The sequence below is a fragment of the Streptomyces sp. NPDC031049 genome (assembly GCF_055571015.1).
In genome coordinates this window covers 1-221162 of the sequence record NZ_JBVIGC010000008.1, presented here as the reverse complement: position 1 = coordinate 221162, position 221162 = coordinate 1, and the positions used below count along the sequence as shown (strand labels likewise).

The 221162-nt window shown below is 72.9% G+C and carries 214 protein-coding genes, 1 tRNA gene, 1 rRNA gene, 1 pseudogene and 1 riboswitch (1 of these 218 running past the window's edge); of the genes and pseudogenes, 105 read left to right on the top strand and 112 right to left on the bottom strand.

The window, feature by feature from the left end:
• On the top strand, positions 1–594 hold the final stretch of the coding sequence (locus ACZ45Q_RS16390; RefSeq protein WP_468260954.1) for a zf-HC2 domain-containing protein. Its footprint begins 972 nt before the window's first position; 594 of the gene's 1566 nt are visible here — the last part of the coding sequence; its start codon lies off the left edge, out of view; the stop codon is at positions 592–594.
• Between the two features lie 157 nt (positions 595–751).
• Here the strand turns inward: ACZ45Q_RS16390 and purU are convergent, their stop codons facing one another.
• Complete coding sequence (gene purU / locus ACZ45Q_RS16385; RefSeq protein ID WP_468260951.1) at positions 752–1633, bottom strand: formyltetrahydrofolate deformylase; 882 nt, start codon at positions 1631–1633, stop codon at positions 752–754.
• A 92-nt stretch (positions 1634–1725) separates the two neighbouring features.
• Entirely contained in the window at positions 1726–2226 is a 501-nt protein-coding gene (locus tag ACZ45Q_RS16380; protein WP_468260948.1) for an SCO4402 family protein, read from the bottom strand.
• A 117-nt stretch (positions 2227–2343) separates the two neighbouring features.
• Here ACZ45Q_RS16380 and ACZ45Q_RS16375 point away from each other — a divergent pair, with 117 nt between their 5' ends.
• On the top strand, positions 2344–3651 hold the full coding sequence (locus tag ACZ45Q_RS16375) for an ABC transporter substrate-binding protein (RefSeq protein WP_468260946.1): 1308 nt from the start codon (positions 2344–2346) through the stop codon (positions 3649–3651).
• 60 nt (positions 3652–3711) lie between these two features.
• Here the strand turns inward: ACZ45Q_RS16375 and ACZ45Q_RS16370 are convergent, their stop codons facing one another.
• Entirely contained in the window at positions 3712–5496 is a 1785-nt protein-coding gene (locus tag ACZ45Q_RS16370) for a hypothetical protein (protein WP_468260943.1), read from the bottom strand.
• Positions 5497–5698: 202 nt separating this feature from the next.
• Positions 5699–7084, bottom strand: a complete 1386-nt coding sequence (locus ACZ45Q_RS16365) for a transcriptional regulator (RefSeq protein ID WP_468260941.1) — start codon at positions 7082–7084, stop codon at positions 5699–5701.
• A 332-nt stretch (positions 7085–7416) separates the two neighbouring features.
• On the opposite strand from ACZ45Q_RS16365, the gene ACZ45Q_RS16360 reads away from it, so the two are divergent.
• The 3 genes from ACZ45Q_RS16360 to ACZ45Q_RS16350 are packed head-to-tail and all read left to right on the top strand — an operon-like array spanning position 7417 to position 10530.
• Positions 7417–8070, top strand: coding sequence for a bifunctional DNA primase/polymerase (locus ACZ45Q_RS16360; RefSeq protein ID WP_468260938.1), 654 nt, complete (start codon positions 7417–7419; stop codon positions 8068–8070).
• 40 nt (positions 8071–8110) lie between these two features.
• Positions 8111–8905: an ABC transporter ATP-binding protein gene (locus tag ACZ45Q_RS16355; protein ID WP_468260935.1), complete on the top strand. Its 795-nt coding sequence runs from the start codon at positions 8111–8113 to the stop codon at positions 8903–8905.
• Positions 8902–10530 (top strand): transporter, encoded by a 1629-nt coding sequence (locus ACZ45Q_RS16350; RefSeq protein WP_468260932.1) that lies wholly within the window; start codon positions 8902–8904, stop codon positions 10528–10530. The genes ACZ45Q_RS16355 and ACZ45Q_RS16350 overlap by 4 nt, the downstream gene beginning before the upstream one ends.
• Positions 10531–10600: 70 nt before the next feature.
• Here the strand turns inward: ACZ45Q_RS16350 and ACZ45Q_RS16345 are convergent, their stop codons facing one another.
• Complete coding sequence (locus tag ACZ45Q_RS16345; RefSeq protein WP_468260929.1) at positions 10601–11497, bottom strand: alpha/beta fold hydrolase; 897 nt, start codon at positions 11495–11497, stop codon at positions 10601–10603.
• 739 nt (positions 11498–12236) lie between these two features.
• The gene (locus tag ACZ45Q_RS16340) at positions 12237–12929 is read right to left on the bottom strand and encodes a metal-dependent transcriptional regulator (protein ID WP_468260925.1); all 693 of its coding nucleotides are present in this window, start codon (positions 12927–12929) and stop codon (positions 12237–12239) included.
• A 413-nt stretch (positions 12930–13342) separates the two neighbouring features.
• Here ACZ45Q_RS16340 and ACZ45Q_RS16335 point away from each other — a divergent pair, with 413 nt between their 5' ends.
• On the top strand, positions 13343–14098 hold the full coding sequence (locus ACZ45Q_RS16335; RefSeq protein ID WP_468260922.1) for an SIS domain-containing protein: 756 nt from the start codon (positions 13343–13345) through the stop codon (positions 14096–14098).
• A gap of 14 nt (positions 14099–14112) precedes the next feature.
• On the opposite strand, the gene ACZ45Q_RS16330 is transcribed toward ACZ45Q_RS16335, so the two are convergent.
• Positions 14113–15606 (bottom strand): PAS domain-containing protein, encoded by a 1494-nt coding sequence (locus ACZ45Q_RS16330; protein ID WP_468260919.1) that lies wholly within the window; start codon positions 15604–15606, stop codon positions 14113–14115.
• Positions 15607–15690: 84 nt separating this feature from the next.
• The gene (locus tag ACZ45Q_RS16325) at positions 15691–16575 is read right to left on the bottom strand and encodes a GNAT family N-acetyltransferase (RefSeq protein ID WP_468260916.1); all 885 of its coding nucleotides are present in this window, start codon (positions 16573–16575) and stop codon (positions 15691–15693) included.
• 556 nt (positions 16576–17131) lie between these two features.
• Between ACZ45Q_RS16325 and ACZ45Q_RS16320 the strand changes: the two are divergent.
• A pseudogene (locus tag ACZ45Q_RS16320) lies at positions 17132–17329 on the top strand (RRXRR domain-containing protein); the annotation flags it as partial.
• Between the two features lie 103 nt (positions 17330–17432).
• Entirely contained in the window at positions 17433–18377 is a 945-nt protein-coding gene (iscB, locus tag ACZ45Q_RS16315) for an RNA-guided endonuclease IscB (protein WP_468261166.1), read from the top strand.
• A gap of 237 nt (positions 18378–18614) precedes the next feature.
• On the opposite strand, the gene ACZ45Q_RS16310 is transcribed toward iscB, so the two are convergent.
• The gene (locus tag ACZ45Q_RS16310; RefSeq protein WP_468260914.1) at positions 18615–19715 is read right to left on the bottom strand and encodes a citrate synthase 2; all 1101 of its coding nucleotides are present in this window, start codon (positions 19713–19715) and stop codon (positions 18615–18617) included.
• Between the two features lie 266 nt (positions 19716–19981).
• Here ACZ45Q_RS16310 and pdxH point away from each other — a divergent pair, with 266 nt between their 5' ends.
• Positions 19982–20704, top strand: coding sequence for a pyridoxamine 5'-phosphate oxidase (gene pdxH, locus ACZ45Q_RS16305; RefSeq protein WP_468260911.1), 723 nt, complete (start codon positions 19982–19984; stop codon positions 20702–20704).
• A 28-nt stretch (positions 20705–20732) separates the two neighbouring features.
• On the opposite strand, the gene ACZ45Q_RS16300 is transcribed toward pdxH, so the two are convergent.
• The 8 genes from ACZ45Q_RS16300 to ACZ45Q_RS16265 all read right to left on the bottom strand — a co-directional run bounded on the left by ACZ45Q_RS16300 (position 20733) and on the right by ACZ45Q_RS16265 (position 30998).
• Complete coding sequence (locus tag ACZ45Q_RS16300; protein WP_468260908.1) at positions 20733–21338, bottom strand: TetR/AcrR family transcriptional regulator; 606 nt, start codon at positions 21336–21338, stop codon at positions 20733–20735.
• 8 nt (positions 21339–21346) lie between these two features.
• Positions 21347–22084: an enoyl-CoA hydratase family protein gene (locus tag ACZ45Q_RS16295; RefSeq protein WP_468260905.1), complete on the bottom strand. Its 738-nt coding sequence runs from the start codon at positions 22082–22084 to the stop codon at positions 21347–21349.
• The gene (locus ACZ45Q_RS16290) at positions 22081–23649 is read right to left on the bottom strand and encodes a 4-coumarate--CoA ligase family protein (RefSeq protein ID WP_468260902.1); all 1569 of its coding nucleotides are present in this window, start codon (positions 23647–23649) and stop codon (positions 22081–22083) included. The genes ACZ45Q_RS16295 and ACZ45Q_RS16290 overlap by 4 nt, the downstream gene beginning before the upstream one ends.
• 29 nt (positions 23650–23678) lie before the next feature.
• Positions 23679–24815, bottom strand: coding sequence for an acyl-CoA dehydrogenase family protein (locus ACZ45Q_RS16285; RefSeq protein WP_468260900.1), 1137 nt, complete (start codon positions 24813–24815; stop codon positions 23679–23681).
• A gap of 87 nt (positions 24816–24902) precedes the next feature.
• Positions 24903–26750, bottom strand: coding sequence for an acetyl/propionyl/methylcrotonyl-CoA carboxylase subunit alpha (locus tag ACZ45Q_RS16280; protein ID WP_468260897.1), 1848 nt, complete (start codon positions 26748–26750; stop codon positions 24903–24905).
• Between the two features lie 8 nt (positions 26751–26758).
• The gene (locus tag ACZ45Q_RS16275; protein WP_468260894.1) at positions 26759–28357 is read right to left on the bottom strand and encodes an acyl-CoA carboxylase subunit beta; all 1599 of its coding nucleotides are present in this window, start codon (positions 28355–28357) and stop codon (positions 26759–26761) included.
• On the bottom strand, positions 28354–30207 hold the full coding sequence (locus tag ACZ45Q_RS16270) for an acyclic terpene utilization AtuA family protein (protein ID WP_468260892.1): 1854 nt from the start codon (positions 30205–30207) through the stop codon (positions 28354–28356). The genes ACZ45Q_RS16275 and ACZ45Q_RS16270 overlap by 4 nt, the downstream gene beginning before the upstream one ends.
• Entirely contained in the window at positions 30204–30998 is a 795-nt protein-coding gene (locus tag ACZ45Q_RS16265) for a TIGR03084 family metal-binding protein (RefSeq protein WP_468260890.1), read from the bottom strand. Before ACZ45Q_RS16265 ends, ACZ45Q_RS16270 begins: the two co-directional genes overlap by 4 nt.
• Positions 30999–31048: 50 nt before the next feature.
• On the opposite strand from ACZ45Q_RS16265, the gene ACZ45Q_RS16260 reads away from it, so the two are divergent.
• Positions 31049–31480, top strand: coding sequence for a serine hydrolase (locus ACZ45Q_RS16260; protein ID WP_468260888.1), 432 nt, complete (start codon positions 31049–31051; stop codon positions 31478–31480).
• Positions 31481–31533: 53 nt separating this feature from the next.
• Here ACZ45Q_RS16260 and ACZ45Q_RS16255 read toward each other — a convergent pair whose 3' ends face one another.
• The 3 genes from ACZ45Q_RS16255 to ACZ45Q_RS16245 all read right to left on the bottom strand — a co-directional run bounded on the left by ACZ45Q_RS16255 (position 31534) and on the right by ACZ45Q_RS16245 (position 34834).
• Positions 31534–32106 (bottom strand): TetR/AcrR family transcriptional regulator, encoded by a 573-nt coding sequence (locus ACZ45Q_RS16255; protein WP_468260885.1) that lies wholly within the window; start codon positions 32104–32106, stop codon positions 31534–31536.
• Positions 32107–32117: 11 nt separating this feature from the next.
• Positions 32118–33662: an MFS transporter gene (locus ACZ45Q_RS16250; protein WP_468260883.1), complete on the bottom strand. Its 1545-nt coding sequence runs from the start codon at positions 33660–33662 to the stop codon at positions 32118–32120.
• A 203-nt stretch (positions 33663–33865) separates the two neighbouring features.
• Complete coding sequence (locus ACZ45Q_RS16245; protein ID WP_468260880.1) at positions 33866–34834, bottom strand: EamA family transporter; 969 nt, start codon at positions 34832–34834, stop codon at positions 33866–33868.
• A gap of 292 nt (positions 34835–35126) precedes the next feature.
• Here ACZ45Q_RS16245 and ACZ45Q_RS16240 point away from each other — a divergent pair, with 292 nt between their 5' ends.
• Complete coding sequence (locus ACZ45Q_RS16240; RefSeq protein ID WP_468260878.1) at positions 35127–35579, top strand: NUDIX hydrolase; 453 nt, start codon at positions 35127–35129, stop codon at positions 35577–35579.
• 44 nt (positions 35580–35623) lie between these two features.
• On the opposite strand, the gene ACZ45Q_RS16235 is transcribed toward ACZ45Q_RS16240, so the two are convergent.
• Positions 35624–37006 (bottom strand): cellulase family glycosylhydrolase, encoded by a 1383-nt coding sequence (locus tag ACZ45Q_RS16235; protein ID WP_468261163.1) that lies wholly within the window; start codon positions 37004–37006, stop codon positions 35624–35626.
• A gap of 84 nt (positions 37007–37090) precedes the next feature.
• Entirely contained in the window at positions 37091–37342 is a 252-nt protein-coding gene (locus ACZ45Q_RS16230; RefSeq protein WP_416526387.1) for a GntR family transcriptional regulator, read from the bottom strand.
• A gap of 242 nt (positions 37343–37584) precedes the next feature.
• On the opposite strand from ACZ45Q_RS16230, the gene ACZ45Q_RS16225 reads away from it, so the two are divergent.
• Both ACZ45Q_RS16225 and ACZ45Q_RS16220 read left to right on the top strand, forming a co-directional pair.
• Positions 37585–37749, top strand: a complete 165-nt coding sequence (locus tag ACZ45Q_RS16225; RefSeq protein WP_468260874.1) for a hypothetical protein — start codon at positions 37585–37587, stop codon at positions 37747–37749.
• Between the two features lie 305 nt (positions 37750–38054).
• On the top strand, positions 38055–38708 hold the full coding sequence (locus ACZ45Q_RS16220) for a maleylpyruvate isomerase N-terminal domain-containing protein (protein ID WP_468261160.1): 654 nt from the start codon (positions 38055–38057) through the stop codon (positions 38706–38708).
• Between the two features lie 20 nt (positions 38709–38728).
• Here ACZ45Q_RS16220 and ACZ45Q_RS16215 read toward each other — a convergent pair whose 3' ends face one another.
• Complete coding sequence (locus ACZ45Q_RS16215; RefSeq protein WP_468260871.1) at positions 38729–39184, bottom strand: hypothetical protein; 456 nt, start codon at positions 39182–39184, stop codon at positions 38729–38731.
• Between the two features lie 73 nt (positions 39185–39257).
• Between ACZ45Q_RS16215 and ACZ45Q_RS16210 the strand changes: the two genes are divergently transcribed.
• On the top strand, positions 39258–39644 hold the full coding sequence (locus ACZ45Q_RS16210; protein WP_468260868.1) for a cupin domain-containing protein: 387 nt from the start codon (positions 39258–39260) through the stop codon (positions 39642–39644).
• 89 nt (positions 39645–39733) lie between these two features.
• On the opposite strand, the gene ACZ45Q_RS16205 is transcribed toward ACZ45Q_RS16210, so the two are convergent.
• Positions 39734–42613 (bottom strand): FAD-binding and (Fe-S)-binding domain-containing protein, encoded by a 2880-nt coding sequence (locus tag ACZ45Q_RS16205; protein WP_468260865.1) that lies wholly within the window; start codon positions 42611–42613, stop codon positions 39734–39736.
• A gap of 122 nt (positions 42614–42735) precedes the next feature.
• Here ACZ45Q_RS16205 and serC point away from each other — a divergent pair, with 122 nt between their 5' ends.
• Positions 42736–43854 (top strand): phosphoserine transaminase, encoded by a 1119-nt coding sequence (gene serC / locus ACZ45Q_RS16200; protein ID WP_468260862.1) that lies wholly within the window; start codon positions 42736–42738, stop codon positions 43852–43854.
• A 121-nt stretch (positions 43855–43975) separates the two neighbouring features.
• Here serC and ACZ45Q_RS16195 read toward each other — a convergent pair whose 3' ends face one another.
• Together ACZ45Q_RS16195 and ACZ45Q_RS16190 are read right to left on the bottom strand one after the other, a co-directional pair.
• On the bottom strand, positions 43976–44797 hold the full coding sequence (locus ACZ45Q_RS16195) for an ABC transporter permease (RefSeq protein WP_468260860.1): 822 nt from the start codon (positions 44795–44797) through the stop codon (positions 43976–43978).
• Complete coding sequence (locus ACZ45Q_RS16190) at positions 44794–45756, bottom strand: ATP-binding cassette domain-containing protein (protein WP_468260857.1); 963 nt, start codon at positions 45754–45756, stop codon at positions 44794–44796. Before ACZ45Q_RS16190 ends, ACZ45Q_RS16195 begins: the two co-directional genes overlap by 4 nt.
• A gap of 87 nt (positions 45757–45843) precedes the next feature.
• Here ACZ45Q_RS16190 and ACZ45Q_RS16185 point away from each other — a divergent pair, with 87 nt between their 5' ends.
• Positions 45844–46749, top strand: coding sequence for a TetR/AcrR family transcriptional regulator (locus ACZ45Q_RS16185; protein WP_468260855.1), 906 nt, complete (start codon positions 45844–45846; stop codon positions 46747–46749).
• Here the strand turns inward: ACZ45Q_RS16185 and ACZ45Q_RS16180 are convergent.
• A complete protein-coding gene (locus tag ACZ45Q_RS16180; protein WP_468260852.1) occupies positions 46723–47700 on the bottom strand; it encodes a WD40 repeat domain-containing protein in 978 nt (325 codons plus the stop codon). The genes ACZ45Q_RS16185 and ACZ45Q_RS16180 overlap by 27 nt on opposite strands.
• 88 nt (positions 47701–47788) lie before the next feature.
• Between ACZ45Q_RS16180 and ACZ45Q_RS16175 the strand changes: the two genes are divergently transcribed.
• From ACZ45Q_RS16175 to ACZ45Q_RS16165, 3 genes are all read left to right on the top strand, one after another.
• Entirely contained in the window at positions 47789–48469 is a 681-nt protein-coding gene (locus tag ACZ45Q_RS16175) for an SGNH/GDSL hydrolase family protein (protein ID WP_468260850.1), read from the top strand.
• Positions 48470–48590: 121 nt separating this feature from the next.
• Positions 48591–49178, top strand: a complete 588-nt coding sequence (locus ACZ45Q_RS16170; protein WP_468260847.1) for a Uma2 family endonuclease — start codon at positions 48591–48593, stop codon at positions 49176–49178.
• A gap of 45 nt (positions 49179–49223) precedes the next feature.
• Entirely contained in the window at positions 49224–50219 is a 996-nt protein-coding gene (locus tag ACZ45Q_RS16165; RefSeq protein ID WP_468260844.1) for an aldo/keto reductase, read from the top strand.
• Positions 50220–50356: 137 nt separating this feature from the next.
• Here ACZ45Q_RS16165 and thpR read toward each other — a convergent pair whose 3' ends face one another.
• From thpR to ACZ45Q_RS16150, 3 genes are read right to left on the bottom strand one after another with little or no spacing between them, the layout of a single operon-like run.
• Positions 50357–50929, bottom strand: a complete 573-nt coding sequence (gene thpR / locus ACZ45Q_RS16160) for an RNA 2',3'-cyclic phosphodiesterase (RefSeq protein WP_468260841.1) — start codon at positions 50927–50929, stop codon at positions 50357–50359.
• A gap of 40 nt (positions 50930–50969) precedes the next feature.
• Positions 50970–52322 carry an MFS transporter gene (locus ACZ45Q_RS16155; RefSeq protein WP_468260838.1) on the bottom strand — a complete coding sequence of 451 codons (1353 nt, stop codon included), beginning with the start codon at positions 52320–52322 and terminating at the stop codon, positions 50970–50972.
• A 27-nt stretch (positions 52323–52349) separates the two neighbouring features.
• Positions 52350–52787, bottom strand: coding sequence for a MarR family winged helix-turn-helix transcriptional regulator (locus ACZ45Q_RS16150; protein ID WP_468260835.1), 438 nt, complete (start codon positions 52785–52787; stop codon positions 52350–52352).
• 103 nt (positions 52788–52890) lie between these two features.
• Here ACZ45Q_RS16150 and ACZ45Q_RS16145 point away from each other — a divergent pair, with 103 nt between their 5' ends.
• The gene (locus tag ACZ45Q_RS16145) at positions 52891–53124 is read left to right on the top strand and encodes a ribbon-helix-helix protein, CopG family (protein WP_468260833.1); all 234 of its coding nucleotides are present in this window, start codon (positions 52891–52893) and stop codon (positions 53122–53124) included.
• Positions 53125–53152: 28 nt separating this feature from the next.
• On the opposite strand, the gene ACZ45Q_RS16140 is transcribed toward ACZ45Q_RS16145, so the two are convergent.
• Positions 53153–54604, bottom strand: a complete 1452-nt coding sequence (locus ACZ45Q_RS16140; protein WP_468260830.1) for an NCS2 family permease — start codon at positions 54602–54604, stop codon at positions 53153–53155.
• A gap of 167 nt (positions 54605–54771) precedes the next feature.
• Here ACZ45Q_RS16140 and ACZ45Q_RS16135 point away from each other — a divergent pair, with 167 nt between their 5' ends.
• From ACZ45Q_RS16135 to ACZ45Q_RS16125, 3 genes are all read left to right on the top strand, one after another.
• Positions 54772–55053, top strand: coding sequence for a DUF2530 domain-containing protein (locus ACZ45Q_RS16135; protein WP_468260827.1), 282 nt, complete (start codon positions 54772–54774; stop codon positions 55051–55053).
• Between the two features lie 121 nt (positions 55054–55174).
• Positions 55175–57568, top strand: coding sequence for an HAD-IC family P-type ATPase (locus tag ACZ45Q_RS16130; protein ID WP_468260824.1), 2394 nt, complete (start codon positions 55175–55177; stop codon positions 57566–57568).
• Positions 57569–57664: 96 nt separating this feature from the next.
• Positions 57665–59278, top strand: a complete 1614-nt coding sequence (locus tag ACZ45Q_RS16125) for a serine/threonine-protein kinase (RefSeq protein ID WP_468260821.1) — start codon at positions 57665–57667, stop codon at positions 59276–59278.
• Positions 59279–59293: 15 nt separating this feature from the next.
• On the opposite strand, the gene ACZ45Q_RS16120 is transcribed toward ACZ45Q_RS16125, so the two are convergent.
• Together ACZ45Q_RS16120 and ACZ45Q_RS16115 are read right to left on the bottom strand one after the other, a co-directional pair.
• Positions 59294–62446 carry a sacsin N-terminal ATP-binding-like domain-containing protein gene (locus ACZ45Q_RS16120; protein WP_468260818.1) on the bottom strand — a complete coding sequence of 1051 codons (3153 nt, stop codon included), beginning with the start codon at positions 62444–62446 and terminating at the stop codon, positions 59294–59296.
• A 202-nt stretch (positions 62447–62648) separates the two neighbouring features.
• Positions 62649–63575, bottom strand: a complete 927-nt coding sequence (locus ACZ45Q_RS16115; protein ID WP_468260815.1) for a DUF3027 domain-containing protein — start codon at positions 63573–63575, stop codon at positions 62649–62651.
• 320 nt (positions 63576–63895) lie between these two features.
• Between ACZ45Q_RS16115 and ACZ45Q_RS16110 the strand changes: the two genes are divergently transcribed.
• From ACZ45Q_RS16110 to ACZ45Q_RS16095, 4 genes are all read left to right on the top strand, one after another.
• Positions 63896–65287 (top strand): MFS transporter, encoded by a 1392-nt coding sequence (locus ACZ45Q_RS16110; RefSeq protein WP_468260812.1) that lies wholly within the window; start codon positions 63896–63898, stop codon positions 65285–65287.
• An 80-nt stretch (positions 65288–65367) separates the two neighbouring features.
• On the top strand, positions 65368–65835 hold the full coding sequence (locus ACZ45Q_RS16105) for a DUF2771 domain-containing protein (RefSeq protein WP_468261157.1): 468 nt from the start codon (positions 65368–65370) through the stop codon (positions 65833–65835).
• Positions 65805–66566, top strand: coding sequence for a futalosine hydrolase (locus ACZ45Q_RS16100; protein WP_468260809.1), 762 nt, complete (start codon positions 65805–65807; stop codon positions 66564–66566). The genes ACZ45Q_RS16105 and ACZ45Q_RS16100 overlap by 31 nt, the downstream gene beginning before the upstream one ends.
• The gene (locus ACZ45Q_RS16095; protein WP_468260806.1) at positions 66556–67404 is read left to right on the top strand and encodes a 1,4-dihydroxy-6-naphthoate synthase; all 849 of its coding nucleotides are present in this window, start codon (positions 66556–66558) and stop codon (positions 67402–67404) included. Before ACZ45Q_RS16100 ends, ACZ45Q_RS16095 begins: the two co-directional genes overlap by 11 nt.
• A gap of 9 nt (positions 67405–67413) precedes the next feature.
• Here the strand turns inward: ACZ45Q_RS16095 and ACZ45Q_RS16090 are convergent, their stop codons facing one another.
• A complete protein-coding gene (locus ACZ45Q_RS16090) occupies positions 67414–67797 on the bottom strand; it encodes a cold-shock protein (protein ID WP_468260803.1) in 384 nt (127 codons plus the stop codon).
• A gap of 163 nt (positions 67798–67960) precedes the next feature.
• Between ACZ45Q_RS16090 and ACZ45Q_RS16085 the strand changes: the two genes are divergently transcribed.
• Positions 67961–68227, top strand: a complete 267-nt coding sequence (locus ACZ45Q_RS16085) for a hypothetical protein (protein WP_468260800.1) — start codon at positions 67961–67963, stop codon at positions 68225–68227.
• Here ACZ45Q_RS16085 and ACZ45Q_RS16080 read toward each other — a convergent pair.
• Both ACZ45Q_RS16080 and ACZ45Q_RS16075 read right to left on the bottom strand, forming a co-directional pair.
• On the bottom strand, positions 68188–68838 hold the full coding sequence (locus tag ACZ45Q_RS16080) for an HAD family hydrolase (RefSeq protein WP_468260796.1): 651 nt from the start codon (positions 68836–68838) through the stop codon (positions 68188–68190). The genes ACZ45Q_RS16085 and ACZ45Q_RS16080 overlap by 40 nt on opposite strands.
• Positions 68839–69039: 201 nt before the next feature.
• The gene (locus tag ACZ45Q_RS16075) at positions 69040–70095 is read right to left on the bottom strand and encodes a hypothetical protein (RefSeq protein ID WP_468260793.1); all 1056 of its coding nucleotides are present in this window, start codon (positions 70093–70095) and stop codon (positions 69040–69042) included.
• A gap of 121 nt (positions 70096–70216) precedes the next feature.
• Here ACZ45Q_RS16075 and ACZ45Q_RS16070 point away from each other — a divergent pair, with 121 nt between their 5' ends.
• The 3 genes from ACZ45Q_RS16070 to ACZ45Q_RS16060 all read left to right on the top strand — a co-directional run bounded on the left by ACZ45Q_RS16070 (position 70217) and on the right by ACZ45Q_RS16060 (position 75474).
• On the top strand, positions 70217–73150 hold the full coding sequence (locus ACZ45Q_RS16070; RefSeq protein WP_468260790.1) for a helicase-associated domain-containing protein: 2934 nt from the start codon (positions 70217–70219) through the stop codon (positions 73148–73150).
• A 403-nt stretch (positions 73151–73553) separates the two neighbouring features.
• Complete coding sequence (locus ACZ45Q_RS16065; RefSeq protein ID WP_468260787.1) at positions 73554–73763, top strand: hypothetical protein; 210 nt, start codon at positions 73554–73556, stop codon at positions 73761–73763.
• 70 nt (positions 73764–73833) lie between these two features.
• Positions 73834–75474: a DNA repair helicase XPB gene (locus ACZ45Q_RS16060; RefSeq protein ID WP_468260784.1), complete on the top strand. Its 1641-nt coding sequence runs from the start codon at positions 73834–73836 to the stop codon at positions 75472–75474.
• 115 nt (positions 75475–75589) lie between these two features.
• Here the strand turns inward: ACZ45Q_RS16060 and ACZ45Q_RS16055 are convergent, their stop codons facing one another.
• A complete protein-coding gene (locus ACZ45Q_RS16055) occupies positions 75590–75775 on the bottom strand; it encodes a hypothetical protein (RefSeq protein WP_468260781.1) in 186 nt (61 codons plus the stop codon).
• A gap of 348 nt (positions 75776–76123) precedes the next feature.
• Between ACZ45Q_RS16055 and ACZ45Q_RS16050 the strand changes: the two genes are divergently transcribed.
• Complete coding sequence (locus ACZ45Q_RS16050; RefSeq protein ID WP_468260778.1) at positions 76124–78184, top strand: HelD family protein; 2061 nt, start codon at positions 76124–76126, stop codon at positions 78182–78184.
• 45 nt (positions 78185–78229) lie between these two features.
• On the opposite strand, the gene ACZ45Q_RS16045 is transcribed toward ACZ45Q_RS16050, so the two are convergent.
• Together ACZ45Q_RS16045 and ACZ45Q_RS16040 are read right to left on the bottom strand one after the other, a co-directional pair.
• Complete coding sequence (locus ACZ45Q_RS16045) at positions 78230–78919, bottom strand: copper homeostasis protein CutC (RefSeq protein ID WP_468260775.1); 690 nt, start codon at positions 78917–78919, stop codon at positions 78230–78232.
• A gap of 90 nt (positions 78920–79009) precedes the next feature.
• On the bottom strand, positions 79010–79690 hold the full coding sequence (locus ACZ45Q_RS16040) for a maleylpyruvate isomerase family mycothiol-dependent enzyme (RefSeq protein WP_468260772.1): 681 nt from the start codon (positions 79688–79690) through the stop codon (positions 79010–79012).
• 40 nt (positions 79691–79730) lie between these two features.
• Here ACZ45Q_RS16040 and ACZ45Q_RS16035 point away from each other — a divergent pair, with 40 nt between their 5' ends.
• Both ACZ45Q_RS16035 and ACZ45Q_RS16030 read left to right on the top strand, forming a co-directional pair.
• Positions 79731–80420: an HD domain-containing protein gene (locus tag ACZ45Q_RS16035; protein ID WP_468260770.1), complete on the top strand. Its 690-nt coding sequence runs from the start codon at positions 79731–79733 to the stop codon at positions 80418–80420.
• A gap of 10 nt (positions 80421–80430) precedes the next feature.
• Positions 80431–81540, top strand: coding sequence for a GNAT family N-acetyltransferase (locus tag ACZ45Q_RS16030; RefSeq protein WP_468260767.1), 1110 nt, complete (start codon positions 80431–80433; stop codon positions 81538–81540).
• On the opposite strand, the gene ACZ45Q_RS16025 is transcribed toward ACZ45Q_RS16030, so the two are convergent.
• Together ACZ45Q_RS16025 and ACZ45Q_RS16020 are read right to left on the bottom strand one after the other, a co-directional pair.
• Complete coding sequence (locus ACZ45Q_RS16025) at positions 81500–81778, bottom strand: DUF4031 domain-containing protein (protein WP_468260764.1); 279 nt, start codon at positions 81776–81778, stop codon at positions 81500–81502. The two genes, ACZ45Q_RS16030 and ACZ45Q_RS16025, sit on opposite strands and share 41 nt — an antisense overlap.
• Complete coding sequence (locus ACZ45Q_RS16020) at positions 81775–82155, bottom strand: hypothetical protein (protein WP_468260761.1); 381 nt, start codon at positions 82153–82155, stop codon at positions 81775–81777. Before ACZ45Q_RS16020 ends, ACZ45Q_RS16025 begins: the two co-directional genes overlap by 4 nt.
• 65 nt (positions 82156–82220) lie before the next feature.
• Between ACZ45Q_RS16020 and ACZ45Q_RS16015 the strand changes: the two genes are divergently transcribed.
• The 4 genes from ACZ45Q_RS16015 (at position 82221) to ACZ45Q_RS16000 (ending at position 86294) form a co-directional block, all read left to right on the top strand.
• A complete protein-coding gene (locus ACZ45Q_RS16015; RefSeq protein ID WP_468260758.1) occupies positions 82221–83207 on the top strand; it encodes a MurR/RpiR family transcriptional regulator in 987 nt (328 codons plus the stop codon).
• 131 nt (positions 83208–83338) lie between these two features.
• Positions 83339–84274, top strand: a complete 936-nt coding sequence (murQ, locus tag ACZ45Q_RS16010; protein ID WP_468260755.1) for an N-acetylmuramic acid 6-phosphate etherase — start codon at positions 83339–83341, stop codon at positions 84272–84274.
• Between the two features lie 15 nt (positions 84275–84289).
• Positions 84290–85783, top strand: a complete 1494-nt coding sequence (locus tag ACZ45Q_RS16005) for a PTS transporter subunit EIIC (protein ID WP_468260752.1) — start codon at positions 84290–84292, stop codon at positions 85781–85783.
• Positions 85731–86294 carry a hypothetical protein gene (locus tag ACZ45Q_RS16000; protein ID WP_468260750.1) on the top strand — a complete coding sequence of 188 codons (564 nt, stop codon included), beginning with the start codon at positions 85731–85733 and terminating at the stop codon, positions 86292–86294. Before ACZ45Q_RS16005 ends, ACZ45Q_RS16000 begins: the two co-directional genes overlap by 53 nt.
• Before the next feature lie 17 nt (positions 86295–86311).
• On the opposite strand, the gene ACZ45Q_RS15995 is transcribed toward ACZ45Q_RS16000, so the two are convergent.
• On the bottom strand, positions 86312–87892 hold the full coding sequence (locus ACZ45Q_RS15995; RefSeq protein ID WP_468260747.1) for a carboxylesterase/lipase family protein: 1581 nt from the start codon (positions 87890–87892) through the stop codon (positions 86312–86314).
• A 33-nt stretch (positions 87893–87925) separates the two neighbouring features.
• Positions 87926–89056, bottom strand: coding sequence for an NADH:flavin oxidoreductase (locus ACZ45Q_RS15990; protein WP_468260744.1), 1131 nt, complete (start codon positions 89054–89056; stop codon positions 87926–87928).
• Between the two features lie 185 nt (positions 89057–89241).
• On the opposite strand from ACZ45Q_RS15990, the gene ACZ45Q_RS15985 reads away from it, so the two are divergent.
• Positions 89242–89697: a hypothetical protein gene (locus tag ACZ45Q_RS15985; protein ID WP_468260741.1), complete on the top strand. Its 456-nt coding sequence runs from the start codon at positions 89242–89244 to the stop codon at positions 89695–89697.
• 91 nt (positions 89698–89788) lie between these two features.
• Here the strand turns inward: ACZ45Q_RS15985 and groL are convergent, their stop codons facing one another.
• The 4 genes from groL to thrC all read right to left on the bottom strand — a co-directional run bounded on the left by groL (position 89789) and on the right by thrC (position 93940).
• On the bottom strand, positions 89789–91411 hold the full coding sequence (gene groL / locus ACZ45Q_RS15980; protein ID WP_190204781.1) for a chaperonin GroEL: 1623 nt from the start codon (positions 91409–91411) through the stop codon (positions 89789–89791).
• 314 nt (positions 91412–91725) lie between these two features.
• A complete protein-coding gene (locus tag ACZ45Q_RS15975; protein WP_004986573.1) occupies positions 91726–91929 on the bottom strand; it encodes a cold-shock protein in 204 nt (67 codons plus the stop codon).
• 440 nt (positions 91930–92369) lie between these two features.
• The gene (locus ACZ45Q_RS15970) at positions 92370–92645 is read right to left on the bottom strand and encodes a MoaD/ThiS family protein (protein WP_030164968.1); all 276 of its coding nucleotides are present in this window, start codon (positions 92643–92645) and stop codon (positions 92370–92372) included.
• Positions 92642–93940, bottom strand: coding sequence for a threonine synthase (thrC, locus tag ACZ45Q_RS15965; RefSeq protein ID WP_468260736.1), 1299 nt, complete (start codon positions 93938–93940; stop codon positions 92642–92644). The genes ACZ45Q_RS15970 and thrC overlap by 4 nt, the downstream gene beginning before the upstream one ends.
• 18 nt (positions 93941–93958) lie before the next feature.
• A riboswitch (SAM riboswitch) is annotated at positions 93959–94100 on the bottom strand.
• 172 nt (positions 94101–94272) lie between these two features.
• Between thrC and ACZ45Q_RS15960 the strand changes: the two genes are divergently transcribed.
• Complete coding sequence (locus tag ACZ45Q_RS15960; protein WP_468260733.1) at positions 94273–95217, top strand: glucosyl-3-phosphoglycerate synthase; 945 nt, start codon at positions 94273–94275, stop codon at positions 95215–95217.
• 28 nt (positions 95218–95245) lie between these two features.
• Here ACZ45Q_RS15960 and ACZ45Q_RS15955 read toward each other — a convergent pair whose 3' ends face one another.
• Positions 95246–95983 (bottom strand): hypothetical protein, encoded by a 738-nt coding sequence (locus tag ACZ45Q_RS15955; RefSeq protein ID WP_468260730.1) that lies wholly within the window; start codon positions 95981–95983, stop codon positions 95246–95248.
• 176 nt (positions 95984–96159) lie between these two features.
• Here ACZ45Q_RS15955 and ACZ45Q_RS15950 point away from each other — a divergent pair, with 176 nt between their 5' ends.
• Positions 96160–97563 carry an alpha,alpha-trehalose-phosphate synthase (UDP-forming) gene (locus tag ACZ45Q_RS15950; protein WP_468260727.1) on the top strand — a complete coding sequence of 468 codons (1404 nt, stop codon included), beginning with the start codon at positions 96160–96162 and terminating at the stop codon, positions 97561–97563.
• Positions 97564–97607: 44 nt separating this feature from the next.
• On the opposite strand, the gene otsB is transcribed toward ACZ45Q_RS15950, so the two are convergent.
• From otsB to ACZ45Q_RS15935, 3 genes are all read right to left on the bottom strand, one after another.
• Positions 97608–98477: a trehalose-phosphatase gene (gene otsB, locus ACZ45Q_RS15945; protein ID WP_468260724.1), complete on the bottom strand. Its 870-nt coding sequence runs from the start codon at positions 98475–98477 to the stop codon at positions 97608–97610.
• 134 nt (positions 98478–98611) lie between these two features.
• Complete coding sequence (locus tag ACZ45Q_RS15940; protein WP_468260720.1) at positions 98612–98848, bottom strand: DUF3263 domain-containing protein; 237 nt, start codon at positions 98846–98848, stop codon at positions 98612–98614.
• Positions 98849–98922: 74 nt separating this feature from the next.
• Positions 98923–100188 carry an ABC transporter substrate-binding protein gene (locus tag ACZ45Q_RS15935; RefSeq protein WP_468260717.1) on the bottom strand — a complete coding sequence of 422 codons (1266 nt, stop codon included), beginning with the start codon at positions 100186–100188 and terminating at the stop codon, positions 98923–98925.
• A 145-nt stretch (positions 100189–100333) separates the two neighbouring features.
• Here ACZ45Q_RS15935 and ACZ45Q_RS15930 point away from each other — a divergent pair, with 145 nt between their 5' ends.
• The 3 genes from ACZ45Q_RS15930 (at position 100334) to ACZ45Q_RS15920 (ending at position 103547) form a co-directional block, all read left to right on the top strand.
• Positions 100334–101326 (top strand): ROK family protein, encoded by a 993-nt coding sequence (locus ACZ45Q_RS15930; protein ID WP_468261154.1) that lies wholly within the window; start codon positions 100334–100336, stop codon positions 101324–101326.
• Positions 101326–102471, top strand: coding sequence for an N-acetylglucosamine-6-phosphate deacetylase (nagA, locus tag ACZ45Q_RS15925; RefSeq protein ID WP_468260715.1), 1146 nt, complete (start codon positions 101326–101328; stop codon positions 102469–102471). The genes ACZ45Q_RS15930 and nagA overlap by 1 nt, the downstream gene beginning before the upstream one ends.
• 146 nt (positions 102472–102617) lie before the next feature.
• Positions 102618–103547, top strand: coding sequence for a 1-phosphofructokinase family hexose kinase (locus tag ACZ45Q_RS15920; RefSeq protein ID WP_468260712.1), 930 nt, complete (start codon positions 102618–102620; stop codon positions 103545–103547).
• A 15-nt stretch (positions 103548–103562) separates the two neighbouring features.
• On the opposite strand, the gene ACZ45Q_RS15915 is transcribed toward ACZ45Q_RS15920, so the two are convergent.
• Entirely contained in the window at positions 103563–104510 is a 948-nt protein-coding gene (locus tag ACZ45Q_RS15915) for a carbohydrate-binding protein (RefSeq protein ID WP_468260709.1), read from the bottom strand.
• Between the two features lie 119 nt (positions 104511–104629).
• A complete protein-coding gene (gene cdgB, locus ACZ45Q_RS15910; protein ID WP_468260706.1) occupies positions 104630–106300 on the bottom strand; it encodes a diguanylate cyclase CdgB in 1671 nt (556 codons plus the stop codon).
• Between the two features lie 305 nt (positions 106301–106605).
• On the opposite strand from cdgB, the gene ACZ45Q_RS15905 reads away from it, so the two are divergent.
• Positions 106606–107208 (top strand): flavin reductase family protein, encoded by a 603-nt coding sequence (locus ACZ45Q_RS15905; RefSeq protein WP_468260703.1) that lies wholly within the window; start codon positions 106606–106608, stop codon positions 107206–107208.
• A 53-nt stretch (positions 107209–107261) separates the two neighbouring features.
• Here the strand turns inward: ACZ45Q_RS15905 and arfB are convergent, their stop codons facing one another.
• Positions 107262–107699, bottom strand: a complete 438-nt coding sequence (gene arfB, locus ACZ45Q_RS15900) for an alternative ribosome rescue aminoacyl-tRNA hydrolase ArfB (protein WP_468260700.1) — start codon at positions 107697–107699, stop codon at positions 107262–107264.
• Positions 107700–107859: 160 nt separating this feature from the next.
• Between arfB and ACZ45Q_RS15895 the strand changes: the two genes are divergently transcribed.
• Positions 107860–108435 carry a TerD family protein gene (locus ACZ45Q_RS15895; protein WP_468260697.1) on the top strand — a complete coding sequence of 192 codons (576 nt, stop codon included), beginning with the start codon at positions 107860–107862 and terminating at the stop codon, positions 108433–108435.
• Positions 108436–108532: 97 nt separating this feature from the next.
• Here the strand turns inward: ACZ45Q_RS15895 and ACZ45Q_RS15890 are convergent, their stop codons facing one another.
• Together ACZ45Q_RS15890 and ACZ45Q_RS15885 are read right to left on the bottom strand one after the other, a co-directional pair.
• Entirely contained in the window at positions 108533–109930 is a 1398-nt protein-coding gene (locus ACZ45Q_RS15890) for a M1 family metallopeptidase (RefSeq protein ID WP_468260694.1), read from the bottom strand.
• 84 nt (positions 109931–110014) lie between these two features.
• Positions 110015–110581 carry a GlcG/HbpS family heme-binding protein gene (locus ACZ45Q_RS15885; protein WP_468260691.1) on the bottom strand — a complete coding sequence of 189 codons (567 nt, stop codon included), beginning with the start codon at positions 110579–110581 and terminating at the stop codon, positions 110015–110017.
• A 326-nt stretch (positions 110582–110907) separates the two neighbouring features.
• Between ACZ45Q_RS15885 and ACZ45Q_RS15880 the strand changes: the two genes are divergently transcribed.
• From ACZ45Q_RS15880 to ACZ45Q_RS15870, 3 genes are all read left to right on the top strand, one after another.
• Positions 110908–112098: a sensor histidine kinase gene (locus ACZ45Q_RS15880; protein ID WP_468260688.1), complete on the top strand. Its 1191-nt coding sequence runs from the start codon at positions 110908–110910 to the stop codon at positions 112096–112098.
• On the top strand, positions 112095–112745 hold the full coding sequence (locus ACZ45Q_RS15875; RefSeq protein WP_468260686.1) for a response regulator: 651 nt from the start codon (positions 112095–112097) through the stop codon (positions 112743–112745). The genes ACZ45Q_RS15880 and ACZ45Q_RS15875 overlap by 4 nt, the downstream gene beginning before the upstream one ends.
• A 77-nt stretch (positions 112746–112822) precedes the next feature.
• Positions 112823–113323: a hypothetical protein gene (locus ACZ45Q_RS15870; RefSeq protein ID WP_468260683.1), complete on the top strand. Its 501-nt coding sequence runs from the start codon at positions 112823–112825 to the stop codon at positions 113321–113323.
• Positions 113324–113345: 22 nt separating this feature from the next.
• Here the strand turns inward: ACZ45Q_RS15870 and ACZ45Q_RS15865 are convergent, their stop codons facing one another.
• Positions 113346–114101, bottom strand: a complete 756-nt coding sequence (locus tag ACZ45Q_RS15865; protein WP_468260680.1) for a pentapeptide repeat-containing protein — start codon at positions 114099–114101, stop codon at positions 113346–113348.
• A gap of 180 nt (positions 114102–114281) precedes the next feature.
• On the opposite strand from ACZ45Q_RS15865, the gene ACZ45Q_RS15860 reads away from it, so the two are divergent.
• Complete coding sequence (locus ACZ45Q_RS15860) at positions 114282–115442, top strand: NAD(P)-binding protein (protein WP_468260677.1); 1161 nt, start codon at positions 114282–114284, stop codon at positions 115440–115442.
• A gap of 44 nt (positions 115443–115486) precedes the next feature.
• Positions 115487–116467 (top strand): zinc-binding dehydrogenase, encoded by a 981-nt coding sequence (locus tag ACZ45Q_RS15855; protein WP_468260673.1) that lies wholly within the window; start codon positions 115487–115489, stop codon positions 116465–116467.
• 340 nt (positions 116468–116807) lie between these two features.
• On the opposite strand, the gene ACZ45Q_RS15850 is transcribed toward ACZ45Q_RS15855, so the two are convergent.
• Complete coding sequence (locus ACZ45Q_RS15850) at positions 116808–118214, bottom strand: NAD(P)/FAD-dependent oxidoreductase (RefSeq protein ID WP_468260671.1); 1407 nt, start codon at positions 118212–118214, stop codon at positions 116808–116810.
• A gap of 158 nt (positions 118215–118372) precedes the next feature.
• Here ACZ45Q_RS15850 and ACZ45Q_RS15845 point away from each other — a divergent pair, with 158 nt between their 5' ends.
• Entirely contained in the window at positions 118373–119251 is an 879-nt protein-coding gene (locus tag ACZ45Q_RS15845; protein ID WP_468260669.1) for an aminoglycoside phosphotransferase family protein, read from the top strand.
• A gap of 58 nt (positions 119252–119309) precedes the next feature.
• On the opposite strand, the gene ACZ45Q_RS15840 is transcribed toward ACZ45Q_RS15845, so the two are convergent.
• Positions 119310–119383, bottom strand: a tRNA-Thr gene (locus ACZ45Q_RS15840).
• A gap of 267 nt (positions 119384–119650) precedes the next feature.
• On the opposite strand from ACZ45Q_RS15840, the gene ACZ45Q_RS15835 reads away from it, so the two are divergent.
• From ACZ45Q_RS15835 to ACZ45Q_RS15825, 3 genes are all read left to right on the top strand, one after another.
• Positions 119651–120787, top strand: coding sequence for an ABC transporter ATP-binding protein (locus tag ACZ45Q_RS15835; protein WP_468260667.1), 1137 nt, complete (start codon positions 119651–119653; stop codon positions 120785–120787).
• Positions 120788–121112: 325 nt separating this feature from the next.
• Positions 121113–121568: a hypothetical protein gene (locus ACZ45Q_RS15830; protein ID WP_468261151.1), complete on the top strand. Its 456-nt coding sequence runs from the start codon at positions 121113–121115 to the stop codon at positions 121566–121568.
• A gap of 66 nt (positions 121569–121634) precedes the next feature.
• Positions 121635–122369, top strand: a complete 735-nt coding sequence (locus tag ACZ45Q_RS15825; RefSeq protein ID WP_468260664.1) for a nucleotidyltransferase family protein — start codon at positions 121635–121637, stop codon at positions 122367–122369.
• Positions 122370–122529: 160 nt separating this feature from the next.
• Here ACZ45Q_RS15825 and ACZ45Q_RS15820 read toward each other — a convergent pair whose 3' ends face one another.
• From ACZ45Q_RS15820 to ACZ45Q_RS15795, 6 genes are all read right to left on the bottom strand, one after another.
• Entirely contained in the window at positions 122530–124302 is a 1773-nt protein-coding gene (locus tag ACZ45Q_RS15820; protein WP_468260661.1) for a DoxX family protein, read from the bottom strand.
• A gap of 169 nt (positions 124303–124471) precedes the next feature.
• Positions 124472–125413, bottom strand: a complete 942-nt coding sequence (rlmB, locus tag ACZ45Q_RS15815; RefSeq protein ID WP_468260659.1) for a 23S rRNA (guanosine(2251)-2'-O)-methyltransferase RlmB — start codon at positions 125411–125413, stop codon at positions 124472–124474.
• Between the two features lie 169 nt (positions 125414–125582).
• The gene (gene cysS / locus ACZ45Q_RS15810; RefSeq protein ID WP_468260656.1) at positions 125583–126983 is read right to left on the bottom strand and encodes a cysteine--tRNA ligase; all 1401 of its coding nucleotides are present in this window, start codon (positions 126981–126983) and stop codon (positions 125583–125585) included.
• 139 nt (positions 126984–127122) lie between these two features.
• Complete coding sequence (gene ispF, locus ACZ45Q_RS15805; protein ID WP_468260654.1) at positions 127123–127656, bottom strand: 2-C-methyl-D-erythritol 2,4-cyclodiphosphate synthase; 534 nt, start codon at positions 127654–127656, stop codon at positions 127123–127125.
• Complete coding sequence (ispD, locus tag ACZ45Q_RS15800) at positions 127646–128434, bottom strand: 2-C-methyl-D-erythritol 4-phosphate cytidylyltransferase (RefSeq protein ID WP_468260651.1); 789 nt, start codon at positions 128432–128434, stop codon at positions 127646–127648. The genes ispF and ispD overlap by 11 nt, the downstream gene beginning before the upstream one ends.
• Positions 128435–128703: 269 nt before the next feature.
• Complete coding sequence (locus ACZ45Q_RS15795) at positions 128704–129186, bottom strand: CarD family transcriptional regulator (protein ID WP_003953493.1); 483 nt, start codon at positions 129184–129186, stop codon at positions 128704–128706.
• 766 nt (positions 129187–129952) lie between these two features.
• Here ACZ45Q_RS15795 and ACZ45Q_RS15790 point away from each other — a divergent pair.
• Complete coding sequence (locus ACZ45Q_RS15790) at positions 129953–130672, top strand: copper chaperone PCu(A)C domain-containing protein (RefSeq protein ID WP_468260648.1); 720 nt, start codon at positions 129953–129955, stop codon at positions 130670–130672.
• Positions 130673–130819: 147 nt separating this feature from the next.
• On the opposite strand, the gene phoP is transcribed toward ACZ45Q_RS15790, so the two are convergent.
• Positions 130820–131491, bottom strand: a complete 672-nt coding sequence (phoP, locus tag ACZ45Q_RS15785) for a two-component system response regulator PhoP (RefSeq protein WP_466214042.1) — start codon at positions 131489–131491, stop codon at positions 130820–130822.
• 5 nt (positions 131492–131496) lie between these two features.
• Positions 131497–132771 (bottom strand): two-component system sensor histidine kinase PhoR, encoded by a 1275-nt coding sequence (phoR, locus tag ACZ45Q_RS15780; RefSeq protein ID WP_468260645.1) that lies wholly within the window; start codon positions 132769–132771, stop codon positions 131497–131499.
• Positions 132772–132962: 191 nt separating this feature from the next.
• On the opposite strand from phoR, the gene phoU reads away from it, so the two are divergent.
• From phoU to ACZ45Q_RS15750, 6 genes are all read left to right on the top strand, one after another.
• Positions 132963–133652, top strand: coding sequence for a phosphate signaling complex protein PhoU (phoU, locus tag ACZ45Q_RS15775; RefSeq protein WP_468261147.1), 690 nt, complete (start codon positions 132963–132965; stop codon positions 133650–133652).
• Positions 133653–133860: 208 nt separating this feature from the next.
• On the top strand, positions 133861–134016 hold the full coding sequence (locus ACZ45Q_RS15770; protein ID WP_468260642.1) for a hypothetical protein: 156 nt from the start codon (positions 133861–133863) through the stop codon (positions 134014–134016).
• A 163-nt stretch (positions 134017–134179) separates the two neighbouring features.
• Positions 134180–134428, top strand: coding sequence for an SCO4226 family nickel-binding protein (locus ACZ45Q_RS15765; protein ID WP_468260639.1), 249 nt, complete (start codon positions 134180–134182; stop codon positions 134426–134428).
• Positions 134429–134551: 123 nt separating this feature from the next.
• A complete protein-coding gene (locus ACZ45Q_RS15760) occupies positions 134552–134926 on the top strand; it encodes an SCO4225 family membrane protein (RefSeq protein WP_468260636.1) in 375 nt (124 codons plus the stop codon).
• A gap of 116 nt (positions 134927–135042) precedes the next feature.
• Positions 135043–135540, top strand: a complete 498-nt coding sequence (locus ACZ45Q_RS15755) for a DUF2975 domain-containing protein (RefSeq protein WP_468260634.1) — start codon at positions 135043–135045, stop codon at positions 135538–135540.
• The gene (locus tag ACZ45Q_RS15750; RefSeq protein ID WP_468260630.1) at positions 135540–135827 is read left to right on the top strand and encodes a helix-turn-helix domain-containing protein; all 288 of its coding nucleotides are present in this window, start codon (positions 135540–135542) and stop codon (positions 135825–135827) included. The genes ACZ45Q_RS15755 and ACZ45Q_RS15750 overlap by 1 nt, the downstream gene beginning before the upstream one ends.
• 40 nt (positions 135828–135867) lie before the next feature.
• Here ACZ45Q_RS15750 and ACZ45Q_RS15745 read toward each other — a convergent pair whose 3' ends face one another.
• The 3 genes from ACZ45Q_RS15745 to ACZ45Q_RS15735 form a co-directional block, all read right to left on the bottom strand.
• A complete protein-coding gene (locus ACZ45Q_RS15745) occupies positions 135868–136503 on the bottom strand; it encodes a TOPRIM nucleotidyl transferase/hydrolase domain-containing protein (protein WP_468260627.1) in 636 nt (211 codons plus the stop codon).
• Positions 136504–136599: 96 nt separating this feature from the next.
• Positions 136600–137814: a hypothetical protein gene (locus tag ACZ45Q_RS15740; protein WP_468260624.1), complete on the bottom strand. Its 1215-nt coding sequence runs from the start codon at positions 137812–137814 to the stop codon at positions 136600–136602.
• A gap of 261 nt (positions 137815–138075) precedes the next feature.
• Positions 138076–138837, bottom strand: coding sequence for a phosphoglyceromutase (locus ACZ45Q_RS15735; protein WP_468260621.1), 762 nt, complete (start codon positions 138835–138837; stop codon positions 138076–138078).
• 166 nt (positions 138838–139003) lie between these two features.
• On the opposite strand from ACZ45Q_RS15735, the gene ACZ45Q_RS15730 reads away from it, so the two are divergent.
• Positions 139004–140269, top strand: a complete 1266-nt coding sequence (locus ACZ45Q_RS15730; RefSeq protein ID WP_468261145.1) for an MDR family MFS transporter — start codon at positions 139004–139006, stop codon at positions 140267–140269.
• Between the two features lie 40 nt (positions 140270–140309).
• Here ACZ45Q_RS15730 and ACZ45Q_RS15725 read toward each other — a convergent pair whose 3' ends face one another.
• Complete coding sequence (locus ACZ45Q_RS15725; protein ID WP_468260618.1) at positions 140310–140738, bottom strand: DUF2000 family protein; 429 nt, start codon at positions 140736–140738, stop codon at positions 140310–140312.
• Positions 140739–140787: 49 nt separating this feature from the next.
• On the opposite strand from ACZ45Q_RS15725, the gene ACZ45Q_RS15720 reads away from it, so the two are divergent.
• Positions 140788–141627 carry a helix-turn-helix transcriptional regulator gene (locus ACZ45Q_RS15720; protein WP_468260615.1) on the top strand — a complete coding sequence of 280 codons (840 nt, stop codon included), beginning with the start codon at positions 140788–140790 and terminating at the stop codon, positions 141625–141627.
• A gap of 154 nt (positions 141628–141781) precedes the next feature.
• Positions 141782–142177: a hypothetical protein gene (locus tag ACZ45Q_RS15715; RefSeq protein WP_468260612.1), complete on the top strand. Its 396-nt coding sequence runs from the start codon at positions 141782–141784 to the stop codon at positions 142175–142177.
• A gap of 9 nt (positions 142178–142186) precedes the next feature.
• On the opposite strand, the gene ACZ45Q_RS15710 is transcribed toward ACZ45Q_RS15715, so the two are convergent.
• Together ACZ45Q_RS15710 and mshA are read right to left on the bottom strand one after the other, a co-directional pair.
• On the bottom strand, positions 142187–142687 hold the full coding sequence (locus ACZ45Q_RS15710; protein WP_468260609.1) for a type III secretion system chaperone family protein: 501 nt from the start codon (positions 142685–142687) through the stop codon (positions 142187–142189).
• Entirely contained in the window at positions 142680–144017 is a 1338-nt protein-coding gene (gene mshA / locus ACZ45Q_RS15705) for a D-inositol-3-phosphate glycosyltransferase (RefSeq protein ID WP_468260606.1), read from the bottom strand. Before mshA ends, ACZ45Q_RS15710 begins: the two co-directional genes overlap by 8 nt.
• Positions 144018–144504: 487 nt before the next feature.
• Here mshA and ACZ45Q_RS15700 point away from each other — a divergent pair, with 487 nt between their 5' ends.
• The 3 genes from ACZ45Q_RS15700 to ACZ45Q_RS15690 all read left to right on the top strand — a co-directional run bounded on the left by ACZ45Q_RS15700 (position 144505) and on the right by ACZ45Q_RS15690 (position 148562).
• Positions 144505–145290 carry a class I SAM-dependent methyltransferase gene (locus ACZ45Q_RS15700; RefSeq protein ID WP_468261143.1) on the top strand — a complete coding sequence of 262 codons (786 nt, stop codon included), beginning with the start codon at positions 144505–144507 and terminating at the stop codon, positions 145288–145290.
• Between the two features lie 224 nt (positions 145291–145514).
• Positions 145515–146594, top strand: a complete 1080-nt coding sequence (locus ACZ45Q_RS15695) for a C40 family peptidase (protein ID WP_468260603.1) — start codon at positions 145515–145517, stop codon at positions 146592–146594.
• Between the two features lie 546 nt (positions 146595–147140).
• Entirely contained in the window at positions 147141–148562 is a 1422-nt protein-coding gene (locus tag ACZ45Q_RS15690) for a PP2C family protein-serine/threonine phosphatase (RefSeq protein WP_468260600.1), read from the top strand.
• A 107-nt stretch (positions 148563–148669) separates the two neighbouring features.
• Here the strand turns inward: ACZ45Q_RS15690 and ACZ45Q_RS15685 are convergent, their stop codons facing one another.
• The 3 genes from ACZ45Q_RS15685 to ACZ45Q_RS15675 form a co-directional block, all read right to left on the bottom strand.
• A complete protein-coding gene (locus ACZ45Q_RS15685; RefSeq protein ID WP_468260597.1) occupies positions 148670–149005 on the bottom strand; it encodes a DUF2516 family protein in 336 nt (111 codons plus the stop codon).
• 107 nt (positions 149006–149112) lie between these two features.
• The gene (locus ACZ45Q_RS15680; RefSeq protein WP_468260594.1) at positions 149113–149739 is read right to left on the bottom strand and encodes a hypothetical protein; all 627 of its coding nucleotides are present in this window, start codon (positions 149737–149739) and stop codon (positions 149113–149115) included.
• 74 nt (positions 149740–149813) lie between these two features.
• Positions 149814–150335, bottom strand: a complete 522-nt coding sequence (locus ACZ45Q_RS15675) for a helix-turn-helix domain-containing protein (protein ID WP_468260591.1) — start codon at positions 150333–150335, stop codon at positions 149814–149816.
• A gap of 282 nt (positions 150336–150617) precedes the next feature.
• Between ACZ45Q_RS15675 and ACZ45Q_RS15670 the strand changes: the two genes are divergently transcribed.
• Together ACZ45Q_RS15670 and ACZ45Q_RS15665 are read left to right on the top strand one after the other, a co-directional pair.
• On the top strand, positions 150618–151373 hold the full coding sequence (locus ACZ45Q_RS15670) for a TnsA-like heteromeric transposase endonuclease subunit (protein ID WP_468260588.1): 756 nt from the start codon (positions 150618–150620) through the stop codon (positions 151371–151373).
• The gene (locus ACZ45Q_RS15665; protein ID WP_468260585.1) at positions 151339–152874 is read left to right on the top strand and encodes a hypothetical protein; all 1536 of its coding nucleotides are present in this window, start codon (positions 151339–151341) and stop codon (positions 152872–152874) included. The genes ACZ45Q_RS15670 and ACZ45Q_RS15665 overlap by 35 nt, the downstream gene beginning before the upstream one ends.
• Positions 152875–153484: 610 nt before the next feature.
• On the opposite strand, the gene ACZ45Q_RS15660 is transcribed toward ACZ45Q_RS15665, so the two are convergent.
• Positions 153485–154066, bottom strand: a complete 582-nt coding sequence (locus tag ACZ45Q_RS15660) for a DUF4240 domain-containing protein (protein WP_468260582.1) — start codon at positions 154064–154066, stop codon at positions 153485–153487.
• A 322-nt stretch (positions 154067–154388) separates the two neighbouring features.
• Between ACZ45Q_RS15660 and ACZ45Q_RS15655 the strand changes: the two genes are divergently transcribed.
• From ACZ45Q_RS15655 to ACZ45Q_RS15635, 5 genes are all read left to right on the top strand, one after another.
• Complete coding sequence (locus tag ACZ45Q_RS15655; protein ID WP_402555852.1) at positions 154389–154787, top strand: hypothetical protein; 399 nt, start codon at positions 154389–154391, stop codon at positions 154785–154787.
• Positions 154788–154820: 33 nt separating this feature from the next.
• Positions 154821–155276 (top strand): DUF6228 family protein, encoded by a 456-nt coding sequence (locus ACZ45Q_RS15650; protein ID WP_468260579.1) that lies wholly within the window; start codon positions 154821–154823, stop codon positions 155274–155276.
• Positions 155273–155716, top strand: a complete 444-nt coding sequence (locus tag ACZ45Q_RS15645) for a hypothetical protein (protein WP_468260576.1) — start codon at positions 155273–155275, stop codon at positions 155714–155716. The genes ACZ45Q_RS15650 and ACZ45Q_RS15645 overlap by 4 nt, the downstream gene beginning before the upstream one ends.
• 198 nt (positions 155717–155914) lie before the next feature.
• Entirely contained in the window at positions 155915–157447 is a 1533-nt protein-coding gene (locus tag ACZ45Q_RS15640; protein WP_468260574.1) for an AAA family ATPase, read from the top strand.
• Positions 157447–158331 (top strand): HNH endonuclease, encoded by an 885-nt coding sequence (locus tag ACZ45Q_RS15635; protein ID WP_468260572.1) that lies wholly within the window; start codon positions 157447–157449, stop codon positions 158329–158331. Before ACZ45Q_RS15640 ends, ACZ45Q_RS15635 begins: the two co-directional genes overlap by 1 nt.
• A 418-nt stretch (positions 158332–158749) precedes the next feature.
• On the opposite strand, the gene gap is transcribed toward ACZ45Q_RS15635, so the two are convergent.
• Both gap and ACZ45Q_RS15625 read right to left on the bottom strand, forming a co-directional pair.
• On the bottom strand, positions 158750–159748 hold the full coding sequence (gap, locus tag ACZ45Q_RS15630; protein ID WP_468260570.1) for a type I glyceraldehyde-3-phosphate dehydrogenase: 999 nt from the start codon (positions 159746–159748) through the stop codon (positions 158750–158752).
• Between the two features lie 290 nt (positions 159749–160038).
• The gene (locus ACZ45Q_RS15625) at positions 160039–160995 is read right to left on the bottom strand and encodes a GlxA family transcriptional regulator (protein ID WP_468260568.1); all 957 of its coding nucleotides are present in this window, start codon (positions 160993–160995) and stop codon (positions 160039–160041) included.
• Positions 160996–161204: 209 nt separating this feature from the next.
• Between ACZ45Q_RS15625 and ACZ45Q_RS15620 the strand changes: the two genes are divergently transcribed.
• On the top strand, positions 161205–162065 hold the full coding sequence (locus ACZ45Q_RS15620; RefSeq protein ID WP_468260565.1) for a GNAT family N-acetyltransferase: 861 nt from the start codon (positions 161205–161207) through the stop codon (positions 162063–162065).
• Positions 162066–162113: 48 nt separating this feature from the next.
• On the opposite strand, the gene ACZ45Q_RS15615 is transcribed toward ACZ45Q_RS15620, so the two are convergent.
• Positions 162114–162527: an FBP domain-containing protein gene (locus tag ACZ45Q_RS15615; RefSeq protein ID WP_468260563.1), complete on the bottom strand. Its 414-nt coding sequence runs from the start codon at positions 162525–162527 to the stop codon at positions 162114–162116.
• Positions 162528–162615: 88 nt separating this feature from the next.
• On the opposite strand from ACZ45Q_RS15615, the gene ACZ45Q_RS15610 reads away from it, so the two are divergent.
• Both ACZ45Q_RS15610 and ACZ45Q_RS15605 read left to right on the top strand, forming a co-directional pair.
• Positions 162616–163194 carry a TetR/AcrR family transcriptional regulator gene (locus ACZ45Q_RS15610; RefSeq protein ID WP_468260560.1) on the top strand — a complete coding sequence of 193 codons (579 nt, stop codon included), beginning with the start codon at positions 162616–162618 and terminating at the stop codon, positions 163192–163194.
• Positions 163195–163216: 22 nt separating this feature from the next.
• Positions 163217–164422, top strand: coding sequence for an SGNH/GDSL hydrolase family protein (locus ACZ45Q_RS15605; protein WP_468260558.1), 1206 nt, complete (start codon positions 163217–163219; stop codon positions 164420–164422).
• A gap of 95 nt (positions 164423–164517) precedes the next feature.
• On the opposite strand, the gene ACZ45Q_RS15600 is transcribed toward ACZ45Q_RS15605, so the two are convergent.
• The 3 genes from ACZ45Q_RS15600 to ACZ45Q_RS15590 all read right to left on the bottom strand — a co-directional run bounded on the left by ACZ45Q_RS15600 (position 164518) and on the right by ACZ45Q_RS15590 (position 167529).
• Positions 164518–165372, bottom strand: a complete 855-nt coding sequence (locus tag ACZ45Q_RS15600) for an HAD family hydrolase (RefSeq protein WP_468260555.1) — start codon at positions 165370–165372, stop codon at positions 164518–164520.
• On the bottom strand, positions 165362–166522 hold the full coding sequence (locus ACZ45Q_RS15595; protein ID WP_468260552.1) for a phosphotransferase family protein: 1161 nt from the start codon (positions 166520–166522) through the stop codon (positions 165362–165364). The genes ACZ45Q_RS15600 and ACZ45Q_RS15595 overlap by 11 nt, the downstream gene beginning before the upstream one ends.
• Before the next feature lie 95 nt (positions 166523–166617).
• Positions 166618–167529: a GntR family transcriptional regulator gene (locus ACZ45Q_RS15590; RefSeq protein WP_468260550.1), complete on the bottom strand. Its 912-nt coding sequence runs from the start codon at positions 167527–167529 to the stop codon at positions 166618–166620.
• Between the two features lie 177 nt (positions 167530–167706).
• Between ACZ45Q_RS15590 and ACZ45Q_RS15585 the strand changes: the two genes are divergently transcribed.
• A complete protein-coding gene (locus ACZ45Q_RS15585; RefSeq protein ID WP_468260548.1) occupies positions 167707–167892 on the top strand; it encodes a hypothetical protein in 186 nt (61 codons plus the stop codon).
• 24 nt (positions 167893–167916) lie between these two features.
• Here ACZ45Q_RS15585 and ACZ45Q_RS15580 read toward each other — a convergent pair whose 3' ends face one another.
• Both ACZ45Q_RS15580 and ACZ45Q_RS15575 read right to left on the bottom strand, forming a co-directional pair.
• Entirely contained in the window at positions 167917–168651 is a 735-nt protein-coding gene (locus ACZ45Q_RS15580) for an HAD family hydrolase (protein ID WP_468260545.1), read from the bottom strand.
• On the bottom strand, positions 168651–169529 hold the full coding sequence (locus ACZ45Q_RS15575) for a GntR family transcriptional regulator (protein WP_468260542.1): 879 nt from the start codon (positions 169527–169529) through the stop codon (positions 168651–168653). Before ACZ45Q_RS15575 ends, ACZ45Q_RS15580 begins: the two co-directional genes overlap by 1 nt.
• Before the next feature lie 139 nt (positions 169530–169668).
• On the opposite strand from ACZ45Q_RS15575, the gene ACZ45Q_RS15570 reads away from it, so the two are divergent.
• On the top strand, positions 169669–169857 hold the full coding sequence (locus ACZ45Q_RS15570; RefSeq protein ID WP_468260538.1) for a hypothetical protein: 189 nt from the start codon (positions 169669–169671) through the stop codon (positions 169855–169857).
• A 37-nt stretch (positions 169858–169894) separates the two neighbouring features.
• On the opposite strand, the gene ACZ45Q_RS15565 is transcribed toward ACZ45Q_RS15570, so the two are convergent.
• The 4 genes from ACZ45Q_RS15565 to ACZ45Q_RS15550 form a co-directional block, all read right to left on the bottom strand.
• Entirely contained in the window at positions 169895–170806 is a 912-nt protein-coding gene (locus ACZ45Q_RS15565) for a winged helix-turn-helix domain-containing protein (RefSeq protein ID WP_468260537.1), read from the bottom strand.
• 247 nt (positions 170807–171053) lie between these two features.
• The gene (locus ACZ45Q_RS15560) at positions 171054–172310 is read right to left on the bottom strand and encodes a GNAT family N-acetyltransferase (RefSeq protein WP_468260535.1); all 1257 of its coding nucleotides are present in this window, start codon (positions 172308–172310) and stop codon (positions 171054–171056) included.
• 85 nt (positions 172311–172395) lie between these two features.
• Complete coding sequence (locus tag ACZ45Q_RS15555) at positions 172396–173421, bottom strand: asparaginase (RefSeq protein WP_468260534.1); 1026 nt, start codon at positions 173419–173421, stop codon at positions 172396–172398.
• Positions 173422–173484: 63 nt separating this feature from the next.
• On the bottom strand, positions 173485–174099 hold the full coding sequence (locus ACZ45Q_RS15550) for an RsiG family protein (protein WP_468260531.1): 615 nt from the start codon (positions 174097–174099) through the stop codon (positions 173485–173487).
• 169 nt (positions 174100–174268) lie between these two features.
• Here ACZ45Q_RS15550 and dtd point away from each other — a divergent pair, with 169 nt between their 5' ends.
• The gene (gene dtd, locus ACZ45Q_RS15545) at positions 174269–174694 is read left to right on the top strand and encodes a D-aminoacyl-tRNA deacylase (RefSeq protein WP_468260528.1); all 426 of its coding nucleotides are present in this window, start codon (positions 174269–174271) and stop codon (positions 174692–174694) included.
• Positions 174695–174758: 64 nt separating this feature from the next.
• On the opposite strand, the gene ygfZ is transcribed toward dtd, so the two are convergent.
• The 3 genes from ygfZ to ACZ45Q_RS15530 are packed head-to-tail and all read right to left on the bottom strand — an operon-like array spanning position 174759 to position 176763.
• A complete protein-coding gene (gene ygfZ, locus ACZ45Q_RS15540; RefSeq protein ID WP_468260525.1) occupies positions 174759–175724 on the bottom strand; it encodes a CAF17-like 4Fe-4S cluster assembly/insertion protein YgfZ in 966 nt (321 codons plus the stop codon).
• Positions 175725–175733: 9 nt separating this feature from the next.
• Entirely contained in the window at positions 175734–176171 is a 438-nt protein-coding gene (locus ACZ45Q_RS15535; protein WP_468260523.1) for a Fur family transcriptional regulator, read from the bottom strand.
• Positions 176172–176187: 16 nt separating this feature from the next.
• On the bottom strand, positions 176188–176763 hold the full coding sequence (locus ACZ45Q_RS15530) for a heme-binding beta-barrel domain-containing protein (protein WP_468260520.1): 576 nt from the start codon (positions 176761–176763) through the stop codon (positions 176188–176190).
• A gap of 431 nt (positions 176764–177194) precedes the next feature.
• Here ACZ45Q_RS15530 and ACZ45Q_RS15525 point away from each other — a divergent pair, with 431 nt between their 5' ends.
• Positions 177195–177557, top strand: a complete 363-nt coding sequence (locus tag ACZ45Q_RS15525; RefSeq protein ID WP_468260517.1) for a DsrE family protein — start codon at positions 177195–177197, stop codon at positions 177555–177557.
• A 41-nt stretch (positions 177558–177598) separates the two neighbouring features.
• Here the strand turns inward: ACZ45Q_RS15525 and ACZ45Q_RS15520 are convergent, their stop codons facing one another.
• The 8 genes from ACZ45Q_RS15520 to ACZ45Q_RS15485 all read right to left on the bottom strand — a co-directional run bounded on the left by ACZ45Q_RS15520 (position 177599) and on the right by ACZ45Q_RS15485 (position 182865).
• On the bottom strand, positions 177599–177862 hold the full coding sequence (locus ACZ45Q_RS15520) for a DUF3099 domain-containing protein (protein ID WP_468260514.1): 264 nt from the start codon (positions 177860–177862) through the stop codon (positions 177599–177601).
• Positions 177863–177974: 112 nt separating this feature from the next.
• Positions 177975–178262: a DUF1416 domain-containing protein gene (locus ACZ45Q_RS15515; RefSeq protein WP_468260511.1), complete on the bottom strand. Its 288-nt coding sequence runs from the start codon at positions 178260–178262 to the stop codon at positions 177975–177977.
• A 38-nt stretch (positions 178263–178300) separates the two neighbouring features.
• Positions 178301–179146, bottom strand: coding sequence for a sulfurtransferase (locus ACZ45Q_RS15510; RefSeq protein WP_468260508.1), 846 nt, complete (start codon positions 179144–179146; stop codon positions 178301–178303).
• 132 nt (positions 179147–179278) lie between these two features.
• Complete coding sequence (locus ACZ45Q_RS15505) at positions 179279–179359, bottom strand: Ms5788A family Cys-rich leader peptide (RefSeq protein WP_350751515.1); 81 nt, start codon at positions 179357–179359, stop codon at positions 179279–179281.
• Between the two features lie 276 nt (positions 179360–179635).
• On the bottom strand, positions 179636–180373 hold the full coding sequence (locus ACZ45Q_RS15500; RefSeq protein WP_468260506.1) for an LmeA family phospholipid-binding protein: 738 nt from the start codon (positions 180371–180373) through the stop codon (positions 179636–179638).
• A 111-nt stretch (positions 180374–180484) separates the two neighbouring features.
• A complete protein-coding gene (locus ACZ45Q_RS15495; RefSeq protein WP_468260503.1) occupies positions 180485–181732 on the bottom strand; it encodes a hypothetical protein in 1248 nt (415 codons plus the stop codon).
• A gap of 5 nt (positions 181733–181737) precedes the next feature.
• Positions 181738–181992, bottom strand: coding sequence for a MoaD/ThiS family protein (locus tag ACZ45Q_RS15490; protein ID WP_468260500.1), 255 nt, complete (start codon positions 181990–181992; stop codon positions 181738–181740).
• Between the two features lie 36 nt (positions 181993–182028).
• Positions 182029–182865, bottom strand: coding sequence for an alpha/beta hydrolase (locus tag ACZ45Q_RS15485; protein WP_468260498.1), 837 nt, complete (start codon positions 182863–182865; stop codon positions 182029–182031).
• 254 nt (positions 182866–183119) lie between these two features.
• Between ACZ45Q_RS15485 and ACZ45Q_RS15480 the strand changes: the two genes are divergently transcribed.
• From ACZ45Q_RS15480 to ACZ45Q_RS15460, 5 genes are all read left to right on the top strand, one after another.
• A complete protein-coding gene (locus tag ACZ45Q_RS15480; protein WP_468260495.1) occupies positions 183120–183911 on the top strand; it encodes a response regulator transcription factor in 792 nt (263 codons plus the stop codon).
• A gap of 127 nt (positions 183912–184038) precedes the next feature.
• Positions 184039–185061 carry a LacI family DNA-binding transcriptional regulator gene (locus ACZ45Q_RS15475; protein ID WP_468260492.1) on the top strand — a complete coding sequence of 341 codons (1023 nt, stop codon included), beginning with the start codon at positions 184039–184041 and terminating at the stop codon, positions 185059–185061.
• A gap of 173 nt (positions 185062–185234) precedes the next feature.
• Positions 185235–186242 carry a S1C family serine protease gene (locus tag ACZ45Q_RS15470; RefSeq protein ID WP_468260489.1) on the top strand — a complete coding sequence of 336 codons (1008 nt, stop codon included), beginning with the start codon at positions 185235–185237 and terminating at the stop codon, positions 186240–186242.
• An 86-nt stretch (positions 186243–186328) separates the two neighbouring features.
• Positions 186329–187069, top strand: a complete 741-nt coding sequence (locus tag ACZ45Q_RS15465) for a response regulator transcription factor (RefSeq protein ID WP_468260486.1) — start codon at positions 186329–186331, stop codon at positions 187067–187069.
• Complete coding sequence (locus ACZ45Q_RS15460; RefSeq protein ID WP_468260483.1) at positions 187066–188529, top strand: sensor histidine kinase; 1464 nt, start codon at positions 187066–187068, stop codon at positions 188527–188529. Before ACZ45Q_RS15465 ends, ACZ45Q_RS15460 begins: the two co-directional genes overlap by 4 nt.
• Before the next feature lie 95 nt (positions 188530–188624).
• Here the strand turns inward: ACZ45Q_RS15460 and ACZ45Q_RS15455 are convergent, their stop codons facing one another.
• Positions 188625–190448, bottom strand: a complete 1824-nt coding sequence (locus tag ACZ45Q_RS15455) for a bifunctional metallophosphatase/5'-nucleotidase (RefSeq protein WP_468260480.1) — start codon at positions 190446–190448, stop codon at positions 188625–188627.
• 174 nt (positions 190449–190622) lie between these two features.
• Between ACZ45Q_RS15455 and mshD the strand changes: the two genes are divergently transcribed.
• The 8 genes from mshD to pstB all read left to right on the top strand — a co-directional run bounded on the left by mshD (position 190623) and on the right by pstB (position 201065).
• Entirely contained in the window at positions 190623–191552 is a 930-nt protein-coding gene (gene mshD / locus ACZ45Q_RS15450) for a mycothiol synthase (RefSeq protein WP_468260477.1), read from the top strand.
• Between the two features lie 745 nt (positions 191553–192297).
• Positions 192298–194682, top strand: a complete 2385-nt coding sequence (locus ACZ45Q_RS15445) for an RNA degradosome polyphosphate kinase (protein WP_468260474.1) — start codon at positions 192298–192300, stop codon at positions 194680–194682.
• On the top strand, positions 194663–196003 hold the full coding sequence (locus tag ACZ45Q_RS15440; RefSeq protein WP_468260471.1) for a CHAD domain-containing protein: 1341 nt from the start codon (positions 194663–194665) through the stop codon (positions 196001–196003). The genes ACZ45Q_RS15445 and ACZ45Q_RS15440 overlap by 20 nt, the downstream gene beginning before the upstream one ends.
• 134 nt (positions 196004–196137) lie before the next feature.
• On the top strand, positions 196138–196533 hold the full coding sequence (locus ACZ45Q_RS15435; RefSeq protein ID WP_468261140.1) for an NUDIX hydrolase: 396 nt from the start codon (positions 196138–196140) through the stop codon (positions 196531–196533).
• 369 nt (positions 196534–196902) lie between these two features.
• Positions 196903–198027, top strand: a complete 1125-nt coding sequence (pstS, locus tag ACZ45Q_RS15430; protein WP_468260468.1) for a phosphate ABC transporter substrate-binding protein PstS — start codon at positions 196903–196905, stop codon at positions 198025–198027.
• 142 nt (positions 198028–198169) lie between these two features.
• Entirely contained in the window at positions 198170–199174 is a 1005-nt protein-coding gene (gene pstC, locus ACZ45Q_RS15425; RefSeq protein ID WP_468260465.1) for a phosphate ABC transporter permease subunit PstC, read from the top strand.
• Positions 199171–200238, top strand: a complete 1068-nt coding sequence (gene pstA / locus ACZ45Q_RS15420) for a phosphate ABC transporter permease PstA (protein ID WP_468260462.1) — start codon at positions 199171–199173, stop codon at positions 200236–200238. Before pstC ends, pstA begins: the two co-directional genes overlap by 4 nt.
• 50 nt (positions 200239–200288) lie before the next feature.
• Complete coding sequence (gene pstB, locus ACZ45Q_RS15415; protein ID WP_468260460.1) at positions 200289–201065, top strand: phosphate ABC transporter ATP-binding protein PstB; 777 nt, start codon at positions 200289–200291, stop codon at positions 201063–201065.
• Positions 201066–201602: 537 nt separating this feature from the next.
• Here pstB and pitH read toward each other — a convergent pair.
• Both pitH and ACZ45Q_RS15405 read right to left on the bottom strand, forming a co-directional pair.
• Entirely contained in the window at positions 201603–202601 is a 999-nt protein-coding gene (gene pitH, locus ACZ45Q_RS15410; RefSeq protein WP_468260457.1) for a low-affinity phosphate transporter PitH, read from the bottom strand.
• Between the two features lie 9 nt (positions 202602–202610).
• Positions 202611–203231 (bottom strand): DUF47 domain-containing protein, encoded by a 621-nt coding sequence (locus ACZ45Q_RS15405; RefSeq protein ID WP_468260455.1) that lies wholly within the window; start codon positions 203229–203231, stop codon positions 202611–202613.
• Positions 203232–203485: 254 nt separating this feature from the next.
• Here ACZ45Q_RS15405 and ACZ45Q_RS15400 point away from each other — a divergent pair, with 254 nt between their 5' ends.
• Complete coding sequence (locus tag ACZ45Q_RS15400) at positions 203486–203830, top strand: metal-sensitive transcriptional regulator (protein ID WP_468260452.1); 345 nt, start codon at positions 203486–203488, stop codon at positions 203828–203830.
• 9 nt (positions 203831–203839) lie between these two features.
• Here ACZ45Q_RS15400 and ACZ45Q_RS15395 read toward each other — a convergent pair whose 3' ends face one another.
• On the bottom strand, positions 203840–204025 hold the full coding sequence (locus ACZ45Q_RS15395) for a hypothetical protein (RefSeq protein ID WP_468260449.1): 186 nt from the start codon (positions 204023–204025) through the stop codon (positions 203840–203842).
• A gap of 68 nt (positions 204026–204093) precedes the next feature.
• Positions 204094–204942 carry an SCO4651 family lipoprotein gene (locus tag ACZ45Q_RS15390; RefSeq protein ID WP_468260446.1) on the bottom strand — a complete coding sequence of 283 codons (849 nt, stop codon included), beginning with the start codon at positions 204940–204942 and terminating at the stop codon, positions 204094–204096.
• 89 nt (positions 204943–205031) lie between these two features.
• On the opposite strand from ACZ45Q_RS15390, the gene ACZ45Q_RS15385 reads away from it, so the two are divergent.
• Positions 205032–205211, top strand: a complete 180-nt coding sequence (locus tag ACZ45Q_RS15385) for a hypothetical protein (protein WP_468260443.1) — start codon at positions 205032–205034, stop codon at positions 205209–205211.
• 140 nt (positions 205212–205351) lie between these two features.
• On the opposite strand, the gene ACZ45Q_RS15380 is transcribed toward ACZ45Q_RS15385, so the two are convergent.
• The 5 genes from ACZ45Q_RS15380 to ACZ45Q_RS15360 all read right to left on the bottom strand — a co-directional run bounded on the left by ACZ45Q_RS15380 (position 205352) and on the right by ACZ45Q_RS15360 (position 210599).
• A complete protein-coding gene (locus ACZ45Q_RS15380) occupies positions 205352–206068 on the bottom strand; it encodes a phosphatase PAP2 family protein (RefSeq protein ID WP_468260441.1) in 717 nt (238 codons plus the stop codon).
• A gap of 218 nt (positions 206069–206286) precedes the next feature.
• On the bottom strand, positions 206287–207231 hold the full coding sequence (locus ACZ45Q_RS15375; protein ID WP_468260439.1) for an NlpC/P60 family protein: 945 nt from the start codon (positions 207229–207231) through the stop codon (positions 206287–206289).
• A gap of 576 nt (positions 207232–207807) precedes the next feature.
• Positions 207808–208269: a hypothetical protein gene (locus ACZ45Q_RS15370; protein WP_468260436.1), complete on the bottom strand. Its 462-nt coding sequence runs from the start codon at positions 208267–208269 to the stop codon at positions 207808–207810.
• A 77-nt stretch (positions 208270–208346) separates the two neighbouring features.
• Entirely contained in the window at positions 208347–210143 is a 1797-nt protein-coding gene (locus ACZ45Q_RS15365) for an alpha/beta hydrolase (protein ID WP_468260433.1), read from the bottom strand.
• A gap of 9 nt (positions 210144–210152) precedes the next feature.
• Positions 210153–210599 carry a hypothetical protein gene (locus ACZ45Q_RS15360; protein ID WP_468260430.1) on the bottom strand — a complete coding sequence of 149 codons (447 nt, stop codon included), beginning with the start codon at positions 210597–210599 and terminating at the stop codon, positions 210153–210155.
• A gap of 555 nt (positions 210600–211154) precedes the next feature.
• On the opposite strand from ACZ45Q_RS15360, the gene ACZ45Q_RS15355 reads away from it, so the two are divergent.
• The 6 genes from ACZ45Q_RS15355 to ACZ45Q_RS15330 all read left to right on the top strand — a co-directional run bounded on the left by ACZ45Q_RS15355 (position 211155) and on the right by ACZ45Q_RS15330 (position 218397).
• Entirely contained in the window at positions 211155–211463 is a 309-nt protein-coding gene (locus tag ACZ45Q_RS15355) for a hypothetical protein (protein WP_468260426.1), read from the top strand.
• A gap of 212 nt (positions 211464–211675) precedes the next feature.
• Positions 211676–212467: a DUF8175 domain-containg protein gene (locus tag ACZ45Q_RS15350; RefSeq protein ID WP_468260423.1), complete on the top strand. Its 792-nt coding sequence runs from the start codon at positions 211676–211678 to the stop codon at positions 212465–212467.
• A complete protein-coding gene (locus ACZ45Q_RS15345) occupies positions 212457–213806 on the top strand; it encodes a hypothetical protein (protein WP_468260420.1) in 1350 nt (449 codons plus the stop codon). Before ACZ45Q_RS15350 ends, ACZ45Q_RS15345 begins: the two co-directional genes overlap by 11 nt.
• Positions 213803–215362 carry an SCO6880 family protein gene (locus tag ACZ45Q_RS15340; protein WP_468260417.1) on the top strand — a complete coding sequence of 520 codons (1560 nt, stop codon included), beginning with the start codon at positions 213803–213805 and terminating at the stop codon, positions 215360–215362. The genes ACZ45Q_RS15345 and ACZ45Q_RS15340 overlap by 4 nt, the downstream gene beginning before the upstream one ends.
• A gap of 12 nt (positions 215363–215374) precedes the next feature.
• On the top strand, positions 215375–216787 hold the full coding sequence (locus ACZ45Q_RS15335) for an ATP-binding protein (RefSeq protein ID WP_468260415.1): 1413 nt from the start codon (positions 215375–215377) through the stop codon (positions 216785–216787).
• Between the two features lie 20 nt (positions 216788–216807).
• Positions 216808–218397, top strand: a complete 1590-nt coding sequence (locus tag ACZ45Q_RS15330; RefSeq protein WP_468260413.1) for a type VI secretion protein — start codon at positions 216808–216810, stop codon at positions 218395–218397.
• A gap of 19 nt (positions 218398–218416) precedes the next feature.
• On the opposite strand, the gene ACZ45Q_RS15325 is transcribed toward ACZ45Q_RS15330, so the two are convergent.
• Positions 218417–218992: a GNAT family N-acetyltransferase gene (locus tag ACZ45Q_RS15325; protein WP_468260410.1), complete on the bottom strand. Its 576-nt coding sequence runs from the start codon at positions 218990–218992 to the stop codon at positions 218417–218419.
• Positions 218993–219079: 87 nt separating this feature from the next.
• On the opposite strand from ACZ45Q_RS15325, the gene ACZ45Q_RS15320 reads away from it, so the two are divergent.
• Both ACZ45Q_RS15320 and ACZ45Q_RS15315 read left to right on the top strand, forming a co-directional pair.
• Positions 219080–220330 (top strand): sensor histidine kinase, encoded by a 1251-nt coding sequence (locus ACZ45Q_RS15320; protein ID WP_468260407.1) that lies wholly within the window; start codon positions 219080–219082, stop codon positions 220328–220330.
• On the top strand, positions 220327–221013 hold the full coding sequence (locus ACZ45Q_RS15315; protein ID WP_468260404.1) for a response regulator: 687 nt from the start codon (positions 220327–220329) through the stop codon (positions 221011–221013). Before ACZ45Q_RS15320 ends, ACZ45Q_RS15315 begins: the two co-directional genes overlap by 4 nt.
• Positions 221014–221077: 64 nt before the next feature.
• Here ACZ45Q_RS15315 and rrf read toward each other — a convergent pair.
• Positions 221078–221162, bottom strand: a 5S ribosomal RNA gene (gene rrf / locus ACZ45Q_RS15310); the annotation flags it as partial.

Genomic DNA, 221162 nt, shown 5'->3' with positions numbered 1-221162 from the left:
TCGCACTTCCCGCCCACCCGCACGGTGCGGGCGCCCTGGCGGGAGCAGGTCCACGCCGTCGTCCGCACGGCGGCCTTCACCGGCAGCTCCTCGGGCGGACTGCCGGTCTCCTACGGCGACTTCGAGCTGCCGCTGCGCGACGCGCTGCTGGACCGGGCGTTCGAGTGCTGGGTGCACGCCGAGGACATCGCGGACGCCGTGGACTACCCGTACGATCCGCCGTCGCCACGCCATCTGAACCGCATGATCGACCTCGCGGCCCGGATGCTGCCCGGCATGCTCGCCGCCCGCCGGCGGTCCGGGCTCGCCTCGGCCGCCGCGCACCGGCACCTGGTGGCGGCCGGAGAGCCGGGCCGCAGTCTGCGGCTGGAGATCGAGGGCTCCGGCGGCGGCGAGTGGTTCATCCCGCTGGACTCCCCCGCGGCGGTGGCCTCCGCCGAGCACGAGGTGGCGCACGTCGCGCTGGACGGGGTGGAGTTCTGCCGGCTGGCCGCCGGCCATGTGCCGCCGGCGGAGGCCGCGGCGGGGCAGGTCGGGGACCGGGACGCCATCAGGGACGTCCTGTTCGCGGCGGCGAGCCTGAGCAGAATGTAGGGGGTGGTGGCGGGTTCGGGCGCGGCTGCGGGTATGTCGTGGTTGCTCGCGCAGTTCTTGAGGTACGTGCAGTGGACGCCCCTGAAAGGGGCGCGGGGAACTGCGCGACCAGCTACGAACCACCCGCAGCCGCCCCCGAACCCGAACCCCCAGCCCCCTAGGCGAATACGACCGTCCGCCGGCCGTTCAGCAGAATCCGCCGCTCCGCGTGCCACTTCACGGCCCGCGCCAGCGCCTGGCACTCGACGTCCCGCCCGATCGCGACCAGCTGGTCCGGCGTGACGTCGTGGCCGACGCGCTCGACCTCCTGCTCGATGATCGGCCCCTCGTCCAGGTCGGCCGTCACGTAGTGCGCGGTCGCGCCGATCAGCTTCACGCCCCGCGCATGCGCCTGGTGGTACGGCTTGGCGCCCTTGAAGCTCGGCAGGAAGGAGTGGTGGATGTTGATGATCCGCCCGGCCAGCTGCTTGCACAGGTCGTCGGAGAGGACCTGCATGTAGCGGGCCAGCACCACCAGCTCGACGTTCTCCTCGCGGACGATCTCCAGCAGCCGCGCCTCCGCCTCCGGCTTGGTGTCCTTCGTCACGGGGATGTGGTGGAAGGGGATGTCATAGGACCCCACCAGCTCGGCGAAGTCGGTGTGATTGGACACCACCGCGGCGATCTCCACCGGCAGCGCACCGATCCGGGCGCGGAAGAGCAGGTCGTTCAGGCAGTGGCCGAACTTGCTGACCATCAGGACGATGCGCATCTTCTCGTCGGCCCGGTGGATCTGCCAGTCCATCTGGAAGGAGTCGCCGATCGCCGCGAAGCTGGCGCGCAGCTTGGCCACCGTCACCGGAGCCTCGGCCGAGAAGTGGACGCGCATGAAGAACAGACCCGTGTCGTGGTCGCCGAACTGCTGGCTGTCCTCGATGTTGCAGCCGGTCATGAACAGGTAGCTCGACACGGCGTGCACGATGCCCTGCTTGTCCGGGCAGGCGAGCGTGAGGACGTACTGGTCGGCGGGGACCACGGCGGAGGCGGACTGCTCGTTCATGCAGGACAGGGTCCCATATCCGAGGCCCCGCCCGGCGTCCGTCCCGCCACCCGGACCCGCCCGCACCGGCACCGGCCCCGCCCGGTCGGCTGCTACGCGGACCGCGTCAGGATGCTCAGCACCTCCAGCGAGCGCGGCGCCGTGTCCGGGTCCTCCCCGTCGCTGCTCGCCAGCCGCACGTGCGCGTCCCGGGCCGCCCGCACCGCCTCCGGCCACGCGGGGTGCTCGAGGTACGTGGCGACGGGGGCGTCCGGGCCCACCTGGTGCATGATCCGCAGCACCCGCAGCACGGCGGTGTCGACGAGCGCCGCCTCCTGGGAGTCACGGAAGATCGTGCCGACGTACTTCTCGGCGGACCAGTGGTCCAGCCAGGTGTCCTCGACCAGCCGGTACACCGCGTCGGTGACGTCGCCGTAGCCGTCCACGCCGGCCAGCCAGACGTCCCGCTGGAAGGCGGGGTCGGAGAGCATGTGCAGCGCCGAGCGCACGTTGCTGCGCCAGCGCCACCACGGCATGTCGTTCAGGGGCATGCCGCCCATGGTGGAGGAGCGACGGCCGCGACGGGAAGAGTTCTCCGAACCTTGCACGGTCATCGATCGTACGTTCCCCTCCAGCCGCGCCCCACCGGCCCCCGCAATTCACCTCCGTGTCACTCCTCGTTGACCGGAGGTCACTCCCAGGTTAGCGGTGTGGCGGAATCGTGCGGAACCATGACCGGCAGGCCTCGCACCCCCCGCACCCTCTTCTCCCGCCTCCTCCGACCCGCCGGCAAACGCGCCCTGACCGCGGGCGCCGTGGCGGCCTGCGCCTCGCTCGCCGCCGGCTGCGGGGTCGTCCCCGGCGTCACGGGGGGCGCCGGGGACGCCCCGATCACCGTGATGACCTGGGCTCCCCAGGACACCGGCGCCACCAACAAGCCCGGCATGCCCGCGTTCGCCCAGGCCTACGCCCGCTGGATCAACAAGCAGGGCGGCATCAACGGCCACGAGCTGACCGTGCTGACCTGCAACGAGCACAACGACAGCATCGCCGCCGCCAAGTGCGCCCGGCAGGCCGTCGAGGAGGGCGCGGTCGCCGTCGTCGGCTCCTACAGCCAGCACGCCGACTCCTTCTTCCCCGTCCTGGAGGGCGCCGGCATCCCGTACATAGGCGGGTACGGCATCACCAACGCCGAGTTCACCAGCCCGCTGTCCTACCCGGTCAACGGCGGCCAGCCCACGCTGCTGTCCGGCCTCGGCAGCGCGCTCGCCCAGAACTGCGGGCCCGTCACCCTCGTCCGCCCCGACACCATCGCCGGCGACCAGCTGGCCGGGATGCTCGACTCCGGTCTCCAGGCGGGCGGGCACGAGCGCGCCGCCGACCAGCGGGCGCCGGAGGACGCCACCGAGTACAGCGGCCAGTCCGAGCAGGCGCTGCGGCACGCCACGGCCGGCGCCGGGAAGGAGGGCTGTGTGGTCCCGGTGCTCGGCGACCGCACCGGCACCTTCATGGACTCCTTCCGCCGGGCCCGCGAGGACTACCCCGGGGTGCGCACCGGCACCGTGCTGGGCAGCGTCGACCAGTCGACGATCAACGCCACCGGCGGTTCCTCCAGCCCGTACGAGGGGTCGTACGTCACCGGCTGGTACCCGGTGTCGACCGATCCGCGCTGGGAGCCGATGAAGAAGGTCATCCAGCAGGAGGCCTTCGGCGACAACCGCATCGACCCGGCGGACGCCGGTGTGCAGACCACCTGGATCGCCTACACCGCGTTCAAGGAGATCGTCGAGGCCCTCGGCGACCGCGAGGTGAGCGCCGGGTCACTCACCCGGGCCCTGGACGACGGGCTCGAGGTCGGCACGGGCGGGCTCACCCCGACCCTCCAGTGGCACTTCGACAACAAGCTGTCGTCCGTCGGCTTCCCGCGCCTGGTCAACACCGACGTCACCGTCCAGGTCGTCCGGGACGGGCGGCTGGTGGCGGCCCGCAAGGACTCGCTCGACACCACGGAGACGCTGCGCCAGGCCGACGTGCACTGACGCGCACCGGCCCGGGGGCGGCCGGCCCCGGGGACCCACGAGGGCCCGCGGGGCCGCCCGTCACAGCTGGGTCGGCTGCCGCTCGGTCAGGCCGTACGTGCGGGCGATCTCGTTCCAGAGCCCGGCGGCCTTGCCCTTCTCGGTGGTGGCGACGCCGCTGGCCCGGTTGCCGGCCCGCGTCTGGTCGGTGGTGCGGGCCTTGCCCTTCTTGCAGCCCTTCTTGCCCGCCGTCTGGTCGGCCCAGGCCGCGTAGTGGTTGTCCGCCGACGCGGAGGCCTGCCAGGCCTTGGTGAGGTGGGCGGTCAGCGCCGTGTGGTTCGGCAGCTTGTCGACCTCGATCCCCTTCAGGCGCGTGACCAGTGCCGTGCGCTGCTTGGCCGCGGCGCGCAGGTCCTTGGCGGCCTGGGAGAGGTTGTCGCAGGACTTCACGTCGGCCACGGCGTTGATCACCATCGTCCGGCTGTCGCCGCTGTCCGCGAGCAGCTTGTCCAGCTCGGCCGCCTGCTGTTCGGCCGGGTCCACGCTCGGCGACGGGGAGGCGGATTCCTGCGGCGCGGGGGCCGTGGCGGACAGGGGTTCCTTGGCGTCGTCGGCCTGTTCCTGGCCGCCTCCGCCGCCGAGCAGCGCGCCCGCGCCGATCCCGACGACGGCGATGCCGACGCCGACGGCCGCGAGCAGCGGCACCCGCGAGCCGGTCCGCCCGCCGCGACCGCCCCGGCCGCCGCCGTCACCGTCCGGGCCGCCGTGCCGCCGGCCGCCACCGCCGCCGGGGCCCTGCGGGGCGTGGTCGGGCCGGCCGGCCGCGTGGGGCGGTCCCGGCTCGTCGAAGCGGGGCAGCTGCTGGGTGGCGGAGGCCGCTCCGTCACCGGCCGGCCCGCTGCGGAAGAGGTTGTCGAACTCGGCGGGCGGCTGCCGTGCGGCGTCCGCGCCGGGCGCGGCACCGTACGCCGCCCCCGCGGGCTGTCCGGGCACGGGCGCGATGTACTGGGTGGCCTCGGCGTCGGGCCCGGAGGCCGGCGGCATCGGTGCGGGCCCCTGGCCGGGCTGTGCGGGCCTGCGCAGCATCCGGGTGTCCTCCGAGGAGGCCCCGGCGGGGTTCTCCGGCGGCAGCGCGCCCGGCGCGACGGGCGGCAGGTACTGCGTCGCGCCCTCGTCCGCGGGCGCCGGCACCGGCGGTATGTAACGGGTCGCTTCCTCGTCGGCGGCAGCCGCCACGGGCGGTATGTACTGGGTGGCGCCCTCGTCCGCGGGGGGCGGCAGGGGCGCGGACGGCTGCCCGTGCGCTCCGTTCCCGCCGTACGTCCCGTGCGGGTCGCCGTGGGCCGCGTCGGGCCGGCCGTAGGGCGGCTGCTCCGCCCCGTACTGCGGCTGCGGGGTTCCGTACTGCGGCTGCTGGGTTCCGTACTGCGGCTGCTGGGTCCCGTACGACGCGGGCGGGGCGCCCTCAGGGGGCAGCGGGCCCGGACCGGACGCGGCGCCGCCGGCCGCGTGCCGCCCCTGTCCCGGCGCGGACCAGGCGTCCGGCCCGCCCGACGGCGGCTGGGCGGCCGGGGGCTGCTGCGGGGCCGGGTGGGCGTCCCAGGGCTGGTCGGCCGCGGCGCCCCACTCCTGGCCGGGGGCCGGGCCGGCGCCCGGCCGGCGGTCCGGTCCCCAGGGCTGGTCCCAGGCCTGGCCGCCGGCCGGTGCCGAGGCGGGCGCGGAGGAGGGCGCGGGCCCGCCGGCCGGGTGACCGGCGGGGCCGCCCGCCGGGCCCGGCAGCAGGGGCTCGCCGCCGTCGGAGGGCAGCACGATGCCTTCGCGCGCGGGGCGCCGCGAGGGCTCCTCGCCCTGTCCACTCTGCGTCACCGGGACTCCTACGAATGGGGGACCTTCGTCAACGTCGGCTAAACGCTACCGGGTCCCCTGAGCCCGCTGCCACGCCCCACAGGACGTGACCTCTTTCCCTGTGACGGCAGTAACAAAACCAGGCCGTGGCGCGCTGTTGATGTCGCCTGCGTCTCATCCGGCGTGTGTTCTCCCCGTGTTCACGCCGCCGACGGACGGGCGTTCACGCCGCCGCCTGGAGGTCGAGCCGCGCCCCGAACTCCCGTACCACCGCCTCCTCCCGGTACGGCTCCAGCCGCTGCTGGAAGTCCTCCAGATACTCGGCGCCCCGGTCCGAGCGCAGACTCCGCAGCAGTTCCACGGCCTTCAGACCGGTGCTGCACGCCTCCTCGATCTCCCGCTGCTGCACCTGCGCCGTGGCCAGCAGCACATAGCCGATGGCCCGCCTGCGCGCCCGGGTCTCGGGATGCCCGGCCAGGGACTGCTGGGCGCACCGCGCCGCCGCCTCCGCCTGGCCCAGGTCCCGGTGGCAGTGCGCCAACTCGTCGGCCAGGTAGGCCTGGTCGAAGTGCGCGATCCACGCCGGGTCGTCCCCGGAGGCGGCGTCGGCCGACTCCAGCGCGCCGATCGCGCGCCCCGCCGCCGACTGTGCCGCGCGGACGTCGCCCATCAGCGCGTGCCCGCGCGCCTCGGCCGCGTGGAACATCGCCTCCGCGCGCGGTGTCACCCGGCCGCGCGCCCCTTCCTGCGCCGCCCGCGCCAACTGCGCGATCTCCCGCGGGTTTCCGAGCTGCGCGGCGAGGTGGCTCATGGACGCCGCCAGCACATAGCCGCCGTAGCCCCGGTCGCCCGCCGCCTGGGCCAGACGCAGCGCCTGGATGTAGTACCGCTGGGCCAGCCCCGGCTGGCCGGTGTCCACGGCCATGTACCCGGCGAGTTCGGTCAGCCGGGCCACGGCGGCGAACAGGTCGCGCCCCACCGCCTCCCGGTAGGAGCCGGCGAGCAGCCCGGAGACGACGCTGTTGAGGTAGTGCACCACCACCGGCCGGACGTGCCCGCTGCCGTACTGGTGGTCCAGGTCGACCAGCGCCTGGGTCATGGCCCGCACGGCCGTGACGTCGGACTGGCCCACCCGGGGCCCGGCGGAGCGCGCCACCTGCGCGTCGGGCGTCGAGATCAGCCAGTCCCGGCTGGGCTCGACCAGCGCGGAGGCGGCGACGGAGGAGCCGGCCAGGAAGTCCCGGCGCCCCACGTCGCTGCGCCACAGCTCACACACCTGCTCGATGGCTCCCAGTACCGTCGGCGAGAACTGGAGGCCGACACCGGAGGCGAGGTTCTTGCCGTTGGCCATGCCGATCTCGTCGATCGTGACCGTGCGGCCCAGTTTCCGCCCCAGCGCCTCGGCGATGATCGCCGGCGCCCGTCCCCGGGGCTGCTGTCCGCGCAGCCAGCGGGCCACGGACGTCTTGTCGTAGCGCAGATCGAGACCGTGCTCGGCGCCGCACATGTTGACCCGGCGGGCCAGGCCCGCGTTCGAGCAGCCCGCTTCCTGGATGAGCGCCTGCAACCGTTCGTTCGGCTGCCGCGCGACGAGAGGCCTTGCGGCCATGGCGTACCCCCTGCTTCATGGCTCGGGTGCCTGCCCACGCACCGAGTTGACGTGTCTTCCGCGGGCGGCTCCCCGCGCTCCGGCGTCCGAACCGGGCGAAAGGAACCGGCCGTGAAGATCAATGCCCCGCCGAAGTGCCGGTGATGCGGGGTTTGCGAGGATTGCCGGGGTAACGGCTGATGCCGGCCCCAGACCTGGCTACCCATCTCCCACGCCGGTTCCTCCCGCGCGCCCCCACCTGTGCACCCATGCGCCCCGGGAACCGGCGTGGTGCTCCTCCCCCGCGCGTGCGCGGGCCGTAACCCGGGGTGGGCAGGGGAGTTGAGATCCACGTGGAAGAGACGATCCCCGGCACGGAAGCCGCACAGATCCCCCAGCAGCGCGGGACATCGCTGCTGGAGACCGCCGTTCGCTACGCCGAGGAGCGCCACTGGGACGTGTTTCCCGGCACCTGGCTGGAAGCCGTCGACGGGGTGCAGCGCTGCTCCTGCGGTGCCCCCGCGTGCGCCGCCCCGGGCGCGCACCCGGCGACGGCGGACTGGCCGGCCCAGGCCACCGGCAGCGCGACCGTGGCCCGCCGGATGTGGCAGCAGCGGCCGACGGCATCGATCCTGCTGCCCACGGGGCGGACGTTCGACGCGATCGACGTGCCGGAGACGGCCGGGTTCCTGGCGCTGGCGCGGATGCGGCGGATGGAGCTGACGCTCGGTCCGGTGACGCTGGCCCCGGACCGGCGGATGCGGTTCTTCGTCCTTCCCGGGGCCGCCGCGAAGGTGCCGGACCTGGTGCGCAAGCTCGGCTGGTCGCCCGTCTCCCTCGATCTGACCACGCTCGGCGAGGGCGAGTACGTCGCCGCGCCGCCGACGCGGTACGGGACGCGCGGGGCCGTGCAGTGGGCCTGCCCGCCCACGGCGACGAACCGGTGGCTGCCGGACGCGGAGGAGCTGATCTCGCCGCTGGCCTACGCGTGCGGGCGGGACCGGTAGTCCCGCACCCCCGCACCGGCACTACTCCCCCGTAGGGTTCATGGAGACGGAGGGAGACGTGGTGAGCACTGACGCGGTACGGGTTCGAGGGCTCTGGAAGCGGTTCGGGCAGCAGGTGGCCGTCGGAGGGATCGATCTCGATCTGCCGGCGGGCAAGTTCATCGGCCTCGTCGGGCCGAACGGCGCCGGGAAGACCACCACCCTGTCGATGGTGACCGGCCTGCTCCGGCCGGACCAGGGGACCGTCGAGGTCGTCGGGTACGACGTGTGGCGCGACCCGGCCGAGGTGAAGGCCCGGATCGGGGTGCTGCCGGAGGGGCTGCGGCTGTTCGAGCGGCTCTCGGGGCGCGAACTGCTCGCCTACACCGGCCGGCTGCGCGGACTGCCCGGCGCCGAGGTCGACAAGCGGGCCACCCAGCTCCTCGACCTCCTCGACCTGGCCGGCGCCCAGCACAAGCTGGTCGTCGACTACTCGACCGGCATGCGGAAGAAGATCGGGCTCGCGGCGGCGCTGCTGCACAACCCCGAAGTGCTGTTCCTGGACGAGCCGTTCGAGGGCGTCGACCCGGTGTCCGCGCAGACCATCCGGGGCGTCCTGGAGCGGTACACCGCCTCCGGCGCCACCGTGGTGTTCTCCTCCCACGTGATGGAACTGGTCGAGTCGCTGTGCGACTGGGTGGCCGTGCTGGCCGCCGGCCGTATCCGCGCCACCGGCACGCTCGCCGAGGTGCGCGGCGAGGCGGCCTCCTTGCAGCAGGCGTTCCTCGAACTCGTCGGCGCGGGCGGCCGGGACACCGCCGCCGGGCTCGACTGGCTGGGCGGGGCCGCCCGATGAGCACCGCCACGGCCACCTCCGTCACACCGGACGCACCCGCCGACTCCGTCACCTCCGTCTTCGTACGGCTGAAGCTGTCGCTGCTGCGCAACGGGCTGCGGCAGTCCGGCGGGCGGCGGGCCGCCTACATCGCGTCCGCGGTCGTCGTCCTGCTCTTCACCGCGCTCCAGCTCATCGGTCTGATCGCCCTGCGCGGGCACGCCCACGCCGACTCCCTGATCGTGCTGCTGGTGGCGGTGCTGGGGCTCGGCTGGGCGGTGATGCCGCTGTTCTTCCCCGGCGGGGACGAGACCCTGGACCCGACCCGGCTGGTGATGCTGCCGCTGCGCCCCCAGCCCTTGGTACGGGCCCTGCTCGTGGCCTCGCTGGTCGGGATCGGGCCGCTGTTCACGCTGTGCATGGCCGTCGGTTCGGTGATCGCCGTCGCCCGCGGCGGGGCCGCGTTCGCCGTCGGCGCCGTCGCCGTCGTCCTGGTGCTGCTGGTGTGCGTGGCGCTCGCGCGGGCCGTCGCCGCCGCCAACGTGCGGCTGCTGACCAGCCGCAAGGGACGGGACCTGGCCGTGCTGAGCGGGCTGGTCGTCGCGGTCGGGGCGCAGGTGGTCAACTTCGGCGCGCAGCGGCTGGGCACCTCCGGACTGGGCCAGCTCGACCCGGCGGCCGACGTGCTGCGCTGGGTGCCGCCCGCGTCGGCGATCGGCGCCGTGGACGCGGTGAGCGAGGGCAGGTACGGCGTCGCCGCCGCCCAGCTCGCGCTGACCGCGGCGGTGCTCGGCGCGCTGCTGTGGGTGTGGGCGCGGCATCTGACCCGGCTGATGACCGCGCCGGACGGCTCCACCCTCCAGACCGGCGGCCGGCCGGAGCGCGAGCGGACCTCCACGGGTCTGTCCCGGCTGCTCCCGGCGGGCCGCACCGGCACCGCCATGGAGCGGACCCTGCGCTATGTGTGGCGCGACCCGAAGACCAAGGCGGCCTGGGTGACCTCGCTGGCGATCGGCCTGATCGTGCCGGTGTTCAACGCCTGGCAGGGCACCGGCTCGGTCTACTTCGCCTGCTTCGCCGCCGGGATGCTCGGCATCCAGATGTACAACCAGTTCGGACAGGACACCTCCGCGTTCTGGATGGTCGCGATGACCATCTCCTCGACCCGGGACGCCTACGTGGAGCTGCGCGCCCGCGCGCTCGCCCTGCTGCTGATCACCCTGCCGTACGCCGCCTTCGTCACCGTCCTGACGACGGCCATGCTCGGCGACTGGCGGACGCTGCCCGAGGCCCTCGGACTGTCCTTCGCACTGCTCGGCGCGATGCTGGCGACCGGTGCCTGGACCTCCGCCCGCTTCCCGTACTCCATTCCGCAGGAGGGCTACAAGAACGTCGCCCCCGGGCAGGTGGGGCTCGCCTGGATCTCGATCTTCGGCGGGATGGTCGCCGCCGCCCTGCTGTGCGCCCCGGTCATCGCGCTCACGATCTGGCTGAACGTGAGCGCGGGCGGCGACGACTGGGCGTGGCTGCTGCTGCCCGCGGGCACGGCCTACGGGGCGGTCCTGACCCTGCTCGGTCTGCGGCTCGCCGCGCCGCAGACGGCCCGGCGGCTGCCGGAGATCCTGACGGCGGTCAGCAAGGGCTGAGCACGGGCGGCCGGCCGGTCAGCCGGGTCGGCCGGGTCCGATGGTCGGCCGGGTCGCGTGCGGACGGGGGTCAGCCGGCGGGCCGTGAGCCGAGGGTGTCGAGGAACGGCTCGACGGCCGCGCGCCAGGCGTCCGGCTGGTCGTAGTGGACCAGGTGGCCGGCGTCGGCGATCTCCGCGTACTGGCCGTGCGGCAGGACGCGGACCATCTCCTGCGACTCCGCGCGGCCCAGCTCGCCGTCCAGGCCCCGCATCACCAGGGTGGGGCAGCGCACCTGGGCCAGCTCCTCCCAGTGCGCGTCGTAGACCCACGCCTCGCGGGAGGCGAGCATCTGCTCGGGCGAGAAGACCGGCCGCCAGCCGTCCGGGGACTCGGCCATCACCTCGGCGTAGAACTCTCCCCGGGACGGGCTGGGCCGCTCCATCCACGGGTCGTCCTCGCCGAACCACTTGCGGACGTCGGCGAGCGTGGCGAAGGGGACGGGCCAGGCGCGGAACCACTCGGCCCACTCGCGCTGGGAGGCGGCGCCGAGGGCGGAGGCCCGCATGTCGCAGATCACCAGTCCGCGGACCAGGTCGGGGCGTTTGGCGGCGAGCTGCCAGGCGGTGAGGGCGCCCATCGCGTGCCCGATGAGCACGGCCGGGCCGAGGACCAGCTGTTCGAGCGCGGCCTCGGCATCCTCTACATAGGCGTCGCGGGTGTAGGCGGCGGGGTCCTGCGGCTTGTCGCTGCGGCCGTGACCGCGCTGGTCCAGTGCGACGGCGCGGTAGCGGGCGGAGAGCCAGCGGGCGGTGGCCGCCCAGTGCGAGGCACGGCCCATCAGTCCGTGCAGTAACAGCACGCCGGGGGCGCCGTCCCCGGTTCCGGCGGCCGGCTCCGCGGCCGGGTCGGTCTTGGGCGGGTCGCCGAACTCCCAGGCGGCGAGGCGTACGCCGCCCGCCCCGATCACGTCGATGCGTCGCGCCATGGTCCTGGCACCCCCCAAAGCTCCGCTCGGACCGACCGCCACCGCTCGGGCCGGCGGTCCTGAACCGTGTCCTGCCGTGCTGCCGCCGTTCCTGGTGCGGCTGCGGCCGTGCTGCCGTTTGTGCGGTGGTGTTTCTCCGTGTTGCTCAGTGTGGCTTCGTGCGGTCGTGCCGTCACGTCGGCCGCCGGCCTGCCCCCGTCCAGCCGTCGTCCGACCTGGCGAACACCCTTCGTCGATCCGACCGCCCACCCGCAGACTATCGAACCCCTATTCGAAAATGCTGCCTCGGCGGGCAACACCCCTCATTCGAGTGACAGCCCCCGGGGATTGACCGCGGCCACCGAGGGGAGATCTTCAACGGGAGGCGGACCGCTCGGGGAAACCGGTCCGAGGGGAATGACCCTGAGAGCTCGGGGCTCCGGGTCAGCACAGGGGAGGACAGGCCCCGGCGCCGCTCAGCGCCGGGGCCCTCTGTCGTCCTCACGGCACATCCACCCCCTCGTCGTGGCCCCCTCCCGGCCCGGCGGGGCCGGATGACATCGCTGTCGGACCACGGCGACGACATCGCTGCCGGGCCACGACCCGGGAGCCGTTCACGTCATATGCCCCGCGCGACAGCCTTCCACGCCGAGCGTCCGGGCGCTGCGATTCGGCTCACTGAACCACGGATTCGACGCGAACGAAACGACGCGGCAACGACGCCCGCGCGACGAGGCGTTCGCCCCTCCGGGGGCCGGGCTCAGCGCTTGGCGACGAACACGTGGGAGGCGACGTCGGAGACCAGCTCGGCCGCCTCGCCGCCGCTGCCCACCAGCACGCCGCCGGCCGACTCCGTCACGCTCACCACCGAGCCGGGCTGCACACCGGCCCGGCGCAGCGTGTACATCAGCTGCGCGTCCGTCTGGATCGGCTCGCCGATGCGGCGCACCACCACGGTCTTGCCCTCCGGGCCGGGGTCGAGGTCGGCGAGCGACACCATGCCCTCGTCCAGGAAGGGGTCGGCGCCGTCCTTCTCGCCCAGCTCCTCCAGGCCCGGGATCGGATTGCCGTACGGCGACTCGGTCGGGTGCCGCAGCAGCTCCAGCACACGGCGCTCGACGGCCTCGCTCATCACGTGCTCCCAGCGGCAGGCCTCGGCGTGCACCTGCTCCCACTCCAGGCCGATCACGTCCACGAGCAGGCACTCGGCGAGCCGGTGCTTGCGCATCACGCGCGTGGCCAGCCGGCGGCCCTCGTCGGTGAGCTCCAGATGCCGGTCGCTGGCGACGGACACCAGGCCGTCACGCTCCATCCGCGCCACCGTCTGGCTGACCGTCGGCCCGCTCTGGTCGAGCCGTTCGGCGATCCGGGCGCGCATGGGGACCACACCTTCCTCCTCCAGCTCGAGGATGGTGCGGAGATACATCTCCGTGGTGTCGATCAGTCCGGACATACGTGCCCCTCGATGAGATCTGCCGCGGGCTGGTCGGCCCCCGGCGTGTGCGCTGGCCCTGCACTCAATTCTGACGCATACCGCTGACAACCGTGCGGCGCCTTGAAAACGGGGGCCCTGCGGGGCGGGGCGGGGTGTGCGTCAGGGGGTGCCGAGGGAGGTCGTCGGGCGGGTGCGGGTGGTGTGTGGTTGCTCGCGCAGTTCCCCGCGCCCCTTTCAGGGGCGCTCACTGCGCGTACCTCAAGGGGCGCGGGGAACTGCGCGACCGGCCACCGACCACCCGCACCCGCCCTCGAAGCCGCACCCCCACCCCCGTAGGCACCCGCCCAGCCGTCGGCAGACACACCGTATTGACACGGCGTTGGTCCAGACCGCACCGTGATCCGCGACACCGCCACTCCGAAGGGGACCGCATGAGCGACCGCAGGCCGGCCGGCCAGTTCCTCGACGCGGCGATCGAGCTGCTGCACCGGGTCCGCGACGAGGAGGCCGGCAGCATCGAGGCGGCCGGCACCCTGCTCGCCGACACCGTCGAGAGCGGCGGCCGGCTCTTCGCCTTCGGCGCCGGTCACTCCTCCCTCGCCGCCCAGGACATCGTCTACCGCGCCGGCGGCCTGGCCCTGATGAACCTGCTCGCCGTCCCCGGCGCCGTCGGCGTCGACGTGATGCCCGCCACGCTCGGCTCCGCCCTGGAGCGCGTCGACGGGCTCGCGAGCGCCGTCCTGGACTCCTCCCCCGTCCGCGAGGGCGACGCCCTGGTGATCATCTCCCTCTCCGGCCGCAACGCCCTCCCCGTGGAGATGGCCATGAACGCCCGCGCCCTGGGCGTCAAGGTCATCGGCGTGACCTCGGTGGCGTACGCCACGCAGACGAAGTCGCGGCACGTCTCGGAGACGTTCCTGAAGGACCACTGCGACATCGTCCTCGACTCCAAGATCGCCGTCGGGGACGCGGAACTGAGCCTGGACACCGTCCCGGCGCCCTTCGCGCCCGCCTCGACGGTCGTCACCACGGCCCTCCTGCAAGCCGTGACGGCCACCACCGCCGCCACCCTCGCCGACCGCGGCATCGAGCCCCCGCTGCTGCGCTCGGGCAACGTCGACGGCGGCCACGAGTGGAACGGGCGCGTGCTGGAGCAGTACCGGGACCGGATCTTCTACCGCCACTGAACGCCGGGCGCCCGCTACCGCTCCCCCAGCGCCCCGGCCAGGTCCAGCGCCGCCGCGATCCGGGCCGCCACGTCCTCCGCGTACGCCGCGTCGGACCGCTCGAACGCGCTCCGCCCGGCGAACCGCAGAAACGTCACGACACCCAGCGTCCGCCCCCGGCTGCGCAGGACCGCGCACAGCGCGTGCACCGCGTCCCCGGGCCACTGCCGCGCCAGCGCCCACTCCCGCGCCCGGTCCGCCGCCATCGCCCCGGCGCTCGCCCGCACCGACCCGGCGCGCTCCGCGCACTGCACCGCCGGATGCCCCTCGCCGTACCGCACCGGCAGCCCGGCCGCGTCGGACGTCAGGCTCGGCCCCGGCGCCCCGGACGGCGTACCGGCCACCCGGACCAGCCGCACCGGCGCCGCACCCTCGGCCCCTGCGCCGTCGGCGACCGCGCCGCCCGCCACCCGGTCGATCAGCGCATGGTCGGCGAACCCGGCCAGCGCGAAGTCCAGGTGCACCGTGGCCGCCTCCGCCGGGTCCTCGCACTCGGCCGCCACACGCACCGCCCGGTGCAACTGATTGGTACGGAACCGCAGCAGCGACGCCTCCTGCTCCCCCTGCTTCAGCTCCGTGACGTCCTGGAACAGCCAGCCCACACCGAGCGGCACCGGCTCCTCCGCCAGCGGCGAGGCCAGCCGCAGGAAACCGCTGCGCCAGCAGCGCCGCCGGTCGCCCTCGGGGCTGCGCACCCCCACCCAGATCTCGGCGGGCGCGGGCGGGGCACCCTCGGCCAGCACATGCGTCAGCGCGCTCTCCAGCTCCTCCACCCCGTGGGACAGCAGCTCGCCCAGCGGCCGGCCCAGGACCGCCGTACGCCCCCGGCCCAGCGCCCGTGCCGCGTGCGCGTTGACGACCGCGGGCCGCAGATCGGCGTCGACCAGGACCACACCCCAGCTCGCGTCCTCGAACAGGGCCTCGCTCAACGCGATGGAGCGCTCCAGGTCGATCTGCGCGTGGACCTCGCTGAACGCGCAGTACAGGCCGGCGGGCTCACCGTCCGGGCCGCGCACCGCCGCCGACTGGGTGCGCACCAGCACCCGACCGCCGTCCTTGGTCAGCAGCGCGAACTCGTGCACCTGCCGCCCCGGCGACCGCATCGCCGACAGCAGCCGTCCCTCGACCTCCTCGGCGTCCGCGCTGCGCACGGCCCACCCGGCGAACCCCTGCCGGCCCACCGCCTCGGCCGCCGTCCAGCCCAGAATGCGCTCGGCCTCGCGGTTCCAGTGGGTGACCACGCCGTCCGCGTCGAACGCGCACAGGGCCGCGTCCATCCCGTCGAGGAGCGCGGCCAGCAGATCCGCGCCCTCGCGCTCGCTCTCGGGCTCCGGCCGGCCCGGATCGGGCCGTTCCGGCTCGTCCGGTCCCAGCTCGTCCGTGGTCCCCCTGCGCCGGGAAGCACTCACCTGGACCCCCTGCAGGCTGTGTCCGCCGTACGGCACGTCGGTATCCTCACTGGCCTTCATTCAACTCGAACGTGATGCAGCACACATCTGTTTCCCGCAAGATTGCGGAATCGTTGTACGCCGGAGACCCGGCATACGCCCCTGTCACCAGCCGGAAAACCGCCGCCCGTCCGGGTCCGCCCGGGCCGCGCACGCCTCCCCGGCCACCAGCCGATGACCGACCCACTCGTCGCCCGCCCCGTCGAGCACGTACCGCTCCCGTTCGGCGAACCCGCGCGCCGCGGCGAACCGCAGCCCGTCGGCGTCGGCCGCCGGCACCACCGTCTCGATCGCCCCGGCCCCCTGCGCCCGCGCGTGCCGCAGCCCCCGCTCGTACAGGGCCGTGCCGATCCCCCGCCCCCGGAAGGCGGGCAGCACGCGGGCGATCACGGTCGCCACCCGTTCCTCCCCCTCGGGCGGCCGGACGGTCGAACAGCCCACCAGGACGTCCCCGAGATAGGCGTTCTCCAGCCGGTACCGCCCACCGCGCTCACGCACCTCGTCCAGGGACATCGCGGCGAGCGGCACGATCGCGTCGTGGACGCGCCGCCAGTCGCGCAGCGCCTCGTCCCCTTCCGCCACCTCGACCCGCAGCCCCCCGGACACGGCGCCCCGGCGCGCGTACACCTCGATCTCGATCCGCATCCGCTCGTCGGCGAGCCCGCACACCATCATGGTCGCCGCCGGCCGCACCTGGCCGAACGTCCGCCGCAGCACGGGCCAGCACGGCTCGAAGTCCTCCCGCTCGGGCAGCAGATACCGCACCCGCACCACGTCCGCGAACGTGCACCCGGCCTCCGCCAGCGCCGCCCCGACGTTGCGCAGACACTGCTCGGCCTGCTCCACCACGTCGTCGGAGATCGTCATGCTCGCGTAGTCGTACCCGGTCGTCCCCGACACGTGCACCCAGTCCCCGTCGACGACGGCCCGCGCATACCCGATCCGCTCCTCGAACACCGAACCACTGACGATCGCCCGTCGCTGCGTCATGGCCGCACGGTAGGTGAAGGCCCCCGTGCCGTCGAACGAGTTCCCGCCCCCGGCCCCCTAGCAGGCAGTTCGGCCCCTGCTCGAGGAGATGCCGATGATTCGCGCGAAGGAGCGCTTCGCGGTCGGGCCGGCTCCAGGGCGAGCACCGGCCCCCTAGCGTCGGAGCCACCGAAGAAGGGAGGTCACTCGCTCCCGTTGCCGAGTGACCAGCCCCAGTCATCGCGATCCGGTGGATCAGGGAGGTGCCCCCCGATGACTACGTTTCCCGCAGGCGAGCAGACCCACCAGGCTGTGCTTCCTCAGCAGCCTGCTCTGGAATCCGTGGGAGCAGACACCCCCCGGGAGCAGGGACGAAACGGCTCACGGACATCTCGGCGACGCGCCGTGCACCGGCGGGGAACATGGGCGAGGGGAGACCGACGAGCCAGGCACCGCCGCTCGTCGGCGTCACGCCAAGGGCTCCGCTCGGGCGGAGCAGGCGGCAGAGAACGGGAGCGGTGACGCTCCTGCCCGTCGTCGGACGTACGAAGGAGGGATCGGCGCGACGAGAGTCTTCGTGCTCTCCCGGGACGGCAGCGCCCTCATGCCCTGTCACCCGGCCCGCGCACGTGAGTTGCTGCGGCGGGGGCGCGCCGTGGTAGCCCGCCGCGTGCCCTTCACCATCCGGCTGAGGGACCGGACACGTGCCGAGTCCGCGGTCGGCGGCGTGCGGCTGCGCATCGACCCCGGTTCCACGGCCACCGGGCTGGCGCTCACCGACGAGAAGGCGGAAGCCGGTGCCCCGGGCTCCGTGGTCACCGTCCGGCGGTTTGGTGGCCGTCGAACTGCACCACCGCGGCGACCGGATCCGTGTCCGGATGCAACAGCGTGCCGGATACCGGCGACGCAGACGATCGGCGAATTGCCGATACCGCGCACCACGCTCGCGGAACCGCACCCGGCCGGCCGGATGGCTGCCCCCTGCGCTGCGCCACCGGGTCGACACCGTCGTCTCGATGGCCGCCCGGCTCTGCCGGAGCGCCCCGGTCACCGAGATCCACGTGGAGCGCGCGGGCTTCCGGTCCCCGCCGGAGAAGGGGCCTCTGGCCGGGACGAACGTCCGGGCTCTGCTCCGGGCCACGTGGGACGCCGCCTGCGCGTACTGCGGGACCACGCAGGGGCCTTTGAACGTCGAGCATCTCGTGCCCCGGTGTCGCGGGGGATCGGACCGCCTGTCCAACCTGGTTCTTGCCTGTGAGGCGTGCAACCGAGCCAAGGGCAGCACACCGCTGCACGTCTTTTTGGCGCATCGCCCCGATCGGCTCAGGAGCATCCTCCAGCAGGTGACGAGTCCCCGGGACGACGCCGCTGCCATGAACGCGACGATCGAACCCCTCGGCACAGCCCTGGCGACCCTCGGCAGACCCGTGCACACCTGGTCGGGCGGGCTCACCAAGGGGAACCGCGACAGAACCGGCCTGACCAAGACGCATACGCTCGATGCCCTGTCGGTCGGTCCGCTCGATCACGAGGACGGGGATCGCGTCGCCGGGAGAAGCAGCACTTCGGATACGTCACCGGAGACCTCGTACGTGCCGTCGTGCCGTCGGGCAGATGGGCCGGCACATGGACCGGCCGGGTCTCGGTGCGTGCCAGAGGGCAGCACGGCGTCACGACGCCGGCGGGCCGGATCGACGTGTCGCACCGCCATCTCCGCCTGCTGCAACGGGGCGACGGATACGAGTACGGCATGCGGCCCGAGGCAGGGGCGAAAGTCTCCGGAAAACCAGTTGAACCGGGGGCCACCGGTTCCTAATGTGTGACCCACACTGAAAGGAGGTGATCCGGCGAATGTATCGAATCCGGACGCGTGAGGTGGCTGCGGGCTAGCGGTCCGTCACCACATCCAGTGCGGTGCCGGACCAGCACGTGAGCGACGCGTGCAGCCGGCCCAATCCCAAGCAGTCACCCGACCCGCGAGTCGCCGGTACGTCCGGCCGGCTCCTCCACGGAGGAACCAGACTCGCGGGTCGTCTGCGTCTGCGGCGAGGGGCCGCGGGTCAGCCCTTGATGTCGGCGTAGCCCTCGATCTCGCGCGGGTCGCGGGGGCCCGGGCCGACGTAGCGGGCGGAGGGGCGGACCAGGCGGCCGGTGCGCTTCTGTTCGAGGATGTGGGCCGACCAGCCGGCCGTGCGGGCGCAGGTGAACATGGACGTGAACATGTGCGCCGGGACCTCCGCGAAGTCCAGGACGATGGCCGCCCAGAACTCGACGTTGGTGGCCAGGACGCGGTCCGGGCGGCGGTTGTGGAGTTCCTCCAGGGCCGCCTTCTCCAGGGCCTCGGCGACCTCGAAGCGGGGGGCGCCCAGTTCGCGGGCGGTGCGGCGCAGGACGCGGGCGCGGGGGTCCTCGGCGCGGTAGACGCGGTGGCCGAAGCCCATCAGGCGTTCGCCCTGGTCCAGGGCCTTCTTGACGTACGCCTCGGCGTCGCCGGTGCGCTCGATCTCCTCGATCATGCCGAGGACGCGGGAGGGGGCGCCGCCGTGCAGCGGGCCGGACATGGCGCCGACGGCGCCGGACAGGGCGGCGGCCACGTCCGCGCCGGTGGAGGCGATGACGCGGGCGGTGAAGGTGGAGGCGTTCATACCGTGCTCGGCGGCCGAGGTCCAGTAGGCGTCGACGGCCTTGACGTGCTTGGGGTCGGGCTCGCCGCGCCAGCGGATCATGAAGCGTTCGACGACGGAGCCGGCCTTGTCGATCTCGCGCTGCGGGACCATGGGCAGGCCCTGGCCGCGGGCGGACTGGGCGACGTAGGACAGGGCCATGACGGCGGCGCGGGCGAGGTCCTCGCGGGCCTGCCCGGCGTCGATGTCGAGGAGGGGTTTCAGGCCCCAGACGGGGGCGAGCATCGCCAGGGCCGACTGGACGTCGACGCGGATGTCGCCGGAGTGGACGGGGATGGGGAAGGGCTCCGCGGGCGGCAGGCCGGGGTTGAAGGCGCCGTCGACGAGCAGGCCCCAGACGTTGCCGAAGGAGACGTGCCCGACCAGGTCCTCGATGTCGACGCCCCGGTAGCGCAGGGCACCGCCCTCCTTGTCCGGTTCGGCGATCTCCGTCTCGAACGCGACGACTCCTTCGAGTCCGGGTACGAAGTCGGACATCAGGCGGCTCCTCGTGGTCGTGATCGTGATGTGTGGCGGCACGCGCACGTGCGGGTGCGTCGTGGTCGCCTCCGCCCCGGATCCACGGTCCGTCGTGCCCGACTCGCGGTCCTGGCGGTCACCCCTGTGATGCCCCGTACCGCCGGCGGTCATCCGGACGGGACGGTCACAGCACGATATCCCCGAGTGCCACCCTTGGGGAGTGGCTACGGCACTCAGTGCCATGGCGTGACGAAGGACACCGTGCCGGCCGGATCGCGGGCGGTATGCGGCAGGATGACGGCGTGACCGACCGAGACGCCGCCTCCGCCGACTCCGCCGCCCGTTCCGCCTCCGGCGTTCCCTTCGATCTGGCCTCGATGCGCAAGCAGTACCGGGCCGAGGGGCTCGCCGAGGGCGAGCTGGCCGCGACGCCCGTCGAGCAGTTCGCGCGCTGGTTCCGGCAGGCCGCGGTGGACGGCGGGCTGTTCGAGCCCAACGCCATGGTGGTGTCGACGGCGGACGCGGCGGGGCGGCCCAGTTCGCGGACGGTGCTGCTGAAGCACTTCGACGCCGAGGGCTTCGTCTTCTACACCAACTACGGCTCCCGCAAGGCGCGCGAGCTGGCGGCGAATCCGTACGTGTCGCTGCTCTTCCCGTGGCATCCGATGGCCCGGCAGGTGATCGTCACGGGGGTGGCGCGGCGCACCGGGCGGGACGAGACGGCGGCGTACTTCCGGACCCGGCCGCACGGTTCCCAGCTGGGGGCGTGGGCGAGTGCCCAGTCGTCGGTGGTGGGCTCGCGGGCCGACCTGGACGCCGCGTACGCGGAGCTGGCGGCGCGCTATCCGGAGGGTGAGCAGGTGCCGGTGCCGCCGCACTGGGGCGGGTACCGGGTGGTGCCGGAGGCGGTGGAGTTCTGGCAGGGCCGGGAGAACCGGCTGCACGACCGGCTGCGGTACGTGGCGGAGCCGGACGGGGGCTGGCGGGTGGAGCGGCTCGGTCCCTGAGGGCCGGGCGGGGGCCGGGCGGTCCCGGTCAGTCCAGGACCGCGCCCAGCAGGTCGGCCCACTGGTCCACCACCCGTTCGCGGCGGCCCGTGTCGTCGGTGAGGAGGTTGGCGAGGCCCAGGCCGCGGGCCATGTCGAGCAGGCCCTGGACGGTTTCGCGGACGCCGGGGCGGGTCTCGTCGGCGCCGAGGAGGTCGACGGCGATGCGGTGGGTCTCGCGGCCGACGCGGGCCTCCAGCTCGGTGACCCGGCCGCGCAGCTGGTCCTCGTTGGAGGCGGCCACCCACAGGTGGAGGGCGGCGCGGAAGAGGGGGCCGGTGTAGAGGTCGACGAGGGCGGTGACGACGGCGCGGCGGTCGGCGGGCCCGGCGCCCTCGGGGAAGAGGGCGCGCAGGGCGGTGGAGCGTTCCTCGGCGACGTACTCGACGGCGGCGGTGAACAGGTCCTCGCGGGTCGGGAAGTGGTGCTGGGCGGCACCCCTCGAGACGCCGGCGCGCTCGGCTACGACGGAGACCGTGGAGCCCGCCCAGCCGTGTTCGGCGAGGCAGGCCACGGCGGCCTGGAGGAGCCGCTGCCGGGTGACCCGGCTGCGGTCCTGCTTGGGGACGCGCTCCGCGCGGTCGACCGCGCTCACGGCACCGTTCACACCACCCATTCCGGATCCCGTCGTTCGAGGAAGGCCGTCATCCCCTCGCGGGCCTGCGGTGAGGAGAACAGCCGGGCCGAGAGCGCGGTCAGGTCGGCCGCGTCCCGGTCGAAGTTTTCCAGCACCCTAGCCGTGAGCAGCCGTTTCGTCTCGGCCAGGGCCTGAGGTGAGGCGCGGCGCACACCGTCCAGGACGGGTTCCAGTACGGCGTCGACGTCGTCGCCGGCCGCCGTGAGCAGGCCGATCCGGGTGGCTTCGGCGGTGTCGAGGCGTTCGCCGGTGAGGTAGTAGCGGGCCAGCGCGCGGGGGTCGGTGCGGGGCAGGAGGGGGAGGGAGATGACGGCGGGTGCGACGCCGATGCGGACCTCGGTGAAGGCGAAGGTGGCCTGTCTGGAGGCCGCCGCGACGTCGCAGGCCGCGAGCAGGCCCAGGCCGCCGGCGCGGACGTGTCCGGTGACGCGGGCGAGGACGGGTTTGGGCAGCTCGACGATCTGCCGGAGCAGGCCGACCAGTGCGTCCGGGTCGGGCGGGTCGCGCAGGTCGGCGCCGGCGCTGAAGGTGTTGCCGGTGTGGGCGAGGAGGACGGCGCGGACGCCGGTGTCCGCCCCGGCCTCGGTGAGGGCGTCGGCCAGGTCGCCGACGAGGGCGGCGGACAGGGCGTTGCGGTTGTGCGGGGAGTCGAGGGTGAGGGTCTCGACTCCGCGGGTGCGTGTGCGGGTGACCAGGGGCGTCATGGGCGCTCCCGGAGCCGGCGGCGCAGGATCTTGCCGGAGGCGGCGCGGGGCACGCCGTCGATGAAGGTGACGCGGCGGACGCGTTTGTAGGGGGCGACGCGTTCGGCGACGTACATCATGACCTCGTTCTCGGTCAGGGCGGCGGCGTCCGTCCGGCGGACGACGTGGGCGTGCGGGATCTCGTTGCCGTCGTCGTCGTGGGCGCCGACGACGGCGGCGTCGGCGATGCCGGGGTGGGTGAGCAGGAGGGCCTCCAGTTCGGCGGGGGCGACCTGGAAGCCCTTGTACTTGATGAGTTCCTTGACCCGGTCGACGACGTAGAGCCACCCGTCGGTGTCGACGTGTCCGACGTCTCCGGTGTGCAGCCAGCCGTCGGCGTCGATCAGGGCGGCGGTGGCGTCGGGGCGGCCCAGGTAGCCCTTCATCACCTGGGGGCCGCGGATGAGGATCTCGCCGGACTCGCCGGGGACGAGGTCCTTGCCGGGGTCGTCCAGGGAGACGATCCGCATCTCGGTGCCGGCGATGAGCTTGCCTACGGTGCCGGGCGGGGCGTCGGCCATGGCGTCCAGGGGGACGACGTGGGTGCCCGGGGAGAGTTCGGTCATGCCGTAGGCCTGGCCGACGGGTGGCAGGCCCAGGCGCCGGGAGCAGGCGGCGGCGAGGGCGGCGTCCAGCGGGGCGGCGGCGCTGACGACGTACTTCAGGCTGGACAGGTCGTAGTCGGCGACGAGGGGGTGTTTGGCGAGGGCCAGGACGATGGGCGGGGCGACGTACAGGCCGGTGATGCGGTGGTTCTGGATGGCCGCGAGGAACTGTTCGAGGTCGAAGCGGGGCAGGACGACGACGGTGGCGCCCTGGCGCAGGGGGGCGTTCATCAGGGCGGTGAGCCCGTAGATGTGGAAGAACGGCAGGACGGCGAGGATGCGGTCGCCGGGGCCGGCCGGCATGGCCGGGTGAAGCTGGGCGAGGTTGGTGGCGATCTGCCGGTGGGTGAGCATCACGCCCTTGGGGACGCCGGTGGTGCCGGACGAGTAGGGCAGGGCGGCGACGTCCTCGGCCGGGTGGATCGGGGCCCGGGGTTCGGGTGCGGTCGAGGCGAGCATGTCGATCAGGGAGCGGTGGCCGGGTGCGCTGTCGCACACGAAGATCTCCTGGACGCCGCCGGCGAGTTCGGCGGCCCGCCGTGCGGTGTCCAGCAGGGGTGAGACGGTGACGATCCAGCGGGCCCGCGCGTCGGCGAGCTGTCCCGCGAACTCCTCGGCCGTGGCGAGCGGGTGGGCGGTGGTGACCGTGGCACCGGCGCGCGTGGCGGCGTAGAAGGCGAGGGGGAAGGAGACGGTGTTGGGGCTGTGCAGGGCGAGGACGTCGCCCTTGCGGACCCCGGCCTCGGCGAGGGCGGCGGCGATGCGCCGGTGGAACCGGTCCACCTGTTCGTAGGTGAGCGTGGTGCCGTCGGTGCCGTCGATCAGCGCCGGGGTGTCGCCGAACTCGGCGGCCCGGCCGAGGACGGCCTCGTGGATGGGGAGGTCGACGGGCGGGACGTCTGCGTACTCGCTGCGGAACATGGTTCCTCCTCGCACGACGCTGTGCCGGATCAGTACGACTTGGGCAGGCCGAGGGTCTGGTGGGAGACGTAGTTGAGAATCATCTCCCGGCTGACGGGGGCGATGCGAGCCACGCGCGCGGCCGTGATGAGGCGGGCCAGTCCGAACTCGCGGGTCAGGCCGTTGCCGCCGAGGGTGTGCACGGCCTGGTCGACGGCCCTGACGCAGGCCTCACCGGCCGCGTACTTGGCCATGTTGGCGGCCTCGCCGGCGCCCACGTCGTCGCCCGCGTCGTAGAGGCGGGCCGCCTTCTGCATCATCAGGCGGGCCAGTTCCAGGTCGATGTGGGCCTGGGCGAGGGGGTGGGCGATGGCCTGGTGGGCGCCGATGGGGGTCTTCCAGACGGTGCGCTCGCGGGCGTACTCGACGGCCTTGCCGACGGCGTACCGGCCCATGCCGATGGCGAAGGCGGCGGTCATGATGCGCTCGGGGTTGAGTCCGGCGAAGAGCTGGAGCAGCCCGGCGTCCTCGTCGCCCACGAGGGCGTCGGCGGGCAGCCGTACGTCGTCGAGGGTCAGCTCGAACTGCTTCTCCACGGCGTCGAGTTCCATGTCGATCGGGCGGCGCTCGAAGCCCGGGGCGTCCCGGGGGACGATGAACAGGCAGGGTTTGAGCCTGCCGGTGCGGGCGTCCTCGGTGCGGCCGACGACGAGGGTGGCGTCGGCGATGTCGACGCCGCTGACGAAGACCTTGCGGCCGGTGAGCAGCCAGTCGGCGCCGTCGCGGCGGGCGGTGGTGGTGATGCGGTGGCTGTTGGAGCCGGCGTCGGGTTCGGTGATGCCGAAGGCCATCAGGCGGGTGCCGTCGGCGAGGGCCGGGAGCCATGCGCGTTTCTGCTCCTCGGTGCCGAAGCGGGCGAGGACGGTGCCGCAGATCGCCGGGGAGACGATCATCATCAGCATCGGGTTCCCGGCGGCACCCATCTCCTCGAGGACCAGGGAGAGTTCGGCGATGCCGCCACCTCCGCCGCCGTATGCCTCCGGCAGGTTGACGCCTATGTAGCCGAGCTTGGCGGCCCTTTGCCAGAGGGCGGTGGTGTCGGTGGTGTCCTGGGGTGTGCTCCTGGCGAAGGCGGAGACGGCTTCGCGTAGGGCGTTGTGTTCTTCGGATTCGAAGGTGGTGGGCATGGGCATGGGGCTCCTTCCGGGTGCGAGTACGTCGTGGCTGGTCGCGCTCACGCGGCGGCGGCCGCACATCGATACGGCCCCGCGCCCCTACTCGGCGTTCCTCTCCACTACGGCCAGGAGGGCGCCGACCTCGACCTGCCTGCCGGGCTCGGCGAACAGCCCGGTGATCACTCCGGTGGCCGGGGCGGTGATCCTGTGTTCCATCTTCATGGCCTCCAGCCAGAGGAGGGGCTGGCCGGCCCGCACGGCGGAGCCCTCCGTCAGGCCCTCCGCGACGCGGACGACCGTGCCCGGCATGGGCGCGAGGAGGGAGCCGGGGGCGTGCTGGGCGGTGGGGTCGGGGAAGCGGGGCAGGGCGGTGAGGCGGGTGTCGTCGACGAAGACCTCCGGGCCGTACGCCGCCACCTCCAGGCGCCGTCGGACGCCGTCCACGTCGAGGACGACCAGGCCGGGTGCGGCCGTCACGACGCGTACGCCGTCGGCGGCGAGCCCGCCCCGGGTGTGCCGGTAGCGGACCTCGTGCTCCTCGCCCGCCATGGCGTACCGCTTGACCTGCGGCTGCGAGGGCAGGTTGCGCCAGCCGCCGAAGCGGGACCGGCCGCAGGCGTCGGCGAGGGCGGCGGCGAGCGGGGCCAGCGGGTCGGCGGCGGGCCCGGTGAGCGCGGCGAGGTGGCGGTCGTAGAAGCCGGTGTCCATGCGGCCGGACGTGAACTCCTCGTGGCGCAGGGAGCGGACGAGGAGGTCGCGGTTGGTGACCGGGCCGTGGATAGCGGCCCGCTCCAGTGCTCCGGCGAGGCGGCGGACGGCCTCGGCCCGGGTGGGCGCGTGGGCGACGGCCTTGGCGATCAGCGGGTCGTAGTGGACGCCGATGTCGTCGCCGTCGGTGTAGCCGGTGTCCAGGCGGACGCCGTCGGGGACGGCGAGGCGGTGCAGGCGGCCGGTCTGCGGCGCCCAGTCGCGGGCGGGGTCCTCGGCGTAGAGGCGGGCCTCGATCGCGTGGCCGTGGGCGCGGGGCGGCTCGCCGGCCAGGGCGTGGCCCTCGGCCACCCGGATCTGCTCGGCGACCAGGTCGAGCCCGAACACGGCCTCGGTGACGGGGTGTTCCACCTGGAGGCGGGTGTTCATCTCCAGGAAGTGCGCCCGCCCGTCGGCGACCAGGAACTCGACGGTGCCGGCGCCGACGTAGGAGACGGCCCGGGCGGCGCGTACGGCGAGTGCGTGCAGTTCCTCGGTGAGCTTCTCGGGCAGGTCCGGTGCCGGGGCCTCCTCGATCACCTTCTGGTGGCGGCGCTGGAGGGAGCAGTCGCGGGTGCCGAGCGGCCAGACGGTGCCGTGGGTGTCGGCGAGGATCTGCACCTCGACGTGCCGGCCGTGCTCGACGTAGGGCTCGACGAAGACCTCGCCGTCGCCGAAGGCGCTCGCGGCCTCGGCGCGGGCGGCGGTCAGCTCGGCGTCGAGGTCGGCGAGCCGGCGGACGACGCGCATGCCGCGTCCGCCGCCGCCGGCCGCGGCCTTGACCAGCACCGGCAGGTCGGCCTCGGTGACCTCGGAGAGGGGCGCGATGCCCATCAGTTCCTTGGCGCGGGTCTTGGACGCCATCGCCTCGATGGCCTCGGGCGGCGGCCCGATCCACACCAGTCCGGCGTCGAGGACGGCGCGGGCGAAGGCGGCGTTCTCGGACAGGAACCCGTAGCCGGGGTGGACGGCGTCGGCGCCGGCGGTGAGCGCGGCCTTCACGATCGCCTCGCCGCGCAGGTACGTCTCGGCGGGTGCCGCGCCGGGCAGCCGTACCGCGGTGTCGGCCACGCGCGTGTGCAGGGCGCCGTCGTCGGCGTCGGAGAAGACGGCGACGGTCCGGATGCCCGCGTTCCGGCAGGTGCGGAAGACGCGGCAGGCGATCTCGCCCCGGTTGGCGACAAGAACGGAAGTAATCACGGGGTCCCTCACATCCGGAAGACGCCGAAGCCGCCCCGCGCTCCCTGGTAGGGCGCGGTATGGATCGCGGACAGGCACAGGCCGAGGACGGTGCGGGTGTCGCGCGGGTCGATGACGCCGTCGTCGTACAGCCGCCCGGACAGGAACATCGGCAGCGACTCGGCCTCGATCTGCTGCTCCACCATGGCGCGCAGCGCCGCGTCGCCCTCCTCGTCGTAGGCCTGTCCCTTCGCGGCGGCGGACTGGCGGGCGACGATGGACAGCACGCCGGCGAGCTGCTGCGGGCCCATGACGGCGGACTTGGCGCTGGGCCAGGCGAACAGGAAGCGGGGGTCGTAGGCCCGGCCGCACATGCCGTAGTGCCCGGCGCCGTAGGAGGCGCCCATGAGGACGGACAGGTGGGGGACGCGGGAGTTGGAGACGGCGTTGATCATCATGGCGCCGTGTTTGATGATGCCGCCCTGCTCGTACTCCTTGCCGACCATGTAGCCGGTGGTGTTGTGCAGGAACAGCAGCGGGATGTCGCGCTGGTTGGCGAGCTGGATGAACTGGGCGGCCTTCTGCGACTCCTCGCTGAAGAGGACCCCCCGGGCGTTGGCGAGGATGCCGACGGGGTAGCCGTGCAGGGCGGCCCAGCCGGTCGTCAGGCTGGTGCCGTACAGCGGTTTGAACTCGTCGAAGTCGGAGGCGTCGACGATCCGGGCGATGACCTCGCGCGGGTCGAAGGGGGTCTTGAGGTCCTCGGGGACGATGCCGAGCAGTTCCTCCGGGTCGTGCTTCGGGGGCTCGGCGGGCGGCGGGTCGGGGTGCGCCTTGCGGTGGTTGAGGCGGGCGACGACGCGGCGGGCCTGGCGGAGCGCGTCCGGTTCGTCCACGGCGAAGTGGTCGGCGAGTCCGGAGGTGCGGGCGTGCATCTCGGCGCCGCCGAGGGATTCGTCGTCGCTCTCCTCGCCGGTGGCCATCTTCACCAGCGGCGGGCCGCCGAGGAACACCTTGGCCCGCTCCTTGACCATGATCACGTGGTCGGACATGCCGGGGATGTAGGCGCCCCCGGCGGTGGAGTTGCCGAAGACGACGGCGACGGTGGGGATGCCGGCGGCGGACAGCCGGGTGAGGTCGCGGAAGATGCCGCCGCCGGGGATGAAGATCTCCTTCTGGGAGGGCAGGTCGGCGCCGCCGGACTCGACCAGGCTGACGCAGGGCAGCCGGTTGGCGAGCGCGATGTCGTTGGCGCGCAGGGCCTTCTTCAGCGACCAGGGGTTGGAGGCGCCGCCGCGCACGGTCGGGTCGTTGGCGGTGATCAGGCACTCGACGCCCTCGATGACCCCGATGCCGGTGACGAGCGAGCCGCCGACGGTGTACTCGCTGCCCCAGGCGGCCAGCGGCGACAGTTCCAGGAACGGGGTGTCGGGGTCGAGGAGCAGCTCGACGCGCTCGCGGGCGAGCAGCTTGCCGCGTTTCCGGTGCCGGGCGACGTACTTCTCGCCGCCGCCCGCGAGGGCCTTGGCGTGCTCGGCGTCCAGGTCGGTGAGCTTGGCGAGCATGGCCTCGCGGTTGGCCCGGTAGCCGGGGTCGGTGGTGTCCAGGGCGGAGGACAGGACCGTCACAGCAGTACCTCCGGGATGTCCAGGTGGCGGGAGCGCAGCCATTCGCCTAGCGCCTTGGCCTGCGGGTCGAACCGGGCCTGTGCGGCGACGCCCTCGCCGAGGATGCGTTCGACGACGAAGTTGACGGCGCGCAGGCCGGGCAGCACGTGGCGGGTGACGGGCAGGTCGCGGGCCTCGGGGATCAGCTCCCGGAAGCGGTCGGCGGTCAGCTCGTGGGCGAGCCACCGCCAGGCGTCCTCGTCGCGGGCCCACACGCCGACGTTGGCGTCGCCGCCCTTGTCGCCGCTGCGGGCGCCGGCGACGCGGCCGAGCGGGGCGCGTCTGACGGGCCCCGGCGGCAGCGGATGCGGGAGGGGCGGCTCCGGTACGTCCGTGAGGGCGGCGGTGTCCCGTGGCGGGGGCACGGCGATCCGGCGCCCGTCGTGGAGTACGGCGACGTGGTCGACGGCGTCCTGGGGGACGTACGCGGCCTCGAAGACGCCGTAGGGGGCGCCCTTGCCGGGCGGGGCGAGCACGTGGAAGCCGGGGTAGCTGGCGAGGGCCAGCTCCACGGCGGCGCCGGACAGCGCCCGTCCGACGGCCTCCTGGTCGGGGTCGCGGACGACGAGCCGCAGCAGGGCGCTGGCGGTCTCCTCGGTCGCCGCGTCGGGGCGGTCGGTGCGCACCAGGTCCCAGCGCACGTCGGTGACCTTCTCCAGGGCGGGCGCGAGCTGCTCCCGCACGAGGGCGGCCTTGGCCTCGATGTCCAGGCCGGTGAGGACGAAGGTGACCTCGTTGCGGAAGCCGCCGAGGCGGTTGCGTCCGACCTTGAGGGTGGGCGGCGGGGGCTCGCCGCGCACCCCGTCGATCCCGACCCGGTCCGGGCCGTCCTGCCGGAGCCGTACGGTGTCCAGCCGGGCGGTGACATCGGGTCCCGCGTACCGGGCGCCGCCGGTCTCGTACAGCAGTTGGGCGGTGACGGTGCCGGTGTCGACGCGACCGCCGGTGCCGTCGTGCTTGGTGACGACCGAGGAGCCGTCGGCGTGCAGTTCGGCGAGCGGGAATCCGGGGTGCCGGGCGGCGCCGTCCTGGAGGAAGTCGCGGAAGAAGGCGTAGTTGCCGCCGGTGGCCTGGGTCCCGCACTCCAGCACGTGCCCGGCGACGACCGCGCCGGCGAGCCGGTCGTACTCCGTCGGGGCCCAGCCGAAGTGCGCGGCGGCGGGCCCGGTGACGAGGGCGGCGTCGGTGACCCGCCCGGTGACGACGACGTCGGCGCCGGCCCGCAGGCACTCGGCGATGCCGAAGCCGCCGAGGTAGGCGTGGGCGGCGAGGGTGCCGGGGTGGCCGGCGGTGAGGTCGTCGCCCTCGACGTGGGCGACGCGGACGGGGATGCCGAGCCGCTCGGCGAGCGCGCGGACGGCGTCGGCGAGCCCGGCCGGGTTGAGCCCGCCGGCGTTGCTGACGATCCGCACGCCTCGCTCGTGGGCGAGGCCGAGACACTCCTCCAGCTGCCGCAGGAAGGTGCGGGCGTATCCGGCGCCGGGGTCCTTGAGCCGGTCCCGGCCCAGGATGAGCATGGTCAGCTCGGCGAGGTAGTCCCCGGTGAGGACGTCCAGCGGGCCGCCGGTGAGCATCTCGCGCAGGGCGTCGAAGCGGTCGCCGTAGAAACCGGAGGCGTTGCCGACGCGGAGGGGGCGGGGCGGTTCCGGGGCGGGGGCGGTGCCCGGGGGGTGCGGGGCCGGGGCGGGGGCCGTACCCGCGCGGTCCGAGGGCGGGACGGGTGCCGTGCCCGTGCGGTCCGGGGACCGGCCCGCGCGGGGCGGCGTCGCCCCCGGCGCCCCTGCCGTGCTGCCGGTGTCTGCCCCGGTCACCGCGCGTCCCCCTGCGGCTTCCGGCCCGCTCCGGGTGGGCCGGCGAAGGCCTGGGCGATGTCGAGCCAGCGGTCGGCGTCGGCGCCCTCGGCGCGCAGGGCGAGGTCGGCGCGGTGGGCCCGCTGGGTGGCCAGCAGGCAGAAGTCCAGGGCGGGTCCGGTGACCCGCTGGGCCGCGTCCTCGGGGCCGTACGTCCACAGGTCGCCGCCGGGCCCGGTGAGTTCGACGCGGAACTCCTCGGCGGGCGGGGTGAGTCCGTGGGCGGCGAAGGCGTTGTTCCGGGCCCGTACGCCGATGCGGGCCACGTGCCGGAGCCGGTCGGTGGGCGGGCGGGTCGCGCCGAGGGCGTCGGCGACGTCCAGGCCGTGCGCCCAGGTCTCCATCAGGCGTCCGGTGGCCATGGAGGCGGCCGACATGGACGGCCCGTACCAGGGGAAGCGGGCGCCCGGCGGGGCGTCGCGCAGTGCCGCGTCCAGGGCTTGGCGCCCGGACCGCCAGTTCGCCAGCAGCTCGGCCGGCGGCAGGGCGGCGCCCTCCTCGGCGCCCTCGTCGACGAAGGTGCCGGGCGCGGCGAGGGCGCGCTCGACCAGCTCGCCGAACCGGTCGGCGTCGGTGACGGCCAGCAGGGCGGAGCGGTCCGTCCAGGCCAGGTGCGCGATCTGGTGGGCGACGGTCCAGCCGGGGGCCGGGGTGGCGAGCCGCCACCGCTCGGGACTCAGCCGGGCGACCAGCGCGTCGAGTTCCTCGCTCTCCTCACGCAGGTCGTCGATGACGGGCGTCGGGTCGGACACGGGGCGCTCCCCTCGGGCACGGCGGCGTGCGGCGCGGTGTGGTGAGGAGCATGGCAGCGGAGGGAAAAACAATCAAGCGTGCTTGCATGAAAATCGGTGAGCGCGGAGCACCCTCGGCGATTCCACGAGGTCGGAGCCGCGCGCGACGCTGGGCGGTGGGCAACATGATCTCCACCACCGCCGACCTGGAGCGCTTCGTGGTGGCCCTGTCCCAGGGCCGGGTGATCCCCGAGCGGCTGGTGGACCAGATGCTCACCGTCCCCCGCGTCGAGGGCGCGTCCTACGGCATGGCCTGGCAGCGCTACGTCCACGACGGCAGGGTGATCTGGGGCAAGACCGGGTCCCGGCCCGGCTACCACACGGTGGTGGCGGCGACCCGCGACCTGTCGCGGACGGTGGTGTACTCGGTGAACGCCAAGAGCGCCCGCGAGGACGGCTTCCCGCTGGTGGCGCGGTTCGCGCTGCCCGCTTTCGACCGCTAGCCGGCGCGGGGCGGGCATCGGGAGCGCCGGTCGGGACGCCGCCGGTCACGCCGTCAGGGCTGGGGGGTTCCGCAGAGTGCCCTGGCGAGGACCGCGCGGATGTGGCCGGGATCGGCCTCGCGGTCGTCGAGAAGGATCGACGCGCACAGACCGTCGGTGAGGGCGACGAAGGCCTCGATCGCGTCCGGGTCGCCGGTCTGCGTCCGGGCCAGTTCCGCGACGTTCTCCCGCCAGCGCCGCGCCACCGGCCGCAGGGCGGGCCGGCGGGCCGCCAGGGTCGACAGCTCGCGTTCGGCGAGCGCGCGCTCACGGCCCGGGCCGGCGGATTCCGCGATGAGGCGGGCGAGGCCGTCGAGGGGGTCGTCGTCGGAGTCGACGAGCTCACGGATGCGGTGGGTGTAGGCGTCGGTGACGCTGGTCAGCGCGGCCACCAGCAGGTCGTCCAGGGTGGCGAAGTAGTAGAGCGTCAGGCTGGTGGTGATCCCGGCTTCCTTGGCGACCGTCCGGTGGGTGACGCCGCTGGCACCGTCGCGGCGCACGATCGTGAGCGTCGCCTCGATGATCTGGGCCCGGCGGCGTCGGCCGCGCAGTTTCCGCCCGTCGACCGTGTCTTCTTCAGCCGCCATCGTCTCACCAGTCATCGCCGTGCTCCCGGCTCGAGGCTACCGGCTGCCTCGGTCGGCGCGTCGCCGAGGGGGCGGATGTGCCGCAGCGTCGCGAAACACACCAGGGAGGCCGCGGCCACCGCGACGCCCGCCGCCGCGGCGGCGGTGTTGAGTCCGCCGGTGAATGCGGCACGAGCGGCCTCCAGGCCCCCGCCGGTCAGCTGGTCAGCGAGGGACGACGCGCCGGAGAGGCTGTCGCCGTAGGTCCCGGCCGCGGACGGCGGCAGCTCCGACGGCGCCTCGGCCCGGCCGCGGTAGATCGCCGTGGTGAGACTGCCCAGGACCGCGACTCCGGCCGCGATGCCGAGTTCCTGGACCGTCTCCGACAGCGCGGCGGCCGAACCGGCCCTCTCCGGCGGTGCCGCGCCCACGACGATGTCGGTGCCCAGAGCGGCGATCACCCCGAGCCCGAGGTAGACACACGCGAACCCACCGACCACGCTCGCCCTGCTGTCGGTGCCCGCCAGCGCGAGCAGGGCGTACCCGGACACGGACAGCGCCAGGGTGGCCGACATGACGACGCCCGGTGACACACGTGCGGCCAGCAGGGGCGCACCGACGGCGCCGAGGAGCATGGCGAGGGCCGGCGGGCCCATCCACAGCCCGGCCGTCGTGGGTGAGAGGTCCTCGACGAGTTGGAGGTACTGGGTGACCAGGAACATCACCCCGCCGAAGCCGACCAGGCCGATCAGCAGAACGGTCAGCGCCACGGAGAAGGTCCGGTCCGTGAAGAGCCTCAGATCCAGCAGCGGCTGCTCCAGGCGCCGCTGACGCCGGACGAAGGCGACCGCCGAGACGCCGCCGAGGAGGGCGGCACCCCAGGCCCGGCCGTCGACGCCGTGCGCGGACGCGTGCTTGATCGCGTAGACGAGGGGCAGCATCGCCGCCAGGGACAGGCCGACGCTCAGCAGGTCGAGCCGGCCGGCGGGGGCCCGGAACTCGGGCAGCAGCGCCGGAGCCCCCGCCAGCACGAGGACGGCGACGGGTACGGCGACGAGGAAGGCCGCGCCCCACCACAGGCCCGTCACCAGCGCGCCGCCCACGACCGGCCCGGCAGCCATGCCGAGGGCGAACGCCGTCGCCCAGACTCCGATGGCCAGCGCCCGCTGCCGGGCGTCAGTGAACATGTTGCTGATCAGCGACAGCGTCGAGGGCATCATCGTCGCCCCCGCGATTCCCAGCAGCGCCCGCGCCACGATCAGCAATGGGGCGCTGGGGACGAACGCGGCGAACACCGAGGCCGCGCCGAACGCCGCCACGCCGATCATCAGCAGGCGTCGGCGGCCGATCCGATCGCCCAGCGTCCCCATGGTGATCAGGAATCCGGCGATGAGGAAGCCGTAGGCGTCCATGATCCACAGAGTCTCCGTCGCCGTCGGCCGCAGATCGGCGGCCAGGTTCGGGACCACGAGGTAGAGCGCCGTGACATCCAACCCCAGCAGCATGGTCGGCAACGCCAGCAGCGCGAGACCGCTCCATTCCCGCCACCCGGCACGTACGGAACGTCCCGCGTCCATCAGGCCTCCCCGACGAGATATTTGAACCTGCGTACTACTTGTACCATAGTTCAAATACTTGCTCGGGAAGAGCCCGGTGCCGTGACACACGGGCGATTGGGCGCAGACGTCGGTGCGGGGCCGGGCCATCGGCGGCCCGGCCCCGCACCGACGTCACCGGGGTCCGACTCTCACGCGGCCGGCGCTGTCCGGCCGCGGGTACCTCACTCCTGGGCGGCCGGCGCCGCCTCGCGGGCGCGCCGTCGCGTCTGCGTGCGCACCGCGCCCATGCTCGCCGCGACGACCAGCGCGATGGCGGCGGCCTGGGCCGCGCTCAGGGCCTGGTTCAGGACGAGGAAGCCGGCCGCGGCGGCGATGGCCGGTTCCAGGCTCATCAGGACGGCGAAGGTGGAGGCGGGCAGGCGGCGCAGGGCGAGGAGTTCGAGGGTGTACGGCAGCACGGAGGAGAGCACGGCCACGGCGGCGCCGAGCCCGAGCGTCACCGGGTCGACGAGCTTCGCCCCCGCCTCGGCGATGCCCAGCGGCAGGAACAGCAGCGCCCCGACCGCCATGGCCAGCGCCAGCCCGTCGGCCTGCGGGAACCGGCGGCCGGTGCGGGCGCTGAAGACGATGTACGCCGCCCACATCGCGCCCGCGCCCAGCGCGAAGGCGGCGCCGACCGGATCGAGGCCGTCGAACCCGCCGCCGCCCAGCAGGAAGACGCCGGCGAGGGCGAGCGCGGCCCAGACCAGGTTGATCAGACGCCGGGAGGCCAGGACGGACAGGGCGAGCGGGCCGAGCACCTCCAGGGTGACGGCGGGGCCGAGCGGGATGCGGTCGACGGCCTGGTAGAAGAGGCCGTTCATGCCGGCCATGGTGACGCCGAAGACGATCACCGTGCCCCAGTCGGCGCGGGAGTGGCCGCGCAGCCTGGGGCGGCAGATCAGCAGCAGGATGACGGCGGCCGCCACCAGTCGCAGCGTGACGATGCCGAGCGCGCCGGCGCGGGGCATCAGGCTCACCGCGAGGGCGGCGCCGAACTGCACGGACAGGCCGCCGGCGAGGACCAGTCCGACGGGGCCCAGCGAGCCCCAGCGGCCCGGTGCGGGGACGGGCCCGGTGGACGGCGCGGCCGTGGAGGTGGCGGCGGCGGCCGGGGTCGGGGTGCCGGGGGCGGCGCTGGGGGTGCTCACGTGGGGCTCCGGGCGGTCTGCGGGCGGCCTAATGGCCGGTTTCGTCCATGCTGCTGTACGTCCCGGTCCAGGGTAGTGGACCGGGACAGGTGTGTAACCCTGTCATGCGACTGTCGCGGTCCGGGGGTGGGCTGTCAACGCGTTTCCGCGGAGTGGACGGGGGCCCACGGACGGCGTGCCGCGCCCACGGGGTACGGTCCGCAGCGTCACGACCGCCGATCCTGTACTCACCCCGAACCCCTGGATCCCTGTACTCCCGTACTCTCCCCGACTCCCGTACCCCGGAGGCCCCGTGAGACGAGCCCTCACCCGCGTCTGGCGTCTGCTGCGTCCGGTGCAGAGCCGCGTCATGTGGCTGCTGAACGCGAAGTTCGTGGTCGGCGTGACGGGCGTCGTCCGCGACGACGAGGGGCGGGTGCTGCTGCTGCGGCACCGGATGTGGCCGCCGGGCCGCCAGTGGGGCCTGCCGAGCGGCTTCGCGCGCAAGGGCGAGGACTTCCGGCGCACGGTGGTGCGCGAGGTCAAGGAGGAGACCGGCCTGGACGTGGAGGCGGGCCGCCTGGTCATGCTGAACAGCGGCCTCCGCACCCGCCTGGAGGTGGCGTACGAGGCCCGCCTGCTCGGCGGCGACCTGCGCCTCGACCCGTTCGAGATCCTCGAGGCCCGCTGGTGCCACCCGGACGACCTGCCGCCGGACGTCCAGCCGGTCTGCCACCCCTTGGTCCGGGGCGAGACGGTGCCGTAACCGTAGCCGTCGGCGCGGGCGCCCCCGGCGCCGGTGCCGGCCGGTCAGCCGCGCCGCACGGTGACCGTCACCTCCGCGCCCGGCGCGGCCCGCACCCACGCCGTGCCCGCGGCCCTGCGCACCACGAGCGCCCCGCCGTCCGCCGCGACGCGCCAGGAACCGGCCGGCAGGGACAGCTCGGTCACCCGGGAGCCGTGCCGCGCCGCCCGGTAGGCCAGCCGGAACACGCCGCCCTCCGCGTCGTACGCGGCGGAGCGGACCCGGCCCGCCACCGCCTCCGCGTACGGCTCGGCGGTCAGCTCCTTGTTGGTGCGGAAGGCACCCGACCCGTCGACCGCGCAGTAGCCCCCGCCGTAGCACCACACGTAGCCCGCCCAGCCGGAGCCGTAACGCCCCAGGGAGGCCATCGCGTCCCCGTAGAAGCGCCGCATGTTCGGCAGGGCGTGGTTGAGCGGCCCCCACTCGCCGACCACGACCGGGACCCCGTACTCCCGCGGGTACCGGGTGACGGCCCGCTCGTACGCCTCGATCCAGCCCGCGCCGGGGTCGTAGTCGGCGCCCGCCTCCATGGCGGTGTTGTAGAAGTGCGGGGCGTAGACCACCTTCGGGTCGTCGATCCGCCCGAGCCCGGTCGGCACGCCCTCGCCGACGATCGGGGTCGGCTCCACGAAGACCCACGCGTCCCGGTCCACCGAGCGGACCGCGTCCGCCAGCCGGTTGTACATCGGCGTGAGCTGCTCCCGCTCGATCCGGCGCGCGGCCGCCGCCAGGTCCTCCCCCGGCCGCAGCTCTCCCATCGGCTCGTTGATCAGGTCGTAGCCGAGGACCGCCGGGTGGTGGGCGAAGCGGCCGGCGAGCACGCGCCACATCCGGGCCTGGGCGGCGCGCAGGTCGGGGTCCTCGTAGAGGTGGGTGAAGGCGCGCTGCACGGCCGGTTCGAAGTACTCGGAGAACCAGTCGTCCGGGTGCGGGGTGAAGGGCAGACCGTCGGTCCTGGTGGCCCACTCGGGGATGCCGCGATGCCCGAAGGCGGGCCCGAAGACGTCCTGGTGGGCATCGACCAGCACCTGGACGTCGTACCGCTCCGCCCAGTCCAGGATCCGGTCGATCCGCCGCAGATAGCGCTCGCTGTACCGGCCGGGCTCGGGCTCCAGGTCGTCCCAGAAGACCAGCAGCCGGGCGAAGTTGAAGCCCTGGGCCCGCATGTCCCGGAAGTGCCGCTCGGTGACGGCGGACAGCGCCTGCTCGCCCCGGTTGACCTTGTCCTCCACGTTCCAGCCCCGCAGGGTGAGCACGCGGCCGTGCCGGTCGGTGAGATCCGGTATGCCGTCACCGGCGGCACGCTCGGCGAGGGCGGGCACCACAGGTACGGCAGTGGCCGGTAAGGCGGCGGGGACGAGCAGCGCGGCGGCAACCGCCCCCGCCATGAGCGTCGTTCGCAGCAGCACGGGAACCTCCGGGGGCTTCGGTGTTCGCGGTGCCGCGCATGGAACCAGCGCGCGGTGAGGGCATCAAGAGGGCGGCGCCTCATCCGGCTTCCGCGCGACGAAGGAGCCGAGGCCGGGCTCCGTGTACGTCAGCCCCTCCTCGCGCAGCGCACGGAGAACCTTGTGCGCTGTCGCGTTGGCGATGCCGAACTCCGCGGTGAGCTGCACGACGGACGGGACACGCGTACGTGGCGGATAGGTGCCGTCAGCTATACGGCCACGCACCACGTCCGCGACCTGACGCCAGCGGGGGATGTCGGGAGCAAACTCGATCACCGCATCAGCATGAGCACGCCTAGCGCTATAGGCGATACCTGGAATACTTAGCATGCCTAGTATGCCTAGGCTACTCTGAGCGTGTCAGACCCCCGCGACGGGTGGAGCCGTCCGGGGGCGTGGCCACCAGCCGAACACAGACCGGAGCCGATGACATGACCGACCTTATCCGCTGCCTCATGACGTGGGTGGGCGTTTTAGTCCTCCCCCGTGGCACCCACCGCCGCACCGGCCCCCGCCCCATGCATCTCCCCCTGCCTCCCCCGCCACCCGCGACCGACACCGTCCCTCTCCCCGCCCACCGCAGCCCCTACGGCCTGCCCACCCTCCTCGACGGCGCCGAGACCGTGGCCGTACGCCCGTACGTCGCAGAGCACCGGCCGTACCAGATGCGGGAAGCGGCATGAGCGCACCGCGCGAGCCACGCCTGCTCCCCTGGTCCAGCCCCGAGGGCAAGCCCTGCTACCTGATCACCGACGACGCAGGCGGCCCCGTCTCCCGGCTCGCCGACGCCACCGAGGCCACGCAACTGACCATGGGCACCGAACTCCTCGCCCACGCCCGCAGGCTGCTCCCCGACACCCCGTGCGGCGAACTCCGTTACCTCGCCGAACGCCTCACCGAGGCCCTCGCGGACGCGCTGCGGGTGGCCGAGAGCCGGAAGGCGCGGATCTCGCTAGGGGGCCGCTCCCGGTCGGGGTACGGTCCTGCCATGCTCCCATCAGTCGAAGGTGAACTCCGGTCCCCCGTCACCGCGGACGATCTCGACCTCGCCGTGCAGCTCGCCGTGGCGGTCCTGCGCGAGGCGCCGTCGGCCGCCTGGGAGGGCAGGGCCGGTTCCCTGGAGTGGGACTGCTGGGAGACGGTCGAGCACCTCAGCGACGACCTCTTCGCCTACGCCGCGCAGATGGGCCCGAAAGCACCGCCTCTGGACGGCGAGGTGCCGTTCGTCTGGGAGAGCCGACGGTCCGGCGGCCCGGCGAACGCCATCCACGCGGACCGCGAGGCTGGCCCCGCCGGCCTGTTGCAGGTTCTCGAGGCGAGCGGCGCGCTGCTGGTCGCCATGGTGCGCACGGCGCCCCCGCAGACCCGGGCTCACCACGTCTTCGGCGTCTCGGACCCGGAGGGCTTCGCCGCCATGGGGATCGTGGAGACGTTGGTGCACACGTACGACCTGACGCAAGGGCTCGGCCTCGTCTGGAACCCGCCGGCCGATCTGTGCTCGCGGGTACTCGCCCGGCTGTTCCCGGACGCCCCGTCGTCCACGGACCCCTGGCCCACCCTCCTGTGGGCCACCGGACGCACCGCCCTACCCGGACACCCTCGCCTCACGGCATGGCGCTGGGACGGCACTCCCCGGGCGTAGCCGAGGCAGGCGGTGCGTGATCAGCCGGGGACCTGAACGTCCGCCGTCCATCGGACGACGTCGGAGGTCTCGACCCGGAAGCGCCCCTTGCCGCCTTCGGCCAAGTCGAGCTGGTTGACGCTGGTACGGACGCCGGTGCTGGGGCAGTCGACGGTGACTTCGACCTCGCTGTCGATCGCCACCCTGAGCATGCCCGTCCCGGTGTCGGCGACGCAGTTGGCGTTGACCCAGGAGACACCCGCCGGGAGCCGGACGCTGCCCAGGTCCCAGTCGCCGCGCCGGGGGCCTCCGGCCGCGAGCCGGCGGTGCCCCGGCCGCAGCTCCGGTGCCGTGAGGCCGGCCGGTGAGGCAGGGGGTGACACGCTGGGCGCGGGAGACGGTGTCTTCCGGGTCCCCTGGCTCGCGCTGGTGCATCCGAGGGAAGCGGCCAGCGTGACGATGGTGACGGCGAACGCGGTGGTCCGGAGGTGAGGCATGGCGAGAGTCGTTCCTGCGGTGGTGTCGGAGGCTCTGACAGCGAGTGCGGACCGGTTGTTAGCGTTCGGCCACGTGAACGACAGCGTCTACGTGGGCAATGCGGGCAAGGATGCAGCACTGGACCGAGGCTGGCTCCTCGGTCACTTCAAGGACGTCGGCGACCCACGCCACAGCGAGTCCGTAGAGATCAAATGGGGCGTCCATCCCTGTGCCGACAGGAGATCGCATTGGGTGAGGGGCGAGGAGCGCACAACTCTCCTGGTCCTCATCAGCGGCCGCTTCCGCGTCGAACTGCCCGGCGGCAGCGTTCTTCTGCAGGAGCAGGGGGATTACGTCGTGTGGGGGCGCGGAGTCGATCACTCGTGGTTCGCGGAGGAAGAGTCGGTGGTACTGACCGTTCGGTGGCCGTCCGTGCCAGGTTATGCAGCGGCAGAGGTTTCCCCGCGTCGCAGCGATTGATGTGGTGTGTCTGTCGACCATCACACCCGCCGCACGGATCACGCACAGTGATGGAAGCCATACTTCCGGCTCAGGTGTTGCTCAAGCTTTCATGAAGTCGTTCGGCTTTCATTCAGCCCCTGCGCCAAAACCTCCGCCACATGCCACCCCCTCACCCCCGCCACCTGCTCCAGCTGCGTCCGGCACGAGAAGCCGTCCGCCAGGACCACCGCCTCGGGCAGGGCCTCGCGGACCGCTGGGAGGAGCTGGTCCTCGGCGCAGGCGGCCGAGACCTCGTAGTGGCCCTTCTCGAAGCCGAAGTTGCCGGCCAGGCCGCAGCAGCCGCCGGTCAGGTCGCCGGTGAGGCCCGCGGCGGCGCGCAGGCGGCGGTCGGCTCCGTCGCCGAGGACCGCGTGCTGGTGGCAGTGGGTCTGGCCGGTGACCGGGCGGTCCAGGGCGGGCGGGGTCCAGTCGGGGGCGTGGCGTTCCAGGGTCTCGGCGAAGGTGAGGACCCGGGAGGCCAGGCGGGGCGCTCGCGGGTCGTCGTGGAGGAGTTCGGGCAGGTCGGTGCGGAGCGCTGCGGCGCAGCTCGGTTCCAGGACCACCACCGGGGCGTCGGTGTCGAGGACCGGTTCCATCAGGTCGAGGGTGCGGCGCATGACCGTACGGGCCTGGGCGAGCTGGCCGGTGGAGACGTAGGTGAGGCCGCAGCAGACGCGGGACCGGCCGCGGAGAAGGGAGAGGGGGTCGAGGGCGACCGACACGCCGTCGCCCACCCGCGCCTTGGTCAGGCGCACGGTCGGCGGGAGCGCCACCCGCAGCCCGGCCGCCCTCAGCACGCGTACGGCCGCCTGCCCGACGGACGGCGAGAGGTGCTCGGTGAAGGTGTCCGGCCAGAGGACGACCAGGGGGCCGGTACCCTCGGTGGCCGTTCCGCGCTGCCGGTCCCACCAGCGGGTGAACGGCACCGGCGCCAGCTTCGGGATGTCCCGTTCGGGCGCGATGCCGCCCAGTCGTTTCGCCGCCCAGGCCAGCGGCCGTACCCGGGTCAGCGCGTTGACCAGCCGTGCCGTGCGGGTGCGGGACACCGCCCGCAGCCAGCGCGGCAGCCGGCCCATCGAGTAGTGGGCGGCGGGACGGCGGCGCCCCGCGTAGTGGTGGTGCAGGAACTCCGCCTTGTACGTGGCCATGTCGACCTCGACCGGGCAGTCGGAGCGGCACCCCTTGCAGGACAGGCACAGATCCAGCGCGTCGCGGACCTCCGTCGACCGCCAGCCGTCCGTCACCAGCTCCCCGGCGAGCATCTCGTGCAGCAGCCGGGCGCGGCCCCGCGTGGAGTGCTCCTCCTCGCCGGTCGCCCGGAAGGACGGGCACATCACCGCCGGCCCCGACACCGACTCCGTACGGCACTTGGCGACGCCCACGCAGCGGCGGACCGCCGCCGAGAAGTCACCGGCGTCGGACGGGTAGCCGAAGGCGACGTCGACCGGGCCGCGCGGCAGGGGCGCGAAGCGGAGGTTGGCGTCCAGGGGTGCCGGGCGGACCAGCATGCCCGGGTTGAGCAGGTCGTCGGGGTCCCAGACGGCCTTCGCACGCTCGAACAGCGCGACCGTCTCCGCGCCGTACATCCGCGGCAGCAGCTCCGCGCGGGCCTGTCCGTCGCCGTGCTCGCCGGACAGCGAGCCGCCGTGCGCCACCACCAGGTCGGCCAGCTCCTCCGAGAAGCGGCGGAAGGCGGCGATCCCCGGCTCGGTCAGCAGGTCGAAGTCGATGCGGACGTGGATGCAGCCGTCGCCGAAGTGCCCGTACGGCGTCCCCCGGAGGTTGTGGGAGGACAGCAGGGTCCGGAAGTCCCGCAGGTACGCGCCGAGCCGGGCCGGCGGCACCGCGCAGTCCTCCCAGCCGGGCCACGCCTCCGAGCCGTCCGGCATCCGGGTCGCCGTGCCGGAGGCGTCCTCCCGGATGCGCCACAGCGTCCGCTGCCCGGCCGGGTCCGTCACCACCCGCGCGTCGAGGACGTCCGCCGCCCGTACGATCGCCTCCGCACGCGCGCGTGCCTCGTCCGGCGACTCCCCGCCCGTCTCCACGAACAGCCACGCCCCGCCGCGCGGCAGCCCGTCCGGCGAGGGCACCAGGTCGGCCGCCATGCCCTCCACCGTCAGCGGGCCGTGCGAGAGCAGTCCCGCCGCCGCCTCCGCCGCCGCGCTCTCGTCGGCGTAGCCCAGCACGGCGAGCGCACGCGCGTGTGGCGCCTCGACCAGCGCGACGACCGCCTCCGTCAGCACGCCCAGCGTGCCCTCCGAGCCGCAGAAGGAGCGTGCGACATCGGCGCCCCGCTCCGGCAGCAGCGCGTCCAGGGCGTAGCCGGAGATACGGCGGGGCAGCTCCGGGAAGCCGGTGCGCAGCCGTGCCAGCTCCCCGTCCACCAGCTCCCGCAGGCCCTCCGGTGCCCCGGCCCAGTCCCGCCCGAGGCGCAGCCGCCGCCCGCGCGCGGTGAGCACCTCCAGCTCGCGCACGCTGTCCGCCGTGGTGCCCCAGGCCACCGAGTGGGAGCCGCACGAGTTGTTGCCGATCATGCCGCCGAGGGTGCACCGGCTGTGCGTGGAGGGGTCGGGGCCGAAACGCAGACCGTGCGGGGCCGCGGCCTCCTGGAGCCGGTCCAGGACCAGCCCCGGCTGCACCACCGCCGTGCGCGTCCCGGGGTCCAGGGAGAGCAGCCGGTTCATGTGCCGGGTGAAGTCCAGGACGACGCCCGTGCCGGTCGCCTGCCCCGCGATCGAGGTGCCGGCGCCGCGCGCCACGACCCGCACGCCGTGCTCCCGGCACAGCGCCAGCACGGCCGCCACGTCGTCGGCGTCCCGCGGGGCGACCACCCCGAGCGGCACCCGCCGGTAGTTGGACGCGTCCATCGTCGTCAACGCCCGTGCGGTGACGCCGAATCCGACCTCGCCCCGGACGTTCCTGCGCAGTTCCGCCTCCAGATCCGCCATACCTCCAGGAAACCAGCCCGGGCGGCTCTCCCGGGCCGTCCCGTCCCGTCCGCCGGTGGAACTGCGTCTCATCCGGCGGACGGCGGTGCCGTCCGGTTTGCGGGAACGGCTAGGCTCGCCCCGTGGCTGAGATCCAGATTCCTGCTGACATCAAGCCCGCCGACGGCCGTTTCGGCGCGGGTCCCTCCAAGGTGCGGACGGAGGCGCTGGACGCGCTGGCCGCGACCGGTGCGTCCCTGATGGGCACCTCCCACCGCCAGGCCCCGGTCAAGAACCTGGTGGGCAAGGTGCGCGAGGGCATCTCCGAGCTGTTCCAACTGCCCGACGGCTACGAGGTCGTCCTCGGCAACGGCGGCTCGACCGCGTTCTGGGACATCGCGACCCACGGTCTGATCGAGAACAAGTCGCAGCACCTCTCCTTCGGCGAGTTCTCCTCCAAGTTCGCCAAGGCCGCGAGGCTCGCCCCCTGGCTGGCCGAGCCGACGGTCGTCTCCGCGGACCCCGGCACCCACCCCGAGCCGGTCGCCGAGGCGGGCGTGGACGTGTACGCCTTCACCCACAACGAGACCTCCACCGGCGTCGCCATGCCCATCAAGCGCGTGGCGGGTGCCGACGAGGGCGCGCTGGTGCTGGTCGACGCGACCTCCGGCGCCGGCGGCCTGCCGGTCGACGTGGCCGAGACCGACGTGTACTACTTCGCGCCGCAGAAGTCCTTCGCCTCCGACGGCGGCCTGTGGATCGGCGTGTTCTCCCCGGCCGCGCTGGAGCGCGCCGAGCGCGTGCACGCCTCCGGGCGGCACGTCCCGGAGTTCTTCTCGCTGCCGACGGCGATCGACAACTCCCGCAAGAACCAGACGTACAACACCCCGGCGCTCGCCACCCTCTTCCTGCTGAACCAGCAGCTGGAGTGGATCAACGGCCAGGGCGGCCTGGACTGGGCGGTCCGCCGCACGGCCACCTCCGCCCGCACCCTGTACGGCTGGGCCGAGGACATCAAGTACGCCAACCCGTTCGTCACCGACCCGGCCAAGCGGTCGGCGGTCATCGGCACGATCGACTTCACCGACGAGGTCGACGCCGCCGCCGTCGCCAAGGTGCTGCGTGCCAACGGCGTCGTCGACACCGAGCCCTACCGCAAGCTCGGCCGCAACCAGCTGCGCGTCGCGATGTTCCCGGCGATCGACCCGGCGGACGTCGAGGCGCTGACGAAGTGCGTGGACTACGTCATCGAGCGGCTCTGACCTCCACGCCCGTACGGCGATGACTCCGCGGTCGTACGGCGAGGGCCTCCACGGCCGTACGACGACGAGGGGCGCCCGGTGATCACCGGGCGCCCCTCTCCGCCTCCGTGCCCCGGCAGGGTCAGCGGCTGAGCCTCTGGAAGCGGCGCACCGCCAGCGGCAGGAAGATCGCCGTCAGGATCAGCGGCCACACGCCCGCCATCAGCATCGCGTGCTGCTCGACCCAGGAGTCGCCACCGCCGACCGGCGTGCCGAACAGCTCGCGGGTCGCCGCCGCCGTGGAGGAGATGGGGTTCCAGGCGGCCACCCAGCCCAGCCAGTCGGGCATGAGCTGCGGGGCGACGAAGATGCTGGAGATCATCGTCAGCGGGAACGCCACCGCGAACAGCCCGCCGGCCGCCTCCGGGTTGGGCACCAGCAGCCCGAGCCACACCCCGATCCAGATCAGCGCGAACCGCAGCCACAGCAGCAGCCCGAACGCGGCGACGAAGCCGAGGCCGCCGTCCGGCCTCCAGCCCATGGCCATCGCCGTCAGCATCATGATGCCCAACTCGGCGCAGGCGACGACGAGATCGGTGACCCCGCGTCCGGCGACCACCGCGGACGACGCCATCGGCATGGACCGGAACCGGTCGATGACGCCCTTGGTGGAGTCGTAGACGACGAGGGTCGCGGTGTTGATGAAGCCGAAGGCCATGGTCATCACGAACATGCCCGGCATCAGGAAGTCCTTGTAGTCCCCGCCGCCGGGCACCTTCATGGCGCTGCCGAAGACATAGCCGTACAGCAGCACGGACAGGATCGGGAAGCCGAGCTGCCAGGCGATGTTGACCGGCTGGCGCCGGTAGTGCAGCAGGCCGCGGCGGACGATGTTGCCGCAGTCGGCCAGCAGCCAGTACACCCGGCCCCGGCTGCCGGGTACGGTCAGGTCCAGGGCGCTCATGCCGCCGCCTCCTTGTCCGTGCGGTGTCCGGTCAGGCGCAGGAAGACGTCGTCGAGGCTCGGCCTGCGCAGTCCGATGTCCTCCACCCGCACGCCCTCGTCCTGGAGGGTGCGGGCCACCTCGGTCAGGGCGGTGACCCGGTCGGTGACCGGGGCGTGGACGCGCAGTTCGGTCTCGTCGGTCTCGGGTTCGCCGTCGGAGACGCGGGCGACCACCTTCACCGCCCGGGGGATGTCGGTGCGCTCGGCGAGCACGACCTCGACACGGTCGCCGCCGACGAGGTTCTTCAGCCCGTCCGGGGTGTCGTCGGCGATGGCCCGGCCCTGGTCGATGACGGTGATCCGGGAGGCCAGCTTGTCGGCCTCCTCCAGATACTGGGTGGTCAGCAGCACGGTCGTGCCGCTCGCCACCAGCGCCCGCACCGACTCCCAGACCTCGCCGCGGCTGCGGGGGTCGAGCCCCGTCGTCGGCTCGTCCAGGAACAGCACGGCCGGGGCGAGGATCATCGACGCGGCGAGGTCGAGGCGGCGCCGCATGCCGCCGCTGTACTTGCCGACGCCCTTGTCGGCGGCGTCGGTCAGGTCGAACTGCTCCAGCAGCTCGCCGGCCCGCAACCGGGCCCGGCGTCCGCCCAGGTGGAACAGCCGCCCGAACATCTCCAGGTTCTGCCGGCCGGTCAGCACCTCGTCCACCGCCGCGTACTGCCCGGTGAGCCCGATGCGGGCGCGTACCTCGCGCGGCTGCCGGGCGACGTCCAGGCCCGCCACCCGCGCCCGCCCGCCGTCCAGCTTCACCAGCGTGGACAGGATGCGCACGGCGGTCGTCTTGCCCGCGCCGTTCGGCCCGAGCAGGCCGTGCACGGTGCCCTCGCGGACGGTGAGGTCGAAGCCGTCGAGGGCGCGCTTGTCGCCGTAGCGCTTCTCCAGGCCCTCGGCCCGGACCGCGTAGCCGTCACTCATGGGTCCCCCTTCCAAGAACTGGGTACAGCGTACCCGATTGCGCGTACGCCGTACCCAGTTTTTTCGGAAGGATCTAAGCTGAGCCGTATGACAAGGGGCAAGGACGGCGGACGGACCGGCACCGGCGGCGGCAGGACCGGCACGGAGACCAGCGGCAGCGGCGACATCACCCGCACGCTGGAACTGCTGTGGGACGCCGGCCCCCGGCCCAGCCGGGGCCCCAAGCCGGGCCTGACCCTGGACCGGATCGTGGAAGCAGCCGTCCACGTCGCGGACACCGAGGGCCTGGAGGCGGTGTCCATGCGCCGCGTCGCCACCGATCTGGGCACCGGCGCGATGTCCCTGTACCGCTACGTCCCCGGCAAGGCCGAGCTGCTCGACCTCATGCTGGACCGGGTCCAGCGCCCCTCCGGCGAGCCGCACGCCGGCCTCGGCGACGGCACCTGGCGCTCGGCCCTGGAGACCCTGGCCCGCGAGACCCTCGCCCTCTACCGGCGCCACCCCTGGCTGCTCCAGGTCAACCAGTCCCGCCCGATCCTCGGCCCCGGCGCGCTCGACGGCATGGAGCGGGTGATGGCCCGCATCAAGCCGATGGGCCTGAGCGACCCCGAACTGGTCTCGGCGCTCCTCCTCGTCGACGGGTACGTCGTCGGCGCCGCGCGCACGCAGGTCTACCAGGAGGAGGCGGAGCGCAGGTCCGGCCTGACGACGGCGGAGTTCTTCGAGGCGCAGGGCCCGGTGCTGGAACGGGTCATGACGTCGGGGCGCTATCCGGTCCTGATGTCCCTGTCCGAGGACACCTGGAGCCCGGACTTCGACCACTTCGAGTTCGGGCTCCAGCGGATCCTGGACGGGCTGGAGGTGTTCGTGGACGCCCGGCGCGCACGGACCGAGCCGGACGGACCGCCGGGACCGGACGGACCGACGGGACCGGCGGGACCGGACGGGTCAGCGGCGGCGGACGGATCAGCGGCGCCTGAAGAGCCGTCGTAGCCCCAGGACGGCGAGCACCGCGACGGCGGCGGCCAGCGCGCCGGTCCTGAGGCTGCCGTCGGCCGCGCTCCCGTCGTCACCGCCACCGCCGTCCGAGGACGCCGAGCCCCCGCCCTCCGACGGCGAACCGCCGCCCCCGGGCACGTCCTCGGCCTGCACCGGGGAGCCGGTCCCCTCGGTCCCGAACAGCAGCTTCGTGCCGTCGGCGGTGTAGGTGACGGACTCCCCCTGCCCCTGGAGCGGCACGTCGAGCCGCCCCCCGCGCTCGATCCGCCCGCCGTTCCAGTCGTACCAGACGCCTCCGAAGTAGCCGCGCACGGCGAGCTGTTCGCCGTCGGGCGAGAGGGCGGCGTCGGTGGCCCACAGGTCGACGGCGGCGGTGGGCCGGAAGACGTTGTCGCCGGCGGCGGACAGCTCGGCGGGGCCCTCGTAGAGATGCCCGCCGTCCTCCTGCTTGTCGATGATGTACACCCGCCCGGTCCCGGGGTGCACCACCATCGACTCGGCGTCGCGCGGCCCGTCCGCGTACTTCACCACGTACTGCGTGGCCCTGACGGTCCGGTCCCGCAACTCCTCGGGCTCGGGCAGCTCGTAGATCCACACGTGCGGCCACCGGCCGCCGAAGTTGTCCCCGATGTCACCGACGAAGATCCGGTTGCCGGGCCCGATCGCGATCGCCTCGATGTCGCGCGGCGTCCCGACACCGCTGAGGGCGATCCTGGCGACGGTCTCCCCGGTCGCGCCGTCCACGGCGTACAGGTAGGGCCCGTCGTCCTGGTCGTTGTGCGTCCAGTAGACGCCCGGGTGGAGCCGCGAGGCGGCCAGCCCGCTGGACTCGGTGATCCTCGGGTCGCGGATGGTGAACCCCTCGTCCCCGTCGGCGGCGGAGGCGGGCACGGAGACGGCGCCCGTGAGGAGGGCCGCGGCGAGGAGGGCGAAGGGTCGGCGCATGCCCCAAGCCTGCCACCGCCAGGGGCGGTTCGCGTCGGGTGGCAGGGCTCACATCGCGGGCGCCGCACCGATCGTCCATGATGATCGGATGCTCAGGTTCATGCCCGTCGGCGACTCCATGACCATCGGGAGCGCGGGCGAACACACCTGGCGCTACCGGCTGTGGCAGCACCTGTGCACGGAGTACGGCGGCCCCTTCACGCTGGTCGGCCCGCGCGAGACGCTGTACGACAAGGCGGCGGACGCTCCGACGTCCCTCGCCTACGCCGACCCCGGCTTCCCGCGGGCCCACCTGGCCGGCTGGGGCGAGGGCTGGCTGCACATGGCGCCGCTGATCGGCGATGCGGTGCGGACGTGCCGCGCGGACGTGCTCCTGGTCTCCCTGGGCCTGATCGACCTGGGCTTCTACACCGACGCCGACCAGACGGCGGAGAACGTCCGGGCCTTCGTCGCCGCCGCCCGGGAGGCCGACCCGCGCATCCGCCTGGTCGTCCTGCCGGTGATCCCCAACATCCGGGCGCTGACCGACCCGCCCTTCGGCGAGCAGGTCACCCGCTTCAACGAACTCCTCGCCAAGACCGCCGCCGACCTGGACGAGCCCCGCTCCCCGATCCTGCTGGCCTCACCGCCGCCCGGGTACGACATCCACACCGACACCTACGACGGCACCCACCCCAACGCGGCCGGCGAGCACCGCATCGCGGGCGCCTTCGCGGCGGCGATGCACGAGGGCTGGGACCTGGGCGGCCCCTACGAGGCACGGGCGTAGCCTCACGAGGCACGGGCGTAGGCGTCGCCGCCCGCGGCCGCCTTCCGTGTCGTGTCACCGTGCGTATCGTTGTACCGCGCGGCTGCACTCGTCCTTCGAGCAGCCGGGGAGGAGCGCCACGATGACCGTCGTAGACACCGACAGGATCGAGATGGCCGACGACAACGCCCAGCGCCTCGACCAGTGGTTCGAGCTGATTGAGCGGATGGTCCCCGAGGGTTACAAGGTCGAGGTCGTCGAGGGGGCCGTCCACATGGTGCCGCAGCGGGACACACACTTCGAGATCACTCGCAGGATCATCCGGGCGCTGGAGGACGGCTTCGGGATGGACGTCCTGGTGAGGTCGGACGTGCGCATCGACTTCCCCGGGTTCCAGAACGGCTTCTGCCCCGACGTGATGAAGCTGCGCGACGGGGCGAAGCGCGATCCGGAGCGCGGCTGGTGCCACGAGGACGTCGAGTTCGTCGCCGAGGTCATCTCCCGTGGGACCGGAATGAACGACTACGGCCCGAAGAAGGCCGCGTACGCGGAGGCCGGAGTTCCCGTCTACCTCATCGCGGACCCGTACCAGGGCCGCTGCCACGTCTTCACCGACCCCAAGGACGGCGACTACCGCTCCGTCTCCCGGTTCGACTTCGGCGAGCGGATCGACCTGACCCACACGCTCCTCGGTCTCACCCTCGACACCGGCCCGTTCCCCCGCGACTGAGCGGTCCTTGCCTATAGTCCACTCCAAGCCGTTGGCTTGGGGACCATGGAGTACACGCAGCTCGGACGCACGGGACTCAAGGTCGGCCGGATCGTTCTCGGGACCATGAACTTCGGTCCGCAGACCGACGAGGCGGACAGTCACGCGATCATGGACGCGGCGCTGGACGCCGGGATCAACTTCTTCGACACCGCCAACGTCTACGGCTGGGGCGAGAACAAGGGCCGTACCGAGACCATCATCGGCAACTGGTTCGCCAAGGGCGGCGGCCGGCGGGACAAGGTCGTGCTGGCGACCAAGGTGTACGGGAACATGGGCCTGGACGGCGGCCCCGTCTGGCCCAACCACGACAAGCTGTCCGCGGTGAACATCCGGCGGGCCGTCGACGCCAGCCTCAAGCGGCTCCAGACCGATCACATCGACCTCTACCAGTTCCACCACATCGACCGCGCCACCCCCTTCGAGGAGATCTGGCAGGCGATCGACGTCCTGGTCCAGCAGGGCAAGGTGCTCTACGCCGGATCGTCGAACTTCCCCGGGTACAAGATCGCCCAGGCCAACGAGACCGCCGCCCGGCGCGGCGGCACCATCGGGCTGGTCAGCGAGCAGTGCCTGTACAACCTCGCCGAGCGGCGGGCCGAGATGGAGGTCATCCCGGCCGCGCAGGACTACGGCCTCGGGGTGATCCCCTGGTCGCCGCTGCACGGCGGGCTGCTCGGCGGGGTCCTCAGGAAGGAGGCGGAGGGGCGGCGGCGCGCCTCCGGGCGGTCCGCCGAGGCGCTCGCGAACCCGGCCGTGCGCGCGCAGGTCCAGGCGTACGAGGATCTGCTCGACAAGCACGGGATCGAGCCCGGCGAGGCCGCGCTGGCCTGGCTGCTCACCCGGCCGGGCGTGACCGGGCCGATCGTCGGGCCGCGCACCGCCGATCAGCTGGCGTCCGCACTGCGCGCCGTCGAGCTCGAGCTGCCGCAGGAGCTGCTGGACGGCCTGGACGAGATCTTCCCGGGTCCGGGGCCGTCCCCGGAGGCGTTCGCCTGGTGAGGTCCCGGCAGTCGTGACCGCGGGGCGGCGGCCACGGTCACCTTCCGAGGGCCGCCGCCACCGCCACCACCGCGAACATCAGCACAAGCACACCGGCCATGATCCGGTTCCGGGTTTTCGGGTCCACGCCGTCGAGCCTAACCGGCGCCGCCGAGCGGCCAGCGGGCGACCGTCTCGTAACGCGGCTGCTCCCCCGGCACGCCGGACCTCGGCAGGTTGCTGCGGACCAGGCACAGCTCGCCCACCGTCCAGGTGCGGCCGGTGAAGGCGTCCAGGGTGCGCACGTACTCCCGTACGTCGTAGGGGTCCCGGCCGCGGGCCACCGTGAGGTGGGGCCTGTAGCGGCGGTGCTCGGCCGTCTCCAGGCCCGCCTTGCGCGCCGCCGACCCGGCGCGGTCGGCCAGCAGGCGCAGCGCGGCGGTGTCACCGGCGGCCCCGGCCCACAGCGCCCGGCCGTGGCCGAACTGGCCGCCGCCGCGCAGCGCCAGCTCGAAGGGCTCGGTGCGCCGGGCCGCCCGCTCCAGACGGGCCGACAGCCCGGGCACGAGGGCGTCGTCGACCTCGCCGTAGAAGGCGAGCGTGAAGTGCCAGCCGGGGCGCCCGGTCCAGCGCAGCCGGTCCGCGCCGGGCAGCCGGTGCAGCCGGTCCACCGCGGCGGCGAGTTCCCGCAGCGCGTCCTCGGGGGGCAGTACGGCGGCGAAGAGTCTCATGGGGTCCCAGTCTGCCCGCCCGGCGCCCGGCGCCCGGCGTTCACGCCGCGCGTGCCAGCTCCTTGCCCTCCTCGCGGGGCACGAACCGGACCCTGGGGTGGCCGTGGTGCCAGCCCAGCGCCAGCCGGACGCCGCCCACCCGGGCCAGGACCAGGGCGATGACCACGGCGGCGGTGGCGGCGACGGCGCCGCCCACGGCGAAGCCGGCCCGGGCGCCGTAGGTGTCGGTGATCCAGCCGACGATCGGGGCGCCGACCGGGGAGCCGCCGAGGAAGACCATCATGTACAGCGCCATCACGCGGCCCCGCATGGCCGGGTCGGTGGACATCTGGATGCTGGTGTTGGCGGTGACGTTCACCGTCATGCTGAAGACGCCGATCGGGACCATCAGCAGGGCGAACAGCCACAGCTCGGGGGCGGTCGCGGCCACGATCTCCAGCAGGCCGAAGCCCAGCCCCGCCGCGAGCAGCACCCGCATACGGGCCGTGCCGCGGCGCGCGGCGAGCAGGGCGCCGGCGAGCGAGCCGACGGCCATGAGGGTGTTGAAGAGGCTGTACTCGCCGGCGCCCGCGGCGAAGACGTCGTCGGCGAACGCCGACAGGAAGACCGGGAAGTTGAAGCCGAAGGTGCCGATGAAGCCGACCAGGGCGATGGTGCCGAGCAGTTCGGGGCGCCCGGCGACATAGCGCAGGCCCTCGCGGAGCTGGCCCTTGGCGCGCGGGGCGCGCTCGACGGCGTGCAGTTCGCGGGCGCGCATCAGGAGCAGGCCGGTCAGCGGCGCGACGAAGGACAGGCCGTTGACGAGGAACGCCCAGCCGGTGCCCACCCCGGTGATCATCAGGCCGGCGACGGCCGGGCCGACCAGGCGGGCGGACTGGAAGTTGGCCGAGTTCAGGCTGACCGCGTTCTGCAACTGCTCCCGGCCGACCAGCTCGGAGACGAAGGACTGCCGGGCGGGGTTGTCCACGACCGTCGCCAGGCCCATCGCGAAGGCGGCGACGTACACGTGCCAGACCTGGACGTGGCCGGTGAGGGTGAGGACGGCGAGGAAGAGCGCGCTCACGGCCATCGCCGACTGGGTGACCAGCAGCGTGGGGCGCTTGCGCAGACGGTCGACGAGGACGCCGCCGTACAGGCCGAACAGGAGCATCGGCAGGAACTGGAGGGCGGTGGTGATGCCGACGGCGGCCGAGGAGCCGGTGAGGGTGAGCACCAGCCAGTCCTGGGCGATGCGCTGCATCCAGGTGCCGATGTTGGAGACGACCTGGCCGATGAAGAACAGGCGGTAGTTCCTGACCTTCAGGGAGGCGAACATCGAGGTCCGGCGCGGCCGGTCGGGGGTGTCGGGGGTGTGCGGTGCGGGGACGGAAGCTGCTCCGGGTCCCGTACTCAACAGGGTCGCCTCCTCGTCGGTGCTGTTCTACAGATGCGCGAGCTTCTCCAGCACGGGGGCGGCGGCGCGCAGTTTCGCCCACTCGTCCTCGTCCAGTTCCTCGACCAGGGAGGCCAGGAACGCGTTCCGCTTGCGGCGGCTCTCCTCGAGCATCACCACGGCCTGCTCGGTCGGCGTCACGACCTTCTGGCGCCGGTCCTCCGGGTGCGGCTCCAGCCGGACCAGGCCCTTGGCCTCCAGCAGCGCCACGATGCGGGTCATCGACGGCGGCTGGACGTGTTCCTTGCGGGCGAGTTCGCCCGGGGTGGCGCTGCCGCAGTTGGAGAGGGTGCCGAGCACCGACATCTCGGTGGGGCTGAGCGACTCGTCGACCCGCTGGTGCTTGAGCCGACGGGACAGCCGCATCACTGCGGATCGAAGGGCGTTCACGGCGGCAGCGTCGTCGCCATGGCTGAGGTCCGGCATCTCCTTAGCGTAACTCATTAGACTGCCGAAGGACCACTGGGATCAGGGCTCCGTTCCCGTGAGCCCGGCCACCGAACCCTCACATCACCCGTACGAGTGAGTCATGTCCGGAAACTGGAGCGTCACCCGGTCCGCCGAGGTGACCCTCGTGTCCATGGGGACCAGCGTGCTCAGCCTGCGGATAGACGGGGAGCTGCTCGAACGGCTCCGGCACCATGCGGCGAAAAGAGGAATGAGCGTCCAGGACTATGTCGTCCGGACGCTCATCCGTGATGACTTCGACGAGCGGTTCCAGGCCGCCGTCGAGGAGACGGAACGGTTCTACGGGGTCACCTGAGCCCCCCGGGCGACCGCCCGCCCGCCGCTCAGGTCAGGCCCAGGGCCGGCATCAGGTAGTAGAAGGCGAACACCGCCGACACCGCGTACATCGCCACCGGCACCTCGCGGCCCCGGCCGGCCGCCAGCCGCAGCAGCGAGAAGGTGATGAAGCCCATGCCGATGCCGTTGGTGATCGAGTAGGTGAACGGCATCATCAGCATCGTCACGAAGGCCGGGATGGCCAGCGTGTAGTCCGCCCAGTCGATCTCCTTGATCGCGTGGGACAGGATCAGGAAGCCGACCGCGACCAGCGCCGGGGTGGCCGCCTGCGACGGCACCATCGTGGCGACCGGCGTCAGGAACAGCGCCACGGCGAACAGACCGCCGGTGACGACGTTGGCCAGACCGGTGCGGGCGCCCTCGCCGACGCCGGCCGTGGACTCCACGAAGCAGGTGGTGGCCGACGCGGAGCTGGCACCGCCCGCCGCGACCGCGACGCCGTCCACGAACAGGACCTTGTTGATGCCGGGCATCTGCCCCTGGGCGTCGGTCAGCTTGGCCTCGTCGCTGACACCCATGATCGTGCCCATCGCGTCGAAGAAGCACGACAGCAGCACGGTGAAGACGAACAGCACACCGGTGAGCAGACCGACCTTCCCGAAGCCGCCGAACAGGCTGACCTGGCCGACCAGCGAGAAGTCCGGGCTGGCGACCGGGTTGCCGGGCCACTCGGGCGTGGTCAGGCCCCAGGAGGGCACGTCGGCGACGGCGTGGACGACCACGGCGACGACCGTCATCACCACGATCGAGATCAGGATGGCGCCGGGCGTCCGGCGCACCAGCAGCGCCAGCGTCAGCAGCACGCCGAGCACGAAGACCAGCACCGGCCAGCCGCCCAGGTGGCCGTCGGCGCCGAGCTGGAGCGGCACGGTGGTCTGGGCGGCGTCCGGGATGCGGGAGACGAAGCCGGAGTCGACCAGACCGATCAGCATGATGAACAGGCCGATGCCGATGGCGATGGCCTTGCGCAGGCTGTAGGGCACGGCGTTCATCACGCGCTCGCGCAGGCCCGTGGCGACCAGCAGCATCACCACGAAACCGGCCAGCACGACCATGCCCATGGCGTCCGGCCAGGACATCTGGGGCGCGAGCTGGAGCGCGACGACGGAGTTGACGCCGAGGCCGGCGGCGAGCGCGATCGGCACGTTGCCGATGACGCCCATCAGCAGGGTGGTGAACGCGGCCGTCAGGGCCGTCGCGGTGACCAGCTGCCCGTTGTCGAGCTGGTTGCCGTACATGTCCTTGGCGCTGCCGAGGATGATCGGGTTCAGCACGATGATGTAGGCCATCGCGAAGAACGTGGCGAAGCCGCCGCGGATCTCGCGGGCGACGGAGCTGCCCCGCTCGGAGATCTTGAAGTAGCGGTCGAGCGCGCCGTACGGCGGGCGGTCACCGGGGTGCTCGGGGGCGGGGACCTTGGCGGAGGCCGAGGTGGGCATGCGAGTCCTCATCACCAGCAGGCTCCCCCACGGCCCTTTGGTGTTTTCTACGAACAGAAGTGGTCAGAGACAAACGGATTCAGTATGAACGTATGAGCGAGGGAATGCCATCTCCGCGCGTAGAGCGGCCGTGTCCGCGGGGCCCGACCCGTTTGTAAGCTGTGGCCATGGCGAAGTGGACCCCAAGGCACGAGGCGCCGGAGCCCCTGGAGGGGCCCGTGGTCGCCACCATCACCGGCGGCACCCTCGTGTGGTTCGTCCTCTTCCTGGCACAGCTGCCCTTCTACGGCTGGTTCGAGGACCACGGGCACACCTGGTGGCTGTGGACCTGTCTGGCCGGCGGCGGGCTCGGCCTGATCGGCATCTGGTACGTCCGCAGGCGCGACGCCGCGATCAAGCGCTCCCGCGGGGAGTCGGAGCCCCAGGAGGCACAGCCCCGCGAGGCGTAGTACCACGGCACCACATCCGCCGTACCCCGGCAGCACGCCCGCCGGGCACCCCTCCTCCCCAGGTCGGATCTTCCACCCGTCCGGCGGGTGCGGCCCCCGGTCCGCACGTACCGTCGAGGACATGACGCACCTCGACGCGGGCGCCTCGCTCGACCCCGTCCACCCCGGACCGGCCCCCTCCCCCGTGACCGGGCTGACCTCCGCCCAGGTCGCCGAGCGGGTCGCGCGCGGCCAGGTCAACGACGTCCCGTTGCGCAGCAGCCGGTCGATGGCGGACATCGTCCGCGCCAACGTCTTCACCCGGTTCAACGCGATCATCGGCGTCCTCTGGGTGATCATGCTGATCGTCGCGCCGATCCAGGACAGCCTGTTCGGCTTCGTGATCCTCGCCAACACCGGCATCGGCATCGTCCAGGAGTGGCGGGCGAAGAAGACCCTGGACTCGCTCGCCCTGATCGGCGAGGTCCGCCCGACGGTGCGCCGGGACGGCACGGCCGCCCAGGTCGGCACCGCCGAGATCGTGCTGGACGACGTCATCGAGATCGGGCCCGGCGACAAGGTGGTGGTCGACGGGGTGTGCGTGGAGACGGACGGCCTGGAGATCGACGAGTCGCTGCTGACCGGCGAGGCCGATCCGGTGGTGAAGCGGCCGGGGGACCAGGTGATGTCCGGCAGCTTCGTCGTGGCCGGGGGCGGCGCGTTCCAGGCCACGAAGGTCGGGCGCGAGGCGTACGCGGCGCAGCTCGCCGAGGAGGCGTCCCGGTTCACGCTCGTCCACTCCGAGCTGCGCTCCGGCATCTCCACGATCCTGAAGTACGTCACGTGGATGATGGTCCCGACCGCGATCGGCCTGATCATCAGCCAGCTCGTCGTCAAGGAGAACGAGCTGAAGGGCTCCATCGCCCGCACCGTCGGCGGCATCGTGCCCATGGTCCCCGAGGGCCTGGTCCTGCTGACGTCCGTCGCCTTCGCGATCGGTGTGATCCGGCTCGGCCGCAAGCAGTGCCTGGTCCAGGAGCTGCCCGCCATCGAGGGCCTGGCCCGCGTCGACACGGTGTGCCTGGACAAGACCGGCACGCTGACCGAGGGCGGCATGGACGTCACCGAGCTGCGCCCGCTGAACGGCGTCGACGAGGGGTACGTACGGCGGGTGCTCGGCGCGCTCGGCGAGGCCGACCCGCGGCCCAACGCCTCCCTCCAGGCGGTCATCGAGGCCTGCCCGGCCCCCGACGGCTGGCGCTGCACCGAGTCCCTGCCCTTCTCCTCCGCCCGCAAGTACAGCGGCGCCGCCCTCGGCGAGGACGACGGCCGGACCGGCACCTGGCTGCTGGGGGCACCGGACGTGCTGCTCGCCGAGGACGACCCGGCCCTCGCCGAGACCGGGCGGCTCAACGAACAGGGCCTGCGGGTGCTGCTGCTCGCCCGGGTCACCCGCGAGCTGGACGACCCGCGGGTCGCCGAGGGCGCCGAGCCGGCCGCGCTGGTCGTCCTGGAGCAGCGGCTGCGGCCCGACGCCGCCGACACCCTGCGCTACTTCGCCGACCAGGACGTCCGCGCCAAGGTCATCTCCGGTGACAACGCCGTCTCGGTCGGCGCGGTGGCCGCCAAGCTCGGACTGGACGGCGGGACGGTGGACGCGCGGCGGCTGCCCGCGGAACCGGACGAGATGGCCGCCGCGCTGGACGGCGCCACGGTGTTCGGGCGGGTCACCCCGCAGCAGAAGCGGGAGATGGTGGGCGCGCTCCAGTCGCGCGGGCACACGGTGGCGATGACCGGCGACGGCGTCAACGACGTCCTGGCGCTGAAGGACGCCGACATCGGCGTGGCGATGGGCTCCGGCTCGGAGGCGACGCGCGCGGTGGCGCAGATCGTGCTGCTGAACAACAGTTTCGCGACGCTGCCGTCCGTGGTCGCCGAGGGCCGCCGGGTCATCGGCAACATCACGCGCGTGGCGACGCTGTTCCTGGTGAAGACCGTGTACTCGGTGCTGCTGGCGATCCTGGTCGTCTGCTCGCAGGTGGAGTACCCGTTCCTGCCCCGGCACCTGACCCTGCTGTCGACGCTGACGATCGGGGTCCCGGCCTTCTTCCTCGCCCTCGCGCCCAACAAGGAGCGGGCGAAACCGCACTTCGTGCGGCGCGTGATGCGGTACGCCGTCCCCGGCGGGGTGGTCGCCGCGACGGCGACCTTCGTGACGTACCTGGTGGCACGCGGCCACTACAGCGGGCCCGGGGCGCTGGACGCGGAGACCAGCGTGGCGACGCTGACGCTGTTCCTGATCTCCCTGTGGGTGCTGGCGATCATCGCCCGCCCCTACACGTGGTGGCGCGTCGGGCTGGTCGCGACGATGGGGGCGGCCTTCCTGGTGGTACTGGCGGTGCCGTGGCTCCAGGACTTCTTCGCGCTGAAGCTGGTCGGGGCGACGATGCCGTGGATCGGGGTCGGCATCGCGGCACTGGCGGCGGGCACGCTGGAGCTGCTCTGGCGGTGGGTCGACCGCCGGTTCCCCGCCTGACCGTCCACCGGGAACGGGGGCGGGTACGCCCGCCGGGCAACCGGCTTGCGACAATGCCGAGTTGTTCATGACCGGCACGGAGCGGGGGACGGGTCGATGGAGGCACTGGACGCGCGGGACCCACGCCGGGTGGGCCGGTACCGCGTTCTCGGGCGGCTCGGTGAAGGTGGGATGGGCCGCGTCTACTTCGCGCGGAACCCCGGCGGGCGCTCCGTGGCGCTGAAGTTCATCCACCCCGACATGGCGGCCGTTCCCGGCTTCCGGGACCGGTTCCGGCGCGAGGTGGAGGTCGTCCGGCGGATCGGCGGCGCCGGAACCGTGCCGGTGGTGGACGCGGGCGTCGACGAACGGCATCCCTGGTACGCGGCGGAGTACGTGCCGGGCCCCTCGTTGCAGGAGGCCGTCGACACCTTCGGCCCGCTGCCGCCCGAGGCGCTCTGGCGGTTCGCGGCCGACCTGGCCCGGACGCTGGAGCACGTGCACCGGCACGGCCTGGTCCACCGGGACCTCAAGCCCTCGAACGTGCTGCTCTCGGCGGCGGGGCCCCGGCTCATCGACTTCGGCGTCGTCCACGCGGCCCTGGACACCGCGCTCACGGCCAGCGGCGCCCGCATCGGCACGCCGGTCTACATGTCGCCCGAGCAGGCGTACGGGGAGCCCGTCACACCCGCCAGCGACGTCTACAGCTTCGGGCTGACCCTGGCCTTCGCGGCCGGCGGCGAGGTGCCGCACCGCGGCACGCTGTCCGGTCAGCTCCCCGCCGAACCGGCGCTGGCCATGCTGGTCCGGCACTGCCTGGACGCCGACCCCGCCCGCAGGCCGGACGCGGCCCAGCTGGTGGTGCAGGCCGCCGCGCGCGACACCACCACCGACGCCTGGCTTCCCGCGCCCGTGGTGTCCCTCATCGCGCGCCGCTCGGAGGAACTGCTGAACCTGGAGGCGGAGCGGGACGGCGACGCGGACCCCCGCCAGGGGCAGGCGCCGCCGCCCACCGAACCCGACCCGGCCGCCGCGTACGGCTCCGGCCCCGCGTTCCACGACGCGCCCACCCAAGGCCCGGGCGAGCGAAACCCCGGCCCCGCGGCACCCCCACCGCCCCGGACGGCACCCCCGCCCCCGGGGCCCACGCCTCCACCGCCGGGGAGCACCCCTCCCCCGGCCGGGACCGCACCCCCGCCGCCCCGGAGCACTCCCCCTCCGCCCGGGCGCCCCTGGACGCCGCCGGGCACCGGCCCGGAGCCGGAGCCGTCTCGGCGGCCCGCGGACTGGGTGCACGACGGCATCCTCGGACGCCCTCTCATCGGGCTGGCGTGGCTGGCGCCCGTCACCCTCGCCTCGCTGCTGATCGCCCTGGCCCTGCCCACCTTCTTCGGCTGGCTCCGGCTGCTGCTGGCGGTGGGTCTGGCGGGCCTGGCATGCCTGCTGGCGACGCCCGGCAGCCGCGCGGACACCGGGCGCTGGTTCCGCGCCGCCCAGGCCTACTGGACCGTCGTGGCGTTGCTGACCCTGCAGACCTGGTTCGCGGCAGGCGCGTACGACGGCGACCTTTTGGAGGTACGCGTCCGGCAGCGGCCGTCCCCGTTCCAGGAGCTGGCCGGCACGGCGCTGGGCTCCCTGGAGCTGTTCCTGATGCTGGGCTCGCTCGGCGCCTTCTACCTGCTGCCCGCCACCGTCGGGCGCTGGATGCGGGCGCGCCGCGAAGGCGTCTGAGGCGCTGCCGGCGGCTCAGTCGAACCAGCGGTCCCTGGCCAGTTCCTCCGTCCGGGACGGGTCCTCCAGCAGCGCCGCCACCTCGAAGCGGCGGGGCCACTGGCCCGCCGCCCAGGCCAGGCCGGCCGCGACGCCCTCCAGGGTCGCGGCGTGCAGGACACCGTCGTCGGTGTGCCGCCAGTCGATCTCCACGCCGTCGACCACCAGCTCCTCGTGCTCGACGTACGACGCCGGGGTCCGGGGGCCGAGCAGCACCCGCACCGGCTCGGGCACCGCGTGCTCCGTGCCCTCGGAGCCGACCTCGCCGGTGACCGACTCGCTCAGCCGCCGCACCTGGAACAGCTCCGCCAGTTCGGCGGCCCGCGTCGGGCGGACCGGCAGCAGCGGTACTCCGGCGGTGAAGGGCAGCAGGTCGGGCGAGTCCACGACCACCGCGTCGGCGGCGTCCACCACCTCGACGCGGCCGTCGACGACCGCGCGCAGCTCCTCCGGCAGCGTCACCTGCTCCGGGTCGAGGTCGGCCAGCGCGCCGTACAGGGCGTGCAGCTGGGCGGCGGTCACCGGCCGGGCGGGATCGGCGAGGCGGTCCAGCAGCTCGGCGGCGCCGCCCGGCTCGTCCAAAAGGGCGGCCACCGAGGTGCGCACCCCGAGGGCGCGCAGCACCTGCTCGTCGTCGAAGCCGGCGGCGTCGGCCTCGTCGTACAGGCCGCGCAGCAGCGGGTCGCCGCCGGCGGCGCGCAGCCCGGCGGGGCGGCGGCCGTCGAGCACCGGGTGCCCGCGCAGCCACCAGGCGGTGTACGGCCGGACGACCTCGTGGGTGCCGTCGGGCAGCAGGACGCGCACGGGCTGGACGAGGGCGTCGCGCAGCGGGGGCCGGGACAGCAGGGCGAGCGCCCGGGCCCACTTGTCGTCGTCCACCAGGTCCAGGTCGCGGACGGCGACGATCTCCGTGGCGACCGGCGGAACCGGCGTGTCCGGGAAGCGGTCGAGGACGTCCTCGCACCACACGTCGACGGCGTCCAGCAGGCCCGCGTCGTCCGGCTGCGCGAAGTCGCCCTCGCGGGGCTCCAGTTCGTCGGGGTCGAGGACGACGTCGGTGGCGCGGACCAGGGCGAAGTCGACCAGGACACCGCAGGCGGCGAGCGGCTCCGGCCCCCACCTGTCGGCCAGTTCGGCGTCGACGGCGGCGAGTTCGCCCTCGCGCATGACCTCGGCGAAGGGCCCGCCGGGGAAGACGAGTTCGCCGGCCGGGGACAGCTCGCCGTCCTCGTCGGTCAGCGCGAGCGCGCCGAGCCAGGGCTCCTCGCCGGGGTCGAGCCCGGCGTCGCGGACCAGCCCGAGGACCGTGTCGGCCAGTTCCTCGGCGTCGAGGGCGTCCTCCTCCCAGCTCGGCCCGCCGTCGTCCTCGAGCGAGGCGGCGACGGCGGCGCGGACCTGGGGGGTGGTGAGCACGGCGCGCGGGGTCGCCGGGAGCGCGCCGAGCTTCTCCAGCAGCGGGTGGGCGGCGTCCGGGTGGACGACCTTCAGCCCGAGCCGGGCGAGGATCTCCGGGTCGAGGGCGGTCGCGTCCGGGGTGGGCAGCAGGACCTGCCGGGGGCCGATGGTGGTACGGCCGCCGCCGGAGCCGAACGTCCGGGCCGCTCCCCCGGCCAGCGGCACCGGCAGCCCGGTCAGCCGGTCGGGGTCGACGCCGGCCAGGCTGTCGTACAGCCGCCACCACCACTGCGGTGCCTTCTCCAGCCCGGCCAGCCGGTCGACGGCGTCGGTCAGCGAGACCCGGGCGACGCCGAGGGTGCGCAGTTCCACCCGCCGCTCCAGGCCGGCCGGCAGCAGGGTGGGCAGCACCTCGGCGAGGACGGCCACGGTGTCGGCGCCGGCGCCCTCCAGCACCTCGGCGTCGCGCGGGCGGAGCGACGCCGGCAGGTCGGAGTCGTCGTCGCCGCGCGGTGCGGCGGCGGGCGGCAGGAAGGAGGTGCGCGGCAGCCGTTCGAGGACGGCCTGCCGCAGCGCGCCGTCCAGTTCCCCCTTGCCGAGCGGTCCCGGCACGAGGTCGATGATCCCGGCGGTCACCGGCTGCCAGTCGGCGAGCAGCCCGGCGTAGGCGTCGGCGGCGCGCTGGACCAGGAAGTCGGTGAGCGGCCCGGGGGCGGTGTGCCGGCGGGTGGAGTCCAGCGGGAAGGACGCGATGAGCAGGGCGGGGACACCGAGCGGCTCGTCGCTGGGGGTGGGGGCGTGCACGACGGGGCTGGTCCGCGGCCGCCGCGGGGCGCCGTCGGCGTCGACCGGCACGGCCCAGGTGACGGACCAGTGGGGGCGCAGCCGCTCCTCCACCGGCCGGTCGGCGAGCAGGTCGGGGGTGAGCGGTCCGTGCGCGGTGGAGGTGCGCCACCGGGTGGTGCCCTCCCGGGAATCCTCCACCACGGTCAGCCCGCCCTCGGTACGGCGGCGCAGGGTGCGCAGGCCGTCCGTCTCGACGACCACCTCCTCCAGGCCGGGCAGGGCGAGGAGCAGGGCGTCGTCGACGGCGTTCAGGAGCCGCTCGGCGAGGTCGGCGGCGGGTGTGTCGCGCAGCGGGAGGATGACGGCGGTGTCGTACGGGTCGGGGGCGGTGCCCTCGGCGGCGTACGGCAGGCGCAGCAGTGGTACGTGCCCGTCGCGGCGGCGGATCTCGTCGCCCAGGCCGGGGCTGTGCCGGGCGGTGTCGGCGGCCAGGTCGCGGGCCTCGGCCAGCGACCAGCGCACGCCGCCGTGCCGGCCGACGACGGCGGGCTCGTCGGTGACGGCCAGGACGGCGGCGAAGCCGACGCCGAACCGGCCGACCGACGCGGTGCCGGACTCCCGCTTGGCGGAGGCGCGCAGCGTGGACAGCGACTCGACGCCGGCCGCGTCCAGCGGTGCGCCGGTGTTGGCGGCGACCAGGACGCCGTCGCGCAGGGTGAGCCGGAGCCGGCCGGGCACGCCCGCGCGGGCGGCGGCGTCGGCGGCGTTCTGCGCCAGCTCGACGACCAGCCGGTCCCGGTAGCCGCCGAGGACGAGGTCCTCCTCGGCGTTGGCGTCCTCACGGAACCGGGCGGGGCTGGTGGCCCAGGCGTCGAGGACGCCTCGCCTGAGGCGGGCGGTGCCGAAGGGGTCGGCGCCCTCGGCTGCGGGCCGCACGAACTTGCTCACGTTCACACTCTCCTCATCGGCCCTGATCGGCGTGAGGTCGAAGGTACCGCGCGGTGCGGCGACGGCGCCGAGTGCCGGTTCACCGTGGCCCGCGTCCCCGGGGGCTGCGCCCCGGACCCCCATCGGCCTGGACGGCCTCGTCCTCAAACGCCGGACGGGCCGGCGAAGGACCCGGCATCGACCGCCACAGGCCCGTCGGAGACTACGAATGCCCCAGTTCCGCCGACGACTCGTCCTCCACCGCCGGGACCGACCCGGAGTCGGCCGCCGGGCGCAGCGGGAACGGGTCCACCCGCGTCTCGTCGATCACCGGCGGAGCCGGCTGCGGCGGCTTGGGCATGACCGCCGCCTCGGAGTGGCCGCCGCAGCCGTAGCCCAGGGAGACCACGCGGCCGTCCGCGGGGGAGAACTCGTTGGCGCACACCCCGAAGGCCTGGCCGAGCGAGCCGCCGACGGGAACGAGGAAGCCGCAGGAGACACAGGCCGCGGGGGCGGCCTGGGCCATCGCCGTCTTCGGTCCGTACGCCTCCTCCCAGCGGTCGGCGGCGGTGTGCAGCCCGTAGCGGGACAGGACGCGGGCGCGGCGCATGCCCAGTTCCTCGGCGACCGCCGTGATCGAGCCGCGGGAGGGGGCCGTGGGCAGCTCGGCGGGCGGGCCGGAGGTGACCTCGGCGTCCTCGGCCTCGACGAGGTCGGCCATCTCGTGGGAGACGGCGGAGTTCGGCGGCGGCTCGTCCTCGCCGGACCAGCCCGGCTCCAGGCGCAGGTCGTCGGCGTCGGTGGGCAGCAGGTCGCCGGGGCCCATGTCGCCGGGGCGCAGCCGCTCGCTCCACGGCACCCACTCCGGGGCGAGGACGGCGTCGGGGCCGGGCAGCAGGGCCGCCTCGTCCACCGTGACGACCTTGGCGCGGGAGGCGCGGGCCACGGTCACGGCCCAGCGCCAGCCGCGGTACCCGAGTTCCTTGCAGGCGAAGAAGTGCGTGACGACGCGGTCGCCCTCCGACACCATCCCCTCGTGCTCGCCGACGACACCGGGCGCGGCGGCCTCCTCGGCCGCGGCCCGGGCGAGGTCGACGGCCTCGGCGCACAGGCGGTCAGGGGTGCGGCTTCGCGTTGTCGCTGCGCTCACAGGTATCGCTTCTCTCCATACGCCGTCTCACGAGTGCGCCTGTCAGCGGAGGGCGGACGGAGCGGACCCGGGGACCGCGTCGACGTCCGCGCCCGATCGCGCTCGGGCGCACCTACGTCATCCATTCTGCGGGATGGCCGTACGGCGCGCGGCCGAGAACGTTCGCCACGGCGCGCTACGCACGCTACCTGCTCGACTGCGCTGGGCCTACACCGACGGGAGTTTCCCCGCGCGGCCCGGTGCCCGGCTCACCCGACCCGATCAGCTCCATCCGTGCCGCGGCGGCGCTACAACCCCGTCCGTCGGGGCACTATGACGGGGTGGCAGCCGCACGGACGGAATTCGACAAGGGCGGGGGCCGGAGCCAGGGCTCCGGGCGTTTCCGCGCGGTGGGCCGCGCGCTGCGGCTGCCGGTGACGGGCACCGCGCGCGGCATCCGCAGGGCGACGCACGCGCACGGGGCCGGCGAGTCGGGCCTGGGCAAGCTGATCGAACTGCACGGGGTGAACGGCGCCGGCGACGTCATGATCACGGTCGCGCTCGCCTCGACCGTGTTCTTCTCGGTGCCGACGGACGAGGCGAGGGGCCGGGTCGCGCTGTACCTGGCGATCACCATGGCCCCCTTCACGCTGCTCGCCCCGGTGATCGGCCCGCTGCTGGACCGCGTCCCGCACGGGCGGCGCGCGGCGATGGCGGGCGCGATGCTGGCGCGGGCGCTGCTCGCGCTGGTGCTGTCGGGAGCGGTGATCACCGGCGGCATCGAGCTGTACCCGGCCGCGCTCGGGGTGCTGGTGGCGTCCAAGGCGTACGGCGTGGTCAGGAGCGCCGTCGTGCCCAGGCTGCTGCCGCCCGGCTTCTCCCTGGTGAAGGCGAACTCGCGGGTGACGCTGTGCGGGCTGCTGGCGACCGGGGTCGCGGCGCCGGTCGGCGTGGGGCTCCAGCAGATCGGGCCGCGCTGGCCGCTGTACGGCGCCTTCGCGATCTTCGTCGCCGGAACGTTCCTGTCGTTCACCCTGCCCCCGAAGGTCGACTCGGCCCGCGGCGAGGAGGGGGCGCTGCTCGCCGCCGACGAGCACCATCTGCACGGACCGCACCTGAAGCCCGTCAGGCGCCCCGGGCTGCGCACGGTCGGCCGGGCGGTGACGCACGCGCTCGGCGCCAACGCCGCCATCCGAGGGCTCTCCGGCTTCCTGATCTTCTTCCTGGCGTTCCTGCTGCGCGAGCACCCGATGAGCGGGCAGAGCGCGGCGGTGTCCCTGGGCATCGTGGGCGTGGCGGCCGGTACGGGCAACGCGCTGGGCACGGCGGTCGGGGCCTGGCTCCGCTCCCGGGCGCCGGAGATCATCATCGTGACGGTGGTGGCCTGCGTGCTGGGCGCGGCGATCACCGCCGCCGTGCTGTTCAGCCCGGTCGTGGTGGCGGCCCTGGCCGCGGTCGCCGGGTTCGCGCAGGCGCTGGCCAAGCTGTCCCTGGACGCGCTGATCCAGCGGGACGTGCCGGAGCTGGTGCGCACCTCGGCGTTCGCCCGGTCCGAGACGCTGTTGCAGATGTCGTGGGTGCTCGGCGGGGCCATCGGCATCGCGCTGCCGCTCAACGGCACGCTGGGCCTGGCGGTGGGCGCGGCGATCGTCGGGGCCGGCTGGCTGTCCACGGTGCGCGGGCTGATCGGCTCGGCGCGGCACGGCGGCACGCCCCGGCCGCGGGTGGCGTGACGCACGGCACGCCGTACCCAGGTGGGTGGCGGCCCGGAGGTGCCAGATAGCCTTCGCCCATGACCACGTTGCAATCCGTAGTGCGACGCCGCCGCGCCGTCGCCGCCGCCGGCGCCGTATCCGCCGGACTGCTCGTCCTGTCGGCCTGTGACAAGCCGACTCCCATGGCGACCGTCACCGTCGGCAGCTCCTCCGTCAGCGCCGAGGCCACCTGCGGCGGCGAGGGCGAGGTGCTGAAGGAGGCCGAGATCAACGAGTGCCTCCGCGACAAGGACGCCAAGACCATCACCGTCGACCCGGACGAGACCCTGCGCCTCGGTGTCGACCCGGAGATCGCCGACCAGCGCTGGACCATCCTGATGAACGGTCAGCAGCTGGTCGAGGACAGCGGCAAGACCTACCGCACGGTCCCGGGCAGCGTGTTCTTCAACGCCCAGTACGGCGCCCAGGGCGACACCACGAGCGTGGCCGTCGCCGCCCGCGACGGCAAGGAGAACAGCCAGTCCATCACCGGACTGTGGGTCTTCGAGCTGAAGAAGGACAACTGACGGCGCCCCCGGCGTCCCGGACGCGTGTCCTCGTGGCCACCGCGGTCCCCGTCGAACGGGACGCGGTGGCCCAGGCGTTCCCGGGACCGCCCGGCACCATCTCCCGCCCCGGCGTGACCCTCCTCCAGGTGCCGGGCGGCCGCTACGACCTGCTGGCCGCCGGCGTCGGCCCCGCCCTGGCCGCCGCGTCCACCGCCTCGGCGCTGGCCTCCGCCGCCCTGGACGGCGCCCCCTACGGCCTGGTCGTCTCGGCGGGCATCGCCGGCGGTTTCCCGCCCGACGCGCCGGTCGGCTCGCTCGTCGTCGCGGACGAGATCACCGCGGCCGACCTGGGCGCGGAGACGGCCGACGGTTTCGTGCCGGTCACCGCCCTGGGCTTCGGCACGGTCACCCACCACCCGCCCGCCGCGCTCGTCCGCGCGGTCGCCGCCGCGACCGGCGCCCGCGCCGGCACCGTGCTGACCGGGTCCACGGTGACGGGCACCGCCGCGCGCGCCGACGAGCTGCGCGCCCGCCACCCGCGGGCGCTGGCCGAGGCCATGGAGGGCTTCGGCGTCGCCGAGGCCGCCGCCGCACACGGCGCGGACGTGCTGGAGCTGCGCGCGGTCTCCAACGCGGTCGGCCCGCGCGACCGCGACGCCTGGCGCATCCCCGACGCGCTCGCCGCCCTCACGGACGCCTTCGGGAAGCTCGCGCCCGTCCTGGAGAGTTGGACCCCACATGAGCACTGAGCCGTTGCAGATCGCCTACTCCCCCTGCCCCAACGACACCTTCGTCTTCGACGCCCTGGCCCACGGCCGCGTCCCCGGCGCCCCCGCCCTGGACGTGACGTTCGCGGACATCGACATCACCAACGGCATGGCCGAACGCGGCGAGTTCGACGTGCTGAAGGTGTCGTACGCGGTGCTGCCGTACGTCCTCGACCGGTACGCCCTGCTGCCCTGCGGCGGCGCGCTGGGCCGGGGCTGCGGCCCGCTGGTGCTCACCCGCGAGCCCGGCGTCGGCCTGCGGGGCCGCACGGTCGCGGTGCCGAGCGAGAGGTCGACGGCGTACCTGCTCTTCCGGCTGTGGGCGGCGGACACCGTGCCCGGGGGCGTAGGCGAGACCGTGGTGATGCCGTTCCACGAGATCATGCCGGCCGTGCGGGACGGGAGGGTCGACGCGGGGCTGGTGATCCACGAGGCACGGTTCACGTACCAGAACTACGGGCTGCACAAGCTCGCCGACATGGGCGAGCACTGGGAGCACACCACCGGGCTGCCGATCCCGCTGGGCGCGATCATCGCCAGGCGGTCGCTGGGCGCACCGGAGCTGACCCGGCTGGCGGAGTCGGTCCGGCTGTCGGTGCGCGCGGCCTGGGACGACCCCGAGGCCAGTCGCCCGTACGTGATGGAGCACGCCCAGGAGATGGACCCGGCCGTCGCCGACCAGCACATCGGGCTGTACGTCAACGAGTTCACCGCCGGCCTCGGTGAGGACGGCTACGCGGCGGTCCGCGGGCTGCTCACCCGCGCCGCGGCCGAGGGGCTGGTACCGCCCCTCGGCCCGGACGCGCTGCGGTTCCCCTGAGCCGGGCGGTCAGACGTCCAGCTGGTCGGCGACCGCCCGCAGCAGGCCGGCGATCTTCTTGCCGGCGGCCTTGTCGGGGTAGCGGCCCCGCTCCAGCATCGGCGTGATGTTCTCCAGCAGGGTCGTCAGGTCCTGGACGATGGAGGCCAGCTCGTCCGGCTTCTTGCGCTGGGCGGCGGCGACCGACGGGGCCGGGTCCAGCAGGGTGAGGGACAGGGCCTGGTCGCCGCGCTGCCCGGCGACCACGCCGAACTCCACGCGCTGTCCCGGCTTCAGTGTCTCGACTCCGGCGGGGAGGACCGAGGAATGGACGAAGACGTCACCGCCGTCGTCCCGGGAGAGAAAGCCGAAGCCCTTCTCGCTGTTGAACCACTTGACCTTGCCGGTAGGCACGTCTGTCCTCGTCCTCGTACTCGTCGGAAAACTGCTCGGAAACGGCTCTTGATAGCACTTGGGCGGGCCGTCCAGGACCCGCCGGTACCAAGGCTAATGGTCTTCCACCCGGTGACAAGACGTCCCCCGGTTGTTCCTTTGCGCTGGGAACTACCCTGGTCGGGTGCGTGACAAAACTCGAATGAATTCCGCCGCGCCCGGTGACCGGCTGATCCGTGCCGGTGCGATCGTCTTCTTCCTCGGCGCCGTGGCCACCATGGTCACGGTCGCCCCGCTGTTCCTGGGAACGACGCCCTTTCCCACCTACATGTTCGTCCTGAGCATGCTGATGGGGGTCGGATTCGCCATGGCGGGCGCCGGCGTGCTCCAGTCGGTCGCGGCGGGACGCCGTCAGGCGCGGGCGGCGGAGGCCGGCGGCTCCTCCCGGTAGGCCGCCAGCCACGCCGGGAACTCGGTCAGGTCCGCCAGGACGGTGTCCGCCCCGGCCGCGCGCAGTTCCCCGGCCGCGTACGGGCCGGTGGCGACGGCCACGGAGTACGCACCGGCGGTGCGGGCGCCGCGTATGTCGCCCAGGTGGTCCCCGACGTACACGTCCGCGCCGTGCTCGCGCAGGGCCACCGCCTTCTGCTCCGCCCACAGGTCGCCGATCACCGCGTCCGGTTCGATGCCCAGGTGCTCCAGGTGCAGCTTGGCGTTGGGCTCGTACTTGGCGGTGACCACGATCGCCCGCCCGCCGGCCTCCCGGACGGCCGCGATCGCCTCGGCGGCCCCGGGCAGCGCGGGCGTGGCGGCGATGGCGTGCGCCGGATACAGCGACCGGTACAGGTCGGCGGTGGCCGGCACCCGCTCCGCCGGGAACCAGTTCGCCAGCTCCTGCTCCAGCGGCGGCCCGAGCCGGGTGATCGCCAGGTCGGCGTCGACGTACGTCCCCGTCCGCTCGGACAGCGCCAGGTAGCAGGCGCGGATGCCGGGGCGGGAGTCGATCAGCGTCATGTCGAGGTCGAAGCCGACGGTCGGTGCGGGGCGGGTCGCGAGGGCCATGGCTGCCATTGTGCCGGTCCCGGCAGCCGTACCGGACGGCGCCCGTGGCCGACGGCGCCCGTGGCCGACGGCGCCCGTGGCCGACGGCGCCCGTGGCCGACGGCGCCCGTGGCCGACGGCACCCGTGGCCCGGGCGGCGGGCCCGTGCCCGGTAGGGAGGGCGGCCGGGCGGGCGGGGACAGCGGGCCCTCCGGCGAGGGGTCAGGTGGTGCGGCGGGAGCGCCAGAGGAGGTAGAGGGCCGAGGCGAGGGCCGCGCCCCGCAGGACCCACGGCCAGGTCTCGGCGACCGCGGCGCTCATCTGGCCGTCGGCGATCGGGTCGCCCCAGCGGCCGTCCGTGCGGCCCCACAGCCAGACGATCCCGCTCGCGGCGACCAGCCCCGGCAGTCCCAGCACCGCCCACTTGGCCTGGGCGGGCGTCAGCCGGCGGGACAGGAAGGTGATCAGCCAGCCCAGGGCCAGCGGCAACAGGTTGCCCAGCACCGCGCCGACGGCCAGCAGGGCGGCGGCGAGCAGCAGCAACGGGTTGTTCCAGCCGCCCTCGGGCCACAGCCGGGGCAGCCGGCGGCGGGCGGGGACGGCGGCCTCGACGGCCTCGCCGGGCCGACCGCTCTCGGCCACGCCGGCGGACTCGCCCGGCGTGGCCGGCGTCGCGGCCGGGCCGGCGGCCGCTCGCGCCCCGGCCTCGCCCGGCGGGGGCCTCAGCAGTTCCGGGATCTCCACGCCGCCGACGAACCCCGGCACGGCGTCACCGGCGTCGAAGGGGCTGTTCTCCACCCGCCACCAGTCGGGCTGCCGGACGCTGCCGCCGAGTTCGTGCGCGGCGGCCAGATGGGGCGGGGACACCGTGCCGGACGCGGCGGCCGGACCGGTCCCCGACGCGGCCGGGCGTGGCGGTTCGGACGGGCGCGGACGGGGGGCGACATGGCGCAGGACCTTGCGGCGCTCCTTCCACGCCGACCGCCCGTCGGGCTGCACCGGCACGGCGGCCGGCTCCTCCCCCGCCGTACCGGCGCCGGTGCCGGTACGGGTGTCGCCGGCCGCCTCGACGACCTCGTCCGGGCTGCCGAGCCGGTCCAGGATGCGGCGGACCGCGGCGGGCGAGTCGACGGCCGCCTTCGAGCGGCGTCTGTCGATCTCCTCGCGCAGCTCGGCCACCAGCCGCATGCGCGTGGCCGACGACAGCTGCCGCTGCTGCGCCACGTCGCCGACGCGGCTCAGATACTCGTAGACGACCTGATCGCTCTCGATCCCCACGAACCCCTCCGGGGCGGTGCGGTGTTGATGCCCCGTTGGACGACGGTACCCCCTGTTCCGCGGCGCAGCGCGCACCGCGACGCATGCCCCCGCGTCGTACCCACCCGCTACCGTGGGGCGGATGAGCACCGAGGAGAAGCCCGCGGCCCCCCGGTCCCTCGCGGAAGCGCTCCGCGCCTGGGACGACGCCTCCCTGGCCGCCCTCCTGCGCAGCCGTCCCGACCTGGTCACTCCCGTGCCCACGGACCTCACGCAGCTCGCCACCCGCGCGGGCACCCGCGCCTCGGTGGTGCGCGCCCTGGAGCGGCTGGACCGGTTCGCGCTCCAGACGGCGGAGGCGCTGGCCGTGGCCGCGGACCCGGCGTCGTACGACGAGGTGCTCGGGCTCATGGCCGGCGACGAGCGCGATGCGGCCGTCGTCGCCGCGCTGCCCCGCGCCCTGGGCACGCTGCGCGAACAGGCGCTGGTGTGGGGCGGCGACGACCGGCTGCGGCTGGTGCGCACGGCCCGCGAACTGCTCGCGCCCTCCCCGCAGCACCCGTCCCCGACCGGTCTCGGGCCCACCGTGCAGGAGGCCACCGCCGGGATGTCCCCCGGCCGCATCCAGGAGATCCTCGGCGCCGTCGGACTGCCCTCCACCCACGACCCGGTGTCCGCGGTGACCGCGCTCACCGGTCTGTTCACCGACCGGGCGCGGATGGCGGCTCTGCTCGCCGAGGTGCCCGACGACTCCCGCGAGGTGCTGGACCGCCTGGTCTGGGGCCCGCCCTACGGGCAGGTCACCGCCGATCCCGCGCCCCGGCTGCGCCGACTGCTCGACCGGGGGCTGCTGCTGCCGACCGCGCCCGGCACGGTCGTCCTGCCCCGCGAGGCCGCCCTGCATCTGCGGGCCGGCCGCGCGCACCGCACACCCGAGCCGGTGCCGCCGCCGGTGCCGGCCGCCGCCACGCACCGGCCGCGGCTGGTGGACGCCACCGCCGCCGGGCAGGCCCTGGCGGCGCTGAACACCGTCGAGGAACTGCTGAAGGACTGGGACGAGGGCGGCCCGGCGGTGCTGCGGGCGGGCGGGCTGAGCGTGCGCGATCTGAAGCGGACGGCGGTCGCCCTGGACGTGCCCGAGCCGGTCGCCGCGTTCTGGGTGGAGCTGGCCTACGCCGCCGGGCTGCTGGCCTCCGACGGGGAGGCCGACGAGCGGTACGCGGCCACCCCGGCGTACGACGAGTGGCGCGAGCTGCCCGCCGCCGAGCGCTGGGCGCGGCTGGCCGGGGCGTGGCTGACGGCGACGCGCACGCCGGGGCTGGTCGGCGGGCGGGACGCCAAGGACCGGACGCTGTCGGCGCTGGGCCCCGGGCTGGACCGTTCGGCGGCGCCGGAGGTACGGCACCGGGTGCTGTGGCTGCTGGCGGAGCTGGGGCCGGGTGCCGCGCCGGAGGCGGAGCCGGTGCTGGCCCGGCTGCACTGGGAGCGTCCGCAGCGCCGGGAGGACGACCTGCGCGCCCGGCTCGCCCGGTGGACGCTGTCGGAGGCGGAGCTGCTGGGCGTGACCGGACGCGGCGCCCTGTCGTCCCCGGGACGGGCCCTGATCGGGGCGCCGGAGCCGTCCCCGGCGGAGCCCTCGCCGTCCCGGGCGGACGCAGGACCGCCGTCGGGACCGGGACCGTCGGCGTCCGCGGCCGGACCGTCGGCGTCGTCCGGCCCGGCGGGATCGTCGGCGTCCGCGGCACGACCGTCGACGACGACTGGCCCGGCGGGGCCGTCGGCGTCCCCGGCACGACCGTCGGCGTCCGCGGCGCAGGCGGAAGCGTCGTCCGCCCCGGCGGAGACGGAGCCGTCGTCGTCCCGGGCCGGGGGCGGACCGGCGGCGGACACCGGAGTGGCGGCGGACTCCAGGGCGGCGGTGGACTCCGGGGCCGGGGCGGGACGGGAGCCGGAGTCGTCCGGGGGGCCGGGGGACAAGCTGCCCGTCCACCATCGCCGGCCGGTGCCGGCGCGCGCGGCTGCCGGGTCCGGCGCTGCGCCGCACGCCGCCGCGCACCCGGCGGCGGAGCCCACGGCCCCGCCCCACGCCGCCCGGCCGCACCCCCTCCCCCTGTCCCCCGCCGAGCAGGCCGTCGCCTGTGCCGCCGCCGCGCGGCTGCTCGCGCCGCTGCTGCCCGAGCCGCTGGACCACGTGCTGCTCCAGGCGGACCTCACGGCGGTGGCGCCGGGGCCGCTGGAGCGGCCGCTCGCGGACATGCTGGGCGTCCTGGCGGACGTGGAGTCCAAGGGCGGCGCGACCGTCTACCGGTTCACGCCCGGCTCGGTGCGGCGCGCCCTGGACGCCGGGCGGACCGCCGCCGACCTGCACGCCTTCCTCGCCGCGCACTCCCGCACCCCGGTGCCGCAGCCGCTGGCGTACCTGATCGACGACGTGGCACGCCGGCACGGACACCTGCGGGTGGGCGCGGCGTCGGCGTACGTGCGCTGCGACGACGACGCCATGCTCAACGAGATCCTGGCCGACAAACGGGCCGCGGGCCTCGGGCTGCGCCGGCTGGCCCCGACCGTGCTGGCCGCGCAGGCGGGCCCGGCGGCGCTGCTGGAGGGGCTGCGGGGCATGGGGTTCGCGCCCGCCGCGGAGTCCGCCGAGGGCGATGTCCTGATCACCCGCGCCGACGCCCACCGCACCCCGCCGCGCACACCGCCCGAGCCGGTGCCGGACGGCCCGCCGGTGCCGGACGACACGCTGCTGGCGGCCGCGATCCGCGCCGTCCGGGCCGGTGACCTGGCCTCCACGGCGCCGCGCAAGCCGTCCCCGGACGCCGGGTCCCCCGGCGAGCTGCCGCGCACCTCCGCCGCGGAGACCCTCGCCACCATGCAGGCCGCCGTGCTGACCGGCGAGGCGCTGTGGATCGGCTATGTGAACGCCGACGGCGCCGCGAGCCAGCGGGTCCTCGCCCCGATCCGGGTGGAGGGCGGCTTCGTGACGGCGTACGACCACACGGCCGACGAGGTGCGCACGTATCCGCTCCACCGCATCACCGGCGTCGCGGAACTGGCCGACGACGCCGGTTGACCCCCCGGCTTCACGCGGCCACGTCCTGGCCTCCGCTTTCTTGCTCACTTTCGGGTGTACACAGGCGTTCATGCACGCCACGCCGGGGATTTCCCACCCCGGAGCGAGCTTTTCTCATGTTCCTTCATCTTCCGCATCGGGCGGCGGGCGGCGGGGCAGCCACCGGGTGTCCCACCACCGAAGCGAAAGGAAGCTCCCGATGCGTTCACTCCGTCGTGCCGCCGCCGTCCTGACCTCCACCGTCGCTCTGCTCGGGGCGTTCGCCGCCGAGGCCGCGGCCATCGGCATCGATCTCACCGGAGGCGCGACCTTCTGATCCCCTGCCGCCCCCGGTCCGGGCCGGCCCAGTCCGCTGGGCCGGCCCGCTCCCCCGCCCCCGTCCACGAAAGGCAGGCAGAACGCCATGCACCCCGGTTCCGAAGGTCCCTCCCCCGCCCGTGCCGCCGTCGCCGTCTCCGTCGCCGCCCTGATCACCGGCGCCGCCCTGCTCGGCGCCCTCGCCCCGAGGGCGTCCGCCCTGCCGCTGCCGCTGCCGTCGGCCGGCGTCGAGCGCCTGGTCACCGAGGGTGTCTCGGTGGAGGGACCGCTCGTGAACAACCTCACTCTGCGCTAGCGGCGCCCGAGGATCAGGCAAACTGGACGTTTGGCCGAGCCGTCCGGCCGTACGCGAAGGGGTGCCGCCCGTGAATGGTCCGCTGATCGTCCAGTCCGACAAGACCCTGCTCCTGGAAGTCGACCACGAGCTGGCCGACGACTGCCGCCGGGCCATCGCGCCCTTCGCCGAGCTGGAGCGGGCGCCGGAGCACATCCACACCTACCGGGTCACGCCGCTGGGCCTGTGGAACGCGCGCGCGGCCGGCCACGACGCCGAGCAGGTCGTGGACGCGCTGGTCGAGTACAGCCGCTACCCCGTGCCGCACGCGCTGCTGGTCGACATCGCCGAGACGATGGACCGCTACGGCCGGCTCACCCTGAGCAAGCACCCGGCGCACGGCCTGGTCCTGACCACCACCGACCGGCCGGTGCTGGAGGAGGTGCTGAAGTCGAAGCGGATCACGCCGCTGGTCGGCGCCCGCATCGACCCCGACACCGTGGCCGTGCACCCCTCCGAGCGCGGGCAGATCAAGCAGACGCTGCTGAAGCTGGGCTGGCCGGCCGAGGACCTCGCCGGGTACGTCGACGGCGAGGCGCACCCGATCGAGCTGGCCGAGGACGGCTGGGCGCTGCGCCCGTACCAGAAGCAGGCGGTGGAGAACTTCTGGCACGGCGGCAGCGGTGTCGTCGTGCTGCCGTGCGGCGCGGGCAAGACGCTGGTCGGGGCGGGCGCCATGGCCCAGGCGAAGTCGACGACGCTGATCCTGGTGACCAACACCGTCTCCGCCCGGCAGTGGAAACACGAGCTGGTCAGGCGGACCTCGCTGACCGAGGACGAGATCGGCGAGTACAGCGGGACGAAGAAGGAGATCCGGCCGGTCACCATCGCCACGTACCAGGTGCTGACGACCCGGCGGAAGGGCGTCTACCCGCACCTGGAGCTGTTCGACTCCCGGGACTGGGGCCTGATCGTCTACGACGAGGTGCACCTGCTGCCGGCGCCGGTCTTCAAGTTCACGGCGGACCTCCAGGCGCGGCGGCGGCTCGGCCTGACGGCGACGCTCGTCCGCGAGGACGGCCGCGAGTCGGACGTCTTCTCCCTCATCGGGCCCAAGCGCTTCGACGCCCCCTGGAAGGAGATCGAGGCGCAGGGCTACATCGCGCCCGCCGACTGCGTGGAGGTGCGGGTCAGCCTCACCGACTCCGAGCGGCTGGCGTACGCCACGGCCGAGACGGAGGAGAAGTACCGCTTCTGCGCGACGACCGCGACCAAGCGGAAGGTGACGGAGGCGATCGTGCGCCGGTTCGCCGGGCAGCAGATCCTGGTCATCGGGCAGTACATCGACCAGCTCGACGAGCTGGGCGAACACCTGGGCGCGCCGGTGATCAAGGGCGAGACGTCCAACGCCCAGCGGGAGAAGCTCTTCGAGGCCTTCCGGCAGGGCGAGATCAGCGTGCTCGTCGTCTCCAAGGTCGCGAACTTCTCCATCGATCTGCCGGAGGCCACGGTGGCCGTCCAGGTCTCGGGCACCTTCGGGTCGCGGCAGGAGGAGGCGCAGCGGCTGGGGCGGGTGCTGCGGCCCAAGTCGGACGGGCACCAGGCCCACTTCTACTCGGTGGTCGCCCGGGACACGATCGACCAGGACTTCGCCGCTCACCGCCAGCGCTTCCTGGCGGAGCAGGGGTACGCCTACCGGATCGTGGACGCGGACGAGATCCTGGCCGGCTGAGGCGGCCCGGCGGGGCGGTCCCGGCGGGAGCCCTCTCGGGAGGGCGGCAGCCCCCCTCGGGGGGCGGTCGACCCCTCGGGAGAGAGGAGGCGGGCGGAGGGAGAGAGACCGCCGGTCAGCGGCGGCGGACGCCCGCCTCCTCCCCGTACTCACCGAGGATGACCACGTCGAAGGCGGCGCCTGCGAAGACCCGGACGGCGCGCAGGGCGTCACCGAGCCAGTGCCGGTGGCTGCCGGCCACGGGCGTGGCGCCGGACGGGCGGCCCGGCGCCGGGGCGGGGGAGATGGTTACTGCGCTCATGTCTCCATGGTGCGATTGCGGACATAAGCCTGGCGTCGGTCTTCGGACCGAACCTCGCGGCCCGTTCCGTACGCCTGCGGACCGACGCGTGCCCCCCGGCAGGGAGGGGGCGCCCCCTAGGGGTCGGGGCGCGCCCGCGCACGTGGACCGGGAACGCGCGGACCCCGGGGAGCCGGGGGGAGAAAACCGTTGGCGCCCCGCTGACGCGCTCCCCTACACTCTCCGCTCTTGCCCGCCTCCCCACGGAGAGCCGCCGCCCGGACGGAAACCGGCCGGCATCACGCACCTCGCGTACCCCCGCGCGCCTCGCGCACCCCGCCACGCAGCAGGTCTTCCGGAGGCACCGCCTTGTCCACGCCCGTCCACGACGACACGACCGCCGACCCCCTCGCCCGAGAGCGCTCCCACCTGGCCGCGTCCCGCTCCGCGCTGCGCGCCATGCGGGAGGACGTCGAGTCCCTCGACATCACCGACGTCACCGCGAACTGGGTCAACGCCGCCGTCCTCGAGCGGCAGATCGAGGACCGCATCAAGGCCCTGGCCGACCTCAGCGACACCCCGCTGTTCTTCGGCCGGCTGGACTACCTGCACGCTCCCGGTGCCGAGCAGGCGGAGGGCGCCGGGGGCGAGAGGTTCTACATCGGGCGGCGGCACGTGCACGACGCCGACGGCGACCCCATGGTCATCGACTGGCGGGCGCCGGTCTCGCAGCCCTTCTACCGGGCGTCCAAGAAGGACCCCATGGACATCGGGCTGCGCCGCCGCTTCGGCTACACCGGCGGCGAGCTGACGGCGTACGAGGACGAGCACCTGTCGGACCCCGCCGAGGCGGCGGCCACCAGCAAGCTGCTCCAGCAGGAGATCGAACGGCCCCGCGTCGGCCCGATGCGCGACATCGTGGCGACCATCCAGCCCGAGCAGGACGAGATCGTGCGGGCCGGTCTCGGCGGCACCGTGTGCGTGCAGGGCGGGCCCGGGACCGGGAAGACCGCCGTCGGCCTGCACCGGGTCGCCTACCTCCTCTACGCCCACCGCGAGCGCCTGGCACGCACCGGCACCCTGGTCATCGGCCCGAACAGATCCTTCCTGCACTACATCGAGCAGGTGCTGCCCGCCCTCGGTGAGCTGACGGTCCGCCAGGCCACGGTGGACGACCTGGTCGCGCACGTGGAGGTGCGCGGCACGGACGAGGCCGCGACGGCGGTGATCAAGGGCGACGCGCGGATGGCCGAGGTGCTGCGCCGGGCGCTGTACGCGCACGTCACCCCGCCCACGGAGCCGGTGGTCGTGGTGCGCGGCTCACGCCGCTGGCGGGTGCCGGCGTACGAACTGGAGGGGATCGTCCGCGAGTTGCTCGACCGCGACATCCGCTACAGCGCCGCACGCGAGGCCCTGCCGCAGCGCATCGCGCACGCCGTGCTGGTGCAGATGGAGCGGGCCGGGGAGGCCCCGGACGACCGGGTGCAGAACGCGGTGGCGCGCAACGCGGCGGTCAAGGCGGCCGTGAAGGCGGTCTGGCCGGCCGTCGACCCGGCGAAGCTGGTGCTGCGCCTGCTGTCGGACGCCGGGTTCCTCGCCGAGCACGCCGACGGCCTCCTGACCGAGGACGAGCAGAAGGCGGTCCTGTGGACGCGGCCGGCCCGGTCGGTGAAGTCCGCCAGGTGGTCGCCCGCGGACGCCGTCCTGATCGACGAGGCCACCGACCTGATCGAGCGCACGCACTCCCTCGGCCACGTCGTCCTGGACGAGGCCCAGGACCTCTCCCCGATGCAGTACCGCGCGGTCGGCCGCCGCTGCACCACCGGCAGCGCCACCGTCCTCGGCGACCTGGCGCAGGGCACCACCCCCTGGGCGACCCGGAGCTGGCAGGAGGCCCTCGGCCACCTCGGCAAGGACACGGCCGTGATCGAGGAGCTGACGGCCGGCTTCCGCGTGCCGACGGACGTCATCGCCTACGCCTCCCGGCTGCTGCCGCACATCGCGCCGGGCCTGACGCCGGTGGCGTCCATCCGGGAGAACCCGGGCTTCTTCGAGATCCGCAAGGCCGCCGCCGGCATCGCGGACGTCGTGGCGGCCTGCCGGGAACTGCTGCGCAACGAGGGCTCGGTCGGGCTGATCGCCGCCGACGCCCGCGTCCCGGACCTGGCGGCGGCCCTCACGGCGGAGGGCATCGCCCACCTCGCCCCCGGCGAGGAGACGACGCGGGACACCCGCCTCGCGCTGGTCCCGGCCTCGCTGGCGAAGGGCCTGGAATACGACTACGTGGTCCTCGACGAGCCCGGCGCGATCGTCGACGGCGAACCGGACGAACGCACCGGCCTGCGCCGCCTGTACGTATGCCTGACCCGAGCGGTCTCGGGCCTGCTCGTCACCCACGCCACCGACCTGCCGCCCCAACTGACGGCATAGCCGCCCACAGCCACAACGCCGGGCCCGCGAAAACACCCCCGCGCATCAACCCCCGAGCACCCGCCGCCACTCCGCGACGGCCTCCGCGGAAACCGGCCCGCCCCACCCGGCGGGCCGCGCCGCACCCCCGATGTGAAAGGCGTCGATCCCGGCCTCCAGCAGCGCCGGCACATGATCCAGCCGCAGCCCGCCCCCGACGAGCAGCTGCTGCTCGTACCCCGGCTCACCCCGCCGCCGCGCCTCGGCGAGCAGCGTCGGCATCCCCTCGTCGACGCCGCCGGCCGCCCCGGCCGTCAGATACGTGTCCAGCCCGGGCAGCTCCCCGAGCTGCTTGCGCAGCGCGTCCCGGTCGGCGGCCCGGTCGATCGCCCGGTGGAACGTCCACCGGCAGCCCTCCAGCACCCCGGCGACCCGCTCCACCGCCGGCAGGTCCACCCCGCCGTGCGGATCGAGGAAGCCCAGCACGAACTGCTCCGCCCCCGCCTGCCGCATCTGACCCGCGACCCGTGCGAGCCGCTCGACGTCCCCGGCCGCGAACCCGTCCGCCAGCCGCAGCATCACCCGGACGTCGATGTCGACGGCCGCGCGGATCGCGGCGACGGTCGCGGCCGACGGGGTGAGCCCGTCGGCCGCCATGTCGGTGACCAGTTCGAGGCGGTCCGCGCCTCCGGCCTGGGCGGCGACCGCGTCCTCGACGTCGAGGGCGATCACCTCCAGGACTGCACGCTTGCTCATGGGACCCCATTCGTCGACGGCTACGGGTGGTGGCGCTAGAGGTCTAGTCCAATCTAAGACTACGCCCTGTGTCCCCGCCGACGGCCCCGGTCAGCCGCCGAAGATGTTCAGCTCCGCCTGTTCCACTCCGGCCAGCTCGAACGTGGCCCCGTCCACCGGCCGCCCCGCGTAGAGCCGGATGAGCGTCGGGGCGTCGCCGATGAACCGGCCCGGCGGCCGGTCCCCGCTCGCCTCGCCCAGCTTCAGCGGCTGGTCCACGTCGTCGAGGTCGGCGTGCAGCGCCGGCTTCCCCCACGCGCGGGTGACCGTGGCCAGCAGCGCCAGCGCGTCCGGCAGACCGGGCCCGGCGTACGCCCCCGGCTCCCCGAGCGCCACGCGCACATCACCGGCGTGCACCCACTCGCCCAGCGCGATCCCGTCCAGGACGCCGCCCGCCCGGCCGATCCGCGGCCCGGCCTCGGTCATGCCCCGCTCCAGCTCGTCCACGATCTGCTGGTTGGTCCAGTCGGCGCGCTCGGCGATGTCCCGGTCGTTGGACTCGGGCGAGTAGACGCCCTCCTCGAAACGCTTCTCCACCACCCGGATCAGCGCGGAGGAGCAGTGCGCCACCACGTCCCGCACCGTCCAGCCCGGGCACGCCACCACCGGCAGCGCGAAGTCCTCGTCCTTCCGCGACCGCAGCAGCGGCACCAGTGCGTCCCGCTCGGTGGCCAGCAGCCGCCCCGGCAGCTCCGGGTCGCGTACGTCGTGCACGTCAGCAGGTGTCGTCATGACTCCACGCTAGGGGCGGACGGGGGCCGAGAATGGGCGCATGGCCGATCTCGACGCGCTGCGCACCCGTTTCGCCCGTGCCCTGGACGGAGCCCGCCGTTCCGCGACGGAGCCCTCAGCCCCGTCCCCGGCCCCCCGTCCCGACCCCGCGCCCTACGCCGACAACCTGCTCGCCCGCTGGCAGGAGCCGCAGCGCCGCTACCACACCCTCGCCCACCTCACCGCCGTCCTCGGCCACGTCGACCTGCTCCAGGAGCACGCCGCCGACCCGGACGCCGTACGCCTCGCCGCCTGGTTCCACGACGCCGTCTACCTGCCCGACCGCTCCGAGAACGAGGAGCGGTCCGCCCGGCTCGCCGAGCGGGCCCTGCCCGAGGCCGGCGTGCCGGAGGCGACGACCGCCGAGGTGGCCCGCCTGGTCCGGCTCACCGTCGCGCACGACCCCGCCGACGACGACCGCAACGGCCAGGTGCTGTGCGACGCCGACCTGGCGGTCCTGGCCGCGCCGCCGTCGGCGTACGCCGCCTACACCGCGGCCGTGCGCGAGGAGTACCACTTCGTGCCCAACGACGCCTTCCGCACCGGCCGCGCCGCGATCCTGCGCCGGCTGCTGGACCTGCCCCGGCTGTTCCACACCCCGCACGGGCGGCGGGAGTGGGAGCCGACGGCCCGCTACAACCTCGCCGCCGAGCTGGAAATGCTGTCGTCCCCCGAGGACCCGGCGCCGTAGCCTGCGCGGCATGCGGAACATGGGCGGGGAACGCGTGACGGAGGCCGTCGGCTGCGCCGTGGAGGCGCTGCGGGCGGCGACGGACCGGGACTGGGAGGAGGTGGCGGCGGGCGGCCTGGACTGGAGCGTGCGGGCGACGGCCACGCACGTCGCCGAGTGCCTCGTCGGGTACGCGGCACAGCTCACCGGACGGGCGGGCGACGCCTACGTCCCCTTCGAGATCGGCCTCGAGGAGGGCACCGGCAACGAGGGCACGCTGCGGGTGGTCGAGGCGATGGGCGGCCTGCTCGCCGCCACCGTCCGCACCACGCCCCGGGAGGTCCGCGCCTTCCACCCCTACCCCTTCCGCAGCGCGAACCGCGAGGGCTTCGCCGCCATGGGCATCGCCGAGGTGCTGCTGCACACCCACGACATGGCCGAGGGGCTGGGCGTGGACTTCACGCCGCCCGCCGAGGTCTGTACGTACGTGCTGACCCGGATCTTCCCGCACGTCCGGCCGGCCGCCGACCCCTGGCGCACGCTGCTGTGGGCCACCGGCCGCGGCGAGCTGCCCGGCCGGGCCCGGGTGACCGGGTGGCGCTGGTACAACAACCTGGTCCTGCCCGCCGAGCGGCTCACGCTCGAGGGCGTCACCCCGGCCGCCGCCCAGGATCTCGGCCTGTGCGGCGACGGCGGCTTCCGGTGGCTCCAGGGCGGGCCGGTCGAGGGCACCCGGGAGGGCGCCGGGCTGCTGGCGAAGGCCTACGAGGAGGGCGCGCACCGCCCCGAGTGGGGCATGTTCGTGCTGGTCCGCCGGGACGACGGGCTGGCGGTCGGCGCGATGGGCTTCCACGGCCCCCCGGACGAGGACGGCCGGGTGGAGGTCGGCTACGACCTCGTGGAGGCGGCGCGCGGCCACGGGTACGCGACGGAGGCGCTGCGCACCCTCACGGCGTGGGCGCTGGAGCGGGAGGAGGTGACGTGCGTGCACGCGCGGACGGAGCCCGCCAACACCGCTTCCCAGCGGGTCCTCGACCGCGCCGGCTTCACTCGGGTCTCCGAGGGCGACGAGTGGTTCGCCTACGAGAGGAGTGGTCCGCCTACGAACTGCGCGGCCGGCTCCCGCCCTTGCGGCGCCTGAGGCCCGCCCCGTGCAGCAGCCGCACCACCTCGCGGCTGCCGACCCGCACCGCCCCGGCGGCCACCGCGTCCGCGTACCGGTGGGCGGGGATGTCGTAGTGGTCGCGTTCGAAAGCGCGCCGGGGCACGCCCAGCCGGGCGGCGAACGCGTGCAGTTCGTCGTAGGAGACGTCGCTGACCAGGTGCGACCAGAGCCGTCCGTGGCCGGGCCAGGTCGGCGGGTCGATGTAGACGGTCACGAGTCCGGCGCCCCGAGGGCGCGGCCCAGCGAGCCGACCGCCGCCACCTTCACGCCCGCCTTGCCGCACACCCAGTGCGGGTCGGGGCCCAACTCCGGCTCGACGTCCAGCGCGTGCGGGTCGCCGGAGCCGCACACGGGGCACAGCGGCCAGCGGCCGTACCGCTCCAGCAGCGCGTCCTGCACGTCCTGCGCGACCAGCCCGGCCACGAACTCGGCGCCCTCGGGCCACTGCTCGACCCACCACCGCCGCTGCACGACGGACTCCTCGACGAGCGAGACGACGTCCGCCTCGGCCACGTCCCCCGCCACCAGGTCGGCAAGGACGAGGGCGCGCGCGGCGTGCAGGGCCTGCTCCAAGGGGCTGACGGGATCCATGCACCCATTGTGCGCACGCCGCCCGCACTCTTGACGGGCCCCCGATCCGAAAATATCTTTCACAGGTGACCGAGGAAGTGAAGGAAACTTTCGCACGGGCGTCCGCCGACGGCGACGGGCCCGCACCGGCGGGACGGGCGTCCGCCGCGGGCGGCGCCCCGGCCCCCGCGCCCGCGCCCGCCGCCCTCGCGGCCAAGGTGCGCACGCTGGCGCCGTCGATGACCCGCTCCATGCAGCGCGTCGCCGAGGCCGTCGCGAGCGACCCGGCGGGCTGCGCCGCCCTCACCGTCACCGGCCTCGCCGAACTGACCGGCACCAGCGAGGCGACCGTCGTGCGCACCGCCCGCCTGCTCGGCTACCCCGGTTACCGCGATCTGCGCCTGGCCCTCGCCGGCCTCGCCGCCCAGCAGCAGTCCGGCCGCGCCCCCGCCATCACCACCGACATCGCGGTGGACGACCCGATCGCCGACGTGGTGGCCAAGCTCGCCTACGAGGAGCAGCAGACCCTCGCCGACACGGCCGCCGGACTGGACACCGCGCAGCTCGGCGCCGCCGTCACCGCCCTGGCCGCCGCCCGCCGCACCGATGTGTACGGCATCGGCGCCTCCGGCCTGGTCGCCCAGGACCTCACCCAGAAACTGCTGCGCATAGGCCTGATAGCCCACGCGCCGGGCGACCCGCACCTCGCCGTCACCAACGCGGTGCAGCTGCGGTCCGGGGACGTCGCCATCGCCATCACCCACTCCGGTTCGACCGGGGACGTGATCGAGCCGCTGCGGGTGGCCTTCGAGCACGGCGCGACGACGATCGCCGTCACCGGCCGCCCCGACAGCGCGATCACGCAGTACGCCGACCACGTGTTGACCACGTCCACCTCGCGGGAGAGCGAGCTGCGGCCTGCGGCGATGTCGTCCCGGACCAGTCAGCTGCTGATCGTGGACTGCCTGTTCGTGGGGGTGGCGCAGCGGACGTACGACGTGGCGGCGCCGGCGCTCTCCGCGTCGTACGAGGCGCTCGCCCACCGGCACGGAGGGCCGCGCGGCAGACCGTAGGGCCGCAGCGCCACGACCGGCCGCGGGCCGTCCGTGGCGGTCGTGGCCGCGCGGCGGAGCCGCACAGCGACAGAAGCCCCCGGTCCCTCGGGGCCCAGACACACACGGAAGCCGAAGAGAGCCGCTCCGCCATGACTGCCACCCCCCGTCACCCCGACCTCCGCTCCCAGTTGGAGCACCTCACCACCGAGGCCTTCCGGCCCGAACTGGCCGACATCGACCGGCTGCCCACGCTGGACATCGCACGGCTGATGAACGGCGAGGACGCCGGGGTGCCCGCCGCGGTCGCCGAGCGGCTGCCGCAGATCGCCGCCGCCGTCGACGCCGTGGCCGCCCGGATGGCCCGCGGCGGACGGCTGGTCTACGCGGGCGCGGGCACCGCCGGCCGGCTCGGTGTGCTGGACGCCTCCGAGTGCCCGCCGACCTTCAACACCGCGCCCGGCCAGGTCGTCGGCCTGATCGCGGGCGGCTCCGAGGCCATGGTGACCTCCGTGGAGGGCGCCGAGGACTCCGCCGAGCTGGCCCGCGCCGACCTGGACGCGCTCGCGCTCACCGCCGAGGACGCGGTGGTCGGCGTCTCCGCCTCCGGCCGCACCCCGTACGCGATCGCGGCGGTGGAGCACGCCCGGGCCCGGGGCGCCCTGACCGTCGGCCTGGCGTGCAACGGCGGCAGCGCCCTGGCCGCCGCCGCCGACCACGGCATCGAGGTCGTCACCGGCCCCGAGCTGATCACCGGCTCCACCCGGCTGAAGGCGGGCACCGCGCAGAAGCTGGTCCTCAACATGCTGTCGACGATCACGATGATCCGGCTCGGCAAGACGTACGGGAACCTGATGGTCGACGTCCGCGCCTCCAACGACAAGCTGCGCGCCCGGTCGCGGCGGATCGTCGCGCTCGCCACCGGTGCCGACGACGCCGACGTCGAGCGCGCGCTCGCCGCCACCGACGGCGAGGTGAAGAACGCCATCCTGACCCTGCTGGCCGACGTGGACGGCCCGACGGCCGCCCGCCTTCTGGAGGACTCCGGCGGGCATCTGCGCGCCGCGCTGGCGGCGGCGGCCCGCTGACCGCACGCTCGGGGGGTGCCCCACGACCCCCGCTCCACGGCCGCCGCGCTCCTGCCCCTGGTGGGCGGCCCCGCGAACATCGTCTCCGTCGCCCACTGCATCACCCGCCTCCGCCTGGGCCTCGCCGACCGCTCCCGGGTGCACGACGCCGAGCTGCGGGCCCTGCCCGGGGTGCTGGGCGTCGTCGAGGACGGGGAGTCGTACCAGGTCGTGCTGGGGCCCGGGGTGGTGGGGCGGGTCACGGAGGAGTTCGAGCGCCTGCTGGCGGCACCGACGGCCGCGGAGCCGCGGGCGGCGGCGGAACGCGGCGCGGCACCGACGGCCGCGGAGCAACTGGCCCGTCGCGGGGAGCGGTTGCGGGCGGGACGCGGGCAGCGCAACAGCACCCCGCTGAAGACGGCCCTGCGCCGGGTGGCGGGCGTCTTCGTCCCGCTCATCCCCGCCCTGATCGGCTGCGGCATCCTGGCCGGCGTCGCCGGCCTGCTGCGCAACGCGGGCTGGCTGCCCGGCCTCACCCCGGCGCTCACCGCCCTCTCCTCCGCCTTCATGGCCCTGATCGCGGTCTTCGTCGGGCACAACACGGCCAAGGAGTTCGGCGGTACCCCGGTGCTCGGCGGCGCGGTCGCCGCCGTGGTGGTCTACCCCGGGGTCGCCCAGGTCACGGTGTTCGGCACGGCGCTCACCCCCGGCCAGGGCGGCGTCCTCGGCGCCCTCGCCGCGGCCTTCCTCGGCACGTACGTGGAGAAGTGGTGCCGCGCCCGGCTCCCCGGCACGCTGGACGTCCTCCTCACGCCCACCGTGACGGTCCTCGTCTGCGGCCTGATCACCCTGTACGTCCTGATGGCCACGGCCGGCGCGGTCTCCTCGGCCATCGGCGCGGCGGCGAACTGGCTGCTCACGACGACGGGCGCCCTGGCCGGCCTGCTGCTCGGCGGCCTCTTCCTCCCCCTGGTGATGCTGGGCCTGCACCAGGCCCTGATCCCGATCCACACCACCCTCATCGACCAGCAGGGCCACACCGTCCTGCTGCCCGTCCTCGCCATGGCCGGCGCCGGCCAGGTCGGCGCGGCGGCGGCCGTGTACGTCCGGCTGCGCCACGACACCTCCCTCCGCACGACGATCAGATCGGCGCTCCCCGCGGGCCTGCTGGGCGTGGGCGAGCCCCTCATCTACGGCGTCTCGCTCCCCCTCGGCCGCCCCTTCCTCACGGCCTGTGTGGGCGGCGCGGCGGGCGGCGGCTTCGTCGGTGCGTTCGCGATGCTCGGCACGGAGACCGGCGCGACGGCGATCGGCCCGTCGGGCTGGGCCCTGTTCCCGCTGCTGGCGGGCGGCGGCGGCTGGGCGGCGACGGCGGCGGTGTACGGGGGCGGACTGCTGACGGGGTACGCGGTCGGCTTCGCGGCCACGTACTTCTTCGGGCTCGGGGGTGTCAGTGGCGTATGCGATTCTGAGGACCATGAACCACGCCCAGCTGACCGCCCTGGGCCGCGCCCTGCGTCTCCTCGGTGAGCACGGCGAGGCCCTGACCGCCGACACCCCCGACGCCCGGCTGCACGAGGTCGGGGCGGACCTGAAGCGCGCCCTGGACCTGCTGGAGGACAGCGTCACGACGGCGCCCCCGTCGACCCGCTGCCCGGAGCACCCGACCGGCCCGGTGGACGAGAGCGCACCGGACCTGTGCCTGCTGTGCGAGACCCGCCGCCGGGCCGCCCGGCGCGCGGAGTTCACCGGCCCGGCGGCCCGCCCGCAGCCCACCGAGCGCGCCCAGTCCCGCTACGGGGTGCGCGGCGACCGCCCCCAGCCCCAGCAGCGCTGGCTGCCGGAGCTGTGGAACGGCCAGGAGTGGCAGCTGTGCGGCACCCCCCGCAGGGACCGTCGCGAGGCCGAGCTGTATCTCGCGGCCCAGCGGCGCGGCCCGCACCCGGCCCCCGCCTACCGCCTGGTCCACGAGTTCACCGACTACGAGGTCCTGCACGTCTGGGGCACCCCGCTGCGCACGGACCCCGAGCCGATGCCGTAGCCGCCTCGCCCGGGCGGTCAGCCCAGGAGCGGCAGGGCGTCGAACTCCGTGCCCTCCCACAGCCGGCGGGACGTCTCCTGCGGGTAGGGCGCGACCCTCGGGTCCGCGTCGAGGATCTGCACCGGCCGCTGCCGGGGGTCGTACGCCGGCCAGCCGGGATCGCCGGTCGCGGCGAACGTCGTCCAGGCGCGGCGGACGAGGTCGGACAGCGCCCTGACCTCCGGCGCGGGCTCCGCGCCCGCGAAGAACAGCGGACCGAGGTCGGCGCCGAAGGTGCCGAAGAGCAGCGGGATGTCCAGGGCGTGGCAGGCGCCCAGGGCGGGGTCGGCGGGGGCCGGGAGGGTCAGCACGTAGAGGTGGGCCCGGCCGCCGCCGGTCACCTGCGCCTCGGCCAGGCGCAGGGACGGGATGGCGAACAGCCAGTCCGTCTGCACGCGTTCGTGCAGCTCGCCCGGCGTCGCGTCCGGGAACGCCGCCCGGTACGCGGCCTCGCCGTCCGCGCCCTGCGCTCCCTGCGCTCCCTGCGCTCCCTGCGCTCCCTGCGCCGACGGCGCGTACAGGCGCAGGGTCCTCGCCGCCTGCTCCTCGGTGGCCTGCCCGAGGCGTCCGGCCATGGCGGTGAACAGGCGGAACTCGTCGCGGTTGTGCCCGACGACCAGCTCGACGTCCCGCCCCGCCCCGGCGGCCAGTGCCCGCCACGGGGTGGTCGGCAGGACGTCGCCGTCGACGACGGGCGCGAAGGGGGTGCGGGTGGGCGCGGCCTGACCCCAGCGGTCGGTGTACTGGGCCATCTTGGCGGCCAGGGCCTCGCCCGCCGCCGGGAGTTCGCGCGGGTCGGTCTCCGACAGGGCGGCGGCCGTCGGGGGCAGACCGGCCTCGGCGGCCAGGGCCGTGGCCATGTCGCGGGCGAGGTCGTCGGAGAAGAAGGGGCTGGGGGCGCTCTGGGCGATGGCCCGCCGGAACAGGCCGGCCGCCCTCGGCATGGCGAGCAGCGCCGCGACCGAACCGGCGCCCGCCGACTCGCCGAAGACGGTGACCTGGCCGGGGTCGCCGCCGAACGCCGCGATGTTGTCCCGCACCCACTCCAGGGCGGCCACCTGGTCGAGCAGGCCCCGGTTGGCGGGCGCGCCCTCGATGCGGGCGAACCCCTCGATGCCGAGGCGGTAGTTGAGGGTGACGACCACGACGTCGCCGGCCGTGGCGATCAGCCGGGAGTCGTAGCCGGGGCTGCCGGAGTGGCCGATCTTGTACGCGCCGCCGTGGATCCAGACCATCACCGGCCGGCGGGCGGCCGGATCGGGGTCGGGCGTCCACACGTTGACCGTCAGCCACTCGTCGCCCGCCGGGAGGGCCTGGGTGGCCGCGCGGCCCAGCGCGCCCGCCTCCTGCGGGGCCGGCGGGCCGAAGACGTACGCGTCGCGGGTGCCGTCCCAGGGGCGGGGCGGGCGCGGGGCCGCGAACCGGGCTGCGCCGACCGGTGCCTGCGCGAACGGTATGCCGCGGAAGACGGCCAGGCCGCCCTCCCGCCGTCCGCGCACCGCACCGGCGGCGGTACGCACCACGGGTCCGGCCGTTGCCACGGGTTCAGGGTTCGTCATGCACCGGACACTAGCCCGTCGCTGAGCGCTCGCTCAGCTCAGGGTCTTCAGGGCGGCGGGGTCGTAGGGCGCCAGCTCCTCGGTGCGCCCGGCGAGCACCTTCTCGGCCCACCGCGGGTCCTGGAGCAGTGCGCGGCCGACGGCGACGAGGTCGAACTCCTCGCGCTCCAGCCGGTCCAGGAGGTTGTCGAGGCTGCCCAGTTCGGCGCCCTGGCCCTGGAAGGCCTTGATGAAGTCGCCGTTCAGGCCGACCGAGCCGACGGTGATGGCGGGCTTGCCGGTGAGCTTCTTCGTCCAGCCGGCGAGGTTGAGCTCGGAGCCGTCGAACTCCGGGACCCAGTAGCGGCGGGTGGAGGCGTGGAACGCGTCGACCCCGGCCGCGGCGAGCGGGGCCAGGACGGCCTCCAGCTCCTGCGGCGTCTCGGCGAGGCGGGCGTCGTAGGCCTCCTGCTTCCACTGGGAGTACCGGAAGACGACCGGGAAGCCGGCCGACACCCGCTCCCGGACGGCGGTGACGAGGTCCGCCGCGAACCGGGTGCGGGAGACGGGGTCGCCGCCGTAGGCGTCCGTACGGCGGTTGGTGCCCGCCCACAGGAACTGGTCGACGAGGTAGCCGTGGGCGCCGTGGATCTCCACACCGTCGAAGCCGATGCGCTCGGCGTCCGCGGCGGCCTGCGCGAAGGCGGCGACGACGTCGTCGATGTCCCGCCGGGTCATCGCCCGGCCGGTGACGGTGTCCTCACCGATCCGCAGCCCGGAGGGCCCGACGGCGGGCGCCTCGGGGAACGGCGGCTCCCCCTGGCCGCGCACCATCCCGATGTGCCACAGCTGCGGCACGATCGTGCCGCCCGCCGCGTGCACCGCCTCGGCGACCTTCGCCCACCCGGCGAGCTGCTCCTCGCCGTGGAACCGCGGCACCCGGTCGCTCTGCCCGGCGGAGTCGTGCCCGACGTAGGTCCCCTCGGTGACGATCAGTCCGACGCCGGCGGCGGCACGGCGGGCGTAGTAGGAGACCACGTCCTCGCCGGGGATGCCGCCCGGGGAGAACATCCGGGTCATCGGCGCCATGGCGATGCGGTTGGGGACGGTGAGGCCGTTGATGACGGCCGGGCGGCCCAGGATCTGCGCCGCGCGCCGGGCGCCTTCGGCAACGGTGACGGTCACGGGTGGACTCCTCATGAGAACCGGTCGGTATGTGCACGCGCATGCACCATGTCTCCCCGGGCAACCGGCCCGTCCGCCCCGGCATTCCGGCCGACGGCACACCGGTGACCGAGGTCACACTCACCCCGGCCGGGCGTCCCGGGGGCCCCGGCCGGCGTCGGCGGGCGTGGCGGAGAATGGCGCTCATGACCGAACCGGTGTTCATCAAGAGCAAGTGGGGGACGGCGCGGTACGTCTACAACCCGAGGAACCCCGTCGGCATGGCCCTGATCTTCCTCTCGCTCGCCCTCACCGCCGGCATGCTCCTGTGGATGCACGACGAGGGCGAATGGAGCGAGGACGAACTGCGCAGCGCCGTCCACGAGGCGGCCGGCCGGCTGGAGGCCGGCCCGCGGATCGTGGACGAGTGGCGGGGCCTGGACATGCAGATCGACGACGCGATCGAAAAGACCGGCGAGGGCCCCTCCTACGGGGCGCTGGTGAGCCGCGAGGGCACCTCGGACGACTACACGGACGACTACACCGTCACCGGCGGGGGCACGGACGCCGCCTTCTGCCTGCACGTCACCGAGGTGCCGGTGGACGAGACCTGGTCGAACCTCACCGTGGACGTGAGCGACGGCGCGTGCGAGCGCTACTGACCGGCCCCGGACACGCCCGAGGGCGGCACCCCCGGCTGCTGCCGGGAGTGCCGCCCTCGGCACGGAAGGACGGTACCGATCCCCGAGAGGATCAGAAGTCCATGTCACCGCCCGGCATGCCGCCGCCGGCCGGGGCCGCGGCCTTCTCCGGCTTGTCGGCGATGACGGCCTCGGTGGTGAGGAACAGCGCGGCGATGGAGGCGGCGTTCTGCAGCGCGGAACGGGTCACCTTCGCCGGGTCGATGATGCCCTCGGCGATCATGTCGACGTACTCGCCGGTCGCGGCGTTCAGGCCGTGGCCGACCTGGAGGTTGCGGACCTTCTCCACGACGACGCCGCCCTCGAGACCACCGTTGACGGCGATCTGCTTCAGCGGGGCCTCCAGGGCGAGCTTCACGGCGTTGGCGCCGGTCGCCTCGTCACCCTCGAGCTCCAGCTTCTCGAAGACCTGGGAGGCCTGGAGCAGGGCCACGCCACCACCGGCGACGATGCCCTCCTCGACGGCCGCCTTCGCGTTGCGGACGGCGTCCTCGATGCGGTGCTTGCGCTCCTTGAGCTCGACCTCGGTGGCGGCACCGGCCTTGATGACGGCCACGCCGCCGGCCAGCTTCGCCAGGCGCTCCTGGAGCTTCTCGCGGTCGTAGTCCGAGTCGCTGTTCTCGATCTCGGCGCGGATCTGGTTGACGCGGCCGTTGACCTGGTCGGTCGAGCCGGCGCCGTCGACGATGGTGGTCTCGTCCTTGGTGATGACGACCTTGCGGGCGCGGCCCAGGAGGTCCAGGGTCGCGTTCTCCAGCTTGAGGCCGACCTCCTCGGAGATGACCTCGCCGCCCGTGAGGATGGCGATGTCGCCGAGCATGGCCTTGCGGCGGTCGCCGAAGCCCGGGGCCTTGACTGCGACGGACTTGAAGGTGCCGCGGATCTTGTTGACGACCAGGGTCGACAGGGCCTCGCCCTCGACGTCCTCGGCGATGATCAGCAGCGGCTTGCCCGACTGCATGACCTTCTCCAGGAGCGGGAGCAGGTCCTTGACGTTGGAGATCTTGGAGTTGGCGATCAGGATGTACGGGTCGTCGAGGACGGCCTCCATACGCTCCATGTCGGTGGCGAAGTACGCCGAGATGTAGCCCTTGTCGAAGCGCATACCCTCGGTGAGCTCCAGCTCCAGACCGAAGGTCTGGGACTCCTCGACGGTGATGACGCCTTCCTTGCCGACCTTGTCCATGGCCTCGGCGATCAGCTCGCCGATCTGGGTGTCGGCGGCGGAGATGGAGGCCGTGGAGGCGATCTGCTCCTTGGTCTCGACGTCCTTCGCCTGCTCCAGCAGGGCGGCGGAGACGGCCTCGACGGCCTTCTCGATGCCGCGCTTCAGGGCCATCGGGTTGGCGCCGGCCGCGACGTTGCGCAGGCCTTCCTTGACCAGGGCCTGGGCGAGGACGGTCGCCGTGGTCGTACCGTCACCGGCGACGTCGTCCGTCTTCTTGGCGACTTCCTTGACCAGCTCGGCGCCGATCTTCTCGTACGGGTCCTCGAGCTCGATCTCCTTGGCGATGGACACGCCGTCGTTGGTGATCGTGGGCGCGCCCCACTTCTTCTCGAGGACGACGTTGCGGCCCTTGGGGCCGAGCGTCACCTTCACGGCGTCCGCGAGCTGGTTCATGCCGCGCTCGAGGCCGCGCCGCGCCTCCTCGTCGAACGCGATGATCTTGGCCATGTGAAGTGGTCCCTCCAGGACTGGGGGTGATTCCTTCGGACCGCGCCCGCGCCCGCGACGGACGGCTCGCAGGCCTCGTGGTTCCTTGCCCCACCCGGCCCGCGGGCCTCACCGACCCGGTCCTTCGCTGTCACTCTCACCTTCAGAGTGCTAACGCCAATGATTAGCACTCGCCCGGTCCGAGTGCAAGGTGCGCCCGCGAAGCGGGACCGCTCCGGACGCACCGGGGCCCGCCCCGGACATGCCGCAGGGCCCGCACCCTGCCGGGTGCGGGCCCTGCGATGAAGACCGTTCGCTGTGGTCGACCGCGCGTATCAGGCGGTGACGCGAACCATGTCGGCCTGCGGGCCCTTCTGGCCCTGCGAGATCTCGAACTCGACCCGCTGGCCCTCTTCCAGGGTGCGGTAGCCGTCCATCTGGATCGCGCTGTAGTGGACGAAAACATCCGCACCACCGTCGACCGCGATGAAGCCGTACCCCTTCTCCGCGTTGAACCACTTGACGGTGCCCTGAGCCATGCCTAACTCCCCTATTACTGGCCCTTGCACAGATCCACACTTCGCGGATCCGGGTCAGACCTCACCCCCCAACGGTTGGGGGCGTGCGCCGGAACGCGTCGACCGCGGCTGAATGTATCTGTCCAACTGCCGTCTGCAACAGGTCAATCGGACGAGAATTCTGGACGGACCCGGTCCGGAATGTGGCGAGAATTCGCGCGATTCCAGGGCAAGTCGGGCCGGGCAAAGGGAGCAAAAGCCGCGAACGACACCCACAGTTTGGCTGCATCTTGTCGGGCGTACGGCAGGAATTCAGGGTTCCCGATCCGCGGATCAGGAGCGCGTTCCCCAACTGTACCGCGCTCAATCACGCGGAATTGCCCCCTCCGGATCTCTCACGGAGGGGGCAATAGGGGAAACCCTATGTCACCAACATTACCGTCGGTAACGGCTCTTTCGGGTCAGCCGCCGGCGACCGCCGGGATGATGGACACGCCGGCCCCGTCCGGGGTCGCGGTCTCGAGGCCCTGCTCGAAGCGGACGTCGTCGTCGTTGACGTAGACGTTGACGAACCGGCGCAGCTTGCCCTGGTCGTCCAGGACGCGCGCGGCGATGCCGGTGTGGTTCTTCTCCAGATCGGAGATGACCTCGGCGAGGGTGGCCCCCTCGGCGCTCACCTCTGCCTGGCCGCCGGTGTAGGTGCGCAGGATGGTCGGGATGCGAACGGTCACGCTCATGCGAGGCCAGCCTCTCGGAAGGAGTCCAGGTTCGGGCGGATGGTGGCGGTGAGGCCGGTGCCGGCCACCGCGTCCAGCGTCTTGAGTCCGTCGCCGGTGTTGAGGACGACGGTCGTCTTGGCCGGGTCGAGCACGCCGCTCTCGACGAGCTTCCTCGTCACGCCGACCGTCACCCCGCCGGCCGTCTCGGCGAAGATGCCCTCGGTGCGGGCCAGCAGCTTGATCGCGTCCACGACCTGCTCGTCCGTCACGTCCTCCACCGCACCGCCGGTGCGCCGGGCGATGTCCAGGACGTAGGGCCCGTCGGCCGGGTTGCCGATGGCCAGCGACTTGGCGATGGTGTCCGGCTTCTGCGGGCGCACGACGTCGTGCCCGGCCTTGAAGGCGGTGGACACCGGCGAGCAGCCCTCGGCCTGGGCACCGAAGATCTTGTACGGCCTGTCCTCGACCAGACCCAGCTTGATCAGCTCCTGAAGGCCCTTGTCGATCTTCGTGAGCTGGGAGCCGGAGGCGATGGGGACAACGATCTGGTCCGGCAGCCGCCACCCGAGCTGCTCGCAGATCTCGTACGCCAGGGTCTTGGAGCCCTCCGCGTAGTAGGGCCGCAGGTTGACGTTGACGAAGCCCCAGCCCTCGCCGGCGGGGTCGCCGATCAGCTCGGAGCAGAAGCGGTTCACGTCGTCGTAGTTGCCCTCGATGCCGACGAGCTCACCGCCGTAGACGGCGGCCATGACGACCTTGCCCTGCTCCAGGTCGTGCGGGATGAACACGCAGGAGCGGAAGCCGGCGCGGGCGGCGGCGGCGCCGACGGCGCCGGCCAGGTTGCCGGTGGAGGAGCAGGACAGGGTGGTGAAGCCGAAGACGCGGGCGGCCTCCAGGGCCTGCGCGACGACGCGGTCCTTGAAGGAGTGGGTGGGGTTGCCGGAGTCGTCCTTGACGTACAGCCCGCCGGTGACGCCCAGCTCGCGGGCGAGGTTGTCGGCCTTGACCAGCTTGGTCCAGCCCGGGTTCAGGTTGGGCCTGCCGGCCACGTCGGCCGGGACGGGGAGCAGCGGCGCGTAGCGCCAGATGTTCGCGGGGCCCGCTTCGATGCGCTTGCAGAGTTCTTCGGCGTCGTAGGCCGAGAAGTCGTAGGCGATCTCCAGCGGGCCGAAACACTCCTCGCAGGCGAAGAACGGGCCGAGCGGTACGCGGTGGCCGCATTCGCGGCAGGAGAGCGCCGTGGCCGGACCGAGGTCGACGGAACCCGTGGAGGTGGCGGAGTCGGTGCTGCTTGCGACAGTCTGCACAGCCATGTGAGGCGAGGCCCTTTCTCCTCATCTTCCTCACGACGCATCTCGCCGTGAGACGGATTTGGCACCTTCCCTAGCCGGGAGCCTCGCACCTTCACGAGAACCGACTGGAGGGTTGCCGGGGCTTCATCGGGCCGTATCCCTCTGCCCCTCTGGATGAGCTGTATGAAGTTGTGGGACGCGGCGACCCCGACATGCGACGGTCATCCGCGTTGTTCAAGACTGTAACCGAAGGCCACGACCGTTGAGACAGTCGTCCGAACCGCGAGATGGATCACAGAGATCGCTGAGATCGCTGGGACCGCAGGCGAGAGCACAGGGAGGAGCCGCGGACCGTGCTGGAGGAAGTCGAGCGCTGGCTGATCGCGCGCTCCTGGTCCGCGGCCGACCGGCCGCTGCACCAGATCATGGCGGCGAAGCGGGCCGGCGGCCAGTCGGTCAGCGTGGTGCTCCCCGCGCTCAACGAGGAGGAGACCGTCGGCGACATCGTCGCGGTGGTCCGGCACGACCTCGTGGAGCAGGTGCCGCTGGTCGACGAGATCGTGGTCGTGGACTCCGGTTCGACGGACCGCACGGCTCAGGTGGCCGCCGCGGCGGGCGCCCGGGTCGTGCACCGCGACACGATCCTGCCCCGCGTCCCGGCCGTGCCCGGCAAGGGCGAGGTGCTGTGGCGCTCGCTGCTGGTCACCGGCGGCGACATCGTCTGCTTCGTCGACGCCGACCTGCGCGACTTCTCCTCCGACTTCGTCTCCGGGATCGTCGGTCCGCTGCTCACCGATCCGGACGTGGCCCTGGTGAAGGCCATGTACGACCGCCCGCTCGGCGGCGCGCCCGGTGAGGGCGGCCGGGTCACCGAGCTGATGGCCCGCCCGCTGCTGAACATGCACTGGCCGCAGCTGGCGGGGTTCGTGCAGCCGCTCGGCGGCGAGTACGCGGCCCGCCGCTCGCTGCTGGAGCAGCTGCCGTTCCCCGTCGGCTACGGCGTGGAGCTGGGCATGCTGGTCGACGCCCTGCACCTGGTCGGCCTGGACGCCCTCGCCCAGGTGGACGTCGGCGTCCGCAAGCACCGCCACCAGGACGGCCAGGCGCTCGGCCGGATGGCCGCCGCGATCTACCGCACCGCCCAGCTCCGGCTGGCCCGGGGCCACCTGGTCCGCCCGTCCCTCACCCAGTTCGAACGCGCGGAGGACGGTTTCGAGCCGCGCACGTACTCCGTGGACACCGAGGAGCGCCCGCCGATGGCGGAGGTCCCGGAGTACGCGTCGCGGAGGGTGGCCTGAGCGCCGCGGCGGCCGGCGTGCGGCCGGGTCAGCCGGGGACGCCGTCCGACCAGCGCCAGCGCCCGGCGTCGTCCTGGCGGCAGGTCAGGTACTCGCCGCCGCGGCCGTGGGTGCTCAGGCCGCGGTGCCTGGCGGCGCAGAACTGGCCGTCGGCGTAGCAGTTGCCGGCCGGGCTGGTCAGTTCACAGGCGCCGGTGCCGCCCCCGGTCGAGCCGCCGGTGGAACCGCCCGTGGACCCGCCGGTCGAACCGCTCCCGGAGCCGGTCGTGCGGGCCGGCTCCGGTTCCGGGGTGTGGAGCGGGTCGCCGGAGCAGTCGTGGCCGTTGCGCGGGACGGTGAACGCCACGTCGTGGGAACCGCCCGGGTCGTCGCTCTGCGCGCAGACCTCCTCGCCGGCGGACCAGGACGAGGCCCGCTGTCCGCCGGTGCCCTGGAGCCGGACGGCGTAGTCCAGCCCGGCCCGCTCGGCGGCGGCGACGGCCTTGCCGATGGTGGACCCGGTGTGGTCGTCCAGGGTGACGGCGGTGGGTGTGGGGGGCGGGGTGGGCGTCGGGGTGGGGGACGGCGTCGGGGAGGCGCTCTCACCGGCGGTGGCCTCGGCGGCGGCCGTCGCGGGCCGCTCGTCCGTCGCCGTCGCGGGGCCGCCGCCGTCGCCGCAGCCGGCCAGGACCAGCGCCGAGGCGGCGATCAGCGCGGCGGTGCCGGTGATCCGGCGGACCCGCCCCGCCCGGGGGCCTCCGCGGTCGCGGCCGGTGCGTATAGGCATGACATCGGGCATGAACCCACCCCCCAGGAAGGTGAAACGTGCACCAGAAAGGCGCAACGTGCACCGCGCATCCTCATTCCGTTCACACCTCCCCCACAAGTCATCTGACCGAATTGGCGCCGGGTTCGGCCCGGGGGAACGTTTGAGCGTTTCGGGGCCGGGCTAGGTTGAGGCTTATGGCTTCGACGTTCGGTGCTGCTCAGGTACTGGTGGCCTCCAACCGGGGGCCGGTCTCGTACGAGGTGCGGGAGGACGGCTCGCTGCGGGCCAAACGCGGGGGCGGGGGCCTGGTCTCCGGCCTCTCGGCGATCGGCCCGGAGGCCGGGGCCCTGTGGGTGTGCTCGGCGCTCGGCGACGGCGACCGGGAGGCCGTGCGGCGCGGGGCCGGCGAGGACGGCGTACGGATGCTGGACATCCCGGCCGACGTGCACGCCGACGCGTACAACGGGATCGCCAACTCCGTGCTGTGGTTCGTGCACCACATGCTGTACCAGACGCCGCTGGAGCCGGTCTTCGACGCGGAGTTCCGCCGGCAGTGGGCCTCGTACGAGGCGTACAACCGCGCCTTCGCCGAGGCGCTGGCGGAGGAGGCCGCCGAGGGCGCGGCCGTGATGGTGCAGGACTACCACCTGACGCTGGTGCCGGGCATGCTCCGCGAACTCCGCCCGGACCTGCGCATCGGCCATTTCTCGCACACGCCGTGGGCGCCGGTGGAGTACTTCCGGATGCTGCCCGACGACATCGCCGAGCGGGTGCTGCGCGGCATGCTGGGCGCGGACCGGCTCGGGTTCCTGACGCGGCGCTGGGCGGAGGCGTTCACCGGGTGCTGCGAGGCGCTGGCCGGGGGGCTCGGCGACACGCGGATCGGTGTGCACGGCCTGGGCGCGGACGCGGACTTCCTGCGGCAGCGGTCGCACGAGCCGGACGTGGACGAGCGGATGGCCGCGCTCCGGGAGGAGATCGGCACCGGCCCGGACGGCAGCGCCCGCCGGACGATCGTCCGGGTGGACCGGACGGAGCTGTCCAAGAACATCGTGCGGGGCCTGCTGGCGTACCGGCAGCTGCTCGTGGACCACCCCGAGTGGCGCGAGCGGGTCGCGCACGTCGCCTTCGCCTACCCCTCGCGGCAGGACCTCGCGGTGTACCGGGACTACACGGCCGAGGTGCAGCGGGTGGCCGAGCAGATCAACGCGGAGTTCGGCACGGCGGGCTGGACCCCGGTGGTGCTGCACGTCAAGGACGACTTCGCCCGCTCCCTGGCGGCGTACCGGCTCGCGGACGTGGCCCTGGTGAACCCGGTGCGGGACGGCATGAACCTGGTCGCCAAGGAGGTGCCGGTCGTCTCCGACGAGGGGTGCGTCCTGGTCCTGTCGCGCGAGGCGGGGGCCCACGAGGAGCTGGGCGAGGACGCGGTCACCGTCAACCCGTACGACGTGGTGCAGACGGCGCGGGCCCTGCACGAGGCGCTGTCCGTCCCGGCGGCGGAGCGCGCGGAACGGACCAAGCGCCTGACGGCGGCGGCGACCGCCCTCCCCCCGGCCCGCTGGTTCCTGGACCAGCTGGAGGCCCTGCGCGCCTGACGCGCCCCGGAAGGGGCGCGGGGAACCGCCCTCGGGGCGCGCTCCTACGCGATCGCCTCCGCCAGCCCCCGCAACAGCCCCACCACCCCCGCCGGCCCGTCCACCACGACGTCCGCGCGGTCCCGCAGTTCCGTGACCTCGTCGCTGCCGCTGCACACCAGCACGCCGGGGATGCCGTCGGCGCGGAGTTCCTCGACGGCGGCGTAGGCCGGGAGGTCGCCTAGGTCGTCGCCCGCGTAGAGGACCGACCCGGCGCCGACGGCCCGGACGTGCTCCCGCAGGGCGACGCCCTTGTCCATGCCCGGCGGGCGGAGTTCCAGGACCATCCGGCCGGGCTCGACGATCAGGCCGTGCAGGCCGGCCAGGTCGGTGAGCGGGGCGCGCAGAGCCTCGAAGGCGGCCTGCGGATCGTCGGCGCGCCGGGTGTGGACGGCGACCGAGCGGCCCTTCTCCTCGACCCGGGTGCCCCGGCCCGTCGCCCCGGCCCGCTCCAGCAGTCCGGGCAGTTCGGCGCGGACGGCGGCGACACCGGGGTGGGGCTCGGGCGCGGTGACGGCACCCGTGGCCGCGTCCCAGCGCTCGGCGCCGTAGTGCCCGAGGACGACGAGGTGTTCCAGGCCGGCCACGCCCGCGAAGCCGCCGTGGCGGACGGCGACGTCGGCGGGACGGCCGGTGATCACCGCGACGGAGGCGATCTTCGGGGCGAGCGCGACCAGCACCGGGACGGCGTCCGGGTGGGCGCGGGCCTGTTCGGGGTCGGCGACGATCGGGGCGAGCGTGCCGTCGAAGTCGAGCGCGACGACCGCGCGGCCGGGGTGCGTGAGGACGGCGTCCATACCGTCCTGCCCGGCCTGCGTGGCCGGTTCCGGGAGGGGGGTGCTGAACGCGGCTGAGGAGTCCTGGTGGCTGCTCATGACGCGAACCTATCCCGCGCCGGCGACGGTCACGCCTCGCCCGGCCACCCGGCCGCCCTGCCGCCTCCCTGCCGAGCAGCTCCCTGACGGGCGGCAGCCCCTGACGTGCAGCCCAGCCGGTCAGCGCCCGCCGGTCAGCGTTCCGCCCGGCGCCGCTCCCGGACGCGTCTGAGGCGGTTGACCGTCACCGGGTCCGCCGCCGGCGCCCTCGGGTCGTCCAGGAGGGCGTTGAGCAGCTGGTAGTAGCGGACCGGGGCGAGGCCCAGCTCCTCGCGTATCGCACGTTCCTTCGCGCCGGGGCCGGGGAAGCCTCGGCGCTCCAGCGCGAGGATGTCCCGCTCCCGCTGTCCCAGCTCCTGCCGTTCGTCCATGTCCAAGAACGTAACGCCCGGCACTGACAACAGCCCCTGCCCCGGCCTCGCCCGGCTCGCCCGGCCCTGCTCCGCTACTCCGCGCTCTCCGTGCGGACCGCCGTCGACTGGAGCAGCCCGAGCACCGACTTCGGGTCGCCGTCGGGGCCGACCGCCTTGCCGATCCGCTTCTTGATGTCGGCGCTGACCGCCGCCCAGGAGGTCTTGCCGACCGGGTACAGCTCCGAGAGCACCAGCTCCTTCAGGAACGGCCCGAGGTCCTCGTCCTCCTTCGCCGTGCTCATCGTCTCCGAGGCGGAGGTGGTGACCGGCAGCAGGTCGTAGCGGCGGGAGAAGTCCAGGACGTTCTGCTCGTCGTAGACGAAGTCGAGGAAGTCCCCGATCTCCTCCTTGTGGCCGTTCTCCTTGAAGGCCGTCATCCAGTCGGCGACGCCCAGCGTGCGCCGGCTCGGGCCGTCGATGCCGGGCGTGGGCACCATGCCGAACTTCACGCCCTTGTCGGCGGCCATCTTCATCAGCGTGGGGTGCCCGTTGAGCATGCCGACGTCACCGGCGGCGAACGCGGCGAACGCGTCCGCGCGGTTGAGCTCGCCCGGCGCCACGGGACCGGTGAGGTCCTTGCCGACCAGCTCCTCCTTGAGCCAGGTGAAGGTGCCGACGTTGCGGACGGAGTCGATGCTGTAGGTGCCGACGGTGTCGGTGTAGCCGCCCCCGCCGCTGAGCAGCCACTGAAGGGTCTCGGCCGGTGCCTCCTCCGGGCCCAGCGGCAGCGCGTAGGGGTACTTCACGCCCTCCGCCTTGAGCGCCTCGGCGGCCTCGGCGAGGTCCTCCCAGCTCTCGGGCGGGGTGACGCCGGCCTTGTCGAAGAGGGTCTTGTTGTAGAACAGCACGCGCGTGGAGGCCGCGAACGGCATCCCGTACTGCACGCCGTTGACCTGCCCCGCGGTGGCGAGCTGGGAGACGAAGTCGGCCTGCGTCTGGATGGAGAGCAGGTCGTCGGCCCGGTAGAGCAGGTCGTCGGCCGCGTAGTCGGAGTAGGCGCCGATCTGGGCCATGTCGGGCGCCTCGCCCGCCCGGACCATCTCACGGACCTTGCGGTCGACGTCGTTCCACGAGTACACGGTGACGTCGACGCGCACGCCGGGGTGCTCGGCCTCGTAGGCCTCGACCAGTTCGTCCCAGTACTTCTGCGAGCTGTTGGCCTTGCTGTCGCCGTAGTCGGCGGCGACCAGCTTCAGGGTCACCTCGTCCGCGTCTCCGGTGATCCCGCAGCCACCGAGGACCGCCGTCATGCCCAGTGCGGACACCACCGCGATCGTTCCTGTCCTACGCCGCTGCACTGATCCCTGCCCCAACCATGCCGACCGATCGTCCGTTTACCGGATTAAGGTCTACACCACGCGAGTGGACTAGACCTCTCGCGGGTGTACGGGCCACACTGTCCCCGTGAGACACGTCATCGCCCTCGATGTGGGCGGCACCGGGATGAAGGCCGCCCTGGTCGGGGCGGACGGCGAGCTGCTGCACCAGGCCCGCCGGGCCACCGGCCGCGACCGCGGCCCCGAGGCGGTCGTCGCGGGCATCCTGGACTTCGCCGCCGACCTGCGCGCGCACGGCGCCGACCGGTTCGGCGAGCCCGCCGTCGCCGCCGGTGTCGCGGTGCCCGGCATCGTCGACGAGGAGCACGGCACCGCCGTCTACGCCGCCAACCTCGGCTGGCGCGACGTACCCCTGCGGGCGCTGCTGGCCGAGCGGCTCGGCGGGGTGCCGGTCGCCCTCGGCCACGACGTGCGCACCGGCGGCCTGGCCGAGGGCCGGATCGGGGCGGGCCGCGGCACCGACCGGTTCCTGTTCGTCCCGCTGGGCACCGGCATCGCGGGCGCCATCGGCATCGACGGCCGCGTGGAGGCGGGCGCCCACGGCTTCGCGGGCGAGATCGGCCACATCGTCGTACGGCCCGGTGGCGCGCCGTGCCCGTGCGGGCAGCGCGGCTGTCTGGAGCGGTTCGCGTCCGCGGCGGCGGTCAGCCAGGCCTGGGCCGAGGCCTGCGGGGACCCCGACGCGGACGCCGCCGACTGCGCCGAGGCCGTCGGGTCCGGGGACGCACGGGCCACGCGGGTGTGGCAGGAGGCGGTGGACGCGCTCGCCGACGGGCTGGTCACCGCGCTCACCCTGCTGGACCCGCGCACCCTGATCATCGGTGGCGGGCTGGCCGAGGCGGGGGAAACCTTGTTCACACCGCTGCGGGACGCCGTGGGACGGCGGGTCACGTTCCAGAAACTGCCGGACATCGTCCCCGCGGCCCTCGGCGACACCGCCGGCTGCCTCGGTGCCGGCCTGCTGGCCTGGGACCTGCTCCACGCGGGCCGCGGGCCCGCGCCCGCCACGCCCGCCGCACGCACCGCGACCACCACCGCCGCGACCACCGCGACCACCACCGCCGCGACGACTGCGACTTCCCCGGAGGTAACCGCCTGATGGCCCCCAGCAAGGTTCTCGCCGGAGCCCGGGTGGTCCTGCCCACCGGGACCGTGGACGACGGCCGTGTGATCGTCGACGGCACCCGGATCACGGACACGGCGCCCCCGGGCACGGAGACCGTCGATCTGACCGGCCACTGGGTGGTCCCCGGGTTCGTCGACCTCCACAACCACGGCGGCGGCGGCGCCTCCTTCACCGGCGGCACCGCCGAGGACGTCCTCAAGGGCGTCGAGACCCACCGCCGGCACGGCACCACCACGGTGGTCGCCTCCACCGTCACCGGCGACCTGGACCTCCTCGCCCGGCAGGCCGGGATGCTCGCCGAACTGGCCGAACAGGGCGACATCGCCGGTATCCACTTCGAGGGGCCGTTCATCTCCCCCTGCCGCAAGGGCGCGCACGACGAGGGGCTGCTGCGCGACCCGGACCCGGCCGAGGTCCGCAAGCTGATCGACGCCACGCACGGCCACGCGAAGATGATGACGCTGGCCACCGAGCTGCCGGGCGGCCTGGACTCCGTGCGGCTGCTCGCCGAGCACGGCGTGATCGCCGCGGTCGGGCACACCGACGCCACCTACGAGCAGACCGTCGAGGCCATCGACGCCGGCGCCACGGTCGCCACCCACCTGTTCAACGCGATGCCGCCGGTCGGCCACCGCGCCCCCGGCCCGATCACCGCGCTGCTGGAGGACGAGCGGGTCACCGTCGAGCTGATCAACGACGGCGTCCATCTGCACCCGGCCGCGCTCCAGCTGGCCTTCCACCACGCGGGCGCCTCGCGGGTCGCCTTCATCACCGACGCGATGGACGCGGCCGGCTTCGGCGACGGCCGCTACATGCTGGGCACGCTGGAGGTCGAGGTCGCGGGCGGTGTGGCCCGGCTGGTCGAGGGCGGCTCCATCGCCGGTTCGACGCTCACCCTCGACCGCGCCCTGAAGCGGGCGGTGACGGTGGACGGAATCCCGGTCGAGGACGCGGTGGCGGCGCTGTCCGCCAACCCGGCCCGGCTGCTCGGGCTCGCCGACCGGATCGGCTCCCTGGAGCCCGGCAAGGACGCCGACCTGGTGGTCCTGGACGCCGGTTTCGACGTGGTGGGCGTGATGCGCCGGGGCGCCTGGGTGGTCGATCCCCGACGGGGCTGATCCGTGCCCGCGAGCCGGCCGCACGGTGGCCGACACGGGGCTGGGCCGACAGCCGTCCGTTTGGCATGATCGTGTCCTTGGGGCCCGTGCCTGACACGTGCCCTCGGCAACAGGCACTCGCAGGCAATCGGGGGAGGTCGGCCCACGTGATCCTCACGGTCACGCTGAACACCGCTCTCGACATCACCTATCGCGTCCGAGGGCTGCGCCCGCACGCCTCCAACCGGGTCGCCGAGGCCGTCGAGCGCCCCGGCGGCAAGGGCCTGAACGTGGCCCGGGTACTGGCGGCCCTCGGCCACGAGGTGACGGTCACCGGATTCGCGGGCGGCGCCACGGGGCGGTCCGTGCAGGAGCTGCTCACGGACGTACGCGGCGTGGTGGACGCGCTGCTGCCGGTGGCGGGCACGACCCGGCGCACCATCGCCGTGGTCGACGAGCTGACCGGCGACACCACCCAGCTCAACGAGCCGGGCCCGGCCATCGCCCCCGCCGAGTGGAGCGCCTTCCAGGAGGCGTACGGGGATCTGCTCGCCGGCGCCGACGCGGTCGCCCTGTGCGGCAGCCTGCCGCCGGGCGTGCCGGTGGGCGCCTACGCCGGGCTGGTCCGCACGGCTCGGGCGGCCGGCGTTCCCGTACTGCTGGACACCAGCGGTGAGCCGCTGCGCCGGGCGGTCGCCGCCCGCCCTGATCTGATCAAGCCGAACGCCGAGGAGCTGGCCGAGCTGACCGGCGCCCACGAGCCGCTGCGGGCCACGCAGGACGCCCGGCGCCGGGGCGCCCGCTCGGTGGTCGCCTCGCTCGGCGCCGACGGCCTGCTCGCGCTGACCCCGGAGGGCCACTGGCGGGCCGCGCCACCCGACCGCGTCCACGGCAACCCGACGGGCGCCGGCGACTCGGCGGTCGCGGGCCTGCTGTCGGGCCTGGTGGAGCGCCTCCCCTGGCCGGAGCGCCTGACCCGCGCGGTCGCCCTGTCGGCGGCGACGGTACTGGCGCCGACGGCGGGCGAGTTCGACCGGGGGGCGTACGAGGACCTGCTCGGCCGGGTGTCGGTGACGACGGAGGCGACGGCGGCCTGATCCGGACGGCGGGCCCTAGCGCTTGACCTGGCCCTTCTTCAGCCAGAACTGGTCCAGCAGGACGTTGCACTTGTCGCCGTCCTGGCAGGACAGCGTGATCGTGTTGGTGCCCTTGTTGAGGGTGGGCCACACGTAGGTCTCGGTCCAGCCCTTGGCGAAGTCGCCGTCCTTGGCATGGGCGAAGTTGCCCAGGTTGATCTTGCTGCCGAAGGTCTTGCCGTTGACGGTCACCGTCATCGACTGGTCCTCGCCGGCCGCGCTGTAGCCGGTGAAGAGGGTGTAGACGCCGTCTTCGGGGATGCCGTCGACGGTCCAGGTGACCGACGAGCCGGGCTGGTTGAGCCCGGTGACGTACACCCCGCCGTCCGCCTTCGCCCCCTCGATGTCCGAGGCCACGGTCGCGCCGCCGGACAGGCGCAGCGCCTTCGCCTCTATCCGGGGCAGCTCCACCTGCTCCTCGGCGCTGTTGCTCGCCGACGGGCTCGGCTTGCTGCTCTGGGACTGGGTCGGGGCCGGGGCGGCCTGGTCGCCGTTCTTGTCGCCCTCGGAATCGCCGCCGGCCATCGCCACGCCGATGCCGACGACGACCGCGGCGACCACCGCGATCGCGCCGATCAGCAGGCCCTTGGTGTTGGGTCCGCGGCGACCGCCGCCCCCGCCGCCGTGCCCCGACTGGTGCTGGACGGTGGTGGCGGAGCCCCCGCCGCCGGGGAACGTCTCCGGCGCGGCGTAGTGCGGGTGGGGACGACCGTAGGCGCCCTGCTGCGGCGGGGCGGCCTGCGGGGCGGCCGGGGCCTGCTGGCCGTACTGCCGCGAGCCGACCGTCCGCACCCGGTTGACCGAGTTGGGGTAGCCGTAGCCACCGGACGGCGGCTGGGCCCCGTTGGCCTGACCGTCGGCGTACAGGTAGCCGAACGGGTCGTCGTCCTCGGGCGTGCTCGCGCCGTTGTTGCCGGGCGTCATCCCTAGGTCTCCTAACCAGGTGCGGTGCATGTGCGATACGAGTCGTGAGAGGGCGAGCCTACCTGCTTCCGGTGACCCGAACGGGTGACTCGGACCGCATCACACCGCTGACCTGGGGGTCATCCGGCGCGGCGATGTTGTTTGGGACGAGATCGTTTCTCGACGTACATCCGTTCGTCAGCGGATTTCAACACCTCGTCGGCCGTCATCCCGCAGTGGGCCCACCCGATGCCGAAGCTGGCGCCCACCCGGACGGCCCGGCCCTCGGCCCGGATGGGCTGGATGATCTCGTTGCGCAGCCGCACGGCGAGGTCCTGTGCGTCGGCCCGGCCGAGCCCGTCGGCGAGGATGACGAACTCGTCACCGCCGAGCCGGGCGACCGTGTCCCCGTCCCGTACGCCGCCGGACAGCCGCCGGGCGACCTCGATCAGGACCGCGTCGCCCGCGTTGTGCCCGAACCGGTCATTGATCGACTTGAAGCCGTCGAGGTCGCAGAAGAGCACCGCGAGCCCCTTGGTGCCGTCGTCCCGGCCGCTCTCGGGGGCGACGGTGTGCACGTGGTGGTCGTAGGCGTCGTACGGCGCGGCGCCTGCCGGACCGGGCGGGAAGTCGAAGCGGTGGCCGCCGGAGTCGTAGACGGCGCTGCCGTAGGCGGCGTCCATGGCGTCCAGCCCGGCGGGGTGCGCGGACTGGGGGCGCTGGCACAGGCGGGCGGCGAGCCGGGCGCGCAGCTCGGCGGAGTTCGGCAGGCCGGTGAGGGAGTCGTGGGAGGCGCGGTGGGCGAGCTGGAGCTCGCGGCGCTTGCGTTCCTCGATGTCCTCGACGTGGGTGAGGAGGAAGCGGGGGCCGTCGGCGGCGTCGGCGACGACGCTGTTGCGGAGGCTGACCCAGACGTAGCTGCCGTCGCGTCGCCCGAGGCGCAGCTCGGCCCGGCCGCCCTCGGCGGAGGTGCGCAGCAAGGTGCCTATGTCCTCGGGGTGGACGAGGTCGGAGAAGGAATAGCGGCGCATCGCGGAGGCGGGGCGGCCGAGCAGCCGGCACAGGGCGTCGTTGGTGCGCAGGATGCGGCCGTGCTGGTCGCCGCCCATTTCGGCGATGGCCATGCCGGAGGGGGCGTACTCGAAGGCCTGCCGGAAGCTCTCCTCGCTGGCCCGCAGGGCCTGCTGCTCGCGCTCCAGGCGGACCAGGGCGCGCTGCATGTTGGAGCGGAGCCGGGCGTTGCTGATGGCGATGGCGGCCTGGAAGGCGTACATCTGGAGCGCCTCGCGGCCCCAGGCGCCGGGCCGCCGGCCGTTGCGCGGGCGGTCGACGGACAGGACGCCGATCAGCTCGCCGCTGTTGCCGCCGCCCTGCGGGCCGGGCGCGTACATCGGGGCGAAGAGGCGGTCGGCCGGGTGCCACTCGTCGTCGAAGCGGGGCGCGGGGCCGTCGGTGTACCACTGCGGGACGTCGTCGTCGTCGAGGATCCAGCCCTCGGTGTGGGGTATGAAGACCAGGTCGCCCCACTGCTCGCCCATGTTCAGCCGCCGCTCCCAGGACTCGCGGGAGCCCACCCGGCCGGTGATCAGGGCCTCGGCGGCCTGGTTGCCGGAGAACGCGGCGACGACGAGGTCGCCGTCGGGGCGGACGAGATTGACGCACGCCAGCTCGTACCCGAGGGCGTGGACGGCGCCGTCGGCGACGGTCTGAAGGGTGTCGGCGAGGCTGCGGGCCGTGTTCATGTCGGCCATGACCTGGTGCAGTTGCCGCAGGGACGCAAGGCGGACGTACGGCTCCGACTCGGTCTCCATGCTCGCCCTCCCCCCGAGACCTCGTTGCGAATCAGGGATGTCTTCGGCGCCTTGTCTTCGGTGGTGTCTCTCGGCTTCCCCGCCACTGAATCACAGCGCGCTGCCCACTCGGTACACAGGGTCAACAATTCCTGGCGCTTGTGACTCAAGTCACATCAAAAGGTGAACACTTGAGTCGAGTCTCTGCGTTTTTCCGGTCCGTCCACCGAACGCAGCGTGGCGGGTCCGCTCGTTCCCCGGTCCTAGGTCCCGGCTGGGACCGGGGCCCGATGCGGGGCGGCGGGAGCGGCGATTAGCGTGGCGGGGTGCCGAACACTCCCACCACCGCCTCGACCGCCACTCCGCCCGCCTCCCCGTTCCCGTCCCCGGCGGCCGGGCATGCTGAGGGGGTGAGCAACGACGAGTTCCGTGCCGCCATGTCCCGGCTGGCCTCGGGCGTGGTCCTGGTGACCGCGCAGGAGCCGCCGCTCGACCCGGACGACCCCGGCGCACCGCGCGGCGAGGACGTCGGCATGACGGCGACGGCGTTCGTCTCGGTCTCGCTGGACCCGCCGTTGGTGCTGGTCAGCCTGCGGGACGGGGCGCGCATGGACGATCTGCTCGCCGAGCAGCCGCTGTGGGCGGTGTCCGTCCTCACCGAGAGCCAGCGGCACATCGCGGGGCGCTTCGCCATGAAGGGCCGGGTCAGCGACCGGCTCCTGTTCGAGGACATCCCCTACGTGCGCGGCGAGGCGTCCGGGGCGGCGCTGGTGGGCGGGGCGCTGGCGACGCTGGAGTGCCGCACCGAGCAGCGGGTGCGGGCCGGCGACCACACCCTGGTGATCGGCCGGGTGCTCACCGCCCGGCTCCCCAGCGCGGACGGCCGGCCCCTGCTGTACTTCCGCGGCCGCTACCGCCAGCTCGGCTGAGCCGGCCGCCGTCCCGGTTCCCGTCCTGTCGTCTCGGTTTCAGCTCTGTCGTCTCAGTTCCAGTTCTTGGGGGAGCGGCCCCGCTTGGTCTCCGAGCGCTGCTTCTTCTCCCGCAGCCGGCGTTCGTTGATGCCGCGCGGGACGCGGGTGGGCTTGCGGGGCTTGGGCGGGGGCGCGGTCGCCTCGGCCAGCAGCGCGGCCAGGCGTACGGCGGCGGCCTCGCGGTTGCGCCACTGGGAGCGGTGCTCGGAGGCGCGGACGCTGACGACGCCGTCGGCCAGCCGCCCGGCCAGCCGCCGCAGCGCGCGCTGCTTCCACACCTCGGGCAGGGCCTCGGTGCGGGCCAGGTCGAAGCGCAGCTCCACCTGCGAGTCGGTGGTGTTGACGTGCTGCCCGCCGGGCCCGGACGACCGGGAGAAACGCCACATCAGCTCGGCCTCCGGGAGGGAGACGGAGCCGCGGATGACGTAGGGGCCGGACATGCCGTCCATGTTCCCGCCCGTGACCGGTCCACGTCACTCGAATAACCCGGGTAAAGAAAGTAAAGAGACCTGGAACCTTGCGGGCGTCCCGCGTCGTTCCTAGGGGTAGCTGTAGCTTTCTTCCGGTACAGCTACTGCCGTACGCACACGAGGGAAGGGACTCCCAACAATGGCTGTAAGCCTGTCCAAGGGTGGCAACGTCTCGCTCACCAAGGAGGCTCCGGGCCTGACGGCCGTCACCGTGGGCCTCGGCTGGGACGTCCGCACCACCACGGGGACGGACTTCGACCTCGACGCGTCGGCGATCGCGGTCAACGGGCAGGGCAGGGTCTACTCGGACGCCCACTTCGTCTTCTTCAACAACAAGCAGACCCCGGACAACACCATCGTCCACACCGGTGACAACCGCACCGGCGAGGGCGCGGGCGACGACGAGGCGATCAACGTCAACCTCGCCGCCCTCCCGGCCGACATCGAGAAGGTCGTCTTCCCGGTCTCCATCTACGACGCGGAGAACCGCTCGCAGAACTTCGGCCAGGTCCGCAACGCCTACATCCGCATCATCAACCAGGCCGGCGGCACCGAGATCGCCCGCTACGACCTGTCCGAGGACGCGGCGACGGAGACGGCCATGGTCTTCGGCGAGCTGTACCGCAACGGCGCGGAGTGGAAGTTCCGCGCCGTCGGCCAGGGCTACGCCTCGGGCCTGGTCGGCATCGCCCAGGACTTCGGCGTCAACGTCTGAGGCTCCCGCCGACACGACGAGCAGGCCCCCGCGCGACTGCGCCGGGGGCCTGCTCCGTCTGTGCTGCCGGACCCGCGCCCGCCGCCGGCGGCGGGCCTCACGGGCGGTCCGGTTTGCCCTCGCCGTAGAGCCAGGCGTCCCAGATCCCGGTGAAGTCCTCGTCCGGCGCGCTGCGTTCGACGTAGGCCGTGAAGTCGTCGGTGTCCGCGTTGCCGTGCCGGTGGGCGGACGCCCAGCCCTTCAGCAGGTCCTGGAAGGCGTCGTCGCCGACCTTCTGGCGGATCTTGTGCAGGACCATCGCACCGCGCTGGTAGACCGGTGCGGCGGAGATGTGCGCCGCGTCGGGCGGCTCGGCCGGCGGGAACGCCCAGATCGCCGCGTTCGCGTCCGCCCCGGCGAAGTAGCGGCCGGCGTACAGCGCGTCGAAGATCTCCTCGGCGCTGTCGCCGCCGTGGTCCTCCTGCCACAGCCACTCGGCGTACGTCGCGAAGCCCTCGTTGAGCCACATGTCCCGCCAGGTCTTCGGGGAGACGGAGTCGCCGTACCACTGGTGGGCCAGCTCGTGCACGAGCAGCACGATGTCGGGCGCGCCGGGGAAGACCGGCCGGGTCTGGGTCTCCAGGGCGTACCCGATGTCGTGGGGGCGGTCGACGATGGCGCCCGTGGAGGAGAACGGGTACGGGCCGAAGCGGTCCTCCGCCCAGGCGATGACGTCGGGGATCCTCTTCAGCACCGGACGGCTCGCCCGCTCCTGCCGGGGGTCGACGGCGGTGAGGACCGGAAGGCCGTCCGGGGTCCTGGAGCGGCTCACCTCCCACGTGCCGATCGCCACCGTGGCCAGATAACTGGCCATCGGTTCGGCGGTGCGCCAGGTGTACGTCGTCCGCCCGCCGGACGTGCGCTCACCGGTCAGCTCACCGTTGGAGATGGCCGCCAGGCCCTTGGGCACGGTCACCGTCAGGTCGTACGACGCCTTGTCGGAGGGGTGGTGATTGCCGGGGAACCACGCCATCGACCCCGTCGGCTGTCCGAGCGCGAGCGCTCCGTCGGCGGTGCGCAGCCAGCCCTCCTGGGAGCCGTCGGGGTCGGTGATCGTCTCGGGGGAGCCGGCGTAGCGGACGGTGACACGGAATCTCGCGCCCTTGTCGAGGTCGGCGGGCGGACGGACGGTCAGCTCCTGGCCGGTGTGGTTGAACCGGGCCTGCCGGTCGTCGACGGTGACCCGGGAGACGTGCAGGCCCTTGAGGTCCAGGTTGAACGCGGACAGATCCTCGGTGGCGCGGGCGGTGACGGTCGCCGTCCCGGAGAGGCGCTGGTCGCCGGGGTCGTAGGCCAGGTCGAGGTCGTAGTGGGTGACGTCGTAGCCGTCGTTGCCCGCCTTCGGGAAGTACGGGTCGCGCACGCCGGAGCCGCCGGGGGCGCCGTCGACGCCGCCGCACGCCACGAGGGTGACGGCGGCGGCGGTCACCAGGGCGAGCGAACGGGGGATGCGCACACCGTGATCCTATGGGCGGTTTCACGTGAAACGCCTGTTGGCCGGGGGCACGGGGCCGCCCCCGGCCGCGGGCACCGGTCCCCGCTAGTCGGCCAGCGCCTGCGCGCCCGCGCGGGCGAACTTCTCGTCCAGGGCGCCGGAGGGGGCGCCGGCAACGCCGATGCCGGCGATCGGCGCGTTCTGCGCGGTGACGGGCACGCCGCCGCCGAGGAAGAGGGTGCCCGGGATGTCCTTGAGGTTGGGGGCCTGCTCCAGCCGCTCGGCCAGCTCGGAGGTGGGCGCGTTCCAGGAGACGGCGGTGAAGGCCTTGCGCTCGGCGGACTCGTAGGACTGCGGTCCCGCGCCGTCGCCGCGCATCGTGAGGATCGTGTTGCCGTTGCGGTCGACGACGGCCACGGTGATCCGCTGGTTCTCCTTCTTCGCCGCCTTGAGTACCGCCTGCGCCGCCTCGGTGGCGGCCTCGATGGTCAGGTGGGTGGAGGTGGTGGTGTCGCCGCGGTCGACGGAGGCCGTGCGGGCGGCGGCCGGAGCAGCCTCCGGGGCGGCGTTCGCGGCCACCGTGCCGAAGGTCCCGGCGGCGACGGCGGCCAGGACGGCGCCGCCGGTGGCGATCCGGGCGCGCCGGGAGAGGGTCCTGCGGTTCTTCTTCATGCTCGTCTGCTCCTTGGAGTCGGCCGGGCGGCCACTGCGGTCCGGCTGCCCGTCTGCACTCCACCCTCGCCCCGCGCACCGCGCCCGCCGGTCGGTGTTCCGGCTGCTCACCGGGCGCGCATCGGGCGACGGCGGGGTCATCCGATCGGCTGACCCGCGCCGGCCCGCCCGGCGGTGACAATGAGGGTGTTTGCCCGGTGACGGGGTTTGCCCAGTGATGGGGTTTGCCAGTGATGGGGCTTGGCCAGTTCGGCTCGGTGGCCGAGCCGGTGGCGCGGTTCCGTGAAGGACGCGCCGACCGGGACCCGCAAGAGGAGGTGCGCCCGATGCCGAAGCCGGACGACCCGGACGCCCGCTGGCTCGGTGCCGTGATGCACGTGGCGTTCTTCCTGCTGCTCGGCGGCGCCCTGGCCCGCTTCCTCATCCGGCACCCGGGCGATCCGGTCACCCCGTGGATCATCGCCCTGTCCGTCGTCCTGGCGCTGCTGCACCTGCTCGGGCCCGTGCTCGCCGGGGACGCGGCGCCCGCCTGGCGGCACCCGGCCTGGCTCGGCGCGGTCGTCGTGGCGTGGATGGTGCTCGTCGTCCTCGCACCCAGCTTCTCCTGGTGCGCGGTCCCGCTCTTCTACACCGGCCTGCGCACCCTGCCGACGCGCGCGGCACTCGCCCTGGTGGCCGTGCTGACGGTGTTCGTGGTCGCGGCTCAGTGGCGGCTCACCGAGGGCTTCGACCCCAATCTGCTGCTCGCGACGCCCGCCGTCGCCGCCGTCGCCGCCGCCGTGTTCCTGCGGGCCGAGCGGCAGACCGCCCGGCAGCGCGCCCTGATCGACGACCTGCTGCGCACCCGCCGCGAACTCGCCGCCTCCGAGCGCCGGGAAGGCACGCTCGCCGAACGCCAGCGGCTGTCCATGGAGATCCACGACACCCTCGCCCAGGGGCTGTCCAGCCAGCGGATGCTGCTCCAGGCCGCGGAGCGGGTGTGGTCGGCCGACCCGGACAAGGCGCGCGGCCATGTGCGGGCCGCCGCGTCCGTCGCCGAGCACAATCTCGCCGAGGCCCGGCGCTTCGTGCACGACCTCACCCCCGCCGACCTGGCCCGCGGCGGCGGCCTCGCGGCGGCGCTGCACACCCTGGCCGAGCGGGAGTCCGGCCCGCGGCTCACCGTACGGGTCCAGGTGGACGACGGCGGGCGCTCGCCCCTGCTGCCCGACCGGGTCCAGTCGGCGCTGCTGCGGATCGCGCAGGGAGCCCTGGCCAACGTCCGCGAGCACGCCGAGGCGGCCTCCGCCGCGGTCACCCTCACCGTCCTCGACGACCAGGTCCTGCTGGACGTCACCGACGACGGCCACGGCTTCGACCCCGCCGCCCTCCCCGCCTCCCCGGCGGGCGTGCGCGGGCACGGGCTGCCCGCCATGCGGGCCCGGCTGCGGCAGCTCGGCGGCACCCTGACCGTGGAGTCCGCGCCCGGCGAGGGCACCGTCCTGTCCGCCGCCGTCCCCCTGGAGAGCCCCCGATGACCGACGCGGCCACCCCCTCCTCCGTACGCATCCTGGTCTGCGACGACCACGTCGTCGTGCGCGCCGGGCTGCTCGCCCTGCTCGACAGCGCCCCCGGTATCGAGGTGGTGGGCGAGGCGGGCACCGGGGAGGAGGCGCTCGCCCTGGCCGCCAGGCTGACGCCGGACGTGGTGCTGATGGACCTCCAGCTCGGTGCGGGCATCGACGGCGTGGAGACCACCCGCCGCCTCACGGCGGCCGGCCCCGGCGGGCCGCCGTACGTCCTGGTCCTGACCACCTACGACACCGACGCCGACATCACCCGCGCCATCGAGGCGGGCGCCACCGGCTATCTGCTGAAGGCCGAGCGCCCCGACGAGCTGTTCGCCGCCATCCACGCCGCCGCCCAGGGCCGTACGGTGCTCTCGCCGCCGGTCGCCAGCCGGGTCATGTCCCAGATGCGCAGCCCGCGGCCCCATCTCACCGACCGCGAACGCGACATCCTCGCCCAGCTCGCGCGCGGCCTGGGCAACCGGGAGATCGCCCGCGCCCTGTTCATCAGCGAGGCCACGGTCAAGACCCATCTGCGGCGGATCTACGACAAGCTGGGCGTCGACACCCGGGCGGGCGCGGTCGCGGTGGCGAAGGAACAGCGCCTGCTGCCCTGACGCCACCCGGCGGGGGCCGGGCTGCCCCGACACCGGCCGTGGCCGGGGACCGTCCCCGGCATGACACCATCACCCCCGTGCTCGACATCGGCTACGCCCTCTCCGCCCGTTTCCCGGACCCTCCGCAGACCGACTACCGCGGCGCCGACGTGCGCGCCCTGCGGCACGACCTGTTCTGCGGGGACGTGTACCTCGCCGACACCGAGACCGACCGGGAACTGTCCACAGCCTGGGGATGGGTGCCGGTGCTCGACTTCGCCTGGGCGTTGTGCGACATCGCCGAGCGCCTCGACCGGGACCCGGCCGGCTCCCGCGCCTCCCGGCCCCAGCGGGCCGAACTGGACTTCACCGAGTCCACCGACCGGCTGCTGTTCGAGCGCCGCTTCGGCTGGGTCGACGTCGAGGCCGAGTGGCTGCCGGCGTCCGAGCCCCCCTTGTCCTTCTCCCACGCCGAACTGCGCCGGGAGGCCCGCGACTTCCTGCACGACCTGATCGCCGACCTCACCGACATGCACGAGGACCTGGCGGACAACCCGGCGATCTGGACCCTCCAGTCCCGCTTTCCCCGGGTGCCGTGAGCCGCGTCCGGTAGCGGAGGCGCTAGGAGCCCGTGTCCTCGGGCAGCACCCGCACGCCCAGCTCCGCCGCCCACACCGGCGCCAGGTCCAGCAGCTGCGCCGGGCTGATCACCGCGCCCGCCAGCCGCTCCGCGCCCCGGGCGATCTCCAGCGGGGCGGCGCCCCGCAGATCGGCGTCCACGAAGGTGACCGCGCTGAAGTCCGCCCCCTTCAGCGCGCAGTCCACGAACTCCACCCGCTCCAGCCGGGCCCCGCCGAAGTCCGGCTCGACCAGGACGCAGCCCTCGAAGACGACGTCCTTGAGGCGGGCCGAGCGCAGGTTCAAGAAGTCGATCTTGCCGCCGCGCACCCGCACCCGCTCCAGCACCGCACCGTGCAGCTGCGTCCCGCCGAGCCGGGCGTCGACCAGCTCCACATCGCGCAGGGTGGCCTCGGCCAGCCCGGTGCCCACCCCGCGGACCCCGGTCAGCACCGAGTCGAGCAGCCGGGCACGGGTCAGCACCGTCCCGTCCAGCACGCACCCCCGTAGCGCGCAGTCCAGGAAACGGGCACCCGCCCCGCCCTGCCCGGTGAGGTCGGCGTCCGCGAACTCGAGGCCGTCGTAGTCCCCGTCCGGCTCCAGCCCGCCGCCGTACGCCTCCAGCGGCGGAAGCCGCAGCTCCGGACGGCGGGCCGCCCGCACCGCCGCCCGCCCGCTGCCGCCCGCACGCCCGGCGCGGCCCGCACGCCCGGCGCCACCACCACCGCCCGCGCCCCCGCTGCCGCCCGCACCCCTCACGCCGCCACCGCCGCCGCCGTCCGCCGCTCTCTTTTCGCCACGCCCCCATGCTGCACCCCGCCACTGACAACCCGTCCGACCAGCACGGACGCTCCGCCCGCCGTCCCGATGTCACATCTCCAAGCCCCGCGGACGTCGTACCGGCACGAGCGCAGTAGGACGAACAAGGGAGATTCCCCGATGCACCGGATCACCGTCATCGGCGGCGGCTTCGCCGGACTCACCGCGGCCATCACCGCCGCCGAGGCCGGCGCCAAAGTCACCCTGCACGAGGCCCACCACACCCTCGGCGGACGGGCCCGGACCGCCGACGGCCCGTACCGCACGAACGAGGGCCCGCACGCCCTCTACAACGGCGGCCCGCACTGGTCCTGGCTCCGGCGGCGCGACCTCGTCGGGCCGCTCGCCCCCATCCCCCCGCTGGAGGCGGCCCGGCTGCGGCTGCGGCACCGCGGCGTCCTGCGCCGCACCCCGCCGTTCGCCATGCTCAAGCTGCTGCGGCCCGGCGTCCGCCGGGCACCCGTCGACGTCGACTTCCGCACCTGGGCGACCGGCGTCGCCGGTGAGGAGGGCGCCCGCGCCGCCGCCCACTACACGGCCGTGGCGCTGTTCCACCACGACCCCGGCTCCCTCTCGGCGGCCTTCGTCCAGGAGCGGCTGCGCCGCACCGCCAAGCTGCCGCCCGAGGCGCACTATCCGCGCGGCGGCTGGGGGTCCGTCATCGACCGCATGGCCGCCCACGCCTGGAACCTCGGTGTCCGGATGGAGACCCTGTCCCGCGTCGACGCCCTCCCCACCGACACGCCGGTCGTCGTCGCCACCTCCCTCGACGCCGCCCGCCGGCTGCTGGGCGACGCCTCCCTGGTCTGGCCCAGCGGGCGCACCGCCCTGATCGACCTGGCGGTGCGGACCCGGCGCGGTGACGCCTTCGCCGTCTCCGACCTGGACGCGCCGGGCTGGATCGAGCGGTTCACCGCACAGGACCGGTCGCTGGCGCCCGCCGGCGAGCAGCTGGTCCAGGGGCAGATCCCCCTCGCCCCCGACGAGCCGAAGGCGGCCGGCGTCGCCCGCGCCGAGCAGCTCCTCGACCTCGGCTTCCCGGGCTGGCGCGAACGCGTCACCTGGCGGCGCGAGGCCGTGGCGAGCGGCCGTACCGGCGCCGTCGACCCGCCCGGCACCACCTGGCGCGACCGGCCCGCCGTCGACCGCGGCGACGGCGTGTATCTGGCGGGCGACCAGGTCGCGGCCCCGGGCGTGCTGTCGGAGGTGTCGTTCACCAGCGCGCTGACCGCCGTGTCCCTGGCCCTCGGCCGACGGGAACTTGACCTCAAGCAAGCTTGAGGTCGTTGAGTGGCGGCAGACACCGAGAAGCACAGGGGGCTTCCATGCACGCCATCCGTCTGCACGCCTTCGGCCCGGCCGAGAACCTCGTCCACGAGCGGGTCGAGGACCCGGTGCCGGGCCCCGGCCAGGTCCGCGTCGCCGTCCGGGCGGCCGGGGTCCACCTCCTCGACACCGCCCTGCGCGAGGGCATGCGGGGCCCCGCCCCCGAACCGCCCGTCCTGCCCACCGTCCCCGGCCGCGAGGTGGCCGGCGTGGTGGACGCCCTCGGCGAGGGCACGGACGACGGCTGGCTCGGCAAGCGCGTCGTCGCCCACCTCGGCTTCGCGCCCGGAGGCTACGCCGAGCTGGCCGTCACCGACGCGGGCCGGCTGCACGAGATCCCCGGCGGCCTGGACTTCGCCGCGGCCGTCGCCATGATCGGCACGGGCCGTACGGCGATGGGGATCGTGCAGTTCGCCGACCTCGGCCCCGACGCGGTCGCCGTGATACCGGCGGCGGCCGGCGGCCTCGGCACGCTGCTCGTGCAGTACGCGAAGAACGCCGGCGCCACGGTGATCGGCCTCGCCGGCGGCCCGGAGAAGGTGGCCCGCGTCGAGGCCAACGGCGCCGACCTCGCCGTCGACTACAAGGCGGCCGACTGGCCCGGCAAGGTCCGCGCCCACCTGGGCGGACGTTCCGCCACCCTCGTCCTCGACGGCGTCGGCGGCACCGTCGCCCGCGAGGCGGTGGCCCTCCTCGGTCCCGGCGGCCGGCACCTGGTCTTCGGCTGGTCCGGCGAGGGCCTGCGCGACGGCGGGCCCTACCTCGTCGACGGCGTCTCCGAGCAGGTTCTCGGCCCGGTGATGCTGGAGAGGGCCGGCGGGCCCGACCCGATGCGCACCCTCGAACTGCGCGCGCTCACCGAGGCCGCCGAGGGCCGCCTCACCCCCGCCGTCCAGCGCTTCCCGCTCGCCGAGGCCGCCGCCGCGCACCGGGCCCTCGAGACCCGCGGCACGACCGGCAAGGTGGTCCTGGAACCCTGACCCGAGACCCTGCCCGCGCTGTGCTGGGCCCCGGGACGGGCCTGGGCACCGACACCCCGACGCAGCCGCAGCCCATTGGCCGCAGGCCGCAGGCCGCAGGCCGCAGGCCGCAGGCCGCAGGCCGCAGGCCGCAGGCCGCAGGCCGCAGGCCGCAGGCCGCAGGCCGCAGGCCGCACCGCACAACCCGCCACCCCAGCACAGCCGCACCCGAGACAGACCGCGAGCCGCACCCGACACAGAACCGCAAGCCGCAGGCACCCCCCGCACACCCCGACCCACCCCGAGCCGCCCCGCACCCGCCCGTGCCCACCCGCTCGCGCCACCGGGGCCGGCGCGCCCGTCAGCCCCGCCCCGCCACCCGGTCCGCCACCCGGGCCAGCCGCGACGACCCGGCGCTGTGCGTCACCGTCTCCCGGCGGTCCGCCGCCCGGTACGCGGCGTACATCCCCTGCACCCCCAGCCAGCGCAGCGGCTCCGGCTCCCAGCGCCGCACCCGGTGCCCCACCCACGGCAGCTCCGTCAGCTCCGTGCGCCCCGCCTGCCCCGAGGCCTGCTGCACCAGGTCGCACAGCGTCCGCGCCGCCAGATTCGCCGTCGCCACCCCGGAACCGACGTATCCGCCGGCCCAGCCCAGCCCCGTCGACCGGTCCAGGGTGACCGTCGCGCACCAGTCCCGCGGCACTCCCAGCACCCCCGACCAGGCGTGCTCGATCCGCACCCCCGCCAGCGACGGGAAGAAGCCCACCAGGATCTCCCGCAGCGCCTCCACCGTCGCCGCCTGCGTACCGCCGTCGTTGTCCGTCCGCGACCCGAAGCGGTACGGCACCCCGCGCCCGCCCAGCGCGATCCGGCCGTCCGCCGTGCGCTGCGCGTACATGTACGCGTGCGCCATGTCGCCCAGCGTCTGGCGCCCCTCCCAGCCGATGGCGGCCCACTGCTCCCCGGACAGCGGCTCGGTCGCGATCATCGAGGAGTTCATCGGCAGCCACGTCCGCCGCTGCCCCTTCAGCGCCGCCGTGAACCCCTCCGTGCAGCGCAGCACGTACGGCGCCCGCACCGTCCCGTACGGCGTCACCGCCCGCCCCTGCCGGATCTCCGTCACCGGCGTGGACTCGTGGATCGTCACCCCGAGCGCCTCGGCCGCCGCGGCCAGCCCCTTCACCAGCTTCACCGGATGCACCCGCGCCCCGTGCGGCGTCCACGACGAGCCCACCGCGCCCGCCACCCTGATCCGCTCGGCCGTCTCCCGGGCGCCGTACAGCTCCCGGTCCTCCTCCCCGAACGCCAGCTCCGTCTCGTGGAACGCCCGCAGCCGCGCCAACTGCGCGGGCGTACGCGCCACTTCCAGCACCCCGCCCTTGTGCACACCGGCGTCGAACCCCTCGGCCTCGACGACCCGGATCACCTCGTCCACGGTGGCGTTCATCGCCCGCTGCAACCGCACCGCCGCCTCACGGCCGTGCAGCTTGGCGTACCGGTCCCGCCCCGCGATCCCGTTGTACAGCCAGCCCCCGTTGCGCCCCGAGGCCCCGTACCCGCAGAACTTCTGCTCCAGCACCGTCACCCGCAGGAACGGCGCCGCCTTCTTCAGGTAGTACGCCGTCCACAGGCCGGTGTACCCGCCCCCGACGATCACCACGTCCGCCGACGCGTCCCCGCCGAGCGGCTCCCGCACCGCCGGAAGACCGTCGTCCACGTACCAGAACGAAATGCCACCGTTCACGACACCGCTGGTCGAGCTGCTCATGACCGGGACGTTAACCCGCGCCGGCACCGCCTGTCTGCTACGGAATCCGTGGACTTCCGCCCCCGCCCGGCACCGGACATCCGCCTGCGCCGACCCCCGCCGCCCGGCGCCGGATATCCGCATGCGCCGACCCCGCCGCCCCCGTACCGTCACACCACGTGATCGACATCCCGGACGCCCTCGCCGCCGCCCAGGCGAAGTACAACGGAGACGCCGGCCGCGCCTTCATCGCCGCCCTGCCCGCCCTCGCGGCCGAGCACCTCGACCGCTGGGACCTCCGCCTCGACGGGCCCGCCATGCACGGCTGGGCGGCGCTCGTCCTGCCCGTGGTCCGCCGCTGCGACGGCACCCCCGCCGCTCTCAAACTCCAGATCCTGGACGAGGAGACCGAGGCCGAACCGACCGCCCTGCGCATCTGGGACGGCGACGGCGCCGTACGCCTCCTCGACCACGACCCGCCGACCGGCACGATGCTCCTCGAACGCCTCGACCCGACCCGCATGCTCAGCCACGTCGAGGACTCCCGCGAGGCCGTCTCGGTCATCGCCCGCCTGCTCGCGCACCTCACCGCCACCCCCGCCCCGCCCGGCATGCGCCGCCTCGGCGACATCGCCCACGCCATGCTCGACCGGACCCCCCGGGCGCTGCCCCGCATCCCCGACCCGGCCCACCGCGCCCTGATCGCCGACTGCGCCGCCGCGCTGCGCGAGGTCGTGGACGAACCCGGCGACCGCCTCCTGCACTGGGACCTCCACTACGAGAACGTCCTGGCCTCCGACCGCGCCCCCTGGCTCGCCATCGACCCCAAACCCCTCGCCGGCGACCCGGGCTTCGACCTCCTGCCCGCCATCGACAACCGCTACGACCCCGCCGAGGTCCACTGGCGCTTCGACGCCCTGACGGACGCCCTGGCCCTGGACCGCGACCGCGCCCGGGCCTGGACCCTCGCCCGCGTCCTCCAGAACACCCTGTGGAACGTGGAGGACGGCGACCCCCTGGAGCCGGAACAACTCCAGATCGCCCGCCTGCTGAGATGACCCCGACCACACAAACGGCCCCCGCCTGCAACAGGCGGGGGCCGTCACCGTGCCGAAGAGCCCCCTGTCGGATTCGAACCGACGACCTTCGCTTTACAAGAGCGGCGCTCTAACCAGCTGAGCTAAGGAGGCACCGCGCACGCGCACGCGCGGAGGCTGCTCCACTGTACACAGAGCCCTTTCCCCGGGCCACGGCGTTGTGCGCGCCGTGGGCGGGGCCGAGAGTTCCGGCGAAGTTCACAGCCCCACGGGTACTGACAGAACAGGTGAACGCCAGGTACCGTCCTGAGCCAGTTCACGCGTGTGGACTACACCACAACGGAATGACCCGTCGTGGCTCCGCCTTCCTACAACGGATCGTCCGGCACGTTCCTGCCGGTAGAAGGGGGCCCATTCACCATGGCCACAGTTACGTTCGACAAGGCGACCCGGATCTACCCGGGTTCCGACAAGCCCGCCGTCGACGCACTCGACATCGCGATCGAGGACGGGGAGTTCCTCGTCCTGGTCGGCCCGTCCGGCTGCGGCAAGTCCACCTCGCTCCGGATGCTCGCGGGGCTCGAGGACGTGAACGCCGGCGCCATCCGCATCGGTGAGCGCGACGTCACGCACCTGCCGCCGAAGGACCGGGACATCGCCATGGTGTTCCAGAACTACGCCCTCTACCCGCACATGACCGTCGCCGACAACATGGGCTTCGCCCTGAAGATCGCGGGCGTCAACAAGGCGGAGATCCGGCAGAAGGTCGAGGAGGCCGCGAAGATCCTCGACCTCACCGAATACCTGGACCGCAAGCCGAAGGCGCTCTCCGGCGGTCAGCGCCAGCGTGTGGCGATGGGCCGCGCGATCGTGCGTGAGCCGCAGGTGTTCCTCATGGACGAGCCGCTGTCCAACCTGGACGCCAAGCTCCGCGTCTCCACGCGTACGCAGATCGCCTCGCTCCAGCGCCGCCTGGGCATCACCACCGTCTACGTCACCCACGACCAGGTCGAGGCCATGACGATGGGCGACCGGGTCGCGGTGCTCAAGGACGGTCTGCTCCAGCAGGTCGACAGCCCGCGGAACATGTACGACAAGCCCGCCAACCTCTTCGTCGCCGGCTTCATCGGCTCCCCCGCGATGAACCTCATCGAGGTGCCGATCACCGACGGCGGCGTGAAGTTCGGCAACAGCGTGGTGCCGGTCAGCCGCGAGGCGCTGACGGCCGCCGCCGACAAGGGCGACCGCACGGTCACCGTCGGTGTCCGCCCGGAGCACTTCGACGTGGTGGAGCTGAACGGCGGGTCCTCCGCGTCCCTGTCGAAGGACGCCGACGACGCCCCGGCGGGCCTGGCGGTCGCGGTGAACGTCGTGGAGGAGACCGGCGCCGACGGCTACATCTACGGCACGGTCGACGTCGGCGGCGAGACGAAGGACCTGGTCGTCCGGGTCAGCAGCCGTGCGGTGCCGGAGAAGGGCGCGACCGTGCACGTCGTGCCGCGGCCGGGCGAGACCCACGTGTTCTCGACGTCGACGGGCGAGCGCCTCTCCGACTGATCCCCGGCCGACGGTCCGGCCGCTCCTCGGCGGTCGTTCCCCGGGCGGACGTCCCCCGACGGACGTTCCCCCGAGGGGGAATTCCCCCCGGGGGACCCCCAACGGACCGTCCGTCGACCGGGATTCACCCGTGCTGACGAAAAAGGGCCCCGCGGCTTGCTGCGGGGCCCTTCCCGTTGTCGACAAATACCCCGGCACATCGGACGTTTCGAGCGGTGTGCGTCAACCTGTCACCCGACCCGAAGCCCTTTTTCGTCCCTCGAAACGGTGACCAAATGTCGCCAAATCATTACCGGGCGCTACCCTCACTCGCGTGAAGCACTCCGTGAAGCACTCCACCACCCCACAGACGCGACGCGGCCGGGGCCCCGCCCGCCGGATCGGCCGCTCCCTCGCCCTCGTCCTGCCCGTCGTCCTGGTGCTGTCCGGGACGCTCGCGGTCACCCGGGTCAACTGGTCCGGCAGCCCCTCGGACTCGGTGCTCGCCGCGTCCCAGGCGACCTCGTCGAAGGCCTCCTCGCCCGCCGCCGCCCGCGCCCCGCACGAGGTGCTGCGCGACCGGCTGCTGACCGAACTCCAGGAAGAGGACCCGGGCGTCGCGCTCACCCACCTCCAGCAGGCGGTCGACGACCGTCCCTCGCTGGCCAAGCACTGCGCCTCCATCGCCCGCGCCCTGGGCCGCGCCGCGGTACGCGTCTACGGCCCGACCCGCGCCCAGTCGTACGCGCGTCCCGTCTGTGACACCGCCTTCGCCTCGGGGGTGCTCGCCGCGCACCAGTGACCAGGGCGGCGGCCGGGCACGGCAGCGGTCGAACACCGCGGGCGGGGCGCCACGTACAGTTCGGGCATGACCGATCCGAGCGCTGCGTCCCGCCGCCCCGTGCAAGCCGTCGTCCTGGCCGGCGGACAGGGTTCCCGGCTGCGTCCGTACACCGACGACCGGCCCAAGCCGATGGTCGAGATCCCCGGCACGGGGACGCCGATCATCGGCCATCAGCTTTCCTGGCTCGCCGAAGAGGGCGTCACGGACGTCGTGATCTCCTGCGGCCATCTCGCCGAAGTGCTCCAGAAGTGGCTGGAGACCACCGATCTGCCCGTCTCCGTCACGACCGTCGTGGAGACCGAGCCCCTCGGCCGCGGCGGCGGCCTGAAGTACGCCGCCGCGCATCTGCCCCACCCCGACCGGCCCTGGTACGCCACGAACGGCGACATCTGGACCCGGTTCTCCCTGCGTGACATGGCGGACTTCCACGCCGAGCGGGACGCCGTCGCGACGCTGGCGCTGGCCCGCCCGCGACTGCCGTGGGGCGCGGTGAAGACCGACGGCTTCGGTCACATCACGGACTTCATCGAGGCGCCGCCGTCCACGTTCGAGATCAACGCGGGGGTGTACGTCTTCTCCGCGGCCTTCGCCGAGCTGCTCCCGGAGCGCGGTGACCACGAGCGGACGACGTTCCCGAGGCTGGCCCGGGAGCGCCGGCTGGCCGGTTTCCCGATCCCGCAGGGCTCCTACTGGCGGGCTATCGACACGGCGAAGGACCTGACCGAGGCGGCGAAGGAACTCGCGGCGCAAGGGCGTTGAGCCCACCGCCCTCGCCCATAGCCCGTAGACCACCGCCCACGCACACCGCGGCCGAACGGCCGGTCGCCGTACGGCGACGGGGTCCCGCACACCAGTGGTGCGGGACCCCGTCGCCGTGACTGCGGCCGGTACGCCCTCCCCGTACCGCGGGCCGGTGCGGCTAGCCGAGCAGGCCGCCGACGAGTCCGGGACGCCCGCTGCTGGACGAGCCCTCCCCGTCGCCGCTGCCGGTCTCGCTGCCGGTGCCGCCGGTCGGGCCGCTGCCCGCGCCGCCGGTGGCGCTGCCGCCGCTGGTCGGCCCCGCGCTGGTGCTCGGGGCCTGGGCGCCGCCCGGGGAGGTCTGCTGCGGCGGGGCCTGGCCGGTGGTGCCCTGCGTCTGGCTGGGCGCGCCGCCCGCGGTGCGGCCGCTGGTGTCGCGGGTCGCGCCCGGGGTGGCGGCGCTGGACGGCCCGGCGGTCGTGCCGGAGGAGGTGGCGCCCCGGGTGGGCGAGGAGGTGGCCTCGGGGCTGGTGCGCTGCCGCTCACCGGGGTCCTGCGGGAGCGGGGAGCCGGGCAGTTCGTTGCGCGGGGCCTCGCCGGGCCCGGGGACGACGACGCGGTCGGCGTCCCGGACGGCACCGCCGAGCAGCGAGCCGATCAGCAGGGTGACACCGGTGACGAGGAAGGTGACGAGGGCGCCGCGGCGCAGCACGTAGCGGCGCAGGTCCCAGATGGCGGCGCGGGGCCCGAGGCGGCGCCAGGCGCTGCCGGCGAGGCGGCCGTCGACGGAGTAGACGGGTGCGCCGGCGATGATCAGCGGGGACCAGGCGGCGAGGTAGATGATGTCGGGCGCGTCGTAGACGGGGACGGCCTTCCAGCTGACGGTGACCAGCAGCGCGGCGGAGAGCAGTGCGCCGACGACGGCGGCGACGCGCTGCCAGCAGCCGAGGACGGTCAGCACGCCGACGATGACCTGGAGGAAGGCGATGACCAGTCCGGAGCCCACGGGGTGGGCGAGGGCGAACTGGCGCAGGGGCTCGGCGACTTCCCAGGGGTGCAGGGTGTTGAGCCAGGTGACCATGGAGCCGCGCTTGCCGCCGTCGAAGTAGACGGGGTCGCAGAGCTTGCCCATGCCGGCGTAGATGGAGATAAAGCCGAGGAAGACCCGCAGGGGCAGCAGCACGACCCCGAGGTTCATGCGTCGGCCGGGGAAGTAGGCGTGCCGCGCGGGGTCGTCGCCGTGGCGGCGGGAGGGCCGCTCGTCGGCCTCGGTCCCGGCGCCGCGGAAGTCGGCGTCGTCGTAGCCGTCGTGGCCCTCGTGGCCTGGTTCCTCGTACCCGGGCGTGCCGTACCCGGGCTCGTCGTAGGCGCTGCCGACGGTGCGCATGGCGGGCAGGAGCCGGGTGCCGTCGGGGTGGCCCGGGGTGCGCTGGGCGCCGACGACGGGGGTCGGGACGGTCTGCGTGGTGAGGTCGTCGGCGTAGTCGTCGCCGGCGGCGGGGCCGTCGAGGCCGACGCGGGGGATGACCTGGGTGGCACCGGCCTCCGCGGCGTCGGCGGCCTGGTCGTCGGGATGGCGGCCGGCGCCGGCCCGCACCGCCTGGAGGAGCCGGTGGGCGCCGGTGTCGTCCGGGTCGGACCTGCCGCTCCACACGACGGGCCGGCGGCGGGCGGGGGCGGCGCCCGCGGTGACCGCCGCGCCGGCACCCGCGTGCCCGGCCGGGGCGACGGCGGGGATGGGGGCGGTGTCCTGGGTGGCGGTCAAGTGCCGCGCGACCCTCGGGGAGCGGGCGCCTCGCGCCGAGGCGCCCAGCTGCACGCGGAAGCTCGCGTGATTGACGATGACCTGGGCCGGATCGCTCGGCACCTTCACCATGCTCAGCGCGGGAGCGTCGTCGAATCCCGACGAGCGGTCCCCCGTGGGTGTGCGGGGTGTTCTGGTGTCCACACTCATCTAACCGAGTGACGTGTCGTTAGGACACTGTCTTGACCGGCCGGATCTGTCCGGACCCCGTCAAGCTTGTCCCGACCGCCCGGAACACCCCGTTCGGGCTACACCATCGAACAGCGGTTCGCCCCGCGGTCCTCGCGCGTCGGAGCCCGCGGACCCGCGCTCGCCGGGGTCAACTCCGGCGCCGCGCCGCCTCGTAGAGCACGACCCCGGCCGCCACACCGGCGTTGAGCGACTCGGCGCCGCCCGGCATCGGGATGCGCACCCGGAAGTCGCAGGTCTCCCCGACCAGACGGGACAGGCCCTTGCCCTCGCTGCCGACCACGACGGCGACCGGTCCCTCCAGGGCCTGGAGGTCGCCGAGTTCGACGTCGCCGTCGGCGGCGAGACCGACGACCACGACGCCGGCCTTCTTGTACGCCTCCAGCGCGCGCGTCAGGTTGGTGGCGCGGGCGACCGGCGTGCGGGCGGCCGTACCGGCGGAGGTCTTCCAGGCGCCCGCGGTCATGCCGGCGGCGCGCCGCTCGGGGACGACGACGCCGTGGCCGCCGAAGGCGGAGACGGAGCGGACGACGGCACCGAGGTTGCGCGGGTCGGTGACCCCGTCGAGGGCGACGATCAGCGGGTCCTCGCCCTCCTCGGCGGCGGCGTCGAGGAGGTCCTCGGGGTGCGCGTACTCGTACGGCGGGACCTGGAGCACCAGCCCCTGGTGGTTGAGGCCGTTCGTCATGCGGTCCAGCTCGGGGCGCGGGGCCTCCATCAGGTTGATGCCGCCGCGCTCGGAGGCGAGCTGGAGCGCCTCGCGGACGCGTTCGTCGTTGTCGATGAACTGCTGGACGTAGAGCGTGGTGGCGGGCACGCCCTCGCGCAGCGCCTCGACGACGGGGTTGCGGCCGACGACCAGCTCGGAGGCCGACCGGCCGCCGCCGCGCCGGCCCTGTGCGCGCCCCTGGGCGCGGCGTGCCTTGGCCTGGGCGGCGCGCTGCTTGGCGTGTCCCTTGCGCATCTCGGCGGGGGGCGTGGGCCCCTTGCCCTCCAGGCCCCGGCGCCGCTTGCCGCCGCTGCCGACCTGCGCGCCCTTCTTGCCGGACATGCGGCGGTTGTTCGCGGCCATGAGTTACCTGTCTCGCTCTCTGACGGGGGTGTGCGTCGTACGTCTGTCTTGTGCAGTGTGCCGCCCGGAGGCCCGGGCGGCACACTCGATCAAGCCGTGCGGGTCCGTGCGCCGACGGGAGCCGGGGTACGGACGGGCGCCGGGCCCCCGGCGGGAGCCGGGGCCGGCCCTACCGGGAGCCGAGGCTCCAGCGGGGTCCCTGCGGGCCGTCCTCGATGACCAGTCCCGACCGGTTGAGCTGGTCGCGGATGGCGTCCGCGGTGGCCCAGTCCTTGCGGGCCCGGGCGGCCTCGCGCTGGTCGAGGACCAGCCGGACGAGGTCGTCGACGACACCGTGGAGCTGCTGCCCCTGGTCGGTCTCGCTCGCCCAGTGCGCGTCGAGCGGGTCCATGCCGAGCACGCCGAGCATGGCGCGGACCTCGGCGAGGCGGGCGACGGCGGCCTCCTTGTCGTCGGCGGCCAGCGCGCTGTTGCCCTGCCGGACGGTGGTGTGCACCACGGCCAGCGCCTGCGGGACGCCGAGGTCGTCGTCCATGGCCTCGGCGAAGGCGGGCGGCACGTCGGCGGCGGGCTCGACGGCGTCGCCGGCCAGTTCGGTGACGCGCTGCACGAAGCCCTCGATGCGGGCGAACGCCGCCTCCGCCTCGTGCAGGGCCTCCTCGCTGTACTCGATGGTCGAGCGGTAGTGCGGGGTGCCCAGGTAGTAGCGCAGCACGATCGGGCGCCACTGCTTGACCATCTCGGAGACGAGCACGCTGTTGCCGAGCGACTTCGACATCTTCTCGCCGCTCATCGTGACCCACGCGTTGTGCACCCAGTAGCGCGCGAACGCGTCGCCGAAGCCCTCGGCCTGGGCGATCTCGTTCTCGTGGTGCGGGAAGATCAGGTCGATGCCGCCGCCGTGGATGTCGAACTCGCTGCCCAGGTACTTGTGGGCCATCGCCGAGCACTCCAGGTGCCAGCCCGGACGCCCCCGCCCCCACGGCGTCTCCCAGCTCGGCTCCCCCGGCTTGGCCGCCTTCCACATGGCGAAGTCCCGCGGGTCGCGCTTGCCGGTCTCGCCCTCGCCGGCGGGCTGGCGCAGCTCGTCCAGGTCCTGGTTGGACAGCGACAGATAACCGGGCAGGGACCGTACGTCGAAGTAGACGTTGCCGTCGGCCTCGTAGGCGTGGCCGCGCTCGATGAGCGTCCGCATCATCTCGACCATCTCGGTGATGTGGCCGGTGGCGCGGGGCTCGTAGGTCGGCGGGAGGCAGCCGAGGGCGGTGTAGGCGTCGTCGAACGCCCGCTCGTTCTCGTAGCCGATGGACCACCAGGGGCGGTTCTGGTCCGCCGCCTTCCTGATGATCTTGTCGTCGATGTCGGTGACGTTGCGGATGAACGTGACGTCGTAGCCGCGGTACGCGAACCAGCGGCGCATGATGTCGAAGTTCAGCCCGGACCGGATGTGCCCGATGTGCGGTGCGGCCTGCACGGTGGCGCCGCACAGGTAGATCGAGACGCAGCCCTCGGTGAGCGGGGTGAAGTCACGGATCTGCCGGGCGCTGGTGTCGTACAGGCGAATAGTCACGAGTCCAGGGTAGTAGGCGCGAGCCAGTGCCTCGCGCCGATTCCCGTGCTGGGACACCGGGCACCTCCCGGCCGACCGAGCCGACGGGCGACGGGGCGGGGCCCCGCCCACGGCACCCCCGCCTCCGCCGGCGCGCACCTCAGCCGGTCCGCACCACCAGCGCCGTGGCCACCGCCATCAGCCCTTCCCCCCGCCCGGGGAACCCGAGTCCGTCCGTGGTCGCACCGGACACCGAGACCGGGGCCCCCGCGGCCTCCGACAGCACCCTCTGCGCCTCGTCCCGCCGCTTGCCGATCTTCGGCCGGTCCCCGACGACCTGCACGGCGACGTTCCCGATCCGGAACCCGGCCTCCCGCACGATCCGCGCCGCCTCCGTCAGCAGCGCCACCCCGGACGCCCCGGACCACTCCGGCCGCCCGGTGCCGAAGTGCTGTCCCAGGTCGCCCAGCCCTGCGGCCGAGAACAGCGCGTTGCACGCGGCGTGCGCGACGACGTCGGCGTCGGAGTGCCCGGCCAGACCGGGCCCCTCCCCCTCCCACTTCAGCCCCGCGCACCACAGTTCCCGCCCGTCCTCGAAGGCGTGGATGTCGGTGCCGATGCCGACCTGGGGCAGCGGCGGCGCGGGCACCCCGTCGCCCCCGGGCACCTGGGCGGCGCTCGTCTCAGAAGCCATCGTTGAGCCTCCTCCGCGCCAGGACCGCCTCCGCCAGCACCAGGTCCAGGGGCCGGGTCACCTTGAACGCCTCCTCGTGACCGGGGATCACCACCACCGGCGTGCCGAGCTGTTCGACCATCCCGGCGTCGTCGGTGACGTCGCCGGTCACCGTCTCGTGGGCGCGGACCAGTGTGGCCCGGTCGAACCCCTGCGGGGTCTGCACCGCGCGCAGCCGCGAACGCTCCGGCGTCGCCACCACCGGCTCCGGCTCGCCGGGGGCGCGGGCCGGCTCGACCTGCTTGACGGTGTCGGCGAGCGGCAGCGCCGGGACCACGGCGGGGGCGCCGTCCCGGACGGCCTCGACCACGGCGTCCACCGTGTCGACGGGCACCAGCGGCCGGGCGGCGTCGTGGACGAGCACGACGTCGCATCCGGGCGGCAGCGCCTCCAGACCGAGCCGCACCGACTCCTGCCGGGAGCCGCCGCCCGGGACGACGAGGAAGTCCGTCCGCTCGGGCAGGGCGTGTGCGTCGAGGAGGCTCTTGACCTCGGCGGCGCCGTCCGGCGGGGCCACGACGACGACGAGGGAGACGGCGCGGGAGGCGGCCATCGCCCGCACGGCGTGGATGAGCATGGGTGTCCCGCCCAGCGCACGCAGTGCCTTGGGCGCGCCCGGACCGAGGCGGACGCCCCGGCCGGCGGCGGGAATCACGGCGGCGGTACGGGCGCCGGCGGCGCTGCGAGCACCGGCGGGCGCGGCGGCGGCCGGGGGCGAGGGACGCGATTCGTCAGACATCGGTTCCTGTCAGGTTTGTGTGCTGGCCTGGCGTGGGTATGGCCTGGGGAGTGCCGGGCGCGACGCCTCGACCGGACCCTTTCCGTGACATCGGTCGAGCCGGCTGCCCGGGCCCGGCATCCCAGGAGTGGGGGTCGGGGAGAGCGTACGGACGGCGTCCGGGTACGGACATGCCGCAGCGCCCGGCGACGGCAAAGACGTCATCGGGCACCGCGGCATTTCGTGTGCTGATCCGGGCGCGTGCGTCCCGGGTCAGGGTCCGCCTCGGGTCAGGAGGCGAGCACCTCGTCGAGCAGGGCCTCGGCCTTGTCCTCGTTGGTGTTCTCCGCAAGAGCCAGCTCGCTCACCAGGATCTGGCGGGCCTTGGCGAGCATGCGCTTCTCACCGGCGGAGAGTCCGCGCTCGCGCTCGCGGCGCCACAGGTCGCGCACCACTTCCGCGACCTTGATGACGTCGCCGGAGGCGAGCTTCTCCAGGTTTGCCTTGTAACGACGCGACCAGTTCGTGGGCTCCTCGGCGTACGGCGCGCGCAGCACCTCGAAGACCCGGTCCAGTCCGTCCTGACCGACCACATCACGCACGCCGACGAACTCCGCATTGTCCGCTGGCACACGTACCGTCAGGTCACCCTGGGCGACCTTCAGCACCAAGTAGGTCTTGTCCACGCCTTTGATCTGGCGAGTTTCGATAGCCTCGATCAGCGCGGCCCCGTGATGGGGATAGACCACGGTGTCGCCAACCTTGAACGTCATGTGACAGGTACCCCTTCCGTGGCTATCCAGGGTAACACGGATACGGCGTCTTCTGAATGGCGTTTTCGCAGGTCAGGGCATATCTCGGGGCTTGACAACAGCGACAGGAACGTGCTTCGCGGGGCGAGCGGAAGAAGGTATTCGCAGGTGGGAGCGGCTCTTCGGGCCGAGCGAAACGCGCACGTTACACACCCCCGAAGCCCCGCCACAGCGGCCGAACATCCCCATATGTCCGGTTCCATGGGTGCGACTTCCGCTACTCCGTTCGGTGGCCGGTGCGGGCTTCCGGACGAATCCGGAATTGATCACGGGGTGCCCGGCGAGCCCGATCACGGGACCATCACGAGACACTCCGGCGGACGGCCGGTGATCAATTCCGGGGTGTCCGCGCATTCCTTCACGGAAATTTCGCGTTCCGCCGTGTGGCGTATGCCGGGGTTCCGCCATGGGTTCCACCGGCCCGGTTATGTGAATGGCGGACGAGCGCCGATCAATGCGACCCGGACTCCCTTCCGTCGCCTCCGACGGCACTCCGACGGCACGTACGGTGTCCCGGCCGGCGGTGCTCCGGCCGGGACCGGACGACGAGGTCCCTTCCCGGCCCGCTACCGCCTGCCGGGCGAAGCCGGGGGGTGTGATCCCTTCGCGGGGAGGGTCGGGTGCGGCGGCCCGGGAGCGGCTCGCTAACCTAAGGGCCGCTGACAGTCACTTAGGGCGGCTTTATCCGTTGCCGCCGCCACGCTCGAGTCAAGGAGTTGCCGCCGCCGTGAGCAGCAGCCTTCGACGCGGCGCCCTCGCCGCCGCCGCCATCGCCTCCATTCTCCCGCTCGCCGCGTGCGGCGCCGGCAACAACGCGCAGTCGCTCCAGATCAAGCCCGACCACGCGGCGACCACGGTCGGCGACATCGAGATCCAGAACGCGATCGTCATCACCCAGCCGGACCCCGAGTCGACGGGCCCGGCCGCGATCTCCGCCACCGTGTTCAACAGCGGCCGCACCGACCAGACCCTGGAGTCGCTGCGGGTCGACGGCACCGACCTGTCCGCCGAGCTGAAGCCGGCCAAGGGCGGCGGCGACGTGGTCGTCCCGGCCGGCGGCTCGGTGATCCTCGGCGGCGAGGGCAACGCCTCCGCCACGCTGCCCGAGAGCGGCGAGGCGCTGCGGCAGGGCGACGCCCAGAAGGTCACCTTCAGCTTCAGCAAGACCGGTGAGGTGTCCCTGGAGGCCTTCGTCGTCCCGGCCGAGGGCTACTACGCCTCGTGGGGCCCGAGCGACGTCCCGGCGGCCCCGGGCGCGTCCGCGACGCCGTCCGCCGGCGAGTCGGCCCCGGCCGGCGGTCACGCCTCCGGCGAGCCGGCCGAGGGCGGCGCGGACGACGCCTCCGGCACCCCCTCGGGCACGCCCTCCGGCTCGGCGGCCGAGTCGGGCACTGCGACCGACGCCGCCTCCGCCAGCGCGACGGCGACGGCGGGCACCGGCCACTGAGCCGGCGTACGACGACACGACGAAGGGCGGGGCCTCCCTCGGAGGCCCCGCCCTTCTCGTCGTACGCGCACGCGTCGTGCCCTGCCGCCGCACGCTCTCGTCGCCGTACGCCCTCGTCGCCGTACGCGCTTGACGTCGTGCGGCGGTCTACGGCTCGAACTTGTAACCCAGCCCCCGGACCGTCACCAGGTACCGCGGCGCGCCCGGGTCCGGCTCGATCTTGGCGCGCAGCCGCTTGACGTGGACGTCGAGGGTCTTGGTGTCGCCGACGTAGTCCGCGCCCCAGACGCGGTCGATGAGCTGCATGCGGGTCAGCACCCGGCCCGCGTTGCGCAGCAGCATCTCCAGCAGGTCGAACTCCTTGAGCGGCAGGTCGACCTTGGAGCCGGAGACCGTGACCACGTGGCGGTCGACGTCCATGCGGACGGGGCCGGCCTCCAGGGCCGCGGGGGCGACTTCCTCGGGCTCGCCGCGGCGGCGCAGGACGGCGCGGATGCGGGCGACCAGCTCCCGCGAGGAGAAGGGCTTGGTGACGTAGTCGTCGGCCCCTATCTCCAGGCCGACGACCTTGTCGATCTCGCTGTCCTTGGCCGTCACCATGATCACGGGGACGTTGGAGCGGCCGCGCAGCTGCCGGCACACCTCCGTGCCCGGCAGGCCGGGCAGCATCAGGTCGAGGAGGACGAGGTCGGCGCCGTTGCGCTCGAACTCGTCGAGTCCGTCGGGCCCGGTGGTCGCGACGGCGACCTCGAAGCCCTCCTTGCGGAGCATGTACGACAGGGCGTCGGAGAAGGACTCCTCGTCCTCGACGACGAGCACACGGGTCACGGAAGGACCTCCGGGGCGGGAAGCGTTTCGTACGGGGATGTTCGGGGGGGTGTGGAAGACCGGTCGGCGTCGTCGGCGAGGCCGGTGCGGTCGGGTCGCCGGCGTGCGCGGTCGCGGGACGACGGTCCCGCCTCCGGCAGCCGAAGTGTGAAGGTGGAGCCCTGGCCCTCGGCGCTCCACACCGTGACCTCCCCGCCGTGCGAGGCGGCCACGTGCTTGACGATCGCGAGGCCCAGGCCGGTGCCCCCGGTGGCCCGGGAGCGGGCCGGGTCGACGCGGTAGAAGCGCTCGAAGATGCGCTCCTTGTCCTTGTCGGAGATGCCGATGCCCTGGTCGGTGACCGCGATCTCGATCATGTCGCCGCCGGTGGTGTTCACCCGGCGGGCGGCTATGCCGACGCGGGTGCGGGCGGGCGAGTAGTTGACGGCGTTCTCGACGAGGTTGCCGAGGGCGGCGGCGAGCTGGCCGCGGTTGCCGGTGACGTGCAGGTCGGCGGTGCCGCCCGCGGCCATCGTGATCTGCTTGGTGCCGGCCGCGTGCCGGCAGCGGTCGATGGCCTCGGCGACCAGTTCGTCCACGCGGACGGGCTCGGCGTCCTCCAGCGGATCGTCGTTCTGGACGCGGGAGAGGTCGATCAGCTCCTGCACCAGGTTGGTGAGCCGGGTGGCCTCGATCTGCATGCGCCCGGCGAACCGCTCCACGGCCTCGGGATCGTCGGCGGCGTCCATGACCGCCTCGGACAGCAGCGAGAGCGCGCCGACCGGCGTCTTCAGCTCGTGGCTCACGTTGGCGACGAAGTCGCGCCGGACGGCCTCGATGCGGCGGGCCTCGGTGAGGTCCTCCACGAGCAGGAGGACCAGCCGGGAGCCGAGCGGTGCCACGCGCGCGGAGACGGCCAGGGCGTCGCCCCGTCCGTTGCCCCGGCGCGGCAGGTCCAGCTCGACCTGCCGTATCTCCCCGTCGCGGCGGGTGTCGCGGGCCATCTGCAGCATGGGTTCGACGGCCAGCTTGCCGCCGCGGACCAGGCCGAGGGCGTACGCCGCCGAGCTGGCCTTGACCACGGCGTCGGCCTCGTCGAGGACGACGGCCGAGGAGCGCAGTACGGACAGGACGGTGTCCACGCCGGGCGGAAGCACCGGGTCGGTGTGCAGGGAGGTGCGGGTCGGGCGCTTCTGCTCGCGCTCGCTCCAGCGGAACGCCAGCACGGCGATGGCGCCGGTGAGCACCCCGGCGATCGCTGCCGCTGCGGCGACCGCCGCGTTCACGTCCATGCATCCAGGTTAGGCACGGTGCGGGGGTCGGCCCCAGCCATCCGGGTGCGAGCTCGAACACTCGTCGCCCAGAGTTCACCTTGGAGCCAGGGCCGGTTCATTTCGGGTGCCGGAAACGGACGCGTACGGGCCGGAACGTGGAAGCGTGGGAGTGAGAACCCCCTGGAATGACGTACGAGAGGGAACCGAAGATGCGGGACGCGTACCACGAGGAACTGGACTCGATCAGCGACAGTCTGGTGGAGATGGCCCGGCTGGTCGGGTCGGCGATCGGGCGCGCGACGACCGCCATCCTCGACGCCGATCTGAAGCTGGCCGAGAGTGTGATCGAGGCCGACCAGAAGGTGGACGAACTCCAGCACGACCTGGAGGCCCGGGCGATAGCCCTGCTCGCCCGGCAGCAGCCGGTGGCGACCGACCTGCGGATCGTCGTCACCTCGCTGCGGATGTCGGCCGACCTGGAGCGCTCCGGGGACCTGGCCCAGCACGTGGCCAAGCTGGCCCGGCTGCGCTACCCCGAGCGTGCGGTCCCGCGCGACCTGCACGCGACGATCCTGGAGATGGGCCAGCTCGCGCAGCGCCTGATGGCGAAGGCGGCGGAGGTGATCATCACCAAGGACGTCGACCTGGCGCTCCAGCTGGAGCAGGACGACGACGCGATGGACCTGCTGCACCGCACCCTGTTCCAGCACCTGATGGACGACCGCTGGAAGCACGGCATCGAGACCGCCGTCGACGTGACGCTGCTCGGCCGCTACTACGAGCGCTACGCCGACCACGCCGTCGCGGTGGCCAAGCGGGTGGTGTACCTGGTGACCGGCGAGCACGCGGACGAGTTGCAGCAGGACATCCAGCCGGTGGCGGGGGTGGAGGGCGCCTGACCCTGCGGGGCGGAGGCCTGGCCCGGCAGGGGCGGTCGGACCTGCGGGTGCGGCCTGGCCTGCGGGGCGGCCTGGTCCTGCGGGCGCGGAGGCGCTGATCCGGGGCGCGCGGGCGCCTCTGTGCGCCGTTGATGCGACCGCCTCCCCGGGCATGCAATGGCATGCAAGGGCACGCAATGGGCCCAGGCACCAGCCCCGAGGAGGGACCATGGCCGAATCCCCCGGCACCCCGCCCGACCCCACGCAGGAGAGCCCGACCGAGCAGCCGCCGCGGATCAGGGACCTGCCCCTGATCGCGGCGTGCGGCTGCGGTTCGGGCTGTGGCTGCGGCTGCCAGTCCGGCGGCCCCTGCCAGTGCGGCTGACGGCGTCCGAGGTACGACGCGAGGGCCCCGGCGATCGTCGCCGGGGCCCTCGTCGTGCCGGCGTCGCCGCCCTCGGCCCCGCCCGGTGCCGGCCGGGGTCGCCCCGCCCTCCGCTCGGGCGCAGCATGGAAGGGAACGCAAGAGCCAAGGAGGTGCGAGGTTCATGGCTCACTTCATGGACGTACACCGCGGCATGGAGGGCATCACCTCCGACCAGCTGCACCAGGCGCACCAGGCCGACCTCGCGTTGGAGAAGGAGGAGGGCGTCCACTTCGAGCGGGCGTGGGCCGATCCGGAGTCCGGCACGATCTACTGCCTCTCCGAGGGCCCGTCGGCGGAGGCGGTCCAGCGCGTCCACGAGCGGGCGGGCCACAAGGCCGACGAGATCCACGAGGTTCCGCTCACGGTCTGAGGGGTGTTCGCCGGCGCCGGGGCGTGGGCTCGGGGCTCAGTCGGGCTGAGTACGGGTACTCAGGACAGGTCCCGGCCCCCGTCCAACGATGGGACGGACACCGCCGAACCTCGGGGAGACGCGATGAACACCCGCCCGACCGACCGCCCGACCGCCAGCACCCGTGCCCGCCGGATACGCGCCCTCGGCCGCCTGGCCTTCGCCAATCCCGCCTCGGCGGTCTATCTGGGGCTGGTAGGCGCCGCCGTCGCGGTGGCCGTGCTCCAGCCGCTCGTCACCGACCAGCCGGACGCCTCGCTGATCTGGGTGTGGCCGGCCCTGTTCACGCTGCCCGCGTTCGGCATCGTCGCGTGGCTCGGCGAGGCGGCGTGGGGCGGGGACGCGCCGGCCTGGTTCTTCGTCACCGGCATCGCCGTGGCGGCCCTGGCCCAGTCCCTGGTCCTGGGCACGGTGCTGCGGGCGCTGCGCGGACGCCACCGGAACCTGACGACGGTGTAGCACCCATCCCCTCCCTCGCCCCTCTCCCCTCCCCCCCCGCGCAGACCTACCTGCCACATTGCCGACCCTATCGATTTTCGATAGATTCCTATCGCACATCGATCGAGGGAGAGGCAATGGGACGGCTGACCGTGCACGCGCTGCGCGCCGTGCTGGTGGTGCTGCTGGCCGGTTCTGTGTTCGTGCAGGCGGTGATGGTGCCGCTGCTGGCGGCGGACATGGAGGGCATGGACGAGGACGTCGCACACCTGCGGGTCCCGGTCCTGCTGCTCATCGTGCTGGGTATCGTCACGGCGCAGGTCGTCCTGGTCTGCGTATGGCGGCTGGTGACGATGGTGCGCCGCGGGACGGTCTTCTCCCACGCCGCGTTCCGCTACGTCGACATCGTGACCGGCGCGTTCGTGGCCGCGTCGCTGCTGGTGTTCACGTTCGCGGTCGTACTGGCGCCCGGCGAGGCCGTGGCCCCCGGCGTCGTGCTGCTGGTCTGCGGGGTGTCGCTGGCCGTGCTGGGCGTGGCGCTGATCGTGCTCGTCCTGCGGATGCTGCTCGCCCAGGCCGTCGCCCGCGACGTCGAGGCGAACCGGATGCAGGCAGAGCTGGAGGGGGTGATCTGATGCCGATCGCCGTCGACATCGACGTGATGCTGGCCAGGCGCAAGATGTCCGTGGGCGAACTGGCGGAGCGCGTCGGCATCACGCCCGCCAACCTGGCCGTCCTGAAGAACGGCCGGGCGAAGGCGGTGCGCTTCGCGACGCTGGCGGCCCTGTGCGAGGTACTGGAGTGCCAGCCGGGCGACCTGCTGCGCTGGGAGCCGGACGGCACGGGCGGGGACACCGCCCCGGCCGGCACCGTCGACACCGCAGGCACCGCCGACACGGCGGGGGCCGCCGCGCGGAACTGACGCCGGTCCCCGCTGCCGCCCGGCCGGAGCCGCCCGCCCCTCACACCGCGGCGAGCAGACCGTCGAGCGGAGCGGGAACGCGGTCGGGTGCGAGCGCCTCGGTCAGCACCCGGCCGTAGTGGATCTTCCGTCCCTTCTTGGTACCGAAGAACCGCCGCAACTGCTGCTGGGCGCTGCGCCCCTGCTGCGCGGGCTGCCGCTGAAAGGTCTCCAGGGCACGCAGATCGCCCTCCTGCCGCACCAGCTCCGCCACCCGCGCCACACCCAGTGCGCGGATCAACTCGTCCTCCAGGTCCGCCACGCAGACGAAGAACGCCGAACCGGCCCCGCTCCCCGCACCGCCCGCACCGGCCCGCTCCAGGCCCCGGACGTAGTACGGCCGCTCCCGCTCGTCGCACAGCCCGGTGAGGCGCAGCCCCAGCCCGGGCGGCCCGAGCACCTGCGCGAACCGCCCGACGCTCATCGCCCCGCCCATCGACAGGACGCAGACCCCCTCGGCCTCCAGATCCCGCCCGCGCCGCTCGGCCAGCGCGTCGACGGCCGCCACGTCGCTCGGCTCTTCGAGCAGTACGGCCACCCGGACCCCCAGCCGCTCGGCCAGCTCCCGGGCGGCCCCAGCCGTGCCCCCGGCCGCCCAGTCACCGACCGCGTCCCGGAAAGCCGCCATGTCAGCCATGGGACGAGTCTCCGCCCACTCGGTGCCCGGCGCCAGGGATTTCCTCTTGCGCTGGAAGCATCGCTTGCCGTCGTGGCGCCCCGGGTCCCCGGCCCGTCACTCGCCACCGCGGTCCCGCTGATGGTGACTTCGGGTGATGAGCCAGGTCCCGCCGACTATCAGCAGAGCGAAGACCGCGAGGCCGGCGCCCTGTGCGGCCAGCAGCCACAGTCGGTCGGACAGCGGCAGCTTTCCGTTCAGGGTGACCTGGAGGGAACCGACGGCGAAGGCGATGGCGGCCGTGAAGACGGCGACGACCTCGACGGCTCGTACCGAAGAGGTGTGGAGGGAGCGTTCCAACTGGGCGTTGGCCGCGGCCTGCCGATCCCACCGGCGCTGCTGCTCCGCGTCCCTGAGGGCACGCAGCCTGCCCTCCTGGATCGCGTCCCTCCTCGTGAGGTACTGATCCTGCAGAGCGCCGAGGCTGGGGGTGGGGAACGCCGCCAGGAGCGCCAGGGCCCTGTCGATGTTCTCCAACGCCGCGTCGTGCTCCCCGCACATGTGCAGCCCGGTGGCCAGACGGGCATGGAACATGTGGTCGCCGGGATGGGCCCGCACCGCCTCCTCGGCGTGGCGGCGCAGCAGCTCTCCCTGCCCCGGGAAGGGGGCGGCGAACGCCAGGCCGTTGAGGCAGATGTCCACGGTGTGCCGGGTCCGCCCGGACGCGGACCAGGCCTGCTCCAGCAACTCGACGGCGTGCTCGACGGTCAGCGACCGGCTGCCGAACGCGGCGAACGACCGGAGCGCGACGAAGACGGGTTCGGCGCGCAGCCGGCCCGCGGCCACGGACGTGGGGGAGAACTCCAGGAAGGCGTGCAACTCGTCGAAGCAGAAGTTCGCCCGCAACTTGCCCGCGTGGAACAGGGTGACGAAGTACGCGACGCGCGCCGCCTCGCCGCCCCCGCCCGCCCCGTCCAGCGTCGCCGCGAGCTGATCCGCGGACTCCACGGCCCCCCGGTTCAGGAAGCCGTTGCCGAGGGCCCACTGCTCCGCGACGGCACCCCAACCGGCGTCCGTCACACGGTCTTCCATCCACCGAGCGCACTCGACGGCCGTCGCGGCGTTCGGCCGCTGCCGGAAGCGCTGACGCCAGTAGCGGTCGGCGCACATGAAGTAGGGATCGAGCCGGAGGTCGGCGGACCGCACCTCGAACGCCGGCGGTGTGCCCGCCGCGAGCAGTTCCGCGGCCACCTCGTCGCAGACCCGGTCCCGCGTCCTCACGTCGGCCGCACGGACCTCGTCCAACCGCGCGACCACTGCCCCTGCGTCCATCCGCCCCTCGGCTTCCCTGAGCCCACCCGTACCAGCCCGGACCACTCCGGCCACCCGAACATATCCGCGGAGTTGGACGGTGACCGGTCCCGGGTATCCGGCGGTGACGGATCGGGGGTATGCGGCCTTCTGGCTCGCCCGCCCGCACCATCCGCTGCCGACGAGTCGGCGGACGTCGTCGGCAGCGCTGTCCCGAGGTGATGAACGAAGAGCCCCCTCCTGAGGGAAGACCTCAGGGCAGAGGCTCCTTCGACACTCGGCTTACTTCTTCTTGCCCTGGTTCTTCACGGCCTCGATGGCCGCCTTCGCCGCCTCCGGGTCCAGGTACGTGCCGCCCGGGTTGACCGGCTTGAAGTCGGCGTCCAGTTCATAGCTGAGCGGGATGCCCGTGGGGATGTTCAGGCCCGCGATGTCGGCGTCGGAGATGCCGTCCAGGTGCTTGACCAGGGCGCGCAGGCTGTTGCCGTGGGCGGCGACCAGGACGACGCGGCCGGTGAGGAGGTCGGGGACGATGCTGTCGAACCAGTACGGCAGCATGCGGACGACGACGTCCTTCAGGCACTCCGTCTGCGGGCGCAGCTCCGGCGGGAGGGTCGCGTAGCGCGGGTCCGAGAACTGGGAGTACTCGGCGTCGCGGTCCAGCGGCGGCGGCGGGGTGTCGTACGAGCGGCGCCACAGCATGAACTGCTCCTCGCCGAACTCGGCGAGCGTCTGGGCCTTGTCCTTGCCCTGGAGGGCGCCGTAGTGGCGCTCGTTCAGGCGCCAGGAGCGGTGGACCGGGATCCAGAGGCGGTCGGCGGACTCGAGGGCGAGCTGCGCGGTGCGGATCGCGCGCTTCTGGAGGGACGTGTGGACCACGTCGGGGAGCAGGCCGGCGTCCTTCAGCAGCTCGCCGCCGCGCGTCGCCTCCTTCTCGCCCTTCGGGGTGAGGTTGACGTCCACCCAGCCGGTGAACAGGTTCTTCTCGTTCCACTCGCTCTCGCCGTGGCGGAGGAGGATCAGCTTGTACGGTGCGTCGGCCATGTCTCAGAGCGTAATCCACGGATTCGCCCCCTCGCGTGCCCGCCCGACAGCCGGACAGTTGACGGCATCTGTTAATCGAGTGGCTTCCCCGGGCCCGCCTTCGTAAGTTGTGCCGAGCTGATTGGGCACTTACATCTCGGGGGCGGCGATGTCACTCGGCAAGGCGATGCCACTGGTCAGAGCACGGCGTGCCGTGCGGGAGTCCGTCTCCGGGCTCCCCCGCGCGTTCTGGTGGCTGTGGGTCAGCACGCTGGTCAACCGGCTCGGCTGCTTCGTCGCCACCTTCATGGCGCTGTACCTGACCCTCGACCGCGGCCACTCCGCCGCCTACGCCGGTCTGGTCGCGGCCCTGCACGGACTGGGCGGGGTGGTCTCCTCGCTGGTCGCCGGGGTGATGACCGACCGGCTCGGGCGGCGGCCCACGCTGCTCGTCGCGCAGGCGTCCACCGCCGTGACCGTCGCGCTGCTCGGCTTCGTGCACGACCCCGTGGCCATCGCCGGCGTCGCCTTCCTCGTCGGCATGGCCAGCAACGCCTCGCGGCCCGCGGTGCAGGCGATGATGGCCGACATCGTGCGCCCCGAGGACCGGATCAGGGCGTTCTCGCTCAACTACTGGGCCATCAACCTCGGGTTCGCCGTGTCGTCCATGGCCGCCGGGTTCATCGCCGAGTTCAGCTATCTCGCCGGGTTCCTGATCGAGGCCGGCATGACCATGGCCTGCGCGATCGTCGTCTTCGTGAAGCTGCCCGAGTCCCGGCCGCGGACCGAGGAGGCCCAGGGCGCGGGGGACGGTTCGGACGCCGTGTCGCTCGGGACCGTGCTGCGGGACGGGCGGTTCATGGGGGTGGTCGTGCTGTCCTTCCTGGTCGCGCTGATCTTCCAGCAGGGCATGGTGGGGCTGCCGGTGGCCATGGGCGAGGCCGGGTTCTCGGCCGCGGACTACGGCATGGCGATCGCCGTCAACGGCGTGCTGATCGTCGTCCTTCAGATCCCGGTCACCCGGTTCATCGAGCACCGGGACCCGCGGCAGCTGCTGGTCGTCTCGTCCCTGCTGGCCGGCTACGGCTTCGGGCTCACCGCGTTCGCCGGGTCCGTCGGGGTCTTCGCCCTCACGGTGTGCGTGTGGACACTGGCCGAGATCGTGAACGCGCCGACGCAGACCGGGCTGGTCGTACGGCTGTCCCCGGTGCACGGGCGCGGGCGCTACCAGGGCATGTACACCCTGTCCTGGTCCGTCGCCTCCCTCGTCGCCCCCCTGATGTCCGGCCTGGTCATCGACCGGTACGGCGCCGACTGGCTGTGGGGACTGTGTGCGGTCGTCGGCACGGTCGCGGGGCTCGGCTACGCGGCCCTGATGCGGCGGCTGCCGGCAGCGGAACCGGCCGCCCCGGAGGCGCCGGCTCCCGCGAAGCCCGAGGTCAGCGCCGTCTGAAACAGTGCGGCCCACGGGCACCGGGGGGTGCGTCCGCGGCTCAGGGGTGCATCCGCGCCCCCTTCAGCGCCTTGTCCACCGCGTTCCGCGGGCCGTGCACCGCCAGCCCCACCAGGTCCAGCTCCGCCGTCGGCACGGCCCGCACCGCCGCCCGGTTGTCGCGGTCGTTGCCGGTGGTGAACAGGTCGGAGGTGAAGACGGCACGGGGCAGTGACCGGGAGAGCACGCGCGCGTGGGCCTTCGTCAGCGTCTCCTTGCTGCCCTCCAGCACCAGGACCGGCTGGCGGAACATCGGCAGGTAGGCGACGCCGTCCGCGTCCTCGTACGGCTCCCCGACCACCTCGGGGACCTGCGTGCCGAGGCCGCTGACGAGGAAGGCGGTGACGTTCAGGCGCTGCCACGGCTCCAGGTCCTCGCGGAGCAGGACGGCGATCTTGGTGTCGAAGCGGATCGGTTCCAGGTCGTTCATAGGGCGAGACTGCCGGTCGCCGTACGGCCCGGTCTTGTACGTTCTTTGCATGGTCGCCGCACGGCCTCCTGCCCGGCGGGAGCAGGTCTCCGCGTGGCGCCCGAGGGTCGCGGGCGTCACGGAGGTCTTCCACGCCCGCTTCACCGAGTACGCCTACCCGATGCACGTCCACGAGGCGTGGACGCTGCTGATCGTGGACGACGGCGCCGTGCGCTACGACCTGGACCGGCACGAGCACGGCACCCCGCACGACACGGTGACCCTGCTGCCGCCGCACGTGCCCCACAACGGCTCCGCCGCCACCCCGGACGGCTTCCGCAAGCGGGTGCTGTACCTGGACACCGCGTATCTGCCCGAGGAGCTGATCGGGGCCGCCGTCGACGGGCCCGACCTGCGTGACCCGGTGCTGCGGCGCCGGGTCGGACAGTTGCACACGGCACTCGCCTGCCCCGGGGACGAACTGGAGGCGGAGAGCCGGCTGACGCTGGTCGGGGAGCGGCTGCGGGCCCACCTGCTGCCCGGCCGGACGGCGGAGCAGTACGGGCCGCGCGGGGACCGGGCACGGCGCAAGGACCCCGCACTCGCCCGCCGGCTGCGCGAACTGCTCGACGAGCGCGTCGTCGACGGGCTGACCCTGACCGAGGCCACGGACCTGCTGCCGGCCCACCCCGCCCATCTCGTACGGGCGTTCAGCACCGCGTACGGCATCGCCCCGCACCAGTACCTGATGTCGCGCCGCGTCGACCGGGCCCGCCGGCTGCTGCTGGCCGGCGGCACACCGTCCGAGGTGGCCGCCGCCACCGGCTTCTACGACCAGGCGCACCTGACCCGGCACTTCAAGCGGCTGGTGGGCGTCACGCCCGGCCGCTACCGCGGCAGCGCACGCTGAACCTCCGCCGCCGGAAGGGGATTGTCAGTGGTCGCTGCCATGATTCCCGTACGGCATTCAGGTCGTCCGCGTGTTTCCGTCCGTCGTCCGCCTGTTTCCGTGCGTCGTCCGTCCGCTTCCGTCCGACGTCCGTCCGAAGAACTGGAGAGCACCGATGAGCTGGGACGTTCTGCTGCTGCGCCTGCCAGGAGGCGCGGCTTCCATGGAGGAGCTCCCCGACGGCTGGTCCCCGCCGCCGCTCGGCCGGCGCGAGGAGGTCCTGGCGGCCGTGCGGGCGGCCGCTCCCGCCGCCGACCTGACCGACCCGTCCTGGGGCGAGCTGTCCGGCGCGGGCTGGTCCATGGAGCTGAACACGGGCGCGCAGGACCCCGTCGACACCGTCATGCTCCACATACGCGGCGGCGGTGACGGTGTGCTCCCGCACATCCTGCGCCTCGCGGACGCCTTGGAGTGCAGGGCGCTCGACTGCTCCACCGGCGGCTTCCTGGCCCCGGGGGACACGGCCGGCTGGCACGCCTTCCAGGCCTACCGCGACCGCGTCGTCGGTTGAACGGCGGCGTCAGTCGGTGGAGCGCCGTGTCAGGTGGCCGAACGCCTCCAGGTTGCGCGTCGACTCACCGCGGGACACCCGCCAGGCGTACTCCTTGCGGATCGCGGTCGCGAAGCCCAGCTCCAGCAGCGTGTTGAAGGCCCCGTCGGCGGCCTCCAGCACCTGGCCGAGGAGGCGGTCGACCTCGTCGGCGGTGACGGCGGCCAGCGGCAGCCGGGCCGTGACGTAGACGTCGCCGTGGCCGTCGACGGCGTAGCTCATGCCGTACAGCTTGAGGTTGCGCTCCAGGAGCCAGCGGTGGACGCCCGCCTCGTTCTCGTCGGGGTGGCGGACGACGAAGGCGTTCAGGGAGAGGGAGTGGCGGCCGAGGATCAGGGAGACCGTCGTCGACAGCTTGCGGGTGCCGGGCAGCTTCACCACGTAGGTGCCGGGCTCGGGGCTCTCCCACTCCAGTTCGGCGTCCCTCAGGGCGCCCTCGAGGATCTGTGCCGCCTTCTGTGCGTCAGCCATGCAGCGAGCGTACGCGACGCCGGTGGGCCTGCACGGCGGCCGTGTAGACGTCGGCCGTGGCGGCGGCGGCCGTGTCCCAGCCGAAGGACTGGGCGTGCCGGGCGGCGGCCTCGCCCATGCGGGGCGTGAGGCCGGGATCGTCGGCGAAGTCGCGCAGCACGCGCGCGTAGGCGGCCGGGTCGTGGCCCTGGACCAGGAAGCCGGTGTGCCCGTCGCGCACGGCGACCGGCAGGCCGCCGACGGACGCGGCGAGCACCGGCGTGCCGGCCGCCTGCGCCTCGATGGCGACCAGCCCGAAGGACTCGCTGTACGACGGCATGACCAGCACGGACGCGGCCCGGAACCAGTCGGCGAGCTGTTCCTGGCCGACCGGCGGCCGGAAGCACACCACGTCCGCGACACCGAGCCGGGCGGCCAGCTTCTGAAGGCCCTCCGGCTTGGCGAGGCCGCTGCCGCTCGGGCCGCCGACGACGGGGACGAGGATCCGGGAGCGCAGCTCGGGGCGTTCCTCCAGCAGGACGGCGACGGCGCGCAGCAGCACGTCGGGGGCCTTCAGGGGCTGTATGCGGCCGGCGAAGAGCGGGATCAGCGCGTCCTGCGGCAGCCCGAGGCGGGCGCGGGCGGCGGCGCGCCCGTCGGCCGGGCGGAACCGGTCGAGGTTCACGCCGGGGTGCACGACGGCGACGCGGGCGGGGTCGGCGGAGTAGTGCCGGACCAGTTCGTCGGCCTCCTCGGCGGTGTTGGCGATCAGCCGGTCGGAGGCGGCGACCACCTGCGTCTCGCCGATGACCCGGGCGGCGGGCTCGGGGGTGTCGCCCTCGGCCAGGTTGGCGTTCTTGACCTTGGCCATGGTGTGCATGGCGTGCACCAGGGGGACGCCCCAGCGCTGGGCGGCGAGCCAGCCGACGTGGCCGGAGAGCCAGTAGTGGGAGTGGACCAGGTCGTAGTAGCCGGGGCGGTGCCCGGCCCAGGCCTGCATCACGCCGTGCGTGAAGGCGCACAGCTGCGCCGGGAGGTCCTCCTTGGCGAGGCCCTCGTAAGGGCCGGCGTCGACGTGCCGCACGAGCACGCCGGGGGCGAGCTGGACGGCGGGCGACAGCTCCCCGGCCGTCGCACGCGTGAAGATCTCGACCTCGATGTTGAGGGCGGCCAGGCGCTGCGCGAGCTCCACGATGTAGACGTTCATGCCGCCGGCGTCGCCGGTGCCGGGCTGGTGCAGCGGGGAGGTGTGCACGGAGAGCATGGCCACCCGCCGGGGGCGCCGGTGCAGCCGCAGCCGCGGGGGTGCCGCCGGGGAGCGACGCCCGAGCCTGCTGACGTACTGGCTCACGTGTCGTTCCTCCTCGCTGCGGGGCGGTCCCCGGGCCGGCCGGCCCGGTCCGCGGACGGGTCTGGAGGGCAGGGGCCGCCCTCCACCGGGGTGCAACGCCGGAGTGCCGCGCTCCCATTTCCGGTTTCCCGGCCTTTGCCGAATCATTACCGGCCATCGATCAACCGTTCGAAGGCGGGGCGCGTCCGGGAGGACGCCCCGGAACGGCCCGGCCGGCGGGCTCCGCGGCCCCGCCCCTCGCGGACCGGACCGGCCGGCAGGCTCCGCGGCCCCGCCCCACGCGGACCGGACCGGCCGGCAGGCTCCGCGGCCCCGCCCCACGCGGACCGGACCGGCCGGCGGGCTCCGCGGCCCCGCCCCTCGCAGGGGCCCGCGCGCGGAACGACCCGAGGGCGCCGCCCCGGCCCCGCATACCCTCGTACGCATGACATCCCGCGCCACGGCCCCCTCCCGCCCACGGCCGCGCCCGAGCGGTGCGGCCCCCGTCGTGGGCACGATCACGCGCGGGACGACCAATCCGAACCGGCTGCGCCGCATGGACCGCTGGATCGCGGCCACGCACGGCGCCGAGCTGCGCCGGGCCGACGACCCCGTCGCCGTGGACCTGGGGTACGGCGCGGCCCCCTGGACGGCCGTCGAGCTGCTGCACCGGCTGCGCGGCGTCGCGCCGCGCACGCGGGTGGTCGGCGTCGAGATCGACCCGGCCCGGGTCGCGGCGGCGGCGCCGTACGCGCGCGAGGGCCTCGCCTTCCGGCACGGCGGCTTCGAGGTCCCGCTCGCCCGGCGGCCCCTGCTGATCCGGGCGGCGAACGTGCTGCGGCAGTACGACGAGAGCGAGGTCGCCGCCGTCTGGCAGCGGCTGTGCGCACGGCTCGCGCCGGCCGGCGGGCACGCGCGGGGCGGCCTGCTGGTGGAGGGCACCTGCGACGAGATCGGCCGCCGGCACGTCTGGGTCGCGCTCGGCCCGGAGGGGCCGCGCACCGTCACCTTCGCGACCCGGCTGGGCTCCCTGGAGCGCCCCTCGGACCTGGCGGAGCGGCTGCCGAAGGCGCTCATCCACCGCAACGTCCCCGGCGAGCCGGTGCACGCCTTCCTGCGCGACTTCGACCGCGCCTGGGCCGCCGCCGCGCCCTACGCCTCCTACGGCGCCCGCCAGCGCTGGATGCGGGCGGTGCGGGACCTGACGGCCGACTGGCCGGTGACGGACGGGCCGGTGCGGTGGCGGCAGGGCGAAGTGACGGTCCGCTGGGCGGCGTTGGCCCCACGGCACTGACGGGCTGCCCTCCCTCCCCCGCGAACCACCCTCATACGCACCCCGCTCAGCCCGACCGCCGGAGGGGAACGATCTCCGTGCGGCGTTCGTCACACTGCGGGGGAACCGCGGTGCCGGGTGGCCGACGGGGAGCGGGTCCGCCTCTGTCGTTTTCCGCGCCGGCATGGCACGATCCCCCAGGCGAACCGACGTTACTGACGGTTAATCAGTTTGGGGGCTGGGGTATGGGGACGGGGAAGAGTGGCCTGATCGCTGCGGCCGTGACCGTGGTCTGCGCGGTCACCGTGCTGGCCGCACCGGGCACGGCGTTCGCGGACCCCGGTCCCGCGCCGTCGCCGTCGGCGACCGCCCCCGCCACCGCAGAGCCCGGCAAGGACCTGGAGGCCGTGCGCAAGCAGCTCGACAAGCTGTACCGCGCCGCCGCCGTCGCCACCGACGAGTACAACGCGGCGGAGGAGAAGGCGGAGCAGCAGTCGGCCCAGATCGTCGAGCTGGCCGAGAAGATCGTCGAGGGGCAGAAGAAGCTGGACCGGCTCAAGGACCGGGCCGGCGCCGCCGCCCGCGCCCAGTACCGCACCGGCGGACTGCCCGACGAGGCCAAGCTGATGCTGAGCGAGGACCCCGGGGAGTTCCTCGACAACACCGGCCGCGTGCTCCAGGGCCAGCGCGGCACGAAGGGCATGCTCGAGGAACTGTCCCGCACCCAGCAGGACTTGAAGACGTACGCGGCCGACGCCTCCGCCCAGTGGAAGAAGCTGGAGGAGAACCGCAAGAAGAAGGCCGCCGCCCAGAAGAAGGTCGAGAAGCAGATCGCGGCGGCCGAGAAGCTGGAGTCCGAGCTGGAGCAGGAGGAGCGGGAGCGCCTCGAACGGCTGGAGCGGGAGGCTCAGGCCGAGGCGCAGGCCGCCTGGCTGGGCTCCGGCGTCATGGAGGGGATGACCGGCAAGGCCACCGAGCGCGGCCTGAAGGCCGTGGAGTACGCCACCGCCCAGATCGGCAAGCCGTACCAGTGGGGCGCCGAGGGACCGAAGGCGTACGACTGCTCCGGCCTGACCTCCCAGGCCTGGGCCGCGGCCGGCCAGGGCATCCCGCGCACCTCGCAGGCGCAGTGGAAGCAGCTGCGCCGGGTCGACGTGGCGGACATGCGGCCCGGCGATCTGATCATCTACTTCGAGGACGCCAGCCACGTCGGCATGTACGTCGGCGACGGCAAGGTGGTCCACGCCCCGCGGCCGGGCCGGTCGGTGACGATCGCGGGCGCGGGCTCGATGCCGATCCTCGGGGTGGTCCGGCCGGACGCGTGAGCCACGGCACACGGCACGCGCAGCGTCCCGGTCGTGTCCGCCCCAGCCCCGCACACGCGCAGCGTCCCGGCCACGTCCACCACGGACCCGCGCACGCGCCACATCCCTGCCGTGTCCGCCACGGCCCCACGCACGGGCCGCACCCCCGCCGTGTCCGCCACGACCCACGCATGCGCCGCATCCGGCCACGTCCGCCGTGCCGCGGCGGATCGGCGAACCACCCCGCCCCGGAGTGCCCCGCATCACGGTCGCGGCCGCCGAACAGCCCCCGCACGAGCCGCCGCAGGGCGCGTGAGGCGTGCCACGTGACGCACTCCACGCACACCGCCTTCACCAAACCCCCACGGGACGTGACGTTCGTCATCCCCGGCCCGTCGCCGAGCTGTCCAACTGCGGTACGGAACGCGGCATATGACAGTGGCCGACGGCCGAGCCGAGTGTTCTGGACCATTCCGCTGCGCCGCCGACACCCGCTATGGTCCCCGTCGGTGGGTCGAGGTCCCTCGCCCCGCCATGCCCTCGGGGGGAGGGAAGGAACCCAAGACGATGCCCGTACCCGTACCGCGGCAGAGAGCGATCCCGGCCGTGGAGAGTGGTCAGGCGCGGGCCGCGGCCCCGGGCGGCGGCCCTTCCACGGAACAGGCCCCGCTCGGCACCGACCAGGTCGAGCACACCACGGACCAGCGCGCGGCCGCCACGGACCAGCGCGCGACCACGACCGACGGCCGCGAGACCCCTACGGACAAACGCGAGAACCCCACGGACAACCGCGACGGCAACCAGCCGCCCACGAACCTGACGCTGCTGCTCATCGAGGACGACCCGGGCGGCTCGCCGATCGTGCCCGACCTGCTCGACCAGGCCGGCAAGCCGATCCGCGTCCGCACGGCCCGCAACCTCACCGAGGCCGAGCGGCTGCTGACCGACGACGTCCACTGCATCCTGCTGGACCTCGCCCTGCCGGCCCCGCCCCGCGGCGGCGACGCCGACGGGGACGACGAGCTGGCGGTGCTCAAGCACGTACTGGAGCTGGCGCCCCGGCACGCCGTCCTCGCGCTCACCGCGTCGACCGACGCCGAGCGCGGCGCGGAGGCGGTGGCGGTCGGCGCCCAGGACTACCTCTTCCGCGACGAGCTGGACGGCCGGCTGCTGAGCCGCGCGATCCGCTACGCCGTCGAACGCAAGCGGTCGGAGTCGGCCGAGCGGCGGCTGGCCGAGGGCAGGCTGCGCGCCCAGGAGAACCGCCGGCTGGAGCGCGGTCTGCTGCCCACCCCGCTGCTGGAGGGCTCCTCGCTCCGTTTCGCCGCCCGCTACCGCCCCGGCCGCTCGCGCGCACTGCTCGGCGGTGACTTCTACGACGTCGTCCGCACCCCGGACGGCACCGTGCACGCCATGATCGGCGATGTCTGCGGACACGGCCCGGACGAGGCCGCGCTCGGCGTGGAGCTGCGGATCGCCTGGCGCGCGCTGACCCTGGCGGGGCTCTGCGGCGACCAGTTGCTGGGGACGCTCCAGCAGGTGCTGGAGCACGAGCGGGCGGACGACGAGACCTTCGCCACGCTGTGCACGGTGGACATCGCGCCGGACGGCCGGCGCGCCGGCCTGTGTCTGGCGGGCCACCCGGCACCGCTGGTCGCGGGCCCCGGCCGGCCGGCCCGGCTGCTGCCGTACGACAACAACGGCCCCGCGCTCGGCCTGCTGCCGGGCGCCCGCTGGCCGCGCATGCAGGTGGAGCTGGGGGCCGAGTGGAGCCTGATGCTCTACACCGACGGGCTGATCGAGGGCCGCGTCGGCGAGGGCCGGGAGCGGCTCGGACAGGACGGGATGGTGGAGATGGTCCGCCGGCAGTTCGCCGAGGGCCTGCGCGGCGAGCGCCTGCTGACGGCCGCGGTGAACGAGGTGCGGGCGCTCAACGGCGGCGAGCTGACGGACGACGTCGCGGTGATGCTGCTGGACCGGGCGGGTTAGGCGGGACGACCACCGGCCGCCCGACGCCGGCCGGCCTCGCGACCGCCTCGCTCACGCCGGGCCTGCCGCCGCGACGACGTGCCGCCGCCGCGGGAGCGGAGCGTGGGTCAGCGACCGCCGTTCCACGGGCCGTACGGGCCGTCGCTGCTGGAGCCGCGCCGCGCGTTGCGGCCGCCGCCCGGCAGGCCGCGGAGCGCGGGCCGTACGTCGACCATGTACACGATCGTCGCGATGAGGCCGATGATCGGCAGGAACGACAGGATGTTGAAGACCAGGTTCACCACGAAGGCGAGCCCGAGGATGATCAGCCAGAAGGGCTTGGTCTTCTTGTCGGCCGCGCGGTAGGCGTCCTCACGGCGGATGGCGGCGTCGAACAACGCGAAGCCGCTGAAAAGGATCAGGGCGACGCTCAGCAGCCACATGAACCCTGCGAAACCCTGCATCAGCACTACGTCCACCACCCGACTCGGCTCGTCCTTACGCGGTCACCGTACCCGGAGAACGGGCCGGGCACCCCAAACGTGCCCGGCCCGCCGGGAGGCCGCCGCTCTCACTTGGCGGGCGGCGTCGACTTCTTGGCGGTGGTGCCGTTGGTGCCGGTGGTGCTCTTCTTCGCCGGGGCCTTCCGGGCGGGAGCCTTCTTCGCGGCGGAGGCCGGCTTGGTCCCGGTGGACTTGTCCTCGGTGACCTCGACGGGCTCGGCCTTCGGCTCGACGGCCACGGCCAGCTCCTCCACGCCCTCGGCCATGTCCTCGATGCCCTCGGCGGCCTGGCCGCGCCAGGTGCGCACGGTCTGCTCACCGCGCTCGGCGACCTTCTCGTAGGTCTCCCGGGCCTTGACCGCGTACTCGGCGGCGACGCCGACCCCGCGCAGGGCGAAGTCCTGAGCGGTCTCGCCGAGCTTCTTCAGGTCGGTGTCGAGGGAGCCGAGGAAGTCGTTGACCTTGGTCTGGATGGTGCCCTGCGTCTCCTTGACGCGGGCCGTGGCCTTCTCCTGGACGGCCTTCGGGTCGGTGTTGCGGACGGCCTCGATACGGGCCGGCGCCTCGGCGCGCAGCTGCTCCACCAGCACCGGCACCTTCTTGGCCTGCTCCCAGGCCAGGTCGGCGGTGCCGGCGGCGAAGTAGAGCGGCCTGGGGTCGGACAGGGTCTTGCGCAGGTCGTCGGTGATGGCCATGGTGACGGTCCTCCCGGATCACGTTCTGCTGAGGGTTGGTGGTGCTCCCGCGCTCGGCCGGCTTGGTCGCTTGCTCACCCGGCCGTCTGCTGCGGGCCGGCGTCGCTGCCGGCGTCGGTCGTGCGGGGGCGGGGCCGTACGGCGGTCGCGTCGCCGTCGGCCGCGCGCGGGCCGGATATGGAGGCGGTGTCGCCGAGGGCGCCGTCGCCGTCCGGGCCGTTCCCGTCGGCCGCCCCGAACCCGTTCTCCTTGCGGAAGGAGTCGTAGATCTGGAGCAGCACCTGCTTCTGCCGCTCGTGCAGCGTGGGGTCGGAGAGGATGACGGCGCGCGTCGCGCCGTCATGGCGCCGCTCCTCCCCGTCCCGCTCGGCGTCGAGGATCCCGGCACGCACGTACAGCGTCTCGGCGGAGATCCGCAGGGCCTTGGCGACCTGCTGCAGCACCTCCGCGCTCGGCTTGCGCAGCCCGCGCTCGATCTGGCTCAGATACGGATTCGACACCCCCGCGGCATCGGCGAGCTGCCGCAGCGACAGCTGCGCGTTGCGCCGCTGCTCGCGCAGGTACTCGCCTAGATTGCCGACGTTGAGCGATGCCATGTCTCCACCATGCAGGACCTTGCTAACTATTGCAAGCACCCGCTTGCAAAAGTGCCCACCCGGCCGGTCGCCGGGTGGGGGCGGAGGCGGAGCTGACGTGTCTCGCTGAAGGTGACCCAGTCTCGGTCTATCTGAACCATCTGATCGCGTGTCGCAGTCAACCTTGACTATCTGCCGATCTGTCTCGCTCTTTCTGACCCACCGCTGCATCCGGCTGTCTACGGTCGTTCCACCTGGTCAGCGCCGAGTCGGGGGTGCCTGGTGGAGCCGGAGGACTTCTGGTTGGAGTACGTCGATGCGCGAGGCGAGTCGCTCGGCGGGGCGCTTGAAGTGATGTGGCCTGTCCGGTTCGAGGCGGCCGGACAGGTGCGCGCGTTCCCGTCGTATAGGGGGCAGCGCAATTTCTCGGGCTGGTACTGGGCAGCGACCTGCGCCGAGCTGGTGGGCTACGAGTCGTGGGTAGAGCTCGGGCACCTGATGCGACTCGACGCCGAACCAGACGTGGTGGCAGTGGCCTCACAGCCGTTCCGGCTGTCCTGGCGGTACGGCGGACGGGGGCGGCGGATCAAGCACACACCGGACTACTTCATACGCCGCCGGGAGGGCACTGCCGTCGTGCTGGACGTGCGTCCTGACGAGCGGATCGAGCCCGGGGACGCGGCGAAGTTCACAGCGACGGCAGAGGCCTGCGCCCGGGTCGGCTGGGGCTACGAACGGGTCGGGGTTCTCGATCCGGTGTTGGCGGCGAATCTGCGGTGGCTGTCGGGCTACCGGCATCCCAGGGTTCGGCAGGAGCCGGTGGCAAGCGCTCTGCTGGCAGCGTTCAGCGAGCCACTGGGGCTGCTGGCCGGGGCTCGCGCGGTCGGGGATCCGCTCGCGGTGCTGCCAGTGCTCTACCACCTGCTCTGGCGCAGCGAGCTGACAGCGGAGACGCGGGCGGAGCGCTTGTCAGCAGCGTCGCTGGTGCGGCCGGCGCCCACAGCCGTGGGGGAGGTGGGCTGGGATGCCGACGCGTCCACGGCTGCTGTCGCTGGGTGACAGGGTCCGCTTCGACGGGCGGGAGCACACCGTGGCCGCCCTGCACGGCACATCGGTCCGCCTGGTCGACGACGCCCAGGCGGCGAGCGTCGTGCTGCTGGGGCACCTGCTGGCCTCGGAGGGCTTCGCCGTGCTCAGCACCGGTCCTGCGCGCCCGCCGTTGCCGGAGGAGGGCGTGCTGGATGGGCTGCCGAAAGAAGTGGTGGAGCGGGCCCGGTGGTGGCAGCGGCATCTGACCGAGCTGATGACGGGCCGCGTGGATGGTGATCCTCACACGCCCGTGAGGGCCGAGTACGACCCGGAGGTGCGCTCCGTGCGTCAGCGGGAGCTGGCCAAGCTCGCCGAACTGCGGCAGGGCGGCGAGGAGGTGGCGTTGAGCACGCTGCGCCGGATGCGGTCTCGCTTCGAGCGTGAGGGGGTAGCGGGCTTGGTGGACGGGCGGCAGCGCAAGTCGGCCACCGGCACGGGCCGGGCCGATCCGCGAGTGGTGGCCGCGATCGAGAAGGTCGTGAGCAGCCGGACCAATGAGGCGACGGTGTCCGCGCTGGTGCTGCGGCACCAGGTCGAGCGTCTCTTGGCGGATGAGCACGGCGCCGGAGAGGTCCCGATGCCCTCCAGGGCGACGTTCTACCGGCTGCTGGAGGCGGTTTCGACGGGGCGGCACCTGTTGGGCTCGGCTCGCACACGCCGGTCGGTGGGCAAGCAGCCGAAGCGGATGTTCGGGCAGCTGACCGCAGCCCGGCCGGGTGAGGTGGTGGAGATCGACTCCACGCCGCTGGACGTGATGGTCGTCCACGATGACGGGACGGTGGACCGCTGCGAGCTGACCGGGCTGGTGGATCTGGCGACCAGGACGCTGGCGGCGGTGGTGCTGCGGCCATCGACGAAGGCGGTGGACGCCGCGCTGCTGCTGGCCCGGGCGATGACACCGGAGCCGATGCGGCCCGGCTGGTCGGATGCGTTGCGCATGTCGCGGTCGGTTCTGCCCTATGCCTCGCTGTTGCCGCTGGACGAGCGGCTGGCCAAGGCCGCCGCGAAGCCGGTGCTCGTTCCGGAGACGGTGGTCAGCGACCGCGGCAAGGCGTTCATCTCGGACAACTTCCGCAATGCCTGCCGGCACCTGGGGATCTCGTTCCAGCCCGCACACCCGGACACCCCGACCGACAAGCCGCACATCGAGCGGACGCTGGGGTCGGTGGCGACGATGTTCGCCCAGTACGTGACCGGCTACACCGGCCGCACTGCGGCAATTGCCCGAGGTAGCTACTCCAGGCTCGTGGCCCCACGAGCAGCACGAAGGTCTAGCCCGCAGCTGGGCCTGCCATGCCTGCGTCGCGGCCCGCACCGGACGAGACGACTGGAAAGTCGAAATCTGGGTCATCAGTGGGCACCATCACCTCTGCGTAAAACACCGCGGTTGGACGCGCACTCATCACGGGCACTACATGGCCAACTTCGCCGGCGCTGTCGATGGGCAGTTCAACCTCAACCGGGCCCCTGAGATCATCCACGCGCAGCGGAGACTCCATCGACTCTTTCGACAGCGGACACCCCGACGGGTTCTCGCTGCCTACCTGGAATGCGTCGAATTCTGGCGCGAGCTAGCCAAACACGGATATGCCGTCAACAGGACAGAACGCCTTCTCGACCTCATCGCTCCCGACGAGCCCATCGCTCATCGAAGTTACGCAAAGCGCGAAGCCGCTCTCCTGCCAGATCTCGTCGAAGTCCTGAGGCTCTACACATCACCGGTCTGGCGTCACCGAGCTCTCGGCAATTCCCGCGATGTTCAGCTCTTCCACCAAGAGTTCGAACGTCGGTTGCCCCCAGAACGACAGCTGAGAACGACCGCCATCCCGTGGTTCAGGAGCGAAGCCACGCTTGTCGCGGAGAGAATCAACGAACGGACGGACGAACAGGAACGTCAACTGTTACGGGTCGCATCGGCGGCACCAAGCACCCCAGAGTGGTGGCCTCCGCTCATCATGCGCAGACTCCTGCGCCGCACCCCGTCTTGCGGACGCTGAACAGTTGGAAGCCCTTACGGCCCCAGTCATCCGGGCTCTGGAACTTGATGCGGCGGTCTGCGCCTCGCTCGCGCCACCGGGTCACTATCGCAGGGGAAACATCGCGCGCAGTCTCGGCAGCTTGCGTGCTGCCTCATCCTCGCACCGAACGTCCCACTGCTCACCGAGCGGTCCGGAGTTGTCATCTCCATCACCCTGCTCGGCGTCAACGGCTTCGTAGAAGGCTTCGCCGCACTCGTCGTCCACACCAGCCAGGATCCCGTACGCCTCCATGGCGACGTAGTCGAGCGACTCCCACCCGGGCCAGTCGTCGTTCCATACCTCCCGCGGACGACCCACCAGGGCCTGGACCTCCGGAGTGGCCGCCAGGACATCGGGATCAGCCACCGCCTGAGTGAAGGCTTCCCGGCCGAGTCCCACCATCCAGAGGCCGAAGTAACAGAATCCGTCATCTGAACACCAGCCGCCGAAGATCTGGTCCGCAGCTGCCCACAGATCCCACGTGAACGCTTCGTGTGTCACCTCGTCCAAGCGCACCTGGAACTGCACGACCTCTGCCAGCGACCTCTGCGACAGTGCGCCACGCAGCCACGCGAGCCGTTCGTCCGGCCCCTGTGCCTGCCGTCGGCACTCCTCGATGAGCTCCCAGAAGGAATCGATATCCACGGCGGCACTGTGCCAGGCACCTCTGACAACGCACAGTCCACGGACTATGTTCGAGCGGTGGAAAACCCGGAGATCATCATCAAACTCACCCCGGACGAGGCGCTGGTCCTGTCGGACTGGCTGGAGCGAGTGCAGATGACGGACCTCGTCCGTCTCGTCGACGATGCCGCGGTCTGGGCACCCCTTCACCGCATCGCCGGAACGCTCGATAAGTCGCTACCAGGAATCTTTTCAGCGGACTACGCCAAACGCCTGGAAGCGGCCCGCCGCAGGCTTGGTCCAGCCCTGGACGATGGCTCCGGAGACCACGAGGGGGCGGCTCATGAAATCCCTCTCGGAAATGACCGAGCGCGAGTACTTCGCCAGCGTCGGCCGACGTCCCGGCATGTTCGTCGGCAGAACCTCCTTCCACATGCTGACCGCGTTCCTGACCGGTTACGACCAGCACGCTCTCCGGCACGATGGGCACGGGCTCACCGGCTGGCACGACTGGCTCATCGCCCGTCGCGGACGCGACTGCAACCACGCCTGGCCCGGCCAGGTCCTTCACATCGCCCTCCCGAACGGCTGGGACGACATCTGGAACCTTCCGCCTGAGGACGAGCAGCACGCGATCAAGGTCCTATTCGAGCTCCTCGACGAGTTCGCCGCCGAGTGCGAAGCAGCCCGAGGCACACGATTCCCTGAGAGGCATAGCCCTGAAAGGGGAGAATCCCGATGACGTCGAACGCGACGCTGGCCTAGCGTTCCGCCCATGACCTCCCCGGACGACGACACCGACGACAAGCCCAGTGTGACCATCCGCTGCCAGAACAACGCGTCCGTCAGCGTGACGTTCTGCGACCGGTTCAGCTTCGACGCAGACTCCGTGCACTATGCCGTCGAACTGCGCGCTCCCGGGTTGACCGCTCGCGTCGACGAGGTCGTCGCCTGGATCTGGGACAGCGACCTCACCGCGTTTCTGGAAGAGCTCGCCACCGACTACCAGGGATGGGACGGCGAAAGGAGCTGGCATACCAACGACCGCGACCTGACGGCGTCGGCGGCCTTCCGGTCCGGCGGCTACGTCGGGCTGACCTGGGCCTTGCGGCCGTGGACGCAGGCCGCAGGCGGCTGGGGTGCCTCGGTGACCACCTGGCTGGAGGCCGGCGAGCAGATGGCTTCCCTCGCCACCGATGTCCGGGCCTTCCTCGCCGAGGAGCACCAGTGACATCCGACATGCGCATCACCTGGACGCTTGCGGGATCCGGCTGGGCCGACTGCACCCTTGAAGGTCGCCAGGCGAAAGTCGAACTCACCGCGTCCTACATCACGAGTGCGCCCGAGGAGCTCCTGACCGCGGTGGCCCGGCTCGTCGCCGGCGAGACAGAGACCCGTGCCCAGTTCGAGGCCGAGCCGACTGCCTACCGGTGGATCTTCTACCGCGAAGGCGAGGACACCTGGATCCGCGTGCTGGAACTGCGCGACGGCAGCGATCACGACAACAGGGGAACCGAGACCTGGTCCAGCCAGCTCGGCATCGACCAGCTCGCCCGCACCGTGATCCGCTGCTTCGACGAGGTCGCGCAGACTTATGGCGAGAGCGGCTATCGAGGCAAGTGGGGCGAACACTTCCCACGAACCGAGCTCGAAGCCCTCAGACGTCTCTGACACGCCCACCACCGCAGCGAAAACACATAGCCGCGCCAGCCCGTAGCAAAGCAACGGCGGCCCTACTCCAGACTCCAACGGCGCACTCCAGCCGGGCCGCTGAGTTCGCGACGTCCGCCCCCGCACACCCGTGCGCGCCGCCGCCTAAGATCGCACATCAGGACGGAGCACAGTAAGCGGGGAAGGGCCAGGAAAACCGTGCGATTCGGCGTGATTTACGACAACCATCGCTTGGCCGAAGGTGGCGCCATGGCGGAGGATCTTTTCGATGCGCTCCTCGTCCACGACACCTGGGACGACGACGGGTACCGCACCATGTTCACGTTGCGTGTTCTTACGAGGGAGGGCTGGGTCGAAGTCGGCACCGTGAAGATCGGCCATGTGGCGACGGACGGCGAGGATTTCGGCAACTACCTACTCCCGGAGCGCTTCAGCCGCCTGGACAGCTCGCGCTATTTCTCGGTGGGCCAGGATGAAAGCTATTACTACACGCTGAGCGAGATACCCGGCGCCGTCCGGGAGGAAGTACTCACCGCGCTCCGGGACATCGCCTACGACGAGGACTCATTCCGCCTCGCGCGGAACCAGAATGTGACCCGTACTTCGCTACTGCGCTTCGTCAAAATGTCGACCGTGCGCGGCCAGCTGCGACGCATCGCACGCGGTGGAGCGCGCCGGGTAAGTTTCGATATCGCCTACGAGCCGCCACTGCCACCGGCAATGGCTCCTGTAAGGTTCGAATTCAAGGTCGAACCAGGCTCTCGGCCGGCCAGCAATGTGCACGCCCTGACCGGACGGAACGGCGTGGGGAAGTCATATGTACTTTCCCACTTGGCCCGCGCCGTCGCTGCTGTCGAGCCACAGACACTGGAGCTCGGGCGGATCACCGAGTATGGCCGCGAGGGCCGCTCCTTCAACAACTTGGTGGCCGTCTCTTTCAGCGCCTTTGACGATTTCCCGCTCGTCGAGGGCGACGAGATGTTCATCGCTTCCTATGTGGGCCTGCGTGTTCAGGGTTCACGATCCCCCAGGTTCAAGACCCCTGGCGGGCTCAGGAAAGACTTTGCGCAGGCAATGAAGGCATGTCTGACGCGCGAGCGCAGCCCACAATGGATCAAGGCATTGCGCACCCTCGACTATCCCGGGAGCGGACTCCTGGAGGAGGGATGGCTGGAGAACTTCGAGAACACCGCCAGCCTGAACAGCCGCGAGAATAAAGCCCGGCAGCTCTTCCGCCACCTCAGCGCCGGCCACCGACTCGTTCTGCTCACCATGTCCCGGCTCATCGAGCACGTGAGTGAGCGGACCCTCGTCATCATCGATGAGCCGGAAACCCACCTCCATCCGCCCCTGCTGTCCGCGTTCATGCGTGCGCTGTCTGATCTCCTCGCCGAGCGCAACGGGCTGGCCATCGTCGCCACACACTCTCCGGTTGTACTCCAAGAGATTCCTGCCCACTGCGTCTGGAAGCTCTGGCGCTACGGCGGGCAGCTCGGAGCCGCGCAGCCCCGCATCGAGACGTACGGCGAGAACGTCGGCGTGCTGACTCACGAGGTCTTCGGTCTGGAACTCACCGAGGCCGGCTTTCTGCACGAACTACGGCGTCTGGTCGACGTCGGCTACTCCTACGACGCTGTCCTGGAACACTTCAGCGGACGGCTGGGCAGCGAGGCGCAATTGGTGCTCAGCGCCTTGCTCGGCCAGCGCGACGACGTGGAGGGACACGGCTGATGCAGCACATAGACCCTCCGACTTTCAACGCACGCGACGTCTACACCACCTGCATCGCCAACGCCCGCCCAAATAACCGAAAACGGCTGGAATCGTTCACCGACGCGGTGGCCGATGCAGCAAGCGCGTACGAGGCAGCCGCTCAGGGCCAGGCTCTTCACACCCTCACCGGCCTCGCCGCCACGCCTGGCACCCGTCGCGACCGCAAGGCACTGGAGGGGGTCTACACCGACCGGTTGGCCAAGGACCGCGCTCCGGGCCGCCGCATTTACGAGGCGCTCAAAGGTACGACCGACCAAGAAGGCCGTCGACGGGACAACCGGTGTCCACTGTGTGGGGAGGGCCTGGTAACCACACTCGATCACCACCTACCCAAGAACACGTACCCGCTGCTCAGCGTGGTACCGGTTAACCTCATCCCGGCTTGCCGCGACTGCAACACCGGCAAGCGCGCGACAGTCCCCATCAATGCGGGTGACCAGACCCTGCACCCCTACTTCGACGACTTCTCCCACCACCCCTGGCTTCGAGCTCGTCTCAGGAGGCCACGCGGCAATGAGCAGCCCTCGATGAAGTTCTTCGTTTCCCCCCACCCTGATTGGAGCGACACACTCACAGAACGCCTCCAGAAACACCTGAAGGTGTTCAACCTGGACTACCGGTACAGCCTTCTGGTGAGTAGCCACATCGCATCCACCAACCACGACCTAACGATGATGCCCACTAACTCCGTCGCCCCCTGGCTTGAGCACAAGGCCGAGGGCTGGCGCTACCGGGGTAACCCCAACACGATGGGCTATGCCCTGTTCAAGGCCCTGGCGGCCGACAAGTGGTATGTCAACGGCGGCTGGCGCGGCTCAAGCCCGGAGACAAACCTCGGCTAATCGGCCCGACAGCCATTCTCCGAGAAGGCCGATCTGAGGACACGCCACGACTTCGGAGAAGAGGGTGCAACAGCTCGCTGGGGCTGGACGTGACGCCGCAGTCAGTCCGCCGCGGGACCGACTGATGGCGTGGTCATCGGGTTCGCCGACCGGACCCCCTTTTACGGACCCCGGCTACGTGCAGAGGTCGGCGGGCTTGTCGTCGGTCCTCTCCCGTGTCGTGATTTTGGGCGCACCACAGGCTGCACGAATCAGCTCGACGGCAGGACGACTGGGTTCGATGTCAACGGACAGCTGCTCAGGTTGAGTGAGACAGGCCATCCATCGACGTTTCACTCAACCTGAGCCACCCCAGGTCACCGCCTCGCGATGGCCCACTTCTACTGAGACGGGACAGGAGCTCCGCCTCCGCGCGTGCTCAGCGGGAGGCGAGGAGTTCCAGGGTGTCGATCACCCGGTTCGAGAAACCCCACTCGTTGTCGTACCAGGCGACGACCTTGATGTGGCGGCCGTCGACGCGGGTGAGGGCCGAGTCGAAGACCGACGAGGCGGGGTTGCCCGTGATGTCGGAGGACACGAGCGGGTCGTCGGAGTACTCGAGGATGCCGGCGAGCGGCCCCCGGGCCGCGGCGCGGTACGCCGCCAGCACCTCGTCGCGCGTCACGTCGCGGGCGACGGTCGTGTTGAGTTCGACGATCGAGCCCACCGGCACGGGGACGCGGATGGAGTCGCCCGACAGCTTGCCGTCGAGGTTCGGCAGCACCAGGCCGATGGCCTTGGCGGCACCGGTCGTGGTCGGCACGATGTTCACGGCGGCGGCGCGGGCGCGGCGGGCGTCGCGGTGCGGGCCGTCCTGGAGGTTCTGCTCCTGCGTGTAGGCGTGCACCGTCGTCATGAACCCGTGCTCGATGCCGGCGAGTTCGTCCAGCACCTTGGCCAGGGGGGCCAGCGCGTTGGTGGTGCAGGAGGCGTTCGAGACGACCGTGTGCACGGCCGGGTCGTAGGCGTCGGTGTTGACGCCGAACGCGAGCGTGACGTCGGCGCCGTCGGAGGGCGCGCTGACGAGCACCCTCTTCGCGCCCGCGTCGAGGTGGGCGCGGGCGGCCCCGGCGGAGGTGAAGCGGCCGGTGGCCTCCAGGACGATGTCGACGCCGAGGTCGCCCCACGGCAGCCGGCCCGGTTCCCGCTCGGCCAGGACCGTGATCCGGCGGCCGTCGACGACCAGGGCGTCCCCGTCGGCGGTCACCGGGCGCCCGAGCCGGCCGGCCGTGCTGTCGTAGGCGAGCAGCCGGGCGAGCGTGGCGGGCTCGGTCAGGTCGTTGACGGCGACGATCTCGAGGGCGCTGTCGCGCTCCAGCAGGGCGCGCAGCACGTTGCGTCCGATGCGGCCGAACCCGTTGATGGCGATGCGAGTCATGAGTGAGGTCCCTTCCCTTCGCCACCAGGCTCGCCCGCGGCGGGTGCCGCGGACAGTGGCGGGATCGCCAGGGTCCGAAAGGATCGTGCCAGGCGCTGCCGGGCGGGCGGCTCCGGCAGAACGGGCGGGCGGGTCAGGCGGACCGGACGGGCGGCCCCGGCGGGACGGGCGGCACGGGCAGGCGGCACGGCGGAACAGGCGGGCGGCCCCCGCGGAACAGGCGGGCCGCCCCCGCGGAACAGGCGGGCCGCCCCCGCGTAACGGGCGGGTCACTCGCCCCTGGTGAACGGTCACTCGCCGCTGGTGAAGGTGCGCCGGTACTCGCTCGGCGTGGTGCCGAGGATGCGCTGGAAGTGCAGGCGCAGGTTGGCTCCGGTGCCGAGCCCGGCGTCGGCGGCGATCTGCTCGACGCTGCGCTCCGAGCGCTCCAGCAGTTCGCGGGCCAGGTCGACGCGGGCGCGCATCACCCACTGCATCGGCGTGTAGCCGGTCTCCTCGACGAAGCGCCGGGAGAACGTGCGCGGCGAGACCCCCGCCCGCCGCGCCAGTACGTCGAGGGTGAGGGGCTCGCCGAGCCGGTGCAGCGCCCACTCGCGGGTGGCGGCGAACCGCTCCCCGAGCGGCTCGGGGACGCTGCGCGGCACGTACTGGGCCTGGCCGCCGCTGCGGTAGGGGGCCGCGACCAGGCGTCGGGCCGCGTGGTTGGACGCGGCCACCCCGAGGTCACCGCGCAGGATGTGCAGGCACAGGTCGATGCCGGAGGCGGCACCGGCCGAGGTGAGCACGCTGCCCTCGTCGACGAACAGCACGTTCTCGTCGACCCGGACGTGCGGATGCCTGGCCGCGAGTGCCCGCGTGTAGTGCCAGTGCGTCGTGGCGCGCCGGCCGTCGAGCAGGCCCGTCGCGGCGAGCGCGAAGGCGCCCGTCGAGATGGCGGCGAGCCGCGCGCCCCGGTCGTGGGCGGCGATCAGCGCGTCCACGACGGACCGCGGCGGGTCGTCGCGGTCCGGGAAGCGGTAGCCGGGCACGAAGACGATGTCGGCCCACGCGAGCGCGCCGAGGCCGTGGGCGACGTGGTACGCGAGACCGTCGCCGCCGGTCACGAGGCCCGGTGCCGCCCCGCACACCCGCACCTCGTACGGCATGCTCGCGCGGGTGGTGAAGACCTGCGCGGGAATGCCGACGTCGAGCGGTTTGGCGCCCTCCAGCACCAGGACGGCGACGCGATGCAGGCGGGAGGCTGACACGGGAAGAGGTTACGCGGGGGCGGCGAAAGCCGTTGGCTCGCGGGCCAGCGGGATCTCGTACTACCGGGACACGTACCCCGCCTTCGTCGCCGAGTGCCGGGCGCGGCTCCGGAAGCCGTCCTCGACGACGGCGCCGCCCGTTGAGCGGCCTTGCGGGCCGCCCTGTGCGAAACCCTGAGGCGCTCCCCCGGCGTGGGGGACCATGAGGCATGCGCGCGGACGACTGGCACCTCACCGAAGACGTCGACGAGTTCCTGGCCCGGGCCGGCGGGTTCCTGCGCTCGCGGCCCGGCCCGCACGTCATGCAGCTGACGTGGGCCGAGCGGCTGCGGACCCGCGGGGCGGGCGCGTTCGGCGGCGGGGTCCCCCTGTTCGGTGTGCTGGAGCGGGCGGGCGAGGTGCGGGGCACCTTCTACCGCCTCCCGGCCCGCGCGCTGGGCCTGTCCCCGCTCACCGCCGGGCAGACGGACGCCCTCGCCGCCCGGCTGGCCGCCGGGGGGCACTCCGTCCCCACCGTCAGCGCGGACCACGGCACGGCCACCGCGTTCGCAAAGGCCTGGCAGCGGCACACCGGGGCGGCGGCGACGCTCCGCGGCACACGGCTGCGGCTGTACCGCCTCGGCACGCTCACGCCGCCGGAGCCGATGCCGGCCGGCCGGGGCCGCGTCCTGGGCGAGGAGGACCTCGACGACGTGATGTTCTGGTGCGGCGAGTTCGCCGCGGCCGTCGGCGAGACCGTCTCCATCGACGCCGCCTCCTGGGCCGGCACCCGCTTCGCCGACAAGCGCTACACCCTGTGGGAGACCCCGGACGGCACCCCCGTCTCCATCGCGGGCATGAACCCGCTGATCGGCGGACAGATCCAGGTCGACATCGTCTACACCCCGGCCCACCTGCGCGGTCGCGGCTACGCGGGCGCCGTGACGGCGCAGGTGAGCCGGGCCGCGCTGGCCGCGGGCGCACGGGACGTCGTGCTGTTCGCCGACCGGTCCAACCCCACCAGCAACGCCCTGTACCAGCGGCTCGGGTACCGCCCGCTGGCCGACTGGGCGGCGTACGACTTCGCCTGACCGCGGCGGACGCCGTCCGGGGTCCGGCTCCCGGACGGCGTCCGCTGCCTAGCGGGCCGTCACTTTCGCCACGAAGCCCGCCAGGTTGGCCCTCGTGCGGGCCGCCTTCTCCTCCAGGGTGAGCGACTCGTGCAGCCGCGAGCCGACCCCGGCGTCCTTCAGCCCGCGCACGTACAGCGAACAGGCCAGGTCGCTACAGAGGTACACGCACACCGAGCACATGCTGCGCCGCGACAGCCCCGGGGCGGCGCTCGGGCAGCGCAGCGCGACGGCGGCCGGGCGGCCGCCCAGCTCGGTGACGAGGTAGGCGCGGTCCGGGGCCCCGGGGTCGCGCCAGCCGAGGTAGTCCAGGTCGCCCCAGGGCCGGTCGGCCAGGTCACGGGGGACGTACAGGCGCTTCGCCTCGCCCTTGGTGCGGTTCACGAAGGCGGCACGGATCTCGCGCTCGGTCAACGGTTCCATAAGAGCACCGTAATTTGCCTATAAGCTTTAGGCAAATGCATAATCAATGGTGGACAGCGCAGTCGGGCAGCACGACGGAGGGCACCGCATGGCACGCGCAGGACTGAACGCCGAACGCCTGACCAGGGCGGGCGCCGAGCTGGCCGACGAGGTCGGCTTCGACCAGGTGACCGTCTCCGCGCTCGCCCGCCGCTTCGACGTCAAGGTCGCGAGCCTGTACTCCCACCTGAAGAACTCCCAGGACCTCAAGACCCGCATCGCCCTGCTCGCCCTGGAGGAACTCGCCGACCGGGCCGCCGACGCCCTCGCCGGCCGGTCCGGCAAGGACGCCCTGACCGCCCTGGCCGACGTCTACCGCGACTACGCCCGCGAGCACCCGGGCCGGTACGCCGCCGCCCAGCTGCGCCTCGACCCCGAGACCGCCGCCCGCAGCGCCGGCGTCCGGCACGCGCAGATGACGCGGGCGCTGCTGCGCGGCTACGACCTGACGGAGCCGGACCAGACCCACGCCGTACGGCTCCTGGGCAGCACCTTCCACGGCTACGTGAGCCTGGAGATGGGCGGCGGGTTCAGCCACAGCGCCCCCGACACCCAGGAGACCTGGGAGCGGATCCTGGACGCCCTCGACGCCCTGCTGCGCAACTGGCCCACGGCCCCCACCCGCTGACCGAACCGACAAGGCCACCCCCATGCCCACCGAGCACCTCACCACCACGCCGCTCACCGCCGACCTGGTCCGCGGCGCCCTCGAACTGGAGCGCACCGAGCACGGCCTGCTGCCGCACCGGCTGCCCGCCCGCGCCCGCGCCCAGTGCGCCGACCCCCAGCTCGCCCAGGCCGAGGCCCAGCCCTCCGGCGTACGGCTGGCCCTGCGCACCCGGGCCACCGTCGTCGAGCTGGACACCCTGCCCACCAAGCGCCGCTACACCGGCGTCCCGCCCCGCCCCGACGGGGTGTACGACCTCCTGGTCGACGGCCGCCCGCACGGCCGGGCCACGGTCGCGGGCGGCAACACCCTCGTCGTCGACGTGGGCGCCGGCACCGCCGAGCACCTGCCCGGCCCGCCCGGCACCCTCCGCTTCACCGGTCTCCCGGACCGCGACAAGGACGTCGAGATCTGGCTGCCGCACAACGAGACCACCGAGCTGGTCGCCCTGCGCACCGACGCGCCCGTGACCGCCGTACCCGACCGGGGCCGGCGGGTCTGGCTGCACCACGGCAGCTCCATCAGCCACGGCTCGGACGCCGCGACCCCCACCGGCACCTGGCCGGCCCGCGCCGCCGCGCTCGCCGGCGTGGAGCTGATCAACCTCGGCCTGGGCGGCAGCGCGCTGCTCGACCCGTTCACCGCCCGGGCGATGCGGGACACGCCCGCCGACCTGCTCAGCGTCAAGATCGGCATCAATCTGGTCAACGCCGACCTGATGCGGCTGCGCGCCTTCGGGCCGGCCGTGCACGGCTTCCTCGACACCATCCGCGAGGGCCACCCCACCGCGCCGCTGCTGGTCGTCTCGCCGCTGTACTGCCCCATCCACGAGGACACCCCGGGCCCCGCCGCCTTCGACCTCGCCGCGCTCGCCGCCGGCCGGCTCCGCTTCCGGGCCACCGGCGACTCGGCCGAGCGCGCCGCCGGGAAGCTCACTCTCAGCGTCGTCCGCGAGGAGCTGGCCCGGATCGTGCGGCTACGCGCCGCCGACGACCCGCACCTGTACCACCTCGACGGCCGCGCGCTCTACGGCGAGGCCGACCACGCCGAACTGCCGCTCCCCGACGACCTCCACCCGGACGCCGCCACCCACCTGCGCATCGGCGACCGCTTCGCCGGCCTGGCGTTCGGCCCCGACGGCCCGTTCGCCCCCGACGGCCCGTTCGGCGGCGGTGCCCCACAGGAGTGAGCGCACCCGGCCGGCGGCTCCCGCCATGGTGGCGGGGGCGGTGGGCCGGCGGGGCAGAGGGGCTGCGGGGCGGTGGGGCGGACGTGGCCGGGCGGCTACGCCGAGGGCCGCCGGGGTCCGTCCGGTCCCGGGGCGGCGCCGGACGGGCCACGCTCCCGACCCCGGGCCAGTTCTCGCCGCCGGGCCAGCTCCAGCAGTGGTGCGTACGCGCCGAGCACCACCCGCGCTCCGGCGGCGCGCAGCCGGGCGCGCTTCTCCGGGTTGCGGCCGTAACCGATGAACCGCACGCCCGCCCGCGCGGCGGCCTCGGCGTCCGTGGGCGTGTCCCCGATCAGGACGGCGCTCTCCGCGGGGAGCCGGAGCGCGTGCAGGGCGCGGTGGACGACGTCGGGGTGCGGCTTCATCAGGTCGGGGTCGGCCGGCCGGCCGTGCACCGCCTCGAAGCAGTCCCGCAGGTTCCGCTCGCGCAGGTAACGGTCGGCGGCGCGCGGCGAGTTGTTGGTCACGACCGCCAGCCGCCTTCCGCCCCGCGCCAGCCACCGGACCAGGTCGTCCGCCCGCGGAGTGGGCCAGGCCCGCGCCACGGCGTCGATCTCCCCCCGGGTCACCAGCCGTTCGAACACCGGCACCAGGTCCCCGAGGTTCCGGTGGCGGCCGGCCCGGTGCACGGCCCGCAGCACCACGTGCGGGTCCTTGTCCGCCCGCTCCCCCGGGGTGAGGACGTCCAGCGCTCCGGCCTCGGCCAGGCGCGCGCGCAGCGCGTCGGCCACCGGCATCGAGCGGTCCTCGGGGAACAGCCGGCACACCGGCCCGTCGAAGTCGAACAGGACGCACCGCGCCCCCGGCCCGTCCCCGCCGTCTCCCAGGTCACCGTCACCGTCCCCGTCGCCGCCGTGCAGCAGTTCCCACGCCGCCCGGACGTCGCCGTCGATGCCCGTGTCAACCGCCATGGTGCTCCTCACCGCTCGGTCCGTCCCCCGCCCGCCCACGGTCCCCGTCCCCGGCGCGGTCGGCCGCGTGCCAGTCCAGCAGGGCCGTCGCCACCTCGTCGGGACCGGGCAGCCGGTCCACGATCGCCAACGGCTCCCGGGCCCGCCGCATCGCCCGGCACACCCACGCCGCGGCGTCGGCGACGTCCCGGTCGACGGGCCGGTCCGGCAGGGCGAGCGCCGCCCGCATCACGTCGGGGAAGACGGACTGGGCGTACTCGAAGCCGAGGTACACGGGGAGATCGCGGTCCATGTCGGCGGTCATGTCCGCGTGGCCGGCCCGTCTCATCGCGTCCGTCCAGCAGCGCACCATCAGCGCGTGCTCGGCCTTGTCGTAGTCCATCCGCACCAGGTGGGTGGCCAGGTCGTGCAGCGGGTCGCCGTACAGGGCCAGTTCCCAGTCGATGACCGCCAGCCGCTCCCCGTCGGGGCCGGGCGCGACGACCACGTTGGCCCGGTGCACGTCCGTGTGCAGCAGGGCGAACGGCCGGCGGCCCAGCTCCCCCACGGTGCCGAGGAACCGGCCCATGGCGTCGCGCGGGACCCCGACCGCGTCGAACAGGGCGCCGAACCGGGCGCGGTTGGGCCGGTGCACCCGCTCCTCGGCGAACCGGGCGAGCCGGCCGAGGAAGCCCCGGGTGTCGCCGTCGGCGGGCCAGTCCGGCGGGAGCGCCGGCAGGTCCGTCACCGGCACGTCGGCCAGCCGGGCGAAGAAGTCCGCGAGCGCCGCGATCCGGCCGGCCCCGACCGCACCCCGCGGCGCCCGCTCGGACAGCGCGCTGCCGGGCAGATAGCCGTGCAGCGACCAGTCACCGAAGTCGGCCAGGCACCGCGGCACCTCCGGCACGTACGCCCGCACCACGCGCAGCACCTCCGACTCCCGGGGCCAGATCCGCGGCACCACCTCGACGGTGGGCAGCGGCGTGCGGAACTTGACCAGTCCACGGCCGGAGCGCAGACCGAGCAGCAGCGCCAGCGGAAGACCCAGCGGGGCGATGAGATTGCTGTTGTGATGGCCGGAGACCACCTCCCCGACAGGGCTGCGGCGCCGCGCCTCCGCGAGGGCGCGGACCAGGGACTGGTGCGCTCTGCGGGGCAGAGGGTGCGACATGGCCGCACAGGGTAGTACGCCACCGGGTCATGTTCACGGCGTGTCACTATGTGGACGCCTCCGCTCACTGTCGGTGCACGGCCATCGGTCTACGCTTACGGCGTCACCCGCTCCCCGGGGTGCAACCGCAGCCCCTGCCAGCGCTCCCAGTTCGACCGGAACCAGTCCCTCATGCTGTCGAAGAAGACGGAGTCGTGGCTCTCGTCGTCCTCCCCGCGCCGATGGTGGGAGAGGGTCGAGCCGAGGCCCAGCACGTCCACGGACTCCACCGGCTCGGTCCGCCCGGACCGGTCCTGCGCCTCGACCCGGATCGTGCGGTCGAGCACCTCGTAGGGCCCGAAGAGCATGTCGGCGTCGTTGAGGACGTACAGCTTGAACTGGGGCGTCATCGGCACCCGGCGGATGTCGAAGTCGGTCTCCACGCCCAGGCCGCGCAGCCGGTCGGCCAGTTCGTCGAGCGCGATGCCGTTGGCCTGGACCATGGCCCGCCACCGCTGCCACACCCTGGGCTCGGCGGGGTCCTTGGCCCGGGGGTAGGCCAGCGGCTCGTCCTCCCAGGGCAGCAGCATCCGCACGGACAGCCGCCGCGGGGCGATCTCCTTCTCGACCACCCGTTCCGTCTGGTTGCCGAGATGCCTCAGCAGGGTCTCGGAGGTCAGGGTGAACACGTCCAGCGACACCTCGGGCTGCTCGAAGGCGCGGTGCACGAGCGACCGCAGGGAGACCCGCCCCCGGCGCCCGGAGCGCTCCGCGTCCGCCTCCACGCCGGGCAGCCGCACCACGCGGACCCCGCTGCCCTGCCGGGCCTCAAGCCAGCCCTCGTCGATCAGCTTCCGCAGCACGTGCTGGATGGTGTAGCGGCTGACGCCGAAGTCTTCTGCCAATTTCCGGTGAGGTGGCAGGAACTGGCCCACCGCATAGGCGCCGTTGTCCAGCTGCTCCCGCAACCCGGCCTCCACACGGGTGGATTCCGGGCCCCTGCCGTCCGCCCGATCCGAAGTGGCCACGGATCGAACCTACCCGCCCCGGCGCCCCGGACACACCCTTTCCGGCCGACTGTTGTCCGGTACCGGACCATCGGTTAGTGGATCTGTCCGGACGGGAAATGCCTTTGCAAGTCAACCAGTCCAATTGGTCGGACGGTTGGCGCGACGCCCGGTCGGGGCGTCGCCGCAGAAGGGGGCGTGGGGACCGTGCGGCTGCTGGAGATCGTTCTCGTCATACTCGGCCTCGGCCTGGAGCAACTGGTGCAGTGGCGGTACGGCGGGATGGGCGTCGTGGCGCTGGTGCTGCTCGGCATCGGCCTGCGCACCCGCAGTTCGTCCTGTGCCGCCCTGGGCGCCGTGATCCTGGTCCTGCTCCTGGCCTGACACCGGGCCCGCCGGCCGGGGACGTCACCCGTGGCGGACGATGCCCAGCACGGGTTCGAGCGACTCCACCACCACGTCGGCGCCGGCCATGCGCAGCAGCTTGGCGCCGCGTTCGTCGCGGGCGTAGCCGACGAAGGGCACGCCGGCGCGCTGGGCGGCCTCGTGGTCGGTGGGCATGTCGCCGAGCATCAGGGCATCGGACGGTGCCACGCCCATGGCGTTCAGGGCGCGTTCGAGGCAGTAGGGGTCGGGCTTGAGGTGGTGCAGGTCCTGGGTGCGGCCGTAGACGTGGGGGGCGAAGCACGGCAGCAGGCCCCGGCCCGTGAGGTAGGCGCGGACGGCGCGCGGGGAGTTGTTGGTGACGACGGCGAGCCGGGAGCCCACCGCCGTCCAGGTGCGGATCAGCGGATCGGCGTACGGCGTGGGCAGCGCCGAGGAGGTGGCCCGCAGTTCCTCCCGGGTCAGGCGTTCCTCCAGCTCGGTCGCCAGGTCGCTGCCGGGGTGGCGGCGGTCCACGGCGCGCAGCACGACGTGCGGGTCCAGCGCGTGCTGCTGCTCGGTGGTCAGCAGTCCGTGCAGCCCGTGTGCCTCCAGCCACTCCACCAGGTCGGTCGCCACGCGATCCGCCGAGTGCCGGGCGAACAGCCGGCAGATGGGCCCGTCGAAGTCCCAGAGCACGACGCGGGCGCCGTGGACCCGCCGTTCCAGCTCTTCCGTGTCCACCGCCACCGGTTCGGTCTGCGTCGTATCAGAGGTCATCAGGAAAGTGTCAGGTCCCTGGTGATGGTTTCCCAGAGGGCGTCGAACCACTTCTCCGATTCCGCCACGAACGCGGCGTCCCGGTGGCCCGCGCGCCGCAGGAAGGAGAACAGCAGGGACTGCGACCCCAGGGCGTCGTACATCTCCAGGGTGCGGCTGCCCCACTCCTCCTCGCGCCTGGTCAGCATGTAGTACCCGATCAGCGCCTCCTCGCCGTTGAGCAGGTACAGCTTCACCGGCGGGGTGAAGGGCAGGGCTCGGAAGCGGACCTGGACGGTGATGCCGTGGGTGGCGCGGACGGCGTGCAGGTTGTGCTCGAGCACCCGCGCCTGGGCGTTGCGCATCTGGAGCCAGCGCTCGTGCACCGGGTCCTCGCCCTCGTCGTGGAGGACGGAGACGGGGAAGGCCAGATTGATGTCCCGCGACGGCATCAGGACCCGGAGGTCGATCGACTCGGGCCGGATGCGCCCCTCGTGGATCATGCGCAGCGGCTCGCTCAGGGCCAGCATGAGCGTCTCGGAGGTGTGGCAGACCACGTCCACCCGCACGTGCGGCACGGTGAACGCCTCGGTCAGCCGCGGGGCCAGGCCCACCATCGTCGGCTGGGGCTCGCTGCGGGCCGGCGCCGGGGCGGCGATGCGCGGGGGGCTGCCCTTGCTGACGTTGCTGAGCAGTCCGTCCTCCTGGAGCGCCCGCAGGGCCTGGCGGACGGCTCCGCGCTCGACGCCGAACTCCTCGGCCAGCTCGGCCTGGGTGGGCAGGCGGTCGCCGGCCTTGAGCTCACCGACACGGATGCGTTCGCGCAGGATGTCGGCGATCTCCTGGGACGAGAGCCTGCTGCTGCCGTTCACTGCCACGTTCTCCTGGGTCACGGCCAAACGGTACAACTCTGATCCATCTACGGGGAGTTGTTTGGAAGTTGTTTATAGGTAGTAGCCAAGTGGGGACAACAACAACAGAGTTGGTTGCCAACTTGCCCGAGTTGGCGGAGGCTCTACTTCCGAAGGGGGAAAGACCATGCCAGTCCTCGCCCTCGTCTCCGCGCTCTTCGTCGTCGCCTTCGAGCAGCTCGTGCAGTGGAAGTACGGCGGGGCCGGCATCGTCGGGCTGCTGCTCCTCACCATAGGCGTCAAGGCCAAGAGCCCGTCCGTCAGCTCGGCCGGGGCGGTGCTGCTCGCCCTTCTGGTCACCGGCCCCGCCCTGTGACCGCACCGCACCGCCCGGGCGGCGGCCGTGGGAGACGTCAGGCCGTGAGCACCAGCTCCGAACTGATCGTCTCCCACAGCGCGTCGAACCACAGACGGGACTGCTCCACGAACGTCGTGTCGCGCGGGCCGGCCCCCCGCGAGAACGCGAACAGCATCGACCGGATGCCCTCGGCGTCGTACATCTCCAGCCGCTCGTGGTCGACCTCCTGCTCGCGACGGGTCAGCGTGTAGTACGCGAAGAGCGCCTCCGCGCCGTTGAGCAGGTACAGCTTCACCGGGGGCGTGAAGGGCAGCGCGCGGAACCGGACCCGCACGTCGATGCCGTGCGTGGCGCGCAGCGCCAGCAGGTTGTGCTGGAGGACCTGACCCTGGGCGTTGCGCTGGGCCACCCACCGCGCGTGCACCAGGTCCTCCTCGCCGCCGCCCCGCACGGGCACCGGGAAGGCCAGGTCGATGTCCCGGGAGGGCAGCAGGACCCGGACGTCGATCTTGGCCGGTTTCATGCGCCCGGCGTGGATCTCGCGCAGGGGCTCACCGAGGGCGAGGTTGAGGGAGACCGAGGTCAGGCACAGGGCGTCGATCTCGACCCGGGGGGCGTCGAAGGCGGCGGCGATCCGGGAGGCGAGGGCCACGGTGGTGGGCAGCGGCGGTGCCGCGGGGCCGGTCGGCGCCCGGCCGGGACGGGGGGCGACGGTGGCCGGGCTGCCCCTGGTGACGTTGGTCAGCAGCCGCTCCGACTGGAGGATCCGCAGGGCCCGGCGGACGGCGCCGCGCTCGACGCCGAACTCCTCGGCGAGCCGGGCCTGGGTGGGCATGCGCTGACCCGGCGCCAGCGCCCCGGACCTGATCCGGGCGCGCAGCTCGTCGGCCACCTCGCGATGTGTCCTCTGTGACCGCTGTGCCCTGTTCCGCCCAGTGTCGGAGGCGTGTTCCGGGTCCACGATCAAACACTACAACTTCCCGCCATCTTTGGGCAGTTCGCGGGAAGGTGGTTATGAGCCGCTTCAAGGCGGAGATAAGTAGAGTGAAGTTGGCAGCCAACTTCAGCAACATGGTCACACCTCAGGGAGGTTGGCCAGGACCACGTCGGCAGCCGCCGGGCTCCCTTCCGGAGGGGAGCCGGGAGCCCGGTCGGCCTTGCAGCACGCTACGGACGCGCACACCGGCGATCGGCAGCGGCAGAAGGGAGCGGGGTCAGAACATGTCCGGGCACCAAGGCCGCCTGGACGTACGCAGCAGGGCGTCCGCCTTCCGGGCGGCGCCCGCTCGTTCTTCCTGCACCCGGCCCAGTGCCGCCAGCCGCACCGCCGACTCGTCGCCCAGCCACAGCGTCGCCAGCTCCCGTACGTCGAGGGAGAGTTCGGCGCTCTCGGTGGTCGGCGTGCAGGACGCCTCACCGGTCTCCGCGGCCTCCAGCCGCCACCGCCCGCCGGTCGTGCCCGCCGGGTCGGTCACCTCCAGCACCAGCGACCCCTCGGCCTCGTAGGTCCGCCCTTCCAGGGCCCGTACGACGTCCAGGATCCGCACCCACAGCCAGTCCGCCTGCGTGGTGATCCTGGCCGCCCGCGGGTCCGGCAGGAAGTGCGGGAGCAGGTCGTCGGGGACCCGCCAGCCGCTCTTGACCGTGGTGATCCAGTCGATGGAGCACAGGTAGCGCCACAGCGCCCGGTCGGCGGCGGGCGTCACACCGATCAGCCACTTCACGGTCGCCGTGTTCAGCGGCTGCTTGGCGTCGCCCCACTTGTCGTCGGCCGTGTAGGCGACCATGCCCTCGACCTCGCCGGCCGCCGAGCGGTACACGGCGAAGAAGGGCTCGGCCCAGTCCGCGTGGTAGCGCAGCTCGCCGGTCTGGTAGCGCCACCACGTCTCGGGTCTGCTGACGGCGCCCGGCTGGGCCCGGCGGAGCCGGTCGTGCAGCTCGGGACCGAGCTTGCGCACCTCCTCGGCGTCCACCAGGTCGATCCGGCCGCCGTCCTCGGGGCCCGCCCAGCGGGGGTCGAGACCGGCGCGCGGCACGTCGACCGTCCACTCGGTCATCGTGGTGGCCGGGCCGAATCCGTAGCGCCCGTAGATCGGGTACTCGGCCGCGATCAGCGTCGCGAGGACGTCCCCGCGCTCCTTCGCCGCCGCCAGGTCCTGCTCCATCATGCGGCTGAGCAGCCGCCGGCGGCGGTGCGTCGGGCTGACGGTGACGTTGGAGATCGCGTCGGCCGGGAGGAGGGCGCCGCCGACGGCGGTGACCTCCTGGGCGAAGGAGCGGAAGGTCGCCACGCAGCCGGCGCCGTCGAAGGCGCCGAGCAGACGACCGGGTTCGAACTGCCGGCTCCGGTCGCGCAGGACCTGGTCGGGGCTGGTGGGCGCCATCAGGAACCCGGTGTTCAGGGCGCGGTTCCACTCGGCGAACTCGGACTCGGTGATGGGACGTACGTCGATGTCGGCAGGGCGGGTCATGCCCTCACGTTAGGCTTCGCGCCGCACCGCCGTCGCGGGGATTTCGACCGCCCCCACGCCCCCCGCCCGGAACGGACCCCGGGTCTCAGAACACCGCCCGGATCTCTCCCACCTCCTGGCCGCCGCCCAGCAGCGGGGCCCGGCCGATGCGCTCCAGGACCGGGGCGTCCACGCCCAGCAGGGTCAGGGCCCGGGCCAGTACCGGGCCCAGGGCACGGATGCCGCCGTCGTCCACCTTGAAGGCCAGTGCGCGGCCGTCCGGCAGGGCCACCGCCTGGACCGCCTCCGCGCCCATCTTCGACAGCGCGCCCGGCACCTCGCGCATCAGCCAGGTGTCGGCCCGGCGGGTGCCGGCGACGTACTCGGGGTGGGCCCGCATGGCGTCGGCGACCCGGCGTTCGGCGGAGCCGGACTCGGCGAGGACGAAGGAGCGGTAGGCACGGGCCAGGCCGGTCAGGCTGATCGCCATGAGGGGCGCCCCGCACCCGTCCGTGCCGACGGCGGCGACCTCCTCGCCCGCCGCCTCCTCCACAACCCTGTGAATGAGCTGCTGGAGCGGGTGACCGGCGTCCAGATAGGTCTCCATGGGCCAGTCGCGCAGCGCGCACGCGGCCAGCATCGCGGTGTGCTTGCCGGAGCAGTTCATGGTCACCCGGTCGCGCACCGCGCCGGCCGCGAGGTACGTCTCCCGTTCCCGCTCGTCCAGCGGCAGGTCGGGCGGGCACTGGAGCCGCGCCGCGTCCAGCCCGTGCTCGGCGAGCATCTTCCGGACCAGGTCGCGGTGGAAGGGCTCCCCGGAGTGGCTCGCGGCGGCCAGCGCCAGCCGCTCCCCGGCGAGGTCTAGCCCGGCACGGAGCACCCCGGCCGCCTGCATCGGCTTGTTGGCCGAGCGCGGGAAGACGGGTGCCGTCACATCGCCCAGGGCCAGCTGGACAGACCCGTCGGCGCCCAGCACCACCAGGCTGCCCCGGTGGCGCCCCTCGACGAACCCGGACCGCACGACCTCGGCGAGGACGGGCGGTGCGGCGGGGGACTCGGCGGACGGCACCGCCGCCGGCTCGGCGGCGGGTATGGCGGCCGGCTCGGCGGGCGGTACGGCGGACGCGGACATCGGCAGTGGCCTTCCGACGGGGGACCCGCCCGGCCGGCGGCCCGGGGTCGCCGGGCCCGCACGTCACGCGAGCAGGTCGTCGACTTGTGCTTCCCCTTCACGGTACCGGCGCGCGATCTCGGCGCTGCACCCGTCGGCCGTCCGCTGGAGCCGCTGCCGGCGCCGGGACACCTGCTGCTCGTAGCGCACCAGCCGGCCCATGGCCGCGGTCAGCTCGGGTTCGGTGCGCGCCGCCAGGTCGGACAGCTCCACCTCGCCGAGCATCTCGTCGGCCAGCCGCCGGTACTCCTCGCCGTGCGGCGTGCCCAGCGTCACATGGCGGGCCGAGGAGCGGTGCCGGGCCGGACCGTCGGTGAGGATCTCCGACAGCCGCTCCACCACCGACGTCTCCCCGGTCTCCACGACCGGGCCCGGCCCACGCCGGGCCAGCTCCGCCCGCAGGATGTCGATCCGTCCCTGGAGCAGCCGCCGCACATAGCTGAGGTCGGCCTCCTCGCGCTGGGCGTCCCGGCGCAGGGTGCGCAGTTCGGGCAGGCTCTGCGCGGTCAGATCCCGCCCCGGGTGCACGGGCAGCTCGGGGCTGTCCGTGCGCTGCACGGGCGGCCGGATCGCCTCCGGGCCGCCCGTGTACGTCAACGCGGCGACTCCGGGCAGCTGCCCGGTGCTCGATGTGCTCATGTGCCTCTACCGTCCCCTCGACCGGCGTCTGCGCACATCGTGCCACCACGGATGGCCACTATGTGTCCGAGTGGCCCGGAACGGCCCCAGATGGGGGGTTAGGGAGCGAAAAGAAACCCCGTACGGGGTCGCATGACGGCGCCCGGGGGGCGCACGGCATCATGGCGGCATGCGTGCAGTGGTACAGAGGGTGGACGGCGCGAGTGTCGTCGTGGAGGGAGAGACGGTCGGCGCGATCGAGGGCGAGGGGCTGTGCGTCCTGGTCGGCGTCACCCACGACGACACCAAGGAGAAGGCGGCGCAGCTGGCCCGCAAGCTGTGGTCGCTGCGCGTGCTGCACGAGGAGCGCTCGTGCAGCGACATCGACGCGCCGCTGCTGGTGATCAGCCAGTTCACGCTGTACGGCGACGCCCGCAAGGGCCGCCGGCCCACCTGGAGCGCCGCCGCCCCGGGCGATGTGGCCGAGCCCCTGGTCGACGAGGTGGTGGCGCAGCTGCGCGCGCTGGGCGCGACGGTGGCGACGGGCCGGTTCGGCGCGCAGATGCGGGTGGGCCTGACCAACGACGGCCCGTTCACCGTCCTGCTGGAGATCTGACGCCGCCCCCGCCGCCCGGCGACCCCCGCAGGCCCCACAGGCCCCACAGGCCCCGCACGGTGTCCTACGGCTCCACCACGGTCTCCTGCGCGGCGGCCGTGTCCCCGGCCAGCAGGCGCGCGTCCACCGGCACGTTCCGCTTGACCAGCGCGAGGGCGACGGGCCCCAGCTCGTGGTGGCGCACGGACGTGGTGACGAAACCGACCTTGCGCCCGTCGGGACCGTCGTCGGCGAGCCGGAGCTCCGTGCCCGGCGCCGGCAGACGGACCTCGCTGCCGTCGAGGTGCAGGAAGACCAGCCGGCGCGGCGGCTTGCCGAGGTTCTGCACCCGGGCCACGGTCTCCTGGCCGCGGTAGCAGCCCTTCTGGAGATGGACCGCGCTGCCGATCCAGCCCAGCTCGTGCGGGATGGTGCGGTGGTCGGTCTCGAAGCCGAGCCGCGGCCGGTGCTGCTCCACGCGCAGCGCCTCGTACGCCAGGAGCCCGGCCGGCGGCCCGGCCCGGTCGGCGAACGCCTCCAGCTCGGCCCGCGGCAGGAAGAGGTCGCGTCCGTACGGCGTCTCCCGTACGGCGACGCCCTCGGGGACCTCGGCGATCGACCCGGCGGGCAGATGGACGACGGCGGTGTCGGCGGTGCGGTCGGCGACCTCGACGCGGTAGAAGAACTTCATCGACTCCAGGTACGCGATCAGCGCGTCCTGGGTCCCCGGCTCGACGTGGGCCCAGACGGTGGCGCCGTCGTCGACGAGGTACAGCGCGTGCTCGATGTGGCCGTTGGCGGAGAGGATCAGCGCCTCGGTGGCCCGGCCGGCGGGCAGCTCGCTGACGTGCTGGGTGAGCAGCAGGTGCAGCCAGCCGAGCCGGTCCTCGCCGGTGACGGTGACGACGCCCCGGTGGGACAGGTCGACGCATCCGGTGCCGTCGGCGAGGGCGCGCTGCTCGCGGAACAGGTCGCCGTAGTGCGCGGCGACGCCTTCGTCCACGCCCTCGCCGGGGACGGCGCCGGGCAGGGACAGCAGAGGGCTCTTCATATGCCTAGCCTACGACTCGGTAGTTGAACCCTTCAGGGTGCAGTCCTTGCACCGCCCGAAGATCGCAAAGTGCTTCATGTCCGTGTCGAAGCCGAACTCCTCGCGGAGCTTGGCGGTGAAGCCGGCGGCCACCGAGAGGTCCGCCTCGATCACGTTGGTGCAGTCCCGGCAGACCAGGTGGATGTGGTGGTGCCGGTCCGCGAGGTGGTACGTCGGCGCCCCGTGCCCCAGGTGGGCGTGGCTGACCAGCCCCAGCTCCTCCAGCAGCTCCAGCGTGCGGTAGACCGTGGAGATGTTGACCCCCGACGCCGTCTTCCTCACCTCGCTGAGGATGTCGTCGGGGGTCGCGTGCTCCAGGGTGTCCACGGCTTCGAGCACGAGTTGCCGCTGCGGGGTCAGCCGGTAGCCGCGCTGCCGCAGATCGCTCTTCCAGTCGGTGCTCACCACACCGGCCAGTCTAGGACTACTTGAAGAAGGCGATCCCGTCGTCCGGAAGGTCGTCCGGGAGGGCCTTGGCCCAGCGCTCGACGTCTTCCGGGGTGACGACCTTCTTCAGGTGGGCGGACATGTAGGGGCGCAGCTCGACCTCGGGGGTCTGCTTCTCGCCGACCCACATCAGGTCGCTCTTGACGTAGCCGTACAGCCGCTTGCCGCCGGAGTACGGGCGGGAACCGGGCGTGCGGGCCACCGCGTCCGTCACCAGGTCGATCTGGGGCTTCTGGTCGGCCATCTCGCCGTACCAGATCTCGATGACGCCGTCGTCGCGGGTCATCGTCACCTCGACCTTGCGCTGGGCGTCGATCCGCCAGAAGCCGTGCTCGCTCTCCAGCGGACGGACCTTGTTGCCGTCCTTGTCCAGCACCCAGGTGTGCGAGTGGTACTCGAGGAAGTCCCGGCCGTCGTGCGTGAAGGTGACCTCCTGACCGAAGTTGCACTTCTCGGAACCGGGGAAGTCGTGCACGCCCGCGCCCGCCCAGTTGCCGAGCAGGAAGGCGAGCGGGACGAGGTCCTTGTGGAGGTCGGACGGGATCTCGATCATGAGCGGCTCAGCGTTTCGTACGTCGGTGCGGTCGGTCGGTTCAGCGCTGGCCCTGGTACAGCTTCTTCACGGCCAGCCCGGTGAAGGCGAGGACGCCGATGCAGACCAGGACCAGCAGGGCTTCGAAGAAGACGATCACGAGGTGCTCCTTGAGCGGGCGGATGTGTGCACAGGGCCGGCCCCCAGCTTACGCGGCCGGGGCCCGGCCCTCCCCGTGAGGTGGGCCCCACGGGCTCAGCCCAGCAGCCTGCTCCGCAGCACCACGGCAGCGCAGGGCGGCGCAGCGCCCTGCCGTCCGTGCGCACCGGCTGCGCCGGGGAGGGGACCGGCGGCGGCTCGCTCGGGGTGGCGGCTCCCTCTCCGTCTTGCCTGCGCCCAGGTGACCCGCGGCCCGGACGAGGGGTTGCGGGAGAGGAGATTACGATTCGGCCATGGCGAAGAAGCTGGTGATCAAGGTGACCGCGGGGGCCGACGCCCCCGAGCGCTGTTCGCAGGCGTTCACGGTGGCGGCGGTGGCCGTGGCCAGCGGGGTCGACGTCTCGGTGTGGCTGACCGGCGAGTCCGCCTGGTTCGCGCTTCCCGGCCGGGCCGCCGAGTTCGAGCTGCCGCACGCCGCGCCGCTGCCGGATCTGATCGACTCGGTGCTGAGCGGGGGCCGGCTGACCCTGTGCACGCAGTGCGCGGCCCGCCGGGACATCACGGAGAAGGACGTCGTCGAGGGCGTCAGGATCGCGGGCGCCCAGGTCTTCGTGCAGGAGGCCCTCGCCGACGACACCCAGGCCCTGGTCTACTGACCGACGGCTGACCGGCGGCGGGCCGCCCCCGGTCCGGGCGTTCAGGGGCGGGGGCGCTTCTTGCCGTCCAGTTCGTCCCACCACTCGTCGGACTGCGGGTCCCCGGAGGGGTCGTCCCACCAGCGGTCGTCGGGGCCGCGCCGGTTGGCGACCACGGCGGCCAGCGGCGGGATGACCATGGCGACCACGCACATGCCCACGGCCACCGGCACCGACCACAGGCGTACGACGCCCCAGGCCAGGACGAAGAGCGCGATGCACGTCCCCATCAGGGCGAAGTACCTGTGCCGCCGCCGTTGGTACATGCTCCCAGCGTAGGACCGCGCCCCCGCCCGCGCGCGTGCCGAAGGGGCCGCACCCCAGGCGTCCAACCCGTGGGGTGCGGCCCCTCAGCCGTTCAGCCGTGGCGGTGTGCCGTCAGACGGCGATCGCGACCTCCGCCAGGCCGCCCTTCTGGGCGACGACCTTGCGGTCGGCGGTGGCGCCCGGGACGAGGGCCCGGACGGTCCAGGTGCCCTCGGCCGCGTAGAAACGGAACTGACCGGTCGCGGAGGTGGGGACCTCCGCCGTGAACTCGCCGGTCGCGTCCAGCAGCCGGACGTAGCCGGTCACCGGCTCGCCGTCGCGGGTCACCTGACCCTGGATCGTGGTCTCACCGGGCTTGATCGTCGAGGCGTCCGGGCCACCGGCCTTCGCACCGCACATGTCGCACTCCTGAGGGGTTGGGGTAGCCGATTACCGGATTACTTGTTGTCGCCGAGCTCGATCGGCACGCCGACGAGGGAGCCGTACTCGGTCCAGGAGCCGTCGTAGTTCTTGACGTTCTCCACGCCCAGCAGCTCGTGCAGGACGAACCAGGTCAGGGCCGAGCGCTCACCGATGCGGCAGTAGGCGATCGTGTCCTTGGCCAGGTCGACGCTCTCCTCGGCGTAGAGGGCCTTCAGCTCCTCGTCCGACTTGAACGTGCCGTCGTCGTTGGCGTTCTTCGACCACGGGATGTTGCGGGCGCTGGGGACGTGGCCCGGGCGCTGCGACTGCTCCTGCGGCAGGTGGGCCGGGGCGAGCAGCTTGCCGGAGAACTCGTCGGGCGAACGGACGTCGACCAGGTTCTGCGAGCCGATCGCGGCGACGACGTCGTCACGGAAGGCGCGGATGGAGGTGTCCTGCGGCTTGGCCTTGTACTCGGTCTTCGGGCGCTCGGGGACCTCGTCGCCGGGCACCAGCTCGCGGGCGTCCAGCTCCCACTTCTTGCGGCCGCCGTCGAGGAGCTTGACGTTCTCGTGGCCGTAGAGCTTGAAGTACCAGTAGGCGTAGGAGGCGAACCAGTTGTTGTTGCCGCCGTAGAGGATCACCGTGTGGTCGTTGGCGATGCCCTTCTCCGACAGGAGCTTCTCGAAGCCCGCCTGGTCGACGAAGTCACGGCGGACGGGGTCCTGGAGGTCCTGCGTCCAGTCGATCCGGACGGCGTTCTTGATGTGGTTCTTGTCGTACGCCGAGGTGTCCTCGTCCACCTCGACGATCACGATGCTCGGGTCGTCCAGGTGCTCCTGGAGCCAGTCGGCATCGACCAGGACGTCGCTGCGGCTCATGCTCTTTCTCCTCCGGGGCAGTTGCGGCGGGGCGTGCGAGTAGAGAGGGGGCGTGCGCGCTCGCGGCGTCGCGAACCGGCGCACGGATGCCCCTGTGCGGGGCGGGGGAACCGCGGAAGACTGCGCTTCCGCTCAGAACGGGCGACAGAGCATGGCGGCAACGCGGCACAGGTCCACTGCCCGCCGCTTCGTGAGATCCGCCTGTCGCTTCATGGCCTCGATCGTAGGGAGGGATGGGCGGGCGTGTCACCGGTGTGTCGTATGGTGAGACGCGATCGTCCGGAATGCGGGACGGAGGGTGGGTGCAGGGCGGCGGCACGGGGCTCCGGGCCCGCTATAGCCGCCGTCACATCTGCGGTGCGGACGGCGACGTCTCGCCAGACGGACAGTCCAGGCGGCGGCCCGGGCGGACGCCCCGGGCGGAGTGCCCGAGCGGGGTGGGCGGCCGGGCGGCCAGGCAGCCGAGCGGCCGGGCGGCCGTGTCTCGTCCTACCCCGCCAGCCGGACGTCGGAACCCTTCACCGAGATCTCCACACCGTCCTCGGCCGCCTCGACCTTGTCCAGCTCGATGCCGCCGGGCAGCTCGTCGATCGTCTGCTGGAAGTCGGTGATCCGCCGCACCCGGGATTCGGCCAGCTCCACGCCGCCGATCGCCGGCAGGGCGTCGGCCTCCACCTCGACCTGGTTGTCCTTGACCCGGACCGAGCTGAGCACGGAGACCGGCTCGGGCAGCCGGGTGCCGAACACGGTCGCCTCGACCGCGACCTTGATCTTGCCGTCGCCGCCGTCGGAGAGACCGACGACCCGCGCCCGGACCCCGGGGGCGACCTGGGCCGGCTCGGACTTCGCGGTCCTCAGCAGCTCGTCGTAGGAGATCGTCGCCGTGCCGGTGGCGGTGGCCGCGGTGGCGGAGCTGTAGTCGCCGGAGAACTCCACGCCCTTCATGTTCGCCCGGAGGTCGGCGATCCGGATCTTCTCCGCGCCGTCGCCCGTGGCCGCCTCGTAGTCCTCGATGTGCACGTCGACGTCGTCCAGCTCACCGCCGGCGACCTGGGTGAGGAAGGGGAAGCCGTTGATCGACACGTCCGGGGCGGCGGCCAGGTTCTCGGACGCCTTGAGCTTGTCCGCCGCCTCGCCCTCCGCGAAGTTCACCGCGAGCCGGTCCACGACGACGAAGAGCACGCCCAGGACCACGACGACGATCAGCAGTATTCGCAGTGCGCGCATCTTTCCCCACCTCGCGGACTCCACGGTCGACGGCCACGGTAACCCCGCCCGCGGGCCCGCCCGGGAAATTGTCGATCAGCTGTGACAGGCCACGAGCGGGGCCGCGCGGGCTCAGGCCAGCGCCCGCCCCAGCACCCACACCGCCGGTGCCGCGGCGCTCAGCGGCAGGGCCACGCCCGCGGTGAAGTGGACGAAACGGGAGGGGTAGTCGTAGCTCGCGACCCGGTGGCCGATCAGGGCGCACACCGCGGCGCCCGCGCCCAGCAGCGCGCCCCGCGCCCCGATGTCCGTGAGTGCGCCGACCGCGATCCCGGCGCCGGCCGCGGCCAGCAGCGCGACGACCACCGAGGCGGGCGTCGGCAGCGGCAGCGCACGGGCCACCACGGCGACCGCCACGGCCACCGCGCCGACGCCGACCGCGTCCGCCTCGGCCGCGAGGTAGCCGCCGGCGACGATCGCCAGCGCCGCCGCGGCGACGGTCGCCATCAGGCCGTACATCCGCTCGTCCGGGTCGGCGTGCGAGCGCAGTTGCAGCACGAGGGCGAGCAGCACCCACACCCCGAGCGTCCCGAGGATCGCCGCCGGGGAGCGGTCCGACACCAGCAGCGCGGCGTCGGCGGCCACGGCGCCCAGGAAGCCCAGCGCGATGCCCTGGCGGGCCGGCCACATGCCGTTCAGCCGGAACCAGCCGGCCGCCGTGACCGCCTGGAGGACGACGAGCGGTACCAGCAGGGCGTACGTCCCCACGGCCGCGGCACCGGCCAGCAGCAGCCCCAGCAGCGCGGTGAGCGCGGCCGGCTGCATCCCCGGCTCGATGACCGGCGACCGGCCCTCGGCGCGGGCCCGCTGCGCGTCGGTGATCCGCGCGTTGCCGGCAAGGGTGGCGGGGCCGTAGTCGGGAGCCGGAGCGGCGGGGTCGGCTGGGGATGAGGGTGCTGAGGGTGCTGAGGGTGCGCCCGGTGCAGTGGGTGCAGACGGCGCGTGGGGTGCGTCGTAGTGCTGATGCGGCGGCTGCGGCTGGTGGTACGGCTGTGGCTGCTCCGGCTGCTGCGGCTGCTGCGGCTGGTGGTACGGCTGCGGCTGCGCGTACGCCTGCTGGTGCGCGGGATAGCCCTGCGCCGTGGGGTGCTGCTGGTGCACTTGAGGCGGCAGGTAGGCCGTCTCCTCCGCGGAGACCGGCGGCTGGACGTGCGTCTCCCAGGTCTGGCCCTGCCACTGCTGCGTGTACGGCCCGGCGTGCGGGTCCTCGTACCCCTCCTGCCCGGGCCAGACCGCCTGCGGCGGCTGCGGCTGCGGCTGTGCGTACGGGTCGGGGGCCCCGTAGCCCTCGTAGGGCCGGCTGTACGGCTGATCGGTCATCGGTGTCACCCTCCTGCGAACGGCGGGAGCACCTCGACCGTGCCGCCCTCGGCCAGCCGTACCGTCTCATGCGCGCGGGTGCCCACGGGGTCGCCGTCGACGAGGAACGAGCAGCGCAGCAGCACCCGCGACAGCTCTCCGGGGTGCCGCTCGCGCGCCGCGTCGAGCGCCTCGGCGAGCGTGGCCGCCTCGTACGGCTCCTCGGCCGTGCCGGCCGCGGCCTTCGCGGCGGCCCAGTAGCGCACCGTGACCTTTGCCATCTGGTTCCTCAATCGGTTGGCGGTAACACCGTCAGGCTAGCCAACCCGCGCCAGCGCCCATTGCCCGATCCGCCCCAGCAGCTCGTCGCCGGCGGCGTGCTCGGCGTGGCCCATGCCGGGCTCCAGCCAGAGTTCGCCGTGGTCACCGGCGGCCTCGGCCAGCATCCGCGGGTGGTCGACGGGGAAGTAGCCGTCGCTGTCGCCGTGCACGACGAGGAGGGGCGTCGGCGCGATCCGCGGCACCGCCTCCACCGGCGAGAGGGGCACCGGGTCCCAGTCCCGGTCGTGGATCCGCGTCCGGAAGCCGTAGCGCCCGACGACGCGGCCGGCGGGCCGGGTGACCAGCCAGTGCAGCCGGCGCATCGGGGCGGTGCCCCGGTAGTACCAGCGGGCGGGCGCGCTCACCGACACCACCGCGTCCGCGTGCGCCACCGCGTCGTCCCCGTACAGCGCGGCGTGCCGCAGCACCACCGAGCCGCCCATGGAGAAGCCGACGGTCACCACGCGCGCGTGCCCGAGGCCGCGGGCGAAGCCGACGGCCGCCGCGAGGTCGAGCACCTCACGGTCGCCCACGGTCGACCGGCCGCCGGAGGCGCCGTGGCCGCGGAAGGAGAAGGTGACGACCGCCCCGTGCCGGGCGAGGGCGGCGGCGATCCGGCGGACGTGCGGACGGTCGGCGTCGCCGGTGAAGCCGTGCGCGACGACGAACACCGGGTCCCGCCCGGCCCCGGGCTGGTGCACGGCGTCGATCCGCACGCCGTCGGACGTGCGCAGAAAGGTCCGCGTCGGCCGGTCCGGAACCGCCCGCCGGGGTGTCTCGGAATGCGGACACCGGGTGGAACGCGCCACATGACCTGCCCGACCGTCGCTCATGTCGGCTATTCTGCTGGGCAGAGGACTCGGGCAACGCAGCCCCCGGGTCCTTTTGTGCTTTCGGGAGCGTTGTATACGACGCGGACATCCGCGGGTGTACGGGCCGTCGGACGCATAGCGGGACCCAGGGCGCGGGTCCCGTACACGTACGAAGCAGTGCCGCATTACGTCCTCGAGGGACCGAGGAGGAACCAAGACGTTATGGGCGAGCGAACCGTGCACGAACGTATGACGACCCAGGCAGGTGGGGCGCGATGAGTTCTCTGCTGCTCCTGACCAACGCTCTCCAGCCGTCGACGGAGGTGCTCCCCGCTCTCGGCCTGCTGCTGCACAACGTGCGCGTGGCGCCTGCGGAGGGCCCCGCCCTCGTCGACACCCCCGGCGCCGACGTGATCCTCGTCGACGGCCGGCGGGACCTCCCGCAGGTGCGCAGCCTGTGCCAGCTGCTGCGCTCCACCGGCCCCGGCTGTCCGCTCGTCCTGGTGGTCACGGAGGGCGGTCTGGCCGCCGTCACCGCCGACTGGGGCATCGACGACGTGCTGCTCGACACCGCGGGTCCGGCCGAGGTCGAGGCCCGGCTGCGGCTGGCCATGGGCCGCCAGCAGATCGTCAGCGACGACTCGCCCATGGAGATCCGCAACGGCGACCTGTCGGTCGACGAGGCGACGTACTCCGCCAAGCTCAAGGGCCGGGTGCTCGACCTGACCTTCAAGGAGTTCGAGCTGCTGAAGTACCTCGCGCAGCACCCCGGCCGGGTCTTCACCCGCGCCCAGCTCCTCCAGGAGGTGTGGGGCTACGACTACTTCGGCGGCACCCGGACGGTCGACGTCCACGTACGGCGGCTGCGGGCCAAGCTCGGACCCGAGCACGAGTCGCTGATCGGCACGGTGCGCAACGTCGGCTACCGCTTCGTCACGCCCGAGAAGCCGGAGAAACCGGCCCGCGGCGCGGAGGAGGCCGGGGCGGCACCCAGGACCCGGGGCGCGTCCTCGCCCGAGAACGCGGCCGGGGCCGGGGCCAAGAGCCCGGCGAAGGCGGAGGCCTGATCCGGCCTCCCGGCGGGGTGAGGGACGGGGGCCGGGCCGGCCCCCGGTCCGAGTCCTGAGCGTTACCGGAGCGATCGAGGGCTGATACGCCCTGCCCAGGGCGGGTCCATCCGCGTAGACTCCGCGCGTGGCCAAGGTGACTCGGGATGATGTGGCGCGGCTGGCGGGGACCTCCACCGCCGTCGTCAGCTACGTCATCAACAACGGACCCCGGCCGGTCGCCCCGGCCACGCGCGAGCGTGTCCTCGCCGCGATCAAGGAGCTGGGCTACCGGCCCGACCGGGTCGCCCAGGCGATGGCCTCGCGCCGCACCGACCTCATAGGCCTGATCATCCCGGACGCCCGCCAGCCCTTCTTCGGGGAGATGGCGCACGCCGTCGAACAGGCCGCGTCCGAGCGCGGCAAGATGGTCCTCGTCGGCAACACCGACTACGTGGGCGAGCGCGAGGTCCACTATCTGCGCGCGTTTTTGGGCATGCGGGTATCCGGCCTGATCCTGGTCAGCCACGCGCTCAACGACCTGGCCGCCGCCGAGATCGAGGCGTGGGACGCCCGGGTGGTCCTGCTGCACGAGCGTCCCGAGGCCATCGACGACGTCGCCGTGGTCACCGACGACCTGGGCGGCGCCCAGCTCGCCGTACGCCACCTGCTGGAACACGGCTACGAGTACGTCGCCTGTATGGGCGGCACCGCCGAGACGCCCGCCGTCGGCGACCCGGTCTCCGATCACGTCGAGGGCTGGCAGCGCGCCATGAAGGAGGCCGGCATCCCCACCGAGGGCCGGCTCTTCGAGGCGCCCTACAACCGCTACGACGCCTACCAGGTGGGGCTGGGGATCCTCGCCGGGCCGCAGCGCCCGCCGGCGATCTTCTGCTCCACCGACGACCAGGCGATCGGCCTGCTGCGGGCGGCCCGCGAGCTGCGCATCGACGTGCCGGGCGAGCTGGCGGTCGCCGGGTTCGACGACATCAAGGAGGCGGCGCTGACCGACCCGCCGCTGACGACGGTCGCCTCGGACCGCTCCGCGATGGCGCGGGCGGCGGTCGACCTGGTCCTGGACGACGGGCTGCGGGTGTCCGGCTCGCGCCGGGAGCGGCTGAAGGTGTTCCCGTCCCGGCTGGTGGTACGGCGGTCCTGCGGCTGCCGGTGACGGGCGGGGGCGCGTAGCGGCCGGGCCACCGGGCACCGCGACGACCAGCCGGTCACCGCGAAGACCAGCCGATCACCGCGACGACCGGCCTTTATATCGGGCATACGAGGTTCTGCCGGGCTTCTCAGGCAGCACTCAGAGTGTTCTCATCGTCGCCCCGGATGCTCGTGGACATGACCGAGAGCATCCGCCCCAGCGGCGCGTACGACCACCAGAACGCGTACCGGCCCTCCCTCCAGGAGGCCACCTCTCCGGTGAACCCCGAGTGGCCGCCTCCGCCGGCCCAGCCGCCCGCCGCCCCGCCGGACGCCGCGCCGGCTCCCCGCGGGCGCGCCCGGCGCCCGGTCGCCCTGCTCGCCGCGGTGGCGATCGTCGCGGCGGCCGTCGGCGGCGGCACCGCCTACGGCATCCAGGAGCTGACCGGCCGCGACACCGTCGCGACCGCGTCGGCCGCCGCCGACGCGGTGCCCTCCAGCCAGAAGGGCACGGTCTCCGGGGTCGCCCAGGCGGTCAGCCCCAGCATCGTCGAGATCAACGCCACCTCCCCCGCCGGTTCCTCCACCGGCTCCGGCGTGATCATCACCGGTGACGGCGAGATCGTCACCAACAACCACGTCGTCTCCGGCGCCTCCTCGATCAAGGTGCGCACCAGCGACGGCAAGCAGTACACCGCCGAGATCGTCGGCACCGACAGCAGCAAGGACCTGGCGCTGATCAAGCTGGAGGGCGCCTCCGGTCTCAAGGCGGCGACACTCGGCGACTCCGACGCGCTGAAGGTCGGCCAGCAGGTCGTGGCCATCGGCTCGCCCGAGGGCCTGACCGGCACGGTCACCAGCGGCATCGTCTCCGCCCTGGACCGGGACGTGACGGTCCCCACGGACGAGGGCCGGCAGCGGCCGGACGGCGGCTGGCCGTTCGAGTTCGACGGCCGGGAGTTCAACGGCGACACCGGGTCCTCCACGACGACGTACAAGGCGATCCAGACGGACGCCTCCCTCAACCCCGGCAACTCCGGCGGTGCCCTGATCGACATGAACGGTGCCATCGTCGGCATCAACTCCGCGATGTACTCGTCGGCCGGGTCCGCCGCCGACGCGGGCAGCGTCGGCCTGGGCTTCGCCATCCCCGTCGACACCGTCAAGGCCGACCTCGCGAAGCTGCGGGCGGGCGCGGACGGCTGACCGGCCCGGGCCCGTCCCCGGCCGGGCATGCGAGGCTGAAGAGCGTCAGCCGCACGTACGACACACGGACCCGAGGACCGACGACCATGAGCCCCGCAGAAGGCGACCGTGACCGTGACACCCAGCGCATCCTGATCGTCGACGACGAGCCGGCGGTCCGCGAGGCGCTCCAGCGCAGCCTGGCCTTCGAGGGCTACGACACCGAGGTCGCCGTCGACGGCGCGGACGCACTGGAGAAGGCGGCGGCGTACCGGCCCGACCTGGTCGTCCTCGACATCCAGATGCCCCGCATGGACGGCCTGACCGCCGCCCGCCGCATCCGCGGCGCCGGCGACACGACCCCGATCCTGATGCTGACCGCCCGCGACACCGTCGGCGACCGGGTGACCGGCCTCGACGCGGGCGCCGACGACTACCTGGTCAAGCCCTTCGAGCTGGACGAGCTGTTCGCCCGCATCCGCGCGCTGCTGCGCCGCAGCTCCTACGCCGCCCAGGTGGCGGGCACCGCGGACGACGGCGAGGTGCTGGCCTTCGCCGACCTGCGCATGGACCTGGCGACCCGGGAGGTGACGCGGGGCGGGCGGCCGGTGGAGCTGACCCGGACCGAGTTCACGCTGCTGGAGATGTTCATGGCCCATCCGCGCCAGGTCCTCACCCGCGAGCAGATCCTGAAGGCGGTGTGGGGCTTCGACTTCGAGCCGACCTCCAACTCCCTCGACGTGTACGTGATGTACCTGCGCCGCAAGACCGAGGCGGGCGGCGAGCCCCGTCTGGTGCACACGGTCCGGGGCGTCGGCTATGTGCTGAGGCAGGGCGGGGCGGAATGAACCGTCTGCTGCGCCGCTACCGCGCCCTGCCCATCAGGGCGCGGCTGTCCCTGCTGGTGGCGGCGGCGGTGGCGTTCGCGGTGGCGGCGGTGTCCCTGACCTGCTGGTTCCTGGTGCGGGACCAGCTGTACAACCAGCTCGACGACCAGCTGCGCGGCAACCAGGTCTCGTCGGGGCTGCTGCGGACCATGCTGGCCAACTGCCAGCTGGACGATCCCCAGGAGCTGTTCCAGCCGCCGAACTCGCCGACGGTCACGATCCTCTACTCCGACGGCGCCACCTGCACCAACCCAGGCAACCGCGAGGTGCGCATCGAGGACGCGGACCTGGCCGTCGCCGACGGCCGGGAGCGGACCGCGCTGCACACCTCGACGACGACCGACGGCACCGAGGTGCGCGTGTACACGCGGCAGGTCCTCGAACGCAACACCCAGCAGATCCAGCCCGGCATCGCCGTCTCCGTCGCCAAGCCGCTCACGGAGGTCACCAAACCGCTGTCCTCGCTGACCTGGATCCTGCTCCTGGTCTCCGGCATCGGCGTCGTCGGCGCGGGAGCGGCCGGCCTCGCCGTCGCCCGCACCGGGCTGCGCCCCGTCGACCGGCTCACCGAGGCCGTCGAGCACGTGGCCCGCACGGAGGACCTGGCGGTCCGCATCCCCGTGGACGACGACAGTGAGGACGAGATCGCCCGTCTGTCCCGCTCCTTCAACTCCATGACGTCCTCCCTGGCCAGCTCCCGCGACCTGCAACAACAGCTCATCGCGGACGCCGGCCACGAACTGCGCACCCCCCTCACCTCGCTGCGCACCAACATCGAGCTGCTCACCCGCAGCGAGGAGACCGGCCGCCCGATCCCGGAGGCCGACCGCAAGGCGCTGCTCGCCTCGGTGAAGGCGCAGATGACGGAACTGGCCGCGCTGATCGGCGACCTCCAGGAGCTGTCCCGCCCGGACACCGGCCAGCACGCGGGCCGCACCCGCATCCTGGCCTGGCAGGACATCGTCGAATCGGCGCTGCGCCGCGCCCGCCTGCGCGGCCCGGAACTGACCATCACGGCGGACGTCCAGCCGTGGTACGTACGGGCGGAACCGGCCGCCCTGGAGCGAGCGGTCGTCAACATCCTGGACAACGCGGTGAAGTTCAGCCCGGAGTCCGGCACGATCGACGTCCGGCTGTCCGACGGCGTCCTCACCGTCCGCGACCACGGCCCCGGCATCCCCGCCGACGAACTCCCCCACGTCTTCGACCGCTTCTGGCGCTCCCCGTCGGCCCGCTCCCTGCCCGGCTCGGGCCTGGGCCTGTCCATCGTGGCCCGCACGGTCCAGCAGGCCGGCGGCGAGGTGACCCTGTCCCCGGCGACGGACGCGGCGGGCGGAACGGTGGCGACCGTCCGGCTGCCGGGCGCACCGGTGCCCCCGCCGGAGACGACGGACGACACACGGCCGCCCGAGGCCGGCTAGCCGCCGTACAGCGGTAGGGGGTACGCGACGCCCGATCCGGACACCCGTACCCCCCCACCCGCCACCCCCGACCCGAACCCGGGCGGGTCGGCGACCTACTTCACGATCGTGATCCGGTCGGCCGCCGGCGGCTCGATCGGGTCGGCCGCCGAGGAGTTCGCCGTCAGGTACTGCTCGAGCGCCGTGAGGTCGTCGGCGCCGACGAGGTCGTTCGTGCCCTGACCCAGCGTGGGGAAGCCGTCTCCGCCGCCCGCGAGGAAGCTGTTGGTCGCGACGCGGTAGGTGGCCGCCGGGTCGATCGCCGCACCGTTCAGGCGGATCGAGCCGGTCACCACCCGGTCGGCGCCCGTCTTCGTCAGGTCCAGGGTGTACGTCAGCCCGTCCGACACCTGGAGGATCTTCGGCGCCGCCTCGTTCGCGCCGCTGACCTGCTCCTTGAGCACCTGGATCAGCTGGGCGCCCGTGAAGTCCTGGAGGTTCACGGTGTTGGCGAAGGGCTGGACGGTGAAGCCCTCGGCGTACGTCACGACGCCGTCGCCCTCGCCGCCCTTGGCCGCGTACGTCAGCGGCGCGCGGATGCCGCCGGGGTTCATCAGGGCCAGGTCGGTCTCCGGGTCCTGCTCGCGTGCGTAGGCCAGTTGCGCGTCGGCGATCAGATCACCGAGGGGGGACTCGGTGCCGTCCCGGGAGATGTCGGCGGAGATGTGGCCGATCGGGCGGTTGCCGATGGGCGCGGCCAGGGCGTTCCAGTCCTCGATCAGCCGGGTCATGTCCGGCGCCTTGGGCACGTCCCGCGTCACCACGTGGTTCGCCGACTTCACGGCCGTGCGCGCGATGTCGCCCGTCCAGCGGTCGTACGTCAGCGTGGTGTCCGTGTAGAGGCGGCCGAAGGACGCGGCCGAGGTGACCATGCGCGGCTTGCCCGCCGGGTCCGGGACCGTGCAGACGTACGCCGCGTGGGTGTGGCCGGTGACCAGCGCGTCCACCGTCGGCGTGACGTTCTTGGCGATGTCGGCGATCGGGCCGGAGATGCCGTCGCCGGGCCCCGGCGAGTCGCAGTCGTAGTTGTAGTCGCCGGACGCGGGGAAGCCGCCCTCGTGGATCAGCGCGACGATCGACTTCACGCCGCGCCGCTGGAGCTCCTTGGCGTACTTGTCGATCGTCTCGACCTCGTCCCGGAACTTCAGGCCCTTGACGCCCTCCGCCGAGACGATGTCCGGGGTGGCCTCGAGCGTCACCCCGATGAACCCGACCTTGACGCCCTTGTGCTTCCACACCCAGTACGGCTTGAGGATGGGCTTGCCGGTCTTCTCGTCGAGGACGTTCGCGGCGAGGTAGGGGAAGTCGGCGCCCTTGAACTCCTTGTCGGTGTAGCAGCCCTCGGTGGGATGGCAGCCGCCCTTCTGGAGGCGGGACAGTTCCTTGGCGCCCTCGTCGAACTCGTGGTTGCCGACGCTGGTGACGTCCAGGTCGAGCTTGTTCAGCGCCTCGATGGTGGGTTCGTCGTGGAAGAGCCCGGACAGCAGCGGGGAGGCGCCGACCATGTCGCCGCCGGCGGCGGTGATGGAGTACGGGTTGCCCTCGCGGGCCGTGCGCAGGTGCGTGGCGAGGTACTCGACGCCGCCCGCGTCGATCGTCTTCGTGGTGCCGTCCGGCTGGAGTTCGGTGACCCGGCCGGAGGAGCCGGCGGGCGGCTCCAGGTTGCCGTGCAGGTCGTTGAACGACAGCAGCTGGACGTCCTGGTAGCGCCCGGGCCGATGCGGGTGGCCCTTGCCCTTCTCCTCGCCCGCGCTGGCCGTCGCCGGCAGGGCGGCCGCGGCGAGCGCGCCGACGGTGACGGCGCCTGCGGCGACCGCCAGGAGGCGACGGTGTGTACGGCGTCTGCGGCGCGGATCGTGCGGCTGTGCTGTGGCTGGCATGCGCCCCCCTGTGGGTCTGCGTGGAGGAATCGGTCCGGCGCAGCCTAAGGTCAACGCGCGTAGCGCGGTAGAGGTTTCCGGTCACATCCAGGTATCCGGCGGGTGTCGGGCGGGGTGTTCGAGGGTTTCCCCGCTGCCGCCACTTTTCCGGCACGGCCCCGTACTCTCGTACGCATGACCAGCGACGACATCGCGCGGCCCGGCCGCACCCGCTCGATCGAGACGTACGCCGAACTCACCGCCGAGCAGACCGAGACCGTTCTCGCCCTGCTCGCCGAGGCCGCCCGGTACGACGGCCAGCAGGCCGTGTCCGAACAGGGCCGGCTGCAATTGCGCGGGGGTGCCCGTGAGGGTGTCGCGCATCTGCTGCTCACCACCGGGGAGGGCGAACTCGTCGGCTACGCCCAGCTGGAGGACACCGACCCGGTGGAGCCGCCGGCCGCCGAGCTGGTCGTCCACCCCTCGCACCGGGGGCAGGGCCACGGCCGGGCGCTGGGGTCGGCGCTGCTCGCCGCCTCCGGCAAGCGGCTGCGGGTGTGGGCGCACGGCGGCCACTCCGCCGCCCGGCACCTCGCCCAGGTCCTCGGCCTGACCCTCTTCCGGGAACTGCGCCAGATGCGGCGCCCGTTGACGGACTTCGCCCTCCCCGACCCGGTGCTGCCGGAGGGCGTGACCGTACGCACGTTCGTCCCCGGGCAGGACGACGCGGCCTGGCTCGCCGTCAACGCGGCGGCCTTCGCCCACCATCCCGAGCAGGGCTCGCTGACGCAGCGGGACCTGGACGACCGCAAGGCCGAGTCGTGGTTCGACCCGGCCGGTTTCTTCCTCGCCGAGCGGGCCGGGGAGCTGATCGGCTTCCACTGGACCAAGGTGCACGCGAGCGAGGGCCTGGGCGAGGTGTACGTCCTCGGCATCCGCCCGGACGCCCAGGGCGGCGGCCTCGGCAGGGCCCTCACCACGATCGGCCTGCGGCATCTCGCCGGCCAGCGGCTGCCGACGGCGATGCTGTACGTCGACGCCGACAACAAGGCGGCGGTGTCCGTCTACGAACGTCTGGGCTTCACGACACACGAGACGGACCTGATGTACCGCACGGAGACGTGACACCTCCGGCGGTTTGCAGGTCCCCGGCGTAGGGGCGTTGCGCAGCGCGGTACCTCCGGCGGTTTGCAGGTGCCCGGCGCTTTCGCTGGCGTGGGGGCGTTGCGCAGCCCGGCGTGACGGGGTGCCTCCCCCCGAGGGGGCACCCCCAGCGCCCACCCGTGCCGCCCCAGCGGCACGACTGCCCGCGGCTGGGCGACGCGGCTGCCCGCGGGCTGCGGCAGCCCGCCGCGGCGGGCTCGCACGGTCGCGCCCGGTGGGTGGGCACCACCCCGGCGGTGCGACTGCCCGCGGATTGCGGCAGTCGCCCGCGGCGCGCGAGCGGCGGCCAGCCGGGGCGCTGCCCGCAGGCGGCCGCGGCGCGCAACCAGGCACGGGCCGGGGCGCTACCCGCAGGCGCGTACGGCGGGGAGGGGTCGTGGCGGGGGGTCTCCGCCCGCAGCGGTTGTCGCGTCAACACGAGCAACCTTCCCGTTGGCCGATTCCGCGACGTTCCGAGGACGGAGACCCCCCGGCACGGCCCCGCACCACCCACCGGCCCAAGGCGCTACGCGCACCCCCACCCCACCCGCACAGGCGCCGCAGGCATCCACCCACCACCCCGCACCCGACACACCACGCGAACCCCCACCCACCCCACACCCCGCACAACCGCCGGAGGCACCCCGCGCTTGCGGGCCTCCCCCCGCTATCCCACACGTCACGTCCCCGTAACCATCGATTCAGACGACCTTGCGACGCTCGGCCAATGAAGCCCGTCGTGCCAGAGCCGTCGCCACCCCCGGAGGGCGGCGCGGAGAGCAACGGAACCGCCCGCGGCACCCCCGCGCTCCCACCCGCGCTTTCCGACGCGCCCGTCCTGCTCGCGGCGCGGAACAATGGGTCCATGAGCCAGTCGAACACCCAGGCCGAGGCCCACCCGCAGCACCCGCAGCCCTCCGTGGGTTCCATCGCCGCCCACCGCCCCCACACGGTCGCGGCCACGGTCTCCGACCTGGAACCCGACATCGACGCCGACCTCGACGCGTACGAGGAGTCGGAGGAGTCCCAGGCCGGCGGCGCCCAGCTCCCGCAGGGCCGCTTCCTCGACCGCGAACGCAGCTGGCTCGCGTTCAACGAACGCGTCCTCGAACTCGCCGAGGACCCGAACACCCCGCTCCTCGAGCGCGCGAACTTCCTCGCGATCTTCGCCAGCAACCTCGACGAGTTCTTCATGGTCCGCGTCGCCGGCCTCAAGCGCCGCATCGCCACCGGCGTCGCCACCCGCTCCGCCTCCGGCCTCCAGCCCCGCGAGGTGCTGGAGATGATCTGGGCCCGCTCCCGCGAGCTCATGGCCCGGCACGCCGCCTGCTTCCACGAGGACGTCGCCCCGGCCCTGGCCGGCGAGGGCATCCACCTGGTCCGCTGGAACGAGCTGGCCGAGAAGGAGCAGGCCCGCCTGTTCACCCTCTTCCGGCACCAGATCTTCCCGGTCCTCACCCCCCTCGCCGTCGACCCGGCCCACCCCTTCCCCTACATCTCGGGCCTCTCCCTCAACCTCGCGGTCGTCGTCCGCAACCCGGTCACCGGCCACCGCCACTTCGCCCGCGTCAAGGTCCCCCCGCTCCTCTCCCGCTTCCTGGAGGCCTCCCCGGGCCGCTACGTCCCCATCGAGGACGTCATCGCCGCCCACCTGGAGGAACTGTTCCCCGGCATGGAGGTCCTGGAGCACCACGCCTTCCGCCTCACCCGCAACGAGGACCTGGAGGTCGAGGAGGACGACGCCGAGAACCTCCTCCAAGCCCTCGAGAAGGAACTCATGCGGCGCCGCTTCGGCCCGCCCGTCCGACTCGAGGTCGAGGAGTCCATCGACCGCGAGGTCCTCGATCTCCTCGTCCGCGAACTGAAGATCAGCGAGGCGGAGGTCTACCCCCTCCCCGGCCCCCTCGACCTCACCGGCCTCTTCCGCATCGCCGGCCTGGACCGCCCCGAGCTGAAGTACCCGAAGTTCGTCGCCGGCACCCACCGCGACCTCGCCGAGGTCGAGTCGGCGTCCCCGCCGGACATCTTCGCGGCCCTGCGCAGCCGGGACGTCCTGCTGCACCACCCGTACGACTCCTTCTCCACCTCCGTGCAGGCCTTCCTGGAGCAGGCCGCCGAGGACCCGGACGTCCTGGCGATCAAGCAGACGCTGTACCGGACCTCCGGCGACTCCCCGATAGTCAACGCGCTCATCGACGCCGCCGAGGCCGGCAAGCAGGTCCTGGTCCTGGTCGAGATCAAGGCGCGCTTCGACGAGCACGCCAACATCAAGTGGGCCCGCAAGCTGGAGGAGGCCGGCTGCCACGTCGTCTACGGCCTGGTCGGCCTCAAGACCCACTGCAAGCTGTCGCTGGTGGTCCGCCAGGAGGGCGACACCCTGCGCCGCTACAGCCACGTCGGAACGGGCAACTACCACCCGAAGACGGCCCGCCTCTACGAGGACCTCGGCCTGCTCACCGCGGACCCGCAGGTCGGCGCGGACCTCTCCGACCTGTTCAACCGCCTCTCCGGCTACTCCCGCCGCGAGACCTACCGCCGTCTGCTCGTCGCGCCGAAGTCGCTGCGCGACGGCCTGGTCTCCCGCATCCACAAGGAGATGCAGCACCACCGCGCCGGCCGGCCCGCGTACATCCGCATCAAGGTCAACTCGATGGTCGACGAGGCCGTCATCGACGCGTGCTACCGCGCCTCCCAGGCCGGTGTCCCGGTCGACGTCTGGGTGCGCGGCATCTGCGCCCTGCGGCCCGGTGTGGCCGGTCTGTCGGAGAACATCAGGGTCCGCTCCGTCCTCGGCCGCTTCCTCGAGCACTCGCGCGTGTTCGCCTTCGGCAACGGCGGCGAGCCGGAGGTGTGGCTGGGCAGCGCCGACATGATGCACCGCAACCTCGACCGCCGTATAGAGGCCCTGGTCCGGGTCACCGACCCGGCCCACCGGGCGGCCCTGAACCGGCTGCTGGAGACCGGCATGTCGGACACCACCGCGTCCTGGCACCTCGGCCCGGACGGCGACTGGACCCGGCACGCGACGGACGCGGACGGCCAGCCCCTGCGCAACATCCAGGAGATGCTCATAGACGCCCGGAGGCGCCGGCGTGGCACAGCAGCACCTTGACCCGACCGACCCCGCCGCCGAGCCGGTCGGGGTGGACGCCCTCGCGGACTACCTGCGGTTCCAGGCCACGGAGTTCCTGCGCGCCCTGCGCCAGCACCGGGAGTCCGGCGTCGGCGCCCACGGCGCGAACGGCACGGAGGGCATCGACGCGGCCCGCGCCCTGCGCCGCGCGGCCCGCAGGATCAGCGGCACCCTGCACACGTTCCAGGGCGTGCTGGACGCCGACTGGGCGGAGAGCATGCGTCCGGAGCTGGCCTGGGTGTCGGGCACCCTGGCCCTGGAGCACGCGTACGCGTCCCGGCTGGAACGGCTTCTCCAGGCCCTGCACCGCCTGTCCGGCTCCTCGGCGTTCCCGGCCCAGGCGACCGGCGACGCCACCGAGCCGCCGCGCAACTCCGCCGACCCGGCCCGCACCGCCACCCAGCCGCCCCGCACCGCCACCCGGCCGGCCCCCGCGCCGGCCCAGCCGGCCCGCACGGGCGCCCAGCCGACACGCACCGGCGGCCCCCGGCCTTCCGGCCCCGGCACCCAGCCGACCGACCCGGCCGGAACCACCTCCGACGGCATGCACGCCAGCGCCACCACCACCGCCCGCGCCCGCTCTGCCGCACCCGATCGGGGCGCACCCCACCCGACCGGCACCGACCGCGGCGCGTCCCATCCCGCCGCGGCCGACCGCGGCCACCTCACCGTGGGGGCCGCCAAGGCCGGCGCGCTGCTGGACCGCCGGCTGACCCTCGCCCGCACCCGCGCCCACTCCAGCGCGCTCCAGGCTCTGGGCTCCTCCCGGTTCCACGCGGTGGCCGACAAGGTGGCGGTGCTGGCGAGCGAGGTCCCCCTCGCGACCGGCCCGGCCACCGCGGCGTCCCCGGCGGCCACCGACCTCCGTCCGCTGGCCGCCGCCGCGGCGGAGCGCCTCGAGGACGCGGTCGCCGCGCTGCCGCTGGTCACCGCGGGCAGCCCGTACAACGCGGAGGCTCTGGTCCACGGCCTGTCCCCGGACCCGGCCCCGCACCCGCAGGACGCCCCCTGGCACCAGGTCCGCCTGCTGCTGCGCCTGCACCGCTACGCCCGGGAGGTGCTCCTCGGCGAGGACGCCCCGGTCGACGTCCGGCTGCTGGCCGCCGGCCAGGCCCTCGACCGGCACCGCGACGCCTCCGAGGCCGCCGCGGCGGCGGCACAGGCGGCCCGCACCCCGCGGATCGCCCCGGCGACGGCGTACGCGCTCGGTGTGCTCCACGCCGACCAGCGGCATGAGGTGGAGGCGGCGCGGTACGCGTTCCAGGACTGCTGGCGGAAGGAAACGGTCGGTACGACGTGACGGCACCCGGAGACGCGGAGGACACGGGGGACGCGCAAGACACGAGGGACGCGCAAGACACGAGGGACGCGCAAGACACGAGGGACGCGCAGGACACGAGGGACGCACAGGACGCGCAGGACGACACCGCGGTCCTGGCGGCCGGCTGTGTCCTCTGGCGTCGCTCACCGGTCCACGGCGAGGTCGAGATCTGCCTGGTCCACCGGCCGAAATACGACGACTGGTCCCACCCGAAGGGCAAGCTGAAGCGGGGCGAGGACCCGCTGGCCGGCGCCCTGCGCGAGGTCGCCGAGGAGACGGGCTGCTCGGCCGTGCCGGGCGCCGAGCTGCCGACGTCGTCCTACGTCGTGGCGGGCCGGCCCAAGCAGGTCCGCTACTGGGCCGCCGAGTCCCTCGGGGGCGAGTTCACGCCGACCGACGAGGTGGACCGCATCCTGTGGCTGACACCCGACGCCGCCCGGGCCCGCCTCACCCAGCCGAGGGACCGCACCCTCGTCGGGGACCTGCTGAAGGCCCTGCGTCCGGCCTAGCCCGACCCGCCGACCGCCCCGCGTCCGACCCGGCCGCCCGCTCCGACAGGCACCCAACCGCCCCATCCCGCAGGCGCCCAACCACCCCATCCGACCGGCCCAGCAGTCCGATCCGACCGGTCCAGCCGCCCATTCCGACCGGCCCGCCCGTCCGGGACCTCCTCGTGTCCTTGGCGTAAGCGTTCCGTGACCTCACCGCACTGTCCCCAGGGGTTCACCCCGCGTTCATTTACGCCCACAAGCGGCTTCACCTGTTCTGCCTAATTTCGGCCTTACCCGATACGGGCGCATCCCGAAAACGCGTGCGTATCGCCCAGTCCTCGCGCGCCGCCGATTCAGGACGGCGGCTGTTGGAAGGAACTCCCTCAAGTGAAGCTTCAGCGCATGAACCGGCGGGCCCTCGCTCTCGGTGCTCTTGCCGTCTCCGGCGCCCTGGCCCTCACGGCGTGCGGCTCCGACGAGACGGGCGGTGGCACCGGCGACGCTTCCGCGAGCACGCAGGCCGGCAACATCAAGTGCGACGACGCCCAGGGCCAGCTCCAGGCCTCCGGCTCCTCCGCCCAGAAGAACGCCATCGACGCCTGGGTCAAGCAGTACGCCGCGGCGTGCAAGGGCGTGCAGGTCAACTACAACCCGACCGGATCGGGCGCCGGCATCACCGCCTTCCTCCAGGGCCAGACCGCCTTCGCCGGCTCGGACTCGGCGCTGGACCCGGAGGAGATCGAGCAGTCCAAGAAGGTCTGCAAGGACGGCCAGGCCATCGACCTGCCGATGGTCGGCGGCCCGATCGCCGTCGGCTACAACGTGCCCGGCGTCGACACGCTGGTCCTGGACGCGCCCACGCTGGCGAAGATCTTCGACAGCAAGATCAAGAACTGGAACGACCCGGCGATCGCCAAGCTCAACCCCGACGCCGAGCTGCCGAACCTGAAGATCCAGGCGTTCCACCGCTCGGACGAGTCCGGCACCACCGACAACTTCACCACGTACCTGAAGGAGGCCGCTCCCAAGGAGTGGTCGTACGAGCCCAGCAAGTCCTGGGAGGCCGAGGGCGGCCAGTCCGCGCAGGGCTCCTCCGGCGTGGCGCAGCAGGTCAAGCAGACCGCCGGCGCGATCTCCTACATGGAGCTGTCCTACGCCAAGGACGGCATGAAGACCGTCGACATCAAGACCGAGGCCGCCGAGCCGGTCAAGGCCACCGTCGACAACGCCACCGCGGCCATCGGCGCCGCCAAGGTCGTCGGCCAGGGCAAGGACCTCGCCCTGGAGCTGGACTACACGCCGAACGCCGAGGGCGCCTACCCGATCGTCCTGGTGACGTACGAGATCGTGTGCGACAAGGGCAACAAGGCGGAGACGCTGCCCACCACCAAGTCCTTCCTGAACTACATCGCCTCCGAGGACGGCCAGTCCCTGCTGGCCGACGCGGGCTACGCCCCGATGCCCGACGAGATCATCACCAAGGTCCGCGAGACCATCTCGGGCCTGAGCTGACCTGAGCGTGTGGTCCGGGCCCCCGATCCGGGGGACCGGACCGCACCGTCCGGTGCACCGCCGCCAGGAGCCCCCCGGGAGGGAGACGGCTCCGCCCGAGCCGCCGTCGCGCACGACGCGGCTCCGCAGACCGGAGAACCCGATGGACATACCCACGCAGACCACCAAAGCTCCCCAGACACCCCAGCCATCCGTGACCGAGGCCGGGCCCACCCCGCGCGGTGCCACCCGCCCCGGTGACCGGATCTTCGTCGGGCTCTCCCGCGGGTCCGGCATCCTGGTGCTGGTCATCATGGCCGCCATCGCGGCCTTCCTCACCTACCGCGCCATCCTCGCGATCAGCGAGAACGAGGCGAACTTCTTCACCGCCTTCGAGTGGAACCCCAGCGGCGTCCCGCCGGAGTTCGGCATCGCGGTGCTCGCCTTCGGCACGGTCGTGTCCTCGATCATCGCCATGGCCATCGCGGTCCCGATCGCGGTGGGCATCGCCCTGTTCATCACCCACTACGCCCCGCGCAAGCTGGGCGGCCCCATCGCGTACGTCGTCGACCTGCTCGCCGCCGTGCCGTCCATCGTGTACGGCCTGTGGGGCGCCCTGGTCCTCGTGCCGCACCTGGACGGCCTCTACGGCTGGCTGGACGACTACTTCGGCTGGACCGGCGTCCTCGAATGGCACGGCGGCGCCCCGCGCTCGCTGTTCACCGTCGGCATCCTGCTCGCGATCATGATCCTGCCGATCATCACCAACGTGAGCCGCGAGGTCTTCCGGCAGGTCCCGCGGATGCACGAGGAGGCGGCCCTGGCCCTCGGCGCCACGCGCTGGGAGGTCATCCGCATGTCCGTGCTGCCGTTCGGCCGCTCCGGCATCATCTCCGCCTCGATGCTCGGCCTCGGCCGCGCCCTCGGCGAGACGATGGCCGTCGCCATGGTGCTCTCCCCGAGCTTCGACATCGGCGCCAGCCTGCTCGACCCGGGCGGCGGCACCTTCGCCCAGAACATCGCCAGCAAGTTCAACGAGGCCACCGTGATGGGCCGGGACGCGCTGATCGCCTCCGGTCTGGTGCTCTTCGTCATCACCCTGCTGGTCAACGGCGCGGCCCGCCTGATCATCGCCCGCCGCAAGGAGTACTCGGGGGCCAACGCATGAGCCACGCATCCCTCACCGACAAGCGGCCCGGCCCCTCGCTGCGCGGCGCCACGCTGCCCAAGTGGTTCCCGTGGGCGGTCGCCGCGGGTTCCGTCGCGGCGGGCCTGGGCATCAGCGCCGCGGCCGGCCTGCACAGCAGCATCCAGTGGGCGCTGATCGCCTCCCTGCTGTTCGTGCTCGGCTCCTACGGCATCTCCGCCCGCGTCGAGGGCAGCCGGCAGGCCAAGGACCGCACGGCGACCAGCCTGGTCTGGGTCGCGTTCCTCCTCGCCGTCATCCCGCTGGCCTCGCTGGTCTGGGAGACCGTCAAGCGCGGTGTGAAGGTCCTGGACGGCTACTTCCTGACCCACTCGATGGGCGTCATCGCCGACACCGAGCCCGGCGGCGGCATCTACCACGCCATCCTCGGCACCCTGGAGCAGGTCGGCCTCGCCACCCTGGTCTCCGTGCCGGTCGGCGTGCTGACCGCGATCTACCTGGTCGAGTACGGCCGGGGCAAGCTCGCCAAGGCCGTGACCTTCTTCGTCGACGTCATGACGGGCATCCCGTCGATCGTCGCCGGCCTGTTCATCCTCAGCACCTGGATCCTGATGATGAACATGGGCCCGTCCGGCTTCGCCGGCTCGCTGGCCCTGTCGATCCTGATGATCCCGGTGGTCGTCCGCTCCACCGAGGAGATGCTCAAGCTCGTCCCGAACGAGCTGCGCGAGGCGTCCCTGGCGCTGGGCGTGCCGAAGTGGCGGACCATCCTGAAGGTGGTCCTGCCGACGTCGATCGGCGGCATCACCACCGGGGTGATGCTCGCGATCGCCCGTATCACCGGTGAGACGGCGCCCGTGCTGCTGCTCGTCTGGGGCACGGACTTCATCAACGCCAACCCGTTCCAGGACCCGCAGGAATCCCTGCCGATGTACATCTACCTCCAGTACGCCAACAGCGGCGGCTCCGGGGCGGCGTACGACCGTGCGTGGGCGGCGGCCCTGACGCTCATCGCGTTCATCATGATCCTCAACCTGGTGGCCCGCGGGATCGCCCGCTGGAAGGCCCCGAACACCGGTCGCTGACGCGGCCACGAGTCAGTACCGTCAGCGACCCGAAAGAAGCAGTGATTCACATGGCCAAGCGCATAGATGTCAGCGGCCTCAACGCCTACTACGGCTCCTTCCTGGCCATCGAGGACATCTCGATGACCATCGAGCCCCGCTCCGTGACGGCTTTCATCGGCCCGTCCGGCTGCGGCAAGTCCACGTTCCTGCGCACGCTCAACCGGATGCACGAGGTCACCCCGGGCGGGCGCGTCGAGGGCAAGGTGATGCTCGACGACGAGAACCTCTACGGCGCGGGCATCGACCCCGTGGCGGTCCGCCGCGAGGTCGGCATGGTCTTCCAGCGCCCGAACCCGTTCCCGACGATGTCGGTCTACGACAACGTGGCGGCGGGTCTGCGGCTGAACGGCAGCTACAAGAAGTCCGAGCTGGACGACGTGGTGGAGAAGTCCCTGCGCGGGGCGAACCTCTGGAACGAGGTGAAGGACCGCCTGAACAAGCCGGGCTCGGGCCTGTCGGGCGGCCAGCAGCAGCGCCTGTGCATCGCCCGCGCCATCGCGGTCGAGCCGAACGTCCTGCTCATGGACGAGCCCTGCTCCGCCCTCGACCCGATCTCCACCCTCGCCATCGAGGACCTGATCGGCGAGCTGAAGGAGCGCTTCACGATCGTCATCGTGACGCACAACATGCAGCAGGCGGCCCGTGTCTCCGACCGCACCGCCTTCTTCAACCTGGCGGCGGTCGGACAGCCCGGCAAGCTGATCGAGATCGACGAGACGGAGCGGATCTTCTCCAACCCGTCGGTGCAGGCCACGGAGGACTACATCTCCGGCCGCTTCGGCTGAGCCGACCGCCCCTCATTCCCCTCGCGGTGCTGCATGGCGGTGCCACCGCGAGGCCGGCCCGCCTCTGGCTCCCGGAGGCGGGCCTTCCCACACCCCGACCACGAACCGGCCTCGGACCGTGCACGCTGCGGCGCCATGGCTGGATACCTACGGCGCCGCTGCGACTCCGGTGGGGGCACGCGTAGCGCCTACGGCCCGGTGGGTGGCACGGGGCCGCGCCGGGGCGAGCCGCACTGCCCAGCCGCGGGCAGTCGTGCCTCCCCCAGTGCCTGAACGGCCTGGGAGGTACCCCCAGGGCGATGGGGGTCCCCCCGCTCGAGCGAAGCCGAGAGTGGGGGAGGGTGGGCGCGGGCGGCACCCCGTTCCGCCGGGCTGCGCAAACGCCCCGGCCTCAGCCACAACGCAGGGGACCAACGAACCGTCGGCAACATTTCGTGGGCGCGGGCGGCACCCCGCTCCGCCGGGCCGCGCAACGCCCCGGCCTCAGCCACAACGCCGGGCACCCGCACAACCGACGCCCAGCGCGCCGGCCCCGCCCTACAAGAACGCCAGCTTCACGACCCCGAAGGACAGCGCAGCGACCACCGCAGCCGCCGGCATCGTGATGAACCACCCCAGAATGATGTTCCGCGCAACACCCCACCGCACGGCGTTCACCCGCTTCGTCGCCCCGACCCCCATGATCGACGACGTGATGACATGCGTGGTCGAGATCGGCGCGTGGAACAGAAACGCCGACCCGAACATGATCGACGCCCCGGTCGTCTCCGCCGCGAACCCCTGCGGCGGATCCAACTCGATGATCTTCCGCCCCAGCGTCCGCATGATCCGCCAGCCACCGGCGTACGTCCCGAGCGACAGCATCACCGCACAGGCGATCTTCACCCACACCGGAATCGGATCGCCGTAGTCCTCGACGTCGGCGATGACCAGCGCCATCACCACGATGCCCATCGTCTTCTGGGCGTCCTGGAGACCATGCCCCAGCGCCATCCCGGCCGCCGACACCGTCTGCGCGATACGGAACCCCCGCTTCGCCTTGTGCGGATTGGCCCGCCGGAAGATCCACATGATGGCCGTCATGACCAGGTAGCCGGCCAGCAGACCCACCACCGGCGACACGAACATCGGAATGACGATCTTGTCGACCACCCCGTGCCAGTAGACCGACGTCCCCCCGGCCAGCGCCGCGCCCACCATGCCGCCGAACAGCGCGTGCGACGAGGACGAGGGCAGACCGAAGTACCAGGTGATGAGGTTCCAGACGATCGCCCCGACCAGCGCGGCGAACAGGATGCCCATGCCCGTCGAGCCCTCGGGCGTCTCGATCAGCCCCTCGCTGACGGTCTTGGCGACCCCGGAGCCCAGAAACGCGCCGGCCAGGTTCATCACGGCCGCCATCGCGAGCGCCACGCGCGGCGTCAGCGCCCGCGTGGAGACCGACGTCGCGATCGCGTTGGCCGAGTCGTGGAAGCCGTTCGTATACGTGAAGAAGAGCGCGACCCCGATGGTCACGACCAGAGCGAAGGTGTCCATGGACGCGCCTCAGGACTCCTTGACCGCGATGGTCTCCACCGTGTTCGCCACGTGCTCGAAGGCGTCGGCCGCCTCTTCCAGGACGTCCACGATCTGCTTGAGCTTGAGCACCTCGATCGCGTCGTACTTGCCGTTGAAGAGATGGGCGAGCAGCTTGCGGTGGATCTGGTCGGCCTGGTTCTCCAGCCGGTTGACCTCGATCCAGTACTCGGTGAGGTTGTCCATGGTCCGCAGGTTCGGCATGGCCTCGGCCGTCAGCTCCGCCGCCCGCGCCAGCACCTCGATCTGCTGCTCGACGCCCTTGGGCAGTTCGTCGATGTTGTAGAGGACGACCAGGTCGACGGCCTCCTCCATGAAGTCCATGATGTCGTCGAGGGACGACGCGAGGGAGTAGATGTCCTCACGGTCGAACGGCGTGATGAACGAGGAGTTCAGCTGGTGGAAGATCGCGTGCGTGGCATCGTCACCGGCGTGTTCCGCGGCCCGCATACGCTCTGCGATCTCGGCCCGGGCGGATGCGTCCGCCCCGAGCAGTTCCATCAGGAGTTTCGAGCCCGTGACGATGTTGTCCGCGGATGCGGCGAACATGTCGTAGAAGCTCGTCTCCCTGGGGGTCAGACGAAAGCGCACGTGTGGTCCTCGGGGTGCATCGGTTTCGGTCAGGCTGATGCTAGGCGCATCATCCGGCCACGGCTAACGGGCCGTCCACCAGTGTCGCCCATCAGGCAGAGTGATGAGCAGGGGGGCGGTCCGAGGCCCCGGGGCCAAGGCTCCCCTACCCCGGGAAGTTCGTTACCATATACCCGACAGGGGTATATGTCGGAGGTTCTGTCCGACTGTCCGTCCCACCCGTTGCCCGCGAACCGCACCCCCAGGAGGACGCGATGACGACCACCGAGGCCGGCGCCGGTGCGCCCTCCCCCGTGGTGACCGACCACGACCGCGGTGTCCACGGCTACCACAAGCAGAAGGACGAGCACCTCAAGCGGCTGCGCCGCATCGAGGGCCAGATCCGCGGCTTGCAGCGGATGGTCGACGAGGACGTCTACTGCATCGACATACTCACCCAGGTCTCGGCCTCCACCAAGGCCCTGCAGTCCTTCGCCCTCCAGCTCCTGGAGGAGCACCTGCGCCACTGCGTCGCCGACGCGGCCCTCAAGGGCGGCGACGAGATCGACGCGAAGGTGGAGGAGGCCACGAAGGCGATCGGCCGCCTGCTGCGCACCTGAGCCGAGGCGTCAGCCGCGGCGCCCGTCGCCGCGCTCCCGCTCCTCGGCCACCTTGAGCACCTCGTCGATGCTCTCCAGACTGAGCCGCTCACGGGCGGCCGAGGCGGCGATGATCAGCTCACCGCACAGTTCGATCTCGGCGAGGGCCACGTGGTCCTGCACTGCCGTACCGCCGACCGGAGCCACGCGCGTCACCTCTTCTCTGCCGTCACCGACTTCCTAGAGTAGGGAGCGGCCTACGCACCGCGCATGGCACGGAAGGGCTAGTTCTTGACATCCGCCCCTTCGGCGATCTTGCCCGCGTAGATGTCGTCCTCGTTCGGCAGCCGTACGGCCACGGGGGCGCCGAAGTCGTAGAGCAGCGTGGTGGAGGCCACGGCGACGGTGCCCTGCTGCCCGCCGTTGACGAAGCTGAACCGGTGCCTGACCTTGCGGATGCGGCCCTGGTCGTCCAGGTACGCCTCGAAGGGCACCACGGCCGTGGCGAACCCTTTCGCCGCCGCCGCGAACGGCTCGCGGTTCCCCGCCGAGGCCGCCTCGGCCGCCCTGGCGAGGTCGGCCGTGCCGCGGTAGTGCCGTACCCGGGTCCCCGCGACCTCGGTCCGGCCGACGTACGTCGCCTTCCGCGCGCCGCGCAGCACCTCGGCCGCGGCGTACGGATCGGTGGCACCGCCGGTGACGAGATTGCCGTCGGACAGGGAGGCCGTCTCCACCCGCACCCACTTGTCGTCGGGCACGCCGGCGCCGCGGTTCTTCATGTACAGCGCGCCGGGTGTGAGCAGTTCGGTGATCGGCCGGTGCTCGCTCTCGCCGGCCGGGTCCTGCGGCAGCATCACCTTCAGCCGCCCGAGGCGCCGCGCGAAGTCGTACACGCCCTCACCCCGGATGGTCACCCGGGTCCCGCCGCTGGCCATCTCCATCGACGTACGGGCCTTGGAGGTACCGGCCTCGACGAGCCGGTCGGCGGCCCGGTGCAGCACCTCGACGGCCTCCTGGCCGCTGCCGTCCTGAGCGGCGACGGCCCCGCCGCCGGAACATCCGCACACCCCCATCCCGACGCAGGCCACGACCCCCGCGACCACGCCGGTGCCCCGCACCCTCACCCAACCCATCGCCTGCCTACCCCCAAGCCGTCACGTCCGCTCCGGGCCCGCTGCCGCCCGGTTAACGACGGCCGGGCGACGCCGGTAACGTGGTCGGCGTGGCGCAGCAGGAGGCTCTTGACGTTCCCGGCGACCTCCCGGAACACAGCACGACGACGATCGAGCGTGGCCCGTTCTGCCTGGCCACCTGCACCTGCGGCTGGCGCGGGCCGGCCCGCAGAGCCCGAAGCCAGGCCCGCACGGACGCCCAGACCCACACCGCCCCGCCCCCGCCCTGACCCCGGCCGTCACAGCCCGCGGCCCCGGGCACTTCGGTCCGGGCCCGGGGACCACAGTCCGGGGCTTGGAGAGCACAGTCCAGGACCCGAGGGGCTACGGCCCGGTCGGCCTCCGGGCCCTCGCCCGCGGCCTCGGCGCGCTAGGCAGCGAGATCTCGCTCCTCAGATCCGAGGGGCTCATGCTCCTTGCGCGCCCCCGGAATCACCGCGTCCCGTCCCCCGTGCGACGATCGCCCCCGCGCGCTGACCAGCCATCCCACCCGGGGCGACCGCTCGATCGCCTTCGTCACCGGCGTCAGCAGGGCCATGGCCACCGGCGACAGCAGCAGCGCCACCGCCGTGCCGAGCGCGAAGCCGCCGACGACGTCGGTCGGGTAGTGCACGCCCATGTAGACCCGGCAGAACCCGCCGAGCAGACCCAGCAGGATGCCGACCACGCCGAACTTCCGGTTGGCGACGAACAGCGCGACGCCCATCGCCATGGTGAGCGTCGCGTGGTCGCTCACGAACGAGTAGTCGGTCTTGCCGGCGACGAGCACCTCGAGCCCGTCGTGCGTGTAGAACGGCCGCGGTCGCTCGACGAAGCCCCGTATCGGCACGTTGACCAGCACCGCGATGCCGGCCGCGAGCGGCACCCAGACCAGCGCCGCCACCGACGCCGCGGCGTCCTCACCGCCCCGGCGCCGCACGGACCACCAGCACCACAGCACCATCAGCACCATGGCGAACAGCAGCCCGTACTCGCCCACGAATTCCATGACCCGGTCGAACCAGTGCGGTGCGTCCTTGGCCAGGCCATTGATGTCGTAGAGCAGCTCGACGTCGGGGTTCGACCCGGATTCGGCGAGTCCAGCCATGTGCTGCGGCCCCTTCGTCCTCACTGTCTCCTCGGCGCACCCTTGTGCACGCCGCTCTCCTGCCACCCCCGTGGTTGTAGATCCGCTCGGTCGGCACACCTACGACAACAGGAACGCACGGCCCCCGTTGATACGTTCCACACTCCACTGAATGATCACGCAGACGTTATCGAAGAGAGACCCGTCTTCGCAGCTCAGGGGGGTGCTTCACCCTCGGTTCACACCCCGGCGGGGAGTGCTTTCGCGCCATCTTCGGTGACCCGGGTGGCCCCGAAGTAGTCCGGCGTGTCGATCGGGTCGAACCGGATGACGGCCCCCGGACGCGGCGCGTCGATCATGTACCCCCCGCCCACATAGATCCCGACATGCCGGATCGCACGCGAATCGGTCGGATCGTCGGAGAAGAACACCAGATCGCCGGGCAGCAGCTCGTCCCGGCCGGGGTGCGGCCCCGCGTTGTACTGATCGTTGGCGACGCGCGGCAGCGTGATCCCCACACTCTCGTACGCGGCCTTGGTCAGCCCCGAGCAGTCGAACCGTCCGCCCTGCTCAGCCGTACCGTTGCCGCCCCACAGATACGGCGTCCCCAGCTTCTTCTGCGCGTACGCGATCGCCCCGGCGGCCTGCTCGGACGGATCGACCCGCCCCGCGGGCGCCGCGAAGCTCTTCTCCAGGGCGAGGATGCGCTTGACGTAGTTCTGGGTCTCCTTGTACGGCGGCACGCCCTGGTACTTGATCACCGCGTAGGCGCCGGCGTTGTACGACGCCAGCATGTTTTCGGTCAGATTCCCGCCGACGTCCTCCACGTACGACGCGAGCGTGCAGTCGTACGACGCCGCCGACGGAATGGCGTCCTTCGGGTCCCACACGTCCCGGTCCCCGTCACCGTCCCCGTCGATGCCGTGCGTGGCCCAGGTCCCGGGGATGAACTGCGCTATCCCCTGCGCCGCCGCATGCGACTGCGCCCTCGGGTTGAACCCGCTCTCCTGATACAACTGCGCGGCGAGCAGCGCGGGACTGATGGCGGGACAGAGATTGCCCCACTTCTGCACGAGATCCTGGTACTCCGCGGGCACGGTCCCCTTGGCCAACGCCTTGGCTCCCCCACCCGCCCCGTTCGCGAGGTTCCCGGCGACGACGTAGACCCCGACGACGAGCACCATGACGAAGCTCAGGCCCAGCCCAGTCACCGCGACCCCGAGCACCCAGACTTTTCGCACGGCTCTACTTTCCCCCACCGCGGCAGCGTTGACGGACCATTTCCAGCCGTTCTGTGTGCCGCCTCCCCGGTCCGCTCGGGGACCCGGAGGCCGTGACAGGCGATGCTCGCGCGGACGTCGTCGCGACAGGTCAGGTTCGCCCGGGCCAGTCGAAGGACCTCAACACCCCGAAAGCCCCTGCGGCCTGACGTCCCGACGGTCTCGCGTATGACGACGGAACAGTACCGGCGGCCCATTCGCTTGGCTCTGTAGCACACCGACTCAGCAGTCACCTCGATGAGTGACGGCGCATCGCCGCATTCCCGCTCATCGACCAGCGCGCCACCATGTCGTCACGACTCCGGTATCACTCGTCGTCCCCTTGACGGCCATGATTCCCAGGAGCTGACGGGACGTCTGCTCGAGTTCCCCCTCCACAGTACTGCCGACACGCTCGCCCATTTCTCCCGACGGCCTGGCGCAAGCTGAAGCAACCGACAGCAGACGGCTCACAACCAGCCGTACTACTCGCCCCGAGCGTCAGAAACGCTCGATCTCCTGCCCCTTCGGAACCTTGTAACAGCCTGACACAACACTCACGCTGAGCATTGGCGGGTCTCCCTTCGCCATTTCGATGATCTTTACACTTACCTTTCGCTCTTCATGATCGGCGGTCATCCTGATATTCTTGTTCTTACTGGCGTCCGGCCCATAATCGAGGATATTCCAGCCATGCTTCGGCAATTCTTCTTTGAGTCGTTCCATCGCTACACCAAGGTCATCGGCGTCGGCTGGAACGAAACTCCAAGGATGAAGAATCTGGAAGTACTTCTCGGTGTCCCTTCCCGAGCATTCCAGCACTGTTGATTGGCTGTCGGACGCTTTCCCCTTGACGCCGATGAGATCGTAGAGGCTGCTGGAAACCTTCTCCGTCGCGTCAGCTGCCTCCAGTGACGCACTCGTTCCAGCGAATGGAACCTCGCCGGTGCTGTCCTCAGTCATGCTGCATCCCGTAATGGCGAAAAGGGCTATTGACAGGCCGACAGTCAGGCACATCGGTCGGATCTTCACACCTACTCCTATTTGACGTGCGCCCACGGGTCAGGCGGTGGCACCAGTGATACGTCGTCACCCCTTCCGACAACGACAAGCGCCTGATTCAGCAGACTTTCACTGTCTGGATTCCAGTAATCACTGTGCCCCTCGGTGTCCGTCGTCATCCGATTGGCGCCGAACTCCGGGTCGCTCGGAATGACGAAACCGTCCCCACCGTGCCCCCAGCGCCCGAGGTCCGGAACCACGTCCCCATCGGCCTCCTGGTTCCATACATGACCCTTCGGAACGTCCATTTCACCGCCATCGGACACCTTTACTCCAGGACTGCCGGCGAAGATCACCTCGTCGGCGCTGAGGTGGCCTGTCTCGGCTGCCGCGCCGACAAGAGTCGTTCCGTACGAGTGCCCGATCACAGTGGTGTGGGCAGAGGTACCACTGGAATGCGCTGCACCAAGCCCGTTCATGAAGTCTCGGAGAGCTGGTGCACCATCGTAAGCGTAGTGCTCGAACGGGGCGTCCTTCGCGACGTCGTCAGGCGCGTCGTAACCGAGCCAGGTAATGGTGGAAACAGAGTCCCCTCCAGATGCTCCATTGGCCACCCGCCACAGATTCACCATCCGGTTGATGTCCCCGCCCACGCCATCCAGATCTGACGTTGTCCCGGGCACATATACAGCCGTGTGGTCCGCGGTATCCGGATTTCCGTTGGCAATAACCGCTCGACCGTCCTTATCGGCGCTGAACTTCAACAGGTAAGCCTCCGGCAGCCCTTTCGTACCCGTCGCGTCAAAACGCTTCTGGATGTCCTTTATGCCATGGAGATTTCGATTCAGCTGGTCATACCGATCGCCGTATCTGTGATGCCACTGCAACCATTCATCGGTATACACCCTGGCCGGTCGCCCCCCGGCGGTGATCCAGGTCCACTTTTCTGCCGGTGGTGCGGGGATTGAATTCAGCTCCATCTGCATCCGGCCGCGTGTGGTTTCGAGGACGATTCGGTTTGCCTCATCCCGGACTGTGGCGGGCAGTCCGTCGAGTCCGCCCACAGCGGCAGGGCGCATGGAGACCCAAGCAGCCTGCTCCTCTGCACTCAGCGCCCCCCACCACTTGGCGTTCTCGTGAGGACTGCCGTCCTTGGGAGGCTGCGGTAGCGAATCGAGATACTTCCTGCCGGCGTCGGTCACTCCCTTGGTATCCGATGACGTGTCCGCCCAGTCGGCGTCGGAGACGGTCAGGTCATCGTCGGCCTTCAGCGCCCGCAGCTTCGGCGCCCACTTCTCGTCAGCTTCCGTCGCGTCCTTGAGTGCGGTGGCGATGAGATCAGCGCAGTCCTGAGCGAGGCGACGGTTGGGATTGGGGTCGAAGTTCGCCGCTTGACGGCCGACGGCGGAGGCCGTGCCGTCCGTCAGACCACTCACTGTGCCACCTGCGGGGAACTTGCCGTCGTCGGCCTTCTCACCACCGGGCGGGTAGGTGACCGAGCCGTCGGCGTTCACGGTGAGTTTGGCTGCCTTCGCGCTCTCAAGGGCCGCGTCGAGCTTCCTCTTGGCGGCTTCGATCTCGTACGAGAAGGCGTCGAGAGCGGTACTGATGAGGCCGCACTGCGCCTGAACGTAGTGGAAGTTGTCTCCCAGCTTTCCGAGCTGCTTGACCGCCTGGGTCGCCGCCTTGCCCTTCAAGTGGTTCTTCATCGCCACGGCGATCTGGTTCTCAATGCGGTCCTTGGCCGCGCTCGCCATGTCAGCGGCGCTACGGTAGCCGCCGGCCGCTTCGGAGTACTCGGTCGGCTTGAGAGCCTTGAGCGTAGCGAGGTCCATGACGCCTCGTCACCGCCCCTTGCCCTGTCCGCCGACAGCCGCCGTGTCCACGTATGCCACCTTGAGCTTCTCGAGCTCCGCCTCGACCGACTGGTCCGTCTTCAGCTGGTCGTTGCCCGCCTTGACCAGCAAGCCCGAGAGCTTGCCGCAACGCCCGCTGACGTTTCCGATGTAGGTCTCCCACGAGCGGTAGACCTCCTTCTGGGCGACAGCGGTCAAGCAGCCGGCATCGCCGCCGAGACCCGTCTGACCGGTCTCGAGCTGCTTCATGGCCTTGCCGATGTCCTCACGGAGCGAGCCGACGTCCGTACCAGCCTTGGTCCAGGCCGGCTTGTTGGAGATGAGGTCGGCCGCGCGTCCGCCACCTGAATCCGCGGGCAGCTGGTTCAACTGCATCTGCGCCGTGTGCCGCTCGGCCGCTACGGCCTTGAGCTGCTCCCATTCGTCCCACGACATGCGTGGAGCCTCCCCCTGTGGTGGTACGCCGACGAGACGTGCTCGTCCAACAGCAACGCTGCGGTGGTCGACACGGACAGTAGCGGACCGTCACCGGTTGTCCCATCCGTATCGGCCACCATGGCGTCTGAGTACGGATACTCAGATGACCAGGGCCGCCGGAGGGATGTTCCTCGCGAGCCCGCCGACGCCGTCCAGGGCAGCCGCCGGATCGACGGGCCGTCAAAAGGGGCGGCTTCCGGCCGGTGTGAAGTCGGGCAAGCTCGGCCACCCCGAAGAAGGGCACAACGACGCAACCGCGCGGCAGGTTGCGCTCACGCCTCATTGCCCGGCGTAACCTACCGTGATACACAGAGTGACCATACGACTCTTTGCATACCGCTCCGCACCGCCTCATGAGGACCCGGCGTGGAGCGGTGGCAAGGTATTCGTACGAAACCCGCCAATCAATGACGCCAAGTCGACATCCGGCGGCGTGGTTGTCGGCGAGAATGAGGCCTGACCTCTGCACGACCGCAGAGGATGCGGAACTACCCAACAGGGGCGGTGACTTACATGCTCTTTGCGGCCGAAAAGGGAGACATCAACACCATCATCGGCGGGATCGCTCCGGACTGGGGCCCCTTCGGCAGCCTGGGCAACGAGGCCAAGGTGATGATCGAGGTGGTCATGGCGGTCGCCATCCTGATCTGCCTGGGCATCGCCATCTGGGGCGCCGCCAAGCAGCGCATCGGCGCCACCGCCCTGCGCGACACCTTCAGTGCCGAGCAGGGCAAGGGCCTCATCATCGCCGGGCTGACGGGCGTGTTCATCATCGGTTCGCTCGGCACGCTGTTCACCATCGTGTACGGCATGGCCGTGTAGCCCGGTCCGGCGGTCCCCGCGCCCCCTCCCTCCTTCTCCATCCCTTTCCCTCCTCCATCCCACCCACCCGTCGTGCCCCCCGGCTGAGGTTGCGTTTCCCTGATGTCGAGTCACCACACCGCGCCCGCGCGGGAACCAGCACGGCTACCGTCGTACTACTACGGCATGGGACACGAGGAGTCCCCGCACGACGTCGAGGGGGCGCACGCGGCATGAGTCTCGGGGACGAGCACCACGCCTCCGGCGGTTACGGCGGCACCGGCCAGACGCGTACCCGCCTGCCCGACAGCGGCCCGCGCAGAACCGGCCGGTCGTCGTCGCGCAGCCTGGTCACGGTGGTCGGCGTGGTCGTGCTGCTGATCGCCGCGATCGCCTTCGCGAACCGTGGAGGAGACGATTCCGCAACGGGCGCGGAGGCGGCGGACAAGCCGAAGGCGGCGGCGACCGCACCGACCGGGGAGCGGCCGGTGCAGTCGGGGTTCTCCCGGGACGAGCAGGGCGCGCAGAGCGCGGCGGCCAACTACGCGGTGGCGCTGGGTTCGGCCGACATGTTCGACAAGGCCAAGCGGGACGCCATCCTGGCCCGCATCATCGCCCCCTCCCGAGTGGCCGGCCTGTCCGCCACCCTGGACCGGGCGTACAGCCCCGCGTTCAACAAGAACGTCGGGCTGAACGAGGACGGATCGACGCCGAAGGGCTACACGTTCGTCTCCCGCACCAGCCCGATCGGCACGAAGGTCACCGAGTCGTCGAGCGACGCCGCGACGGTCGAGGTCTGGTGCAGTGGCCTCCTCGGTCTCGCGGGCGAGAAGTCGACCAGGCCGGTCACGAACAGCTGGTTCACCATCACCATGCGGCTGCGGTGGACCGACGGCGACTGGAAGATCGAGACGCACTCTCAGAAGGACGGCCCCACGCCCATCCCCGGCGACGAGAGGGCCTCCAGCGCCGACGAGATGGCGAAGGCCGTCCAGGAGTACGGAGGGTTCTCCTATGCCCGCTAGCCGCCGTGTGCTCACCCTGACAGGCGTCGTCGCCCTCGCACAGACGGCGGCGGTCCTGGCCGCCGGGCGCGCCCTCGCCGCTCCCACCCCGACGCCGACACCGAGTGGCGACTGTTCTCTGATCGCGCCCCCCGCCAGGAAGTATTGCGAGGAAGGCGGCAGCTCGGGCGGAGGCGGCGGAGGAGCCGGCACCCTCAACGACCCCGTATCCGCCCTCGACCCCCTCTCCTCCCTGGCCAAGGGCTGCGCCGACGCCGCCGCCTGGACCATCGACAAGCTCAGTGCCGCCGTCCAGGACACCGCCGACGTCGACTTCACCAACCCCACGTTCCTCAAGCAGTACGCCGTCGTCTTCGCCGCCTCGACGATCCTCACGCTGCTCCTGTGGCTGCTGGCCGTCGCCAAGCGAGCCGTCCGCGGCGTCCCGTTCACCACCGCGGTCTCAGAGGCGATCGGCTTCCTCTGGCTCACCGTCCTGGCCTCCGCCTTCACGCCGCTGATCCTCTACACGGTCGTCTCGGCGACCGACGGGGTCACCGACGTGCTCGCCAAGGCCACCGGCGACCAGACCGACACCTTCTTCGGCACCTTCTCCGCCGCCCTGGAGAAGGGCGAGGACATCGGCGGCGGCCCGATCATGCTGATCGTCGTCTCCCTGGTCAGCATCCTCGCCGCCGGCGTCCTCTGGCTGGAGCTGGTCATCCGCGCCGCCCTGCTCTACGTCGGCGCCCTCCTCGGCACCGTCGTCTACGCGGGGCTCGTGGACAAGAACCTGTGGGGTCACGTCCGCCGCTGGGCCGGGATCATGATCGCCGTGATCCTCGTCAAGCCCGTCATCGTGATCGTCCTCGGGCTGGCGGGTGCGCTCTCCGCCGACGACGGGCCGGACGCCTTCTCCGCCGTCGTCTCCGGCCTGGCGATCATCCTGCTCGCCATCTTCGCGTCCGCGATGATCTACCGTTTCGTCCCCGGCTTCGGCGACGAGATCGCCGGCTCCCGCAACAACCGCCTCATGCAGGGCGCCGAGAACAAGGCCGCCGCCGTCATGAGTTCCCCGGCGACCCTCGTCGCCCAGGGCATCAAGACCCACAGCTCCCGCAGCCACCAGAGCGGCCACCCGGGCGGCGACGGCGGCTCCACCGCCTCCCGCTCCACCAACCCCGCCTCCGGCGGCGTCGCCGCGCACAGCGCGCGCCCCTCGAACGGCGGCGGCGGATCTGTCCCCTCCGCCGCACCCGCACCGCGCTCCGCCGCCCCGGCGAGCAGCCCGGTGAACACGCCCCACGCCAGCAGCACCCGCACCAGCAGTACCAACCGCACGGGAGGTGAAGGGCGTTGACGACCGAGTCCCACGTGTCCCATCCGGTCACGCCCCGCCGTACATATCTGATCGGCCGCGCCCGGCCGAACGCGATCGTCGGCCGCAACCGGGAGACCGGCGAGATCGCGCTCATCGTCGTGGGCGCGTTCCTCGGCATGATGTGCGGACTCCTCGTCCCCGTCCTCACCCTGCGCATCGTGCTGCTCGCCGGCTTCCCGATGCTCGCGCTGGCGGCGGTCTACGTGCCGTACAAGCAGCGGACGTTCTACAAGTGGTTCGAGATCAACCGCAGCTACAAGCGGACGCTGCGCCAGGGCGCCGCCTACCGCTCCGGCGCCATCGAGGCCGGCACCCGGCTCGACGGCCGGGAGGTCGAGGTCGGCCCGCCGCCCGGCATCGGCCGGATCACCTGGCTGTCGGCGCCCTTCGGGCCCGACGAGATCGCCGTACTGCTGCACGCGGACCGCAAGACGGTCACCGCCGCCATCGAGATCGAGGGCCCCGGCGTCGGCCTGCGCGACTCGGAGGACCAGGAGGCCCTGGTCGACCGCTTCGGCACACTGCTGAAGCACGTGGCCAACGGCGACGGTTTCGTCACCCGCCTCCAGATGCTCGCCCGCACTCTCCCCGCAGACCCCGACGCCCACGCCAAGGACGTCGCCGTCCGCGGGGACGACCGGGCCCTGCCGTGGCTCCAGCAGTCGTACGACCAGTTGCAGTCGATGGTGTCCACCAGCAGCGAGCAGCACCGCGCCTACCTGGTCGCCTGCATGCACTACACCCGGGAGCTGGCCGCCGAGGCGCACGCCATGGCGCGGGCCGCCCGGCCGCAGCACGGCCGCAGGCTGGACCGCGACGCCGGGCTCGCCGTGGTGATGGCGCGTGAGCTGACCGACATCTGCTCACGTCTTCAGGAGGCCGACATCCGGGTGCGCCAGCCGCTCGGCCAGGGGCGGCTCTCCTCCCTGATCCACTCCATGTACGACCCGGACCACCCGATCGACCACATCCAGGCGATGACCAAGCGCAACGCCTGGCCGGCCGAGCTGGACGCCACGGAACCGACGTATCTCCAGGCCAAGACCCGCGAGTCCAACACCCGCGCCCCCTGGTGCCACGCCACCGCCTGGATCAAGGAGTGGCCGATGACCCCCGTCGGCGTCAACTTCCTCGCCCCGCTGCTCGTCCACACCCCGGACGTCATCCGCACGGTCGCGGTGACGATGGACCTCGAACCCACCGAGGTCGCCATCGAGCGCATGCTGACCGAGAAGACCAACGACGCCGCCGAGGCCTCCCGCGCCGCCAAGATGAACCGCACCGTCGACCCCCGCGACGTCGCCGCCCACAGCCGTCTCGACCAGCGCGGCGAGGACCTCGCGAGCGGCGCCGCGGGCGTCAACCTGGTCGGCTACATCACCGTCTCCTCCCGCTCCCCCGAGGCGCTGGCCCGCGACAAGCGGACCATAAGGGCCTCGGCCGGGAAGTCGTACCTGAAACTGGAGTGGTGCGACCGCGAGCACCACCGCGCCTTCGTGAACACACTTCCGTTCGCCACCGGCATCCGAAGGTAGGGGCTGAGCCTGATGCGGGACCCGCTGTCCGTCGTCACCGACGCCTTCACCTCCTTCCTCTTCGGGAAGGTGGAGACCACCCGCCTGCCGGTGCGCACCTCCACGGGCCAGGCGCAGGCGGTGTACCTGCCGACCGCCGCACCGGGCCTCGGCGACTCCGGCGTCATCATCGGCCGCGAGGTGTACTCCGGGAAGGGCTACATCTACGACCCCTTCCAGCTGTACGGCCAGCAGCTCCCCGCCCCGCACTGGCTGGTCCTCGGGGAGTCCGGCAACGGCAAGTCGGCGCTGGAGAAGACGTACGTCCTGCGCCAGCTCCGCTTCAAGGACCGCCAGGTCGTCGTCCTCGACGCCCAGGGCGAGGACGGCGTCGGCGAGTGGAACCTCATCGCGCAGGAGCTGGGGATAACGCCCATCCGGCTGGACCCGATGGCCGCCCTGGACCACGGCATCCGGCTCAACCCCCTGGACCCGGCGATCACGACGACCGGCCAGCTCGCCCTGCTCCGGACGATCATCGAGGTCGCGATGGGGCACGGGCTGGACGAGCGCTCCGGCTTCGCCCTGAAGGTCGCGCACGCCTACGTCAACGAGACCATCGTCGAACGCCAGCCGGTGCTGTCCGACATCGTCGAGCAGCTGCGGCACCCGGAGCCGGAGTCGGCCGAGGCGATGAACGTCGACATAGACGACGTACGGGCGTGGGGCCTGGACGTCGCCCTGGTGCTGGACCGGCTCGTCGACGGTGACCTGCGCGGCATGTTCGACGGCCCGACGACCGTCGGCATCGACCTGGACGCGCCGCTGATCGTCTTCGACCTGTCCCACATCGACCGCAACTCCATCGCCATGCCGATCCTGATGGCGATCGTCGGCGTGTGGCTGGAGCACACCTGGATCCGCCCCGACCGCAAGAAGCGCATCTTCCTGGTCGAGGAGGCCTGGCACATCATCAACAGCCCGTTCGTGGCGCAGCTGTTCCAGCGGCTGCTGAAGTTCGGGCGCCGGCTGGGCCTGTCCTTCGTGGCGGTGGTGCACCACCTCTCCGACGTCGTCGACGGCGCGGCGGCGCGGGAGGCGGCGGCGATCCTGAAGATGGCGTCGACCAGGACGATCTACGCCCAGAAGGCCGACGAGGCACGGGCCACCGGCAAGGTCCTCGGCCTGCCGCGCTGGGCCGTGGAGATCATCCCGACCCTCACCCCCGGCATCGCGGTCTGGGACGTCAACGGCAATGTCCAGGTGGTCAAGCACCTGGTCACCGAGACCGAACGCCCGCTGGTCTTCACCGACCGCGCGATGACCGAGTCCTCCAGCGACCTCGCGGACGACGCGCTGCGCGCCGCCGAGCTGGAGGCCGAGGAGCGGGCGGCGGCCTTCGTGGAACAGCACCTCGGCGACTCGTCCGAATCGACGGTGGCTTAAGGACGCAGGGGGAGGAACGCATGAGACCGGACGGTGGGCGCCGCGACGGCCAGGGCGGCATCCCGGACGGCCTGCTGGTCGGCACACTCGCGTTTCTCCTCGGTATGACCGTGCTGGTCTGGACGGCCACCGGCCTGGCCGGCCTGTTCGCCCACGGCGCCTGGCCCAGCGGGGTCACCTTCACCCGCACCCCGCTCGCCATGCGGCACCTGATCGCCCAGCCCCACGACATCCCCGGCGCCTGGCCCGACACCCCCGCCTCCGGGCTGTCCGGCTACGGGCTGTTCTGGGGACTGTTCATCGGCCAGCTGATGGTGCTGGTCGTCCTGACGGTCTTCGTCCTGGGAACGCTGGCCCGCTGGAAGGCGGTACGGCAGCGCAGGCGGACGGAACCGGCGCAGGCCGAGACGCCCGCTCGGGCACCGGCGCAGGAGCCGGCGCGGGTGGTGCACGAGGTCCCGACGCCCAGGGCGCCGCGGCGGGAGACACCGGCGGAGGACGAGCCGCCCACCGCCCCGTCCGTGGCCCTCACCAAACCGCCGGACGGTACCGTCCCCAAACCACCGGACGGCACCGTCCCCAAACCACCGGACGGCACCGTCCCCGAGCCGGTGGGCGGCACCGTCCCCGAGCCGATGACAGGAACCGTCCCCCGGCCGCCTGGCGGTTGGGAAGCCCGCCGCGCCGACGCGACGGTGCACTACGGGGCGCCCGAGACCAGGGCGGCCACCGCCACCCAGGCCCTCCAGGACGCGGAGGGACCCGCCGTCGTCCTCACCTCGAACCCCGCCCTCTGGCAGGAGACCAAGGACGCCCGCGCCAAACTGGGCCCGGTCCACCTCTACGACCCCACCCACCGCTGCGACACCCCGTCCCGGCTCCACTGGTCGCCCACCGCGGGCTGCGAGGACAAGCAGACGGCGACCCTCCGGGCCGTCGCCCTCCTCACCCCCGTACGCCCCACCGCCAAGCTCGACCAGGCCGTCGCCGACACCGCCGACACCCTGCTGCGCAGCTATCTGCACGCCGCCGCCGTCGACGGCCGCACCGTCCGCCACGTGCACCGCTGGTCCCAGGGCACCGGCGTCCAGGACGCCGTACGCATCCTGCGTACCAGCCCCAAGGCCGCCCCCGGCGCGGCCGGCGAACTCGAGGCGGCCCTGACCGCCCATCCCGAACGCCGGGACATGGCCCACCAGCTGACCGCCCGCGCCCTGGCCACCTTGTCCATGGTCAATATCCGCGAGGCGTGCACTCCGAACCGAACTGATGCCCTCGCCTTGGATTCCTTCGTGCACGAAGGGGGAACCCTTTACGTGGTGGGCGAGTCCATCGAGGACCCCAGGACAGACCCGGGCGCGATGCCGTTGCTGACGGCGCTCGTCGCAAGCGTGGTCGAGCACGGCCGGCGCATGGCCGAACGGTCATCCTCCGGTCGGCTCGACCCACCACTCACTCTCGTCCTGGACGACGTCGCCGCCGTGGCGCCCCTTCCCCAGCTGCCGGAGCTGCTGGCCACCGGTGTCGAGCTGGGCCTGCCGACCCTGGCCCTCCTCCGGTCCCGCGAACAGGGCCGCGCCCGCTGGCCGCACCACGAACTGCCGGTGTAGACAGCCCTCTCCGCACCCGTCACCGCTCGAGGACGTACTCCAGCTCGGTATCCCCGTCCCGGCCCGCCAGCGGCACCGTCACCCCGCTCGGCACGAACCCCACCTTCCGGTACAGCCCCTGCGCCCGCGCGTTGTCCTCGTGCACCATGAGCCGCGCCCGCTCCGCACCGCGCCCCCACGCCCACTCCAGCCCTGCGTCGAACAGCGCCTTGGTCAGCCCGCTCCCCCGCCACTCGGGTCGTACGAACACGCCGACCACATGGCCCTGCCGGCGCTCGACGGGGAGCCCGGCCCAGTCCGTCGTACCGGGCTCCTCCACCAGCACCGTCAGCGTCCCCAGCCACCGGCCGCCGGGCCCCTCGGCGACGATCTGCTGCGCCGTCCCGGCCCCCTCGGCGGCCTTCGCCGCCCGCTCCCGCCAGTAGGAGTCGGGCTTGGCCACCGCGTCCTGGTACGTCTCCAGAAAGGCCAGGTGCGCCACGGGGTCCTGAAGCGCCCGCAGCCGCAGCTCCCGCACGGCGGGCCACTCGTCGGCGCGGATCGAACGGATCACATAGTCCCCGGGAGCGGGGACACGGCGTGGGTCAGGGGCCATGCGGGCCACCGTAGTACCCGGGTACGACACCGCTCATCTCATATACGGACCACGGCAGGACGCACACGTCCGCGCGCACCCGTCACCATGGAGGCCGTGACCGAAGACCGCACGGCCGAGCCGCTCACCGAGCACCTCCAGCGCATCACCCAGCGCGTACGCGCCTTCGACCGGCGCCACCCCCTGCTGTGGGACCTGCATCTGACCGGCTTCTGGCTGACGGCCGCCCTCATCGACTACGCCGGCGGCGGCTGGCGCAGCATCGCCCACAACCTGGACGTCCCCGGCCCCCTCGTCCTCGCGATGAGCCTGGGCTTCACCGTCCCGCTCCTCTGGCGCCGCCGCCACCCCGTGGCCGTCCTGCTCGCCATGGCCCCGGTGGCCCTCGTCAACGCCTGGACCGGCGCCATCCTCCAGGCGGCCATGCTCCAGTTGCTCGTCGTCTTCCACATCGCGCTGCGCAGCCCTCTGCGCGCCCTGTGGTGGTCCACGGCCCTGGTGCTCACCCCGGTCGTGGTCACGGCGGCCCGCTACGGCGAGCAGCCCTGGGACCAGCAGCTCGGTGCCCAGCTGATGTCCATCACGGTGGCGGCCCTCATCGGCATCACGGTCCGCACCCGCCGCGGCTACACCGCCGCGCTGGAGGACCGCGCCCGCCGGCTGGAGATCGAGCGGGACCAGCAGGCCCAGCTCGCAGCCGCCGCGGAACGGGCACGCATCGCCAGGGAGATGCACGACATCATCGGCCACAACCTGTCCGTGATCACGGGCCTGGCCGACGGCGGCCGGTACGCCGCCCCCAAGTCCCCGGAGCGGGCCGCGCAGGCCCTGGACGCCATCGGCGACACCAGCCGGCAGGCACTGGGCGAACTCCGCCGCCTCCTCGACGTGCTGCGGGACGACGAACGGGACGACCGGCAGCGGGCCGAGCTGACTCCCCAGCCCACCCTCACCGACCTCGATCCTCTCATCGACGGCGTCCGCCGGGCCGGCCTCCCGGTCCGCGTCACCGTCCTGGGCCGCGCCGACCTTCCCGCGGGCCGCCAGCTCGCGGTCTACCGCGTGATCCAGGAGGCCCTGACGAACACCCTCAAACACGCGGGCCCCGGCGCCACCGCCGACATCGACCTCTCCTACGGGGACGGGGGCGCCGTCTCCCTCACCATCACAGACACGGGCCGCGGCGGCCCGCCCGCCGACCCGGCCGACGGCCGTGGACTTCCCGGGATGCGGGAGCGGACGACCCTGTACGGGGGCACACTTGAGGCCGGCCCACGCCCCCTGCCCGAGCAGGGCTGGCGCGTCCACCTGCACCTACCGGAGGAAAGCCCGCAGTGACCACCGTCCTCATCGCCGACGACCAGCCGTTGCAGCGCCTCGGCTTCCGGATGCTCCTGGAGAGCCAGGACGACATGACGGTGCTGGGAGAGGCGGCGAACGGCGGGGAAGCCGTGCGGATGACAGCCGAACTCCATCCCGATGTGGTCCTGATGGACGTCCGCATGCCCGGCCTCGACGGCATCGAGGCGACCCGCCGCATCACCGACTGCGGCGACCGGACCCGGGTCCTGATCCTCACGACGTTCGACCTCGACGAGTACGCCTACGCCGGCCTCCGCGCGGGCGCCTCCGGCTTCCTGGTGAAGGACGCCCGGCCGGAGGAACTCCTGTCCGGCATCCGCGCCGTGGCGACGGGGGACGCGGTCGTGGCCCCGAGCCTGACCCGACGCCTGCTGGACGCCTATGCCGAGCACCTTCCTACGGGCACGGCCGACCCCGGCACGGGCGGGGACGCGCAGGCGACGGACCCCCGGTTGTCCTCCCTCACCGACCGCGAGCGCGAAATTCTCACCGTCATCGGCCAGGGCTGGACGAACTCGGAGATCGCCTCCCGCCTCCACCTGGCCGAGTCAACGGTGAAGACCCATGTGGGCCGCATACTCGCCAAGACGGGCTCCAGGGACCGCATTCAGGCGGTGATCCTGGCGTACGACACGAAGCTGGTCCAGCCGTCGCAGTAGAAGGCGGCCGAAACGCAGAAAGGCCCCGCACCGAATGGTGCGGGGCCTTCCCCTATCAAGAATTGTTCGGCGGCGTCCTACTCTCCCACAGGGTCCCCCCTGCAGTACCATCGGCGCTGTAAGGCTTAGCTTCCGGGTTCGGAATGTAA

What these genes read in the sequence shown, in the direction of transcription:
- purU (WP_468260951.1), bottom strand. Translation starts at nt 1,633, where the DNA reads ATGAACGAGCAGTCCGCCTCCGCCGTGGTCCCCGCCGACCAGTACGTC.
- ACZ45Q_RS16380 (WP_468260948.1), bottom strand. Translation starts at nt 2,226, where the DNA reads ATGACCGTGCAAGGTTCGGAGAACTCTTCCCGTCGCGGCCGTCGCTCC.
- ACZ45Q_RS16375 (WP_468260946.1), top strand. Translation starts at nt 2,344, where the DNA reads ATGACCGGCAGGCCTCGCACCCCCCGCACCCTCTTCTCCCGCCTCCTC.
- ACZ45Q_RS16365 (WP_468260941.1), bottom strand. Translation starts at nt 7,084, where the DNA reads ATGGCCGCAAGGCCTCTCGTCGCGCGGCAGCCGAACGAACGGTTGCAG.
- ACZ45Q_RS16355 (WP_468260935.1), top strand. Translation starts at nt 8,111, where the DNA reads ATGGAGACGGAGGGAGACGTGGTGAGCACTGACGCGGTACGGGTTCGA.
- ACZ45Q_RS16350 (WP_468260932.1), top strand. Translation starts at nt 8,902, where the DNA reads ATGAGCACCGCCACGGCCACCTCCGTCACACCGGACGCACCCGCCGAC.
- ACZ45Q_RS16345 (WP_468260929.1), bottom strand. Translation starts at nt 11,497, where the DNA reads ATGGCGCGACGCATCGACGTGATCGGGGCGGGCGGCGTACGCCTCGCC.
- ACZ45Q_RS16340 (WP_468260925.1), bottom strand. Translation starts at nt 12,929, where the DNA reads ATGTCCGGACTGATCGACACCACGGAGATGTATCTCCGCACCATCCTC.
- ACZ45Q_RS16335 (WP_468260922.1), top strand. Translation starts at nt 13,343, where the DNA reads ATGAGCGACCGCAGGCCGGCCGGCCAGTTCCTCGACGCGGCGATCGAG.
- ACZ45Q_RS16330 (WP_468260919.1), bottom strand. Translation starts at nt 15,606, where the DNA reads ATGAAGGCCAGTGAGGATACCGACGTGCCGTACGGCGGACACAGCCTG.
- ACZ45Q_RS16325 (WP_468260916.1), bottom strand. Translation starts at nt 16,575, where the DNA reads ATGACGCAGCGACGGGCGATCGTCAGTGGTTCGGTGTTCGAGGAGCGG.
- iscB (WP_468261166.1), top strand. Translation starts at nt 17,433, where the DNA reads ATGCAACAGCGTGCCGGATACCGGCGACGCAGACGATCGGCGAATTGC.
- ACZ45Q_RS16310 (WP_468260914.1), bottom strand. Translation starts at nt 19,715, where the DNA reads ATGTCCGACTTCGTACCCGGACTCGAAGGAGTCGTCGCGTTCGAGACG.
- pdxH (WP_468260911.1), top strand. Translation starts at nt 19,982, where the DNA reads ATGCGGCAGGATGACGGCGTGACCGACCGAGACGCCGCCTCCGCCGAC.
- ACZ45Q_RS16295 (WP_468260905.1), bottom strand. Translation starts at nt 22,084, where the DNA reads ATGACGCCCCTGGTCACCCGCACACGCACCCGCGGAGTCGAGACCCTC.
- ACZ45Q_RS16290 (WP_468260902.1), bottom strand. Translation starts at nt 23,649, where the DNA reads ATGTTCCGCAGCGAGTACGCAGACGTCCCGCCCGTCGACCTCCCCATC.
- ACZ45Q_RS16285 (WP_468260900.1), bottom strand. Translation starts at nt 24,815, where the DNA reads ATGCCCACCACCTTCGAATCCGAAGAACACAACGCCCTACGCGAAGCC.
- ACZ45Q_RS16260 (WP_468260888.1), top strand. Translation starts at nt 31,049, where the DNA reads ATGGCAGCGGAGGGAAAAACAATCAAGCGTGCTTGCATGAAAATCGGT.
- ACZ45Q_RS16255 (WP_468260885.1), bottom strand. Translation starts at nt 32,106, where the DNA reads ATGGCGGCTGAAGAAGACACGGTCGACGGGCGGAAACTGCGCGGCCGA.
- ACZ45Q_RS16250 (WP_468260883.1), bottom strand. Translation starts at nt 33,662, where the DNA reads ATGGACGCGGGACGTTCCGTACGTGCCGGGTGGCGGGAATGGAGCGGT.
- ACZ45Q_RS16235 (WP_468261163.1), bottom strand. Translation starts at nt 37,006, where the DNA reads ATGGCGGGGGCGGTTGCCGCCGCGCTGCTCGTCCCCGCCGCCTTACCG.
- ACZ45Q_RS16225 (WP_468260874.1), top strand. Translation starts at nt 37,585, where the DNA reads ATGCATCTCCCCCTGCCTCCCCCGCCACCCGCGACCGACACCGTCCCT.
- ACZ45Q_RS16220 (WP_468261160.1), top strand. Translation starts at nt 38,055, where the DNA reads ATGCTCCCATCAGTCGAAGGTGAACTCCGGTCCCCCGTCACCGCGGAC.
- ACZ45Q_RS16215 (WP_468260871.1), bottom strand. Translation starts at nt 39,184, where the DNA reads ATGCCTCACCTCCGGACCACCGCGTTCGCCGTCACCATCGTCACGCTG.
- ACZ45Q_RS16205 (WP_468260865.1), bottom strand. Translation starts at nt 42,613, where the DNA reads ATGGCGGATCTGGAGGCGGAACTGCGCAGGAACGTCCGGGGCGAGGTC.
- ACZ45Q_RS16195 (WP_468260860.1), bottom strand. Translation starts at nt 44,797, where the DNA reads ATGAGCGCCCTGGACCTGACCGTACCCGGCAGCCGGGGCCGGGTGTAC.
- ACZ45Q_RS16190 (WP_468260857.1), bottom strand. Translation starts at nt 45,756, where the DNA reads ATGAGTGACGGCTACGCGGTCCGGGCCGAGGGCCTGGAGAAGCGCTAC.
- ACZ45Q_RS16185 (WP_468260855.1), top strand. Translation starts at nt 45,844, where the DNA reads ATGACAAGGGGCAAGGACGGCGGACGGACCGGCACCGGCGGCGGCAGG.
- ACZ45Q_RS16180 (WP_468260852.1), bottom strand. Translation starts at nt 47,700, where the DNA reads ATGCGCCGACCCTTCGCCCTCCTCGCCGCGGCCCTCCTCACGGGCGCC.
- ACZ45Q_RS16175 (WP_468260850.1), top strand. Translation starts at nt 47,789, where the DNA reads ATGCTCAGGTTCATGCCCGTCGGCGACTCCATGACCATCGGGAGCGCG.
- ACZ45Q_RS16170 (WP_468260847.1), top strand. Translation starts at nt 48,591, where the DNA reads ATGACCGTCGTAGACACCGACAGGATCGAGATGGCCGACGACAACGCC.
- ACZ45Q_RS16165 (WP_468260844.1), top strand. Translation starts at nt 49,224, where the DNA reads ATGGAGTACACGCAGCTCGGACGCACGGGACTCAAGGTCGGCCGGATC.
- thpR (WP_468260841.1), bottom strand. Translation starts at nt 50,929, where the DNA reads ATGAGACTCTTCGCCGCCGTACTGCCCCCCGAGGACGCGCTGCGGGAA.
- ACZ45Q_RS16150 (WP_468260835.1), bottom strand. Translation starts at nt 52,787, where the DNA reads ATGCCGGACCTCAGCCATGGCGACGACGCTGCCGCCGTGAACGCCCTT.
- ACZ45Q_RS16145 (WP_468260833.1), top strand. Translation starts at nt 52,891, where the DNA reads ATGTCCGGAAACTGGAGCGTCACCCGGTCCGCCGAGGTGACCCTCGTG.
- ACZ45Q_RS16140 (WP_468260830.1), bottom strand. Translation starts at nt 54,604, where the DNA reads ATGCCCACCTCGGCCTCCGCCAAGGTCCCCGCCCCCGAGCACCCCGGT.
- ACZ45Q_RS16135 (WP_468260827.1), top strand. Translation starts at nt 54,772, where the DNA reads ATGGCGAAGTGGACCCCAAGGCACGAGGCGCCGGAGCCCCTGGAGGGG.
- ACZ45Q_RS16130 (WP_468260824.1), top strand. Translation starts at nt 55,175, where the DNA reads ATGACGCACCTCGACGCGGGCGCCTCGCTCGACCCCGTCCACCCCGGA.
- ACZ45Q_RS16125 (WP_468260821.1), top strand. Translation starts at nt 57,665, where the DNA reads ATGGAGGCACTGGACGCGCGGGACCCACGCCGGGTGGGCCGGTACCGC.
- ACZ45Q_RS16095 (WP_468260806.1), top strand. Translation starts at nt 66,556, where the DNA reads ATGAGCACTGAGCCGTTGCAGATCGCCTACTCCCCCTGCCCCAACGAC.
- ACZ45Q_RS16080 (WP_468260796.1), bottom strand. Translation starts at nt 68,838, where the DNA reads ATGGCCCTCGCGACCCGCCCCGCACCGACCGTCGGCTTCGACCTCGAC.
- ACZ45Q_RS16070 (WP_468260790.1), top strand. Translation starts at nt 70,217, where the DNA reads ATGAGCACCGAGGAGAAGCCCGCGGCCCCCCGGTCCCTCGCGGAAGCG.
- ACZ45Q_RS16065 (WP_468260787.1), top strand. Translation starts at nt 73,554, where the DNA reads ATGCACCCCGGTTCCGAAGGTCCCTCCCCCGCCCGTGCCGCCGTCGCC.
- ACZ45Q_RS16055 (WP_468260781.1), bottom strand. Translation starts at nt 75,775, where the DNA reads ATGAGCGCAGTAACCATCTCCCCCGCCCCGGCGCCGGGCCGCCCGTCC.
- ACZ45Q_RS16045 (WP_468260775.1), bottom strand. Translation starts at nt 78,919, where the DNA reads ATGAGCAAGCGTGCAGTCCTGGAGGTGATCGCCCTCGACGTCGAGGAC.
- ACZ45Q_RS16040 (WP_468260772.1), bottom strand. Translation starts at nt 79,690, where the DNA reads ATGACGACACCTGCTGACGTGCACGACGTACGCGACCCGGAGCTGCCG.
- ACZ45Q_RS16035 (WP_468260770.1), top strand. Translation starts at nt 79,731, where the DNA reads ATGGCCGATCTCGACGCGCTGCGCACCCGTTTCGCCCGTGCCCTGGAC.
- ACZ45Q_RS16030 (WP_468260767.1), top strand. Translation starts at nt 80,431, where the DNA reads ATGCGGAACATGGGCGGGGAACGCGTGACGGAGGCCGTCGGCTGCGCC.
- ACZ45Q_RS16020 (WP_468260761.1), bottom strand. Translation starts at nt 82,155, where the DNA reads ATGGATCCCGTCAGCCCCTTGGAGCAGGCCCTGCACGCCGCGCGCGCC.
- murQ (WP_468260755.1), top strand. Translation starts at nt 83,339, where the DNA reads ATGACTGCCACCCCCCGTCACCCCGACCTCCGCTCCCAGTTGGAGCAC.
- ACZ45Q_RS16000 (WP_468260750.1), top strand. Translation starts at nt 85,731, where the DNA reads ATGAACCACGCCCAGCTGACCGCCCTGGGCCGCGCCCTGCGTCTCCTC.
- ACZ45Q_RS15995 (WP_468260747.1), bottom strand. Translation starts at nt 87,892, where the DNA reads ATGACGAACCCTGAACCCGTGGCAACGGCCGGACCCGTGGTGCGTACC.
- ACZ45Q_RS15985 (WP_468260741.1), top strand. Translation starts at nt 89,242, where the DNA reads ATGACCGAACCGGTGTTCATCAAGAGCAAGTGGGGGACGGCGCGGTAC.
- groL (WP_190204781.1), bottom strand. Translation starts at nt 91,411, where the DNA reads ATGGCCAAGATCATCGCGTTCGACGAGGAGGCGCGGCGCGGCCTCGAG.
- ACZ45Q_RS15975 (WP_004986573.1), bottom strand. Translation starts at nt 91,929, where the DNA reads ATGGCTCAGGGCACCGTCAAGTGGTTCAACGCGGAGAAGGGGTACGGC.
- ACZ45Q_RS15970 (WP_030164968.1), bottom strand. Translation starts at nt 92,645, where the DNA reads ATGAGCGTGACCGTTCGCATCCCGACCATCCTGCGCACCTACACCGGC.
- thrC (WP_468260736.1), bottom strand. Translation starts at nt 93,940, where the DNA reads ATGGCTGTGCAGACTGTCGCAAGCAGCACCGACTCCGCCACCTCCACG.
- ACZ45Q_RS15955 (WP_468260730.1), bottom strand. Translation starts at nt 95,983, where the DNA reads ATGCCTATACGCACCGGCCGCGACCGCGGAGGCCCCCGGGCGGGGCGG.
- ACZ45Q_RS15950 (WP_468260727.1), top strand. Translation starts at nt 96,160, where the DNA reads ATGGCTTCGACGTTCGGTGCTGCTCAGGTACTGGTGGCCTCCAACCGG.
- otsB (WP_468260724.1), bottom strand. Translation starts at nt 98,477, where the DNA reads ATGAGCAGCCACCAGGACTCCTCAGCCGCGTTCAGCACCCCCCTCCCG.
- ACZ45Q_RS15940 (WP_468260720.1), bottom strand. Translation starts at nt 98,848, where the DNA reads ATGGACGAACGGCAGGAGCTGGGACAGCGGGAGCGGGACATCCTCGCG.
- ACZ45Q_RS15930 (WP_468261154.1), top strand. Translation starts at nt 100,334, where the DNA reads ATGAAGGCCGCCCTGGTCGGGGCGGACGGCGAGCTGCTGCACCAGGCC.
- nagA (WP_468260715.1), top strand. Translation starts at nt 101,326, where the DNA reads ATGGCCCCCAGCAAGGTTCTCGCCGGAGCCCGGGTGGTCCTGCCCACC.
- ACZ45Q_RS15915 (WP_468260709.1), bottom strand. Translation starts at nt 104,510, where the DNA reads ATGACGCCCGGCAACAACGGCGCGAGCACGCCCGAGGACGACGACCCG.
- cdgB (WP_468260706.1), bottom strand. Translation starts at nt 106,300, where the DNA reads ATGGAGACCGAGTCGGAGCCGTACGTCCGCCTTGCGTCCCTGCGGCAA.
- arfB (WP_468260700.1), bottom strand. Translation starts at nt 107,699, where the DNA reads ATGGACGGCATGTCCGGCCCCTACGTCATCCGCGGCTCCGTCTCCCTC.
- ACZ45Q_RS15895 (WP_468260697.1), top strand. Translation starts at nt 107,860, where the DNA reads ATGGCTGTAAGCCTGTCCAAGGGTGGCAACGTCTCGCTCACCAAGGAG.
- ACZ45Q_RS15885 (WP_468260691.1), bottom strand. Translation starts at nt 110,581, where the DNA reads ATGAAGAAGAACCGCAGGACCCTCTCCCGGCGCGCCCGGATCGCCACC.
- ACZ45Q_RS15880 (WP_468260688.1), top strand. Translation starts at nt 110,908, where the DNA reads ATGCCGAAGCCGGACGACCCGGACGCCCGCTGGCTCGGTGCCGTGATG.
- ACZ45Q_RS15875 (WP_468260686.1), top strand. Translation starts at nt 112,095, where the DNA reads ATGACCGACGCGGCCACCCCCTCCTCCGTACGCATCCTGGTCTGCGAC.
- ACZ45Q_RS15860 (WP_468260677.1), top strand. Translation starts at nt 114,282, where the DNA reads ATGCACCGGATCACCGTCATCGGCGGCGGCTTCGCCGGACTCACCGCG.
- ACZ45Q_RS15855 (WP_468260673.1), top strand. Translation starts at nt 115,487, where the DNA reads ATGCACGCCATCCGTCTGCACGCCTTCGGCCCGGCCGAGAACCTCGTC.
- ACZ45Q_RS15850 (WP_468260671.1), bottom strand. Translation starts at nt 118,214, where the DNA reads ATGAGCAGCTCGACCAGCGGTGTCGTGAACGGTGGCATTTCGTTCTGG.
- ACZ45Q_RS15835 (WP_468260667.1), top strand. Translation starts at nt 119,651, where the DNA reads ATGGCCACAGTTACGTTCGACAAGGCGACCCGGATCTACCCGGGTTCC.
- ACZ45Q_RS15825 (WP_468260664.1), top strand. Translation starts at nt 121,635, where the DNA reads ATGACCGATCCGAGCGCTGCGTCCCGCCGCCCCGTGCAAGCCGTCGTC.
- ACZ45Q_RS15820 (WP_468260661.1), bottom strand. Translation starts at nt 124,302, where the DNA reads ATGAGTGTGGACACCAGAACACCCCGCACACCCACGGGGGACCGCTCG.
- rlmB (WP_468260659.1), bottom strand. Translation starts at nt 125,413, where the DNA reads ATGGCCGCGAACAACCGCCGCATGTCCGGCAAGAAGGGCGCGCAGGTC.
- ispF (WP_468260654.1), bottom strand. Translation starts at nt 127,656, where the DNA reads ATGGCTTCTGAGACGAGCGCCGCCCAGGTGCCCGGGGGCGACGGGGTG.
- ispD (WP_468260651.1), bottom strand. Translation starts at nt 128,434, where the DNA reads ATGTCTGACGAATCGCGTCCCTCGCCCCCGGCCGCCGCCGCGCCCGCC.
- ACZ45Q_RS15795 (WP_003953493.1), bottom strand. Translation starts at nt 129,186, where the DNA reads ATGACGTTCAAGGTTGGCGACACCGTGGTCTATCCCCATCACGGGGCC.
- phoR (WP_468260645.1), bottom strand. Translation starts at nt 132,771, where the DNA reads ATGGACGTGAACGCGGCGGTCGCCGCAGCGGCAGCGATCGCCGGGGTG.
- phoU (WP_468261147.1), top strand. Translation starts at nt 132,963, where the DNA reads ATGCGGGACGCGTACCACGAGGAACTGGACTCGATCAGCGACAGTCTG.
- ACZ45Q_RS15770 (WP_468260642.1), top strand. Translation starts at nt 133,861, where the DNA reads ATGGCCGAATCCCCCGGCACCCCGCCCGACCCCACGCAGGAGAGCCCG.
- ACZ45Q_RS15765 (WP_468260639.1), top strand. Translation starts at nt 134,180, where the DNA reads ATGGCTCACTTCATGGACGTACACCGCGGCATGGAGGGCATCACCTCC.
- ACZ45Q_RS15760 (WP_468260636.1), top strand. Translation starts at nt 134,552, where the DNA reads ATGAACACCCGCCCGACCGACCGCCCGACCGCCAGCACCCGTGCCCGC.
- ACZ45Q_RS15755 (WP_468260634.1), top strand. Translation starts at nt 135,043, where the DNA reads ATGGGACGGCTGACCGTGCACGCGCTGCGCGCCGTGCTGGTGGTGCTG.
- ACZ45Q_RS15750 (WP_468260630.1), top strand. Translation starts at nt 135,540, where the DNA reads ATGCCGATCGCCGTCGACATCGACGTGATGCTGGCCAGGCGCAAGATG.
- ACZ45Q_RS15745 (WP_468260627.1), bottom strand. Translation starts at nt 136,503, where the DNA reads ATGGCTGACATGGCGGCTTTCCGGGACGCGGTCGGTGACTGGGCGGCC.
- ACZ45Q_RS15740 (WP_468260624.1), bottom strand. Translation starts at nt 137,814, where the DNA reads ATGGACGCAGGGGCAGTGGTCGCGCGGTTGGACGAGGTCCGTGCGGCC.
- ACZ45Q_RS15735 (WP_468260621.1), bottom strand. Translation starts at nt 138,837, where the DNA reads ATGGCCGACGCACCGTACAAGCTGATCCTCCTCCGCCACGGCGAGAGC.
- ACZ45Q_RS15730 (WP_468261145.1), top strand. Translation starts at nt 139,004, where the DNA reads ATGCCACTGGTCAGAGCACGGCGTGCCGTGCGGGAGTCCGTCTCCGGG.
- ACZ45Q_RS15725 (WP_468260618.1), bottom strand. Translation starts at nt 140,738, where the DNA reads ATGAACGACCTGGAACCGATCCGCTTCGACACCAAGATCGCCGTCCTG.
- ACZ45Q_RS15720 (WP_468260615.1), top strand. Translation starts at nt 140,788, where the DNA reads ATGGTCGCCGCACGGCCTCCTGCCCGGCGGGAGCAGGTCTCCGCGTGG.
- ACZ45Q_RS15715 (WP_468260612.1), top strand. Translation starts at nt 141,782, where the DNA reads ATGAGCTGGGACGTTCTGCTGCTGCGCCTGCCAGGAGGCGCGGCTTCC.
- ACZ45Q_RS15710 (WP_468260609.1), bottom strand. Translation starts at nt 142,687, where the DNA reads ATGGCTGACGCACAGAAGGCGGCACAGATCCTCGAGGGCGCCCTGAGG.
- ACZ45Q_RS15695 (WP_468260603.1), top strand. Translation starts at nt 145,515, where the DNA reads ATGGGGACGGGGAAGAGTGGCCTGATCGCTGCGGCCGTGACCGTGGTC.
- ACZ45Q_RS15690 (WP_468260600.1), top strand. Translation starts at nt 147,141, where the DNA reads ATGCCCGTACCCGTACCGCGGCAGAGAGCGATCCCGGCCGTGGAGAGT.
- ACZ45Q_RS15685 (WP_468260597.1), bottom strand. Translation starts at nt 149,005, where the DNA reads ATGCAGGGTTTCGCAGGGTTCATGTGGCTGCTGAGCGTCGCCCTGATC.
- ACZ45Q_RS15680 (WP_468260594.1), bottom strand. Translation starts at nt 149,739, where the DNA reads ATGGCCATCACCGACGACCTGCGCAAGACCCTGTCCGACCCCAGGCCG.
- ACZ45Q_RS15675 (WP_468260591.1), bottom strand. Translation starts at nt 150,335, where the DNA reads ATGGCATCGCTCAACGTCGGCAATCTAGGCGAGTACCTGCGCGAGCAG.
- ACZ45Q_RS15665 (WP_468260585.1), top strand. Translation starts at nt 151,339, where the DNA reads ATGCCGACGCGTCCACGGCTGCTGTCGCTGGGTGACAGGGTCCGCTTC.
- ACZ45Q_RS15655 (WP_402555852.1), top strand. Translation starts at nt 154,389, where the DNA reads ATGAAATCCCTCTCGGAAATGACCGAGCGCGAGTACTTCGCCAGCGTC.
- ACZ45Q_RS15650 (WP_468260579.1), top strand. Translation starts at nt 154,821, where the DNA reads ATGACCTCCCCGGACGACGACACCGACGACAAGCCCAGTGTGACCATC.
- ACZ45Q_RS15635 (WP_468260572.1), top strand. Translation starts at nt 157,447, where the DNA reads ATGCAGCACATAGACCCTCCGACTTTCAACGCACGCGACGTCTACACC.
- gap (WP_468260570.1), bottom strand. Translation starts at nt 159,748, where the DNA reads ATGACTCGCATCGCCATCAACGGGTTCGGCCGCATCGGACGCAACGTG.
- ACZ45Q_RS15620 (WP_468260565.1), top strand. Translation starts at nt 161,205, where the DNA reads ATGCGCGCGGACGACTGGCACCTCACCGAAGACGTCGACGAGTTCCTG.
- ACZ45Q_RS15615 (WP_468260563.1), bottom strand. Translation starts at nt 162,527, where the DNA reads ATGGAACCGTTGACCGAGCGCGAGATCCGTGCCGCCTTCGTGAACCGC.
- ACZ45Q_RS15610 (WP_468260560.1), top strand. Translation starts at nt 162,616, where the DNA reads ATGGCACGCGCAGGACTGAACGCCGAACGCCTGACCAGGGCGGGCGCC.
- ACZ45Q_RS15605 (WP_468260558.1), top strand. Translation starts at nt 163,217, where the DNA reads ATGCCCACCGAGCACCTCACCACCACGCCGCTCACCGCCGACCTGGTC.
- ACZ45Q_RS15600 (WP_468260555.1), bottom strand. Translation starts at nt 165,372, where the DNA reads ATGGCGGTTGACACGGGCATCGACGGCGACGTCCGGGCGGCGTGGGAA.
- ACZ45Q_RS15595 (WP_468260552.1), bottom strand. Translation starts at nt 166,522, where the DNA reads ATGTCGCACCCTCTGCCCCGCAGAGCGCACCAGTCCCTGGTCCGCGCC.
- ACZ45Q_RS15580 (WP_468260545.1), bottom strand. Translation starts at nt 168,651, where the DNA reads ATGACCTCTGATACGACGCAGACCGAACCGGTGGCGGTGGACACGGAA.
- ACZ45Q_RS15570 (WP_468260538.1), top strand. Translation starts at nt 169,669, where the DNA reads ATGCCAGTCCTCGCCCTCGTCTCCGCGCTCTTCGTCGTCGCCTTCGAG.
- ACZ45Q_RS15560 (WP_468260535.1), bottom strand. Translation starts at nt 172,310, where the DNA reads ATGACCCGCCCTGCCGACATCGACGTACGTCCCATCACCGAGTCCGAG.
- ACZ45Q_RS15555 (WP_468260534.1), bottom strand. Translation starts at nt 173,421, where the DNA reads ATGTCCGCGTCCGCCGTACCGCCCGCCGAGCCGGCCGCCATACCCGCC.
- ACZ45Q_RS15550 (WP_468260531.1), bottom strand. Translation starts at nt 174,099, where the DNA reads ATGAGCACATCGAGCACCGGGCAGCTGCCCGGAGTCGCCGCGTTGACG.
- dtd (WP_468260528.1), top strand. Translation starts at nt 174,269, where the DNA reads ATGCGTGCAGTGGTACAGAGGGTGGACGGCGCGAGTGTCGTCGTGGAG.
- ygfZ (WP_468260525.1), bottom strand. Translation starts at nt 175,724, where the DNA reads ATGAAGAGCCCTCTGCTGTCCCTGCCCGGCGCCGTCCCCGGCGAGGGC.
- ACZ45Q_RS15530 (WP_468260520.1), bottom strand. Translation starts at nt 176,763, where the DNA reads ATGATCGAGATCCCGTCCGACCTCCACAAGGACCTCGTCCCGCTCGCC.
- ACZ45Q_RS15525 (WP_468260517.1), top strand. Translation starts at nt 177,195, where the DNA reads ATGGCGAAGAAGCTGGTGATCAAGGTGACCGCGGGGGCCGACGCCCCC.
- ACZ45Q_RS15520 (WP_468260514.1), bottom strand. Translation starts at nt 177,862, where the DNA reads ATGTACCAACGGCGGCGGCACAGGTACTTCGCCCTGATGGGGACGTGC.
- ACZ45Q_RS15515 (WP_468260511.1), bottom strand. Translation starts at nt 178,262, where the DNA reads ATGTGCGGTGCGAAGGCCGGTGGCCCGGACGCCTCGACGATCAAGCCC.
- ACZ45Q_RS15510 (WP_468260508.1), bottom strand. Translation starts at nt 179,146, where the DNA reads ATGAGCCGCAGCGACGTCCTGGTCGATGCCGACTGGCTCCAGGAGCAC.
- ACZ45Q_RS15505 (WP_350751515.1), bottom strand. Translation starts at nt 179,359, where the DNA reads ATGAAGCGACAGGCGGATCTCACGAAGCGGCGGGCAGTGGACCTGTGC.
- ACZ45Q_RS15500 (WP_468260506.1), bottom strand. Translation starts at nt 180,373, where the DNA reads ATGCGCGCACTGCGAATACTGCTGATCGTCGTCGTGGTCCTGGGCGTG.
- ACZ45Q_RS15495 (WP_468260503.1), bottom strand. Translation starts at nt 181,732, where the DNA reads ATGACCGATCAGCCGTACAGCCGGCCCTACGAGGGCTACGGGGCCCCC.
- ACZ45Q_RS15490 (WP_468260500.1), bottom strand. Translation starts at nt 181,992, where the DNA reads ATGGCAAAGGTCACGGTGCGCTACTGGGCCGCCGCGAAGGCCGCGGCC.
- ACZ45Q_RS15485 (WP_468260498.1), bottom strand. Translation starts at nt 182,865, where the DNA reads ATGAGCGACGGTCGGGCAGGTCATGTGGCGCGTTCCACCCGGTGTCCG.
- ACZ45Q_RS15480 (WP_468260495.1), top strand. Translation starts at nt 183,120, where the DNA reads ATGAGTTCTCTGCTGCTCCTGACCAACGCTCTCCAGCCGTCGACGGAG.
- ACZ45Q_RS15470 (WP_468260489.1), top strand. Translation starts at nt 185,235, where the DNA reads ATGACCGAGAGCATCCGCCCCAGCGGCGCGTACGACCACCAGAACGCG.
- ACZ45Q_RS15465 (WP_468260486.1), top strand. Translation starts at nt 186,329, where the DNA reads ATGAGCCCCGCAGAAGGCGACCGTGACCGTGACACCCAGCGCATCCTG.
- ACZ45Q_RS15460 (WP_468260483.1), top strand. Translation starts at nt 187,066, where the DNA reads ATGAACCGTCTGCTGCGCCGCTACCGCGCCCTGCCCATCAGGGCGCGG.
- ACZ45Q_RS15455 (WP_468260480.1), bottom strand. Translation starts at nt 190,448, where the DNA reads ATGCCAGCCACAGCACAGCCGCACGATCCGCGCCGCAGACGCCGTACA.
- mshD (WP_468260477.1), top strand. Translation starts at nt 190,623, where the DNA reads ATGACCAGCGACGACATCGCGCGGCCCGGCCGCACCCGCTCGATCGAG.
- ACZ45Q_RS15445 (WP_468260474.1), top strand. Translation starts at nt 192,298, where the DNA reads ATGAAGCCCGTCGTGCCAGAGCCGTCGCCACCCCCGGAGGGCGGCGCG.
- pstC (WP_468260465.1), top strand. Translation starts at nt 198,170, where the DNA reads ATGGACATACCCACGCAGACCACCAAAGCTCCCCAGACACCCCAGCCA.
- pstA (WP_468260462.1), top strand. Translation starts at nt 199,171, where the DNA reads ATGAGCCACGCATCCCTCACCGACAAGCGGCCCGGCCCCTCGCTGCGC.
- pstB (WP_468260460.1), top strand. Translation starts at nt 200,289, where the DNA reads ATGGCCAAGCGCATAGATGTCAGCGGCCTCAACGCCTACTACGGCTCC.
- pitH (WP_468260457.1), bottom strand. Translation starts at nt 202,601, where the DNA reads ATGGACACCTTCGCTCTGGTCGTGACCATCGGGGTCGCGCTCTTCTTC.
- ACZ45Q_RS15400 (WP_468260452.1), top strand. Translation starts at nt 203,486, where the DNA reads ATGACGACCACCGAGGCCGGCGCCGGTGCGCCCTCCCCCGTGGTGACC.
- ACZ45Q_RS15390 (WP_468260446.1), bottom strand. Translation starts at nt 204,942, where the DNA reads ATGGGTTGGGTGAGGGTGCGGGGCACCGGCGTGGTCGCGGGGGTCGTG.
- ACZ45Q_RS15380 (WP_468260441.1), bottom strand. Translation starts at nt 206,068, where the DNA reads ATGGCTGGACTCGCCGAATCCGGGTCGAACCCCGACGTCGAGCTGCTC.
- ACZ45Q_RS15375 (WP_468260439.1), bottom strand. Translation starts at nt 207,231, where the DNA reads ATGGTGCTCGTCGTCGGGGTCTACGTCGTCGCCGGGAACCTCGCGAAC.
- ACZ45Q_RS15370 (WP_468260436.1), bottom strand. Translation starts at nt 208,269, where the DNA reads ATGACTGAGGACAGCACCGGCGAGGTTCCATTCGCTGGAACGAGTGCG.
- ACZ45Q_RS15365 (WP_468260433.1), bottom strand. Translation starts at nt 210,143, where the DNA reads ATGGACCTCGCTACGCTCAAGGCTCTCAAGCCGACCGAGTACTCCGAA.
- ACZ45Q_RS15360 (WP_468260430.1), bottom strand. Translation starts at nt 210,599, where the DNA reads ATGTCGTGGGACGAATGGGAGCAGCTCAAGGCCGTAGCGGCCGAGCGG.
- ACZ45Q_RS15355 (WP_468260426.1), top strand. Translation starts at nt 211,155, where the DNA reads ATGCTCTTTGCGGCCGAAAAGGGAGACATCAACACCATCATCGGCGGG.
- ACZ45Q_RS15350 (WP_468260423.1), top strand. Translation starts at nt 211,676, where the DNA reads ATGAGTCTCGGGGACGAGCACCACGCCTCCGGCGGTTACGGCGGCACC.
- ACZ45Q_RS15345 (WP_468260420.1), top strand. Translation starts at nt 212,457, where the DNA reads ATGCCCGCTAGCCGCCGTGTGCTCACCCTGACAGGCGTCGTCGCCCTC.
- ACZ45Q_RS15335 (WP_468260415.1), top strand. Translation starts at nt 215,375, where the DNA reads ATGCGGGACCCGCTGTCCGTCGTCACCGACGCCTTCACCTCCTTCCTC.
- ACZ45Q_RS15330 (WP_468260413.1), top strand. Translation starts at nt 216,808, where the DNA reads ATGAGACCGGACGGTGGGCGCCGCGACGGCCAGGGCGGCATCCCGGAC.
- ACZ45Q_RS15325 (WP_468260410.1), bottom strand. Translation starts at nt 218,992, where the DNA reads ATGGCCCCTGACCCACGCCGTGTCCCCGCTCCCGGGGACTATGTGATC.
- ACZ45Q_RS15320 (WP_468260407.1), top strand. Translation starts at nt 219,080, where the DNA reads ATGGAGGCCGTGACCGAAGACCGCACGGCCGAGCCGCTCACCGAGCAC.